The organism is Chitinophaga sp. W3I9 (assembly GCF_050434025.1).
Classification (GTDB): domain Bacteria; phylum Bacteroidota; class Bacteroidia; order Chitinophagales; family Chitinophagaceae; genus Chitinophaga.
In genome coordinates this window covers 5,904,462-6,135,147 of record NZ_JBNPWC010000001.1, presented here as the reverse complement: position 1 = coordinate 6,135,147, position 230,686 = coordinate 5,904,462, and the positions used below count along the sequence as shown (strand labels likewise).

General features: G+C 47.2%; 203 protein-coding genes, 1 tRNA gene and 1 pseudogene (2 of these 205 only partly in view). 122 read left to right on the top strand and 83 right to left on the bottom strand.

From position 1 onward, the window contains the following. Positions 1 to 249: the beginning of a LacI family DNA-binding transcriptional regulator gene (locus tag QFZ51_RS24925; RefSeq protein WP_429050093.1), read on the bottom strand. 765 nt of this gene lie to the left of the window's left edge; the window shows 249 of its 1,014 coding nt (coding positions 1-249); the start codon lies at positions 247 to 249; its stop codon lies beyond the left edge, outside the window. A 337-nt stretch (positions 250 to 586) separates the two neighbouring features. Between QFZ51_RS24925 and QFZ51_RS24920 the strand changes: the two genes are divergently transcribed. The 13 genes from QFZ51_RS24920 to QFZ51_RS24860 all read left to right on the top strand — a co-directional run bounded on the left by QFZ51_RS24920 (position 587) and on the right by QFZ51_RS24860 (position 27,821). Continuing rightward, the gene (locus QFZ51_RS24920) at positions 587 to 3,754 is read left to right on the top strand and encodes a SusC/RagA family TonB-linked outer membrane protein (RefSeq protein ID WP_429050092.1); all 3,168 of its coding nucleotides are present in this window, start codon (positions 587 to 589) and stop codon (positions 3,752 to 3,754) included. Between the two features lie 21 nt (positions 3,755 to 3,775). Further along, on the top strand, positions 3,776 to 5,383 hold the full coding sequence (locus QFZ51_RS24915; RefSeq protein WP_429050090.1) for a RagB/SusD family nutrient uptake outer membrane protein: 1,608 nt from the start codon (positions 3,776 to 3,778) through the stop codon (positions 5,381 to 5,383). A gap of 23 nt (positions 5,384 to 5,406) precedes the next feature. Continuing rightward, positions 5,407 to 6,297, top strand: a complete 891-nt coding sequence (locus QFZ51_RS24910) for a DUF5017 domain-containing protein (protein ID WP_429050089.1) — start codon at positions 5,407 to 5,409, stop codon at positions 6,295 to 6,297. Between the two features lie 31 nt (positions 6,298 to 6,328). After that, positions 6,329 to 8,047: a sodium:solute symporter family protein gene (locus tag QFZ51_RS24905; protein WP_429051604.1), complete on the top strand. Its 1,719-nt coding sequence runs from the start codon at positions 6,329 to 6,331 to the stop codon at positions 8,045 to 8,047. Between the two features lie 12 nt (positions 8,048 to 8,059). Beyond that, positions 8,060 to 10,663, top strand: a complete 2,604-nt coding sequence (locus QFZ51_RS24900; protein WP_429050088.1) for a glycerophosphoryl diester phosphodiesterase — start codon at positions 8,060 to 8,062, stop codon at positions 10,661 to 10,663. A gap of 70 nt (positions 10,664 to 10,733) precedes the next feature. Further along, positions 10,734 to 14,045, top strand: coding sequence for a hypothetical protein (locus QFZ51_RS24895; RefSeq protein ID WP_429050087.1), 3,312 nt, complete (start codon positions 10,734 to 10,736; stop codon positions 14,043 to 14,045). 7 nt (positions 14,046 to 14,052) lie between these two features. Then, the gene (locus tag QFZ51_RS24890; RefSeq protein ID WP_429050086.1) at positions 14,053 to 15,465 is read left to right on the top strand and encodes an SGNH/GDSL hydrolase family protein; all 1,413 of its coding nucleotides are present in this window, start codon (positions 14,053 to 14,055) and stop codon (positions 15,463 to 15,465) included. 174 nt (positions 15,466 to 15,639) lie between these two features. Further along, a complete protein-coding gene (locus QFZ51_RS24885) occupies positions 15,640 to 17,490 on the top strand; it encodes a glycoside hydrolase family 97 catalytic domain-containing protein (protein WP_429050085.1) in 1,851 nt (616 codons plus the stop codon). Further along, the gene (locus QFZ51_RS24880; RefSeq protein WP_429050084.1) at positions 17,477 to 20,317 is read left to right on the top strand and encodes a hypothetical protein; all 2,841 of its coding nucleotides are present in this window, start codon (positions 17,477 to 17,479) and stop codon (positions 20,315 to 20,317) included. The genes QFZ51_RS24885 and QFZ51_RS24880 overlap by 14 nt, the downstream gene beginning before the upstream one ends. A 2-nt stretch (positions 20,318 to 20,319) precedes the next feature. After that, positions 20,320 to 22,005, top strand: coding sequence for a hypothetical protein (locus QFZ51_RS24875; protein WP_429050082.1), 1,686 nt, complete (start codon positions 20,320 to 20,322; stop codon positions 22,003 to 22,005). 2 nt (positions 22,006 to 22,007) lie between these two features. Then, positions 22,008 to 23,966 carry a glycoside hydrolase family 2 protein gene (locus QFZ51_RS24870; RefSeq protein ID WP_429050081.1) on the top strand — a complete coding sequence of 653 codons (1,959 nt, stop codon included), beginning with the start codon at positions 22,008 to 22,010 and terminating at the stop codon, positions 23,964 to 23,966. Between the two features lie 32 nt (positions 23,967 to 23,998). Further along, entirely contained in the window at positions 23,999 to 26,275 is a 2,277-nt protein-coding gene (locus QFZ51_RS24865) for an FAD-dependent oxidoreductase (RefSeq protein ID WP_429050080.1), read from the top strand. Between the two features lie 412 nt (positions 26,276 to 26,687). Beyond that, positions 26,688 to 27,821 (top strand): epoxide hydrolase family protein, encoded by a 1,134-nt coding sequence (locus tag QFZ51_RS24860; RefSeq protein WP_429050078.1) that lies wholly within the window; start codon positions 26,688 to 26,690, stop codon positions 27,819 to 27,821. An 11-nt stretch (positions 27,822 to 27,832) separates the two neighbouring features. On the opposite strand, the gene QFZ51_RS24855 is transcribed toward QFZ51_RS24860, so the two are convergent. Further along, on the bottom strand, positions 27,833 to 28,921 hold the full coding sequence (locus QFZ51_RS24855) for an acyltransferase family protein (RefSeq protein ID WP_429050077.1): 1,089 nt from the start codon (positions 28,919 to 28,921) through the stop codon (positions 27,833 to 27,835). Positions 28,922 to 29,057: 136 nt separating this feature from the next. On the opposite strand from QFZ51_RS24855, the gene QFZ51_RS24850 reads away from it, so the two are divergent. The 14 genes from QFZ51_RS24850 to hisD all read left to right on the top strand — a co-directional run bounded on the left by QFZ51_RS24850 (position 29,058) and on the right by hisD (position 48,969). Next, entirely contained in the window at positions 29,058 to 29,315 is a 258-nt protein-coding gene (locus tag QFZ51_RS24850) for a hypothetical protein (protein ID WP_429050076.1), read from the top strand. Positions 29,316 to 29,491: 176 nt separating this feature from the next. Beyond that, positions 29,492 to 30,091: an RNA polymerase sigma factor gene (locus tag QFZ51_RS24845; protein WP_370907689.1), complete on the top strand. Its 600-nt coding sequence runs from the start codon at positions 29,492 to 29,494 to the stop codon at positions 30,089 to 30,091. 167 nt (positions 30,092 to 30,258) lie between these two features. Next, the gene (locus tag QFZ51_RS24840) at positions 30,259 to 31,452 is read left to right on the top strand and encodes a FecR domain-containing protein (protein WP_429050074.1); all 1,194 of its coding nucleotides are present in this window, start codon (positions 30,259 to 30,261) and stop codon (positions 31,450 to 31,452) included. A 201-nt stretch (positions 31,453 to 31,653) separates the two neighbouring features. Continuing rightward, positions 31,654 to 34,992, top strand: coding sequence for a TonB-dependent receptor (locus QFZ51_RS24835; protein ID WP_429050072.1), 3,339 nt, complete (start codon positions 31,654 to 31,656; stop codon positions 34,990 to 34,992). Between the two features lie 18 nt (positions 34,993 to 35,010). After that, positions 35,011 to 36,816, top strand: coding sequence for a RagB/SusD family nutrient uptake outer membrane protein (locus QFZ51_RS24830; protein ID WP_429050069.1), 1,806 nt, complete (start codon positions 35,011 to 35,013; stop codon positions 36,814 to 36,816). A gap of 13 nt (positions 36,817 to 36,829) precedes the next feature. Then, on the top strand, positions 36,830 to 38,029 hold the full coding sequence (locus QFZ51_RS24825) for a glycoside hydrolase family 172 protein (protein ID WP_429050066.1): 1,200 nt from the start codon (positions 36,830 to 36,832) through the stop codon (positions 38,027 to 38,029). A 5-nt stretch (positions 38,030 to 38,034) separates the two neighbouring features. Continuing rightward, the gene (locus QFZ51_RS24820; RefSeq protein WP_429050063.1) at positions 38,035 to 39,864 is read left to right on the top strand and encodes a sodium:solute symporter family transporter; all 1,830 of its coding nucleotides are present in this window, start codon (positions 38,035 to 38,037) and stop codon (positions 39,862 to 39,864) included. Positions 39,865 to 39,874: 10 nt separating this feature from the next. Next, entirely contained in the window at positions 39,875 to 40,690 is an 816-nt protein-coding gene (locus QFZ51_RS24815; RefSeq protein ID WP_429050061.1) for a glutamine amidotransferase, read from the top strand. Positions 40,691 to 40,693: 3 nt separating this feature from the next. Next, positions 40,694 to 41,905 carry a hypothetical protein gene (locus QFZ51_RS24810; protein WP_429050058.1) on the top strand — a complete coding sequence of 404 codons (1,212 nt, stop codon included), beginning with the start codon at positions 40,694 to 40,696 and terminating at the stop codon, positions 41,903 to 41,905. Further along, the gene (locus QFZ51_RS24805; protein WP_429050055.1) at positions 41,902 to 44,037 is read left to right on the top strand and encodes a hypothetical protein; all 2,136 of its coding nucleotides are present in this window, start codon (positions 41,902 to 41,904) and stop codon (positions 44,035 to 44,037) included. The genes QFZ51_RS24810 and QFZ51_RS24805 overlap by 4 nt, the downstream gene beginning before the upstream one ends. 4 nt (positions 44,038 to 44,041) lie before the next feature. Continuing rightward, positions 44,042 to 45,445, top strand: a complete 1,404-nt coding sequence (locus QFZ51_RS24800) for a sialate O-acetylesterase (RefSeq protein ID WP_429050053.1) — start codon at positions 44,042 to 44,044, stop codon at positions 45,443 to 45,445. 10 nt (positions 45,446 to 45,455) lie between these two features. Next, positions 45,456 to 46,610: a glycoside hydrolase family 172 protein gene (locus QFZ51_RS24795; RefSeq protein WP_429050051.1), complete on the top strand. Its 1,155-nt coding sequence runs from the start codon at positions 45,456 to 45,458 to the stop codon at positions 46,608 to 46,610. Positions 46,611 to 46,637: 27 nt separating this feature from the next. Beyond that, on the top strand, positions 46,638 to 47,687 hold the full coding sequence (locus QFZ51_RS24790; RefSeq protein WP_429050050.1) for a glycoside hydrolase family 43 protein: 1,050 nt from the start codon (positions 46,638 to 46,640) through the stop codon (positions 47,685 to 47,687). A 4-nt stretch (positions 47,688 to 47,691) separates the two neighbouring features. Continuing rightward, a complete protein-coding gene (hisD, locus tag QFZ51_RS24785; RefSeq protein ID WP_429050048.1) occupies positions 47,692 to 48,969 on the top strand; it encodes a histidinol dehydrogenase in 1,278 nt (425 codons plus the stop codon). On the opposite strand, the gene QFZ51_RS24780 is transcribed toward hisD, so the two are convergent. Beyond that, the gene (locus tag QFZ51_RS24780) at positions 48,966 to 49,844 is read right to left on the bottom strand and encodes an AraC family transcriptional regulator (protein ID WP_370907676.1); all 879 of its coding nucleotides are present in this window, start codon (positions 49,842 to 49,844) and stop codon (positions 48,966 to 48,968) included. The two genes, hisD and QFZ51_RS24780, sit on opposite strands and share 4 nt — an antisense overlap. A 34-nt stretch (positions 49,845 to 49,878) precedes the next feature. Here QFZ51_RS24780 and QFZ51_RS24775 point away from each other — a divergent pair, with 34 nt between their 5' ends. After that, positions 49,879 to 52,125 carry a DUF2961 domain-containing protein gene (locus tag QFZ51_RS24775; RefSeq protein ID WP_429050047.1) on the top strand — a complete coding sequence of 749 codons (2,247 nt, stop codon included), beginning with the start codon at positions 49,879 to 49,881 and terminating at the stop codon, positions 52,123 to 52,125. Here the strand turns inward: QFZ51_RS24775 and QFZ51_RS24770 are convergent. The 5 genes from QFZ51_RS24770 to xth all read right to left on the bottom strand — a co-directional run bounded on the left by QFZ51_RS24770 (position 52,122) and on the right by xth (position 56,298). Beyond that, positions 52,122 to 52,871 carry an AAA family ATPase gene (locus QFZ51_RS24770; protein ID WP_429050045.1) on the bottom strand — a complete coding sequence of 250 codons (750 nt, stop codon included), beginning with the start codon at positions 52,869 to 52,871 and terminating at the stop codon, positions 52,122 to 52,124. The genes QFZ51_RS24775 and QFZ51_RS24770 overlap by 4 nt on opposite strands. Positions 52,872 to 52,894: 23 nt before the next feature. After that, positions 52,895 to 53,665, bottom strand: a complete 771-nt coding sequence (locus QFZ51_RS24765; RefSeq protein WP_429050044.1) for a carbonic anhydrase family protein — start codon at positions 53,663 to 53,665, stop codon at positions 52,895 to 52,897. A 167-nt stretch (positions 53,666 to 53,832) separates the two neighbouring features. Then, the gene (locus tag QFZ51_RS24760) at positions 53,833 to 55,134 is read right to left on the bottom strand and encodes an esterase-like activity of phytase family protein (RefSeq protein ID WP_429050042.1); all 1,302 of its coding nucleotides are present in this window, start codon (positions 55,132 to 55,134) and stop codon (positions 53,833 to 53,835) included. Between the two features lie 82 nt (positions 55,135 to 55,216). Then, positions 55,217 to 55,465, bottom strand: a complete 249-nt coding sequence (locus tag QFZ51_RS24755; protein ID WP_370907671.1) for a DUF4342 domain-containing protein — start codon at positions 55,463 to 55,465, stop codon at positions 55,217 to 55,219. Between the two features lie 56 nt (positions 55,466 to 55,521). Beyond that, positions 55,522 to 56,298 carry an exodeoxyribonuclease III gene (gene xth / locus QFZ51_RS24750; protein WP_429050040.1) on the bottom strand — a complete coding sequence of 259 codons (777 nt, stop codon included), beginning with the start codon at positions 56,296 to 56,298 and terminating at the stop codon, positions 55,522 to 55,524. A gap of 168 nt (positions 56,299 to 56,466) precedes the next feature. On the opposite strand from xth, the gene QFZ51_RS24745 reads away from it, so the two are divergent. From QFZ51_RS24745 to QFZ51_RS24735, 3 genes are read left to right on the top strand one after another with little or no spacing between them, the layout of a single operon-like run. Further along, positions 56,467 to 57,168, top strand: coding sequence for a DUF2461 domain-containing protein (locus QFZ51_RS24745; protein ID WP_429050039.1), 702 nt, complete (start codon positions 56,467 to 56,469; stop codon positions 57,166 to 57,168). 45 nt (positions 57,169 to 57,213) lie between these two features. Next, a complete protein-coding gene (locus tag QFZ51_RS24740) occupies positions 57,214 to 57,843 on the top strand; it encodes a class I SAM-dependent methyltransferase (protein WP_429050038.1) in 630 nt (209 codons plus the stop codon). 44 nt (positions 57,844 to 57,887) lie between these two features. Continuing rightward, positions 57,888 to 58,376 (top strand): hypothetical protein, encoded by a 489-nt coding sequence (locus QFZ51_RS24735; RefSeq protein ID WP_429050036.1) that lies wholly within the window; start codon positions 57,888 to 57,890, stop codon positions 58,374 to 58,376. Here the strand turns inward: QFZ51_RS24735 and QFZ51_RS24730 are convergent. After that, positions 58,364 to 58,840 carry a group II truncated hemoglobin gene (locus QFZ51_RS24730; RefSeq protein ID WP_429050034.1) on the bottom strand — a complete coding sequence of 159 codons (477 nt, stop codon included), beginning with the start codon at positions 58,838 to 58,840 and terminating at the stop codon, positions 58,364 to 58,366. The genes QFZ51_RS24735 and QFZ51_RS24730 overlap by 13 nt on opposite strands. Positions 58,841 to 58,980: 140 nt before the next feature. Next, positions 58,981 to 59,364, bottom strand: a complete 384-nt coding sequence (locus QFZ51_RS24725; RefSeq protein ID WP_429050032.1) for a response regulator — start codon at positions 59,362 to 59,364, stop codon at positions 58,981 to 58,983. 113 nt (positions 59,365 to 59,477) lie between these two features. Here QFZ51_RS24725 and QFZ51_RS24720 point away from each other — a divergent pair, with 113 nt between their 5' ends. After that, positions 59,478 to 60,932: an aminoacyl-histidine dipeptidase gene (locus QFZ51_RS24720; protein WP_429050030.1), complete on the top strand. Its 1,455-nt coding sequence runs from the start codon at positions 59,478 to 59,480 to the stop codon at positions 60,930 to 60,932. Between the two features lie 214 nt (positions 60,933 to 61,146). After that, positions 61,147 to 62,784 (top strand): M57 family metalloprotease, encoded by a 1,638-nt coding sequence (locus QFZ51_RS24715; protein WP_429050028.1) that lies wholly within the window; start codon positions 61,147 to 61,149, stop codon positions 62,782 to 62,784. A gap of 94 nt (positions 62,785 to 62,878) precedes the next feature. Here the strand turns inward: QFZ51_RS24715 and QFZ51_RS24710 are convergent, their stop codons facing one another. From QFZ51_RS24710 to QFZ51_RS24695, 4 genes are all read right to left on the bottom strand, one after another. Beyond that, entirely contained in the window at positions 62,879 to 63,784 is a 906-nt protein-coding gene (locus QFZ51_RS24710) for a hypothetical protein (RefSeq protein ID WP_429050026.1), read from the bottom strand. Further along, positions 63,717 to 65,051, bottom strand: coding sequence for an MFS transporter (locus QFZ51_RS24705; protein ID WP_429050023.1), 1,335 nt, complete (start codon positions 65,049 to 65,051; stop codon positions 63,717 to 63,719). The genes QFZ51_RS24710 and QFZ51_RS24705 overlap by 68 nt, the downstream gene beginning before the upstream one ends. A 15-nt stretch (positions 65,052 to 65,066) precedes the next feature. After that, positions 65,067 to 65,504 (bottom strand): MarR family winged helix-turn-helix transcriptional regulator, encoded by a 438-nt coding sequence (locus tag QFZ51_RS24700; protein ID WP_429050020.1) that lies wholly within the window; start codon positions 65,502 to 65,504, stop codon positions 65,067 to 65,069. A 71-nt stretch (positions 65,505 to 65,575) separates the two neighbouring features. After that, positions 65,576 to 66,142 (bottom strand): Crp/Fnr family transcriptional regulator, encoded by a 567-nt coding sequence (locus QFZ51_RS24695; RefSeq protein WP_429050018.1) that lies wholly within the window; start codon positions 66,140 to 66,142, stop codon positions 65,576 to 65,578. 203 nt (positions 66,143 to 66,345) lie between these two features. On the opposite strand from QFZ51_RS24695, the gene QFZ51_RS24690 reads away from it, so the two are divergent. Next, positions 66,346 to 67,032: a type 1 glutamine amidotransferase domain-containing protein gene (locus QFZ51_RS24690; RefSeq protein ID WP_429050016.1), complete on the top strand. Its 687-nt coding sequence runs from the start codon at positions 66,346 to 66,348 to the stop codon at positions 67,030 to 67,032. 56 nt (positions 67,033 to 67,088) lie between these two features. Here the strand turns inward: QFZ51_RS24690 and QFZ51_RS24685 are convergent, their stop codons facing one another. Both QFZ51_RS24685 and QFZ51_RS24680 read right to left on the bottom strand, forming a co-directional pair. Then, complete coding sequence (locus tag QFZ51_RS24685; RefSeq protein ID WP_429050014.1) at positions 67,089 to 67,466, bottom strand: DoxX family protein; 378 nt, start codon at positions 67,464 to 67,466, stop codon at positions 67,089 to 67,091. Positions 67,467 to 67,480: 14 nt separating this feature from the next. After that, a complete protein-coding gene (locus tag QFZ51_RS24680) occupies positions 67,481 to 67,945 on the bottom strand; it encodes a hypothetical protein (protein WP_429050013.1) in 465 nt (154 codons plus the stop codon). 122 nt (positions 67,946 to 68,067) lie between these two features. Between QFZ51_RS24680 and QFZ51_RS24675 the strand changes: the two genes are divergently transcribed. Next, a complete protein-coding gene (locus tag QFZ51_RS24675) occupies positions 68,068 to 68,703 on the top strand; it encodes a MarR family winged helix-turn-helix transcriptional regulator (protein ID WP_429050011.1) in 636 nt (211 codons plus the stop codon). Here QFZ51_RS24675 and QFZ51_RS24670 read toward each other — a convergent pair. The 3 genes from QFZ51_RS24670 to QFZ51_RS24660 all read right to left on the bottom strand — a co-directional run bounded on the left by QFZ51_RS24670 (position 68,700) and on the right by QFZ51_RS24660 (position 71,061). Next, complete coding sequence (locus QFZ51_RS24670) at positions 68,700 to 69,263, bottom strand: hypothetical protein (protein WP_429050009.1); 564 nt, start codon at positions 69,261 to 69,263, stop codon at positions 68,700 to 68,702. The genes QFZ51_RS24675 and QFZ51_RS24670 overlap by 4 nt on opposite strands. 93 nt (positions 69,264 to 69,356) lie before the next feature. After that, complete coding sequence (locus QFZ51_RS24665) at positions 69,357 to 70,070, bottom strand: hypothetical protein (RefSeq protein ID WP_429050007.1); 714 nt, start codon at positions 70,068 to 70,070, stop codon at positions 69,357 to 69,359. Positions 70,071 to 70,209: 139 nt separating this feature from the next. Beyond that, the gene (locus QFZ51_RS24660; protein WP_429050005.1) at positions 70,210 to 71,061 is read right to left on the bottom strand and encodes an alpha/beta hydrolase; all 852 of its coding nucleotides are present in this window, start codon (positions 71,059 to 71,061) and stop codon (positions 70,210 to 70,212) included. Positions 71,062 to 71,158: 97 nt separating this feature from the next. On the opposite strand from QFZ51_RS24660, the gene QFZ51_RS24655 reads away from it, so the two are divergent. Next, a complete protein-coding gene (locus QFZ51_RS24655; RefSeq protein ID WP_429050003.1) occupies positions 71,159 to 71,974 on the top strand; it encodes a class I SAM-dependent methyltransferase in 816 nt (271 codons plus the stop codon). On the opposite strand, the gene QFZ51_RS24650 is transcribed toward QFZ51_RS24655, so the two are convergent. Together QFZ51_RS24650 and QFZ51_RS24645 are read right to left on the bottom strand one after the other, a co-directional pair. Beyond that, the gene (locus tag QFZ51_RS24650) at positions 71,952 to 73,430 is read right to left on the bottom strand and encodes a family 43 glycosylhydrolase (protein WP_429050002.1); all 1,479 of its coding nucleotides are present in this window, start codon (positions 73,428 to 73,430) and stop codon (positions 71,952 to 71,954) included. The genes QFZ51_RS24655 and QFZ51_RS24650 overlap by 23 nt on opposite strands. A gap of 34 nt (positions 73,431 to 73,464) precedes the next feature. Further along, positions 73,465 to 74,349: an AraC family transcriptional regulator gene (locus tag QFZ51_RS24645; protein WP_429050000.1), complete on the bottom strand. Its 885-nt coding sequence runs from the start codon at positions 74,347 to 74,349 to the stop codon at positions 73,465 to 73,467. A 173-nt stretch (positions 74,350 to 74,522) separates the two neighbouring features. Here QFZ51_RS24645 and QFZ51_RS24640 point away from each other — a divergent pair, with 173 nt between their 5' ends. The 9 genes from QFZ51_RS24640 to QFZ51_RS24600 all read left to right on the top strand — a co-directional run bounded on the left by QFZ51_RS24640 (position 74,523) and on the right by QFZ51_RS24600 (position 82,612). Continuing rightward, complete coding sequence (locus QFZ51_RS24640) at positions 74,523 to 75,947, top strand: arabinose isomerase (protein WP_429049999.1); 1,425 nt, start codon at positions 74,523 to 74,525, stop codon at positions 75,945 to 75,947. Positions 75,948 to 76,111: 164 nt separating this feature from the next. Continuing rightward, positions 76,112 to 78,475: an ABC transporter permease gene (locus QFZ51_RS24635; RefSeq protein WP_429049998.1), complete on the top strand. Its 2,364-nt coding sequence runs from the start codon at positions 76,112 to 76,114 to the stop codon at positions 78,473 to 78,475. Between the two features lie 96 nt (positions 78,476 to 78,571). Then, positions 78,572 to 78,784: a hypothetical protein gene (locus tag QFZ51_RS24630; protein WP_370907647.1), complete on the top strand. Its 213-nt coding sequence runs from the start codon at positions 78,572 to 78,574 to the stop codon at positions 78,782 to 78,784. Between the two features lie 292 nt (positions 78,785 to 79,076). Then, positions 79,077 to 79,601, top strand: a complete 525-nt coding sequence (locus QFZ51_RS24625; RefSeq protein WP_429049997.1) for a hypothetical protein — start codon at positions 79,077 to 79,079, stop codon at positions 79,599 to 79,601. Next, entirely contained in the window at positions 79,595 to 79,804 is a 210-nt protein-coding gene (locus tag QFZ51_RS24620; protein ID WP_429049996.1) for a hypothetical protein, read from the top strand. The genes QFZ51_RS24625 and QFZ51_RS24620 overlap by 7 nt, the downstream gene beginning before the upstream one ends. Positions 79,805 to 79,881: 77 nt before the next feature. Continuing rightward, positions 79,882 to 80,259, top strand: a complete 378-nt coding sequence (locus QFZ51_RS24615) for a hypothetical protein (RefSeq protein ID WP_429049994.1) — start codon at positions 79,882 to 79,884, stop codon at positions 80,257 to 80,259. Between the two features lie 47 nt (positions 80,260 to 80,306). Continuing rightward, positions 80,307 to 81,398 (top strand): AI-2E family transporter, encoded by a 1,092-nt coding sequence (locus tag QFZ51_RS24610; RefSeq protein WP_370907644.1) that lies wholly within the window; start codon positions 80,307 to 80,309, stop codon positions 81,396 to 81,398. A gap of 33 nt (positions 81,399 to 81,431) precedes the next feature. Beyond that, positions 81,432 to 81,914 (top strand): hypothetical protein, encoded by a 483-nt coding sequence (locus QFZ51_RS24605; RefSeq protein WP_429049993.1) that lies wholly within the window; start codon positions 81,432 to 81,434, stop codon positions 81,912 to 81,914. Between the two features lie 179 nt (positions 81,915 to 82,093). After that, complete coding sequence (locus tag QFZ51_RS24600; protein ID WP_429049991.1) at positions 82,094 to 82,612, top strand: GNAT family N-acetyltransferase; 519 nt, start codon at positions 82,094 to 82,096, stop codon at positions 82,610 to 82,612. On the opposite strand, the gene QFZ51_RS24595 is transcribed toward QFZ51_RS24600, so the two are convergent. Together QFZ51_RS24595 and QFZ51_RS24590 are read right to left on the bottom strand one after the other, a co-directional pair. Continuing rightward, positions 82,601 to 82,924, bottom strand: coding sequence for a hypothetical protein (locus QFZ51_RS24595; protein ID WP_370907640.1), 324 nt, complete (start codon positions 82,922 to 82,924; stop codon positions 82,601 to 82,603). The two genes, QFZ51_RS24600 and QFZ51_RS24595, sit on opposite strands and share 12 nt — an antisense overlap. Before the next feature lie 5 nt (positions 82,925 to 82,929). Continuing rightward, the gene (locus QFZ51_RS24590; RefSeq protein ID WP_429049989.1) at positions 82,930 to 83,766 is read right to left on the bottom strand and encodes a DUF899 domain-containing protein; all 837 of its coding nucleotides are present in this window, start codon (positions 83,764 to 83,766) and stop codon (positions 82,930 to 82,932) included. A 133-nt stretch (positions 83,767 to 83,899) separates the two neighbouring features. Here QFZ51_RS24590 and QFZ51_RS24585 point away from each other — a divergent pair, with 133 nt between their 5' ends. Then, the gene (locus tag QFZ51_RS24585; RefSeq protein ID WP_429049988.1) at positions 83,900 to 84,883 is read left to right on the top strand and encodes a GlxA family transcriptional regulator; all 984 of its coding nucleotides are present in this window, start codon (positions 83,900 to 83,902) and stop codon (positions 84,881 to 84,883) included. A 3-nt stretch (positions 84,884 to 84,886) separates the two neighbouring features. On the opposite strand, the gene QFZ51_RS24580 is transcribed toward QFZ51_RS24585, so the two are convergent. Beyond that, positions 84,887 to 87,256, bottom strand: coding sequence for an ABC transporter permease (locus QFZ51_RS24580; protein WP_429049986.1), 2,370 nt, complete (start codon positions 87,254 to 87,256; stop codon positions 84,887 to 84,889). Positions 87,257 to 87,442: 186 nt separating this feature from the next. On the opposite strand from QFZ51_RS24580, the gene QFZ51_RS24575 reads away from it, so the two are divergent. Further along, positions 87,443 to 89,317, top strand: a complete 1,875-nt coding sequence (locus QFZ51_RS24575) for a M1 family metallopeptidase (RefSeq protein ID WP_429049984.1) — start codon at positions 87,443 to 87,445, stop codon at positions 89,315 to 89,317. 30 nt (positions 89,318 to 89,347) lie between these two features. Here QFZ51_RS24575 and QFZ51_RS24570 read toward each other — a convergent pair whose 3' ends face one another. From QFZ51_RS24570 to QFZ51_RS24525, 10 genes are all read right to left on the bottom strand, one after another. Continuing rightward, positions 89,348 to 90,007, bottom strand: coding sequence for a response regulator (locus QFZ51_RS24570; protein ID WP_429049982.1), 660 nt, complete (start codon positions 90,005 to 90,007; stop codon positions 89,348 to 89,350). A 2-nt stretch (positions 90,008 to 90,009) separates the two neighbouring features. Further along, positions 90,010 to 91,008, bottom strand: coding sequence for a sensor histidine kinase (locus tag QFZ51_RS24565; RefSeq protein ID WP_429049981.1), 999 nt, complete (start codon positions 91,006 to 91,008; stop codon positions 90,010 to 90,012). A 1-nt stretch (position 91,009) separates the two neighbouring features. Next, entirely contained in the window at positions 91,010 to 91,411 is a 402-nt protein-coding gene (locus tag QFZ51_RS24560) for a type IV pili methyl-accepting chemotaxis transducer N-terminal domain-containing protein (protein WP_429049980.1), read from the bottom strand. Between the two features lie 36 nt (positions 91,412 to 91,447). Then, on the bottom strand, positions 91,448 to 92,161 hold the full coding sequence (urtE, locus tag QFZ51_RS24555) for an urea ABC transporter ATP-binding subunit UrtE (RefSeq protein ID WP_429049978.1): 714 nt from the start codon (positions 92,159 to 92,161) through the stop codon (positions 91,448 to 91,450). Continuing rightward, positions 92,158 to 92,913, bottom strand: coding sequence for an urea ABC transporter ATP-binding protein UrtD (gene urtD, locus QFZ51_RS24550; RefSeq protein ID WP_429049976.1), 756 nt, complete (start codon positions 92,911 to 92,913; stop codon positions 92,158 to 92,160). Before urtD ends, urtE begins: the two co-directional genes overlap by 4 nt. Before the next feature lies 1 nt (position 92,914). Further along, a complete protein-coding gene (gene urtC, locus QFZ51_RS24545) occupies positions 92,915 to 93,994 on the bottom strand; it encodes an urea ABC transporter permease subunit UrtC (RefSeq protein WP_429049973.1) in 1,080 nt (359 codons plus the stop codon). Positions 93,995 to 94,005: 11 nt separating this feature from the next. Continuing rightward, a complete protein-coding gene (gene urtB / locus QFZ51_RS24540) occupies positions 94,006 to 95,649 on the bottom strand; it encodes an urea ABC transporter permease subunit UrtB (protein ID WP_429049970.1) in 1,644 nt (547 codons plus the stop codon). 52 nt (positions 95,650 to 95,701) lie between these two features. Beyond that, positions 95,702 to 97,009 carry an urea ABC transporter substrate-binding protein gene (urtA, locus tag QFZ51_RS24535; RefSeq protein WP_370907629.1) on the bottom strand — a complete coding sequence of 436 codons (1,308 nt, stop codon included), beginning with the start codon at positions 97,007 to 97,009 and terminating at the stop codon, positions 95,702 to 95,704. 45 nt (positions 97,010 to 97,054) lie between these two features. After that, positions 97,055 to 98,344, bottom strand: a complete 1,290-nt coding sequence (locus QFZ51_RS24530; RefSeq protein WP_429049967.1) for a hypothetical protein — start codon at positions 98,342 to 98,344, stop codon at positions 97,055 to 97,057. Positions 98,345 to 98,919: 575 nt separating this feature from the next. Further along, positions 98,920 to 99,513 (bottom strand): 2OG-Fe(II) oxygenase, encoded by a 594-nt coding sequence (locus QFZ51_RS24525; protein ID WP_429049965.1) that lies wholly within the window; start codon positions 99,511 to 99,513, stop codon positions 98,920 to 98,922. Between the two features lie 164 nt (positions 99,514 to 99,677). Between QFZ51_RS24525 and QFZ51_RS24520 the strand changes: the two genes are divergently transcribed. The 8 genes from QFZ51_RS24520 (at position 99,678) to QFZ51_RS24485 (ending at position 110,222) form a co-directional block, all read left to right on the top strand. Further along, positions 99,678 to 100,241 (top strand): RNA polymerase sigma-70 factor, encoded by a 564-nt coding sequence (locus QFZ51_RS24520; RefSeq protein ID WP_429049963.1) that lies wholly within the window; start codon positions 99,678 to 99,680, stop codon positions 100,239 to 100,241. Between the two features lie 75 nt (positions 100,242 to 100,316). Then, complete coding sequence (locus tag QFZ51_RS24515) at positions 100,317 to 101,387, top strand: FecR family protein (protein WP_429049960.1); 1,071 nt, start codon at positions 100,317 to 100,319, stop codon at positions 101,385 to 101,387. A 148-nt stretch (positions 101,388 to 101,535) separates the two neighbouring features. Next, the gene (locus tag QFZ51_RS24510) at positions 101,536 to 104,898 is read left to right on the top strand and encodes a TonB-dependent receptor (RefSeq protein WP_429049958.1); all 3,363 of its coding nucleotides are present in this window, start codon (positions 101,536 to 101,538) and stop codon (positions 104,896 to 104,898) included. Between the two features lie 19 nt (positions 104,899 to 104,917). Continuing rightward, positions 104,918 to 106,555, top strand: a complete 1,638-nt coding sequence (locus tag QFZ51_RS24505; protein ID WP_429049956.1) for a RagB/SusD family nutrient uptake outer membrane protein — start codon at positions 104,918 to 104,920, stop codon at positions 106,553 to 106,555. A gap of 46 nt (positions 106,556 to 106,601) precedes the next feature. After that, positions 106,602 to 108,593, top strand: coding sequence for a hypothetical protein (locus QFZ51_RS24500; protein WP_429049954.1), 1,992 nt, complete (start codon positions 106,602 to 106,604; stop codon positions 108,591 to 108,593). A gap of 76 nt (positions 108,594 to 108,669) precedes the next feature. Beyond that, positions 108,670 to 109,038, top strand: coding sequence for a YccF domain-containing protein (locus tag QFZ51_RS24495; RefSeq protein WP_429049951.1), 369 nt, complete (start codon positions 108,670 to 108,672; stop codon positions 109,036 to 109,038). 63 nt (positions 109,039 to 109,101) lie between these two features. Beyond that, entirely contained in the window at positions 109,102 to 109,302 is a 201-nt protein-coding gene (locus tag QFZ51_RS24490) for a hypothetical protein (RefSeq protein WP_079472574.1), read from the top strand. A gap of 245 nt (positions 109,303 to 109,547) precedes the next feature. Then, positions 109,548 to 110,222, top strand: coding sequence for a nuclear transport factor 2 family protein (locus tag QFZ51_RS24485; RefSeq protein WP_429049949.1), 675 nt, complete (start codon positions 109,548 to 109,550; stop codon positions 110,220 to 110,222). Between the two features lie 24 nt (positions 110,223 to 110,246). Here the strand turns inward: QFZ51_RS24485 and QFZ51_RS24480 are convergent, their stop codons facing one another. Then, on the bottom strand, positions 110,247 to 110,825 hold the full coding sequence (locus tag QFZ51_RS24480; protein ID WP_370907624.1) for a YdeI/OmpD-associated family protein: 579 nt from the start codon (positions 110,823 to 110,825) through the stop codon (positions 110,247 to 110,249). A 114-nt stretch (positions 110,826 to 110,939) separates the two neighbouring features. Here QFZ51_RS24480 and QFZ51_RS24475 point away from each other — a divergent pair. The 8 genes from QFZ51_RS24475 to QFZ51_RS24440 all read left to right on the top strand — a co-directional run bounded on the left by QFZ51_RS24475 (position 110,940) and on the right by QFZ51_RS24440 (position 116,139). Continuing rightward, positions 110,940 to 111,015: transfer RNA gene (locus QFZ51_RS24475), tRNA-Lys, on the top strand. Positions 111,016 to 111,275: 260 nt separating this feature from the next. Beyond that, a complete protein-coding gene (locus QFZ51_RS24470) occupies positions 111,276 to 111,983 on the top strand; it encodes a phage integrase SAM-like domain and Arm DNA-binding domain-containing protein (RefSeq protein WP_429049947.1) in 708 nt (235 codons plus the stop codon). Beyond that, positions 111,965 to 112,510: a site-specific integrase gene (locus QFZ51_RS24465; protein WP_429049945.1), complete on the top strand. Its 546-nt coding sequence runs from the start codon at positions 111,965 to 111,967 to the stop codon at positions 112,508 to 112,510. The genes QFZ51_RS24470 and QFZ51_RS24465 overlap by 19 nt, the downstream gene beginning before the upstream one ends. A 230-nt stretch (positions 112,511 to 112,740) precedes the next feature. Beyond that, positions 112,741 to 113,268, top strand: coding sequence for a DUF4468 domain-containing protein (locus QFZ51_RS24460; RefSeq protein ID WP_429049943.1), 528 nt, complete (start codon positions 112,741 to 112,743; stop codon positions 113,266 to 113,268). A gap of 835 nt (positions 113,269 to 114,103) precedes the next feature. Next, positions 114,104 to 114,337 carry a hypothetical protein gene (locus tag QFZ51_RS24455; RefSeq protein ID WP_429049941.1) on the top strand — a complete coding sequence of 78 codons (234 nt, stop codon included), beginning with the start codon at positions 114,104 to 114,106 and terminating at the stop codon, positions 114,335 to 114,337. Positions 114,338 to 114,467: 130 nt separating this feature from the next. After that, a complete protein-coding gene (locus tag QFZ51_RS24450) occupies positions 114,468 to 114,848 on the top strand; it encodes a hypothetical protein (RefSeq protein WP_429049939.1) in 381 nt (126 codons plus the stop codon). A gap of 14 nt (positions 114,849 to 114,862) precedes the next feature. Further along, positions 114,863 to 115,180, top strand: coding sequence for a hypothetical protein (locus QFZ51_RS24445; RefSeq protein WP_429049937.1), 318 nt, complete (start codon positions 114,863 to 114,865; stop codon positions 115,178 to 115,180). A 584-nt stretch (positions 115,181 to 115,764) separates the two neighbouring features. Further along, positions 115,765 to 116,139 carry a DoxX family protein gene (locus tag QFZ51_RS24440; protein ID WP_429049935.1) on the top strand — a complete coding sequence of 125 codons (375 nt, stop codon included), beginning with the start codon at positions 115,765 to 115,767 and terminating at the stop codon, positions 116,137 to 116,139. A 184-nt stretch (positions 116,140 to 116,323) separates the two neighbouring features. On the opposite strand, the gene QFZ51_RS24435 is transcribed toward QFZ51_RS24440, so the two are convergent. The 3 genes from QFZ51_RS24435 to QFZ51_RS24425 form a co-directional block, all read right to left on the bottom strand. Then, complete coding sequence (locus QFZ51_RS24435) at positions 116,324 to 118,474, bottom strand: peptidase domain-containing ABC transporter (protein WP_429049933.1); 2,151 nt, start codon at positions 118,472 to 118,474, stop codon at positions 116,324 to 116,326. Between the two features lie 205 nt (positions 118,475 to 118,679). After that, complete coding sequence (locus QFZ51_RS24430; protein ID WP_429049931.1) at positions 118,680 to 118,856, bottom strand: hypothetical protein; 177 nt, start codon at positions 118,854 to 118,856, stop codon at positions 118,680 to 118,682. A 71-nt stretch (positions 118,857 to 118,927) separates the two neighbouring features. Then, positions 118,928 to 122,053 carry a lantibiotic dehydratase gene (locus QFZ51_RS24425; protein WP_429049929.1) on the bottom strand — a complete coding sequence of 1,042 codons (3,126 nt, stop codon included), beginning with the start codon at positions 122,051 to 122,053 and terminating at the stop codon, positions 118,928 to 118,930. 397 nt (positions 122,054 to 122,450) lie between these two features. Between QFZ51_RS24425 and QFZ51_RS24420 the strand changes: the two genes are divergently transcribed. Together QFZ51_RS24420 and QFZ51_RS24415 are read left to right on the top strand one after the other, a co-directional pair. After that, positions 122,451 to 122,702, top strand: a complete 252-nt coding sequence (locus tag QFZ51_RS24420) for a hypothetical protein (protein WP_429049927.1) — start codon at positions 122,451 to 122,453, stop codon at positions 122,700 to 122,702. A 270-nt stretch (positions 122,703 to 122,972) separates the two neighbouring features. Next, complete coding sequence (locus tag QFZ51_RS24415) at positions 122,973 to 123,707, top strand: hypothetical protein (protein ID WP_429049926.1); 735 nt, start codon at positions 122,973 to 122,975, stop codon at positions 123,705 to 123,707. A 61-nt stretch (positions 123,708 to 123,768) separates the two neighbouring features. On the opposite strand, the gene QFZ51_RS24410 is transcribed toward QFZ51_RS24415, so the two are convergent. Next, positions 123,769 to 124,350: a hypothetical protein gene (locus tag QFZ51_RS24410; RefSeq protein ID WP_429049925.1), complete on the bottom strand. Its 582-nt coding sequence runs from the start codon at positions 124,348 to 124,350 to the stop codon at positions 123,769 to 123,771. Positions 124,351 to 124,803: 453 nt separating this feature from the next. On the opposite strand from QFZ51_RS24410, the gene QFZ51_RS24405 reads away from it, so the two are divergent. Both QFZ51_RS24405 and QFZ51_RS24400 read left to right on the top strand, forming a co-directional pair. Then, positions 124,804 to 125,499, top strand: coding sequence for a hypothetical protein (locus QFZ51_RS24405; protein WP_429049924.1), 696 nt, complete (start codon positions 124,804 to 124,806; stop codon positions 125,497 to 125,499). Positions 125,500 to 125,700: 201 nt separating this feature from the next. Beyond that, positions 125,701 to 128,268, top strand: coding sequence for a hypothetical protein (locus QFZ51_RS24400; RefSeq protein WP_429049922.1), 2,568 nt, complete (start codon positions 125,701 to 125,703; stop codon positions 128,266 to 128,268). Here the strand turns inward: QFZ51_RS24400 and QFZ51_RS24395 are convergent. The 3 genes from QFZ51_RS24395 to QFZ51_RS24385 form a co-directional block, all read right to left on the bottom strand. After that, complete coding sequence (locus tag QFZ51_RS24395; RefSeq protein WP_429049920.1) at positions 128,254 to 128,808, bottom strand: dihydrofolate reductase family protein; 555 nt, start codon at positions 128,806 to 128,808, stop codon at positions 128,254 to 128,256. The genes QFZ51_RS24400 and QFZ51_RS24395 overlap by 15 nt on opposite strands. Then, on the bottom strand, positions 128,805 to 129,110 hold the full coding sequence (locus tag QFZ51_RS24390) for an antibiotic biosynthesis monooxygenase (protein ID WP_429049918.1): 306 nt from the start codon (positions 129,108 to 129,110) through the stop codon (positions 128,805 to 128,807). Before QFZ51_RS24390 ends, QFZ51_RS24395 begins: the two co-directional genes overlap by 4 nt. Before the next feature lie 83 nt (positions 129,111 to 129,193). After that, on the bottom strand, positions 129,194 to 130,069 hold the full coding sequence (locus tag QFZ51_RS24385) for an NmrA family NAD(P)-binding protein (RefSeq protein ID WP_429049915.1): 876 nt from the start codon (positions 130,067 to 130,069) through the stop codon (positions 129,194 to 129,196). Between the two features lie 96 nt (positions 130,070 to 130,165). Here QFZ51_RS24385 and QFZ51_RS24380 point away from each other — a divergent pair, with 96 nt between their 5' ends. From QFZ51_RS24380 to QFZ51_RS24365, 4 genes are all read left to right on the top strand, one after another. Further along, entirely contained in the window at positions 130,166 to 131,137 is a 972-nt protein-coding gene (locus QFZ51_RS24380) for a GlxA family transcriptional regulator (RefSeq protein WP_429049912.1), read from the top strand. A 162-nt stretch (positions 131,138 to 131,299) separates the two neighbouring features. Next, entirely contained in the window at positions 131,300 to 131,971 is a 672-nt protein-coding gene (locus QFZ51_RS24375) for a hypothetical protein (RefSeq protein ID WP_429049910.1), read from the top strand. A gap of 154 nt (positions 131,972 to 132,125) precedes the next feature. Further along, complete coding sequence (locus tag QFZ51_RS24370) at positions 132,126 to 134,525, top strand: ABC transporter permease (protein WP_429049907.1); 2,400 nt, start codon at positions 132,126 to 132,128, stop codon at positions 134,523 to 134,525. Between the two features lie 147 nt (positions 134,526 to 134,672). Next, the gene (locus tag QFZ51_RS24365; RefSeq protein ID WP_429049904.1) at positions 134,673 to 135,413 is read left to right on the top strand and encodes a hypothetical protein; all 741 of its coding nucleotides are present in this window, start codon (positions 134,673 to 134,675) and stop codon (positions 135,411 to 135,413) included. 213 nt (positions 135,414 to 135,626) lie between these two features. Here the strand turns inward: QFZ51_RS24365 and QFZ51_RS24360 are convergent. Then, a pseudogene (locus QFZ51_RS24360) lies at positions 135,627 to 136,157 on the bottom strand (alpha/beta fold hydrolase); the annotation flags it as partial. Positions 136,158 to 136,174: 17 nt separating this feature from the next. Then, complete coding sequence (locus QFZ51_RS24355; protein WP_429049902.1) at positions 136,175 to 136,351, bottom strand: alpha/beta fold hydrolase; 177 nt, start codon at positions 136,349 to 136,351, stop codon at positions 136,175 to 136,177. 277 nt (positions 136,352 to 136,628) lie between these two features. Here QFZ51_RS24355 and QFZ51_RS24350 point away from each other — a divergent pair, with 277 nt between their 5' ends. The 3 genes from QFZ51_RS24350 (at position 136,629) to QFZ51_RS24340 (ending at position 138,898) form a co-directional block, all read left to right on the top strand. Then, the gene (locus QFZ51_RS24350) at positions 136,629 to 137,195 is read left to right on the top strand and encodes a DinB family protein (protein WP_429049899.1); all 567 of its coding nucleotides are present in this window, start codon (positions 136,629 to 136,631) and stop codon (positions 137,193 to 137,195) included. Between the two features lie 177 nt (positions 137,196 to 137,372). Next, positions 137,373 to 138,245 carry an alpha/beta fold hydrolase gene (locus QFZ51_RS24345; RefSeq protein WP_429049896.1) on the top strand — a complete coding sequence of 291 codons (873 nt, stop codon included), beginning with the start codon at positions 137,373 to 137,375 and terminating at the stop codon, positions 138,243 to 138,245. Between the two features lie 59 nt (positions 138,246 to 138,304). Beyond that, positions 138,305 to 138,898 (top strand): dihydrofolate reductase family protein, encoded by a 594-nt coding sequence (locus QFZ51_RS24340; RefSeq protein WP_429049894.1) that lies wholly within the window; start codon positions 138,305 to 138,307, stop codon positions 138,896 to 138,898. Between the two features lie 892 nt (positions 138,899 to 139,790). On the opposite strand, the gene QFZ51_RS24335 is transcribed toward QFZ51_RS24340, so the two are convergent. From QFZ51_RS24335 to QFZ51_RS24305, 7 genes are all read right to left on the bottom strand, one after another. Further along, on the bottom strand, positions 139,791 to 140,177 hold the full coding sequence (locus QFZ51_RS24335; protein WP_429049893.1) for a VOC family protein: 387 nt from the start codon (positions 140,175 to 140,177) through the stop codon (positions 139,791 to 139,793). A 174-nt stretch (positions 140,178 to 140,351) separates the two neighbouring features. After that, positions 140,352 to 140,918 carry a DUF4256 domain-containing protein gene (locus QFZ51_RS24330; protein WP_429049892.1) on the bottom strand — a complete coding sequence of 189 codons (567 nt, stop codon included), beginning with the start codon at positions 140,916 to 140,918 and terminating at the stop codon, positions 140,352 to 140,354. Between the two features lie 90 nt (positions 140,919 to 141,008). Beyond that, a complete protein-coding gene (locus QFZ51_RS24325) occupies positions 141,009 to 143,894 on the bottom strand; it encodes a glycosyl hydrolase 115 family protein (protein WP_429049890.1) in 2,886 nt (961 codons plus the stop codon). Between the two features lie 86 nt (positions 143,895 to 143,980). Then, positions 143,981 to 145,165: an epoxide hydrolase family protein gene (locus QFZ51_RS24320; protein WP_429049889.1), complete on the bottom strand. Its 1,185-nt coding sequence runs from the start codon at positions 145,163 to 145,165 to the stop codon at positions 143,981 to 143,983. A gap of 255 nt (positions 145,166 to 145,420) precedes the next feature. Further along, positions 145,421 to 145,807, bottom strand: a complete 387-nt coding sequence (locus QFZ51_RS24315; protein ID WP_429049888.1) for a hypothetical protein — start codon at positions 145,805 to 145,807, stop codon at positions 145,421 to 145,423. Positions 145,808 to 145,819: 12 nt separating this feature from the next. After that, a complete protein-coding gene (locus QFZ51_RS24310; RefSeq protein WP_429049887.1) occupies positions 145,820 to 146,680 on the bottom strand; it encodes an alpha/beta fold hydrolase in 861 nt (286 codons plus the stop codon). Beyond that, positions 146,661 to 146,846, bottom strand: coding sequence for a hypothetical protein (locus QFZ51_RS24305; protein WP_429049885.1), 186 nt, complete (start codon positions 146,844 to 146,846; stop codon positions 146,661 to 146,663). Before QFZ51_RS24305 ends, QFZ51_RS24310 begins: the two co-directional genes overlap by 20 nt. A gap of 57 nt (positions 146,847 to 146,903) precedes the next feature. Here QFZ51_RS24305 and QFZ51_RS24300 point away from each other — a divergent pair, with 57 nt between their 5' ends. Continuing rightward, a complete protein-coding gene (locus tag QFZ51_RS24300; protein WP_429049883.1) occupies positions 146,904 to 147,413 on the top strand; it encodes a dihydrofolate reductase family protein in 510 nt (169 codons plus the stop codon). A 41-nt stretch (positions 147,414 to 147,454) separates the two neighbouring features. Here QFZ51_RS24300 and ppsA read toward each other — a convergent pair whose 3' ends face one another. After that, entirely contained in the window at positions 147,455 to 150,067 is a 2,613-nt protein-coding gene (ppsA, locus tag QFZ51_RS24295) for a phosphoenolpyruvate synthase (RefSeq protein WP_429049881.1), read from the bottom strand. A gap of 6 nt (positions 150,068 to 150,073) precedes the next feature. Then, positions 150,074 to 150,529 carry a MarR family winged helix-turn-helix transcriptional regulator gene (locus tag QFZ51_RS24290; RefSeq protein ID WP_370907575.1) on the bottom strand — a complete coding sequence of 152 codons (456 nt, stop codon included), beginning with the start codon at positions 150,527 to 150,529 and terminating at the stop codon, positions 150,074 to 150,076. Between the two features lie 285 nt (positions 150,530 to 150,814). Between QFZ51_RS24290 and QFZ51_RS24285 the strand changes: the two genes are divergently transcribed. The 3 genes from QFZ51_RS24285 to QFZ51_RS24275 all read left to right on the top strand — a co-directional run bounded on the left by QFZ51_RS24285 (position 150,815) and on the right by QFZ51_RS24275 (position 152,794). Continuing rightward, a complete protein-coding gene (locus QFZ51_RS24285) occupies positions 150,815 to 150,991 on the top strand; it encodes a hypothetical protein (protein ID WP_429049878.1) in 177 nt (58 codons plus the stop codon). A gap of 93 nt (positions 150,992 to 151,084) precedes the next feature. Continuing rightward, positions 151,085 to 152,092, top strand: a complete 1,008-nt coding sequence (locus tag QFZ51_RS24280; RefSeq protein WP_429049877.1) for a bestrophin family protein — start codon at positions 151,085 to 151,087, stop codon at positions 152,090 to 152,092. A gap of 30 nt (positions 152,093 to 152,122) precedes the next feature. Continuing rightward, positions 152,123 to 152,794, top strand: coding sequence for a succinate dehydrogenase cytochrome b subunit (locus QFZ51_RS24275; RefSeq protein ID WP_429049875.1), 672 nt, complete (start codon positions 152,123 to 152,125; stop codon positions 152,792 to 152,794). Between the two features lie 105 nt (positions 152,795 to 152,899). Here the strand turns inward: QFZ51_RS24275 and QFZ51_RS24270 are convergent, their stop codons facing one another. Further along, on the bottom strand, positions 152,900 to 153,655 hold the full coding sequence (locus QFZ51_RS24270) for a hypothetical protein (protein ID WP_429049874.1): 756 nt from the start codon (positions 153,653 to 153,655) through the stop codon (positions 152,900 to 152,902). A 237-nt stretch (positions 153,656 to 153,892) separates the two neighbouring features. Further along, positions 153,893 to 154,270 carry a hypothetical protein gene (locus QFZ51_RS24265; RefSeq protein WP_429049873.1) on the bottom strand — a complete coding sequence of 126 codons (378 nt, stop codon included), beginning with the start codon at positions 154,268 to 154,270 and terminating at the stop codon, positions 153,893 to 153,895. 325 nt (positions 154,271 to 154,595) lie between these two features. Between QFZ51_RS24265 and QFZ51_RS24260 the strand changes: the two genes are divergently transcribed. Continuing rightward, entirely contained in the window at positions 154,596 to 155,267 is a 672-nt protein-coding gene (locus QFZ51_RS24260) for a class I SAM-dependent methyltransferase (RefSeq protein ID WP_429049870.1), read from the top strand. A gap of 32 nt (positions 155,268 to 155,299) precedes the next feature. Here QFZ51_RS24260 and QFZ51_RS24255 read toward each other — a convergent pair whose 3' ends face one another. Next, positions 155,300 to 155,677, bottom strand: coding sequence for a hypothetical protein (locus QFZ51_RS24255; protein WP_429049868.1), 378 nt, complete (start codon positions 155,675 to 155,677; stop codon positions 155,300 to 155,302). A gap of 135 nt (positions 155,678 to 155,812) precedes the next feature. On the opposite strand from QFZ51_RS24255, the gene QFZ51_RS24250 reads away from it, so the two are divergent. After that, positions 155,813 to 156,151: a winged helix-turn-helix transcriptional regulator gene (locus tag QFZ51_RS24250; protein ID WP_429049867.1), complete on the top strand. Its 339-nt coding sequence runs from the start codon at positions 155,813 to 155,815 to the stop codon at positions 156,149 to 156,151. A 33-nt stretch (positions 156,152 to 156,184) separates the two neighbouring features. Then, positions 156,185 to 157,087 carry a hypothetical protein gene (locus tag QFZ51_RS24245; RefSeq protein WP_429049866.1) on the top strand — a complete coding sequence of 301 codons (903 nt, stop codon included), beginning with the start codon at positions 156,185 to 156,187 and terminating at the stop codon, positions 157,085 to 157,087. Between the two features lie 14 nt (positions 157,088 to 157,101). On the opposite strand, the gene QFZ51_RS24240 is transcribed toward QFZ51_RS24245, so the two are convergent. Then, entirely contained in the window at positions 157,102 to 158,367 is a 1,266-nt protein-coding gene (locus tag QFZ51_RS24240; protein ID WP_429049864.1) for an LVIVD repeat-containing protein, read from the bottom strand. 179 nt (positions 158,368 to 158,546) lie between these two features. Here QFZ51_RS24240 and QFZ51_RS24235 point away from each other — a divergent pair, with 179 nt between their 5' ends. From QFZ51_RS24235 to QFZ51_RS24195, 9 genes are all read left to right on the top strand, one after another. Continuing rightward, complete coding sequence (locus QFZ51_RS24235) at positions 158,547 to 159,518, top strand: 3-keto-disaccharide hydrolase (RefSeq protein WP_429049863.1); 972 nt, start codon at positions 158,547 to 158,549, stop codon at positions 159,516 to 159,518. Between the two features lie 347 nt (positions 159,519 to 159,865). After that, entirely contained in the window at positions 159,866 to 160,189 is a 324-nt protein-coding gene (locus QFZ51_RS24230; protein ID WP_429049862.1) for a S24 family peptidase, read from the top strand. A 65-nt stretch (positions 160,190 to 160,254) separates the two neighbouring features. Beyond that, positions 160,255 to 161,229 carry a hypothetical protein gene (locus QFZ51_RS24225; RefSeq protein ID WP_429049859.1) on the top strand — a complete coding sequence of 325 codons (975 nt, stop codon included), beginning with the start codon at positions 160,255 to 160,257 and terminating at the stop codon, positions 161,227 to 161,229. Between the two features lie 10 nt (positions 161,230 to 161,239). Next, the gene (locus QFZ51_RS24220; RefSeq protein ID WP_429049857.1) at positions 161,240 to 161,980 is read left to right on the top strand and encodes a hypothetical protein; all 741 of its coding nucleotides are present in this window, start codon (positions 161,240 to 161,242) and stop codon (positions 161,978 to 161,980) included. 108 nt (positions 161,981 to 162,088) lie between these two features. Next, positions 162,089 to 163,150 (top strand): chemotaxis protein CheB, encoded by a 1,062-nt coding sequence (locus QFZ51_RS24215; RefSeq protein WP_429049854.1) that lies wholly within the window; start codon positions 162,089 to 162,091, stop codon positions 163,148 to 163,150. A 114-nt stretch (positions 163,151 to 163,264) separates the two neighbouring features. After that, complete coding sequence (locus QFZ51_RS24210) at positions 163,265 to 167,779, top strand: CheR family methyltransferase (protein ID WP_429049852.1); 4,515 nt, start codon at positions 163,265 to 163,267, stop codon at positions 167,777 to 167,779. 120 nt (positions 167,780 to 167,899) lie between these two features. Next, a complete protein-coding gene (locus tag QFZ51_RS24205) occupies positions 167,900 to 168,262 on the top strand; it encodes a response regulator (RefSeq protein ID WP_429049850.1) in 363 nt (120 codons plus the stop codon). A gap of 93 nt (positions 168,263 to 168,355) precedes the next feature. Then, positions 168,356 to 169,462 carry a calcium:proton antiporter gene (locus QFZ51_RS24200; protein WP_429049847.1) on the top strand — a complete coding sequence of 369 codons (1,107 nt, stop codon included), beginning with the start codon at positions 168,356 to 168,358 and terminating at the stop codon, positions 169,460 to 169,462. Positions 169,463 to 169,562: 100 nt separating this feature from the next. Beyond that, complete coding sequence (locus QFZ51_RS24195) at positions 169,563 to 170,147, top strand: PhnA domain-containing protein (RefSeq protein WP_429049845.1); 585 nt, start codon at positions 169,563 to 169,565, stop codon at positions 170,145 to 170,147. 39 nt (positions 170,148 to 170,186) lie between these two features. On the opposite strand, the gene QFZ51_RS24190 is transcribed toward QFZ51_RS24195, so the two are convergent. From QFZ51_RS24190 to QFZ51_RS24175, 4 genes are all read right to left on the bottom strand, one after another. After that, a complete protein-coding gene (locus QFZ51_RS24190) occupies positions 170,187 to 171,407 on the bottom strand; it encodes a glycosyltransferase family 87 protein (protein WP_429049843.1) in 1,221 nt (406 codons plus the stop codon). A gap of 199 nt (positions 171,408 to 171,606) precedes the next feature. After that, on the bottom strand, positions 171,607 to 172,590 hold the full coding sequence (locus QFZ51_RS24185) for a transglutaminase family protein (RefSeq protein WP_429049841.1): 984 nt from the start codon (positions 172,588 to 172,590) through the stop codon (positions 171,607 to 171,609). 12 nt (positions 172,591 to 172,602) lie between these two features. Then, positions 172,603 to 173,538, bottom strand: coding sequence for an alpha-E domain-containing protein (locus tag QFZ51_RS24180; protein WP_429049838.1), 936 nt, complete (start codon positions 173,536 to 173,538; stop codon positions 172,603 to 172,605). A 16-nt stretch (positions 173,539 to 173,554) separates the two neighbouring features. Continuing rightward, complete coding sequence (locus tag QFZ51_RS24175) at positions 173,555 to 175,003, bottom strand: circularly permuted type 2 ATP-grasp protein (protein WP_429049835.1); 1,449 nt, start codon at positions 175,001 to 175,003, stop codon at positions 173,555 to 173,557. Between the two features lie 307 nt (positions 175,004 to 175,310). Between QFZ51_RS24175 and QFZ51_RS24170 the strand changes: the two genes are divergently transcribed. Together QFZ51_RS24170 and QFZ51_RS24165 are read left to right on the top strand one after the other, a co-directional pair. Continuing rightward, complete coding sequence (locus QFZ51_RS24170; RefSeq protein ID WP_429049832.1) at positions 175,311 to 177,692, top strand: glycoside hydrolase family 2 protein; 2,382 nt, start codon at positions 175,311 to 175,313, stop codon at positions 177,690 to 177,692. Between the two features lie 355 nt (positions 177,693 to 178,047). Continuing rightward, a complete protein-coding gene (locus QFZ51_RS24165; RefSeq protein ID WP_429049830.1) occupies positions 178,048 to 179,214 on the top strand; it encodes a hypothetical protein in 1,167 nt (388 codons plus the stop codon). Positions 179,215 to 179,256: 42 nt separating this feature from the next. Here the strand turns inward: QFZ51_RS24165 and QFZ51_RS24160 are convergent, their stop codons facing one another. Together QFZ51_RS24160 and QFZ51_RS24155 are read right to left on the bottom strand one after the other, a co-directional pair. Next, positions 179,257 to 180,090, bottom strand: a complete 834-nt coding sequence (locus tag QFZ51_RS24160; RefSeq protein ID WP_429049827.1) for a ThuA domain-containing protein — start codon at positions 180,088 to 180,090, stop codon at positions 179,257 to 179,259. 55 nt (positions 180,091 to 180,145) lie between these two features. After that, positions 180,146 to 181,033 carry a LysR family transcriptional regulator gene (locus tag QFZ51_RS24155; RefSeq protein WP_370907546.1) on the bottom strand — a complete coding sequence of 296 codons (888 nt, stop codon included), beginning with the start codon at positions 181,031 to 181,033 and terminating at the stop codon, positions 180,146 to 180,148. A 118-nt stretch (positions 181,034 to 181,151) separates the two neighbouring features. Here QFZ51_RS24155 and QFZ51_RS24150 point away from each other — a divergent pair, with 118 nt between their 5' ends. Both QFZ51_RS24150 and QFZ51_RS24145 read left to right on the top strand, forming a co-directional pair. Beyond that, complete coding sequence (locus QFZ51_RS24150) at positions 181,152 to 182,309, top strand: MFS transporter (RefSeq protein ID WP_370907545.1); 1,158 nt, start codon at positions 181,152 to 181,154, stop codon at positions 182,307 to 182,309. A gap of 316 nt (positions 182,310 to 182,625) precedes the next feature. Beyond that, a complete protein-coding gene (locus QFZ51_RS24145) occupies positions 182,626 to 183,102 on the top strand; it encodes a VOC family protein (protein WP_429049823.1) in 477 nt (158 codons plus the stop codon). Between the two features lie 4 nt (positions 183,103 to 183,106). Here the strand turns inward: QFZ51_RS24145 and QFZ51_RS24140 are convergent, their stop codons facing one another. Next, positions 183,107 to 183,526: a VOC family protein gene (locus tag QFZ51_RS24140; protein WP_429049820.1), complete on the bottom strand. Its 420-nt coding sequence runs from the start codon at positions 183,524 to 183,526 to the stop codon at positions 183,107 to 183,109. 122 nt (positions 183,527 to 183,648) lie between these two features. On the opposite strand from QFZ51_RS24140, the gene QFZ51_RS24135 reads away from it, so the two are divergent. The 4 genes from QFZ51_RS24135 (at position 183,649) to QFZ51_RS24120 (ending at position 188,501) form a co-directional block, all read left to right on the top strand. Further along, positions 183,649 to 184,641, top strand: a complete 993-nt coding sequence (locus QFZ51_RS24135; protein ID WP_429049818.1) for a GlxA family transcriptional regulator — start codon at positions 183,649 to 183,651, stop codon at positions 184,639 to 184,641. Between the two features lie 2 nt (positions 184,642 to 184,643). Next, entirely contained in the window at positions 184,644 to 185,084 is a 441-nt protein-coding gene (locus QFZ51_RS24130; RefSeq protein ID WP_429049816.1) for an SRPBCC family protein, read from the top strand. A 162-nt stretch (positions 185,085 to 185,246) separates the two neighbouring features. Beyond that, positions 185,247 to 187,871: a glycoside hydrolase family 2 protein gene (locus QFZ51_RS24125; RefSeq protein WP_429049813.1), complete on the top strand. Its 2,625-nt coding sequence runs from the start codon at positions 185,247 to 185,249 to the stop codon at positions 187,869 to 187,871. Between the two features lie 156 nt (positions 187,872 to 188,027). Continuing rightward, entirely contained in the window at positions 188,028 to 188,501 is a 474-nt protein-coding gene (locus tag QFZ51_RS24120) for a GNAT family N-acetyltransferase (RefSeq protein ID WP_429049811.1), read from the top strand. Here QFZ51_RS24120 and QFZ51_RS24115 read toward each other — a convergent pair. Both QFZ51_RS24115 and QFZ51_RS24110 read right to left on the bottom strand, forming a co-directional pair. Continuing rightward, a complete protein-coding gene (locus tag QFZ51_RS24115) occupies positions 188,493 to 189,581 on the bottom strand; it encodes a mechanosensitive ion channel family protein (protein WP_429049808.1) in 1,089 nt (362 codons plus the stop codon). The genes QFZ51_RS24120 and QFZ51_RS24115 overlap by 9 nt on opposite strands. 27 nt (positions 189,582 to 189,608) lie before the next feature. Then, positions 189,609 to 190,652: a quinone oxidoreductase family protein gene (locus QFZ51_RS24110; RefSeq protein ID WP_429049805.1), complete on the bottom strand. Its 1,044-nt coding sequence runs from the start codon at positions 190,650 to 190,652 to the stop codon at positions 189,609 to 189,611. Between the two features lie 63 nt (positions 190,653 to 190,715). Here QFZ51_RS24110 and QFZ51_RS24105 point away from each other — a divergent pair, with 63 nt between their 5' ends. Continuing rightward, entirely contained in the window at positions 190,716 to 191,111 is a 396-nt protein-coding gene (locus QFZ51_RS24105; RefSeq protein WP_429049802.1) for a winged helix-turn-helix transcriptional regulator, read from the top strand. A 3-nt stretch (positions 191,112 to 191,114) separates the two neighbouring features. Here QFZ51_RS24105 and QFZ51_RS24100 read toward each other — a convergent pair whose 3' ends face one another. The 3 genes from QFZ51_RS24100 to QFZ51_RS24090 are packed head-to-tail and all read right to left on the bottom strand — an operon-like array spanning position 191,115 to position 192,387. Continuing rightward, the gene (locus QFZ51_RS24100) at positions 191,115 to 191,324 is read right to left on the bottom strand and encodes a hypothetical protein (RefSeq protein ID WP_429049799.1); all 210 of its coding nucleotides are present in this window, start codon (positions 191,322 to 191,324) and stop codon (positions 191,115 to 191,117) included. Between the two features lie 8 nt (positions 191,325 to 191,332). After that, on the bottom strand, positions 191,333 to 191,716 hold the full coding sequence (locus tag QFZ51_RS24095; RefSeq protein WP_429049796.1) for an NAD-dependent epimerase/dehydratase family protein: 384 nt from the start codon (positions 191,714 to 191,716) through the stop codon (positions 191,333 to 191,335). A gap of 2 nt (positions 191,717 to 191,718) precedes the next feature. Next, positions 191,719 to 192,387: an NAD(P)H-dependent oxidoreductase gene (locus QFZ51_RS24090; protein WP_429049794.1), complete on the bottom strand. Its 669-nt coding sequence runs from the start codon at positions 192,385 to 192,387 to the stop codon at positions 191,719 to 191,721. Between the two features lie 98 nt (positions 192,388 to 192,485). Here QFZ51_RS24090 and QFZ51_RS24085 point away from each other — a divergent pair, with 98 nt between their 5' ends. Further along, entirely contained in the window at positions 192,486 to 192,851 is a 366-nt protein-coding gene (locus tag QFZ51_RS24085) for a winged helix-turn-helix transcriptional regulator (RefSeq protein WP_370907533.1), read from the top strand. An 89-nt stretch (positions 192,852 to 192,940) separates the two neighbouring features. On the opposite strand, the gene QFZ51_RS24080 is transcribed toward QFZ51_RS24085, so the two are convergent. Both QFZ51_RS24080 and QFZ51_RS24075 read right to left on the bottom strand, forming a co-directional pair. Continuing rightward, positions 192,941 to 193,408, bottom strand: coding sequence for a hypothetical protein (locus QFZ51_RS24080; protein WP_370907532.1), 468 nt, complete (start codon positions 193,406 to 193,408; stop codon positions 192,941 to 192,943). A 66-nt stretch (positions 193,409 to 193,474) separates the two neighbouring features. Next, entirely contained in the window at positions 193,475 to 193,936 is a 462-nt protein-coding gene (locus tag QFZ51_RS24075) for a GNAT family N-acetyltransferase (RefSeq protein WP_429049789.1), read from the bottom strand. A gap of 145 nt (positions 193,937 to 194,081) precedes the next feature. Between QFZ51_RS24075 and QFZ51_RS24070 the strand changes: the two genes are divergently transcribed. After that, the gene (locus QFZ51_RS24070; RefSeq protein ID WP_429049786.1) at positions 194,082 to 195,695 is read left to right on the top strand and encodes a glycoside hydrolase family 43 protein; all 1,614 of its coding nucleotides are present in this window, start codon (positions 194,082 to 194,084) and stop codon (positions 195,693 to 195,695) included. A gap of 6 nt (positions 195,696 to 195,701) precedes the next feature. Here the strand turns inward: QFZ51_RS24070 and QFZ51_RS24065 are convergent, their stop codons facing one another. After that, positions 195,702 to 196,721 carry a LacI family DNA-binding transcriptional regulator gene (locus QFZ51_RS24065; protein ID WP_429049783.1) on the bottom strand — a complete coding sequence of 340 codons (1,020 nt, stop codon included), beginning with the start codon at positions 196,719 to 196,721 and terminating at the stop codon, positions 195,702 to 195,704. Between the two features lie 223 nt (positions 196,722 to 196,944). Here QFZ51_RS24065 and QFZ51_RS24060 point away from each other — a divergent pair, with 223 nt between their 5' ends. From QFZ51_RS24060 to QFZ51_RS24025, 8 genes are all read left to right on the top strand, one after another. Further along, entirely contained in the window at positions 196,945 to 199,902 is a 2,958-nt protein-coding gene (locus QFZ51_RS24060; protein ID WP_429049780.1) for a SusC/RagA family TonB-linked outer membrane protein, read from the top strand. Positions 199,903 to 199,920: 18 nt separating this feature from the next. Beyond that, positions 199,921 to 201,561: a RagB/SusD family nutrient uptake outer membrane protein gene (locus QFZ51_RS24055; RefSeq protein ID WP_429049778.1), complete on the top strand. Its 1,641-nt coding sequence runs from the start codon at positions 199,921 to 199,923 to the stop codon at positions 201,559 to 201,561. Continuing rightward, the gene (locus tag QFZ51_RS24050; RefSeq protein ID WP_429049775.1) at positions 201,561 to 203,792 is read left to right on the top strand and encodes a glycosyl hydrolase family 28 protein; all 2,232 of its coding nucleotides are present in this window, start codon (positions 201,561 to 201,563) and stop codon (positions 203,790 to 203,792) included. Before QFZ51_RS24055 ends, QFZ51_RS24050 begins: the two co-directional genes overlap by 1 nt. Next, positions 203,782 to 204,954 carry a glycoside hydrolase family 88/105 protein gene (locus QFZ51_RS24045; protein ID WP_429049772.1) on the top strand — a complete coding sequence of 391 codons (1,173 nt, stop codon included), beginning with the start codon at positions 203,782 to 203,784 and terminating at the stop codon, positions 204,952 to 204,954. The genes QFZ51_RS24050 and QFZ51_RS24045 overlap by 11 nt, the downstream gene beginning before the upstream one ends. Positions 204,955 to 204,961: 7 nt before the next feature. Then, a complete protein-coding gene (locus QFZ51_RS24040) occupies positions 204,962 to 206,425 on the top strand; it encodes a tagaturonate reductase (protein WP_429049770.1) in 1,464 nt (487 codons plus the stop codon). Positions 206,426 to 206,444: 19 nt separating this feature from the next. Beyond that, positions 206,445 to 208,100, top strand: coding sequence for a UxaA family hydrolase (locus QFZ51_RS24035; protein WP_429049767.1), 1,656 nt, complete (start codon positions 206,445 to 206,447; stop codon positions 208,098 to 208,100). An 18-nt stretch (positions 208,101 to 208,118) separates the two neighbouring features. Then, positions 208,119 to 209,522, top strand: coding sequence for a glucuronate isomerase (gene uxaC, locus QFZ51_RS24030; protein ID WP_429049764.1), 1,404 nt, complete (start codon positions 208,119 to 208,121; stop codon positions 209,520 to 209,522). 104 nt (positions 209,523 to 209,626) lie between these two features. Next, positions 209,627 to 210,154: a DinB family protein gene (locus tag QFZ51_RS24025; RefSeq protein ID WP_429049762.1), complete on the top strand. Its 528-nt coding sequence runs from the start codon at positions 209,627 to 209,629 to the stop codon at positions 210,152 to 210,154. Here the strand turns inward: QFZ51_RS24025 and QFZ51_RS24020 are convergent. Then, positions 210,149 to 211,123 carry a GlxA family transcriptional regulator gene (locus tag QFZ51_RS24020; protein WP_429049759.1) on the bottom strand — a complete coding sequence of 325 codons (975 nt, stop codon included), beginning with the start codon at positions 211,121 to 211,123 and terminating at the stop codon, positions 210,149 to 210,151. The two genes, QFZ51_RS24025 and QFZ51_RS24020, sit on opposite strands and share 6 nt — an antisense overlap. 142 nt (positions 211,124 to 211,265) lie before the next feature. Between QFZ51_RS24020 and QFZ51_RS24015 the strand changes: the two genes are divergently transcribed. From QFZ51_RS24015 to QFZ51_RS23995, 5 genes are all read left to right on the top strand, one after another. Next, the gene (locus QFZ51_RS24015) at positions 211,266 to 211,754 is read left to right on the top strand and encodes a DinB family protein (protein ID WP_429049757.1); all 489 of its coding nucleotides are present in this window, start codon (positions 211,266 to 211,268) and stop codon (positions 211,752 to 211,754) included. Positions 211,755 to 211,768: 14 nt separating this feature from the next. After that, positions 211,769 to 211,981: a hypothetical protein gene (locus QFZ51_RS24010; RefSeq protein WP_142688030.1), complete on the top strand. Its 213-nt coding sequence runs from the start codon at positions 211,769 to 211,771 to the stop codon at positions 211,979 to 211,981. Positions 211,982 to 212,110: 129 nt separating this feature from the next. Beyond that, on the top strand, positions 212,111 to 212,581 hold the full coding sequence (locus QFZ51_RS24005; protein ID WP_429049754.1) for a RidA family protein: 471 nt from the start codon (positions 212,111 to 212,113) through the stop codon (positions 212,579 to 212,581). 21 nt (positions 212,582 to 212,602) lie between these two features. Then, entirely contained in the window at positions 212,603 to 213,676 is a 1,074-nt protein-coding gene (locus QFZ51_RS24000) for a dipeptidase (protein ID WP_429049752.1), read from the top strand. Between the two features lie 236 nt (positions 213,677 to 213,912). Further along, positions 213,913 to 214,896: an ABC transporter ATP-binding protein gene (locus tag QFZ51_RS23995; protein WP_429049749.1), complete on the top strand. Its 984-nt coding sequence runs from the start codon at positions 213,913 to 213,915 to the stop codon at positions 214,894 to 214,896. Here QFZ51_RS23995 and QFZ51_RS23990 read toward each other — a convergent pair. After that, complete coding sequence (locus QFZ51_RS23990; RefSeq protein WP_429049746.1) at positions 214,893 to 215,300, bottom strand: YrdB family protein; 408 nt, start codon at positions 215,298 to 215,300, stop codon at positions 214,893 to 214,895. The two genes, QFZ51_RS23995 and QFZ51_RS23990, sit on opposite strands and share 4 nt — an antisense overlap. Positions 215,301 to 215,366: 66 nt before the next feature. On the opposite strand from QFZ51_RS23990, the gene QFZ51_RS23985 reads away from it, so the two are divergent. The 3 genes from QFZ51_RS23985 (at position 215,367) to QFZ51_RS23975 (ending at position 217,717) form a co-directional block, all read left to right on the top strand. After that, the gene (locus QFZ51_RS23985; protein WP_429049744.1) at positions 215,367 to 216,032 is read left to right on the top strand and encodes a GDSL-type esterase/lipase family protein; all 666 of its coding nucleotides are present in this window, start codon (positions 215,367 to 215,369) and stop codon (positions 216,030 to 216,032) included. Positions 216,033 to 216,103: 71 nt separating this feature from the next. Next, positions 216,104 to 216,562 (top strand): YhcH/YjgK/YiaL family protein, encoded by a 459-nt coding sequence (locus QFZ51_RS23980; protein ID WP_429049742.1) that lies wholly within the window; start codon positions 216,104 to 216,106, stop codon positions 216,560 to 216,562. Between the two features lie 69 nt (positions 216,563 to 216,631). Next, positions 216,632 to 217,717, top strand: coding sequence for a Gfo/Idh/MocA family protein (locus tag QFZ51_RS23975; RefSeq protein WP_429049739.1), 1,086 nt, complete (start codon positions 216,632 to 216,634; stop codon positions 217,715 to 217,717). Here QFZ51_RS23975 and QFZ51_RS23970 read toward each other — a convergent pair whose 3' ends face one another. Continuing rightward, positions 217,718 to 217,927, bottom strand: coding sequence for a hypothetical protein (locus QFZ51_RS23970; protein WP_429049737.1), 210 nt, complete (start codon positions 217,925 to 217,927; stop codon positions 217,718 to 217,720). A 114-nt stretch (positions 217,928 to 218,041) separates the two neighbouring features. Here QFZ51_RS23970 and QFZ51_RS23965 point away from each other — a divergent pair, with 114 nt between their 5' ends. Continuing rightward, on the top strand, positions 218,042 to 218,527 hold the full coding sequence (locus QFZ51_RS23965) for a hypothetical protein (protein ID WP_429049734.1): 486 nt from the start codon (positions 218,042 to 218,044) through the stop codon (positions 218,525 to 218,527). Here QFZ51_RS23965 and QFZ51_RS23960 read toward each other — a convergent pair. Continuing rightward, positions 218,495 to 218,905: a helix-turn-helix domain-containing protein gene (locus tag QFZ51_RS23960; protein ID WP_370907509.1), complete on the bottom strand. Its 411-nt coding sequence runs from the start codon at positions 218,903 to 218,905 to the stop codon at positions 218,495 to 218,497. The genes QFZ51_RS23965 and QFZ51_RS23960 overlap by 33 nt on opposite strands. A gap of 123 nt (positions 218,906 to 219,028) precedes the next feature. Between QFZ51_RS23960 and QFZ51_RS23955 the strand changes: the two genes are divergently transcribed. Further along, a complete protein-coding gene (locus tag QFZ51_RS23955) occupies positions 219,029 to 219,895 on the top strand; it encodes a DUF4349 domain-containing protein (RefSeq protein WP_429049732.1) in 867 nt (288 codons plus the stop codon). Here the strand turns inward: QFZ51_RS23955 and QFZ51_RS23950 are convergent. From QFZ51_RS23950 to QFZ51_RS23935, 4 genes are all read right to left on the bottom strand, one after another. Further along, on the bottom strand, positions 219,892 to 220,581 hold the full coding sequence (locus QFZ51_RS23950) for an alpha/beta fold hydrolase (RefSeq protein WP_429049730.1): 690 nt from the start codon (positions 220,579 to 220,581) through the stop codon (positions 219,892 to 219,894). The two genes, QFZ51_RS23955 and QFZ51_RS23950, sit on opposite strands and share 4 nt — an antisense overlap. A 61-nt stretch (positions 220,582 to 220,642) precedes the next feature. Beyond that, entirely contained in the window at positions 220,643 to 221,251 is a 609-nt protein-coding gene (locus tag QFZ51_RS23945; RefSeq protein ID WP_429049728.1) for a Crp/Fnr family transcriptional regulator, read from the bottom strand. Between the two features lie 107 nt (positions 221,252 to 221,358). After that, positions 221,359 to 221,820, bottom strand: a complete 462-nt coding sequence (locus QFZ51_RS23940) for a PA2169 family four-helix-bundle protein (RefSeq protein ID WP_429049725.1) — start codon at positions 221,818 to 221,820, stop codon at positions 221,359 to 221,361. A 132-nt stretch (positions 221,821 to 221,952) separates the two neighbouring features. Further along, positions 221,953 to 222,753, bottom strand: a complete 801-nt coding sequence (locus tag QFZ51_RS23935) for an MBL fold metallo-hydrolase (RefSeq protein WP_429049722.1) — start codon at positions 222,751 to 222,753, stop codon at positions 221,953 to 221,955. Between the two features lie 102 nt (positions 222,754 to 222,855). On the opposite strand from QFZ51_RS23935, the gene lgt reads away from it, so the two are divergent. Genes lgt through QFZ51_RS23920 form a run of 3 tightly spaced genes read left to right on the top strand, consistent with a single transcriptional unit; the run spans position 222,856 to position 225,540 of the window. Then, a complete protein-coding gene (gene lgt, locus QFZ51_RS23930) occupies positions 222,856 to 223,686 on the top strand; it encodes a prolipoprotein diacylglyceryl transferase (protein WP_429049719.1) in 831 nt (276 codons plus the stop codon). After that, the gene (locus QFZ51_RS23925; RefSeq protein WP_429049717.1) at positions 223,679 to 224,620 is read left to right on the top strand and encodes a CobW family GTP-binding protein; all 942 of its coding nucleotides are present in this window, start codon (positions 223,679 to 223,681) and stop codon (positions 224,618 to 224,620) included. Before lgt ends, QFZ51_RS23925 begins: the two co-directional genes overlap by 8 nt. 47 nt (positions 224,621 to 224,667) lie before the next feature. Next, complete coding sequence (locus tag QFZ51_RS23920) at positions 224,668 to 225,540, top strand: DUF4846 domain-containing protein (RefSeq protein WP_429049714.1); 873 nt, start codon at positions 224,668 to 224,670, stop codon at positions 225,538 to 225,540. Between the two features lie 54 nt (positions 225,541 to 225,594). Here QFZ51_RS23920 and QFZ51_RS23915 read toward each other — a convergent pair whose 3' ends face one another. The 3 genes in view from QFZ51_RS23915 to QFZ51_RS23905 are tightly spaced (at most 24 nt apart) and all read right to left on the bottom strand, a layout consistent with a single transcriptional unit that may run on beyond the window. After that, positions 225,595 to 226,488, bottom strand: a complete 894-nt coding sequence (locus QFZ51_RS23915; protein ID WP_429049712.1) for a metallophosphoesterase family protein — start codon at positions 226,486 to 226,488, stop codon at positions 225,595 to 225,597. An 8-nt stretch (positions 226,489 to 226,496) separates the two neighbouring features. Continuing rightward, the gene (locus QFZ51_RS23910; RefSeq protein ID WP_429049709.1) at positions 226,497 to 228,293 is read right to left on the bottom strand and encodes a RagB/SusD family nutrient uptake outer membrane protein; all 1,797 of its coding nucleotides are present in this window, start codon (positions 228,291 to 228,293) and stop codon (positions 226,497 to 226,499) included. A 24-nt stretch (positions 228,294 to 228,317) separates the two neighbouring features. Further along, a protein-coding gene (locus QFZ51_RS23905) for a TonB-dependent receptor (RefSeq protein WP_429049706.1) crosses the window boundary here: on the bottom strand, positions 228,318 to 230,686 show its 3' portion. Its footprint extends 1,102 nt past the window's final position; the window shows 2,369 of its 3,471 coding nt (coding positions 1,103-3,471); the start codon falls outside the window, past its right edge; the stop codon is at positions 228,318 to 228,320.

Genomic DNA, 230,686 nt, shown 5'->3' with positions numbered 1-230,686 from the left:
GATGGTAATATTTGGGAAATAAGAACTGGTAAATTCCGGAACGATGATCCCGATAGTATTTGTTTTCCGGGTAACCAGGCTGATCGCCAGCATGTTACGCTGGTAGTCGAGTTTTTCCGCCAGGTCCAGCACCGCCTGCCTTGTTACTGCGTTCACGCTGGGGTGCCCTGTTAAAGCCCGCGATACGGTTGATTTAGAAAGATTAAGCTCCTTCGCAATGTCAACAATGGTGATCTGGTGTCGCTTCATCAGGTTTTTTTCTTGTAAAGAAACATAATTATATCAAAATTGGGAACATTCCCAATTTATGGGAATGTTCCCAATGGCAAAATCATCATTTTTTTTACCATCGGGTAACAGTTAGTTATAATCTTTGGACACATAAATTCTCACGATATGAAAGAACTGTTGCTCTCAACCTCTTTTGCACCAACCGTGCCTGTACCTGTCGCCTTATGCCAATCATCCGCATTACACCTGTTACACGATTACATGGAGTAACTTCCTGCGCCCGGTAATTGAACCGGCACTCGATAAAATAAAAATGAATTAAACAGATTTTAATCTAAAAAACACGTTTGGGGGTATGCATAAAAATGGTTTCTTATCAGCAGGGTATTTATTGCTCCTGCTATTTATCATCTTCCCTGCTACGGATGTAGCAGCACAGCAGCCTGCCACGGGGTCTGCTGATAAAATATCAGTTACCGGAAAAGTAACAGAAGCCGCAGGCACCGGCCTGGTAGGGGTAACGGTCCGCGTGAAAAATGACAAAACCTCCGCCATCACTAATGAAGACGGGATCTATCACATCTCCGCCAGTAACGCACCCGGCGCCACACTCGTATTCAGCTATGTAGGATTTCTGAGCAGGGAAGTAAAACTAACCAGTGGAAGAAGCGTATATAACATCGTGCTGGAACCTTCCATAAAGGGTTTGAACGATGTGGTAGTAATCGGTTATGGAACTGTAAAAAGAAAAGATGTCACCGGATCAGTAGGCGAATTTAAAATAGCCGACCTGGCAAAAGCGCCGGTACCTTCCTTCGAAGAAGCCCTGGGTGGCCGCGTGGCAGGTGTACAGGTATCTGCCAGCGATGGTCAGCCCGGATCCTCTTTGAACATCGTTATCCGCGGCAACAACTCCGTAACCCAGGAAAACTCCCCATTGTACGTGGTAGACGGATTCCCGATGGAAAATCCGTCCAACAACATTTTCAATCCTGAAGAAATAGCCTCCATCGAAGTACTGAAGGATGCCTCGGCAACAGCCATTTATGGCGCCAGGGGCGCCAACGGCGTTATCCTTATCACCACCAAAAAAGGGAAGGCCGGCGCGCCAACCGTTACCTATCAAACCTGGATGGGCTTACAGGAAAATATTAAGAAACAGGAGATGATGAGCCCCTACGAATTTGTGAAGTACCAACTGGAACAAAATTCGGCTTTTTACACGCCCATCTACCTCGGCGAAGATAAAACACTCGACGACTATAAGAACGTAAAGGGAATCGACTGGCAGGATCAAATCTTCAGAAAAGCATTTATGCAAAATCACAGCCTCTCCCTGAGAGGTGGTAACGATAAAACAACTTACTCCCTTTCCGGCTCGCTGCTGGACCAGAACGGTATCATCATTAATAGCGGCTTTAAACGGTACCAGGGAAGGGCAGTGGTGGATCAACGGCTGAATGATAAAGTGAAAGCCGGCATCAACGTTAACTATACAGCTACCAAAACATATGGCGCTGTAGCTTCGCCAACACCCAACGGTCCAACCTCCAGCCTGATGTACAGCGTTTGGGGCTACCGGCCGGTAACCGGCGACTCCGCCAGCGACGCCTCCCTCATCGATCAGCCCTTTGATCCGGATGTGGACCCGCTGAATGAATACCGCATGAACCCGATCATTTCTACCAGGAATGAATATAACCCGCTGTTCAATAATACCCTTATCACCAACGCGTATGTGGAATACCAACCTGCAAAATATTTTACATTAAGAGTGGCCGGTGGTATTACCAAAGAAGCACAACGGAAAGAAATATTCAATAATTCCAATACCCGCCTCGGAAATCCCAAGAGCAGTGTACTGGGCATCAATGGCTCGGTAAGCAATCTGGAAAGAACCAACTGGCTCAATGAAAACACACTCACCTACGCCAGGGTGATCAACAAAGATCATAACCTGAATGTATTGGGTGGTTTCACCATGCAGAAGTCAGCCTTTTATAGTTACGGTTTCTCCGCCAGCCAGGTGCCAAACGAATCGCTGGGTATGAGCGGCCTGGACGAAGGGACTATCAATACCGCGCCCACGGCAAAATCATCTAATGCGTTGATGTCTTTCCTTGGCCGTGTTAACTACGGCTATAAATCACGCTACCTGCTCACACTGTCGTTCCGCGCAGATGGCTCTTCCAAGTTTCCTGTTAACAACCGCTGGGCCTATTTCCCTTCCGGCGCCGTGGCATGGAGGATCATTGAAGAATCTTTCATGAAAAATTTATCTTTCCTGTCGGATGCCAAAATACGGGCAGGATTCGGTACCACCGGGAATAACCGGGTGGGCGATTTTGCCTATCTCACTTCCCTGCAGCTGTTCCCTTACTCTGGTTACAGCTTTGGTAACTCGCCTGCGCAGGGTACTATTCCCAGCAACCTGGGATATCCTAAACTGAAATGGGAAACCACCGCGCAAACAGATATCGGGGTAGACCTGGGATTCCTGAAAAACAGGATCACGTTTACCGCCGATTATTATAAGAAGAATACAAAAGACCTGTTGTTAAATGCAACGTTGGCGCCCTCTTTGGGTTACCTGAGCGGTATCCGGAATATCGGTAAAGTGTCTAACGAAGGGTTGGAATTTTCTGTGAACAGCATGAACGTGCAACATAAAAAATTCACCTGGTCTACCAGTTTCAATATTTCATTCAACCGCAATAAAGTAATACAGCTGAACGAAGGAGAACCCAGTTACGCTTCCCGCATCACCTGGGGTAATTTTAACAACGCTTATCCGTATATCGCTATACCGGGACATCCGATCGCATCGTTTTATGGGTTTATTTTTGATGGCGTCTACCAGTACAGCGACTTTGATCAATCCAACGGCACCTATGTGCTGAAAGATAAAGTGCCGAATAATGGGAATCCAAGAAGCAGCATCCAACCGGGTTACATCAAGTTTAAAGATATCAACGGCGACGGACAGGTAGATAACAGCGATCTAACCATCATCGGTAATCCTAATCCTATACATACCGGTGGGATCTCCAATAATTTTACGTACAAAAACTTCGACCTGAACGTATTTTTCCAGTGGAGCTATGGCAACGATATCCTGAATGCCAACCGCATAGAATTTGAAAATGGCGACGTCACCAGGTCTTTCCTGAATATGTTCGCCAGTTATGCCGATCGCTGGACACCGGAAAATCAAAACAACAAATTGTATAAAGTAGGCGGACAGGGACCACTGGTATATTCTTCCCGCACTATTGAAGATGGCTCTTATCTGCGTCTCAAAACGGTGGCACTGGGGTATAATTTACCGGCGCCGCTGCTGAAACAGGCCAGGATAAAAGCACTGCGGGTGTATGCTTCCGCGCAAAATCTTATTACCTGGACCAATTACTCAGGACTCGACCCTGAAGTTTCTGTAAGGCAATCGGCATTAACACCGGGCTTCGACTGGTCGGCGTATCCGAAGGCAAGAACCATCACTTTCGGACTGGATGTGACCTTTTAACGAAACTAAAAAGCTGCGATTATGAAATCAAACAATATCAGATTATCTCCCGTTAGAAAAATAACAAAGCTCTTCCTGCTGTGCATCCTGGCCGGCAGTACCTTCAGCGCCTGTAACAAATTCCTGGATACAAAGCCGGAAGATTTCGTAACACCGGAAAATTATTTTAACACAGAGGCTGATCTCGAAAGAGCCCTGAACGGCGTATACAACAGGCTGATAGACAACTTCGGAAGGATGTATTCACGTGGACTGTACAGCTTCCTGGCCATCAGCGATGATTTTTTCTACAAGAATATTACCGTGAATAATTTAAAGGTGATGGATTTTGACGCCGGTCAGCTGGATGTAGGCAAACTCTGGGAAGTTGCCTACCAGGGCATCGACCGCGCCAACCTGTTACTCGAAAATGTAGACAAGCCAAAGATGGATGAAAAGAAGCGGGCAGCTATTAAAGGGCAGGCGCTTTTTCTGAGAGCTTACTATTATTTTATCCTGGTAGATAATTTCGGCGGCGTGCCCCTGAAATTGTCGTCTACCAAATCGCCTGTAGAAGTCGCGCTGCCCCGCTCTTCCGTGGCGGATGTGTATGCGGCGATCCTCAACGATATGAAAGCGGCGGAGCCGCTGGTGAACGATATCAGCACCTACACCAATAATGAAAGGGTAACCACCACCACCGTGCAGGCCATATTGGCAAAGGTGTACCTCACAATGGCCGGGGAGCCGCTGAAAGATGTATCAAAATATGCCGACGCATTAACTTATGTTGACAAAGTGATCGCCTCCGGTAAGCACTCCCTGAATCCCGATTACAGCGCCATCTTCATCAATCACTCCAAAGATATTAACGAGCCGAAAGAATGCCTCTGGGAAGTAGGTATGTATGGCAACCAGCAGGGTTCCACCCAGCTGGCAGGCGGCATAGGTATTGAAAATGGCGTGGAATCACCGGATGATAACGTCGGTTATTCAAATGGGCCGGTACACCCCAGCGCGAGGTTGTTCAACCTGTATGATGCCGCCGATAAGCGGAGGGACTGGAGCATTGCACCGTACAAATATTCCCTCGTGAATGGCGTTGTTACCAAAGTGGCTTATACCGCTACGCAGATATATGACCGCACCGCCGGCAAATGGCGCCGTGAATACGAAACGCAGACACCTAAAAACAGGTCGTATAATTCTACCAACTTCCCGGTGATCCGCTATGCAGATGTACTGCTGATGAAAGCCGAAGCGGAGAATGCGGTGAACGGGCCGGTAGCAGCAGCTTATGAAGCTATTAATATGGTAAGAAGAAGGGGCTACGGCAAACCTCCGGCAACGCCGGATGCCACCGTTGACCTGCCGGCTGGTTTAGGGAAAGACGCATTCCTCGAAGCATTACAGGATGAACGGGCGCGGGAACTTAGCTTTGAAGGGGCGCGCAAGCACGACCTGATCCGCTGGGGATTATTCCTGTCTAAAATGCAATCGCTGGCGGCTGAAGTAGCAGCGACAGCGCCCTCCGCATGGAAATATTCAGGGAACGCGGCAAAGAATACAACAGCCAGGAACGTGCTGCTGCCTATTCCTACTACAGAAACCACCATTAATCACCTGGCAGAACAGAACAAAGGTTGGTAACGCCGCGCTAAAAAGTATTTAATATGCGAAATTCATTATACCTGTTGATCATTGTTATTATATTTATCTCCTGTGCAAAGGAGAAGGTAGTCACACCGTCGCTGGAAATAACTACTTCTTCACTTACTTATAAAGCAGGAGATACCGTTACCTTTAACTTTACCGGCAACCCGGATAATATTACTTTCTATTCCGGCGAACCCGGCCACAACTATGCGTTCAGAGACCGTACCACCGCAGAAAATGATCTGCAGATAAATTTCAAGACATGGGTACAATTTGGGATGATCTATAAAAACCTGCAGTTGTTGGTGTCTAACAACTATTCCGGTGTAGCCGATACCACCAATGTAAGGGCCGCTACCTGGACAGATATTTCTGACCGAGCCGTTTTTTCCACCGGGCAGGACAATACACCGTCAGGGACTATCAGCCTGAAAGATTTTGCAGACCCGAAAAATACGGCTGCCCACATTTACGTTGCTTTTAAATACACGGACTATAAAAAAACACAGGGACAAAACCGCTGGGTAGTCCGGACCTTTGAAGCCAACAACATTTCAGCAGATGGTGTAGTATCGCCGGTGGCGGTACTATCCAGCGGAGGATGGAAAGCATTCGATTTTAAAAACCCGGCATCCGTGTGGACGGTTACTACCGCGCAGCTGTTGATGTTTGGCGGTGATAAGAATGCGGATGATAATGAAGACTGGGTGATTACCAAAGGGCTGGATCCTTTTTATATTAAGCCAGATGCGGGTGTTGCACTGAAAAATATCAGTACCGTACTGCCTTCGTATAAATATGTTTATACTAAACCGGGTACTTACAAAGTAGTATTTGATGCGTCCGCGGTACGTTATAATGGAGAAAAAAGAATAACAAAAGAACTTACTTTAACTATCACCCCATAGCTGAAAAGCGGGGGTTAAACGGAAACATTTGATGAACACTGTAATCGATACGTCAGTCATTATTGTATTTTCCTTATTTATTATGCTGGTAGGTTTTTCCTTTTCCAGGACAGGAAGAAACCTCAAGTCGTTTTTTGCCGCAGGCGAATCAGTGCCCTGGTTCATTGGGGGGCTCTCACTTTTCATGAGCTTCTTTTCTGCAGGCACGTTCGTGGCATGGGGATCTATCGCCTATAAATACGGATGGGTAGCCATTACCATACAATGGACCATGTGTATCGGCGGACTCGTAACAGGATTATATCTGGCGCCCCGGTGGAAGGCTACCGGCAACCTTACCGCGGCGGAGTTTATCCGCGAACGCCTGGGGGTAGATGTGCAGAAGATCTATATCTACATCTTTATGGTGGTATCGTTACTGATCAAAGGTTCTGTGCTGTATTCTGTGGCCAGGCTGGTAAGCGCTTCACTCGGACTGCCACTGATGCCGTCTACCGTGGTGCTGGGCCTGTTCATGATTGCTTATACCGCCGTTGGCGGACTGTGGGCAGTAATGGTAACAGATATATTGCAGTTCGTAATCCTCACGGCGGCTATATTGATTATTATCCCCCTGGCCTTTGATGCCGCCGGCGGTGTGCAGCACTTCCTGCACTTTTCACCCGAAGGTTTTTTCAGCGTAGTGAACGGGGAATATACCTGGGGCTTTATCCTGGCCTTTGCATTGTACCACGTTTTTTATATCGGCGGCAACTGGACCTTTGTGCAACGCTATACCAGTGTGGATGTTCCCAGGTCTGCATCCAAGGTGGCGTATCTTTTCGCAGGACTGTATATCATCAGCCCCGTGCTATGGATGCTGCCGCCCATGTTATATAAAAGTATCAACCCAGGTTTGCAGGGACTGGAAACAGAAAATGCCTACCTGATGATGTGCCAGCATGTATTGCCGGCCGGCCTTATGGGACTCATTCTTACGGGCATGTACTTCTCTACGTCCGCATCTGCCAATACCGCGCTGAACGTGGTGTCGGCCGTTTTTACGAATGACATCTACAAAGGTTCCATCAACCCAAAAGCATCTGATAAAAAACTGATGAGTGTTGCACGCATATCCTCCTGGTTCTTCGGACTTGGTATGATATGCATCGCCTTAATTGTGCCTTATATCGGCGGCATCGTTGAATTTACACTGAGCATAGGCGCAGTAACCGGTGGCCCGTTGCTGGCGCCACCTATATGGGCGCTGTTTTCAAAACGGCTAACGGGAAAGGCTACACTATATATCACGGGTATCAGCCTGGCTACCAATCTTGTATTTAAGATTATCCTTCCACTGGCCTATGGCACCGGTTTAAGCCGCGCCAACGAAATGCTGCTGGGTGTAGGATTGCCCTTTGTAATGCTGGCGCTGTACGAAGCATACGCTTATTATAGAGGACTCACCAGCAATGAATATATACAGCTCAAAGCACTGAGAACACAACGCAGGGAAACCGTTCGTGAAATAGATGAGCAAGAAGAACTGGAGATAAGAAAGCAAAACAAATTCGGCCTGAAAGTAATCGCTTTTTCGCTTTCATTTATTGCATTGCTGTTATTCGGACTGTGTTTCTTTTCCGGGAAAAGCGCTACGCTGGTAGCTGGTATTGCCACGGTGATCCTGTTAACAGCAGCCATTCCGCTACGGGCATCCCGCAAGGTGAAAGTAGACCCGGTAATCTCACCGTCAGCACATTTGGTAAATTAAAAAGCAGATCCTTTGAGAAAAATATTATCAGCCGGTATCTTATTTTATGCAGTGTGCGTTTGCTGTATACCTGCACCGGCACAGCAACAAACCGCATTGGCCAACAACGCCCTGCGGCTTTCCTGGACCAGCAAAAACGGGGAATGGCATATTAAAGAGGTGGCCGTTCACGGGCAATCCCTGCCGCATACCAGTGGCGAATACACCCTGCTGTATACGAAAGAGAAGCCCGGAAATACACCCATCACATTATACGATAAGTCGGGTAAGAAGAGCAGTTTCCTGGAGCAGCAATACAAATACATTGTTCCTTTATGGGAAGCGGCCCTGAAACCCGTTCCCATGAATACTGCCGGCGAGGCCATCTATTTCTATCCTTCTTCCGTTAAAAAAAATAACGGGGAGCTGGTCTTCACGGGGGAAAATAATAAGGCTACGGTTACTTCCTCCTGGCGACTGGATGAAGTCTTTAAAACAGATATCCTGGTGGAAATATCATTGCAGGCAAAGGAAGACGGCTACTATTCCCTGGCAACACCCACGCTGGCTACTGTTCCGGAAAATGAACTGGCCTGGGGAGGCATACCGGGATACTTTCAAAGTAATGCGGTGGAGAAAGATATTATAAAAGCATACGCCTATATGCAGGGCATCCCCGATAAACCGGTGATTGTCCGCGAGAGAACAGCGGCTACCTTGTCGCCTTTCATCCAAACCAAAAACAACCTTACGCTGGCGGTAATACCCGCCCCCGGTACCGGAAGGGATCCCTGGGAAAATGACACGAATACGCAGAGTGACTGGCTCCTTGGTCTTTCCCTTATGAACAGGAAGGCATCGCTTACGCCTACACTCTATCACCCGGTGTTGGGAGAAAAAGGCTCCCTCCTGAAAAGAGGAGAGAAGGTGACTTTTTCTTTCAGGTACTCGCTGCAGAAGGCCGGCTGGTACACGGTGTTCAAGCACGCCGTGAACGATATTTACCATTTCAACGATTTCCTGGCGCTGAAAAAGACGCGGCAATCTCTCACCAGCCGCATCTTATCCATGCATAAATATGTAGTGAATAATAAGACATCATTATGGAACATCGAAAATTATAAAGGGATCGATATCGGCGCACAATCTTACCTGGGGGGGGTGTATGGATCGGAAAAAGATGCCATGAAGAATTCCGATTATGGCGCTATGTGGATGCTGGCCGGCATCACCGGCGACAGCGTACTGCAGCAAACGCGCCTGCCTTATGCCCGCAACTTTAAATTACAGCAACAGGATAATACGCCCGGCTTTTTCCACGGCGCCGCAGCAGGACAATATTATCTCACAAAAAGTAAAAGATTTACAGAAGAATGGGGACCGTATGTAGAACCCATTGGTCTCACCTATTACATGATGATGGACATGGGTAATGTCCTGCTGTTTAATCCACGCGATACGGTATTAAAGAAAGAGCTGCAATCCGCGGCTGACAAGCTGCTCGCCTGGATGGCGCCTGAAGGGAAATGGGCGGTGGCTTACGACCATGCTTCGCAACAGGAAATGTTTACGGAAGTGGAAGACCTGCGTCCTACTTTTTACGGGCTGATAGTAGCCTGGAAAATATTGAAAGAAAAAAAATACCTTGATGCGGCTAAACGTGGCGCCGACTGGTTCATCCGGAATGCCACCGCGAAAGGACATTTCCTCGGCGTTTGCGGCGATGCCCGTTTTGCGCCGGATTTTGCAACCGGGCAAAGCGCCCAGGCACTATTGGATCTTTACGATATCACAAAAGATCGCAAGTATTTGCAGGCCGCCGTGCGCACCGCGCAATTGTACACGACTTCTATTTATACTCACCCTGTTCCTTCCGCCAAAAGTAAAAAGGTGAACGGTGTATTACGGCAGGACTGGGAGATAAGCCAGGCAGGGCTCAGCTTCGAGCATGGTGGTATCCTTGGTTCTGCCAATCATCGTGGACCTATTTTGTTGGCTAGTCATGCCGGTATGTTTGTGCGCATGTTCACCCTCACCGGCGATTCCCTGTTCCTGAACATGGCCCGCGCCGCCGTGCTCGGAAGAGATGCGTTTGTAGACAGCGCTACCAGCGTAGCCTCCTACTATTGGGATGTGATGAATAAAGGCGCCGGTCCTTATCCGCACCACGCCTGGTGGCAGGTGGGATGGATCACCGATTACCTGCTGGCTGAAATGGAGATGCGTTCATCCGGGAAAGTTCAATTCCCGAGAGGATTTATTACACCGAAAGTAGGGCCGCATCAAACCTATGGTTTTGCCGCAGGGAAAGTGTATGGTACCAGTGCGGATTTGTTGTTGAAAGATGGATTGCTGAAAACAAATAACCCTTACCTCGATTACTATTGCGCTATTAATCCTAAAGAGCATAAGCTGTTCCTGCTGTTGCTGAACAGCGACGACGATCCGCTGAAGTGTTCGATAGACATTGATTACACCAAAGTACTGCCCGGTAAAACCATAAAGCCGGTTGCCTGCTACCGGATCAGTAAAAACGGCAGTAAAAAGACCACTGAAATAACGCCATCATTCCAGGAAGACATCCCGCCTTACGGACTGAATGTAATAGAAATAAATTATGAGCTGTTGGCTAAGTAGATATTTATTCCTGGCTGCAATAGGATGCCTGTGCAGCGCATCATCAGTACAAGCGCAAACCGGCTACTTGTTGGAAGCAGAAGATTTCCAGTTCAAAGGCGGTTGGCAGGTGGAAAAGGTGCCGGGCGAACAAGTGTCCGGTAATACTATCCTCCGCGTTTTTTCCGGTAAAGTAAAAGCCGCGGATGCGCTTACCGTGATCAACAGCAAAGCTGCCGGCACATTTACTGTTTGGGTACGTACCCCGGATTATCCCGCCAATAAACCCGGCACGCGTTTGTTCCAGGTAGCCATCAACGAGCAACCGCTGGAAAAAGAACCAGGGCAGCATGGCAAGGAAGGCTACTACTGGGAAAAGGCTGGTACTGCTACGCTTGATGCCGGCGAAAATGTAATTGCGCTGCAGGATACAAAGGGTAATTTTGGAAGATGTGATGCCATCTTCCTGGCCACTGCCGGCTTTGATCCAAATACAGAACCGCTGGCATCACTCCAGCGTTTTAAAATAAGGCCGCTAACGGTGAAGTATATACCACCTGCTCCGGTTACACCGGCAGCCGGTGTGAAAAATATTTCCGGGCAAGGCACTGTTATCGCTGGTATTAGCAACGGTAAACTCCGCCTGCAATTCCTGCAAACAACTGACCGGCAGATAATAGCCAGTAACAGTATCCGGAAAGGCGATCAGTGGATCGATATGCAAACGCATGGCGAAGGAAGCAAAATATTCCTGCTTACCGCCGAAGATCCGCAGATCAGCTTTGGCAGTTTCTTCCCTTCCTGGAACGGACCGGCAGCTTCCGGTAGTTTCCAAAGCCGCGGCAAAACGTTCACGGTACTGGCTGCTGAAAGTCTTACCAATCCCTTTCTTGCGGGCACACTACAGGAATGCCTGCCGGTTGCCGTGAAGCAGTTATCGGATAAAAAACTGGATGTCACCTATCAGACTGCCGCAGGAGATACCCTGAAAGGTACCTGGCAACTGGGGCCTGGCAATAATCATTTACTGCTAACGTTAACGTATATACCAAAACAGGCGGGATATTACAGCCTGGCAGTTACCGGTTTTGAAGGAGTAAAAAAAGAAGAGGTAACCGCCATACAGCTGCCTCCCATGTTTCAATACCAGCGCATCCCGGATCACCCGGTGATGCTGCCTTCTGCCATGATGCCGCAGCCATTGGCCATCATGGAAACGAAGGAGAGGATCGCTGTTTTTGTTTCCGGAACACCGTCCGATTTCCCATTGGATTGGGGAGAAGCAGGTACTTCGCCGATGGGATTTACCATTAAGAATAAAGAGAATAACGTACAGCCGGTAGCGTTATCACCGGTGCTGGGACTGGATGATTCCAGGCGTGCCGCCGGTCAGACTGTTACCCGTGAATTTGCACTGGGTGCATTGCCCTCTGGCTGGAACGATGCACTGGCGTATATATCAGACAGTATCTATAAAGTAAAGGACTATCGCATACAGGGACCCGTTTCTCTCACAGAAACTGTTTTCAATATTACAGACCTGATCCGGAACGACACCGCAGCGGGCTGGGCGCCGGAACTGAAAGGCTTTTACGATATCGAAGCAGATCCGAAAGTGACGCCCACCGTTGTGCAGGCTGCGCCGCTGGCAGTGGTTTCAGCGGCAGTGCTGGAAAAGGACGAAGCGTTTTTCATCAGCAGGGCGTTGCCTACTATCGAGTATACGCTGTCCCGCAGCGGGTTCCGCTGGTCGAGGGGCATTGCCGGCACACCGTTTAACAAAGATAAACAGTCGCTGGTGCTGAGCCCCTATCACTCGCAATTTACCACGGCATACTACGAGGGCTTGCATCAATTGCTCGGCGAAGCCAATCCCTGGCTAAAAGAAATAGCGCTTCCCGGAAATAATATCAGGTCAGCGAAAGGCTATTCAGTGAACATTCCCGCCTGGACACAGGAACTGGCAGCTTACCGTTTCACCAAAGATAAGAGCTGGCTGGGGGCCGCAAAGAAACATGCGAAGGAGTATATTGCAACGGAAGTATATGGCACTAAAACCGCACCATTAGGCAAGCAGCCTTTTTATAATGCATCTTTCTACGCCTATTGGTGGGATCTCACAGACCTTTATGACATCACAAAAGATACGTTCTTCCTGCGCGCTGCGGAAACTACTGCTTTTCAGACGCTGGCGGGAGTAAGGGTGTATCCGGAAGTAAAGGAACAGCTGCAAACGATTCATCCGGGCAGTACCTACGATGGCAACACTACGTTGTGGTGGAAAGGCGGAGAGAAATACCGCCTCGGGTTTCCAAGAAAGAAAGGCGATGCACCGGAGAAACAGGTGCCGCAAAGCCTCGTATCTCCCGTTGGACTCGGATTTGAGCAACCCTTTACATTCTTTGATCCGGGCAAGCTGGTGCGACCGGTATTCATGAGCAGCTGGGCGCCTCACCTGTTACGTTTATTTGCTGAAGATAACCGGACGATTTTTGAAATCTATGCACGCAATGCCGTGATAGGACGCTTTTCAAACTACCCCGGCTACTATGCCACCGGGTTTACTGATATTACGATGCGGCCGGATTTCCCTTATAAAGGTCCGGATGTGAGCTCTGTATATTATCATCATATTCCGCCGCATCTGGCGTTTACACTGGATTTCCTCATCACCGAAGCAATACAGCGTTCCCACGGGAAAGTGAGTTTCCCCTATGGCAAGCAGGACGGCTTTGTATGGTTTAATAACCGGGTATTTGGCGGAGGCAGCGGCAAAGTATTCGATGATGAAGGCGTGCGCCTCTGGATGAAAAGAGGACTGGTGCAAATAAACAACCCGGCTGTAAATTATGTCACCGCTATTTCTCACAACCGCTTCTGGTTGTTTTTACTCAATGAATCGCAAGAAAAAGTAACCGCTGATATTTTTCTTGGAAAGGAAGTCGCGGTGCAGGATAACGTAGTTGCTGCCTGTTATGTCACTGCCGCTGCTCCGCCGGCCACTGTTCCCGTGAACAACCGCAAACTGCGTGTGCCCGTTACCGGTAAGGGCTTTTCTGCCATCTCTTTCCCGCTGAAGATAAAGTACGAAGTGACAAGTATACCGCCGGTAAAGAATGGTATGCAGGTGCTGGATCTGGGTACAGGCATTGGCAAATGTTATGCCTTCAGGATACGTTCGCCCTTTGGATGGGATGCCATATACACCTACCTGGAATCGCCGCCTGAAGCGGGGTTGCAGACCAGCTTCCAACTGAATGGAGAAAGCCGTGTTATTACTGCCTATCCTTATGAAAGCTCGTTTTATCCCGTGAAAATATCAGCAGAAGCGGTGCTGAAAGTAAAGGTCACCACCGGAAACGGACAGGTGAAAGAAGGGATTGTCACATTTGATAACAACTGATCGCAATATGAAGCATTATTTTATCCTGGTACTATGTATGGGAATATCGTTGGAAATAGCTGCACAGCATAAAGAAGAAGCGGAAAGAGCTAAGCTCATTGCCCTTTCACAGGCAGGCGCCTCGCCTTTATATTTTTACCCGGCTGATACTGTGCCATTAATAGCCCCCGGCAACTTCAACAACCCGGCGGAATGCACCGTGCGCAACGGAGCGCCTCATTTCTTTCAAAAAGTTGCGTCAGGAAAACCGGTGATGATCGGGTTTATAGGAGGAAGCATTACGCAGGGTAATCAATGCTACCGGCCACAGGCCACCCGTTATATCCAGTCGATGTATCCATCGGTAACCATGAAAGGCATCAATGCCGGGGTATCCGGCACAGGCACTGATCTTGGCGCCTGCCGCCTCCGGGATCAGCTGCTGCAATATCACCCCGACCTGGTATTTGTGGAATTTGCGGTGAACGGCGCCTATACAGATGGAATGGAAGGTATTGTGAGACAGATACGAAAATATGATCCCACTATCGACATCTGCTTTATTTATACGATCCACAACGAACATACGAAAACCTACCTGGAAGGCAGCATCCCTGAAAACATTCAGGGCCTCGAAAAAATAGCGGATTATTATCACCTGCCATCCATACATCTTGGTATGGAGATCTCCGTGCTGGTGAAAGAAGGGAAGGTGGAGTGGAAGAGTGACAGTACGGCTATACCGGGCAAAATCATTTTTTCCCGCGATGGTATACACCCGATAACAGCCGGCGGCAACCTGTATGCAGCGGCTATTGCAAGAGGCATGAATAAGTTGAAGCAACACACCGCTATTTCTTCCACCACATTACCCGCACCACTGATAGCAAATAACTGGGAAGACGCGGGCATGTATGCCCCGCAGGATATTGCTGCATTCAGTGCTGGCTGGAGCCGCGTTAATACCGCTAATTCCCCGCAAAAGCAGTTTACAGGATGGTTCCCCTATATTATGAAAGCAGCGCAGCCAGGCGCTTCCTTTACCTTTAAATTCAACGGCAGCATGTTTGGCATTTTTGATATCGGTGGTCCCGAAATGGGGCAGCTGGAAGTAATAGTGGATGGTAAGCCGGCCAGGCTCGCGGATGCCGGTGTAAAAGGCGCCCGCCAGCTGAAGATAGTGAACGCAACAGATCCCAATGGCAGTAACGTAATTAACCGGTTCAATAACTTTTGCAATAATAGGTACCGCGGTCAATACGAGTTCATCTCCCTGGCGCCCGGTATTCACACCGTTACCATCCGGCTATCTGCTGAAAAAGCAGATAAAATAAAAATCCTGGGAGATAAACAACTGGAAGATATTACCAGGAATCCCGCTAAGTACGATAAAACCACGGTGTATATCGGGAAGATCCTTTTAAGGGGAAAGCCCCTGTAACAACAGCAACTTTTTATGGGAACATTCCCGTGAAATGGGAATGTTCCCAACTTTTTTAGCGGCCCTATATTTTGAAGTTACGATGCGCAGGCTGTTAATTTGAAGGATTAAAAACTGATACGGTATTAATTATTTCACGTTCATATGCGGTGCTTGTTAATCATACTTCTATTATTGCCTGTTCAGATTGCACAGGCAACTGATACCCTGTTGCTGCAAAGTCCGCATAAAACACTGTGCACAAAACTTTTTACAGCACACGGCGCCCTCCTGTACCAGCTGCAGGCTGGCAAGCAGTGGGTGATCATGCCATCGCGCATGGGCATCAGGGTAAACAACAAAACCACCGGCGTCCATGTGCAACAAATGACCATCTCCAGAAGGGAGATAATCCGGGAAACACATCCCACGCGGCTGAATGCAGCTGTAGCTAAACAGGAGGGCATTGCCTATACGATCGCCATAAAAGAGCCTGGTACCACCTATACCATAGAATGCAGGATGTTTGATAACGGCTGCGCCTTCCGTTATATAATAGATGGAACAGCAGATAAACACGTGCAGGAAGAATTAACTGCTTTTACTGTGCCGGCTTCATACGGTGTATGGTATTTTGAACGGAACAACAGCTGGAAACTCCAGTCGTATGCAGGGTTATGGCAACACTCTACCATCAGTCAGTTATCCACCGTGTCAGCACAAGGCCCCATTCAGGGAAAGCCGCTGGTGATTGAACTGCCACAAAAAAAATATGCAGTGATTACTGAAGCTGCGTTGTACAACTATAGTGGCATGCGGCTCAAAGCCTCCGCCAATGGCAGCTTGCAGGTGAACTTCACAGAAGGCGATACCGGCTTCGTGGTGAAAGGTACATTAGTTACCCCGTGGAGAACGATCCTGTATGCAGATAACCTCAACGCAATGGTGAATAACCAGGTGATTGAAAATCTGAATCCGCAGCCCGACAGCCGTTTATTTACCGATATCTCCTACATAAAGCCCGGTAAAAGCGTATGGAGCTGGATTACGAGAGATGAACACTATATGGAGCCTGCAGAAGAGATGCGGTTTATAGACGCAGCTGCTGCCCTGGGCTTTGAATATTCGTTGCTGGATGAAGGCTGGGAAACCAAATGGCCCCATAAATGGGAACAGCTGAAAATGCTGTGCTGCGATGCAGCAAAGAAAGGGGTACGTATATGGGTATGGAAAAACTCTAAAGAGATAAGAGACACCGCGCAGCGGGATGCTTTCCTCGACAGCGTAGTGATGGCGGGTGCAGCAGGCATTAAAACCGACTTCATGAACAGCGAAGCCCAAACATTGATCGCGTTTGAAGAGGACCTGCTAAAAGCAACGGCCGCCAGGAAGCTGATGGTTAACTTCCACGGCTGCCAGGCGCCTACCGGAGAAAGCAAAACTTACCCCAATGAAATGACCCGCGAAGGTATCCGCGGCATGGAACTGAATATTATGAAAGAACCGATCCCGGCATGGCATAATGCGGCGTTGCCTTTCACCCGGTTCCTCTGCGGGCACGGCGATTATACCCCCGGCTTTTTTAGCAACCGCGGACATACAACCAATACGCATCAGCTGGCGCTGCTATACCTGTTTAATTCGCCGTTTCAATGCATAGCGGAAAACCCGGTCACTTTGCTGGATAATGATATTTATAAACCCATTCTTCCACTGCTGAAAACATTGCCGGTAACCTGGGATGAAACCATTGTGCTGCCTGGCAGCGATATAGGCAGGATGGCCGCTTTCGCCCGGAGGAAGGGGCGCGATTGGTACATAGCCGTGATTAACGGAACTGACAGTGCCAGCACATTTACCCTGCAGCCATCTTTTCTCAGTAAAAAAATAAAATATACAGCAACACTGATCACCGACACGCCTGATGGCAACGCTTTTGCATCCACATCTCCGGAGATCAATGCAAAATATTACAGGAAAATAATGATACCCGCAACAGGCGGTTTAGTTTTACGGTTAGCAGCACATAATAATGAAAACGACTAAAGAACTATATGGTCATATCGGATGGTTGTGCATAGCCGCTAACATGGTGAATGCACAAAGCCAGGTGTCTGTAAACCAGCAGGATATTGTTATCACCACTGCCGGCCGGTCGTACGCATTTGCTCCGTCATTTGTGGTATTATATAACGCCACGGATCCCGGTATGGCGCTAAAGCCCGCCGGTATTAAAAAAGTTGAATACAATGTGCTTACCTGGAAAGTAGCCGATAGCGCGAAGGCCGATTTCAAACAAAAGAAAATAAATGCTTCGGTTGCCGGCGACGGCTTCGACGACAGGATACTGCGCAGCAAAAAAGAATACAGAACCGCGAATATATTTAACGCCGGGGAAAGAACAGAGATCGTCGCAGATAGCATTGAACAAAAGAAAGACACGGTTTTCTTCCGTTTCCCCTCTTCCCAAAAATTCCGGTTAACGGCTTATGTTATCACCTCCGCCAAACCTTACCCCGTATTGCAGTACAGCTTCCAGCCTTTGCAGGATGGCTATTACAGCATTGGTTATACCGGCGCGCCGGCATCTGTAAAGGAGAAGGCCACTGCCATATGGCAGCCACTGATCTGGCAGGAAAAGCGGATCCCGGATGCCGCCTATCTTACACCGGCATTTATGGCTACACTGCCCACTACCATGGTATACGACGGCGCTGCTACCATTGGTGTGCTGGCCGCACCGGAGTACCTTCCTTTTCAGCCGTTGCCCGTACTGGCTAACAGCCGGTTTGGTATTGCACTGCTCAACCCGCAGCAACAATTGCAGCCACAGGTATATGCACCTATACCGGGAGGTTACGGTTCCCGCATGAATGCCGGGCAAACATTCCGTTTCGGACTTCAGCTGGTAGCGGAACCACTTGCCATCAACAATACTTATGAACGGATTGCGGAAAAAGTATTTGGCTTCCGCGATTACCGGCACAATGATATCTCTTCGCTTAATAGTACGCTGGATAATATGGTGGACTATGCCATGTCCGGCTACGCCTGGTTCATCGACAGCCTCAAAGGCTGCGCTTACTCCACAGATGTGCCGGGCGCTGTGAAAAATGTTTCCAGTCTTAACCCGCTGGAACTGGCGCTGGTAAGAGATGATACAGCGATGTTTGAAAAGAGGGCGTATCCGTTAATGGAGTTTATGTTGTCAAGGGAGAAGTTTCTTTTCAGCCTTGACAGCATCCAGAAGATCCAGAGTCCTTCCCGCAGGTTAAAAGGTCCGGTAGCGCCATTGTCGGAGTTAGCGGCGCTCTATGAGCTTTCAGGAGGCACTAATGATTTTTACCTGCAAATGATGCAGCGGGAATATAACAACGACCGCATACGCAATCTGGATGTAAAAGAAAAAGGCAACAACTGGATTAACGCGATGCACCTGTACCGCGCCACCGGCAATAAAACCTACCTGGATGCCGCAGTAACAAAGGCAAAGCAATACCTGGAACAACGGGTGTACCAGCCACAAACTGCTTTTGATGATCCGTTCTCCGGCAGCTTCTTTTTCTGGCCCACTTATACCAACAGGTGGATAGAGCTTTTACAGCTGTATGAACTCACCGGCAATAAAATATTCCTCGATGCAGCAGTGCAGGGAGCCCGGAATTATACCATGTTCACCTGGATGTGCCCAGTAGTGCCCGACAGCCTGATCACCGTGAATAAAGGCGGGAAGGCGCCCATGTATTGGTACCTGCAATCCAAAGGACATCAGCCCATGTATTACCCCGAGGAAAATGCGCCGGCCTGGCGGCTTTCGGAAACAGGACTGACGCCGGAATCATCCGGTACCGCCACAGGGCACCGCGCTATTTTCATGGCCAACTATGCCCCGTGGATGTTACGCCTCGGGTATTATGCGAAAGACAGCTTTCTCCTCAATGTCGCCAAAGCGGCCGTGATAGGCCGCTACAGGAACTTCCCCGGGTATCATATCAACACTGCGCGAACTACAGCTTATGAAAAAGCAGATTTCCCGCTGCATGAACATAAAGAACAGAGCGTTAATTCTTTTCATTATAATCATATCCTGCCTATGGCTTCCATGCTGCTCGACTACCTGGTAACGGACACCTATATACGTAGCAAAGGAAGTATTCATTTTCCGGCTGCGTATATTGAAGGATACGCCTATCTGCAAAGTAATATGTATGGTATGCAGAAAGGATCTTTTTACCAGGATAAGGACGTGCAGCTATGGATGCCTGGAAGATTACTGCGCATCAGCAATACAGAGCTGAATTACATCGCTGCAAGGAAGGATCATAAACTATTGCTGGCTTTTACCAATCAGTCGGCACAATCCGTTACCGCCACGGTAACAGTAAACCCCGCATTGATAAAACCGGCCGCCGGAAGTAAAGTGATTTCATACACCGGCGCGGCGCCGCAACAAACCAAAGACAGCACCTTTGTTGTTACCGTACCCGCCAACGGCATAGCCTCCGTAGTGCTTCAGGATGTAACCTATGCAGGCACCGGATTTCAGCAGCAAATATTATCAGGGACCAATAACCGCAGCCGGGATTATACCAGGCTCAGCACCGGCAACGCACACGCGATGCTGTTTAAGTTCGGCAGTTACGGCAGGCGCCTGTATATCTACCTGGAAGACGATGATACCAAACTGAAAAATGTCTCCCTGTATTATACCAGTAATACCGGGAAAGAAGCAAAAATCACGGATACCACCTACCCGTTTGAGTTTACGGTACCATTACCGGAACAACAACCGGTGAAATTCCGTTTAGCCGTAACCGGTATAGATGGAAAGTTAACAGAAAGCAAAACAGTTGTACTAGGAGAAAAAGAATAATTATGTACAATACACCGGCACAGAAAATTTTCAGGACCACAGCAGCCATCTTACTGGCTGCGAGCATCCACGTGTCCGCTCAATCCGTACACGTAAAAGATTTTCATGCCATCCCCAACGATGGCCTGGATGATGCCAAAGGCATACAGGACGCACTGAATTATGCAAAAGCAAATAACATTCCTACCATATTATTTGACAGCGGCCGGTACGATCTGCTCCAGGTAAGTGCCACTGCATTGAACGCTTACACTGGTCTGAAGGAATATGCAGGGCTGCATTTACAGGGAGCTGCAGCAGCGGATCATACACCTGCCACCCGGCTGGTGAAGAAGAATCCGCAGCAGAATAACACGATACTGCCGCCGCATATGCGTTTCGACCAGTGCAATAACCTGGTGATGGAGAACCTGGTATTCGATAACGATCCGCAGTATGCTACCGCGGGAACAGTAGTGGAGAAAGACGCTTCGCATGCAGTGGTGCAGGTGTTTGACGGATTGCCGGCTGTAAACGGAATGGGTTGCTATACTGCTAACATATGGGACAGTGCGACACGTATGTTGAAACAGGTGTCCAGTCTTACTTTCGTTGATGAGATAGCCACGCAGCAACTTTACTGGCAACTGGAAACAAAGGAGCAAAAGAATTATATGCGGATGAACAACGCTGCCTTTGCATCACGGCTTGCCGTGGGAGATGTAGTGTCGTGGCACTTTGGCGGGCAAACCATGTTCCAGCTGGCAATAAACAACTGCGATGATCTTGTTCTCAGAAATATCTCGATGGTTAACATCGCAGGATTTGGTATCCATACTTACGACTGCAAAAACATTACCGGGCAACAGGTGGTATTCAAAGCCACCGGCCGGCAACTGGCAGTAGGTCCGCGCGATGCCTGGAAAATAAACAGCTGCGATGGCCTGGTAGCAATAGATAGTATGTATGTGGAAGGTGTTCGTTGGGACGGACAGAATGTACACAGCGCCTTCTTCCAGGTGAAGGAACGGCTCGCATATAATAAAATAAGGGTGTGGAAAAGATATACCGGCGTAGCGCCTTTCTTAAACGACAGCATCGGGTTTTGGAATGGAAATAACGCTGTCAGTAAAATGCCGGTGAGCTGGCAGCTGGAACCAGCGGGAGACGGTGGTATCTACGGCATCATCACCCTGCAGGATTCACTGCCTGATTTTGTACAGGCGGGAACGCTTATCACGGTGTACGAGTGGGACATTGACGACTACCGGTTGTCGCACAGCACCTTCAGAAACATCGCCGGGTGCGCCGGTGTTATCAAATGCGCCAAAGCTACGCTGCAGCAGGTTTCCTACGATCATATTATGTACCCTGCGTTGGTGCTGGGTACGGAAATTACCACTCATAATGAAGCCACTTTTCCGCAGGATGTGATGATCCGGGAATGCAGCTTTAACGCCAGCGGCTGGGTGTCGCGCATCGGTAAAGCAGGATTGGTGGGGATTGGCAACAGCGGCACGGAAGCAATGGCAATAGGAACCATACAGTTTGATCACTGTTCTTTTTCCAATGCACCTATCGGCATTAACGCAAGTGGTATTAAGGTGTTGAAAATTACCAATAATCATTTCGTCTCGGTGAATCAATCTTATAAAGTAAACAATAGTAACACCGGCCAGGTGATCTTTGAAAATAATACTGAACAATGAAGATGAAGAATATACTATTTGTGTTATTGCTGAGCCCTTTCCTGGTGATGGCGCAGGGTACTTCAAAGGCGCCGCTCAGTGGCGTATGGACGTTTGCGTTAGACCCCATGAGCAGGGGGATACAGGATAAATGGTACGCTGCGGATTTTGCTTCAGCAGGCTTTGATAAAGTACAGGTGCCACATAGCTTTTCAGTGGATAAGCGCTATTTTTTTTATACCGGAACGGCCTGGTATTTTAAGAAGTTCAATGCGCCTGTTGTGCAGAAAAACGAACGCACCTTCCTGCAGTTTGATGCCGTGTTTTATAAAGCAAAGATCTGGCTGAACGGGCAGGTGGCCGGCGAGCACGAGGGCGGCTATACGCCTTTTGAAATAGAGGTAACCGGCTTACTAAAAGATAAAAATACACTCGCCGTATCGGTGAATAATGCGTGGGATACTACCACTATTCCCGGGGCTAAGGCCAGCGACGCCAAAGAAGCGCCAAATGCCACCCAGCTATATGCCTGGATGAATTATGGCGGCATCACCAGGCCGGTGCACCTTATTACACGGCCTGCAGCCTTTATACGAAATATAAAGGTAGTGGCCGAACCGGATCTGAAAAAAGGGAATGCCCGTATACAGGTAATCGCTTCGCTGAAGGATTACCAGTCGCCCGATGTAAAGGTGAACATCTATCAATCAGGTAATAAAAATAACATCCGCTTTAAACAAATATCTGCCAATGCTTCGCAAGTAACACTGGAAGGCATACTGTTATCTGCGAAGTTATGGAACCAGGATGCGCCGCATCTCTACGAAGCTGAAGTGATTGCAGGGGCAGACACCATGCGGAAAACATTCGGTATCCGGCGGCTGGAAATTAAAGGCACGCAACTGCTGCTGAATGGTGAGCCTGTCCGCATGGGCGGTTGCAACCGGCCGCTGGATTACCCCGGATACGGTTCCCTTGATCCGGATACAGTGCTGGAGAAGGACCTGCAGCTGATCAAAAGCGGTAGTATGGAACTGTCGCGGATCAGTCATTACCCGGTATCTGAAAGTATGCTCGACTGGGCCGATAAGCATGGTCTCCTTATCATCAGCGAAGCCGGTAACTGGCAAATGACGCCACGCCAGATGGCCGATCCGCTGATGCGGGCAAAGTATCAGTCGCAGTTGAAGGAAATGGTGGAGCGCGACTGGAATCATCCCAGCGTAATCGCCTACAGCCTGGGAAATGAGTTTCAATCGCAAACACCGGAAGGTATTTCCTGGGTGAAAGATATGGGCGTTTTCGTAAAATCACTGGATGCCAGTCGGTTGGTCACCTTTGCCAGCTTTAATGTATGGCGCGAATTTGTAAAACGTCCGGAAGATGAAGCGTCCCTGTATGTGGACTTTATCAGTACCAATATTTATGGCAACGATCAGCTGCCACATCTCCAGCATATTCATGAAATATATCCCAACAAGCCGGTTTATATCAGTGAATTTGGTATGCGGCTGCCGCAAAGTGGAAAAGAAGAAGACCGTATCGCTTATTTCAGAAGGGCCATGCAGATCTTCCGCCAATGCGATTATCTCATAGGAGCTTCTGTATGGACGTTTAATGATTACCTGAGCCGGTATCCCGGAACAGATGCAAACGGTTACCGTGCATGGGGATTGGTGGCGCCCGACAGGACACTGCGTGCGGTGTATCCTGTATGGCAGGAGGAATTTTCTCCTGCTGTTATTGAACTGGTAAAGTTGAATGAAGATAAAGCCATTGTTAAGATCACTGCCCGTGTTGATTTTCCTTCTTATGTACTACGCAATTACCAGCTCAGGTATGGTAATAATTCACTGGAGCTGCGGACGCTGAAACCGGGTGAAAGCCAGGAGGTGACCATACCTGTTACCGGTAAGGCACTCACAGTAGCCTTGGTGAAACCCGGCGGGTTTGTAGTAGTCACAAAAAGTATAAAGGAATAATACACGATCAATAAAATTATAACCGTACAATCATGATACAATCTGGAGAAACAAACAGTCGCTCTTTTCCCGGCATAGCGCTTAACGCGGACCTGGTTATCACCGGTGGCGGCCTTTCAGGCGTGTGCTGTGCCATTACAGCGGCCAGGCAGGGATTAAAAGTAGTACTGGTGCAGGACAGGCCGGTACTTGGAGGAAATTCAAGCAGCGAAATCCGTTTATGGATACTGGGCGCCACCTCACATATGGGCAACAACAACCGCTGGGCGAGAGAAGGTGGCTTGGTAGATGAGATCCTGGTAGAAAACACGTACCGGAACCCGGAGGGTAATCCCGTTATATTTGATATGGTGCTGCTGGATAAAGTGAAGAAAGAACCTAATATCACCCTGTTGTTAAATACCGCCGTATATGCAGTGGAAAAAAAGGATGCCACTACCATTAGTTCGGTGAAAGCTTTTTGCAGCCAGAACCAAAAGGAATATTTATTAAGCGCTCCTTTATTTTGCGATGCCTCCGGCGATGGGGTAGTGGGCTTCCTTTCAGGCGCCGCTTTTCGCATGGGCGCAGAAAGCAGCGAAGAATTCGGTGAAAAATTTGCTCCTTCCGCCACGTATGGAGAACTACTCGGACATACCCTGTATTTCTACAGTAAAGATACCGGCAAGCCTGTAACATTCATCCCTCCTGAATTTGCCCTGAAAGACATTACAAAGATCCCGCGTTTTAAAACATTCAATGCAAAGGATTTCGGCTGCCGCCTCTGGTGGGTGGAGTATGGAGGCCGGCTTGACACTGTTCACGACACAGAAGATATCAAATGGGAGCTGTGGAAGGTGATATACGGCGTATGGGATTATATCAAGAACTCCGGCAATTTCCCGGAAGCAGCCACACTTACCCTGGAATGGGTGGGCGCTATTCCCGGTAAAAGGGAAAGCCGCCGTTTCGAAGGGGATTACATGATGAAACAGCAGGATGTGATTGAGCAACGTACCCATGAAGATGCAGTAGCTTTCGGCGGCTGGTCGGTGGACCTGCACCCCGCCGACGGCGTTTTTAGTGAGAAACCAGGCTGCAATCAGTGGCATAGCAAAGGCATCTACCAGATTCCATACCGGAGCCTGTATAGCAAAAATATCACGAACCTTTTCCTGGCGGGGCGCATCATCAGCGCATCGCATGTGGCCTTTGCCTCTACCCGTGTAATGGCTACCGCAGCATATGTATCGCAGGCTGTTGGAGTGGCTGCGGCGGTTTGTAAAGAGCAACATATTTTACCGGCAGACATTTTTAATAAGGGGCACATCGCCATTTTACAGCAACGCTTACTTAAAACGGGGCAATATATCCCCGGGTTAACGTTGAAGGATAACGAGGACCTGGTACAATCGGCCGTGATCACCGCATCCAGCGAGCTGGTGTTTAAAGAGTTTCCCGGTAAGCCGCTCCTGAAACCTTTAACCCTCTCCGTTGCACAGATGCTGCCTTTACAAAAAGGAGAGGTGGCGCCTTTTATTTTTCATGCAGATGCGACCAGCAACACCGAAATAGAAGTGGAACTACGCGTGAGCAGCAAGCGCGGCAACTATACGCCGGATATTACCCTGGCAAAACAAACCATTCCGTTACATCCTGGCAGAAACTGTGTGGACCTTCGCTTTAATACATCTTTAGAAAATACGGCCTACGCATTTGTTACTTTCATGAAAAACCCGTTGGTGCAATTGCATTTTACAGAGAAGAGAGTGACAGGGATACTGTCGGTGTTCAACAGCGTAAACAAAGCTGTTTCCAACTACGGCAAACAAACACCGCCCGAAGATATTGGCATGGAAGCATTTGAGTTCTGGTGTCCGCAACGCCGGCCGGAAGGGCATAATATCGATTTAAAATATCACCAGGGCATAAACTTATTCAAAGCAGAAAATATCCGCAACGGAACCGACCGGCCTGCATCCACGCCCAATGCCTGGGTAGCCGACTGGAACGATCCGCAACCCCGGCTGACGCTGAAATGGAATGCGCCGCAACAGATCAGTACCATCGATCTGTTCCTCGATACAGATTATGATCATCCGATGGAATCAGTATTGATGTCGCATCCTGAAACGGTCATGCCTTTTTGTGTAAGGCAGTACCGGATTAAAGATGCAGCTGGAAATATAGTAGCAGAGAAAACAGGTAATTACCAGACGCACAACCGTATTCAATTGCAGCAACCTGTTACAACGGATACGCTGGTCATTGAACTGGAACATCCGTCTGCCAATGTGCCGGCGGCATTGTTTGCGGTGCGTTGCTATTAACGGAGTGTTCCTTTTTATTCCTATAACATAAGTATGGAGGGCCTTCAGATCGCAGGATTTGGAGGCTTTTGTTGTAATTGGAATGAGACGCTATTTGTTAATACAGCAACGTTTGGAATTCCCAGTGTGAGCAATGTTTATTTAGACCGATAATTGCGACATATATCGCCATTAATTCACATTTATGAATACGAGAAAACACATGAAAGGCGCGTCATCATTAGGCGTGAAAATAATACGGGATAAATCCCTGGATAAATTTTCCGGAAAAGTCTTGTTTCCGGATAAACTAAAACAAGCCAATAAAGTTGTTGCCAAATTAAAATGGTAATCTGATAGTTTTATCAGCCGTACTAAAACCCTCATTCCGGCTTTCTTTTTGTGTCATCCACCCTGGTACAAAACATCTTCTATGACACAACCATTCCAGGTCGCCATCAGACAACCGGTACTCGATGATCTGAAAGCCCGCATTCTCGCTACCAGGTGGCCGGACGCAATAAATCCAGCCGGCTGGGAATACGGAATGAGCCTTTCCTACATGAAAGAGTTGGCTACATATTGGGCCCATGATTTTGACTGGAGAAAAACTGAAGACGCCATCAATGCCTGGCCCAATTTTATCATAGAAATTGATGGCTATAAAATTCATTACCTCCACGTAAAAAGTAAATACCCGGATGCTATTCCTATCATCATTTCCCACGGCTGGCCAGGTTCTTTCCTGGAAATGCTGAAAACCATTTCTTATCTCAAGGATAATGAAACACTGCCATTCGATGTAGTGGTGCCGTCACTCCTGGGGTTTGGATTTTCAGATAAGCCTGCAAAGGAAGGGATAAACGCCTCATTGATGGCCCACCTCTGGGTGAAGCTGATGGAAGGGCTGGGCTATGATAAATTTATGGCACAGGGAGGCGATTTCGGCGCCATTATCGCTACGCATATCGCCATGCGGCACCCGGACAAGCTGACCGGGCTGCACATGAACTATATTCCGTTCAACTATAAGCCGTTTATACCGCCCGGTGAAAAACTGACAACAGCAGAAACGGCTGCGCAGCAAAAAACCGCTCAGTTCTTCCAGGCGGAAGGCGCTTATGCCCAGGTACAAACAACAAAACCGCTCACGCTTTCATATGGCCTACAGGATTCTCCGGTAGGACTGTGTGCATGGATACTCCAGATCTTCCGCAGCTTTTCGGATCCCGGCGCAGTGCTGGAGCAGTTATTTTCAAGAGATGAACTGTTGTCGAATGTTACCCTGTTCTGGATCACACAAACGATCCATTCTTCTATGCGTTTATACCATGAGATCCGGAATGAACCGCTGGCGTTCGGAGAAAATGATTTCATAGAAGTACCTGTTGGCATTGCACACTATCCTTATCCCGTTAGCTTTCCTGCACGGAAATATGTTGAAAGAGGATATCATGTTTGCTATTGGAGAGAGATGCCAACAGGGGGACATTTTGCCGCCATGGAACAGCCTGAACTTTTTGCACAGGATGTAGGCGCATTTGTGAATACTATTTTATCAAAGTAGCAGTAGATACTTTAGGCACTCATTTTTCTCCTGGCATTTAAATATTTCCGCACCGGAATATCGTACAATACCATCACCAGGTAGGAGAAGCCCACCAAAAGGAGGGTGCCGGCGGTGATGATAAATGCCAGCTGCATGGTTCCGGGTTTATACGCCGTATAGTAATTGGCGAAGATCCATATCCCTGCATAATGTGTCATATAAAGCGGATAAGATATCTTCCCGGAAAAAACACACAAGTTTTTTAATCCGGAAGTAAGCCTCGCGCCAGTTCCGAGTACAATGAGTAAAGGGAAATAAAACAATACCACCAGCACTTCCACCAGCCAGTTCCATTGAAAATGAGGCATCAGGAACGGCAACATCAGCAAGGCCGACAGCCCGATGAAGCCCAGCCGGTTCTTTATAATCCAGCTGAAACGGAACACCAGCAGCCCGGCAAGAAAGGAATAGGAAATACGCACAGCGCCATCCCAGAAGTTATCTTTTCCCCAGCCACCCATCAGGTTCCCTGCATGATAACCGACTACGACAATACCCGCAGCAGCCAGCAGGGCTAATATGACCAGGTAGCGCCGGCTTAGTTTAACGAGAATAAGCGCATACAATATATTGGCCACGTATTCCCAGAACAGCGACCACGCAGGCGCATTAAAACTGAATAGGTTAAAACCCCGGTCCATCATAAGTGGAAAGGGAATCAGGAGGATACTGGTAAGAAAAAACAACGCTATTTTGCCAAATCCATATAATTCCGGGTGACCGCCGAACGGATCAAAAAGAAAGCCGAGCAGCCCCAATACAGACCCGAAAATAACCAGGGGATGTAACCTGATGATCCGCGATTTAAAGAACTCCCTGAACCCCATTTTGCCAATGCGGTTATCATAGGCATATCCAATCACAAACCCGGATAAGCAGAAAAAGAAGTCGACCGCCAGGAAACCATGTCCCACAAAGTTCTTACTGTAATCAGTATAAACTACTTCCATAAAATGAAAAACAACTACCGTTAAAGCGGCTATTCCTCTTAATCCATCCAATATTTCAAAATGCTGTTTGGTTCTTAGCAGATCCGGGTTCAATTTGTTCACGTTCATTAAATACTGTTATATATAGATGACAGGCTGCTTTACAGCCGCTAAAAGGCGGTAAATAAATAACATTATTTCTTAATTTCCTAACAATCAAAGCTGGTGTGCCTTTTGTGAACGGGGTTACTATAAAATATATAGTATGGAAACAACAGATATCACCGTTTATATCGACAATAAGCCTTACCGTTTTCACATCGACGTGGATTACGAGAATGACAAAACCACCTACCGGGTATCCACTGATGAGGAACACAGCGAAAAGCTTGATTTTATGCCGCCACACCTGCAGTTTAACGAAGACGGGGAAGTGACCCTGAAAGAGCGGCTGCATACGGTAGAGCAGGAGCAGATTGCGCGGCTTATCTGGCAGGAAATCATTGACAAGATGAAACCATGAAACGGTATGTGGCACGTTTGCCACAGCCTTGTCTCCGGTCTCAGCCATAGAAATGATCAGATGCCAATATAGTATCAAAATTTGCTAATCACTTTGAATTTTTTAGCAAATGATATTATAATTTGATCTCACTGTATTCCCGTTCCCACAGGGTGGTTTTAAAGTGAGGTCATTTAATGAAAACAACTGAAATCATCAGCGAAGAATGTTATGCCATCCGCCTGCAGCAGGGCGACGAGGTGGCTTTCCGTTATATTATGGACCGGTATTTTGCGGTCATTACCAATTTTGCGAAGAGGATTGTCGTGAATCATGCTATCGCGGAAGATGTAGCAGAAGAAACATTTATAAAATTATGGAACGATCATGCAAAGGTCGGTTCCTTTCAATCTATAAAGGCGTTTCTGTACATCGCCGCCAGGAATGCCTGTTTTAATGAATTGAGAAAAGAGAAAAACCTGCAATACCGCCATCATGCCTATGCCGCCAGCATGACGGGCGAAGCCGATTTCGTAGCCAACGAAATTATCCGCGCAGAAGTAAAAGCAGAGATATTAAGAGCAGTGAACAGTTTACCCGTAAAAATGAAAAGAGTATTCCAGCTCGGCTTCCTCGAGGGCTTGCCCAACCGCAAAATTGCGGAAGAATTGCAGATCTCCGTTAATACCGTTAAGGCGCAGAAATTCCGCGCACTGGAACTGGTAAAGGGAAAACTCCAGGGAAAAGATATTCTTCCCTTTGCATTAATAATACTGGCGGCATTTCACAAAGATTAATCCCCGTCTTCAAAAAAATAAAAAAAACTTTCTCCCCCACTAACCCGAAATGATCCGGGCAGTGTATCCACTATATAACGGCATTAATTTTTTCTCAGCAAAGATGTGCAGCCCGTGGCCCTGTAATGTGTGGTCGCAGTGGTCATGGCTGCATACTATTATTTTCTATGGAAGAAAAAGACGTACAACAGCTATTACATATCGCCGGACTTATTTACCGGCAGCGATCGGGGGAACTGGATGAAGCGGAGCAGGAAACGCTGGACAACTGGCTGGCAGCCAGTGAGCAAAACAGGCAGCTGTTCCGGGAACTTTCCAGTCAGGATCTGGAAGCCATCACGCGCAACGAAGCCGATCCGGCTAACCTGCAGGCATCTGTTGAAAGAGTATATCTGGCCACCGGCATTAAACCCGGACCAGCACGTATATATATAAGTAAGTGGAGAACCTGGAGATGGGCCGCTGCCGTACTTGTTCTTGCTGTTGCCGGCGCCGCCGGCCTGCAGCTGGCAAAAGAGAAAAGTAAACCAATAGCGGCCATCCATACCACCGATGTGGCGCCTGGTAGCCGCAAAGCCACGCTGAAACTGGGCAACGGCGCTACCATTGTCCTCGACGACGCGCAGAACGGCGTAATCGCCAACCAGGGCAAAACCGTGATCAAAAAATCGGGTAATGGCCAGCTGGTATACGATGCATCCGCATCCGTTACCACAGAAATAACTTACAACACCATTACCACACCAAATGGTGGCGAATACGAAGTAATACTGCCTGATGGCTCGCACGTTTGGCTGAATGCGGCTTCGGTGATCCGTTTCCCGGCAGCATTCACCGGCAATACCCGTAAGGTGGAAATTAACGGGGAAGCGTATCTTGAAATAGTAAAAAATGAAAAAGCGCCTTTCATCGTTGTTTCCGGCAAACACTCGGTGGAAGTACTCGGAACAAAATTCAATATCCATTCCTATCCGAAAGAAGAAGATATCACCACTACATTAATCCAGGGAAGTATCCGCATCGCCGCCGGTAAATATACCAAAGTGCTGCAGCCCGGTCAGCAATCGCTCGTGAACACCAGCACCAATAGCAATATCCGGCTGGCCACCGGCGTAAACATGGATGAAGTACTCGCCTGGCGGAATGGCAAATTCATTTTTGACGACGCCTCACTTAAAACAGTAGTGAGCCAGCTGGAACGCTGGTACGATGTAAATATTGACTATGCCGGTATGGAAGACTACCGCTTCAACGGCGAAATATCAAGGAATGTAAGTCTTTCGAAAGTATTAAAGATGATGGAACTCACCAGTAATATCCACTATAAAATAAACGACAGGAATATCTACATGACAAAATAAGCAAAGCAAAAGACAAAAAAACCGGAAGCGCGGGAACGCTGCCGGTTATCGTCAGGCTAATGGGGACTTCGTATCAATAAAATCCTTCAACCTTAACATCGCAAATGTATGAATTTTATCATTCATCGCAAGGACCATCTGCGCCTATCCAAACCGGTGCCAGGGAATTGCTTTATCAACCATTCCAAAGTACTCCTGGTTATGAAACTAACTGCTTTACTCTTAACAGGTATCTGCCTGCAGGTCAGTGCAACGGCCTGGTCACAGGAGGTCACCTTATCAGAGAGAAACGCGCCGCTAAAAAAGGTATTGCAGCAGATCAGCAAACAAAGCGGTTACACCTTTTTTTACGATGCCCGTTATCTCAACGAAGCCAAACGTATCAACCTTGATATCACCAACACGCCGGTAGATAAAGCCCTGGACGCCTGCTTCGCAGGCCAGCCCTTTACCTACGAAATGCTGGACCGCACCATTATTGTAAGAAGAAAAAAGACAGAAGAAAAAACGGTCGCACCAACGGCAGTTATCAGCTGGGTACTGTCGGGGAAGGTGATCAACGAAAAAGAAGAAGCCCTGCCCGGCGCTACCATCAAGGTGTTGGGCACACCCAAAGGCGTAGTAACAGACGTGTTTGGAAAATTCCTGGTAGAAATCGGCAGCGAAAACGATTCCCTGTCGGTTACCTTCATCGGTTATAAAACACAGATCATACACCCCGGCAATCAGAAAACGATCGTCGTAAAATTATTGCCTGACCTCGAAAACCAAAAACTCAATGACGTTGTGATCGTAGGTTTTGGTACGCAGAAAAAAATCTCTGTTACAGGCGCCGTATCCACTGTGAAGGTGAGCGAACTGCAGCAGTCTTCCACCGCCTCCCTGTCAAATACCATCGGTGGCCGGCTGCCCGGTATCATTACCCGCCAGAACTCCGCGGAACCGGGTTTTGACGCCGCCAGCGTATTTATCCGCGGCCTCGGCACGTTCACCGGTAACAAGTCGCCTCTCATCCTGGTAGATGGTATCGAACGCGATATGAACAACCTGAACGTACAGGAAATAGAAACCTTCTCAGTGTTGAAAGATGCGTCAGCTACCGCTGTTTATGGGATCCGCGGCGCCAACGGCGTAATCCTCATCAACACAAAGCGCGGCGCTGAAGGCCGGCCCATCGTTTCGTTCCGTACAGAAACCGCCCGTCTCACCGGTATGCGCTTTCCCAGTTATATCAACAGCTACGAATACGCAATCCTGGCGAATGAAGCCATGAAAAATATCGGCAAGCCTCCTTTCTATACGGATGAACAGGTACAGAAATACAAAGATCATTCAGATCCTTACCTGTACCCCGATGTAGACTGGATCGACGTAGTGCTGAAAAAGCATACCATACAAACCATCAATAACCTCAGCGTAAGAGGCGGTAACCAAACATTCCGCTACTACACCAATGTAGGTTATACGTTTGTTGATGGTCTTTATAAAGAAGACAAATCCGTTCCTTATAAAACAAATACCAGCTTAAAACGCTACAATTTCAGATCCAATGTAGATGCCAATCTCTCCAAAAATCTTACGATGGACCTCAGTCTTGGCGGCATCATTGAAAACGGCAACGCTCCCGGCCTGCAAGGCGGCGCCCCCGAATTATTCGATGCACTGAGATGGACGCCCAACAACGCTTACCCCATAAAAAATCCAAACGGATCCATCCCCGGGTTAGGCACCTTCCTGAATGAAAACCCCTTTACTAAAAGTACACAAACGGGCTATCAGAAAAGGTTCCGGAATACCATCCAAAGCTCGCTCGGCGCTACCTGGGATTTGTCGTCGCTGGTTACAAAAGGACTTAAACTGAGAGGACTTTTTGCATACGACTACTACGGCGCCATGACCACCGTGCGCGTGAAAAGCCCGGCGTCTTACCAGTACCTCGGCCCGGATGCCAACGGCGTAGACCAGTATCAGCTCATCAAAACAGAGCAGGCACTCGGCTACTATACCAACTCCGGCGCCAACCGCGCCGCCTACCTGGAAGTATCTGCCAACTACGACCGCAGCTTTGGCGATCACCGGATAGGAGGGCTTATATTAGGTAACCGGCGTGAATATGTAGACCTGCTCGCAGGAAGTTCTATCGGCAATATCCCTTTCAGGCGACAAGGACTCGCCGGCCGCATAACCTACGATTATAACTCCAAATATTTGCTGGAGTTTAACGTGGGCTACAATGGCTCGGAGAATTTCCCCAAAGGAAAACGATACGGCTTCTTTCCCTCCGCAGCTGCCGGTTGGCTCGTGTCCAACGAAAACTTCTGGAATAAAAATATCATCAGCTTCCTGAAAATAAGAGGCTCCTACGGACAGGTAGGCAACGACCAGATAGGCGGCGCCAGGTTCCTGTTCCAGACAACCATCGATAAAGCCCCCGGCCATACCTGGTTTGATCCGTACTATATGTTCGGCGCCAATCAAACCTACCAGACAGGCGCTTTCATGGAAAGCCGCATCGGTAATCAGAACGTGACCTGGGAAGTAGCCACCAAAGGAAATATCGGGGTAGATATGGAACTGCTCAACGGAAAAATTACCCTCACCGTAGATGCGTTCAAAGAACGGAGAAATGGTATCCTCATCGCACGTCAACAAATACCCATATCAGCAGGTTACCCGTCAGGGATTATACCTTATGCCAACCTCGGAATAGTGAACAATAAAGGCGTAGATGGAAACATCGAAATAAAAAACAAAACAAAATCAGGCTTCTACTATTCCATCCAGGGCAATTTTACCTACGCCCACAATGAAATAGTAGAAGATGATTCACCTGTAAGACCACTGGCCTACCAGAACAGCCGGGGGCAAAGCATCGACCGCCCCTTCGGCTATGAAGCCCTCGGCCTGTTCAAAGACCAGGCAGATATCGACAAAAGCCCTTCGCAATCAACGCTGCAATCGGTAATACGCCCCGGTGATATCAAATACCGCGACCTCAACGGAGATGGTAAAATAACACCCGACGACAGAACCTATTTCGGTTACGCACGCAACCCGGAAATCATGTATGGCTTCGGTGGCACGGTGGCGTGGAAAGGAGTAGACATGAGCATATTTTTCACCGGCGCAGCGAAAACAAGCTACCTGCTCAGCGGCCGCAGTTCGTATGCGTTTTCAGGCGGAGTAGGGAATTACAACGTGATGCGCGAAGTATACGACAACCGTTGGATACCAGGTGCAGATAACACCAACGCCAAATATCCTACGGTGATTGATATCAACAATACCAACAACTATGTAACCAGCACCCTCTACATGAAAAATGGCAACTACCTGCGCCTGAAATCTGCAGAGATAGGGTATACATTCACCAAAACCCTCACCAAAAGGGTCGGTATCAGCAGCGTTCGCGCATTTATCAACGGCACCAACCTCGCCGTATGGGATCATATCAGAATAGCGAATCCTGAAATTGATAACGGGGAAAGTCTATACCCGCTGCAAAGCAGCATCAATGCAGGGGTACAGGTAAATTTTTAAAGCATTAAAATCATTAGGATGAAAACGATCACAACATATTGTACGTTCCTGTTCCTTCTCCTGGCAGCCGTATCCTGTAAGAAAGACTTCCTGGATAAAGCGCCGGATGATGATCTCACTATTGCCGACGTATTCTCTAACCGCGATTACGCCAACAACTATCTCACCAACGTATACTCACACCTGCCGGATGAAATGGTATGGGCAGATAATAAAGATAATCCCTTTCATGGCGCCGCGGATGAACTGAAACAGTTCTACCCGCCGTCGTTTTGCAACAGCATGACGTCTGGCGCATGGGACCCTAATTCCACCGTGATTAATCCCTGGGCCAGGAATTATGCGGGCCTGCGCAAAGCAAATATCTTTATTGAAAATATCGACAAAGTACCGCTGGATCAATTCTATACAAAGGAAGCGCGTGACCGCCAGAAAGGAGAAGCTATTTTCCTGCGCGCATTCTATCATTTCCTGCTGGTAAGATTATACGGCCCGGTACCCATCGCCGACAGCAGCATTTCACTGGATACCGATTTCAAGAGCATCCGGCGGCAACCCCTGGAAAAGTGCGTGGCATACATCGTATCACAATGCGATCAGGCAGCTGCACTGCTGCCGACCCGTATTACCTCCGAAACAGAATACGGACGGCCCGCCAAATCTGCTGCACTGGCACTGAAAGCAAGAATGCTGCTGTACATGGCCAGCCCGTTGTTTAATGGTAACCCCGACTATGTGAATGTAAAAGACCATGAAGGCGTGTCGCTGTTCCCGGCTTACGACGCCAGCCGCTGGCAGGCAGCTGCAGATGCCGCAAAAGCCTGTATCGATCAGACACAGGCCGCCGGGTATGCGCTCTATACTTCTCCCGGTAATAACCCGGTGAAAAACTACCAGGAAATATTTTACATGAACAACAACCAGGAAGTATTCTTTGCCTATAATGATGGTACCTACGATGGTCTGGATGTTTATAACGAACCGCTTAGTCTCGCCGGATTTACTTTGCATGCGCCTACCCAGGATATCGTGGACCAGTATGAAATGGCAAACGGACAACGCCCTATCACCGGCTACACCGGCGATCATTCGCCCATCATCAACCCGCTGTCTGGTTATACGGAAACCGGCTTTACCGATACTCCCGGACCGGATAACCTGTATGTAGCCGGTACCAGCAATATGTATGTAGGCCGTGAACCACGGTTTTATGCCAGTATTAACTTCTCGGGGTCGGTGTGGAAAACGCGTACCGGCGGACTGGAATTCTGGTTCAAGGGGGCCGACGGAAAGCAACGTGCAGGCGGAGGCAATTACAGCGTAACAGGTTACCTGCTGAAGAAATTATCTGACCCGAATTTTGTTTTTAAACCACAGGAGAAAAGAACGCTGCGCACCTGGATCTTCTTCAGGCTGGGAGAACAATACCTCAACTACGCAGAAGCGTTGAATGAAGCACAGGGCCCCGTGGCCGATGTATATAAATATGTAAACCTGATCAGGAACCGCTCCGGGCTGCCCGCCCTGCCAGGCGGATTAGGCAAGGACGAAATGCGGGAACGTATTCATCATGAAAGACAAATAGAGATGGCGTTTGAATCGCACCGGTATTTCGATTGCCACCGCTGGAAGATTTCTGAAACAACAGATAACGCCAACATGTATGGATTAAATATCTATGCAGGAGAATCAAAAACAGATCCTGCTTTCTTTAAAAGAACCGTTTTTGAACGCCGGGTTTTTGAAAAGAAACATTACCTGTGGCCAATGCTGAAATCTGAAACTGATAAAAATCCTAATCTACTTCAAAACCCAGGATGGTAATAAAATAAACCGGATGAAAATAATACTGATGATGTTAATCCTCCTGCCACTGAGCGTGGTGGCGCAGGAACTGTATAAGTTCCCCGCGGATGCAGATACCCGTTGGATCAGCTTCGAGAACCGCTCCGGCGCCAAAGGGAAGGCAGGAATAGAAAACAAAGGCGCCAAAGGACATGCATGCGATACACTGAAAGCAGGTGGGAGTGTAACCTTACTGGATTACGCCGGCGCCGGAATCATTAACAGGATCTGGCTCACCACTTCCCATAAACCGGAAGCGCTGCGGTCCATTCATATCGATATGTATTGGGAAGGTGCGTCCAAACCCGCGGTATCCGTTCCTTTGGGCGATTTCTTCGGCATCGGGCTGGCACGTAGAACGCCGTTCCAGTGCGCCCTGTTTTCCGATCCCGAAGGACGGTCATTTAACAGCTATATCCCTATGCCTTTTAATAAGCATGCAAGGATAGTGCTGGTGAATGAATCAAAGGAAACGCACCTGTTGTTTTATGATGTGAATATCACCGCGCTGAAGCAGCCGCAAAAAGACCTGCTGTATTTTCATGCTTACTGGAGCAGTAATCAACAAACCAAACTGGGAGAGGATTTTGAAATACTGCCTGCCATCAAAGGGAAGGGCCGTTACCTGGGCAGCAATATGAGCGTAATAGCGGATACTGTGTATGGCAACACCTGGTTTGGTGAAGGCGAGGTGAAAATGTACCTGGATGATGATACACAGTATCCTACACTGGTGGGTACCGGCACAGAAGACTACATAGGCACCGGCTGGGGACAGGGTATGTTTGCGCACCTGTACCAGGGCTGTCCTATTGCAGATGCGGCAAAAAAACAATTCGCTTTTTACCGTTATCATATTCCGGATCCGGTTTATTTCCATAGTGGTTGCCGCGTGGTGATACAACAAATGGGTGGTGGCGGGAGAGACCAGCTGCGGGAAATTGTAAAAGCCGGTGCGCGTTTAAAAGTGGTAACCGTTACAACACCGGCCACCCTGGTTAAAATCCTGGAGGAACCTGGCTACCCGGATCTCTTCGATGAAAAATTCCCCAACGGCTGGGTTAATTTTTACCGGTTGGATAATTATTCTGCCACTGCTTATTTCTATCTCGATAAACCGGAAAATAACCTGCCGGCGCTGGCGCCGTTGAAGGAACGTTTGGCGGGTATACTGTCACCAACAGGTAAATGAATGTTATGAACTGGAACCAACTGGATCTGTGGATAGTCATCAGTTATTTATTGCTCATGCTGGGAATGTCTTTGTGGCACCGGCGTTTCTCGGGCTCCAACCTGGAAAACTTTTTCCTCGGCGGCCGGAAAATACCCGGCTGGTTGAATGGGATTTCCTACACGGCTGCCCTGGTAAGCCCGGATGCTGCTACAGGTTATGGCGGCCTCGCCGTGGTAACGGGCGCTTTTATTTCCTGGTGGTACCTGAGCAGGTTTGGACTCGCCTTGTTTTTTGGCGGCGTATTGTTTGCTGTTTTCTGGCGACGGCTAAACCTCTTCACCACGCTGGAGTTTTATGATCTTCGTTTTCCCCCGCGTGCGGCAGCAGCCATGCGCTTATGGATAGCCATCCGGACTTCTATGATAGCCATGCCGGCATGGACAGGCATTACGTTACTGGCGGCGTACAAAATAATGGGTCCTGCATTCGGGCTTACAAAGGCAGAAACACTTTACCTGGTAGTGCCCATTTCTTTCCTGTTTGTTTTCTTTTCAGGATACAAGGGAGTAGTGATTTCCAACCTGATCCAGATGGTGATATTTTTTGCAGGCACGCTTACACTGGCAGCACTCACGCTCGCGCATTTCGGCGGCGCTGCCGCCATGACGGCAGCGCTGGGCCATGCTTTCAATGGCACACATCCGGAAGTATTACAACTGATGCCACCCCACGAACATTCTGTATTTCCGCTGGCTGCTGCGATGGCCTGGATGGTGGGACAAAGTATTGGTTACGGTGGTGATGCGGCGCCAATGGGCGGCGCAATGGAAGGACAACGGATCCTGTCTACCCGCACACCGGCGGAAGCGCTCACCATGTACGTGGTAACTGCCATCAGCATGTTCCTGCTCTTGCTGCTGGTTACGCTTCCCAGTATATCCGCTGCCGTTATATGGCCGGAACTGCGCGTGGAAGGCGCCGACCGGGAGCTGGTATATGGAAAGCTCATGAAAACAATGCTGCCTGCCGGCGCTATGGGATTATTGGTAGCTGCTATGATGGCGGCCACCATGTCTACCGTTGGCGATAATCTGAACTTTGGAAGCCAGGTGCTGGTAAGTGATATTTACCGCCGCTGGTTTGTAAAAAAAGCCAGCGAAAAACACTACATGCTCATCGGAAAACTGGGAATGGCGCTGATCCTGTCGTTGGCGGTGGCAGTAGTATTCAACGTGAGCATTATCACTGATGTGGCCATTTTTATGTTGCAACTCAGTGCGGCTGAACTGCCGGCTAACTGGGCACAATGGTGGTGGTGGCGTTTCAACGGGGCAGCGCGTATCGCTGCATCCTTCGGTGGCGCTGCTATTTTTTGTATCGTGGTATTAGGGCCTAAACTATTAATGTACCTGCACGTTCCCTGGGCGCCGCAACTGGTGCTGCCGTGGTGGTGGCAAACGTTGGTAGTGATGGCGCTTACTACCGCGCTGTGGATTACAGTAGCGTTGATCACACCACCCGATCCGGCTGAACTGCTGCATTCATTTTATGAACGCGCGCGTCCACTGGGTTGGTGGAAGCAACACAGCGGCAATATGATACAACCTATTGTGCGGGGAATGGGTATTGCCGTAATTGGTTTTGGTGCAACGGCTATGCTGATCACAGGGTTAACACAGGCTTGGTTTGCACGTTACGTGTCATGTGCCTGGCTGTTGTCCGGTTCGCTGGTGTTATTTTTTGTTTTTAGAAAGATGGCCAACAGGTACCTGTCGTGGCTGGCCGCCAGGGCAACGGTGAGCAGGGCTGTACTGGAGCAGCAATCCTTCGAATCTTTATCTCAAAAAGTATAAAAAAATAATTATGTCTGTTAGAAAAGAAGTCAGGACAAAAGAAGAACATGTACTATACCTGGGCGATTGGGTATTTCACCTGGGACCCACGTTTATAGAAACGCCGTTTGGCACAGAAACAAAAGACGCAGATCTGCATTTCTATGGTGAGCGCTTAACAGAAGCACTGGAACATGTAGCGGATGTTACCACGCTTGCCAACTGGGAGCTGTACCGCCTTGCGCCGGGTAAGCTGGAAGCCTTCCTGGAGGAATCTGTAAGTCTTATTATCAGCGATGTGGAGGCAAAATGTTTCCATCTTTATCCCAGCTTTTTCGACCGCTCCCGGCGGGAAAATAAAGTGGTTACATTCCCCGACAGGCTTACTCTCATTAAAGAATGGATCAATGATGGCGGCGGACTGATGATGCTCGGCGGATGGTTGTCGTTCAGCGGTGTACAGGGCAAATCAGGGTGGGGCAGGTGTACACTCACAGATGCGTTGCCCGTGAAATGCCTCGTTACTGAAGACCTGGTAGAGTCCTCCGCAGGGTTTACTGCGGAAGTGTTGGCGCCTGATCATCCTGCGGTGAAGGGCTTGCCATGGCATACGTTCCCGCCAATATTTGGTTACAATGAAGTAAGTGCCGCTGGCACCGGGGAAGTGCTGGTGCGTGTAAAAGAAACCGGTCACCCGCTGGTGGTGGCCGGCAGCTATGGAAAAGGCAGGGTGTTGACCTACATGTCTGATCCCGCTCCGCACTGGGGAATCAACTTTGAATTATGGGAAGGATATGATGCCTTCTGGCAGCAATCACTGCAATGGGTAAAGAAACAAAACAGGTAATTGATGAACCGTTCCATATTACGCGCAGGAACAGCCGTAGCTGATATCACCCCGCCGCTGGAAGCCGGATTGCTTACCTCTTCGGTAGAAGGGCGTTACGATCCGTTTACGGCAGTGCGGTTGCCGCTGAAAGCCAGGGTGCTGGCGCTCACCACCACAACCACTACCGTCGCACTGGTATCGCTTGACCTGTTAGGGTTAAGCGATACCGCTACCGGCGGGTGGAAAGCATTCAAGCAGGGGTTGTCGGATGAAATATTGCCGGAGCACATTATTATAACGTGCACGCATACACACAATGCACCGGAATCGGTAGCCTTATCGCAATTGTATTTAACACCGGTATATCGTACATGGTTACACGAAGTACAGCAGCAAATACGTAGTGCTATTTATACAGCGCTGAAAGAGGCGCGCGCATGTACCATCGGCGTCAGCAGCGGTGTGCTGGAAGGATTCTCGCTGCAACGCCGCATACCCACGCCGCAGGGCATCGTGATGTCCGATTCCATGCAGCCCGTTACACCGGAACTGATGCGCCGCGAACCGGCAGACCGCCGCGTACATACGCTCCGGTTTACCGGGGCGAACGGGATCATCGCAACGGTGGTGCATGCAGTTTGTCACCCTGTGCATGAAATGTGCCTGCCGCATGTATCGCCCGATTTCCCGGGGGAGCTCTGCAACGCGCTGGAAGCCACCGGCAATAATGGCATGGTGATGTTTATCAATGGCGCCGCCGGTGATATCAATCCGCCTACGGTATCCGGAGGGCCCGCCACTGCAAGGCAACATGGCGCCGCACTGGCCGCAGTGGCGCAACAGGATACCTACAGCGAATCGCTGGAAGGCAATAGGCTGCTGTTCGCACATGATGAAATTACCTTTGGAATACGTGCCGCTGCCGTCATCAACAAAGAAGATGCGCATGCAAGGGTAAATGTGATCGCTATCGGAAAGCTGGCCATCGTCTTTCTCCCGGGTGAACCATTTACCACTACCGCATTGGAAATAGAAAGCGCGTCTCCATTTACGCATACACTCGTCGCGGCATATGCCGAAAATACCATCGGCTATATTCCGGATATAAAAGGATTCGCCGAAGGAGGATATGAAGCCGGGCCCGGTAAGTGGTCATTCCTGGAAACCGGGGCCGCTGCTATGTTACAGGCCACCGCTGTCCGCCTGCTGAACCAGTTAAAAAACAACACATGAAAAAGAAAATACTGCTGAGTGCCCTGGTATGCCTGTTGTACAGCTGCATACAGGTATATGCGAAAGATAAAACGCTGTTGTTCTGCGGCAGCAATAAAAACGGTCTCTATTTCCTTTTAACACAGGAAGGATATAAACTGAAACAGTTCAGCACTCCCGCTGCTGCCATTACTGCTGCCGCCGATGGCGCGGCGGTATTCATCGTATCAGACACTTACCCCGCAATTGATCCGGAAAAGCGTATTACGGAAGCGTTGCTGGCTGCCGCCAAACAAAAACACCTGCAGCTATATGTTGAATACCCCGCTGCATTCCCGGGTCTCGATATTCCTGCAAAACCGCTGGAAACGAGGCTGGAACGCGGTGTGGTAACTACCGGCGATTTCGGTGCGCCGTTACAGCCCATGAGCATACTGGGTATCCATAACTGTTATATCCTGCCGGTGAGTGCCAATGATCCGTTGATTGTACTGGCTAAAGTAGTGGGGTTCGATAAAGCAGAATATGGCCTGGACAGCACCAAATCATATCCGCTGCTGTTTAAACAGGACGGCGCTTTTATTGCCACCACTGCATTGAGTAACTTTGAGCGCGGACGATATGGTCCCGCGGCTTCCATAAAACAGGTGTGGACGTATATCCTTGCCCGTATGACCGGCAGCCCGCACCTCGTTATAAAGCACTGGCCAATGGATGTAAAGCCCATGTATGGCCGCAACGCGACACTGCCCGGCAACGCAAGGCTCAACGCCATCCGGAAGGGAACCGCCTGGTTCTTTCATGGCCGCTTCTTTGTGCATCCGGCCTGGCAAAAAGAATGGGAAGAATACAACTCCCGCGAAATGCCAACAGGCCCGCCAATAAGTGCCGATAAGCCCGATGGCGACGGCTCGCTCGGCATCATGGAGGGACATACCTCCACCATCAATTACGATGGTACCCAGCAATACCGCTACTGGATGCGCGCAGATGTACAGGGAGAAGTAAGCATGGCCCTTTCTGCCGCAGGCAGGTTGCTGAATATTAAAAGCTATCAGCAGAACGCCGTAAATCTTATTAACTATACGTTGAAAACCTCCAATATGAGGGCCGGCCCAAAGCGGGATCCCAACAGTCCCGCCTACGGCCTTATAGGCTGGGCAACGCCTAACCCCACCACCTTTTACGGAGATGATAATTCAAGGGCCATCCTCGGTATTATTGGCGCCTCCGCTTATATGAATACCAACCAGTGGGACCAGGAGATGGCTGCCGCCATACTGGCTAATTTCAGAACCACGGGCAAAGATGGCTTCCGCGGCGAACGGCTGGAAGAAAAAGATATCATAAAAAACGGCTGGCAGTTTTACAGCAACCGTTCTTTCGTACATCCGTCCCCGCATTTTGAATCGTGGATGTGGGCGCTGTACCTGTGGCTTTATAACAAAACCAGGTATGAGCCGCTGCTGATCAAAACAAAAAATGCCATCCGGGTGACCATGGAAAGTTATCCTGACAACTGGCGCTGGGGCAGCAGCATGCAAACACAGCGCGCACGCATGATCCTTCCTTTAGCCTGGCTGGTAAGAGTGGAGGACACGCCGGAACACCGGCAGTGGCTCGACAAAATGGTGACCGAAATTATGAAGTACCAGGATGAAAGCGGTGCTATCAGGGAAGAACTGGGCGTAAAAGGGAAAGGAATGTTCAACCCGCTGAACACCAATTCTGCCTATGGTTCCGACGAAGGCTCCCTCATTTTTAAAAACGGGGAAAAAGTGTCGTGTCAGTTATACACCTGCAATTTTGCACTGTTTAGTTTGAATGAAGCCGCGCGCGCAACAGGCAATAAAAAGTACCAGGAAGCCGCCGGTAAATTGTCGGCCTATCTTACCCGCATACAGGTACAAAGCAATAAACATAAAGATCTCGACGGCGCCTGGTTCCGTGCATTCGACTACGGGCGGTGGGACTACTGGGCCTCCAATTCAGATGCAGGCTGGGGTGCCTGGTGCACGCTGAGCGGCTGGATACAAAGCTGGATCATCACCTCGCAGATCCTGATAGAACAACAGCAGAGCTACTGGGAAGTAACGCAAAAGTCAGCGATCAGCGAACCCGCAAAATCATTGATCAATACCATGCTTAAATAGTTGTATGAAGATGAAAATACCTTTGCTGTTGTGGTGCCTCGCCGGTTGTGCGTTATCCTCCCGGGCAAATATCCGTTTGCCGGAGGTGCTCAGCAGCAACATGGTGCTGCAGCAGCAAAGCCAGGTAAAGTTGTGGGGATGGGCTGATCCGGGTGAACACATCTCCATTACCACCTCGTGGGATCAGCAGGTATACCCCGTCACCACAGCCGGTGATGCCGCCTGGGTGGCTACTATTACCACGCCGGCAGCCGGCGGCCCTTTTACCATTACGCTGAAAGGAAATAATACCATCACGCTGCAAAATATCCTGTTGGGTGAAGTATGGGTATGTTCCGGGCAAAGTAATATGGAAATGTGCGGAAACTGGGGACTGAAAGACATCAAAGCCATTCAGCCGGCTGCCGGTAACAACAATATCCGGTTCTTTAAAATTACCAAAGCTACCGCCGCACATCCACAGGATCGCCTGACCGCGCAATGGGTTGCGTGCGACAGCACCGCACTGAATACTTTCAGCGCTGTCGGCTATTTCTTCGGAAGGAAATTAAATGAACAACTAAAGGTGCCCATTGGGCTCATAGATGCCAGCTGGGGCGGTACCGCTGCGGAAGTATGGACGCCGGACAGCATCGTAAAGAACAACCCGGTGTTAAAAGAAGCAGCTACGCATATATTGCCCAATGGCATGTGCCCGCATTTGCCGGGTGTGGCCTGGAACGCCATGCTGGCGCCAGTTACACGATATGCCATTGCCGGCGTTATCTGGTACCAGGGAGAAAACAACACCGGCACCGCGGCCACTTACCGGCTTTTATTTACTTCCATGATAGATGCCTGGAGGCGTGCATGGCAGCAGTTGCTCCCTTTTTATTTTGTACAGATAGCCCCATTCAATTACCGCGAAAAAAATACCGGCGCACTGCTCAGGGAAGCGCAGCAACAAAGTATGCAACATCCCAATACCGGCATGGTTGTCACCACCGATATTACCGGCAACGTATACGATGTACATCCGGCCAATAAGCATGATGTAGGCTACCGGCTGGCCGACTGGGCGCTGGGGGAAACTTATCACCGCCAGGGATTTAGCTACAAAAATCCGTTGTTTAAAGAGATGATGATAAAGAAAGATAAAGTGATCATCTCTTTTGAAAATGCGCAACAGGGACTATCAGTAAGAGGCGATAGCCTGACGGAGTTATTTATTGCAGGAAACGACCGGCAGTTTTACCCCGCCCGGGCTACTGTGAAAAAAAACACACTGATGGTATGGAACAATAAAGTGAAACAACCCGTGGCTGTGCGCTACGCTTTCAGTAACACCGCTATTGGTAACCTGTTCAGTAAAAACGGTTTGCCCGTAGTGCCTTTCCGCACCGATCACTGGGAGGTGCCAACAAAATAAATTTATCCGCATGAAACATTTTGTTTTCTTATTACTCATGATATCATTCGCTGGTTTACAGGCGCAGGACCTCGCCGGTCTCACGCTCATCAAAGAGCATGTAACCACAAAACGGATCAGCAGTTACGACAAGGCCGGTGGTCCGAACGACAACCTGCAACACATTGAAAACGGCGGTAAAAGAACCCTGGTGGATATCAAAGGCGCCGGCATTATTAATCATATCTGGATCACGATGTGGCCCGCCCCGGATAAACTGAGCCGCAACGATGTGATCATCCGCATGTATTGGGACGGGAAACCATATCCTTCCGTGATATCGCCCATCGGTCCCTTTTTCGGACAAGGCTGGAACGAATCTTACCCTTTTACATCATTGCCACTGGCCGCTGCACCAATGGATGGTACCAGCCTGGTGAGCTATTTTGCCATGCCTTTTTCCAACGGGGCAAGAATAGAAATAGAGAATCAATCAGGTACGGAAATACAACCTTTTTATTTTTGCGTGGACTATGTGGAAATGCCCAAACTGCCCGCCAATACCGGCCGCTTTCATGCCTGGTACAATAAACAACTCATGGGATCACAGGATAGCATAGAAAACGAGCATTGGGTCTTTGGCCCCGAAGGACAAAATACCGATGGCCGCAATAATTATATAATAGCAGATATCAAAGGCGAAGGGCATTTCGTCGGCGTAAATTACTATGTGCAATCGCCCACACCTTTATGGTATGGAGAAGGGGATGATATGATTTTTATAGATGGAGAAACAATACCATCCCTCAATGGTACCGGTACGGAAGATTATTTTAATACCGCCTGGGGCCCCAAAGTATTATATACGCACCCGTATTTCGGGTATGCAAGGGTGAACAACGATATCGGTACACTTGGCCGCACGCATCTTTATCGCTTTCACATCACCGATCCTATCTATTTTAATAAGTCGCTGAAGTTTACCATCGAACATGGTCATAATAACGAGATGACACTCGATCTTGCCAGTGTAGCCTATTGGTACACAAAGGAAGCGTTGCCGGTACCGGACATCCCGGATGCCAAAGCCCGAAAGCCCATGCCCGCGATCAACTCATACGATATCCACCGCTGGCGCAATGAGTGGCGGAAAAACAGGGGCAAGGATCCGAAGTTATGGAACTAACTATTTCATCATCATACATCTTACTAAATGAAAAATATATCCTGGTTATTACTGCTGCTTTTTAGTATGTCTTGTACGGGCAAAGCAAAAGACTCCACCGTGGCGCCGCCACCGGCGCCCGCAGATACCACCTTCTCCAATCCGCTGCTGGATGGCGGCGCGGATCCCTGGGTGTATAAAAACGGCAATGCTTATTATTTTCTTTGTACCAATGGCGGAAATATCACCATCCGTAAAACCGCCGCTATGTCGGAATTGAGAAATGCCATTCCCAAAGTGGTATGGACGCCTCCCGCTACCGGCGCTAATTCAAGAAATATCTGGGCGCCGGAACTGCATCGCCTGCAAGGCAAATGGTACCTGTATTATACAGCCGGCGCCACATCCGACCTGGCTACGCAGCGTTTGTTTGTGCTGGAAAATGAGGCCGCGGAACCATTGGAGGGTGTTTGGAAAGACAAAGGAAAAATAGGCGATCCGCAGGCCGACTTTTTCGCTATCGATGGTACGGCGCTGACTTACAACAACAAAAACTATTTTATCTGGAGCGGCCAGATCTCCGGGAAAGATATCACACAACGCATCTACATCGCCGAAATGGAAAATCCCTGGACCCTCAAAGCAGGCAGGGTACAGATTTCCATGCCGGATTATGACTGGGAAAAACACGGTTCACCGGTAAATGAAGGCCCGGAAATACTGAAAGGCCCTGATGGACAGATCATACTGATCTACTCTGCCAGCAGTTGCGGCACAGATGACTATGCACTCGGTATGCTGCGCCTGAAGAAAGACGGTGATCCGCTCAATCCTGCACACTGGACCAAAGCCGGCCAGCCGGTGTTCACGAAGAGCGTTATCAACAGCGTATTTGGTCCCGGTCACAATGGCTTCTTCAAATCGAAAGACGGAAAAGAAGACTGGATCATTTATCATGCAAATCCTCATGCCGGCCAGGGCTGCGGCGGCGCACGGAGTCCGCGTATCCAGCCGTTTACCTGGCGCGCCGATGGCACTCCCGATTTTGGGGAAGCCCTTAATCCTTATTATAAACTCAAAAAGCCCTCAGGGGAATAATACTATGGCTGTTTTTTTAAAAGAAGGGAAGAGCGAAGCGGCATTAAAAGCTACCGATGCCCGGGTAAAGGAAACGGTAGAGAAAATGATCAGTGAGATAGAACAGCACGGCGACGCTGCCGTGGTGAAGTATTCCGCTTCCCTGGATCGCTGGTCGCCACCTGCCTTTCTGTTATCGGCAGCAGCTATCCGGGAGATTATAGCACGCACACCGGACCAGGTGATCCGCGATATCCAGTTTGCGCAACAGCAGATCCGTTTTTTTGCGGAGCAGCAACGCGCTTCCATCCGGGATATCGAAATAGAAACACTGCCGGGCATCTTCCTGGGGCATAAAAATATCCCGGTCAACAGCGTAGGGTGTTATATTCCCGGTGGAAGATACCCGATGGTGGCCTCTTCGCACATGAGTATCCTCACCGCAAAAGTAGCCGGCGTAAAACGGGTCATCGCCTGCACGCCACCTATCAACGGCCAGGTGCCGGAAGCCACTGTTTGTGCCATGCACCTTGCAGGAGCCGATGAAATCTACATTTTAGGCGGCGTGCCTGCACTATGCGCCATGGCAATAGGCACCGGGTCCATCACCCCGGTGGACATGATTGTAGGGCCGGGAAATGCCTATGTAGCAGAAGCCAAACGGCAACTCTATGGTAGGGTAGGCATCGACCTGTTTGCCGGTCCTACGGAAATACTGGTGATTGCAGATGAAACCGCCGATGCGGAAATGGTGGCCTGCGACTTATTAGGGCAGGCAGAACATGGCCCCACCTCTCCAGGTGTGCTCATCACCACTTCTGAACAGCTGGCCCGTGAAACCCTGGTGGAGATAGAAAGACAGCTCAACTTTTTATCCACTGCGGACATCGCAAGGGTGGCCTGGGAAAATAATGGTGCCGTGATATTGGTAAAAGACGAAGCAGAAGCCATCGCCGTAGCAGACGAACTGGCCAGTGAACATGTGGAAGTGCTCACCCGCAACCCCGGTGTATTCCTTGAAAAAATGACCAACTACGGCGCCTTGTTCCTGGGACCTGAAACCAATGTAGCTTACGGCGACAAAGTGATTGGTACCAATCATACACTGCCCACCCGCAAAGCGGCAAAGTATACCGGCGGACTATGGGTAGGTAAGTTCCTGAAAAATTGTACCTATCAGCGTTGCACGCCGGAAGCCAGCGCTATGATTGGCGAATATGCCATGCGGCTGTGTGAACTGGAAGGATTTGCGGGACATAAAGCACAGGCTGCCCTGCGCGTAAAGCGTTATGGAAAAAACTAGCCCGTTTTGGCCTGCACGTATACCTTCTGGTATTGCAGCGGCGTTTTGTGTGTGAGCAGTTTGAACTGCCGGTTGAAATTGGAGAGGTTGTTGAATCCACAGGTATAGCCTACCTGCGACATAGGCAGGTTGTTTTCTATCAACAGTTTACAGGCATAGCCAATGCGTACTTCCATTAAAAACTGCCAGTACGTTTTCAGTGTCCTGGATTTGAAATACCGGCAAAAGGAATTGGGGCTTACGTTGGCCGCCGCAGCCACTTCTTTGAGAGTGATTTTGTTACGGAAATTATTGAAGGTATAATGATAGATCTTGTTGATGTTATCGGTGTTGATGATGTTGTAGGAACTGGCGAAACCAATGCTCGACAGCAGGGTACAGTCTTTTGAACCGGCGATGGTGTCCAGTATGTTGAGCAGGGAGGTGATCCTTTGTACCTGCCCGGCTTTGAGGATGTTCTCCATTTCCCGGCTGATCAGTTCACGGGTAACGCCATGAATCCGGATGCCGTGCCTGGCTTTTGCAAGCAGTTCTTTTATTGCTGTCAGTTCCGGCAGGTCAAGGAAACCGGCGCCCCAGAAGTGGTCTCCGAAATGTATGGCAATGGCTTCTATCTGCAACCCGGGTTGATCCTGGAAGTAAATGGCATCGCTCCGCCACATGTGCGGAAGTTCACTGCCCAGCAGCACCAGGTCGCCATCTTCAAATCTTTCCATACTGTCGCCCACCAGCCGCATACCGCTGCCCTTGCGGATCAGCGTAAGTTCAATTTCCGGGTGGTAATGCCAGTGATTATAAAGGTAAGGGTAGATGTCTTCCCGGATGCTGAACGAATAGTTATGGCCGGTGTCAACCTTACGCAGAATCGGTTTCATACAACGGAATTATATAATGAAGCTAATACAATTTATGATAGTTGCAAAACACATACACCCGCTGAAATCATGCGTGACAACGTATTTACGGTATACCTGCCTGCTGGTGCTTGTCCTCTGTAAATCCGTGCTGCCGCTTCAGGCTCAGCGCCTCCCCGTGATACCTGCCGGCGCCGATGCATACCGGATGTGGGACAAATGGCCCTCTCAACGGTTCGGAATGCGAACTTATATGAGAAGTACCTACGACCGCTCCGGCAGTAATGAAGCGGCCGACGCCAGCCACTATCTTTTCATGAACGGCGAAACGGATAACGTTACATTGGATGTAACGGGAACGGGTATACTTTATTTTTTTCGTACCAACCACTGGCATGGAAGTCCCTGGCATTTCACTACGGACGGACAGAAACATACCATAAAAGAAACGGCTACCGAAGATCCTGTAAATGCCCTCCGGAACATTAAAGCAAGCGCCTTCATCCCGGCTGCGCCGTTTCCCCGCCCGCTGGCCTGGACCTGGGGCGACACCAAAGGAGCAGACCTCATCTGGACACCTATTCCATTCCGGCAATCCCTGCGCATCGCGTATTCCCGCACACACTACGGCACAGGGTACTATATTTACCAGTTGTTTGCCAACCCCCGCAATCTTTCACAACGCATCAACAGCTGGGATATAGAAAAAGCACCCGACAAAGACGTAGTAGCGCTGCTCAGTAAAGCAGGGCAGGATATTGCACCGGTACATATACCAACCCGCCAGGGAACGGTAGCGCTCAACCAGGAAAAGGTAACGTTGACGGATATACGTGGTATGGCGGTAGTAAGGGCCCTTAAATTCACTATTCCGCTTGCAGACGCGGAAAAACTGGAAAGACTCCGCCTGTTGGTTACCTGGGACGATGCCTCCCTACCTTCTATAGATGCGCCACTCAGCCTGTTCTTTGGCGCAGGTACCCTGCACAACGCGGGCGCCCGGGAATACCTTGTAAAAGGCTTTCCTATCAATATCCGCTATGATAGTATCCGGCAAAATGTAGTGCTGGCCTGCTACTATCCGATGCCATTCTTCAAGGCGGCAAAGTTTGAACTGGCTGGTATCACACCCGGGGAGACTTTCATTAACTATGAGATTCGCTACCAGCAACAGCAATTGCGGCCCGCATTCAGCAGCTATTTCCATGCTACCTACCGCAATTTTCCATCACCGGAATTGGGAGAAGATCTAACGTTGCTGGATACACGTGGAATGGAAGGCAAATCCGAATGGTCAGGCAATTTTGTTGGCACCTCTTTTATTTTTACACATAGCGGCGATCTCGGCACGCTGGAGGGAGACCCGCGTTTTTTCTTCGACGACAGCCAAACGCCGCAGGCTCAGGGCACGGGTACGGAAGAGTGGGGTGGTGGCGGCGATTACTGGGGCGGGAGGAATATGTCGCTTCCACTTGCCGGGCATCCGTGCGGCGTAGCCCGGAAGGAGCAGGCAAAAGATAAAAAAGACCTCATCCACTCGGCATACCGTTTCCTCCTCGCTGATCTCATGCCCTTTGGACGCAATGCCCGCATCCAGCTGGAACATGGTGTGGACAATCGCTCCACCGAACACTATGAATCCGTTACCTACTGGTATGGACTGCCCGCCCCCTCTTTGATAAAAACAGATGAACTGGATATCGGTGATCCGGGCAGTGAACAGCAACATGGCTATCATTCTCCGCAGGCATCTCCGGTAGAATCCATTGTTTCCCGTTACGAACTGGGTGTTGATTCGCTTAACATTAAAGGACAGGGCAGAAAAGAAATCTACCCCGTACACACAGAAGATGGCCGTTATACCACCGGCGTGTCGGAATTCACCATCCGCCTCGATCCCGCCAACGTTGGTGCGCTGCTGCGGCGTACACTGGATTACAGTCACCCTAATCAAAAGGCAGCAATATATATCGCAGACGACAACGGAGACACCACCCATCTTAAATGGAAGCCCGCCGGCACCTGGTACCTGGCCGGCGCCAATACCTGCATGCATAGCAATCCGCCAAAAGAACTGGATAAAAGGGTGTACGAAGTGCAAACCAGTAACCGCCGCTTCCGCGATGATGAATGGCTGGTTCCGGCCGCCCTTACAAAAGGACGCAGCCGCATCAGGGTAAGGATCGTATTTGTACCGGTAGAACAGGAACTATACCCGGGATTTAAATTCCCGGGGAAAAACGCATGGAGTGAACTGCGTTATACCGCCTATAGCTATGTGGTGCCTGATTTTAAAGATTAAACATCTTCCAGCAGGATTTTCACCATGTTCTTGTAATTATTGATAAACTGGTGAGAGATCTTATAATTTTCTGTGGCGGTATAACTGGTTTTTTGGATCCCGTTTTCTGTCAGCTGGTAAATAAGGGCATCGGGGTAAGCCATTACAATAGGAGAATGCGTGGCAATGATAAACTGCGACTGCTGCCCGATTAGCTGGTGCATTCTTGTGAGCATGGCCATTTGCCGCGTAGGGGAAAGCGCGGCTTCCGGTTCATCCAGTATATACAGGCCATTACCGGAAAAGCGATGCACCAGCAAAGACCAGAACGCCTCCCCATGTGATTGCTCGTGCAGGGACACGCCGCCGTAACTGTCAATCACCCGCCGGCCCATACCTTCCCGGTCCAGTTCTTCAATGTTGGTACCCACGTTGAAAAAGCTCTCCCCTCGCAGGAAAAAGCCATCCTTTGCGCGCGCTGCCGCCCTGGCTACCCGGATATACTGATGTAATACCGAATGGGAAGCACGCGTGGAAAACGTGAAATTCAGTGAGCCACCTTCGGGGTTAAAACCACAGGCCACCGCAATGGCCTCTATCAGGGTGGATTTTCCCATGCCGTTTTCACCGGAAAGGTAGGTAACCTTCGGATGCAACTGCAGGGTTGAAAAGTTTTTTAACGCGGGTATGTTGAAAGGATATTCCCCCGGGGTGGTGATCTTGTCCCTGTTGAGTGTAATGGCCGTTAATCCCCTTTGTGTAAGCATAGCCTTGCCTGTTAGTGTAGCTGTTAAAAGAAAGTAACCTTTCCGCTGTTCATATCGTAAACGCCGCCTGTAATGATCAGTTGCTTCTTTTTTTCCATTTCTGCAATAATAGGGCTATTTTTACGTATATTCTCTACCGTTAGCCTTACATTTTGCTCGCAAACGGCATGTACATAGGACTCATTTTTGCTGTTCATATCTCCTTTAAACTCCTTGATACTGGTAACTGCCGGCCGTATTTTTGACAGCAGCGCGGTTATATTGCCCAGTTTTACATTATCGATGGCCGACTTAATCGCGCCGCAATGCTCGTGTCCCAGCACCAGGATTACCTTTGCGCCGGATACTTTGCAGCCATATTCAATACTGCCCAGCATATCTTCATTCACAATATTCCCCGCCACACGCGCCACAAATACATCGCCGATCCCCCTGTGAAAAACATCTTCCACGGGTACCCTTGAATCCAGGCACGACAAAATCACTGCCTTAGGAAACTGGCTCAATGCCGCTGCCCTTACCCTGGAAGAAGTATTCCTGACCGTTAAGCGGTCATTTACAAAGTCCTCATTTCCCTCTTTTAAAATATCAAGCACCCTTTCCGGCGTCAATGACTGCTGTTCGTTGGACGACAGTACTTTATTTTCCAACACATCGGTGCTGTCTATAGCAACCTCCTTTTTTGTACTGCTGGTATCGCTGCCTTGTTGTAACCCTTTTTCGTTGCCCGGGTTGCCACAGGCGTATACCAACAAGAGGAGCATGATAACAGATAATTTTGCAGGTATCTTCATAATTTTTTTTAGATGATTAACGGAATGCTTGGCATGTATAAGCTAACAATCCGGCAAATAAGATTGTTTTATTTTCCGGAAAGATAAGGGAATAATGATCACAGCCTTGTATAAAAGTACAACGCCCGCGCTTGGCGCAGGCGTTGCAGGTTATGGTAATGTATCGTTTAAAACAATGGTGTAACCAGTTTAATAAAATAGACAGTATTAAAATCTGTTTTGCCGGTAAGCGGCAGTATTTTCTGGATATAGGTATTGTTAACCGGATCAGGGGGAACGATGCCAAAGTCATCGTCGTTGCTCACTGCCAGGGTAGTGCTGTTCACCAGTACAATACCTTCCGGTTTATCATGCGGGTAACCGGCGATATCTTTCAACAGGTCAACCACCAGCGATTTGGAAACGGTTTTGATGCCTGCAGCCTGCAGTTCTTCATCGGTCAGCACTTCTACTGTTTTGCCATTCACCAGCTTGCCGCCCGCGCCGTCGCCGGCATCAGAAATATCAGTAGCTGCCGAAAGGTCGATTTTATAGATTCTTTTGATCAGCGATGGTTTAACCGGATCGCCGGGGAATTCACCGTCGCGCTCCAGCACCAGGAAGGTACTATTGCTGATCACGGTGATTTCGCTGTTAGCGGTATTTTTGTTTTCCAGTTTATAGAGGTATTGCTTAGTTTGACCGGAGGCGATATCATAGGTGAGGATGCGGGTAAACAGGGAGTTTTTCACCGCATCTTTGGTAGGATTGTATAAGGGCGACTGCATAATGCCTACCAGTGTTTTGCCGTCAGGGGTAATGGTAAGCCCTTCCATGCCACGGTTGGCGCGGCGCATCGCAAATACTTTAGGGATCTTCCTGCCGCCGGTGCCTGTACCAAAAGGATTGATCCTTTCCAATGTTTTGCCGCTTCTGTCGAGATGCACCAGGTGCGGACCGTATTCGTCACTCAGCCAGAAAGTACCGTCAGCTGCTACCGTAAGACCTTCACAGTCGATACCTTCTGCATCTACAGGAAGTGTTTTGCCATCTTTGTCGAGCGCCGTTTCCCCGGTACCGCCTGATCCTGCAGGATTGGGAAGCCCCGTTACGGGTACGTTTGCAGCAGATTTGATATGAATGGTTTCTACTAGTACGAGCGAGTCGCCATTCAGCTTGAATTTTCCGATCTGTGGATTAAATCCCGGTACGGCAAATACTTTGGAGTCCTTGATGATACCATCTGCATTCGGACCGCGGTCGGTCATCAGGTAAAAATAGCCTGGCTGCCCGGGCACGTTTGCAATAGAAGATCCATAACCGCCATTGTAAACTTTTACACCGGCCATGTTGGTGGTCATTACTACAGCACCAGCCAGGGTGGCTTTGGCAGGATAAGACGTATTGTTGTTATCAGGAGGGGTGTCGTTTTTCTGACAGGCAAAAAGGAACACAAATCCTAATGGAGCAAAGTAGCGTACTACAGTCATAGTGGTTGATACGTTTAAGGCGCAAATGTGCCCTTTCCGTATGAAGACTATGTTACCGCAATATTATCAAATCGTGAAATTGCTATTCCTTTTTGGGTTCTCTTTCTACGGTAATGCTGCACTCGCCGATCAGTGCCGCCAGTGCGCCAACTGCTGCAAAAACGGGCGCCAGTAATGCACCCACTACGCCAATGGTTAACGGGAAAGTCATCAGCTCCTTTCCTTCTTTATCTGTAATAGTAATCTTCCGTACATTCCCTTCAGCAATCAGCTCTTTGATCTTTTTTAAGAGGTTTTCGCCGTGGAGGGTGAAAGTTTCTTTTGTGGTCATAGTCTACAGGTATTTGTCTTTTAAGGTACTAATATTTGGTGGGATAACGGTGATGTTCATACATCTGTCAGCTCTATCCACACCGGCGCATGATCACTGCTCTTTTCCCAACCGCGCACATGGCGGTCCACGCCACCGGCAACGAGACGACTATCCAGTTGCGGGCTCAGTAAAAAGTGATCGATACGCAGGCCCGCATCGCGGCCATATGCATTACGGAAATAATCCCAGAAGGTATAGATCTTTTCATCAGGGTATAGTTTCCGGATGGCATCAGTCCAGCCCTGATCCCTCAGGTTCCTGAATGCTTCGCGCGTTTCGAGGCGGAAGAGGGCATCATCCACCCAACGTTCCGGTTTGTATACATCCTGTTCCGTGGGCATTACGTTATAGTCGCCTGTCAGTACCACCGGTGTTTTGGCCGCCAGCAGCTCTTTGGCGTGCGCCGTGAGGCGTTTGAACCAGCTCAGCTTATAATCGAACTTAGGACCGGGAGCGGGGTTGCCGTTTGGTAAATAAAGACAACCAATGGTAACGTTATTAATTTCGGCTTCTATATAACGGCTGTGGATATCCTCGGGATCTCCGGGGAGCGCTCTTCTTATTTCTTTGGGTTCACCTATCCGGGAAAGGATGGCTACGCCGTTCCAGCTTTTTTGTCCGTGCCAGATGGGGGAGTAACCCGCATCGCGGATGGCCTGCTCCGGAAATTTTTCAGGAGGTGCTTTTAATTCCTGTAAACAGGCCACATCAGGCGCCGTTTCCTTTAACCAGCGAAGTAATACCGGGAGACGTCCGTTGACGCCGTTAACATTATAAGTGGCTATTTTCATGGATGCTGTTTATTCATTTGGGTTCGTAATTAGCAACACAATCACGCTGCCATGTGCTTTGTGAATATAGGCAATTATCTGTTTCCGTTTGCCCCGGCAAAGGGAAAAAACTTACTTTTGTAACCTGTTATCAACAGGGGTAGCAGGTTTTATAAATAACGGAACATCATGGCAAAGAAGCATACATCACAACCACACATACACCAGTCGGGCTTTCATTTTTTAAGTAAATTAAAAGAGAATAACAACAGGGACTGGTTTAATGCCCACAAAACAACTTATCAGCAAGAGCTGGGCCTGGTAGAAGAATTTGCAGAAGCACTGCTGGCTGAACTTTCGGTGCATGACCTGATAGAAACGCCCTCCGGGAAAAAGAGCCTGTTCCGCATTTACAGGGACACCCGTTTTTCCAACGATAAAACCCCTTATAAAACACATTGGAGCGGGAGCTTCCGGCGCGCCACCAAATTCCGCAGGGGCGGATATTATTTTCATATAGAAGAAGGCAACAGCTTCGTTGCAGGCGGATTCTGGGGGCCCGTTCCGGAAGACCTGAAGCGGATCCGGGAAGAAATCGCGTTTGATCCGGCACCGCTGAGAAAGATCCTCAACAGTAAATCTTTCAAAACCTATTTTAAAACACTGGAGGGAGAACAGTTGAAAACTGCGCCGAAAGGTTTTGCCCCGGATCATGAAGCGATCGACCTGTTGCGTCATAAGCAGTTTGTACTGGTAAGGAAGTTCACTGATAAAGAGGTGTTGAGTGCAGATTTTCTGAAAGAAGTAAACCTGACCTTTAAAGCCATGCGCCCGTTTTTAGATTACATGAGCGAAGCGCTTACAATGGATCCCAATGGTCTTACGGAGTAATTGCCCTCGTTGAGGCAGTTGCCTGTTATTTTCATACATTCAGGTATGGACAAGCTACAGCAGGCCATCAACGTTTTTGATAAACGTGCGGTCCAATACCAGGATAAATTTATGGACGTGGCATTATACCACGATTCATTTGATCTTTTCTGCAACAGTATTCCCAAACAAGAGGCAGCTGTTTTAGAGATCGCCTGTGGTCCCGGCAATATCACCAAATACCTGCTGCAGCAGCGGCCGGACATTCACGTGCTGGGAATAGACCTGGCGCCCAATATGCTGGAACTGGCCCGCAGCAATAATCTGTCGGCGGAGTTTATACTGATGGATGCCAGGGACATCCTCCGGCTGAACAAATTGTTCGAGGGGATTATGTGTGGGTTTTGCCTGCCATATCTCAGCCGGGAAGAGGCCGTGAAAATGATCGGGGATGCCGCCCGCTTACTGGCGCCGGGTGGCGTGTTTTATATCAGCACGATGGAAGATGATTATGCCAGATCCGGCATTCAGCGCTCCAGTGCGGGCGATGAGCTGTATATGTACTATCATCAGGCTGATTACCTGGTGAATGCTTTGAAAGAAAACGGGTTTAAGATAATGGATCTTCAACGGAAGCAATACCCCGCCGCTGATGGAAGCACTACAACAGACCTGATCATCATTGGAGGACTATAACCTGTTGAGAAGAAATTTAATATCTTACAGCTTAAATCATCTCTGTGACCAACGATATTTCCTCCATTTTTGACAAAGATTTTTCAGGCGAATCAGCCGTTCGCCGCCGCGATATAATGCCGCTTGCGCTGAGAATATATGCCTGGGTTTTTATGGTTTCTTCCATTTATTCGCTGTTAGGCAACTGTTTCCGGTATATCCGGTATCCTGATGTATTTAAGTTGAATGAATTCAGTCTTACCGTAATATTTTCTATTGCCACTGCCGTGTTGCTTCCGCTGATAAGGTTCCTGCCTAACCTTTTAATTTTGCTGGAGAAGAAGTACGCTATACTGTTATCCCTGGTAGCAGTGGCAATTTCCATACTGGTGGGGTGCTACAGCTCTTACATTAGTATGGCTCACGGGATGATGGGCTACGTGGTAGTGGCCACGAATATTTTCTGGTTGTTAGTAGATATCCCTTATCTCATGATCCTGCTAAGGATCAGGAAGGACTGGGAAAAGGGCATGGGCCGGCCTCAGGGAATATAAGGTCCGCCCGGTTCTCCCCATCCCCACTTCGGCATCGGTTCATCCGGCTTCAGGGGTACTTCCGTTTCCCTGGAGTTGATTACGGCTATACGTGTTCCCCATTCGATATACGCCACAAAAGCAGACCTGAATTCGGGATCATCCGGGAGGTTCAGCGTGTCGGCCGTTTCTATCAGCAGTTGCACCCATCTTTTCCGGTGTTGCTCAGTGAGGTGTTTCCCGAGGTGTTTTTGGATCATCTTAAAATGAGAGCCATCTTCTTCACTGTACATTTTTGGTCCGCCGAAAACTTCCGCAATAAAATGCGCTACATGCAATTGATGTGCAGGCGACATATGCCGGAATACGGGCGCTAATAATTCATCCTGCAATACCTTTTCATAAAAGGCATTCATCAGCTTTTCAAATACGGGCATACCGCCGGCCCATTCGTATAGTGTGGGAATTTTTTTCTCTGAAGTCATTACCGGGTGCTTGATTATGCTAAAGATAATAATTAAGCAGCCAAGTTAGCAGGAGTAACAATGCAAAACAAGCGCCTACCAAAAAGTAGGTGGGGTTATTCACCCGGCGCCGGGATGAAGCAGCACCGGGTGAAATTATTTTAGTTCATCAGCTTCTCAATAGAATTGTATAGCATTGTTTTATTAAAAGGTTTCTCCAGGAACAGATCTGCACCGTTAGCCAGCGCCACATCCTTTGCAGCCGCATCCATCCCTGATATCATGATAATCCTGGTGGCCGGATATTTTTCCTTGATATAACTGATAAAGTCCAGTCCGTACCCATCCGGCAGCCGGTTATCCAGCAATACAATGGCTGGGGGCTGCTGTTGAAAATATTCCACAGCATCGGAAATTGTTTGTACATGCTCTATCTCCATCTCTTTCCCGTCGAGCAATAAATTGATGAGTAAACACATTTCCCCTTCATCTTCCACTATCAGGAGCTTCTGTTTGGGCGTGGTATTCGTAAGATTATGTTCCATAAAATTAATTTAAATGTAATTATTGACGCGGGATAAAAGTTTAAAAACCGTACCAAAGCAACCGGGGATGAATTATCTTTACAAATACCTTTATCAACGGTTAATATATTTCAATGGAAATAAAAGATTTATCACCAAAACACTTATGGCAGCATTTTGCTGAACTGAACGCCGTTCCCCGCGCTTCCAAAAAGGAAGAAAGAGTGATCGCTTTTATGATGGATTTCGGAAAACGTCTTGGCCTGGAAACCACAAAGGACGCCATCGGTAACGTAGTCATCAAGAAGCCTGCAACCCCCGGCATGGAAAACCGGCAAACGGTTATCCTCCAGTCGCACCTCGATATGGTTCATCAGAAAAACAGCGATACGGTATTTGACTTTGATACCCAGGGCATCGATATGTACGTGGACAACGACTGGGTGAAAGCCCGTGGTACCACACTGGGTGCAGATAATGGCATCGGTGTAGCGGCTATCATGTCGGTACTGGCGGCAAAGGATGTCCCGCACCCCGCTATTGAGGCCATGTTTACCATCGATGAGGAAACGGGCATGACCGGCGCCAAGCAACTGGACCCCGTTAACTTCTCCGGGAAGATCCTCCTGAACCTCGATACAGAGGAGGAAGATGAGCTGACCATCGGTTGTGCCGGCGGCATCGACACCAATACAAAAGGCGTTTATAAGGAAGTGCCCGCAGGTAAAAACGCCATCGCATTTCAAATCAGCATTAAAGGATTACTGGGCGGCCACTCCGGTATGGAAATTCATAAGGGCAGGGCCAACGCCAATAAGGTGATGAACCGGTTACTGTATAAAGCAGCAGGGCAGGTAAACATTCAGCTGGCCAGTTTAGATGGCGGAAGCCTCCGGAACGCTATCCCCCGCGAATCACAGGCCATTGTGGCTATTCAGGCTGCGGATAAGGATAAGTTCATGAACGTTATCAGTGAATTTGAAGCCACCATAAAAGACGAGTATAAAATCATAGAGCCCTCCTTCGTACTGGAATGTAAGGAAACGGCGATGCCTTCGCTGGTAATGGACCCGGCCTATCTCCCGCAGCTGCTGCGCGCCATTTACACAGTGCCCAACGGCGTGTTCCGCATGAGTCCTGACATCGAGGGACTGGTGGAAGCATCCTCCAACCTCGCCAGGGTACAGGCAAAGGAGGGTGTTTTTATTACACAATCCCTGCAACGCAGCAGCGTGGAAAGTACTAAAAGCGATGTAGCCACTGCCGTGAGCGCCGCATTTGAAATAATCGGCTGCGAAATAAACCAGGGCGGCGATTACCCTGGATGGAAGCCCGATGCCGATTCTGCAATACTCCGGTTATTACTGGCCTTGTATAAAGATCATTTCAGCCACACACCTAACGTAGGGGCCTGTCATGCCGGCCTCGAATGCGGTATCCTGGGCGCACACCTCGGCAACCCGGATATGATCTCTTTCGGCCCTACCATCCGAGGCGCACATTCCCCGGATGAAAAAGTGCAGATCTCGTCCGTTGGAAAGTTCTACGATTACCTGTTGCATATTCTCCGGGAAATACCGGTTAAATAAATGCTTTAGTATAAATGATAGGGCTTCCGTTTTTCGAACGGAAGCCCTGTTGTTTATACTAAAAGTGTTTAATCCCTCGCATTTTCAAGAGAAAGTGTTTATTATGAACATCTCAGGAAGTGAAAAAATATGGAGAGAATAAGTATAAACGCTACTTTTGTGCCTTAATTCATTAAACTCAAAAATCCCTTTAATCCGATTTACCCAAGTATCTATGAATCTGTTAACTAGAATTCTCGCCTGCCTGGCTACAGGCATTGTAATCTTATCGTCCTGTAAAAAAGATCATCCGGACGACCATAAAATACCTGCTGCTACAATTACCAGGATCAATTCACTTGGATTTGATACCCTGAATGTTACAAAAGTGGACGGCGGTTATGTGGTGGAAGGGGATATATTTTTAACGGAAAATGACCTCGAAACCCGGCAAGGCTATACTACGCTCTTTATAGGAGGAGCTGACCAATATAAATTTTCCTATACACTGAATGCATTACCACGTGAAATCAACATATCAGTATCCGGTTTGCCGGCTGCTTATGTTACCGCGGCAGAAGTTGCCATCGCCAGGTATAATGCCTTAAATCTCCGTGTCACCTTTAAAAAAGTAACCAGCAGCGCTAACGCAGATATTGAAATCCGTGATAGTAATCTTGGTAATAATACATTGGCGCGGACTTCCGCTTACCCGGCTGCTCCAAGAAATCCTTCCAGTCCCATTTTATTGAATGTGAGCGCGCTGGGTAATAGCCCGGATGGAAACCGCCTGGCAACATTGATCACTCATCAAATAGGCCATGCTATTGGTTTAAGACATACCACCTATGTTAACAATCCATATAGCTGTACATATGCCCAGATGGACAGGGCAGGAAATAACCAGGTAGAACTGATCAATATTAACGGAACGCCTACAACCGGGGCAGCCTACAGCTGGATGCTGGGTTGTATCGATAACGGAGATCATCCGTTTAATCCAAATGATGTAGTGGCGTTGAATTATTTCTATGGAAATACACCAGGAGAATTTGGCGTACCTGCAGCCGCATATAGAAGAGGTACGAAAGAACTCCATTTGTTTTTAAGAAGCAAAACAAATACGTTATTGGAGAAGATCTATATACCTGGCACGGGCTGGTCGGCATGGAAAGACCTGGGCGGTACGCTTACATCTGATCCGGGTGCTGCTTCTAAAGACGAAAACAGTATAGATGTGTTTGTAAGAGGAGCTGCCAACAATCTGCTCTATAAAACCTGGACTACCACCGGTGGGTGGAGCGACTGGAAAGATCTGGGAGGCAACTTAACTTCCGCGCCTGCCGCAGAATCAAGGGCATCCGGCTTACTTAATATTTTTGCAAAAGGATACAATAATGTTTTGCAAACTATTTATTACGGAGAAGGTGCAGGTTGGTTATATTGGCAGAATTTCAATGTAACGGTTATCTCTGCTGCTTCTGCAACATCCCGTTACCCAACTTCCCTTGAGATGTACGCACGTGGGGAAGATAATCAACTGGTACAGGGAGTTTGGACAAAAGAGTCTGACAGGACAGTATGGAACAGCGTTGGTGGTAATATTACGTCTGCTCCTTCTGCCATAGCAAGAGGTTTCCTTACTGTGGATATCTTTGCGCTGGGTGCAAATCATAACCTGATGACAACTAACTGGTCTGTTACAGCTGCCTGGAAAACATGGGAAAGCATTGGCGCCAACATCTATTCAGCACCCGGCACTGCTTCAGCTGATTCCCTTTCAATAGATATTTTCGCAAAAGGACCAAGTGATAACCTGATGCAGAGAACCTGGACGAAGGCGGCAGGCTATGGCCCGTGGATAAATCTTTAACGGATTTACGTTATCTTATAAAATATCCGGCTGCCTGTTTATTTTAAAACGGACAGCCGGATATTTTGTAATACCAGGTATCATCACTTGACACTCACTTTCCCTTCGGCACATAACGGAAACGGATCATCGCATTTTCTGTTTCTGAAGAAGTAACTTTCAATTCATAGCGCTTGTCACTGGTTAAAATAACCATTTTAGAGGTGTTGGGCGGAATATCGCCGAGGTTATTGGCATGTAATACCAGCTCCTGGTATTCCTGCGTGGTATCTGCTGTAAGATGAATGCGCAACGGGCTGCCGGTAAGTTCCTGCCGGTCGGCCACTTTTACGTCGTTGAAAAATACGGTTACAGTATCGTGATCAATGGTGCCGTAGTCATACAGGCTGATGTCTATACCCGGACTGCTGATATCATAGCTTCCCTGTACCCGGTTTTTCCGTTCCGGCGCTGGTTTCGCTGCAAGTGGTACTGTATCCGGTTTGGGTGGAGGAGTAGCCTCCGATGGAGGAAATGTTTTCCCGCTGCCTGGAATTTCCAGGGCAGCAATTGCCGCCCCGCTGAGCTTCGATAACCGCAGCACTCTTTTGGTATGTACTTTACCAGTATACTTTGAGTAACTGATCATGCTTCCCTGCAGCACTGTTTCTCCATCAATATCAAACAACTTCAGGCTCATGACTGCCAGCCGGGCGCTATGATTTTTGGGGATGGTGAGCTGGTTGAATTTTATCTCTTCAAAACGCCAGTTATCGGCACTGTCGTTTCGTTGGCCAGTCACCGCTAGTTCGCCATACAGTTGCGGCGTTTCGTAAAACCAGGCAGTGCCGGTGTATTTCCCGGCGGCGGTTTGTTTTATATCCATTATATAACTGCCGGTGCCATAAAACCATCCCTGTGATTCGGCGGCAGCATAGCCTTTCCATACGCCTTCAAGGTTTTGCGCACGGAGCGCGGCAAACAGTAGGAGTCCGCAGCAGGTCAACAATATTGTTTTCATCCGGTTGGTTAACATATAGCCTTAAAGATAAGATTTCTACGCATGCGCCGGCAATGCGGTTACTGGTTGTAACCGTTGTTGCCGGAAAAGGAGTCCGCCAATAACGATGGTCACCAGGCCTTGCAGCAAAACGGTATTGGGCGTGCCTATCCATTGGGAAATAGCGCCCACCAGCAAACCACCAAGCGGCTGCATCCCGAAAAATGCCATCGCATAAAAGCTGATCACCCGGCCCACGCATCGCGGGGTCTACGGTTGTCTGTATCAGGGTATTGCTGATCGTGATTTGCGACATCATCCCAAAACCAGCTACCGTGGCAAATATCAGCGCAACCGGGTAAATAGTGGAGTGGGAGAATAGTACAAGTCCTGCGCCGAATATCAGCGTGTTAAATGCCAGGATCTTCCGCAGGTTTTTCCCTGGTTTCAGGGATGCCAGGAACAGAGCTCCGCAAAATGCGCCCATTCCGATGGCGCTGTCTATCACTCCAAAGGTGGAAGCATTGCCCTTGAAAATATCTTTGGCATACACCGGCATCAGCGTGCTGTAAGGCAATACCAGCAGGCTCACAGAAGCCAGTGTGACTAATATCAGTGAAATAGCCGGAGTGGCCCGGATATAGGCAAACCCTTCTTTCAGCTCTCCCAGCATATTGGTAGTACGCACTTTGGGCGTATAAGCGGGCAGCTTCATACACAGCAACGATCCTATTACGGCAAAAAAGCTGATGGCGTTTATACCAAAACAAATGTCTTCTCCGAATTTTTCAAGCGCCAGCCCGGCGATGCCGGGGCCAATGAGCCTCGACAAATTTACCATCGAGGAATTCAGCGCCAGCGCATTGGGAAGGTCCGCTTTGTTCTCCACCATTTCATAAACGAGCGATTGCCGCGCAGGTACATCAAATGCGTTGATGAGCCCCAGGAAAGCGCTTAGTCCAATGATCTGCCACACCTCGTAGTGCTTAAAGTAAATCAGCACCGTTAACAAAACAGCCTGGAACATAGATGCAAACTGGGTTATCAGCAACAGCTTGTACCGGTTATACCGGTCCGAAGCCACACCGCCCAGGAAGGAAAAAACAAAGGAAGGAAACATGCTCGCAAAAAGGGTGAGCCCCAGCATGAATTTGGAATGTGTTTGCGAATAGATCACCCAGCTGACCGCAGTTTTCTGCATCCAGGTGCCTATCAGCGATATGGACTGACCACTGAAATATAACCGGTAATTACGACTCTTGAAAGCATTAAAAGTGCTGATGTTCATGTTAGTTCCCCGCTTTTATTCGTACTCCACCAATTTGGATAAAGGCCCGATGGCTGCCAGCAGGATCGCTTGCTCTTCTTTAGTGCAAACCTCGCTGATCGCCTTGCCTAACCATTCGTCCCGCTCTTTCCGTACCCGCTCGATCCGCGCTTTGCCCGCTGCCGACAAGGAAATATGAATCTTCCGCTTGTCGTGGGGAGAGGCCGTCCTGTTGATTAAATTCAGCTGGAAAAGATGCTGGAGTAATTGTCCCATCGATTGCGGCGTCATTTTCTCCATTACCGCCAGTTCTGCCGACAGCAGGTAATCGTGCTGGTCCAGTAATACCAGCACAGAACGCTCACTCTGCGATAGCTCCTCATTTGCCGGCGATAGCTTTCGCAGCTTTCTCACCAGCCTGGCAAGAAGTGGACGGAGTTGTGCGGCAAGTTGGTGCGGATTTCCGGAAGCCATATAGTAAGGTAAAGTTATAAGTTTACCTTACAAATATAGTAAATTATTTCCGGAGAAAATAAAAGGAATAGTTACTTCCCTGAGAACCGGCTCAGCGTTTCACGCGATACGCCAAGATAGGCGGCAATCAATGTTTTGGGAACCCGTTGAAAAAGCGCCGGGTATTGTGCCAGCAACTGTTCGTAGCGCGACTGCGCATCATTGTTGAGCAGCGACAGGATCCGCTGCTGTGACGCCACATAGCCGGAAGTGGCTTTTACCCGGAAAAAATGCTCCATTTTATGGGAAGCTTCACAGAGCTTCTTTTTATTTTCGAAAGATAAACACAGCAGGGTAGATGCTTCAATACTATCAATGTTCAGCTTTGCAGTTGTTTGGTTTACGTACGCATGGTAATCGGTGATCCACCAGTTTTCCATCGCGAACTGGATAATATGCTCTTTACCGGCTTCATTAAAATATGCCGCTTTTAACAAGCCGCTTACCACAAAATATTCATGTCCTACCAGGTTGCCCTCCTGCACCAGGAACTGGTGCTTACGTAATTTTTTTTCAGTGAAGTACGACTGTATATGATCGAATTCCGTATCGGTGAGTGGGGAGATTACTTCAATATGTTGCCTTAGCGCATTACTCATAAGATACAAATTAACATAAAAGCTGTGACCTGTATCACAATTAAATGGTGATCTGTTTCCTTTTGCAACATATTTATAAATACCAACTTTGTGCAAAAATCAGGTAAATGAAAACTAAAAAAACGGGCTTATTGCTGTTACTGTTGCCCTTTCTGGCTTTTCAGGCATATAGCCAGCATACAAAAACAATTAATCATCAGTCTATGAAAAAAATACTTATTGTAGTGACTTCCTTCAGCGAAGTAAAAAGCACCGGGCATAAAACCGGTACCTGGATAGAAGAATTTGCCACACCCTACTACCTGTTTACCGATAAGGGGTTCCAGGTAACCATTGCGTCACCCGCAGGTGGAAAGGCGCCCATTGATCCAAAAAGCACCGCACCCGATTATAGCACGGCATCAGTAAAAAGATTTTTCAATGATCCGGCAGCCCAGGAAAGATTGAATCATACTGTTTTGTTGAAAGACGTGCAGGCAGCGGATTATGATGCCGTGTTTTATCCCGGCGGACATGGCCCCATGTGGGACCTGTCAGATAATGCCACCTCCGCGCAGCTGATAGAAACATTTTATGCCGCCGGAAAACCCGTGGCACTGGTATGCCATGCACCTGCTGCACTGAAAAATGTAAAGGATAAGAATGGCGCGCCTTTGGTAAAAGGGAAAAAAGTTTCGGCATTCACCAACAGTGAAGAAGTAGCCGGACAAACCACCGCTGAAGTACCTTTTTCTTTGGAAGATATGTTGAAGGAGCGTGGAGCAAACTATGTGAAAGGGGCCGATTGGCAGCCCTTTGCAGTAGCCGATGGTAACCTTATCACCGGGCAGAACCCTGCTTCCGCACAGTTAACAGGCGAAAAAGTAATCGCAGCCCTGGGCGTGAAATAATATAACAATAGTAATAGAAAGCCTTCAGACATATACGGTCCGAAGGCTTTCTGTTATCAGGCAACCACCACGGGTGGATGCAGTTTGCGATAGTAAACATAGGAAACCACCAGGCTTACAAAAAAAGAAGTATGACCTATTTCCAGCAATACACTGTCGCCGCTTGATAAATGCGCCACCGCCGCGGAAATCAGGGTTATGCCAAACCCGAAGTAGGCGAACTCCCGGAGCTTTGGCGGCGTAAAGGGCAACAACAGCGCCAGTGAGCCCAGCACCTTGGCAATGGTAAGTTCTATCCGGAACCAGTTGGGCAGCCCCAGGTGAGCAAAGGCGCCTTTCATTTCAGGATTGAAAGCAAAATTAAAGGCGCTCCATAACATTACGCCGGTAAGGATAAGTGTGGCGGTCCAGTAAATGATTTTATCTTTTTTCATGATGTTCAGTTTGATCAGTTGAATTTGTAAACACTCAACAGGATGATGATGAAAACGAAAAGTAATTGTATCGTGTGGAACAAACGGATGTTGCCCCTGATCTTTTGAACAGTGCCGGCAGATGTTTCAAAGGATTTCTTTAACTGCTTTTTCTGCCGCTGTCCGAAAAGGAAGGTGTTGAGGATAATAACGATCACCAGGGCGAACTTCACCCGGAACCACAACTGCTCGCCAAAAACGCCATGCGTCATGTACATAATGCCTATGCCGGAAAGAATGATCAGCCCTATTCCCACTCTCATTAATACCGGGAAAACAGAAATGGCCTGCATTACCGTGGCGGCTTTGCTTTTATCCACGTCGTACTGCTTCCAGAACTGCCGGAAGCCTACAAAATCCGCTACCGAAGTACCGGCGAAGAGAAGAAATCCTATGAGGTGGAGCACAACGAAGCCCTGGAAAATAATCTGTGTTGACATCTGACTATGATTTTTATATGACAGAATCGAAATAATGTAAGTAAATGTATAACGGAAATATAGTAAAAACAAAAAATCCGGAGTATTTTTTCTATTATTGCTTCGGAAATAAAATATCTGGTATGAATAAAGCCGTAGAACTGATGACTGAATGGGGTGCATTTGATGATCAGCATCCGGAAGGCAGCATTGAAGAATTTTGCAGGCATTACCTGGCACGCAAACAAACACGGAAACCGGTTCCGCCGGAAGGGAAGTTTCTGCCGGTACAAAGCGAAGGCGTTTTGATGCGGGTAATAGGAAGAATCTTTAAACTACACACTATTTACACGGTGGCGGCGCTGGACGGCACCGGTATCAACACAATCGATGAATATTCATTGCTCAATACGGTTGCCCAGTTAAAAGAACCCCGGAAAACAGAAGCGATCTACGCGGCGTTGCAGGAGCTGTCTACCGGCACGGATAAGTTAAACCGGCTGAAAAAACTCGGCTACCTCGCCGAATATGACGATAAAGAAGACAAGCGCTCCAAACGGTTAAAAGTAACGCCCAAAGGCGAAAAAGTATTGATCCAATGCAGGCGGCGGATCAGCCAGCTCGCGGAAGTAATGTTCCACGACATGACCGACGATGACCGTAAGTTATGCGTGCAGCTCTTGAAAGGAGTGGAAACAAAATTCGCCGGTATCTGGCAATCGCACAAAGGAAAAGATTTTGAAGAAATCTATGCGGAGGTCATAACGGATAAAGGTTAGTACTTCATATCAAACCGCCCGTCTGTCATATGAACGGTATCACAACCTGCGGTTATCAGCGTACAGGTAAAGGTGCCGGCAATGATTTTTTGCTCGGTGTCCAACTTCGTGATAATCAGCTGCCCTTCCTGTTGCACCTTTGCCGCATCCATGCCAATATACTCACAACCGGTATGGGTGCGCATTAGCAGCCGGGTATATACAAAGGCTACATCCGCCGCAGGCGTGGTAACAGGATAAGTTCCCGTTTTATTTAAGTTGGTGGCGATAATCTGGAAACTCCGCTGCACAGAGTCGCCGAAGTCGAACCGGGTCATGGATACATTAAAACTTCCGTTCCTGGTACTAGGGTCATAATATGCGGAGGGATTGGGCAGGCCTACACTTCCGCGTGGAATGAACACCTTCCCGTTTACCAGGCTGCCAATAGTATTTTTACCTTCCTGTGTGATGGAGGGCAGCGTATCCGGGAGGGAGGAAGGAGGGATCACGGTTCCCCGGCCGCAGTGAATACTAAACAGGGAAAAGGAAAGAAGCGCTATACAGAACAGTTGTTTCATGGGTCTTATTAAGAGGATATGAAATTAGGATATTCTCGAAATAAAACGGGAAGGGCCGGCAAAAATTGCCAGCCCTTCTGAGTCATTTTACGTTTACTTATCTACATCCATGCAGTAAGTAACGCAGTGCCATACTTTATTAAAATCCTTGCCTTCATGTTGTCCGCTGGCTTCTTCGGTAAAAGTACCTTCCAGCAGGTAGCGGCCTGCCCATGCGGGTGAAAAAGTAACATCACCAGCCTGACCGGCTTTGAATTTCTTAGTCCATCCCTCCGGCGACTGTACGGTTACTTCACCGGCAGCAGGAACAGCCTTCTTATAGCTTAACTGCACGGTAGCCGGCTGATGCAGCTTGTTTGCTTTTTTGAGATTCGTCAGCATGGAGAAATCGGTATGTTCTTTTGCGTTGTCTGCGCCGGTTAAAGTATTGTTGACTTTCACCAGCCCCATCGCATAATAATGGATCTTACTGCCGCTGTATACTTCCTGCACGGTATGATCAATAGCTAACAGGTGCGTGCCGGCAACAGCAGGCGTAAAGGTGGCGGTGAAGTAATTGCCGTTGGCGGTACAGGTCAGTTTCTCTTTTTGTCCGTCGGGTTTTACCAGGTACAGGGTAAAATCTTTCATATTACTGAACCAGTGCTGAATAGAATCGCGCTCGTTATCGGCATATTCTCCCAGGAAAACTTTCACTTCCTGTGCCTGCCCGATCTTCCCGGTAGTAACGGTTTCGATCCAGATAGCATGGGCAAAAAGTGATTGAAGGCTACAGCATAAAATAACAGAAAACAGGAATTTCTTCATTATATCTTAATTTATAAATGGCGCATCATCTGCAATGCGGCAAAGCTATGCCGGCAGAGGGCCGGCCGGTAAGCGAAAAGGGAATATTATTTACGCAATCGGGAAAAATTAGGCGCTATTCTATTGAAAGAGCGCTTCACTATTCCGATGGCAATATCCACTGTAATCCTTTTATAAATGTAGGCAGCTGCGTATCCATATGTCCCAGGTTGGAATAAACATCTCCCCGGTAAGTAACCTTTGGGGAGATAGAAGTCGTTAGTTGCACCATCAGTATCTGCAGGGATAACGCCCCGGAATCCCCGGCCTCCGGTTCCTCCTGCCCTCCGAATGTAAAGTACGCCTTGACATCCGTCCGCATGCTGTCCTTTCCCCCCGCTGTTTTCAGTTGCTCCGGCAAATAGTAGTGGTTATAATGTAATGCCGGGCTCGCCGCAATATATCCGCTGAAACCGGTGGAAGCGCCCGCCAGATCACGGTAAAGCGCATACGCCGTAAAATAACCGCCAAGCGAATGTCCCATCAGTACGCGCTTTGTGGTATCGGTGCGATATTGCCGGTCAATCACCGGCATCAGCTCCCTGTGTACAAACGACAGAAATTTATCGGCGCCGCCACTGGTGCTCATTTCATATTCCGGGATGGCAACAGGATAGGTGTCATCCCGGTTCCTTAAGGAATCCATCTCCGGAAAATCTTTATAACCAATACCCACTAAAATCACATTCGGCGCCAATCCTACTCCGGCATATTTATTCAGGGTAACTGCCATCACATCAAAATACAGGTTGGCATCCAGGAGGTATACCACCGGGTATTTTTGAGATTGCTCCGGATGGTAATCATCCGGAAGGTTTACGAAGATAGAAAAGGAATCAGCCACCGCTTTTGAATACAGGCGCATCACGGCAGTTTTGCCTTGCTCGCCTGCCACAGGAGCACATCCGGCCATTAGCAGCAATATAATAACGGGAGTAACATAACGGGTCATGGCTGTGAATTTAGATACATTCTAAAGTATCACTTATTTCTGTTTACAAAATGTTATATTTAAACTCATCTTTTCCTGAACAAACAACAAATCCTCCATGAGTAATACCGCGAATGAAAGAGCCGCCATGCCAAAAGATAGCAGCGTTTTAGACAGCAGGAGTTTGCAGAACAGCTACGCCACGCTGATACCACTGCTCAGGGAAGGTATGCGGGTGCTGGATGTTGGCTGTGGTACAGGCGCCATATCTGCCGGTATCGCCGGCGCAGTGGGAAAAACAGGAAGCGTTGTGGGCATCGACAGCAGCCCGCACCTGATCGCTAAAGGAAACACGGATCACGCGGATCTTTCCAACTTAACACTGCTGGAGGCCGACCTGTTCGCCTACAATCCGGCAGAAAAATTTGACCTCATCGTTTCTGCCCGTGTGCTGCAATGGTTAAGTAATCCACGCGAAGCGCTGCTGAAATTTAAATCCCTGTTAAACCCGGGCGGCTATATTTCTATTTTAGACTACAACCATCACCAGCTGGAATGGACGCCTGCGCCACCGGAAAGCATGCAGCGCTTTTATAAAGCATTCCTTTCCTGGCGTGCAGATGCAGGCATGGATAATGAAATTGCGGATCACCTCTCGGGGCTTTTTGAAGAATTGGGCTTTCACCACATCACCGTGTTGAACGCCGATGAAATATACACCCGCGGCGAAAATAACTTCGCAGAAAAGGCAGGCATCTGGTCCAAAGTAGCGGAACTAAGAGGCCCGCAGATGGTGGAAAGTGGTTTTATCACAGAAGAGGAGCGTACCCGTGCCGTCACGGATTACCAGGTATGGATCGCGGAGTCAGCGCAAAAGATGGTGATGAAATTGAAAGATGTGCAGGCACGGATTACTCCCCTACATACGCACTAAACTTCAGTACCCGGTCCTTTTCAATGGTAAATGCCTGTCCGCAGTCGGCGCTGTAAGCGGAAACACCACCGCGGGCTTCGTCCTTGTAGGTAATACCATAGCAACCACCGGCCGTGGACGATCGGATCACCATCACATAACTGCGTTTGGCCGCTACCATTATACGCGGTTTGATAGTAACCGGCTCCGGCGACCAGCTCAGGCTGTCGCGGGGAATAGCCGCCTCATACAGCACTTTTCCTGTTGCCGGTAATCCCTTATCATCTGCCGGGTAAATGCTGATATGCAGGTTGTCGTCCGGATAGCCGCTTTTAAAAGCAGTGATGCTTACAGCCGAAAGCACGCCTGAGCGGGTAGGAGTAAAACTTTGCGAACGTTGTATACATCCGTTAATGTCGCACTGGAACCGGAAGCCTTCCTGCCCGCTGCCGTTGTCGGGCTTCACTTTCATAACAGGAGTCGAAGCAGCGCGCAAGGGCAGCTGTATGCTGTCTTTACAAACAATAGGTTCAATAGCGCCGTCTGCTGCAAAGGAAAGCGGCGCCCAATAGTAATTAGCCAGCGCTTCATTTTTTGCCGCATTGTTCCACAGATCACTGCCATACAGGAAAACGCTGTCGCCGTTGAGTTTAATAAGAGATACAAAAGACGGTTGTCCACCGCAGGATCGATCGCTGATCTTTATTCCATCGGACCATGGGCCCAGCGGCGATTCCGCACGACGATAAGAAGTACCAGTACCTGCACAATAGCCGCAATTAGGGTCGGAGTACAACAGGTAGTAACTGCCATTGCGCCGGAAGAGCGCCGGCGCTTCGGTATTGCCTTTCGTCACTGCTTTTACATGCTCTCCGCTGCCAGTCAGATAATCGGCACTGAGCTTTTCAATTACAATGGTGCCTTTTGTTTGCCAGTCGGTATACGCAATATAAGCGGTGCCATCTTCATCTACAAAGGTATCATGATCACCGTTGTTCAACCCGGCGATGGCGCCGTTGCTGTTCACTGCCATCCGGGGCTCCGCCACTTCTGTAAACGGACCGGTGGGTTGCTGGCTGGTAAATACGCGGAAGCCGGTACGGTTATCATATACATTGATCCACAGTACATACTGTTTTGTTTTTTTATTATAGATCACATGCGGCCTGAAACAGCCATAGGTACTGCCATTGCAGCGGGTTTGCCATACCGGTGTGCGGGCGTTAAATAAAAAGCCTTTGTCGGTCCACTGCTGAAGATCTGTAGAAGTATATACTTTAAATCCGCAAAAGGGAGCCTCTTTTCTGCCCCATTCAAATCCACAGCCATAGCTGGTACCATAGAGGTAATAGGTACCGTTGAAATAAGCGATTTCACCGTCGTGCGCATCAATGGCTGCGCCGGCAGTACTGAAGCGGATAGTTTGTTGTTGCTGCGGGTTGAAGTTAACAAGCGACGAATTCGTTTGCGCGTGCACGTTATACATCAATAACAACAGGCAGCAAACCATGTTAAATATCGCCTTGCGCTCTTTTCCGGTATTCCGTGGGCGTAAATCCGGTCTTCTCTTTAAAGATCCTGGAGAAGTAAAATGAAGAATCAAACCTGAGATCATACGCAATTTCTTTTACAGATACAGCGGGATCATTCAATAGCTCCCTCGCTTTCTCTATTTTAAGTTGGATATAATATTGAAACGGAGATAGCCCCGTGTATTGCTTAAACGCTTTTCTGAACCAGGAGTAACCCACCTGCAACTCTTCTGCGGCCTGCTCCGGGGAATAATGCCGGGAAATGTTGGCGCGGAATAACAGCCGTGCTTTGTTCATCAGTTCTTCTCTCTCTTTATTCCCGCTTGCCTGTTGCTTCACGAGGTAGTGGATGTTTCCCATCAGGTGAAGCGCTGCGCCGGCAATGAGCGGCTGGTAGCCAGGGCGCTCCTGTTTTGTTTTTTCTATAATAAGATGAAACAACTGCAGGGTACCTTCCTGGTAACCGATATATAAACAGGGCTTTTCCCTGGTGAAAAAGTTTTCCTTCAGGAGGTTGTCGAGCACAGGGCCTTTCATGCCTACCCAGTATTCATCCCAGCCGGTTTCGGCGAGTGGCCGGTAGCGGTGCCTTTCTCCCGGGAACAGCAGGATAATGGTACCGCCTTTTATTTCCTGCTGCCGGCAGCTGTCGGACTCAAAAATGCCTTTGCCGCCGGTGATATAAATAACCTGGTATTCATTCAATACCCTTCCTTTCTTCCAATTAAAATGATGATGCGCCGGATGATCTTTCCCCGGGTAAATGCCCGCTGCTGCCACCTGCGTACAACCGGTATTCAGTACCCAAAGGCCCCAGCGCTCATCTTCCCTGCTCACGGGCAGATACTTGTAATAGTTCATCATAACGCTTTCTTCTTTATATAAAAATATAAAAAGCCGGAAAGGTTCCGGAAAGTAATAAGAATTTCCGCCACCCGCCGGGATTGTGTCATAAAGTACAACCGAAATATCAAATAATTCATCGCACCGCCACTAGCTTTATCACAGGATCCGGTTACCATTCAAAAAATTGCGTTATGAATACATTAAAAGTTGGCCTGTTTGGGATAGGCCTCGCTGCCTATTGGGAACAGTTCGAAGGACTGCAGCAGCGGTTGTCGGGGTATATTGATATTGTGCATCAGCAGTTGCAGCACTACGGCGCCGATATCGTTCACCTCGGCCTGATAGACACGCCGGAGAAAGCTTTTGAAGCGGGCAGCCGTTTCCGGAAGGAAGACGTTGATCTGATCTTTTTATATGTAACCACCTACGCGTTATCCTCCACGGTTTTACCAATAGTGAAACGCGCAAAGGTACCGGTGATCGTATTAAATCTCTCTCCGGCCGCGGCCATCGACTATGCCGCATTTAATCAGCTGCCGGACCGCATCACCATGACCGGCGAATGGCTCGCCTTCTGCGCCGCCTGCCCGGTGCCGGAAATAGCCAGTGTATTCAAACGTGCACACATTCCTTTTTACCAGGTAACTGGTATGCTGAAGGATGATCCTGTGGTGTGGAAAGAAGTGGAAGAATGGATCGCCGCCGCAAAAGTAGCCCACATCCTGTATCACAACAGGCTGGGCCTGATGGGTAACTACTATGGCGGCATGCTGGATATTTACTCCAATCTTACCCTGCACGCAGCCGTGTTAGGCGGACATATGGAAATTATTGAGGTAGATGAATTATCAGGACTCCGGAATACGGTCAATGAAGCGGAAATTGCCGCGAAGCTCCGGGAAGCGCAACAGTTGTTTGACATACAACCCGATTGCTCACCGGAAGAATTGCACCGCGCTGCCAAAACCGCAGTGGCTTTGGATAAACTGGTAGCAAAGCACCAACTGGGTTCCCTGGCGTATTACCATAAAGGAAGTGGCAACGCTATCAATGAAGATACCATGAGCTCCGTGATCATGGGTACCTCTCTCTTAACGGCGCAAGGCATCCCGGTAGCCGGGGAGTACGAAGTGAAAAATGCGCAGGCCATGAAAATCATGGACAGCTTTGGTGCAGGTGGTTCCTTCACAGAGTACTATGCCATGGACTATAAAGATGATATTGTGCTCATGGGACACGATGGGCCCTGCCATCCTGTAATCGCCGCCGGTAAAATAAAACTGAAACCATTACAGGTATATCATGGAAAAGTAGGAAAAGGATTGTCCGTGGAAATGTCGGTGGCACACGGCCCGGTAACATTACTGTCTGTAGTGGAAACAGCTGATGGAAAATTGCAGTTCCTCCTGGCGGAAGGGATGTCGGAAGCCGGCCCTATCCTCGAAATCGGCAACACCAACAGCCGTTACCGGTTTCCCACAAGCGCCAGGAATTTCGTGGAAGCATGGAATGCGCACGGACCGGCGCATCATTGCGCAGTAGGCAAAGGGCATATAGCGTCAAAAATAAAAAAGCTGGCGGAGTTGTTGGGAGTGGAGGCGGTGCAGGTCTGTTAACACCGCAATAACCGCTGTATATTTATTCAAGTTTTACAAGCGGTCACCTGCTGTATCAAAAGCGGACATATTATTTAAAAAATAACTTTTTAAACTATTGGAACGTATGTAACTTTTGGTATGGCATGTTTTTTCAACAGGTGCTGTAACTGATACTGACTATCATGATAAGCAACTACTTCAGGATTGCATGGCGCAACCTTGTCCGCAATAAAGCATTTTCTTTTATCAATATCCTGGGACTGGCGCTCGGACTGGCCTGCAGCCTCCTCATGATCCTGTGGGTACAGGATGAAAAAAGTATGGATGGATTTCATGCCAACAGCGATAAACTATACCAGGTATATGTGCGCCAGTCATCCGGTGGTAAAGTGAACGCCGGCTATCTCACGCAGGGGCCGCTGGCGGCAGAACTGAAAAAGGAAGTGCCCGAAGTAGAATACTCCAGCGGCTTCGAGGTTTTTCTGCCGGTAACATTACGCGTAGATGATAAAGTAATGAAGATCACCGGCGCCTATGCAGGCGCTGATTTTTTGCAGATGTTCAGCTACCCGGTATTACAGGGCACAAAAGCATCTGCCATCGATAAACCAGGCACCATCGCTATCTCCAAACACCTCGCGGAATTATTTTTTGGCAGCCCGGAACAGGCGCTGGGGAAAACACTGCGTTATGAAGACACGGTAAGTCTTTCTGTTACTGCAGTGTACGAGGTGCCGGCCAATTCATCACAACAATTTGAGTACCTCCGCAACTGGGAAGATTTTACCAGGGACAATGCCTGGGCAAGAAATTGGGGCAGCTTTAACCCGCTGACGTATATCCGTCTCCGTGACAATGCCGATGCAGGTAAAGTAGCCGCCAAAATAAAAGACTTCGTTTATAATTATCAGCAACGCAACAACGATTCCTATACTGAACTGGGTTTACAGCCTTACAGCGAAAAATACCTGCACGGTGTATTCAGCAATGGCATACCTGATGGCGGGCGTATTGAATACGTGCACCTCTTTACCCTGCTGGCCATATTCATTATGCTCATTGCCTGCATCAATTTTATGAACCTCGCTACGGCGCGGTCGGTAAAAAGAGCAAAGGAAGTAGGCGTGAGAAAAGTAGTAGGCGCCCTGCGCTCTTCCCTTATCATCCAGTTTATCGGGGAAGCCATGCTGCTGGCATTTTTTTCACTGGTTATTGCCCTGTTGGTTGTGATATTACTGTTGCCCGCGTTTAACCAGCTCAGTGGAAAACAATTGGCATTACCCGTTTCACAACCGGTATTCTGGGGTACTTTACTGGGCCTTACGGTACTCACCGGCTTCGTGGCCGGTAGCTACCCGGCCTTGTTCCTGTCGTCCCTGAACCCGGTACGGGTGCTTAAAGGCAGCCTTAAATTTGGCTCCGGCGCTACCAATTTCCGGAAGGGCCTGGTGGTGTTTCAATTCACCCTGTCCATCCTGTTAATGATAGGCATGTTTGTGATTTACCGCCAAATGGATTATGTGCAAACAAAGAACCTGGGCTACAACCGGCAGAACCTTATCTATATTCCTATCGAAGGCGAATTGATTTCCAAGTACGATGTATTCAGGGAAGCGGCAACCAACCTGCCCGGCGTGGTGGCTGTTTCTAAAATGAAAGAGTCGCCAACGGTGATAGAACATCACAAAGGAGGTATCAGCTGGTCAGGGAAAGATCCCAATGATGACGCCTCTTTTGCGGATGCGGCAGTGGGATACGACTTTATAAAAACCATGGGTCTCACCTTACTGGAGGGCCGCGACTTTTCCCGTGCATTCGGGAATGACTCAGGGAGTTATATCCTGAATGAAAGCGCCGTGAAAAGGATTGGTTACCAGCATCCGGTAGGACAGTCATTCACGCTCGGAAATGTTCCCGGTACCATCGTGGGCGTGCTCAAGGATTTCCACTTCAACTCCATGCACGACGCCATAGAGCCGCTGGTAATCCGCCTGGATGAAAAACCTAAGTGGGGCAATATCCTGGTAAGGGTCGCCGGGGGTAAAACAACACCGGTGCTGGCCGGACTGGCAGGGATCTGCAAAAACTTAAATCCTAACTTCCCCTTTACTTACCAGTTCTCCGATGAAGAATATACCAAGCTTTATAAAAGTGAACAGATGGTAAGTCAGCTGTGCAACTATTTCGCCTGCCTCGCTGTATTCATTTCCTGTCTCGGCTTATTCGGACTGGCCATCTTCACCGCCGCGCAACGTACCAAAGAAATAGGCGTGAGAAAGGTGCTAGGCGCTTCCGAATCCAGTATTTTCCTGTTGCTGTCGGCCGGTTTTCTGAAGCCGGTATTTATAGGAATGCTCATTGCCTTCCCGCTGGCCTGGTATACCATGAACCAATGGCTGAATCACTTCGCGTATAAAATAAACCTCGATTGGTGGATCTTTGGCGGGGCTGGGCTCATCACTATCATAGTGGCTTTAGTCACGGTCAGCTTCCAAAGCATCCGGGCGGCGGCCATGAATCCCGTGAAAAGCCTGAAAATGGAATAATCCTACTTATTGGGGTGCTATTTCCCCATTATACCGCTAAAAATGCTGCCACAGCAATGGCATGTGGATTGCCGGTATATTCATAAACGCAACATTATGAAAGTACTTGGCATCATCCTCATTATTGCTGGTATTGCAATGATCGTTATCAGGGGCTTCTCTGTTCAAACAGAAAAGAAAGTGGTAGACATTGGTCCTGTTGAAATTAATAAGAAAGAAAACAGATGGATAGGCTGGCCCACTTATGCCGGCGGTATCGTAGCCATTGTAGGTGTGGTACTGGTGGTATCGGGTAAACGGAGAGACTGATCAATAACAATAACGACTATATGCAGAAATGAGCGCCTCCCCGGGCGCTCATTTCTGCATTTGGGGTACGCCTGCCAAAAAAGTGTGGTAATTCATCGTAATCAGATAAAAAAGTATGCTTTTATGCTAACTCCCTGCAATAATTTTATACTACCGCCGGAGAGATATCGAAGCCCTTTTTATTTAACATTTACAGCAACACAAAAACTCCTGTATGCGCTGCATCAACAGGTAAAGGAACCTTTATGTCTGCATAGCATTTCCCGTCTTTTCAACCATAAAAATTCCACTAATGAACAAACAAACAATCACCCGGAACTACATGATTACAGGAACATTAATGCTGCTGCTATTGGCAGCCTGCTCCTGCAAAGAAGCGGCAGTAACACCGGAAGCGGCTCCGCGCCCGGTAACCACCGAACTAACTAACGGTATTGGGAATGGCGTAAACCTGCAGCCTTCCTACTACAACGGCGGCAATGTAAACTTCGCATGGGCGCTGATGAAACAGCAAACAAAAATCAAAACCGTGCGCATTGAAATTGAACCAACCGTAAGTATTACGTTGGCGAAATCCTGGATTCAGCAGGCAAAGAACAACGGCTTTGCGGTGATCGCCACTTATCACAAAGCGAGTGTATTGGGAAGCGACAATGCCAGCGAACTTACTGCGGCCGCCAACTGGTGGAAGAATAACTACGCTGCATTATCCTGTCTACACACATTTATCCAGGCGCCTGGAACCAGGGCAGAAACCGTACCCTCATCAATGCTGATCTCGATGAAATGGCTACTTCCGGACGCCCTTGTATGGTAGGGGAGTTCGGCACCGGCTCCGGCAGCGCCAACTGGTCCGGCTTAACGAATTATGCCAAATCCAAAGGATGGACTGTATTGGGATGGGCATGGAATGGCGATGGTGGCAGTCTGAATATGGTTACACCCTCCTGGGCCACTAATCCCACCGCTACTTCTTTTAGTACCAATAGTTACTTCACTACTATTTACAGCCTGCTGTAAATAACAACAGGTTTTCAATATCTACAGCCGGCCCCGTGGCCGGCTTATTTGTTATATTGCAGGATAAAACCTGGAAGATGTCGACATCCCTGTTGGATCAAAGCAAGGATCCGCTGCTCAAAACTTTCATTGCTGGTAGATCAGATCAGGCATTGATGCTGTTGCAGCACTTTGTCTCACAATATGAAAAACTGGGAAAGATATACCTGTATCCCACCAAATCTATGATGGGTATCGGTTTTGGCGACAGACGTGTAGCCTGGGTTACCCAGCTGGGAAAGAATTTTGTGCACATTGTATTCCCTTTTGAAAAGGCGTATCCCGACAATTTATGCTTTCAGAAAATTGCGCAGGTACCGGGCGATAGCCGGCAGTTTAATCATCATTTCCGTATGTATCTCCCGGAAGATATTAATGAAGAAATACAACAGTTTATGCGCCTGTCGCTGTTATAACCTGTTTTAAGTATATTTAGGAAGAAACCTGTATAAAATACTGTCATATGAATCACCACCGCCCTGCCTCTAAAAATATGATTGAATCCATCCTGGTGCTGTTGCTGTTGCTGGCTTTGCTGCTGGCACTGTATGATGTGTTGCGGCTGTTTTTTGGTATTCTCACATTTGCACTGATCTTTTCCGTTTCTTTCCATCACCTGTTTGAGCGCATGGTTGTTTGGTTCAAAGGCCGCCGTAAACTGGCTGCCACCATATATGCGGTGGCGTTAGTTGCCATCATTGCCCTGCCGGTTACTTATTTCATTGCCGCGCTGAGTTCACATATCCGGGAAGCATTGCACTGGATTGGTAACGTGAAGGAAAACGGATTGCCGGCGCTGCCCGAATGGGTGGTTACCATGCCATATGTTGGCAGCGATATCGTGGACTTCTGGGAGCATTTACAGGAAAGTCCCCGCGAAACTTTGTCCACCAGCGTACATGAACAACAGGTAAGAGTGGTGCTGCATCATATTATCACCAGCGGCGCAGGTATTCTTGGTGCAGCCGGACAACTCATACTCGGCATCATTATATCTGCATTTTTCCTGGTAAGCGGTGAAAAAGCAGTACGCCCTATCAGGGCTACTGCACAGCACCTGCTGGGACGTAAAGATGGCGCCGATCTGTTGAACGCTACCACGATGGCCATCAAGGGCGTGTCTATCGGTGTAATGGGTACGGCTTTCATCACAGCGGTGGTGGCGTTTATTGGGCTTAAAATTGCAGGTATCCCCTTTGCGCTTGGCTTGTCCGCGTTTATCTTTTTCCTGGTGGTGATCCAGATAGGCCCGCTCGTGGTTTGGATCCCATTAACCATCTGGATGGCTACACAAGGTCATCCCGGTATGACGCTCTTCCTGGCTATTTACGGTACCGGCATCCTGATAGGGGAAGCCATCCTGAAACCCCTGCTCATCGCTAAAAGCGGCAAACTGCCTTTCCTGGTATTATTCCTCGGTGTAATTGGCGGTATGGCTGCATGGGGATTCACCGGCATGTTCAAGGGCGCTATCATTGTAGCCGTATTCTATACCGTATTTAATTCCTGGCTGTTGCGTAAAGACGCCGCCCACGCTTCACATGCTGCGGAATAGGTAGTATCTTCGCCCACAAGCACCAGATGAATTATGAAAGCGGCAAGTATCAGCGATATAAAAAAAGAATTAACTACCCTGCCTCCGGCAGAGCTGTCGGCCCTGTGTTTGCGGCTGGCCAAATTCAAGAACGATAACAAGGAACTGCTTACCTACCTGCTGTTTGAAGCCCACAACGAAGAAGGGTACATCGCCGCCGTGAAAGAAGAAATCGACAAAGGGTTTATTGAAATGGCCGGTGATAAATTATACCACGCTAAAAAAAGGCTGAGGAAAATCCTGCGGATAACGAACAAGCATATACGATATACTGGTTCCAAAACCGCCGAAGTAGAACTACTGATCTATTTCTGTACAAAAATGAAACTGTCCGGTTTATTATCTTCCTATAGTGTTCAGTTAAATAACCTCTACGAACAACAGGTGAAAAAGATCACCAAAATAGTGTCTGCACTGCATGAAGACCTGCAGTATGATTATCTCCGGCAGCTGAAACGGCTTACAGCCGAGGACTAAAATGCTTCAGCAAAATTAATATAAAAGCCCTGCCAGTTGCCCGGACCTGGCTGTATCATCCTGTAAACGTACCATTCATGCTTTTGTTCAATAAACCGGTTAAATCAGGTTTGTTGCCTTCACAGGAAAATTTTATTTTGGAGGGTGTTGATGAATTAAAGAGGCTTTAAAATGAAGGCATGAAAATTCTATTTGAAACGCTGCGGCTGCAGGTCCGCACTTTTGCCGCTACAGATGACGCATTCGTCCTGGAATTGCTGAACACGCCCTCCTGGCTGCAATACATCGGCGACCGGCAGATCCGGACCCTTGCAGATGCACAACGCTATATCATGAATAACCTGTTGAAGCTATACGCCGAACAAGGCTATGGCGCATGGGTAGTAGTGCTGAAAGAAACAGGGAATCCTATTGGTATCTGCGGGTTATTTAAGAGAAAGTACCTTGATCAGCCCGACCTGGGATTTGCTTTTTTACCGGCCTTTGAAGGCCTGGGGTATGCTTACGAAGCGGCTACCGGTACCATTACCTATTCCCGGCAGCAATTGCCGTTTCCAAGGCTGTTTGCCATTACCCAACCGGATAATCACCGGTCGGTTCGTTTATTGGAGCGGTCTGGATTTACCCGGCAGGGCACCATTCTTCCACCCGGAGAAGCGGAAGAACTGATGTTATTTGATCTTGAATTAGGAAGCTGACTGCCGCCGTTTCCGGTAGGCCATCATCCTGCTTCCCGCCAGGTAAAGCAACGACCCCACACACAATACCACCAGTCCTGATCTGAGCCATGTAGCAGCGGTTACAGACAACCCGATTCCTGTACCCAGGGCTACATAGGCAGCGAAACAAATGGGGCACTTTGGCAGCAGTACGAGGGTGATGCCCGGTATCAGCCATCGTACGCCTTTTACAAAGCGTTGCCTCAAAGTAAGCGGACCGGTGGTTTGCGCGGCGGTTGTTTTGCGGGCGCCGCTGCCCGTAGCGGCGCCGCAGGAACAATGTGTTTTCATAATACTTAGTCTTCTGAACAACAGGAACCCGGCGTTTTCTCTTTGTGATACCTGCCGGTATTATCTACATGTCCTTTCTCTTCGTATTTGTCGTGGTGCCGTACCCACGATGTTAAATCGCCACGTTCATTGATTTCATTACGTCCCAGCGGCGCTATATCCAGGTAGTTGTAAGTAGCGAGCTGTAATTCGCCACCACGGCCATACGTGGAATAGGTGTGATAAATATCGCCTGCTTCATCTTTATAAAAAACGCTGATGCCCTGGAGGTCTTCCAAATGATGCGGCAATCCTTCCACGATATCGTAGTTGTAATACACCTTACCACTTTCCAGGTCCTCTTTACGGAAAGACACGTGATAGTCGTAGTTGAAATCACTGCTTTCAGAAGATACCCATTTGAAGTGCCAGTCCATACGCTTACGGAAAGCCTCCAGCGCAGGCAACGGTGCGCGTGATATCACTACAACGGACACATCATGATGCTCCAGGTGAGGCAATACGCCGTTAATGGAATCTGCTGCAAATGAGCAACCAACACAACCTTCTTTTTCATGGGGACCAAACATAAAATGCTGGATGATCAGCTGGCTGCGGCCTTCAAAAAGGTCAGAAAGGGTGACCTTACCTTCCGGACCATCAAATACATAGTTCTTCTCTACCTTTTCCCATGGTAATGCCATGCGCTCACGGCTAAGCTCATCCCGCAAACGGGTATATTCCTTTTCTTTTTGCAAAAACTTCTTCCTGGCTTCCAGCCACTCTTCGGAGGATACAACTTTGTGCGGGGGACCGGGTTTAACAGCACTATCTTTAAAACCAGTCGTTACAGGAGTACTCATGATTTTGTGATTTTAATGTCTTACAAATCTCCGGAGTTAATATGTAAATGTAGATGGGTGAATGCGACTTATTTAGGGGGTGATTGTGCCACCGGAAAGTAGTAAATTCGTGTTGTAACAGACGCAAACTGCCATGAAGACTGTTTCTTTGCTTATTTATGAAGATGCCATTTTATCTTCCGTATCCAGCGTGATAGATATCCTGCTGGGCGCTAACCGCTTTCTGGTTGGAGCCGGAAAGGAACCTGCCTTTAAACTGGAGCTGGTCAGCGAAAAGATGAAGAATATCCAATTGCACAGCCCTGCGCAGTTTATCTGCTATAAAACCATCGATGAAGTACAACATACAGACCTTATCCTGGCGCCGGCCTTTGAAGGCCCGCCGGATACGGTGCTGGAGAAGAATAAGGCGCTGGTGAACTGGATCCGTAATATGCATGCCAGCGGCACTGAGGTAGCCAGCCTGTGCTTTGGAAGCTATTTCCTGGCCGAAGCAGGACTGCTCACCGGCAAATCCTGTACTTCCCACTGGGCGGCACTCGACGATATGCGCAGGCGCTATCCGGATATCCATATCCTGCCAGATAAAGTAATGACCGACGACGATGGCGTTTATACCAGCGGCGGCGCCTTTATTTCATTGAACCTGGTATTATACCTGATAGAAAAATTCAGTGGCCGCGACACAAGTATTTGGGTGAGTAAAATGTTTTCGATAGATATGGACCGCTTTAACCAGGCCCATTTCGCCGTGTTCCAGGGACAACGCCGTCATGAAGATGAAGACATCCTCAAAGCGCAGGCCTACATCGAACAAAACTACGATCAGCAGATCTCCGTGGAACAGATCGCCAGCCAGGCTAATATGAGTAAACGTAATTTTGTTCGACGCTTTAAACTCGCCACACACAATACGCCCATGGAATACCTGCAGCGCGTAAAAATAGAATCCGCCAAAAAAGAACTGGAGAAAAATGCCATCAATATCAGCACACTGATGTACAATGCCGGGTACAACGACCAGAAAGCATTCCGGCAGATATTTAAACGGTACACCGGTTTAACCCCGCAGGAATACCGTAGAAAGTACTCCCGCGGCGGCGTAGAGATGAATTAAGCATTATTCCGTCCGCAAACTTTTTACAGGATTCATCAGCGCTGCTTTAGCCGACTGGTAACTGACCGTTAGCAGCGTAATGACGATTGTACCGGCGCCAATGGCTATAAAAAGCCAGATCGATACGGGTGTATGATATGCATAGTGATTCAGCCACATCTGCATAAAATACCAGGTAAGGGGAGTAGCCACCAGTAAAGCAATGATCACCGGCTTCACAAAATCTTTCGACAACAGCAACAAAATACCAGACACCGTAGCGCCCATCACTTTGCGTATCCCGATTTCTTTGGTGCGTTGTTCCGCCATAAAAGCAGCCAGTCCAAGTATACCCAGGCAGGAAATAAAAATTGCAAGCACGGCAAATACAGTGGTCAGCCGCGCAATGCGCTCTTCATCAGAAAACTTCTTCGCATAAACCTCATCTGTAAAAGTAAAATCAAAGGGGCCCTCGGGGTTAAACTTTTTAAATACGCCGGCAATCCCGGTTAATGCCGCCCGCATAGGCATTGCAGGGTTCACGCGAACAGTTAACGTATTATATACGCCGTATTCCAGGCAAAAAACCACCGGCTGCACCGGTGCATATGGCGATTCCATTACCATGTCTTTCACCACGCCAATGATCATGTGCGGCTCACCACCCGCCTGTATAATTTGCCCGATAGGATGTTTAAACCCCGTTAGCTTCACCGCCGCTTCATTTAAGATCAGTGCGCCCGTATCCGTAGGGAAGCTCCTGGAAAAATCGCGGCCCTCTTTTATTTGCCAGCCAATAGTATGGCCGTAATCATGCGATACCGTTACAAAACCCAAAGGCGCTGCAATACCGGGTACTTTACCTTCCCAACTCAGGTCGTCACTATTGCCGGGATTCTCCGTGGTAGGATGCGACGCCTTCGCCATATCCGCCACCGCACCGCTTTCCAGTAAAGCAGCCCTCAATTCATTGTAAGGCGCACCAAACATTTCAGGGGTGTTCATGGTGAGGTTAATCAATCCCTCCCGGCTGTAGCCCACCGGACGGCTTTTGGCATATTGAATTTGCTGGTACACAATTACAGTACCTATGATCAGGGCAATGGATACGCTGAACTGTACTACCATCAGGGCGTTGCGGGGGAGCAATGAAAAACGGCCCGTAGTAAAACCTCCTTTTAATATTTTTACCGGCTGAAAAGAGGATAAATAAAAAGCAGGATAACTGCCGGCCAGCAGGCCGGTAAACACGGCAAACCCTGTTCCTGCCAACCATAGCACCGGCGCGTCAAATGGGATCGTGATCTGTTTTTCAGTGATCCGGTTAAACAGCGGCAATAAAAGCCACACCATGCCCACCGCCACTATAAAGGATAAAAAGGAGAGCAGCAGCGATTCGGCGAGGAACTGCCGGACAAGACGTCCCCGCGAAGCGCCGATGGCTTTGCGGATACCTGTTTCTTTGGCACGTTTGGCACTCCTGGCGGTAGACAGGTTCATGAAATTGATACAGGCCAGCAGCAACACCAATGCACCTATAACACCAAACAACCACACCAGGCGGATACGCCCGCCGCTTACCTGCCCGTTCTTAAACTCGTTATATAAATGCCATTTGTTCATCGGATGCAGCAACAGCGTTTCTTTGCCCGCCTTTACATGCTGCTGCACAACGCTGCTGATCTTTGCACTGGCCTTATCCATGTCAATGCCCTCATTCAGCTCCACGTATAATTTCCAGTAATGGGTATCCCAATTGGATACTTCGTCTTTCAGCCACGGAATGGTAGTCACGGCCCGGTCCCACGGAAGGAACAGCTGTGTGCCATAAAAAGCCGTGCCTTGCGGGAGATCTTCATACACACCCGCCACCTGCAGATCAGTGCGGTTATCCATGCGGATGGCCTTCCCCATAGGATCGGAACTGCCAAACAGGGAAGTGGCCAGCGACTGGTTAATCAACACTGCGGTGGGCGTTTTCAACGCATCCCTTTTGCCCTGAATCATTTTGAGCGTGAGCATCTCAGGCAAATCCGGGCCTGCCCACACCCCCGATTGCGATAACTTTTTATCACCCACGGCAATCGTATGGGTGAAGTTGGGATAAACAATAGCCACCCGTTTGAAATCGCCTGCATAATTATTCCGGAGTTCATCTGCGAGTGGAATGGCAATAGCTTCACCGGTAGTGGTTTCACCGTTGATGGTTTGTACATCCATTACCTGTGCCAGCCGGTTATGATGATCATGCCAGTGATTAAATGACACTTCATCCCATATCCATAACCCTATCAGCAGTGTAACTGCCATACCGGTAGCCAAACCAATAATATTGATGGCAGTGTAACTTTTATTTTTTATAAGATGACGGAAGGTAAATTTAAACAATTGCATGCAGCCGCTATTTTTAATGGGTGCCGGAAAAATAATGCCGGAACCGGATTCTTTTATAAATAACAAATTTATACTTTTGCAGATATTCTAATGTGTCCGTTTTCAATACAGGCGACGGCCGGTTTTGAAAACAACCTTTCTCGTTATCTTTCCCTAATTTTAGCGTTTTCAAATTGGCAGATGCGTATGAACAGAATTATCTATAGCCTGCTGTTGCTGATGGGAGTAAACATCATCGCATCAGCACAGGAATTGTATATGCCCCGCAATATTAAACAGGCATATGTGAATGGAACCCGGGACAAAAGCGGCGCCCCCGGCAAGTATTACTGGCAGAACAAAGGCGTGTACGATATCCGGCTGGCAGTAAACCCGCCCGACCGTAAAGTAACCGGCAGCGAAACAATCAGCTACGTGAACAACAGCCCCAATGCATTAAAACACATAGTACTTCGCCTCATCGTTAACCTGCATAAATACCAGGCGCCCCGCTCCGGGTATGTGAGCAAAAACTTTTTAACGGATGGCATCACCATCGATACATTGCTGGTGAATGGCGTGAAGCTAAAAGTTAATAATGATGTAGGCACGCTCTCGTATGTAGTATTGCCAACGCCATTGCAGCCGAAAGACAGCCTCCAGCTGCAAATCGCCTGGCACTACGACCTCTCCGTGCAAAGCGGCCGGGAAGGCATGCTGGACAGTACCTCGGTTTTCATGGCCTACGCATATCCCCGCGTATGTGTATACGATGATTACAACGGCTGGGACGGACTGGATCATACCGACCGGGTAGAGTTTTACAGCGACTTCAACGACTACAACGTATCGGTAACTGTACCAAAGAACTTCGTGGTGTGGGGTACCGGCGACCTGCAAAATGCTTCAGAAGTGCTGCAGCCCGGGTTTGCAAAGCGCCTTCAGCAATCTTATACCGCTGATAACGTAATGCACATTGCTACCCTCGATGAAATGCAGCGGAAAGTGGTTACCCGCCAGCACAACACGAACACCTGGAAGTTTAAAGCCAACCACATCGCAGACGTTACCTTTGCGGCAAGCAACCATTATGTGTGGGACGCTGCCAGCGTAATCGTGGACAGCAGCACCATGCGCCGCGCCAGCGTACAGGCAGCCTATAACGATACTGCCACAGACTTCCATCACTCGGTAGCGTTTTCGCAAAATGCACTGGGCTGGTTCTCGCACCAATGGCCGGGCGTACCGTATCCGTTTTCGGTAATGACAGCCGTACAAGGCTTTGCAGATATGGAATACCCCATGATGGTAAATGATGGTTCGGCCGGGCACGACCTCAGCTTTGCGCAATTAGTGCAGGACCATGAAATAGCGCATACTTATTTCCCTTTTTACATGGGCATCAACGAAAGCCGCTACGCCTTTATGGATGAAGGCTGGGCCACCACTTTTGAATACCTTATTGGCATTGCGGAAAAAGGGAAGGAGGTAGCCGATAACTTCTACAAAAAATTCAGGGTCACCAAGTATATCTTTGACCCGTCCACGGAAGAAGACCAGCCGATTATTTCCATGTCCAACCAGGTATGCGGAATGGGCTACAGCAACAACTCCTATGGCAAAGCATCCTTGTCCTACCTCGCGGTAAAAGACCTGCTGGGCGATGAGCGGTTTAAAAAATGCCTGCATGCTTATATGGACAACTGGCATGGCAAACATCCCATCCCCTGGGATTACTTTTATTCCTTCAATACGGCGGCCGGTGAAAACCTCGACTGGTTCTGGAATAACTGGTTCTTCAGTTATAACTACATCGATCTTACTCTATCAGATGTAAAACAAGAGAAGAAAAGTATAAAAGTGAAGATAGATAATACGGGTGGTTTCGCTATCCCGTTTGACGTGATAGCTACTTTTGCCGACGGCAGTACGGCTACCTGGCATCAAACACCCGCTGTGTGGAAAGCCAATACCAAAGCTACTGTGCTGGATCTGGCGGTGAAGAAAGAAGTAACTGCTGTGCGGCTGGAAGGCAACCTGTTCATGGATGCCAATGCAAAAGATAATAGCTGGAAAAAATAGTAACAGAAGGGATCGCATCCCGCGATTCCCTTATTCCTCTTTCAGTAAGCCGTTTATTTTACAATACTCCACGGCTTCTTCAATACTGTTTACTTGGAACTTGCGCAGGATGTTCATCCGGTGCGCTTCAATGGTGCGGATGCTGATGTTCAGCGATTCAGCAATGTCTTTATTATTGAGTCCCTGGCTGATCATCCGCATGATCTGTTCCTCGCGGCGGGAAAGGGAGATCTCCTGCGTGCCGCTGTTGCCGGGCGTTTGCCTGGCATCAAGATATTTTTTTACGAGAACATCACTGACTTCCCCGATAAAATAATATTTCCCCCGGTGGATGGTGCGGATCGCGCTGAGGAATATCTTATTGCTCGTATCTTTCAAAATATAACCGCTGGCGCCCATTTCCAGGGCTGCTGCTACGTAGTCGGGTTCATCAAAAAGGCTAAAAAAAAGGATCCTGCCACGGGGATTTTTTTCCAGCAGGCGGGTACTGGTTTCCAGTCCGTTCATACCCGGCATGCGGATATCCATGATAATAACATCCGGTTGGATAACGGCTAACCGTTGCAGTGCATCTTCGCCGCTGCTGGCTTCTCCCGTCACTTCCATGTCGGCTTCACTGTTGATGAGCTGTTTAAGACCGTTCCGGAATATTTCATGATCATCTACTAAAAAAACGCCTATTTTTTTCATTGCTAAAAAGTTATTGCCAACTGTACAATTGTTCCGGTGTTGGGTGTTGAATTGATTTGAAGCGTTCCGCCCAGCAATTCCGCCCGCTCTTTCATATTACGGATGCCATTCACCTTTTTGGCCTGTTCGGAAGAGTAAAGCTGCTGGCTATCGAAATGAAAACCGTTGCCGTTATCCCTCACCGTCAGCTGCAGGAAATTGGCGGTACCGTCAATATCTATTTCAATGGTATCTGCATCAGCATGTTTGATGGCATTGTTCAATGCCTCCTGCAAGATACGGTAAACGCCTGTCTTTACTTCCTTTGGCAGCGGCGCCGCCGCTAAGGTGTCTTCCAGCTGGAAGTCTATACCAGGGGCTGTTTGCCGGCAAAGTTTAATCAGTTCATCAATGGCGGCCCGCAAGCCGAAATCTTCCAGCACGCTGGGTAACAGGTCGGCGCAAATCCGTTTGGTTTCATTGATGATGCTGTACATCATGGTATTCACCATGGCAATTTCAGGATCGTGCTGCATACTCCGGTCTTCTATCTGTTCCAGCTTCATACGCAGGCTGGTGAGCATTTGCCCGATGCCATCATGTATTTCAGCGGCCACCCGCTTACGCTCTTTTTCCTGCCCGTTGATAATGGAATACGACCGTATGCGCTGCTCCGTTTCCTGGCGCAGCAATTTCTCCTGGTTGGCCAGTTGCACCTGCTCTGTTAACTTGCGTGCGCGCTCTTCTGCATCTACCAGCCCGCGGATAATTTTCCGGATGCGGGTAGATAACGGGTAGAAGATCACCCCTGCTTCCAGCATCAGCGTAAACAGCACCAGTCCCAGCACGATGTATTCAATTTCCTTCAGGTTGCGGATGCGTTCTTTAGAAAATCGGTCGTAGTCGAATACAATCAGCTCCATACCCAGCAGGTACGACTTTTCATAGGCCAGTATCGTTTGCACATACGGCCGGATGCGCTCCGGTTTAAAGGCACTGTCGCTGTACAGTACCGTAATCATATTACTGGCGGGCATCCCATATTTCCTGGTGGGGATTGCGGATAATCTCGAACATCTGCTTCAGCTCATCCTGGTCGTTTGCCGGTAAGTTGAGAAAGTTACTGCCGGCCTGTAAGCCTTCGTGCGATTTCTGCCACTGCTTCAGCGTATTGATAAATTCTTTCCGGTTATCATCTATATCCCTGCCGGATTCCAGTAGCAGCGCCAGTTTACTCAGCGTTTGACTGTACGTTCGCAGCTTTCCTGCAAAGTTGATTACATGCGAATCATTCATCTGGTGGTTCAGCGCCTGCTGGATCTTTATCTGGCTGAATACAGATAACAACGCAATAGTAGTGAGCGCCACCGCGTAGAGGATGGTGAAGATCTTAAAAATACTTCTGTCTTCGGATACAGGATGCATAATGTTAAAGATAAATAAAACCCGCGCCCGGTGGCATCACACCGCAATATGTTTTTCCAGTTCCGAGTGCTTCAGCTCTTCCGCGGTGCCATCCAGCACCATCCGGCCACGGTCCATGAAATAGTAATGATCCGTTACCTGGTTGGCGAAATCTATTTTCTGCTCCACCAGTAATACCGACAGTCCCTTTTGCTGTACCAGCTGTTGCAGGATACTGCCAATTTCCTGCGCAATGGAAGGCTGTATCCCTTCTGTAGGCTCATCGAGCAACAGGAGAGAGGGGTTGCTTACCAGTGCCCTGGCAATAGACAGCTGTTGCTGCTGCCCGCCGCTCAGGTTACCACCTGCGCGTTTACGGAAATCTTTCAGGATGGGAAACAGGCTGTAGATCTCTTCTTCCGGGATCTTTGCTTTCCGGTTGGGATGCGCTTCCAGTCCCAGCAGCAGGTTTTCGTATACCGATAGTTTCGGGATAATTTCCCTGCCCTGTGGTACGTAAGCGATGCCGGCCTTTGCTTTTTTATGCGGCGGCAATGTTGTAATGTTTTCATTGTTGAAAACGATACTGCCTTCCTGCGCGGGCAGCAGTCCCATAATAGTTTTGAGCAAGGTGGTTTTCCCTACGCCATTGCGGCCCATCACGGTGGTAACGGCGCCTTTTTTTACGGCAAGGGTAGTGCCGCGTAAAATGATGCTCTGTCCGTATGCGGCAGAGATATTGTTGATGGTCAATACCGGTGTGCTGATCATAATGTTTCAAGTTGAGCGTTAGTACGGCCTAAATAGCAATCTATTACCCGCTGGTCATTCTTAACTTCTGCAAAAGTGCCCTCCATCAGTCGTTTGCCGCGAACCAGTACCGTCACCAGTTCGTTGGCTATCTGTTCTACAAATTTCATATCATGTTCAATCACAATGATGCTGTGCGCTTTGGACAACTCCAGTAACAACGCACCGGTTTTCTCCGTTTCTTCATCACTCATGCCGGCAGCAGGTTCGTCTATCAGCATCAGTGTAGGGTCCTGCAATACCACGATGGCAATTTCCAGCCATTGCTTTTGCCCGTGCGAAAGATCGCCGGCCAGTTTATACATTACGTTGGTGAGCGACAGCTTCACGGCTACGCTGTGTATCCTCTCTGCCAGCGCCGGTGTGGATTTGAAGAAGAGGGAAGAAAAGATGTCCTTCTTCATTTTGGCCGCCAGTAACAGGTTGTCGTGCACCGTTAATCCCGGGAAAACGGAGGGCTTCTGGAATTTCCGGCCTATGCCGGATTCCGCGATCTTTACTTCGGTTTTCCCCAGGATGGATTTGCCATTGAAAAATACTTCGCCTTTGTCGGCTTTTGTTTTTCCGCAGATGATATCGAGGAAGGTGGACTTGCCCGCTCCATTCGGACCAATGATCACACGTAGTTCTTTATCGCGCAAGCTGAAATGATCCAGGTTCAGTGCATGCACACCGCCAAATGATACCGCCAGGTTGTTTACGTTGAGTAGCATATCAGTGGGTAGTTTGAGGCGTTTTAAACCGGGCAGCGGAGATCTTTTGTTTGATAGTCTCCAGCAGGCCCATAAATCCTTTATCAAAATATAATACCGTGATCACAAACAGGAAGCCCAGTATAAACAGCCATGAATCCGGGAATAAACTGGTGCAGATGCTATACAGGAAGTTCACCAGCAAAGCCCCCAGCACTGCGCCTTTCAGGTTGCCCCGGCCACCGAGCGCTACCCACATCACCATTTCCACCGATGCTTTTACATCCATACGGCCGGGTGTGATGATGCCTGTTTGCGGCAGGTATAACATACCTCCCACGGCGGCTAACAGTGCCGCCACTACGAAAACCGCCAGCTTGTAATCCACCACTTTGTAGGCGGCGTAGCTGATACGCGATTCACTGTCGCGGATCGCCTGCAATACTTTCCCGAACTTGGAGTTGGTGATCCGGTAGCAGAAAAAATAAGCGGCACACAATACTGCAAAGGAGATTATGTACAGCGCAAGTTTTACGGAAGATGAAGAGAGGTTATAACCCAGCAGGGTGTTGAAATCGGTAAGACCGTTGGTACCACCAAGATTGGTTTCATTCCGTAAAAAGATGAGCCACATCGCCAGCGTAAGCGCCTGCGTGATGATAGCCATGTACACGCCTTTGATCCTGCTCCGGAACAACACAAAGCCCACTACAAAAGCAAAGAGGGCAGGGATTAGCAGGCATAGCGCCAGCGACCAGCCAAACGAATGAAATGGTTGCCAGAATAACGGTAACGTATCTATTTTATTCCACGCCATAAAATCGGGCAATACAGCGCCCGCCGCCACTGTTTTCTTCAGCAGCAGGTGCATGGCAATGCCATAGCTGCCCAAACAAAAGAAGAAAGCCTGGCACATGGAAAGGATGCCGGTATACCCCCAGATGAGATCAATACCCAGCGCCGCTATGGCAAAGCAGAAATACCGCCCCCATACAGAAATGGTATTCACGGAGAGGAGCCCCGACAGGTGACCCGCCGGCAACAGGATCGCAAAAATTGCGATGAACAATATATAATACAGTGGATTGTTTTTCGTTTTCATATGCCCGGTTTTTAATCTTCCGCAACGCGGCCTTTGTCAGGAAATAAGCCTTTGGGTTTATACTGCATGAACAGCATAATAAACACCAGGATAAACACTTTGCCGTATACCGCCTGGAAAAAGGATTCTGATATTTTGGTGAAGAAGCCAATGCCCAGCCCGGAGAAGATAGTGCCGGCGAGTTTGCCCACACCGCCTGTTACTACTACCAGGAAAGAATCTACAATATAAGTTTGTCCCATGTCGGGCACCACGTTGCCAATCAGCGTAATGGCGCAACCTGCGAGGCCGGCCAGCCCCGAGCCAATAAAGAAAGTAATGGATGCCACACGCCTGGTTTCTATGCCCAGGCAGGCGCTCATCTGCCGGTTTTGTGTAACGGCCCTGATCTGTAATCCCAGCCTGCTGCGGTACAGCATCAGGTAAGTGAACACCACCATCAACAGGGTAAGTACAATGATAAAAATGCGGTTATAGGGTAAGGTAAGATGTGGCGATACCTGCCATCCACCGGATAACAGTTGCGGCGTTTTCACCGCTGTAAGATCGCCGAATAACAAACGGGCGGTTTGTATCAGTATTAAGCTCACGCCCCAGGTAGCCAGCAGGCTTTCCAACGGCTTGGCGTACAGGTGGCGGATGACCAGCCGTTCCAATATCCATCCCATTGCGCCTGCTACCATGAAAGAAAGGGGCAGGGCGGCGAGGAAGAAAAGATCTGTTTGCGGAATGCCCAGTGTGCGGGTGAAAAATACCTGCGTGCAATAAGTAGTATAGGCGCCTATCATCATAAACTCGCCATGCGCCATGTTAATGATACCTGCGAGGCCGTATACGATAGAAAGTCCCAGGGCAATCAGTATAAGGATGCTGCCAAGACTCAGCCCGCTAAAGAAGTTCTGTATCCTTTGCAGGCTGTCGTAGCGTTTCTCCAGGCTGATGGCCTGTGCTGCAGCATAGTGGGCTGTTTCCTGGTTTAAGAACCCGGCTTTTGCATAGTTTCTCAGCAGCACGGGTGCATTGTCGCTCCAGTTGTCGCCGATACTGTCAATATACGCTTTGGCGGCAGCGGTGCTGGCGGCGCTGTATAAGCGGGCGGCGTACAACACATCTTTACCGGTGCGCCGCGCATCCGCATTCGTTTCTTTTGCCAGTGCGGCCTGCAGGATAGGAAGTGTGGCGCTGTCGCCCGCGTTTTTCAGCTGAGTATAAGCGAGGATACGTTTTTGCGCATCGTTGCTGAACAGGTTCAGCAGCGGGGCTATCCCTGCCAGTTGCAGCCGGTCGGCGCGGGGAATATCTACCGTTTGGAGGGCTGACAATGGTAACAGCAGCGGTTGCCCGCTGCTGTTGGTAAGGAGTCTGTTATCGGGATAAAGGGAGTAAAGCCGGTAGGTTCCTTCTCCGGTCGGTTTGCTGTCCACCGTTACCGCCTTATGATCCAGCAGGTACAGCTTTTTATCATTGATCGCCATCAGCAAAGGAAAGGTGGCCGGTATCCGGAGGGCGGCCAGTCTGCCAATAGCCTGCGTTCGCACGGAGTCGTTAGTTGGTTGCAGCAGCTGTGCGGTGTAGATGAAGGCGCTATCCTGTGCCGCTACTTTCAGGGGTAGCAGCAGTAAGCAGCACATCAGCATCCGTAGGGAGATTTTCATCGCATCGTATTTGATAATTTGGAAATAGCCTGTCTTTTTAAAAAGTATCCGCTTATTTTTTAGCGTAAGTACCGTTGTGGTTCACCCAGTCGCAGTCTTTATCAGGAGACGTTAAGGGCGACCATGGCTGTGGATCCACGAGTCCTTCGGATTTCCAGATGATATCAAATTGTCCGTCGGGTTTTATTTCGCCGATCACAACGGGTTTTGCCAGGTGATGATTTCTCGGGTCCATTTTAACCAGTCCGTCGGGCGAAGGGTAATCCAGTCCGTACAGTGCGTTGCGCACCTTTGATACATCGAAGGAACCTGCTTTTTCAGCGGCTTTTGCCCAGAGATAAACACCGGTGTAAGCCCAGCAGATAGGATCATCTGTTACTCTTTTATCGCCGCCGGGTAATCCTTTTTTGGCGCAGAAGGCTTTGAAGTCGGCTACAAACTTTTTGTTTTCGGGCAGGTCGTTCGACTGGAAGTAGTTCCATGCCGCGAGGTGTCCTACCAGGAATTCCGTGTCCATAGAGCGGAGTTCATCTTCTGCCACAGAAAATGCCATGATGGGGCAGGTAGCGGCAGAAAGGCCCTGGTTGGCAAATTCTTTATAGAAAGGCACATTGGAATCGCCGTTGATAGTAGAAAGGATACAGGCTTTACCATCTGCTGCAAAGCGTTTCACTTTAGAAATGATGGTTTGGTAATCCTGGTGATGGAACGGCGTATATTCTTCAATGATATTTTCTTTCGGGATGCCTTTGGAGAGCAGGTATGCTTTCAGGATTTTGTTGGCAGTGCGGGGAAATACGTAGTCTGTTCCGAGCAGGTAGAACTTTTTATAGCCGCCGCCTTTTTCACTCATAAGGTATTCCGCGGCTGGGATCAGCTGTTGATTGGGGGTGGCGCCGGTGTAGATCACGCTGTTAGAGCATTCTTCTCCTTCGTATTGCACCGGGTAAAAGAGCAGGCCGTTGTTCTGTTCAAAAACCGGCAGTACGGATTTGCGGGATACGGAAGTCCAGCAGCCAAATACGGCAGATACTTTTTTATCGATCAGCAGTTCTTTGGCTTTTTCTGCAAACAGGTCCCAGTCGGATGCCGGGTCTACGATCACCGGTTCTATTTGTTTGCCGAGTACGCCGCCTTTGGCGTTGATTTCATCTACTGCCATTTGCACGGCATCTCTTAAAGATACTTCAGAGATGGCCATGGTGCCGCTGAGGGAGTGGAGTACGCCTATCTTAACCGTTTCTTTGGAAGTGGCAGAGTCGCTGCTGCCGGCTTTTCCGGCGCTGTTGTTACAGGATGAAAAGAGTGCGGTGGCGCCGAGGAGCAGGATGGGTAGTTGTTTCAGGAAAGCGTTTCTCATGTGTTGTATTATTTTATAAAGAAGATGAATGAATGCGTATGTCCTTTAGAAAATGAAGAATTGAGCCTGCAGCCAGAGTTGTCCGAATGTTTTTTTCGTGTAGTCGTCGGCGGTAGCAGTGGCCACGTTGTAGGTACGGGTAGTATAGGAGAGGCGTAGGTTAGTCCCGGTGCCATTGAAGAAGTAGTTTAGTCCTCCCCCCATTACAGTGCTGGAGTTCATCTTATCAAAGTTGGCGGGTTTTACGGTGCCGGCTTGTGCGGCTTCGGCGCTTACATCCTGGTTTTCGTACCGGATCCAGGGTTGCAGTTTTGTTTTTTTGAAGTAGTAGCCGAGTTCCAGGAACTGAACGGTTTGTTTAGGAATGAGGGTGGCAAAGGAGTATTTGGAATCCAGTTTGGTGCCGCCGGTCATGTACTGGAAGGCTGCATTTACTGTAATGGAGCCTGCATTTCCCAGCGGGTGGTCAAAGAATACATCCGTGCTGAGGTTGTAGTAGGTGGCCTGTGCATCGAATCCTGCGGCCCATGCGAGGGTTTTACCATTGCCCAGTTTGGTGCCGGCATAGTAATAGTCCTTTTCCGCATCGAGGAAGTTGTAGGCAACACGGCCTACGGTACGGAGTGGTGCGCCGCCATCTACATTGCGGCCGGTGAAAACTCCCAGCCGGTATTCCAGTTTATCGTTGGCAAGGAATCCGCGGGCGTTGATCCCGAGATCGCGGCCAAAGTTTCCCTGCAGCGGGCTGTTGGCAAACAGGTTATAAGGGTACTGGAAGTAGGTGAAGTCGTTGGCCATTAAGCCGGCGGCGCCCTGTAAGCCGTTACGGTTGTTGGACACCAGCTGCATCCCTGCCACCAGCTGGAAGGCATTGGTGAAAGTATATTCCAGTTGTGCATCCAGTATGATGGGCGACACCTTTACATTCTTCTCGCCATTGGATTGTATGCCGATGGGAGAAGGGATTTCCGTTTCCATAAAGAAGCTGGCCTTTTTCGTAAGCTGGCCGCCCACGAGTACCCTGGCACGGTAAATGGAAAAGCCCTTGTTCCAGTCCTTCGCCGTTTTATCGTTACTGGGGGTGCCAAAGCCTGTTTGCTCGCCGGAGGCGAACATATGAACAATGGCGCCTACCTGGATAGAAGGTTTAAAGGGGAGGTCTGAAGCCTGGAAAAGGGTGATAGCTTTTGCGCTGTCGTTGCTGGTATTTAAAGAAGCGGGCAGTTCAATTAAGTAACCGCCTTTCTTTTTCTTTTTAGGGGGATCGTTGTTTTCGGCTTTCGCAATAAATGGAGCAGTGGCAAGTAGGAAGATAAATGTGGCTGACAATTTCATAAAATAAGTAATTAAAAATTAGATAATGTACTTAAGTACTTTTTTGGTTGATCGATCAGTATACTTAAGTATAAAAGTAGAAGATTAATTTACTTAATTCATATAATTTTTAGAAAAAGGATTAAAAATCGTGTGACATGCTGATAATAAATGCACATATAATTTATTATAATATAACTATTGAAGCTGTTTATTACTTGATTAAGTAAGTTGATTTATAGTATGTTGTAAGATAACACAGGAGGGCCTGGAAAAATTTAGCCTTCCGGTTATACTCTTATACTTAATAATATTATATATATTGACTATGTAACGATAAAATGGAGGAGTAACCTATCTCCGGATAAGGTCCGAGGCAGTTGTTGCTGCCACCCCGATTTTGAGATAAGCCATAGATAAGCCGTATCTAATAGATAACTCGTATCTATTAGATACGGCTTATCTATGGCTTATGCGTAAGTAAACTATGGGTATACTTTGAATAAACAGGATTGGATACCAGCATGAGCTTTACACGCAGTACCAGGAGGACATGGCCATGCAGGAGAAAATGAATGGTTTTGGAGAAAGTGGCCTCAGCGTTTCAGCCAGCCGGTGATACTCATCCTGGGTTTATGGGTGAGCTGCACTTCATGTTCCAGTTCACTGCTTTTAAAGAAAACGGTTTTGCCGCTGCTGGGATCTACCTGCTGCGCATCGCCATTGGCATGGTAAATAGATAGCTGCCCCCCATCGGCGGGCAGCCAGCCGGTATTGAGGTAAATGATCATGGAATATTGACGGCTGTCGTTATTGCGGAACTGATCCAGGTGTTTCTTATAAAAGCTACCTGTTTCATACAAGGTGTAATGAAACTCATACCCGGTAATGCCGGTGTAGCACGACTGGTTCAGGTAAGCTACGAAGGCATCCATCACATCAAAAAAGGCATTTTCATGCGCGTTGTTGTGTTGCCTGTCGAGCCAGTAAATAACATCCCCCCGAACGGATTTGTCCTGGTTCACCAGTGACTGATTACCGGTACCTGCGGCCAGCATATTTTTTTCGGAGTGAAGATGAAACAGGTTTTCTTTTAAGTCGTTGGAAAGCTGACTGCTTAAAAAATTTTCTGAGATACCTACTTTGCTTTCAATAAAGCTGTTAATTAATGTGTCAAAGGCCTGTTGCAAAAAAGGGGCGTGCTTATAGGAACAGAATTATTCCCATTCCGGTGAAGGTAGCGGGAATAAACAGATTTAGCATCATTAGTAGTTAATATTCTCGCAAAACAGGTTAATATCTGCGTGTATTTTATTTTGCAATCTGGTAACTTCACGGCGAAAGTACCTGCCACATGACCGAAAACAACAGCGCCGCACCAACGCAACAGGAAAAAGAGAAGCGCTTTGCGGCGCTGTTTGAACTGTTTAATGCGCGCCTGGTACTCTTTGCAAAATCCATGCTCCCGGCAGGAGAAGAAGCCGCAGATCTTGTCCAGGAGGCATTTGTAGCGTTGTGGCAACGGTTGGAAAGTTTCAGCGACACGTCAGCTATCAAAGTATTCCTCTATCTCACCGTTAAAAATAAATGCCTGAATATTTACAAACATGAAAAAGTAATACGCAGGTACCAGCATCGTCAACTTCCCGAACAGGAAGAAAAACACATGATGCTCCGGCTGATAGAAGCAGAAGTAGCAGGCGAAGTACAACAGGCATTACAGCAACTGCCTGCCGGCTGCAGGAAGGTTATTTATCTCAGCTACTTTGAAGGGCTGCGTAATCATGAAATAGCAGCACGGCTACAGGTATCCGTTAATACCGTGAAAACCCAGAAAACACGCGCCTTGCAGCTAATGCGCGGACTATTGAAAAAACAGCCGTTACACCTGCTCGTCTTTTTAGGCAAAGTATTTTAGGAAAAAAAATATTTAAAAAAATCCACTTCTCCTTTCACCCACTTTTTAAAACTGGTTGTTTATGTACTACCAGTTATGGAAAATACCAGCAAACATCTAGTCATTGCGCAGCTGATAGCCAGGCAGCTGGCGGGAAACATTACGCCCGCGGAACAGCAGCAGCTGCAGGCATGGAAAAAAGAAGATCCGGCTCATGAGCAATTATGGCAGCAACTCACCCATCCCGGTTACCTGGATGAACGGGTGACGGCGCTTGGTGAAACGGAAAATGAAACCGCATTTGATAAACTAATGATGCAGGTACGCCACCTGGATGCCGCACCAGGTATACCAGTGCTTACCCGGAATAGCCGGCGAAGATGGCTGCAATACGCTGCCATTGCCATGCCTTTATTGGCGGCCATTTCCATGGGATGGTACCTGCGTGGGAAACAGGCTTCTCCGCCAGCGGTGTACCCAGTGAACGGCACCGGCAGGGAAGGTGCGCCGGCAGCATGGCAACAGCTTGTTACGCCCAGAGGAATGGAGGATAAAGTAGTGCTTCCCGATGGCAGCCACGTATGGGTAGGCGCCGCTACCTCGCTGCGGTTCCCCGCCACCTTTACCGGAAAGGAACGCTGCGTGGAACTGGACGGAGAAGCCTATTTTGAAATAGCTGCTGATCCGCAACACCCTTTTGTGGTGCATACCAGCAAAACAACTGTGCAGGTGCTCGGCACTGCCTTTAATATAAAAGCGTATAAGGGTGAACGTTATGAACGCACCACGCTGGTATCCGGCGCCGTAAAAGTATCCGCGGCAAACAGTACCAACAGCCGGTTACTGGCCCCAGGCCAACAGGCGGTGGTCAATGGCGCTATCGCTGTGGAATCCACCGACGTGGACGCTGCCCTCGCCTGGAAAAGGAGAGTGTTCATTTTCCGCAGCGAAAAGTTATCGGACATCCTGGAAGAATTATCCCGCTGGTACAACGTAGTGATTGTTACCGAATCATCCGTGGATGGTAACGCGCATTTCACCGGCCGCATTATCAGAAGTGAACAATTAGATGATATACTGCAATTCCTCGAAGCAACCGGGAAGGTACATTTCTCCCGGGAAGGCCAGCTGTTAAGGGTAAGCGCTGGCCGCAGAAAAACAGATTAATACAACCAAATCAGTTATTCCATGTAAGCAGGATCAAAAAGAAAACCGGGAATGCGCGAACACTCCCGGCTTATAATGCCAAACAACCTGTATGTACTGTGAAAAGGGAACAGACAGGTATTGTCTAACTATTATGCTAAACAAAGTTATGAAAAAAATTGGATGCTCCGGGTACCTCCCGGACGACAAACTATTGCTGGTATTCATCTCCCGTACAATGCGTATTACCTTACTCCTTACACTGACGTGCATCTTACAACTGCGCGCAGCCAGCTACTCCCAGGAAATTAAGTTATCCGTTTCCCTGAAAGAAGCAAAAATTTCAAGCCTGTTTAATTTCCTTCAACAAAAGAGCGACTACCAGTTCCTCTACAATGATGAAGACCTGCAGAAGATGCCGGTCATCACTATTTCCCTTCATGATGCCACCATTCCGCAAATCCTGGATGCCGGCTTCAACGGGTTACCACTGGGCTACCGCATCACCAACAAAATGGTAGTAGTATTTGAAGCGCCTGAAAAAATGCCGCTTCAGCAGGAACACACCGTTAGCGGCATCGTGAAAGATACAGAAGGAAAGCCGCTGGCTGGTGTTAGCGTAGGGCTGCAACATTCCGCCAATGGCACACAAACCGATCAGAACGGACACTACACCATCCGGGTAAAAGAAAACACCGGCACACTCGTATTTTCCTTTATTGGCTACCAGAGAAGAGAAGAAGCCATCCGCACAAGAAGCGAAATTAACGTTGTGCTGGAAGCCAGTATTTCCGCGTTGAACAATGTAGTAGTGATTGGGTATGGTACTAAAAAACAGGTAAACGTCACCGGCGCTGTATCCAGCGTAAAAGGAACAGAACTGAAACAAAGTCCTTCCCCGAATTTATCGAATGCACTGGCAGGCCGCATTACCGGTGTAATCGCCAACAACCGCAGCGGTGAGCCGGGAAACGATTTTTCGTCGATCCTTATCCGTGGCAAAGGCACCCTCAACGATAACAGCCCGCTGATAGTGATCGACGGTGTAGCCAACAGGGGCTCCTTCGAACGCCTTAACTCCGATGATGTGGAAAGCATTACCGTGCTCAAAGATGCTTCCGCCGCTATTTACGGCGCACAAGCCGCCAATGGGGTTATCCTCGTTACCACAAAAAGAGGCAAACCTGGCAAGCCCGTTATCTCTTACAATGGCAGCTATGGCGTTGCACAACCCACCTATATTACCAAATTACTCAATGCAGGGCAGTACGCCACCTACATGAATGAAAAATATACCCGGTCCAATAAACCCCTTTTGTTCACGGACGAGGATATACGAAAATATACCGACGGCAGCGATCCGCTGGGTCATCCTAATACCGACTGGTACCACTCGGTTCTCAAAAAATATTCCCCGCAAAACCGTCATGCCCTGTCGGTAAACGGCGGCAGCGACCGCGTGGATTATTTTATCTCCGGTGAATACCTATACCAGGACGGGATCTATCGCAAATCAGCTACCAACTATCACCAGTATAACCTGCGCTCCAATGTAGGCGCCAGCATCTCCAAAAACCTGAAGGTAGCGGTGGATGTTTCCGGCAGGATGGAAGACCGGAAATATTCCAACTACAGCAGCGGCACTATCTTCGGCGAAACATTATCCGCTTATCCCACGTTACCTGATTATTATCCCAACGGGTTGCCAGGCCCCGGGCTGGCGGGTGGGCGCAACCCTGTGCTGATGGCTTCCGGCGCTACCGGCTATAACAAGGTGAAGGATTTCTTCGTACAATCTAATTTATCGTTCGATCTGAAATTGCCCGCCATCACACCGGGCCTGTCGCTGAGCGGACTGGCAGCCTACGATTTCCAGTTCCATAACGATAAAACATTCCTCAATAACTGGGATGCATACCGGTACGATCCTGCCACCCAGAAATATAACAACGTACGCGATGTAGAAAGCCCCATGCGGTTGGATGAAGGCTTCCGTCATTACAATAATAAAACCTATAACCTCCGGCTGGCCTATGAAAGAAAATTCCATCAGCATGAGGTAAGCGGTTTTGTGGCGTATGAACAAAGTGAAGGATATAACGAAGGCATCACCGCTATGCGCAAAAATTTCCTCAGCGACCAGGTAGACCAGATTTCATTAGGTGCGGATAAAGACAAAGACAACAGCGGTTCAGCAGCGCAGGTGGCGAGGCGAAATGTTTTTGGAAGGGTGAGCTATGGCTATGCGGATAAATATCTGGCAGAAATTATCATCAGACATGACGGGTCTTTTAATTTTCCTAAAAACAAACGTTGGGGTACCTTCCCCGGTGTTTCAGTAGGGTGGCGTATTTCAGAGGAACCCTTCTTTCAGCAATCCGTGAATTTTATGGATCAGCTCAAAATAAAAGCATCCTGGGCGCAAATGGGGAACGATAAAATTAATCCTTACCAGTATATTTTACAGTATAATAAAGATAACGGGGTGTATTTTGGAAATGATCCGCAAAGAGTACCCGGGCTTTCTGCCGGCATTTCTCCCAACCCCAATATCACCTGGGAAGTGGCTGAAACAAAGAATGTGGGCATAGAAGCATCTTTCCTGAAAGGGATGTTTACCCTGAATGGCAACTACTTTACTTCCCGCCGCTCCAATATCCTGGTAGCGCGGAATGCCTCAGTGCCGGCATCTACCGGGTTAACGGGCAGTTTGCCTCCGGAGAATATTGGTATTGTAAATAACCACGGATTTGAAGTGGAGGCAGCACACCAATACCGCGTGAGTAAAGATCTGAGCTATAGTCTAGGATTTAACTATACCTACGCGCAAAACGAAGTGGTGTTTAATGATGAAGCGGCCAACATCCCATCCTGGCAGCGGATCCAGGGCCACCCGATGAATTCCTGGCTGATCTATAAAACTACGGGCATCTACCATAACCAATCTGAAATAGATGGTTCCGTACACCCGGCAGGCACCCAGCCTGGTGATATCCGCTATATAGATGTAAACGATGATAAGAAAATTACTTCCGACGACCAGGTGCGGGTTTTTGAAAGCACTACGCCCACCAGTATTTATGGCATTACCATGGGCGTGAACTATAAAGGAATTGGTCTGAACGTGCTGTGGCAGGGACAGGCAGGCGCAAAGATGCTGATTCTTCCGTCGCAGAACGGCGGCGCCTTAACACCACCCTTATGGATGTACGAAGACCGCTGGACGGCCACTAACGTGAATGGCAATATGCCCGCATCGTTCGATCGTGATAATGACATTACCAACCGCCAGTCGGATTTCTGGTTGCGGAACGCTTCCTTTCTCCGGCTTAAAACAGTAGAACTTTCCTATACTTTCCCGGCGGCCAGTCTTTCCCGTTTCAAGCTGCAGCAGCTGCGGGTATACGCCAATGGCTTTAACCTGCTGGTGTTCAGCCAGGTGAAAAAGTATGATCCGGAGTTGAACAACGTAACCGGCAACTACTATCCGCAAACGAGGATCTTTAATATGGGCGTGAATCTTTCTTTCTAAATTATCATAATTAATAATCATGAACAAAACGATATATAAACTTTTTGCAGCGGGCATAGGTGCATGGGTAAGTTTATCTGCCTGCAATAAAGATATCCTCGACAAGCAACCTCCGATGAGCTACTCTGATGAAGTGATGTGGTCTGATCTGCGGCTGGTGGAAGCTTATGTGAATTCGAGGTACTGGATATTGCCGCACTTTATCGACGCTTCCACGAAAGCCAGTACTACCGGTCTTTCCGGCGCTTCCGACGAAGGTTATGACCACTGGAACTACGAAGGCGAATTCCGCTTTAACCTCGGGCAAATTACGCCGGATTACACCGGCCTGGATAACTGGACCGATGACTATGCATATATCCGCAGCTGTAATATTTTTTTTGAAAGAATAGCAGGGGTGAAGGGAGATGAAGACCTGCGTAACCGGCTGACCGGTGAAATGAAGTTCATCCGTGCCTGGTGTTACTTTGATTTGCTATGCCGCTATGGCGGTGTACCGCTGATTACAAAATCGTATACTATTGCCGATAGCAGTTTCCTGGTAAAACGTGATACTTATGAAGCAGGTATGAATTTTATTATAAAGGAGCTGGATGAGGCGTTGCCACTGGTGCCCTACGTTTATAGCAGCAGCAATACCGGTCGCATTACCAAAGGCGCCATACTGGCTTTCAAATCCAGGGCTTTGTTGTATGCTGCCAGTGCGCTGAATAATGCTGCCGGTGACAAAGCCAGGTGGCAGCTGGCGGCAGATGCGGCCAAAGCCGTGACAGACCTGGCCGCGCAGGGATATTACCAGCTGGATCAACGGACAGATTATAAACAGCTCTTTCTTGATAAAAAAACACCGGAAGCAATTCTCTCCTTCGGCATGAATGCCACTTATGGCGATAACTATATTGATGTTTATATTTATCCTAACGGTTCACATGGATATTCCGCGTATGTGCCCTCACAGAACATAGTTGACGAGTTTGAAATGAAGAACGGGAAACCTATCACGGATCCGGCTTCCGGGTACGATGCCACACATCCCTATGACAACCGCGACCCACGCTTTTATGCAGATATCCTGTTTAACGGCGCCCCGTTCAAAGGCAGAACGGTAGAATATTTCACGGGGGGCATGGACAGCCCGCAAAGCAACGTGGATAACTGGAATGCGAGCCTTACCGGTTATAACTGGCGCAAATATGCGGATGAAACCAATACGAATATCGATGGCGGCAGTGCGCAGAACTGGATTATTTTCCGGCTGGCGGAAATTTACCTTAACTATGCGGAGGCGGCCTGGGAGCTTGGCGATGAAGTGAATGCGCGTAAATACCTTAACCTGGTACGTTCCCGCGCCAGTGTGAATATGCCGGACGTTACCGCTACAGGTACCGCGCTGCGCGACCGGATCTATCATGAAAGAATGATTGAGCTTTGCTTTGAAGGGCACCGGTTTTTTGATGTCAGGCGCTGGAAGATTGCTGCTATCACCGATAATAAGCCATTGAAACGGGTAAGCATTGAGAAAAAGGCCGATGGTACTTTTACGTATACCTACCCGACGCTGCAAAACCGCAAGTTTAATTTAAATAATTACCTGTTTCCCATACCTAAAGAGGAGATGAATAAGAATAATTTACTGGTGCAGAATCCAGGCTATTGATAAATATTTCGTCCATTGTTTCCCCTTTTTTTTAATTTGATGATACATGAATCATATTCGCACGTTATTACTCAGCTGCCTGTTAACGGGCATTTCCTGTTACGCAACCGCGCAGGAAGCCCGCTGGGAACTGGCCGCAGATGGCGGTATCCGCTGGACCGTAAAAGATTCCCGGCCGCATACCGATCACATTGAAATGAGCGGCAAGCAACTGTCGGCCATCATCACCTATGGTACAAACGAACAGCGGGAACTGCTGTTAAAAAAACAGTTGGTGTTCCCGATGCTGCGCACCATTCCCAATAATACCCATGCCAGCCTGAAAGTTGATTTTACTGGTAGTGAGCTGCCGCCGGTGACGGTAGATGGTGTGCTGCTCCGGTCTATACCTGTTGGTTTTTATCTCAAAGGAATGCTCCGCATTCATTCCCGCAGTAATACAGCGGTGGGGGTAACAGATCTGCTTTTCCCTTCTGTAGATAAGGCTGGTTTTATACAATTGCGCGAGCTGGTGAATAATGGCAGCCGTGTTTGCCATGTGCAGGTGGACAGCCTTGTGAAAGAGCAGCATACTGAGGCTGATAAAGGCGTGTACGGCGAATATGCCATCCGTTCGGAAGTAACCGGGTATGGCAGCTTTGATTTGCAGCCCGGAGAGAAGCATTCCGTAGCGATAATTTATTCCGCCCGTAAAATGAGTATGCCTGCTTATCATTTTTCGCCGGGTTATGAGTTGGGAAGACGGGAAGCTTTTGTGCAGGAGCTGATGCGGAACCTTGTGCTGGAAACACCTGATGATACTATTAACCGCGGCTTCGATTTTGCGAAGTTGCGGGCAACGGAAAGTATTTATGACACCAAGGCCGGACTGATGCACGGTCCGGGTGGAGGGGCCTATTATGCCGCTATCTGGGCCAATGATCAGGCAGAATATGCCAACCCGTTTTTTCCTTTCCTGGGAAATCTCAACGGTAATGAATCGGCCGCCAACAGTTTCCGTTTATTTGCCACTTATATGAACCCCGCTTTTAAGCCCATTCCAAGTTCCATTATTGCGGAAGGGGATGGGTACTGGAACGGGGCTGGCGACCGGGGTGATCAGGCCATGATTGCTTACGGAGCCGCCAGGTTTGCACTGGCTTCCGGCGATACTGCTATGGCGCAGCAGTTGTACCCATTGATTAATTGGTGTTTGCAATACCTGGAGCTGCACAAAAGGGCAGATGGGATCATTACTTCCGATGCCGATGAGCTGGAGGGACGTTTCCCTGCGGGCAAGGCTAATCTTTCCACCAATGCCCTGGCTTACGGGGCATACCAGGGTGCGGCTTACCTGGCTAAAGCACTGGGCTATCGCGATACGGCCGCATTGTATAACAAACGGGCTACGCAGCTTGGCCGCGACATGGAATTGTTTTTTGGTCGCCGTGTACAGGGATTTGATACCTACCGTTATTACGAAGAGAACACTGTGCTGCGCTCCTGGATCTGTTTGCCGCTGGTGATGGGGCTTAATCAACGCCGGGATGCGACCATGAAAGCGCTGTTATCGCCTTATTTGTGGACGCGGAACGGTATCCTCACTGCGGCCGGTGATCATACTTTCTGGGACCGCTCCACACTGTATGCTTTCCGTGGGTTATTTTTTGCGGGGGCTACTGATACCACCCTGAAATACCTGGCGTATTATACCCGTCAGCGTTTATTGGGTGAGCATGTGCCATACCCGGTGGAGGCGTGGCCGGAAGGGGATCAGCGTCACTTGTCGGGCGAGAGCGCGTTGTATTGCCGCGTGATTACCGAAGGGCTTTTTGGAATTGTTCCCACGGGGCTGCGGAGTTTTGACATGTGTCCGCGGTTGCCTGCCGCCTGGAACCAGATGGCTTTGCGCCATATCAGGGCTTTCGGCGCGGATATGGATATTACCGTGAAACGTTTGGGCGGGCAATGGAAGGTGACCGTAACAAATAAAGGGAAAACGGTATTGGCGAAAAACTGGGACGGTATTTCTCTGATCCCGGTATTATTGCCGGGTTAAAAAGGAGGAGGGTATTTTTTTGAGAGAAATTGTCCCGCGTCCTCCAAATGTGCCTTAACCTATTTACATTTGAAAGATGAACTTAATTGGTAACATCATCTGGCTCATCTTCGGGGGCTTTTTTGCATTTATACAGTATATGGTCAGCGGTTTTCTCCTTTGCCTGACGATTATCGGTATTCCGTTTGGATTGCAGTGTTTTAAGATTGGTTTCTTTACTTTGTTTCCATTTGGCCGGCAGGTGAGAGACGTGCCGGGGCAAACGGGTTGCCTGGCCACGATCTTCAACATTATCTGGATCCTTATCGGCGGTGTATGGATAGCGCTCACGCACCTGGTTTTCGGTCTGCTGCTCACTATCACCATTATCGGCATTCCCTGGGGCCGGCAGCATTTTAAGCTGATGAGCCTGAGCTTTACGCCTTTTGGGAAAGAAATCTTCTAACGGTTGTGTGTGCCGCTATTGGCATGACTATTGGATTTCTGTTTTCGGACTAAAAACTGAAATATGAAAAAGATATTGTTTGCAGCAGCAGCTGTAGGTACTGCAGCCTCCCTGGTTATCTTATATCTCAGAAAACGTCAACAGGGACAGGATTTACTGGAAGACGCCAAAGATTCCGTAAAGAAATCTGCCGGTACGATGCGTGATTACGTGCGTAAAGCAAAGGCAGAGGCCAATGGAATTTATAGTAACGCAATGGGGTAATCCAGATAACTTTTTGAAAGCGCGTCCTGCCACGGGACGCGCTTTTTTTTATCCAGTCGAAATTAAATGCAGCTGATTTGCCGGGAAAATAGTAGGTTTACGGCATCAGTATTTTCACCACATATCTCCTCCCGGTTACCAAAAACCGGTTTTCCCCGGAAAGGGACAGGGTTTCCTTTCTTTAATATTTCCACACTATTTTAATGCAAACAGGTGCTTACGGGCACATTTAACCAGGTAATTACATGTCATCAATATCCAATAAGGCCATTGTACTGGCCGCATTCAAACACCTCATCGGGGAGCGCAACACCGGTGTAATAGATACTTATCTTCATGATTCCTACATCCAGCACAGTCCTATGGTAAAAGACGGCAAGGCCGGTTTGCTGGAGGCGCTGGCGTACCTGAAGCAGCAACCCGCTCCTGCAGAGGCAAAATCGCCCGTAGTGCGTGCCATCGAGGATGGCGATTACGTAATGCTGCATATGGATGTGGCTTTTATGGGCAAAAACGTGGCAGTTGTGGATCTTTATCGCCTCCAAGAGGGGAAGTTGGCAGAGCATTGGGATGCCACGCAGGAACAGCCGCAAAATGCGTCTATAACGGAGGGCGCCACTGCCATCACTGACCTGCATCTTACTGCCGGTAACAAGGTCATTGTAGAACAATACCTCCGGGAGCCTGATGCCGCGCTGCTGTCGCCCGGTTATCTTTCACATGATATGGGTTATTCAGTACTGGAAAACGGCAGGGTTCACCGCATCATAGGAGAGGGGAACTTTGTAATGGCGCAATGTTCCACTGCAGATGTAGTTTGTTACGATATATACCGGCTACATGAAGGATTGCTGGCCGAGCACTGGCGGGTGGCACAGGCTATTCCCGCAAAGCTGCCGCATAGTAATGGAATGATATAGTTTTTTTACAGCTGGAATGGCCGGTCAGTGAAACTTTTCGTGCCGTTCCAGCTTTGCGATGAAATCGACGATACGCTTCGCCCTTGTTTCTGCCTTTTTCGCGTTTTGTAACCGGAAGTAAATAGCGAATTTATTTTGCTTGTTCAGCGTTTCAAAGAAAGCCGCCGCCTTTTTATTCTTTTTTAATGCCGCCATAAAATCGTCCGGCACCGTTGCCTCACTCTGCGTAGCGTAGGCTTTTTCCCAGCGGCCATCGGCCTTTGCCAGCTCCACCTGGTGGATACCTGCAGGCTTCATCTTCCCTTCCGCCGTAAGGCGCTCTATATGTTTTGTATTCCTTTCCGACCAGATGCTCTTAGCCCGCCGCGGCGTAAATTTCTGTATAAAGGATTTTTCATCAACTGACTTCGACTGGCCGTCGATCCACCCGTAGCACAACGCTTCTTCCAGTGCCTGGGCATAATTAATAGAAGGGATTTTGGTATCTTTTTTATACATGCGCAGCCATACGCCATCTTCCTGGGCATGATTCTTTGCGAGCCATTTCTCCCACTGCTGCTGGGTTTCGAAGAAAAGTTCGGGTAGTTCTTTAGGAGTTGCCATAGGTATAAAGATAGGGATTTGATGTACGTGTATGCATGGGGGTTAGCATTTTTTTTAAGAATTATTTGGAAGTTTTAAATTAATTCCTACTTTTGCACTCCCATTAAATGAAACGATTCCCTAGCTCAGTTGGTAGAGCAATACACTTTTAATGTATGGGTCTTGGGTTCGAGTCCCAAGGGGATCACCATCAGGAGTAAAAGTAAATACTCTGACGTAATTAAAACCTTGTAGAAGCTGATTCTACAAGGTTTTTTTGTTTTTAGTGGTAAAGTTGTGAAAAGATAAGTAAGGGTAGAAAAGTGAGCGTTGCGGTTAGCAGGATAATTATTAAATTGTGCTAACCGTCACAAGCCCCAAATGATGCACCGTGTTGCGTTTGACCAATGTTAAGTGATGTCAGGATCAGTGAAGTTGAAACAATTTTGGTTAACTTAAAACAAGTGTCGTATGACTAGTTTTTCTGTTCTTTTCTGGCTCAATAAGAGCCGTACTAAAAACAATAAGCCCGCTATCTATCTTCGCGTCAGCGTAGGCGGCAAACGTGCAGAACTTTCCACGTATCAGTATGTAATCCCGGCGTTATGGAATGCCTCCGCCCAATGTGTTAAAGGCAACTCCGAAGAAGCACAAGCAATCAACCGACAGTTGCTCACCCTGAAAGCTAATCTACACAAGCATTACAGCCATTTAGTTACGTCGGGTTCAATAGTGACCGTTCAATCCGTGAAAAATTCCTTTGCTGGAATTACGGAGCATTCGCGGACATTATGCGAAGCAATAGACTTCCATAACCGCCGGTTTGCAGAGAAGGTGAAAGCCGGAATGAAGTCAGGGCGCACGCTGAAACGCTTTGAGATTACGAAAGAGAAGGTAATAGCCTTCCTTAAAGCTCATTTCCATGTTTCAGATAAGCCGCTTTCTGAAATTCGTTTTTCTTTTGCCCCGGATTTTGAACACTTTCTCACGACCGCGCAGGAGATAGGATCTAACACCGCTATGAAGTATGTAAAGATTTTAAAACAGATGCTCAAATTGGCCGTAGATCAGGGCTGGTTGGTCGTTAGCCCATTGAGCGGGTTTAAGGTAGCTATGAAGAACCGCAACGGGAGCGGCTTACAATGGATGAAATTATGTCCTTGTACAACAAAGAGCTGATCCCGCGATTGGCAGAGGTAAGGGATATTTATTTGTTCTGCTGTTTTACGGGCTATGCTTACACAGATGTACTCCATCTGACCCCGGATAACCTTGTCATCGGCATTGATGGCGAAAAGTGGATTATGAAAGACAGGATGAAAACCCATACAGCGGAACGGGTACCGCTTTTGCCGATTCCGTTGGAGATAATAGACCGGTACAAAGAAAGCCTGTATTGCAAGGCATACGGCCGTTTATTGCCCGTTAATAGTAACCAGCGGTATAATGCCTATCTACAAGAAATAGCCATCGTATGTGGCATTAAAAAGCATTTAACGACACATACCGCCCGACATACTTTTGCAACCACGGTGACGCTTGAAAATGATGTGCCTATTGAAACGGTGAGCCAGATGTTAGGGCATAAATGTATTCGTACAACGCAGATTTATGCGAAGATTACGCAGCAGAAGGTTAGTAATAATATGCGGGCTTTACGTGACCGGTTGGCTGCTCCTGTAGTGGGATTGCAGCGGACGGTTTAACCTGGTGTTGCTGCCGCGGGCTACAGTCAATATACCGTTTTTAGGGTAAAATATTTGCTTATATCTAAGCTGGGTGATTCTTTGAATATGAATCATCCAGCTTTTTTGTATTAATAAATTTCTTCTTATGATATGCTTATAGATGATTTATTCTTTTATATTTGCTCAATATATTCCGCTAGTTATTGAATGTAGCCACTTATTCAGCCTCAAATTAAATAGATATACTTATGAAGAAGTTCCTTTTGTTTTTTTTCTTTTTACCGTTTACTGCTCTGGGACAAAACAATTCCCCGGATTCTTATCTTGGCGAACTGCCAATAAGAAATGGCAGGATTAATTACACAGGGATTGATAGTGTTTCAGGGGTTAGTAAGGAGGAACTTTATTTAAGAGCTAAATCCTTTCTGTCAACAGCTTTCCCAAATTTTAAAGATGTTGTTAAGCTCGATGATAAGGATTTAGGAAAGATAACGGTTCGAGGAATTTTTCAGACCGATGCCAAAGGAGGTACTCTTGTTAAGACTTACCAAGAGTTTTATGCAAATACCAATATACAAGTTAAAGACGGGAAGTTTAAATACGAGATTACAGATTTTATTAAGCCAAGCTCAGACCTTCGCGTTCCCGACTTTAATTACGAACAGATGTTGTTCAACAAAAAAAGAGCTGAGAAACTATCACCTGATATTAATGCTGTAATCAATCGATATATAGTTGCATTGATACACGCAATGAAAAGCCAAGATAATTTTTAACTGTATTATGGGTTTTAAACGGATTTGAATAGCTTGTAATATCGCACAGTAGGTACTTTAGTAGGTGTCGCTGCCGCGGGCTGGTGCCTTATGACCAAATGTTTTTTGCAACGGTGGAACACTACCAGGCTGCATCGGAAAGAACATCTGGTCATAAGGCACTTGTGTTTTGTGGGATGCTGCTTTTTCTTTTCTCCGGCAAATACGCTTGGGGGCAGATAGGGGAGCAGATAAAACGTGTAGCCTTGCTACCGGTTTGCGAAGATTGAACCGGCGGCCTTGCCACCGTTCAGGGAGATTATACAGGCAGCTTCGCAACCTGTATGCGGAGATAAACCGTCCGGCTTCGCCATCCGGTTGCGGAGGTTGAACGGCTCTTCGCTCCGTTAGCAAGCGGTGTTTTTGCTACGCAAAAACCGCTTGCCCTTCGCTCCCGGTGGTCGGCGAAGGGAAAATGCAGCGGAGATTAAAGAGAAGGTTGGGGTGCCGGTGAAAAGAAAAAAGCCACTGTTTACAGTGGCTCAAGTTTATGGAGATAATAATATCTAAATGCTATTTCTTAGCTTGCTTACCCGTCAAGTCGTTCTTTTCTCTTTCACTCGTAAGCAGTCGTTCATAAAGTTCTATGACTTTATCAAGCGGGTTGAAAGTACAATGATAATTATTCAACGGGCCGTTATTAACACTGCTATCGTTGAAGTTATTGACAAAGTTAATGGCCGCTTCTTCACTGAAGTTCTTAATCGCTTCAGGTGTTACTTTCAATACTTTCGCTACCTGATGGGGGAGGACGTATTAAGACAGCATTTCCGGGCAATTTTAAAAATAAGATGCTATGAATACTAAACTAACGCTCAGTAAAGAGTTTAAAAAGGCGGTGAGAGAATTTTTTGAATATCATCCGGCAAAGCGTGTTAATCGTAATCTCCGTGAAGTTTTCATGACCTACGCTTCTTACTCATTGGACGTTATTCCTCTCAATATGGATGATATTATTTGGGATATACAAGGTCTGATGGAACTAATAGATGTTGCAGAGGACGAAACAACAGACTGGCCGGAGCAATGAATTTTGAATGCGATAGCATGAAAAGTTTAAGGGTTTTGGTATTACCAAAACATAGCTGGCTATACCGTTGGCTATGACTATATTTGCCTTTTATCGGAATATTGATAAACCCATTTTGTATATTCATTTTATGACTAGAGAACAAATCAAATTACTACAAGATATAGAGGACGGTGAAATTGTTATTGACGAATCTAAGGTAGACTTACTAAATGAATTACTTGTAAGCCCAAAGCATTATCTGCATCAAATGATTGCTATGACTCTTCAGCAGATAAAAAGCCCATCAACTATTCCATTTGTAAAGATGGCTTTAGATAGCAACTTTGATTATTTGGAGTACACCTGTTCAGATCATGAAGTTATTGCAAAATGGTTTAGTTGGATTTTATTCTCAATCAATACTAAGGAGGCCATTAGCCTTATAGAAGAGTATTCGAAATGTTCTAATGAAGGCATTCGAAATGAGATGAGGTATAGATTGCGTAAAGTTAATCCTAGTAATATTTAAGAAACAACGTTAATATGAATACTTTTCCCAATCAGGATGCGACCCTCAATATCTGGGTTGATTCATCGGAGGAAATTTGCCGGAAAATTCAAATAATCTATAGTAAAATGCCGGGTTGGATGGGTTTTTCGGGTAATGGCATCCCTCATTGGTTTAGCTTTGAAGATAGTGATAATATCAAAATGGTTTGTGCTTCTGTAGAACCTGCGGGTTTGCAGATTTGTGCAAATATGGAAGCTAATGAATGGAATTTGTGGATTGATGATTTTAAAAAGGTGGCTAGTATAGAGCTTGGCTACGCCGTTGGGGAACTGGAAGATGGTTATTTATGAGATTATTTTTGTATTTTCGTTGTATCACAATTCTTGCAAGTCACGAATATTTTGTCAAACAAGGTTAGCATAACGGTTAGCAATAATCGCTCACCACTATCAAACACAAATACTACAAGACATTACGAAGATACGTGCTACTCCCAAGGGGATCACTGGAAGATTTCAAACCTCGCGCTTGGCGCGGGGTTTTCTTTTTAGTTGAGTCCCTTTGGTATAGCCCCGATTTCAGGGTACTCAGCTTTTACTAAAATATGAAAATCCGAATCGGATTGTACCAACCTTCATCGTTATAGTCTTTTCCCGCAAAGAGGTCAGAAATAATTTAAATCTGTTGTTTTGCGATACTCTTGGTCGCATAGTTATTTATTATATTTGCCTAATTTATCACAAATTGCTCCATAGAATGGAAGATGTCAATCTTTGGTTAGATCAGCCTAGAAAGGGTTAATCAGAAGTTAAGAATAAAGAAGGTTTTATTTAGTAGAATCTTTCGATGAGACAACCTGGAAGTCTTCCGGACATCTTATTGTGCTCATCAATCAACGCTTTCAATAGCTTATTTTTAACTTCATAATGAAAAGATGAATATAATTTTGTGGATAATACAGGGGCTTCTCTCTGCATTTTTTATTTTGCCTGGTTATGGAAAAATTGCAGGAAGTAAAGAAAAGCACATCGCAGACGGACATTTGAAACCGAGCAGGTCTATAATACCAATTCGAATTTTAGGGGTTCTGGAATTATTAGGATGTATCGGCATTATAGTCCCATGGCTTTCAGGCATTGCACCAATTATGACACCTATGGCAGCGGCAGCCTTTTGCTCAATCATGTTAGCAGGTATGGTTGTTCACGTCAGGAAGAAAGAATACAAAATGCTCCCAATGTTGATTGTAGTTTTTATCCTGTCAGCAATTGTTGCATACTTTAGGTTCGCAGGTCTAGCATCACAATAGAAAATATCCAATGGTTCAATGGAAGATTACAAAGCTCGCGCTAGTCGCGGGCTTTGTTGTTTTTGGACTATTTGTTAGTCTGTCAAGGTGCGGATTCGATGTTTCGGCTTACCTTTTTGAGCTCAGTATGTTCTGATTTAAGATCTTTTAGACGCTTGACATCCCTGGCTTCCATCTCTCCATATTACTTCTTACTGATAAATTCCTTGTATAAAGCAGAATTATTCAACAAGTCCTGATGAGATCCTCCTTCAATAAGGACTTTTCCTTCATCTATAACAATAATATTGTCAAAAACATTGATATTTGAGAGGTTATGTGAAATTACAACGACTGTCTTATTTTCATTCGAAAAATTCCTGATTATTTCAGTCACATAATCATGGCCACCCTTATCGAGCGAAGAAGTTGGCTCGTCGAGAAGTAATATTTCAGGATTTCTGTATAAAGCCCGGGCAATAGCAATTTTCTGCTTTTGGCCGGCCGATAGCAAAACTCCATTTTCTCCAATGTAGGTGTTAAAACCATTAGATTGTTTTTCTATGAAAGATAGTAAGTTAATCTGTTTACAGACTTTCATCAGGGTTTCATAATCTATCCTGTGGGGCTCGCCTATTGTAATATTTTCAATAATAGTTCCGGCAAACAGGTCTATTTTTTGAGGGACAACTCCTATCATTTTCCTTAAAGAGTGATTGCTTATGGTATCTAGACTGTACGCTCCTATATGTACATTTCCTGCGTCAATAGGATACATGTTTTGTAAAAGATTCATGATTGTACTTTTACCTGAACCATTATTCCCTATTATTGCGGTTGATTTTCTATGAGGAATAAGAAGGGATATATTATCCAGAATAATTGCACGGTTACCATATCGAAAAGTGACGTTTTTGAAAGTAATATCTCCAATCATACTAGTTTGAAGATCAACCTTGCTGGTCTGATTTTCGGCCTCTGTTTTTAAATCCATAATTTCAAATAGCCTGTCAGATGCAATAACTGCTTCCTGAATTTGTTTATTCGATGCAATTAATGCAAAAAGAGGGGCGGTAAAGTACGCCAGGAGACTATAGAAGGAAAACAACTCTCCGGTAGTAATTACACCGTCTGTAACCATGAAAGTCCCAAAATAAAACAGAAGAACGATAAGTGCCTTATTTACCAGGTCGCTTATTACTTTAATATAAGAATTTGAAGTATAAGCTTGGTATATGGTTCTTAAAAAGACGATAAAACTATTTTCCGTTTTTTCGTTCACATAATTTTCTAAGCCCAATCTTTTGATGGTACCTGAAGCATTTATTGATTCGACAAGTTGGCTCTCCAAAACTGCCGATGCCTCCATTCCTTTTCTCTGATAGATTCGGTTAATTCTATGACTGAAGAAATAAAGTAAAATCGCAAGAGGTATAATCAGGGACATCAGCAGTGCAAGTTTCCAGGAATAAATAGCCATTAAAACCAAGGATAACATGACAATAGCCCCGTTTAGAAAGATACTGATACAGACTTCATTTATAAAACTCCGGATCTTAATGGCGTCATTTACACGGCTGATAATTTCTCCTACACGCATCCCATCAAAAAATGCCTGAGGCAGGTAAATAATGTGTTTATAATATCCTAATATCAATTTTACATCAACTAGTTTCCCTATTTGTATAATTAAAAGCTCTTTGGAAAGATTGATAAAAGCTTGCATCACCACGATAATAATCATTATTATAGTCAATAGATTTAAAAGATTATTATTGGAGCTGGGGATTACATAATCTGTAATTTTTTGCACGTAAATTGAGGTGGAAACACCAAGTGTGGCATAGATTATTCCACCAAACAGCACCTGGAGAAACAATGATTTTTGAGGTTTTATAAGAGACCAAAAGTGAGAAGCATGCGACCGGGTAAAATTACCAGTCTCAAATTCAGCATCCGGAGTTAGCGTGATCAGCGTTCCACTCCAGATTTTCAGGAAATCTTTATGGCTATATTTAATGATTGTACCATAAGCGGGATCCATCACCTTAACATATTTTTTTGTAGTTTTATAAATGACTACATAATGGGGTTGCCTACTGATGAATACATGCGCAACAATTGGCTCTTTTCGTTCTTCCAAATCAATCAATTGTGCATTTGCGTATGCTGTAGAGATAAATCCCATACTTTTGGCAGCTTTGACGATTCCCAGAACCGTTGTGCCTCTAAGGTCCGTTTTGGTTAGACTACGGACGCTTGCTATTGAGATTTTAAGTTTATAATAAGAACAAACACTAACCAAACAGGCAGCGCCACAATCAAATGGATCATGCTGTTTAATTTTAATTCCCATCTTCCATTCTTTTTGTATTAAACCAATCAGCAGCTTTATCTGTAATCAACTTTCTTAAACTTCTCCGGGTTAAGGATAAGAATCATTATTAGTATTATCATACTCCAACTTATGCTGTTCGAATTGAAGTGCCCTGCATGGTGATTTGTCCTAATAAGATAAGATACAGACCGATTGAAGGGACTGTACCTTATCTCCAGGATGTTTACCATTCAGGGATTAGTGTGAACATAGCAACTGGGTTTGCCAGCAAACACCATACAGTCGACCCTCCATCAATTGAAGCCATATCAGATTCGGTTAACTCTGTTACGGTTCTCTTTTCAATTGACAATGACTTTAAATCATCCATTTCAAGTTTGCATTCTTCTTTTAATAACATAGTTTCTGGGTTTAAAAATTGCGTCTACTCTGATAGCTTTTCGACATCCGCTTTTATTTCTATTAAAGAAATTATTTTTTGCTATTTATCGCGATATGAGATAAATAGTAATTATAAATAAAGTAATAAATAACCATCTCATTAGTTCTTGGTTTGAATGAAAAAACGCGATTTAGAGTCATGTGGGTAACACTACTAAAGTATCGGAGTTCACTAAAAAAAACAGCGTTCTCTTTTTTTTTCTCAGGAAAATGAGACAAAAATCCAGCTATACCCTTTTGATTAGCCGATACAATATGCTTAATGAAAGAAATATCTGAATCATTGCGGTCATATTTTTTGTCATTTGATAATAGCTCCTGTAGCTTATCCCTATGTTTTCGATATTTTAAATTTAAAGCTTTCTTTTCCTCCTTGCCTACGTTGAACTCAATGTAAAAAGCATCCAAACTTTTTTTTAAATGACTTACTTTATCAGAAGAGCTAAACCCAGCAGTGTTAAAAAATGAGTCAACGGAGACAACCGCAAACATCCATTTCTTTTCTTCCCATTCATTTGAATTAAAATTAACAAGGAAGTCAAGGAAATTAATACTTTCAAGATGAAATATACCTTCTGTCAGGTCGATGGATTTATCTCCATAGCGATCCAATTCCCGAATATAATTGTCTGTACTTAGCCTTGAAACCAGGTTCATTTGGACAGCTTTCTGCAGATACCGGCAAATTATTTCATAAACTTTTCCCTTGTTGCTATCATCTATCAGCTTAACTCTAAAACGTAAATGAAAGTAAGGGTCATAATACCTAATAAAGAACCACATCGTTATAAGACCTGCTTCAATAAGTAAGTCTGTCACAGGTTTAAGATAATTTAGGAGGACGTGGTCTGCTGAACTCTCACCACAATAAATTTTGAAGTATAGCCATTCTGGTTCGGGTGCATCATTGCCTGGCTCCATTCTGGTTTCATGGGGGAAGTTTCGATACATTTTGAACTCCTTTGAACCATCGATTAATACAGTCCCCATGAGTTGATTGGCTGAAATTGTATGTTCGTCTTCGTGATAAAGAAATTCTTTGATTAATATTTGAGAACGATTCTTTGCTGCTTTCAGAAGGAACCTGAATGTGATCTGCGTTTCAAAGTCAATCAACAGTTCATTATCTCCGTCAGCTAAGACCACATATCTTGGAAACCTGAATCTGTTTACGAACTCCTCTATTAATTCAGTTATTGACTTATCACCATCATTTTTATAAAAACAATGTAGGTCCGATCTATCCAACTTCCACATCGCAGGATATAAAATTACCTTGCCATAAGTTACGCGCGGGAAAAACTCGAAACAATGAAGAAGATCACCCCACTGGAAACTAATATTATTTTTCAAATTTTGCTTTTGAAAATCGCACAGGAAGCGGTATACAGGTAAGTTGCTCGAACTGTAATTATGCATTGAATTAAGCCTTGGTCGCACAAAACACTTTAACTTTTTTGACCATAGTAACAACACTCCATCCATACACTTTAAATAGAGGTCATTAATGTTTACCGAATACTTTCCCGACTTGTTGGAGTTCCCGAGATATGCGAGATTATATTGCCCAAAATCTGGATGTTGGACAATATTGGCAGCTTTGTCGCTTGGTATGTGTATTATTTCAACATCAATACAATTTACCAGTTCATTTTCTTCATATGATATAATATCTTTCGCTAAATCAGCAATATCTGTTTTTATGTAAGCAAAGCGACTAATCGCATTTACAGCTGAGGGACCAAAAAAGCCTTCCAGCTGAATTTTATACGAATCGTTATTGATCAATCTGAAAAGAGCTGAGAGAGTGGACGGCAGATTGTTCGTTTGTCTTTCCCTGATCGGCAGATCATTGTCTGTCAAAGATATTTCATACGCCCGATTATCCCTGCCGGCCATTATTTTTTTAAAAAGCAGCCGATTACTGTAGTTCCATTTGATGCTTATAGCTTCACGAGGCGATTGGTGAAGGTCAATATCATTTACAAACGGCGAATACCCGAAATTTTTGCTAACTGGATAACCAAGACCACTATCATAATCCATGATCAGGTTGAGGGGCATAAAGCGATCACCATACTTTTCTGAAAATTGCTGTGAGAAAAGATTTAATTCTTTATCCTGATTATTTCCTTCAAAAAATGAATTTAGGAAAGTAAATGATTGCGCTAACAGCACCTTGTAATCCGCACTAACTGCTTCCTCTACTCCTTCAAAAAAGGAATCTACCTGTATAAGATTACTTTCGACCTGGTTAGGTATTATCAATTTCGACCTTTGATATAAGTTTTTGTATGCCCCTACGCCTAATGTATTATTTTCATTTACGTGTTGAAGATCCGAGCGCAAAGCATTGATAAAGTCCATAGCATCGTGTAATTCTCTCATTTCGCGATCGGGAAGATCTAAACCGATAAGGGCTTTAATATTATTTGAAATTTGTTGGAGAATATCAGTACCAACAGGGGACGGCTCGAAAGCGGAGGTCAGCACCTTACTTTCAATTAAGTAATCGAGGAATTCATTTGCAGCTTTAACATCGATGCCATTCTTAACAAGAAAACGCTCAAGATCTATAAAAGTTGCTCCTGTGATCGTTAAGTCAAATACCTCTTCGATGAGGCCGGATATTTTTATAGCGGCAATTTGATACTTCCTGGCAAATCCATATGGAAAAAACTCTACATACCTGAATTCATTATTTATTTTGTAACCGCTATTATTTAGAAAGTATACTGAATATCTCTTTGCAACAGTTAAATTTGATATTTTTTTGATTGTAGCAGCTAAAAAATGGAAATCTAATCTTGCTTTTCTTCTCCAACGGATCTTACCAGGATTAAAAACAACGTCCCCCTTGCCCCAGGAGGTTATTCCCACTCCAGAAAATAAACCAAAAGGCGTACTTCTTGTTGACATTCTGGTATAGTACTTGGCAAGAGTAAGCTCTAACATATCAACATCAGCGGAAGTAAGAGCGTTTGTCTGAAATTTAATGCATTTATCATAGACGACGGGAGAAGCTACATAAACAGCTTCCAAAAAGAATACATCCTTCATCATCATTTCTATAGTCAAATCCGCAGCGAAAGTTTTTTTGTGGATTATATAGCGTGGTAATCTCAGAAATACCTTATCATGGAATCTAAAATTCATCTATATTAATGATTAGGTTATGTTTTGGTAGTAAGCAGCTTAAAACATTTTTGTTTATGTCTATTCGATATAAGCTTTTTGCCTTTTGCTTAAACAAAGCAACTAAATTAACCATGTCAGTACAATACCTGATTACCGGTATTTTTTTCTACCAGTACTTCGGTTTTATAATCCTTTCCTATTCAGTAAAACAGGCTGTTTATGAAGAAATCTTTATTTGCTCCGGACAGAAATATTTGACCGTTATGGGTTAAAAGAAGTTTTCCTTTACTCCTGCAGTTTAGGTCCATCCTTTTTTATCTAGAAGGTTACACTGAAGGCCCGTTGTCTAACATTCATTTCTTCAGCTTTATACCGCGAACGTAATATTTCTTTCTGTGAGACTAAACCCTTTCTTATGGAGATACCTTTACTTGGTATACGCTGCATTTACCAGGTTGTTGTCCTGACAATTCTGATGTTGACTACCATATCAACTTTTCCTGTATTTTCACAGACGAAACCCAATGTAATCGTTTCGGTAACAAATGGTGTTTGCCAGTCAGACGGGAAGATCACGGTAACTGCTACCAATACCGCTCCACCGGTGCTCTACGAGTTGTTGGACGCCAACAGCATGGCGGTTGTAGTGCCGCAGCAAGGTCCTTGATGGCGGTCACAAGGTATTGGAGACAAATTTTGATGAGGTATTGGATCTCATTAGTAATTTTTTAAGCGTAACCCGGACTACTAATCTGTGACGAGAAATCGATCACCGAATGATTGAGTAGGGCGATAGCATTTAGGAGATTTTACAGAGAGCTATCGTTACCTATTTGCTTTAAATTTAGCAAAAGGAAATTCGATTCCTGTACCATAGGAAACGGCTAGCGTAATAGTACCCTATCTCGCTATTGCAACTGCAATAAACTGATAAATTATGGATCTTAACTTTGGCCCTTTTGGGAAGTACCTGCTTTACACCTTTTATTATTGGTACATTACTGTACCAATAGCTTTTTTACTGCTCTGGGCTTGCCTCCACAGAAATAGCAAACCGGGTATAAGATGGATTTCGGGTATTGGCGCTACTGTGCTGTTATTTCCGATGGTGGTAATGGTATGGGATCCGGGCGGATTAATAGATAATGGAATCAATAAACCGGAGGTAAGGCCACAAAAAATGCTACATACTTATATCTTGAAGCAGCCCGAAACTACAGCCGGCATTGTCCTTTCGGCCGGAGATACTGTTTTTTATGCTACGGAGTTTGATATGAACTACAGGAAAGAGGCACAATTGAACGATATTGACTCCGTTCATTTATCAAAACCTGCCCGTTTTTTCAATTTACAGGTAAAGGATATTATCAGGGTTGGCTTGCACAATGAATGGAACGTTACGCTTACCCATCAACAACTGGTATTTGGCTGGCCCTGTATTGGTGAGGTGATGATTGGTGCCGACAGCACATTTATCAGGGGAACGCTGGCCGACGATTACATTTTACTAGGCTATCGTTTACCCAAAGGCTCAGAGGTCACGTATGACTCCGATTATGTAAACATCGTTTTGCCAAATTTGGAATTGCTTACCATCACCGGGAGAACAGGACGACCACTTTCGGAAGAGGACAAGCAACAGGCCGATTTACTAAAATATAAGCGCCAATAAACTCAGAAAAGGGCTGTGGCGTAGAATGTATGGCCAAACGATATGGATGTGGATTGTTTTTCTATTGCTTATCATCAAATGGAAGTATTAGCCTGATATAATCGTAGGTACTTTTCTCAATAACCTTATCGCCATTATCATTCGGGTGTAGCAATTTTATTTTCAGCCATAGTTCGCGGTACGATACCAGCTTAACCTCCGCCGGTTTCCATTCTGTTATCCTTATCTCAAGCAATCTTTTTATTCCGTAATATTGTCCCTTAAATTGCAGGTTGGTGGCGATGGTTTGCCCTACACGTTCTCCTTTACCCCTTGGTGCGGTTGTATAAATCTCTTCCACAACTCTTATTCCGGTTAATGTGGTAGCTCCCTTTGATACAGGTGTGATTAAGGTGTTCTTGTTACCCGCAGTTTTTGTGTTCGAATTTTCCCATTCCTTTCTACTTAGTTTTTTTACCGAAAAAGTGGCAAAGGGCGTTCTGTTATCAACAAATGCGGTATAGGTTTTTTCAAATTGGTTGAAAGAAGTATCTGTTTGTGCCATAGCGGAAGTGTTTAGAAAGAAAAGAAATATCAAGATATTTGATGGCGATGTTTTCATACTATGGCAATATCTTTCTTTACTGAGCAAATGCTGTTTCATATTTTCCGTGTCAAACCAAAAGGACAACGAGGCCAATAAAAGCCAATACTGCTTCTACAATCCAAATTGTTAGAAGGCTTTTGATGGTAAGCCTGAAAATTACATCTAATACCAATGTAATCACAAATAAAAACCCTGTTAGCAAGACAATATAGCCCCCATACCTGCCTTTGGGTATGTTTTGTATACCTTGTAAATAATAAATCGTAGCTATCAGTGCTATTATCGAAATAATAGCGAAGGGTGTAATTTGCAATCTCATAATTTTTATAGCAATATTGATGTTTGGGGCTGGCAACAAAACTTTTATAGTTCTTTCAAATTACAAAGATACTCAGTAATACAAAGAATAAAATACCTGTATCCAGGGATATTTGTCAGCACCATAATGTCTATTTTTGGAATATGAGTCCACAACCAATCTTTCAGTTATTGCTCTTGTTATCAGCAATTATGACATTTACAAACGGCAATGCCCAAACAAAAAGCAACCAGTTGTTAGAGATTTATAAAATAGATTTTGGCTTTTACATTAAGGCAACAGATACCAGCAGCCCATCTGAAGTGCCGATGCACGTGGAGCAGGAACGGATAGAAAAGGCCGGTTGGAAACCTTTGGTAGTTTATGCTCATCCCGGGTATTTGTATGCAGAGGATATTTTGCCCAACGGCGATAAAACAATCTGGCAGATAGAATACAAAATCAAAAGGCTGATGGAATTGCGGGGCAAAATGGCGCTTCCGATGAATTTTGATGAATTTATGAAGACCAATGTTTACCATGCCGGTGAGGGTTTTCCGGAGCGGTGGAAAAAGCACGGTGGTATTACACTAACCAATGATACAATGACTGTAGCCGGCTATCTCTGTAAACGTGCAGTAATCAATTATACCCCGGATGCGGTAAGGCCGGGTGATACAAAGCAGGAAACAACAGTGTGGTACTGCCCCGAACTGCCCCGGTTTTATTTGCCCTCGTTTGAATACCTGCAAAAAATACCCGGTATGGCTTTGTTGGTTTACAGCGACAGAGGCTACGGCGAAATAAAAGGGATGATCGCAAAAAGCGTTGTGAAGCTGGAAAAGCCGGTGTCGTTTTACCAATTGCCCGAAGGAACATTTATAATGTATCCGCCTAAAATAAAATAAAAATCAGCTTTGAAGGGGCAAAATAACATAGGATAATGTCAATTTTGACGGTATGTTACCGGGATATATCATTTAGCTTAGTGCACCGTTCCCTCATGAATTAAGTGTAGAATCACAGGGGGAAGAAAATTCGTAACAAGAACAGGTGCACAAGATCGAAAAACAGCTACTCCCCATATTTCGAAAGTAACAGACGTATGGGTGGTATTTAAGACCCATTTTGACTTAGGATTTACCGATTTACCACAGAATGTTTTCAAGCGTTATCGCACAGAAATGATGGATAAGGCATTGGAAATAATAGAAAAAAATTCCACTCAATCACAAGATCACCGATTCGCCTGGACAGTTCCGGGCTGGCCTTTACAGGCACAGATACTTGGCCCTCTGCAAACTCCTGAAAGGAAGGCAAGAATTGAAAAAAGTATCAGGGATGGCCGGATTGTAGTACACGGGCTTCCTTTTACAATGCAAACGGAGTCGCTCGATTATGAGGACCTGGTTCGTGGCCTTTATTATTCGTCTGCCGTCACCCGGAAGTACGGGCTACCAATGACCATTAGTGCAAAAATGACAGATGTGCCGAGTCATTCCTGGGTTTTGCCAACCTTATTGAATCATGCTGGTATTAAGTTTCTGCAGCTGGGTTGTAATCCTGCCAGCCAGTATCCCCGTCTGCCTGAATTGTTTTGGTGGCAAGGCCCTGATGGTTCGAAAATACTTTGTAATTATACCGCTTTGTACGGCTCCGATATCAAGCCAACTGAAAACTGGCCATGTAAAAATTATCTGGCGATGCAAATGACGAATGACAACGCCGGACCACCTTCGGAAAAAGACATAGCGAATCTTTTAACCTATGCCAGGAAGGAAATGCCGGGGATTAAAATCCATTTCGGAACCCTCGATGATTTTGCCAATGCGCTTATTGCCGAAAAACCTGATTTGCCAACGGTTACCGGAGATATGCCGGATACATGGATACATGGCCTGATGGCAAACCCACAGGAATCAAAGATTGCCAGGAATATCCGTCCGTTGGAATCTGTACTGGATGCACTTTCAACACAAATGAACATCTGGGGCGTATCTAATCAGTCAGTTGCACAAAGGCTGGCGGAATCATATGAGCAAAGCCTTTTATACAGTGAGCATACCTGGGGTATGAATGCCGGATATGGTCCCCGGTATAGCTATGGCGATGACTGGAAGAAATGGTTGGAAGAAGCAAAAGCCGAACCTATTCCCCTGAATGAGGACTATTCCGGGTTGCCCAATAGCGATGCGGAAAACACCAAAATAGGAAGCAAAACAAAATGGTTAAAATCTTATGACAAAAAGCGCCAGTATATTCAAAATACAAACAATATCGTAACAAAGGAACTGACAACCCGGTTAAACGCATTGGCAAAATCGACAAATATAGCAGGAAAGCGTTTCGTAGTATATAATCCGCTATCCTGGAAACGTTCAGAAATGGTGGAGGTACCCTGGGAAAAAGGAAAAACCATTTTCGTGAAAGACGTTCCTGCGGGCGGGTATGTTGTCATATCCGAAAAAGAACTGAAAAATGAAACCACATCGTCTGATGAAAAGACCACACTCACCACGCCGTTCTTTGCCGCTATTTTCGATTTAAAAAGAGGCGGGATATCATCTTTAAAAGAAAAAAGTACTGGTCGTGAACTGGCGGATAGTTCTTCTGCCTATGTGATGGGACAGTTCTTGCATGAGCGCTTCAGTGCTAATGAAGTGGATAAATGGTTTAATGCATACAACAGGATTAAGGAGGGGTGGGGGCTGGATGATTTAGGTAAACCAGGTATGCCGCCGGCAGACAAAATCCCTTATCTGTCTTTTACTCCTGAAGACTGGAAATTATCTGTGCATCATACCCCAATAGTCGATGTGGCTGTTTTATCGACAACTGAGACAAAAGGTTATGCAAAAAGTTACACTATTGTTTTTACTTTTCCGCGACAGGAAGCGTATGTGGATGTTGAATGGTTTGTAGCATCTAAAACCCCAGACAAACAACCTGAAGGAGGGTGGCTTTGTTTCCCATTTGCCGTTGATAAACCTGCGTTCACGGTTGGCCGCTTGGGAGGGGCGATAAATGCGGTAACGGATATTATTTCCGGCAGTAACAGGTATTTGATGGCGGTGAATTCAGGTGTTGCTATTACGGCTGCAAACAAATCAGGAGTGGCGCTTGCGCCGATAGATGCTCCCCTTATCAGTTTGGGAGAGCCCGGGTTATGGAAATTCTCTTTAGATGATATGCCCAGAAGATCATCGGTATTTGTCAATCTTTACAATAACATGTGGAACACTAATTACCCTCTTTGGCAGGATGGTACATGGAGCGAAAGAGTTCGGATATGGGCAACAGATCAACACACGGAAACCGTACCCAATCTAATACAAAAATCCTGGGAGGCCCGGGTGCCATTACTGACAGGAGTAGCAGAAGGAGCCTCCGGAAACCAACCTTTAAAAAGGAAGGGCATATCTATTTCAAGAACCGGTGTTTTAGTAACGGCATTCGGTGAAAATCCTGACAGTAGCGGAACCATTTTGCGATTGTGGGAGCAGGCAGGTATATCCGGTAACTGTACCGTACAGCTCCCTGATGGGTATAAAGTTAAAGAGGTTCAACCAATTGATTTGCGGGGAAACATACAGGGAGAAACGATCAATGTAAAGCACGGGGCCTTTGATTTTAACTTAAATAAGTATTCTCCCGCTTCATTCTTATTGCTTTTTTGAACCGGATGGAACATAGGTTAATATCGCTGCACCATTCTCAAAATTGCGGATATCAGTCAATATGAGTTTGACTTGGTCTGGGTCCATACCTTCAAAAATACGGCGGCCTTTGCCAACTGCAACAGGAATAATACAAAGCTGAAGTTCATCGATGAGATGATGCAACATCAGCGTCCTGTCAAGGTCACCAAATCCGTATTTAAGAATATGCTTACCCGGTCCTTGCTTCAGCCTGGCAATTTCTTCGGTTACTTCCCCATTGATGACTGTCGCATTCCATCCGGCTTCCTTGATGGTCTTAGACGCCACAAGCTTTGGCAACGCATTCATGTGATCGAAATAGGCCTCTCCTTTAATATTCGGCCATAGCGATGCAAAATGTTCATAAGTAGGACGGCTTAACAAAAACAGGTCGACATCTTTAAGCTTCGTTAATGAGTCTTGCTTATGCTCCTGATCAAAAAAAGACCCGACCCACTCCCAGGGTTTATCTACAACGCCGTCAAGGGAGACAAAGCTGCTTACAATTAATTTTCTCATGCTAGTTTATTTTTGTAATCACCTATTTCCTTCACGTCAATTGAAACGGGCTTGTTGACAATCCGATCGCCTGAATTTTTACTGAACGCCTTAAATGAAGGCAGGTTGGTAAATGCCTGATGTGCAGCCTCACTGCCAAACTGTGCGATATGCATAAAGGTATGTTCACCTGTTTGAAAACAACTATAGCTTACCTCTGTCAGATGACTGCGATTCAGTTCCTCAAATACGCCGCGTATCAGGTCGATGTGTTCACCGGTTTTTTCCGGATTTACGGAATAACTTATCTGTGTGCTTTTCATAATATTTAGTTGTTAAATGTGCCTTTGTTTTTGTAAATAAACGCTGCAAAATTCGTTGGCAGGCTTATCTTCTTCATTGCTGGTTAAAAAATGTGCTTGTGTTGTTCTGCAAATTGTGCAAATGTGGTTGGCGTTATATCAAACAATTGATGTGTGCTGATATCAATAAAAGCTTGCGGCTTGCTTACCCTTTCTGCGGTCTGTTCTGCAAGCGCATCAAGAAAGTAACCCGGCATGCCTGTAGCTGCCAATGCTGCTTTCCGTTCGTCCCAGCTTACAGGGACATAAGGAATCTCCTTACCGGTGGTGTCAGATAATATCCGGGCAATCTCCGATATGGATAGCGCCTCTGGTCCGGTAATGCGAAGAGACCGGCCGTGGTATCCACCATCAATTAATAAGGAAGCGGCAATTTTCCCTACATCGCGCAAATCGACGGGCGACATCTGGATTGACGCTAAAGGCAGGCGCAATGCACCATGCCTGCTGATGGCTGCCGTTTCCCGCAGGTATACCTGCATAAACTGGCTGGGGCGCAGGTGTGTCCATTGAAGGCCGGATTTTTCCAGATAATCCTCGATCTGCTCATGCTCACGGGTAAAACGAAATTGCTGTGCATCGTAGCCTTGCTGTGATTCTTCACCAGAAAATTTAATAACATGATTTACACCAGCCTCTTTACAGGCGTCGATAAAGGTGCATTGTGTTTCCACCATGCGATCATTTGCCGATGAGATCAGGATAGTGCGCTCCACACCCTCCAGGGCTGGCCTTAGGGTATCTTTGGCCAACATATCGCCTTCGATCCATTCAATTAAGGGAATATCAGTCCCGTTTTTTGCGCTTGCTATATTGCGTGCCAGGGCCCGGACCGGTTGTTGTCGCGAAGCCAGTTCCCGCAGAATTAAACCGCCGCTTTGCCCTGCTGCTCCGCTCACAAGAATATTTGTCTTTTTCATGAAAGCAAAATTAAAGCGCACCGGCGACTCCGAGGGGGTGTACATTTAGCAATTTAAGGGGTTGTTTGTGCATATAGGGTGGTTTACCTTTATAATATGAAAAGTGTAACGATCTTAATAGCTGATGGCGTACTAAAACCAAGTACCCTTTTTGGAGCGATCGAAATATTCGAGAAAGCTAACCAGTTTTATCTGGCGCAGGGTAAACCGCCTTATTATCATATCCAACTGGCAGGTACCGACCTTCGGCAGAAGTTATTGAACGGAACTTTCCAGTTAAATATCACACCGTTCGAAAATATTACTAAAACAGATCTGATCCTGCTGCCCAGCTTCGATCGTGAGTACGACTTCGGCATACAAAAAAGTACAAAGATGCTGGATTGGGTAACACGACAATATCGCAGGGGAACCGAAGTGGCCAGCTTATGTACAGGTACTTTCCTTTTAGCCGCCACAGGATTGCTCAGGCACACACCCTGTGCAACACACTGGCAGGCAGCAGCGCATTTTCGTGCATTATTTCCTGAACTGGACTTGCAGACCAGCAGGATCATTACAGAACATCAGGGGCTGTATACGGCGGGAGGTGGTCATTCCAGTCTGAACCTGGTACTTTATCTTGTTGAAAAATATAGCGGCCGCGAAGTTGCGCTTTACTGTTCAAAAGTACTGCAGCTCGATATTGATCGCAACTCCCAATCACCTTTTATCTTGTTTAATGGATTGAAGGATCATAAGGACCAGATGATACGAAACGTGCAGGAATATATAGAGCAGCACATCGGTGACCGGTTAACAGTAGAGCAGTTGGCAAAGCATTGTTTTATGGACCGGATTAACTTCACTCGCCGCTTTAAAAAGGCTACACAGCTTTCTCCGGCAGATTATATTCAGCGTGTTAAAGTAGAGGCTGCCAAACGGAGCTTCGAATCAACAAGTAAACAAATCCTGGAAGTAATGTACGAGGTGGGTTATGGTGACGTCAAAGCGTTCCGGCAAATCTTTAAAAAAGTAGTCGGCATGACGCCGGGTGATTATCGAAGCAAATTTAATAAGGTAGCTTAATTATGAATGAACCGGGGCGCTTATATATTTTTCATTTGAATTTATGGAATCTGGCAAGGACATCATCTTCATATCGAATATTACAGTTTAGGATGCATGAGCGTTTGAAATCCAATGTCCGGATGGCCGCGCGCATTGAAATATCTGCTAAAATCAGTTCCAATGAAAAAAGTTTTATTGATTACTTTGGGGATGAATACTTTTTTATTTGTATCGTCTCAGGCGCAGCGTATTTCCCTGGCTGCTGATAGTGTTATTCCGTATCAGGTAACTGTTACGCAGTCGGATTACAAAGGTAAAAACGCACTGGCTTTGCAAATGCCGAACATCGCCATTAACGAAAAGACAGTTGCCTTGCTCAAAAATACCGATTTTCATAATGGTATCATTGAAGCAACTATTTCAGGACAACCACAGATGAATGCCGGAGAAGGCGCACGTGGGTTTATTGGCATTGCCTTCCGGGTGAGTAAGGATACCTCCAAAATGGAGTTGTTTTACATTCGTCCAACCAATGGCCGGGCCAATGACCAGGTACGGAGGAATCATTCGACTCAGTATGTTTCGTTGCCGGGCTACCCCTGGGATAGATCACGGGAAGAAACACCGGGAAAATACGAGGCGTATGCTGATATGATGCCGGCGGAATGGATCAGGGTGAAAATTGAAGTAAAAGATGAAACGGCCAAATTCTATATCAATGGTGCTGAACAACCTACTTTGATTGTCAATGACCTGAAGCAGGGCAAAGATCTGCGTGGAAGCGTAGGACTTTGGATTGGACCGGAAACGCTTGGTTATTTTACAGATGTGAGCATATATAAACTCGATTAACAATTTCGAATCTGGGTTTTTGCTGCCCGTTGACGTACACTGCATGTTCTCAATCGGACATTTTGTTGGATTTGGACTTATATAAATAATTATTAATCAGATGCTTGCATTTTGGCATAGGCATTGAAATGCTCAGGGAGCTTATATTGCCTATATGCTTAGAAACTACCTGAAGATTGCAATTCGCTCACTTGCGCAAAATAAAATCTACTCTTTAATCAATATTGCAGGACTAACTATTGGTCTTACCTGCGCTATGCTGATACTACTTTATGTAAAGGATGAAGTGAGCTTTGACCGTTTTCATAAGAAGAGTGCCAGCATTTACAGAATAGTTTCCAGGGTAGTTGTCAATGGCACAGAGCAGAGATTTTCGAGTACAGGCTTATTACAGGGACCCAGGTTTTCGCGGAATGTAAGCGGGATCAAATCATTTGTGCGCGTTCAGGATGGCCGGGCAGATCTTAAAAAGGGTGCTGAAGTAGAAAGTAGAGACCTCCTTTTTGTAGATGCTAACTTCTTGTCAGTATTTACCTTTCCGTTGATTGACGGAGATGCACAATCCTGTTTGAAAGACCCGCATTCTGTTGTACTTACAAAGGAAGAAGCGAAGAAACAATTTGGTACGGAGAACGCAGTTGGTAAGATTCTTATGTTAAGAGAGAATGAGAAATTTGTGCCCTACCAGGTAACTGCTGTTACTGAAAATTGCCCGCAAAACTCCACCATTGAATTTAAGATCCTCCTACCAATCAAGGAAACCCAAGCAGATTTAAATAACAATGAGAACTGGTTTTCTTATTACCTTAATACTTTTGTTGAACTCGATGATAACGCTGATCCGAATTCCGTTGCTCAACAAATGCAACGGTTTTATGTGAAAGATGCAAGTGCAACAATGAAAGCGATGAATACCAGATTTGGGCAACCCGACAATTCCCGTCTGGAAACTTATTCCCTTCAGCCGTTCCTCAATATACATTTGAGCAAAGACCTTTCAGCGCAGAATGGCCTGCAAAAAGCCAGCAATCCTGTTTATGCTTATATTCTTTCCGGCATTGCACTTTTTGTGCTCCTGATTGCAAATATCAATTTCGTAAATCTTACCGTTTCCCGTTCTGTAAGGCGTGCAAAGGAAATCGGAATACGTAAGGCTATAGGAAGTGACAGGCGACAACTTATTATACAATTCCTGGGAGAATCGTTTGTATTGTGCGCAATAGCTTTTGCTTTGGCAATTATCCTGGCACAACTGGCCCTTCCACTGTTTAATGATTTGTCAAATAAAAAACTGGCAATTAGTTACCTGTTCGACTTCAAGCTGCTGGCAGGTTATTTTGCACTCTTCCTGCTTACTGGTTTACTCGCAGGATTCTATCCCGCCATTATACTATCAGGATATAAACCTGTTGAAACCCTCTACAGCAGATTTACACTGAAAGGTAATGGGGGCTTGCAAAAATCGCTTGTAGTTTTTCAATTCACACTTGCTGCCTTTTTAATTATAGCCACTTTTACTATCTATTCCCAGTTCAATTATCTTACAAAAGCGGAGTTGGGATATGATGATCGTGACATCATAATAGTTAACAAGGATAATATGTCGCACCAGGAAGCTGCGGTCTTCAAACACGAGTTGCTTAGCTATCCGGATATTGCATACGTAGCACCTAAAAACGGGGGGTATTGGGGAACTGCCGCTAAATTGGATAACGACTCATCTATCAACTTTGCATGGGAAACAGTGGATGAATCTTATTTAGCCACCTTAAAGATCCCTTTGGTAAAAGGCAGAAATTTTTCAGTTGATTACCCGGGCGATTCCGTTCATGCTGTCCTGGTCAACGAAACTTTTGTAAAGGAGGCCGGATGGAAAGACCCTATTGGTAAATCAGTTGTTTTCAACTTTCAGAATAATAAAACGTATGAAGTAATCGGTGTAGTAAAAGATCATCATTTTACCACCCTTAATGAAAAAATAAGGGCCCAGTTGTTTACAATGAGCAATTCAAATCCTTATGGAATTTTTTATATTAAAATACGCCCCAACACAGCTACCCGCAGCCTTAAATATATAGAAACGAAGTTCAGAAGTTTTTTCCCTTTCAGTCCGTATACCTACGTATTTAAGAATGAACTGAATCAGCGGAATTATGAATCAGAAGCCAGGTGGAAACAGATTATTTTCTTTGGCGCCGTTCTTACCATCTTTATAAGTTGTATAGGATTATTTGGTCTTTCTGTTCTTTCTGCAGAGAAGCGTACTAAGGAGATAGGTATCCGGAAAGTATTAGGCGCATCGGTCCAGAATATAGCGGCAGCGTTGTCTTTAGAATTTGTGAGGCTGGTGATAATTGCACTGATAATAGCAATTCCACTGGCATGGCTGGCAGGCGTAAAATGGCTGGAGAATTATCCTTATAGGATCACCATGGGTTGGTCTTTATTTGGTTGGGCCGGAATGCTGGTGCTGCTGATCGCCATGTGTACTGTTAGCTTCCAGGCCGTAAAGGCCGCATTAGCGAATCCTGTTAAAAGTCTTAGGAGCGAATAGGTTTTCTTTAGTATTCCTGCGATTGGTGAATCCCTTTGGTGAGCCATAGTTATCCTGACAGTAATTGACTTCTGATTTTTTTTCAACATATCTTTATTATAGTTTAATAAGGAATTATCTTTGCATATTTAGCCGATACCTATACAAATGAAACGATATTTAAAATCAGTAGCAGCATTGCTGCTCTTGCTCAATGTATGCATACAAGTCAGCGGTCGCACTTTTTCAGATACTACGGAGGTATTAGTTGTCAATAAGGAAGATATGGTACCTGATGGTGCGAGGAAAGTTGGTAAGATAAAAGTAACCGATGGTGGTTTTAAAATCGAATGTGGATATGAACAAACATTGGAACAGGCAAAAGCGCAGACTATAAAAGCAGGCGGCAATATTATTAAGATCAGGGAGCTGAAGTCTCCTGATGCGTTTACGTCCTGCTACCGCTTGTTGGGAGAGGCTTATTACCATCCTGATATCCCCGGCGTGATAGCTGGCCGAACCAGGGCCTTCGATTCAATTATGAATGTATTGCTCCCCGATACAGCTACCTATGCTTTATTGTATGTATATCGTCCGGACATGGGGGCGTCTCCTCCCTATAATGTATTGCTGGATGATTCGGTAATATGCCGTATGAGAAACAGTTCCAGATATCTTATTAAAGTTAATAAAACTGGTCCTGCAAAGATATCAGCGCGGACAGAGTCGCGAAATGTGGTGTCAATAAACATCCAGCCAGGGAAAGCATATTTTGTGAAGTGCTCGATACTTCCCGGAGGCCTTATGGGCCGGCCGCAACTCAGTATCATTGATGATTATAAAGGATTTCAGGAGTTTAATTCGGTGAAAGACAAGCCTAAACCGGAGAAAGTGGATGCTGTATATTGAAAAACGTAGTTGTGGGCTTATTCAGTTGATCTAAGTGATAATTGGTAAATACTTTACTAACTTTCAGCATGAGAACAACTCTCCTTTTCCTGACACTATTATTGATGTTACCCTCCTGTAGTATTGAAGGCTAATAAGCCTGATAGACTCTCTTGAATGATCATGCTATAATCCGTGAAAAAAATACATCGCTTTTCAACGATGAAGCGTGCTTTACCGGATACCTTTAGTAGAAATAATTGAATATAGGAATGCTTTGACAACAGACGCAAAGCGTTCCGGTTGGTCCATGTGGAGACTGTGACCAGCTTCAGGAATCTGTTTAACCTGGAGCGCGGGATGAAGTGACTGCAATTCGTCAGCGACCGAATGTGAAACCACACCCTTGTCACCAAATAGAAGGAGCGCTGGAATGTTAATCTCTCTCATTAACTGCTTATAGTCGGGGTTGGGCGGTGTGAGAACATCAAAAGCCCGCATGCTGGTTTGAAGTCGTGCCCGGGCGAATAATTCGAGCGTTTCCGGTGAGCGGTTTGGATGCCTGGTCCGCGCTTCCGCCACTACTTCTTTCAGCGACATTTCCAGCATTTTGCTGTGCTGACCGGCAACATCACTACCATGAACTTCGCGCTGAACTTTCGGGCTCAGGAAGGTTGGATCGGCCAAGATCAGGCCACGGAGCAGGTTGGGTTTGCGGCTTGCCACCACAGCTGCCGTCATTCCTCCCATTGAATGCCCGAGGAGGAATGGGGAAGGAAGTCTTAGGTCTTAATCAAACCGGCGATATCATTTGCATGATCTTCATATTGGTAGCCATAATCAGGTGCGCTAGACCTGCCATGTCCCCTGGCATCCGGCAGGATCACGTCATAATCTTTTTCCAGCGTTTGGGCCAAACTTGACCAGCACAAGCCGCTAGTCATTAGTCCATGCAGCAATATCAGCGGTGGTTTGTTACCTCCGGTTCTGGTGTAGTGTATGTTAATGTTGTTCGTTTCGCAGACGCCTGTAGTTGCTCTCTGCGGTGCAGGGCGCCGGAGGAGGTGTGTACTTCGGTACGGGTGGTCTTAGTACCGGACTTAGCACCTATTCATCCATATTGCAGTTTGGTTTCAATGGCGGCATTGCGGTGTCTTTCTAAGGCATGGGACTAACGAAGGCTTTCCATTTGATAATTCTCTATTTTTATTGTAACTTATTCCTAATAATTATCAAATGGTATCGCTTCCGAAGATAGTAACCTTTCTTACTTTCCATCTTATTATTGCGACGGCCTGTTTGGGTCAGCAATCAATTACTGCTGCCATAGAAAGACAATTTGATAAAATTGAGAATGATATCCTGACAACTGCAGAGGCAATGCCGGAGAGTAAGTATAATTTTACACCTGAGGACCTCCATATAAAAAATAGTGTTTTTAAAGGCGCACGGACATTTGGTGGCCAGATCATGCACCTGGCCACTGACAATATTCTTATTTGGAGTGCCATTACCGGCGATTCAATACGTCCGGATATTGAAGATGTAAATGGTCCTAAAAGTATCACCACCAAAAAAGACATTCTTGACTACCTCAAAGCTTCATTCAAAACCGGTAGAAAGGCCATTTCAACGCTAACAGATCAAAATGCGATGGACATGATTGATTTCAGGTGGCGCAAACTTTCCCGGCTTGATCTTGCATTTTACGCGCTTACCCACGCAAATGAACACTATGGCCAGATGGCCATTTATCTCAGGATGTGTGGCATAGTTCCTCCCGCAACAGCTAATGAAAAGTAAAGGAGGGGTTACCGGTTTTTCCCCTGGCCTGATAGCCATTCTTGATAAAATCTGCACAACAGACTTGTTTTGTCGGAATTCTACCCCTAAGTTGTCGCTTTCACCCCATGCCGGATCCTGAAGAGAATGATAGTTTTGTATTGTCAATAACATTCAAACTAACATTCAAACAGCGATATGAAAAATCTATTCAGAACACGTCATCTTCTTAAATCAATACTGTTAATTGCAATTATGGCTATAGCATCGCAATCAAGCGGACAGCAAGCGAAACCTTCCAGCAGCGGCTATGCACCTGTTAATGGCATCAAAGTTTATTATGAAGTATATGGCGAGGGCAGGCCTATCATTTTACTGCACGGTGCTTTTATGACAATTAATACAAACTGGGGCCAATTGATCCCCGAGCTGTCAAAAACCAGAAAGGTAATTGCCATCGAATTGCAGGGACACGGACATACACCGTATTCAGACAGGGACTTATCGCATGCTGCTTTAGCACGCGATGTGGAAGGAGTAATGGATTATCTGAAAATTGACAGTGCAGATGTAGCAGGATTTAGTTTTGGCGGCGCTATAGCTTACGAATTTGCTATACAAAGTCCTAAACGCTTAAGAAATCTGGTCATCATTTCGGCTACCTATAAAAGTACCGGTTGGCTGCCCGTAGTAGGCGATGCGTTTAAAAAAATGAAGCCGGAGTTTTTTGCGAACACCCCTATGAAAACTGCCTATGATGCTGTGGCGCCTGATAAAACAAAGTGGACAAAGTTTTTAGAGCAGATGATTGCCTATGCTGCAGTGCCATTCAACCTCGGGGAGGCCAATATTTCGAAAATTACCGCACCGGTGTTAATCATATCCGGTGATAATGATGGACTGGATAAAATTGAGTTAATAAAAACATATCAATTATTGGGAGGTGCTGTTAGTGCTGATCTGGGGACAATGCCCAAATCGCAATTGGCCATCGTTCCTTCACAAGGTCATGTTACCCTGATGATGCAGACAACAACAATATTGAACTACCTGAACAATTTTTTAAAGTAACCGGTAGATCTCAATATCAGAAAAACAACTTTTATCTTAATTGTAAAAAAGAAAGTAAAATGAGAAAAATAACTGTTTTTTCAATGATTACACTGGATGGCGTTATGCAAGCACCTGGTGGTCCGCAGGAAGACACTTCCGGCGGCTTCAAATATGGCGGCTGGACTTCATCTTATGGTGATGAGCTTTTTGGCAAGATCATGATGGAAGAGCTGAAGCCGGCAGATTATATTCTAGGTAGAAAAACATTTGAGATTTTTGCATCTTATTGGCCTCAACATGCTGACTTTTGGCCTGGTATTAATGATGGCGCTAAATACGTGCTGTCGCAGACCATGGAAAAATCAGATTGGAAAAATACCATTTTCCTCAAAACTCCGGCAGATATCGAAAAGCTGAAGAATTCTGAGGGTGCAGATATTCAGGTATGGGGTAGCAGAAAGCTCGTTCAACTATTACTTAAACACGACCTGGTGGACGAACTCCGGCTCAAAATTTACCCGTTGATTCTCGGTGAAGGAAAAAAGCTCTTCGAGAACGGCGGGATCCCGGCAGCATTTACGTTAACAGAAAGCCAGGTGACTTCTAAAGGGGTTATTATAGCGAATTACAAACGGGCCGGGGATGTTGTGACAGGTGATGTTGGGCCTTGAGTTTCAGTTTGTTTAATTATCGGGATGGTTCTTCGGAGCCATCCCCATGATTGTTAAATCCACTTTAGCTGAACAAGTATAATTTTTAGCATAAAAAGTACTGCCAGACACGGAAATAGAGAGGCTGCTGTTTTAGGAGATTTATAAAATATATACCGAAACCACTGACAGTGGCAAACCTCAGACTTTGACGTAATATTTGGTTAGAAGACGTTTATAGATATCATCAAGTAGATACAAATCATTTCTTTCCAACTTTTCCCAGCAGTCAGTTGTAAAGGACCCTTTTAGATTGTGTTTGGAAGAATTTGCTGAAAAAACAATCCTGCTAAATGCATGGACATCATCGTGACATCCGGAGAAATTTATAGTTGTATCCATCCGGGCCTTATCAATACACTTGGTATAATTTGATTTCTGCTGCTTGGTTAATCTTACATTACGAAACCTTGATCCCGGTTTATAATAAGACAAGTTCCTAATGCCGTTTATTCTTTGTCCTTTTTTATACAAAATAGGCAGTGAGCTTCCAGCTGAGAACATATATAAATACTCGCTTATGCCCAAGGTTTCCAGTTGTGTTATCTTGTCGTTTATCAACCGTTGAGCTCTTAGACTGTCTGCAGTATATTCCTGATTTTGAGACGATGCTGACAAAGCAAATAAGATGAAAAAATAATAAATAATATGAGTTTTCTTATTGTCATGGCAATCGCATTAATGATCGGATAGTAAGATAGCTATTAATTTGTCGCTTTTGAAGTATTTAAAAAAGTCATTCTAGTCATGTTGATCGGATGCCAGTGGCAAGACATAACAAAAAGGGTGCCTTCTACAGCACCCTTTTTATTTATCTGCTTAAACTAATATTTCCAGTCGCTCATTAGCGATACTACATTTGAAATATATTGAACTTATGACCATCAGGATCAGCAAACACGAAACCATAATAGCCCTTTCCAAATTCCTCTGGCTGTGAAACTATTGTTCCCCCGGCGTGCTCCACCTCTTTTGCCCAACTATTAACCTCTTCCTTAGTTTCAACAGAAATAGTGAAAATAATTTCATTGCCGGATTTGGTGTCTATTATTTGTCCCTTCATAGCAGGTTCAAGTATATCCTTCAAAAAGAAATGGATGATGAAATCTTCCCCGCCAAAGAAGAAGCTGGTGAGTTGGTCCGACGCTCCGTTTGGCTTAAATCCAAGTTGTTTATAGAACTTAGTGGTTCGTTCTAAATCACTGACACTGAAATTCGCCCAGATTTTTTTTGCTTTCATAAACTAAAGGTTTTATAGTTAATGTTTTTATTTTCGATACAGATTTGGATGCTGCTGAAATGTTCATCCGTGTTCCAAATCAGTTTCAAAGATAGTCCTTAAGCTTATTAAGCACGATGGTAGTTTGGGAGATTTTGGGGGGCTATTTCTGCCATTCTCACTGTATTATGGGAATTATACCCTTAACGATCCGCGAAAGCCCCTGGCGGCATAGTAAGATTCCGCACCATTATGATACACAAAAACATGATCATAACGACGATCACAGAAGAGCGCGCCGCCAAGTTTTCTTATTGCAGGGGGCGTTACGATCCAACTCGATGTTTTCAAATCAAAATTGCCAAGTTGCTGTAAGTCGTGGTATTGGGCTTCCGTTAAAACCTCGATACCCATATCCGCAGCCATTTCAATGGCGCTGTTTTCCGGTTTGTGTTCTTTCCTCGACTCCAGTGCTTCATGGTCATAACAGATACTTCTGCGGCCCTTGGGGCTTTCAGCTGAACAATCAAAGAAAATGTATTCATCTTTATTTTTATCATATCCTACCACATCCGGTTCGCCGCCGGTTAGTTCCATTTCATCGAGCGACCACAATTTCCCTGGGTTTGCTTCCAGCTTTGCCTGTACTTTGGCCCAGTCGAGCCCTTTGTGACGGTGCTTGTTCTTTTCAAAACGGGTTTTCAATACGCTGAGGAGTTCCTGTGATTGTTCGGGTGACAATTTTTTTTTAGCGTTTTTCATATGGTGGTAATTTAGCGCTTTTATTTGCTGTAAAAATAAGAAATTTAGTTTGTGTGATTCACAGTGCTTTCTATCGATATGAGGCCTTAATTACGGAATGGCACTATACGCCTTTTTCAATCCTCCAAGGTCAATCCGGATTTCATCTAATATTACCCCCGGATCCATGCAGTATATTTTTAACTGATGCTTTCCGGCGCTTAGATGCGGCATATCAATTTTCTTTTCAGCCCTGTTGCGCAACACATTTTGTTTCCACTCTTCACTTCTGCCAAAAGTTTTATAGTCAACTATTTTTAATGGCCCATCATCGATGGAAACAGCATAACGTAAATGATAAAGGTTATTTAACGGGTGGGTGGGTAATGTGAAGATAGTAATGCCCGGATCTGCGGAGGAGAAGGTATAGAAATCATATTCAACATAAGAGTGGTTGCTTTTAATAACATCAGGGTCTGTCGGCAATTCACCGGCTATTGTCACTGGCAAAGCCTGTAGCACCGTGTCTTTATATCCCAGTCCTTCTACAAAATTCCAATGCTGCAGCCCTCTTTTCACTTGCCGGGAAAAATGAGATGCCTGTATGGAAACAAATCCACAGTTTTCAATTTTACCCTTATAGTCTAAAAGCGCCGGAATATTTCGTTTAATTCCCTGGATGTTTACCTGCATCTGCCTGCCAGCTCCCTGGAACGTTATGTGACCGGTCATTTTTTCATTGCCAGTAAATTTGTTCCAGTCAAGGTCCACCCATATTCTCATTTCTTTTTTGCCAGGTTCTGTAGTTAACACGCCACTGCTGCTGGACAACCGGATCCAGTTATCAGAGGTGGTTGCTTTCCATTCTACCGGCTGATTTTTACTTAAGAAGATGTCAATAAAATGTTTCTGCTTATTAAATACATCAAAAACCGGTAGCGACTTCGATCCGGTCGTGCTTAACAGGGAAGAATCTTTGGTTACTAAACCTTCGGGAGCAATATCCCAACTGTTTGTACTGTCGATATGGATGGGCGGTATAACGGGCGCCTGGTACACAGGGAGACTTCTCGGCTCCATCGACATCATATGCTTCCACTTACCGCCTGCCAGTGTTGTGTTATAGTAGGCGGTTTCCCGTACTATACTTTCATAAGCATCTGAAGATAATTGGGCATAATCGTATGCACTTAACCTGTTTTGTTTGGCGTATAAGTAGCTTTTATCCCTGTAAAGAAATTTTTTATTCATCAGCGCGGCACACACGATGGGATAATACACCAACTGATAAAACGCGTCTGTGTCCTTAACGTTGATTTGTGACCGGATATTTCTCATTCCTGTCTCCAGCATGCTGTATTTGTCTATCCGGCGCCGGGCCTCATCTCCAAAGAAAAAATGATTATAGCCGGTATAATTTGTTGGGGTAGTCGGTTCGGTTTGGCTCCATCCCATAAACTCGGGTCTTCTTTCGAACGCCAGTTGATAGTATTCCCATAGCATGTCACTAATTTTCCGGGCATGGGTGGTTCCGAATATAGACCCTGCCCAATTCGTCAGGTGATCTTTGACATACCTGCTGTCCCTGAATGGTTTTATGTTATATGCCATATCCAGGAACAACGTTATATTGTACTCAAGGGGCTTGATATCTCCCACATTGAGTACCCACAACCTGTTGGCGCCTGTTTCGAAGGCTTTCAGCATTTCTTCGCGGATCAATCCGGGAGGCGTGGAACTAAGCCAAAGATAATCATGAGGGCGGCCCCAATAGGAAGCATGGTAATAAATACCGGACCCACCGCTGCGTCCCTGCTCTGTTTTATTATTGAGGCGGTGTATGTAACCGTAGTTGTCATCGGGCCACACAATGGTTACATCATCGGGAACCTTCATGCCAGCATCATATATTTCCAGTACTTCTTTGTAAGGAGTTAGTACCTGTGGTACAGCTGTTACATCTTTGTTGATGTACCTGGCGAGCATCTCCCGTTCATCCCCGATAATTTTCTCCACTATGGGAACAGCGTCCCGGAGATCTTTAATACCTTCCATCTGGCCATCATGCACGCCCCTCATGCCGAGGGTATAAATGGCATTGATGCCACGGCTTTCCCGGATTCGGTTTTCCCAATAGCTGTAAATCTTTTCTTTGTTGGTGAAGTAATTAAACCGGCCCATCGTTTTTTCATCCCATTCGCCTACATTATTTCTCAGCATTGGCTCCGCGTGAGAAGAGCCAATAATGATCTGATAGTCTTCCGCGGTTTTTATATTGCCGGGGAAATGAAAGAATGCTTTGGTAGAAGGGTGCATGGCGGGCCATATCAGGTTTGCTTTTAAACGGAGGAGCAGTTCAAATACCTTGGCGTATGTTTTCGGGCCAATATCGCCTGTTCCGGGTTCAAAGGTTTTAGCCGCCCACGGCTGCAGGCCCCAGCCTTCATCATTGATAAAAATCCCCCTGTATTTTACGGAGGGAGGGGCGGAGGTATAGTCTTTTATATCGATGGAAATTTTTTTCCTTTTTACCGGCTTAACATCGGCCCACCAGTACCAGGGTGAAACGCCCAAACGGGCAGATAAATCAAACACGCCATAAGCCGTACCTCTGGGGTCGCTTCCGCAAATGAGGAGTGCATTTTTAATATTTTTTGTCGGGGCTTTCAGCAGTCGGTAGCCATAACTTTCCCATTTACCGTTTAAAGAGTCGAGGTTTATCTTATTGCGGAATCGGGCAATGATTTCAGCATGAATGTTTCCAATAACAATCACATTTCCGCTTACATCAGCAATACCTGCTGAGGTGGAAGGCCGGAAGCCACTGATCTGTTCAATATCCGATGCAAGAAGATTGGCAGTAATGGAATCTAACTTACTGTTCGCATCATAACAAATAGACACCTTATTATGAAGCGTAACAATGTCAAATTCCTGTGCCCGTGCGTGGCTGTAAAAACTAAACAGGGTTAGTAAAGTGATGGTTACTTTTTTCATGTTAATACGTACGGATCACGATGGCTTTTCAAATACATAGGGGGTATTTTCATACCCCCTTTTGTAATCTTTAAATTGCTATGGTTTTATTTTCCCGGGTTACTTTTGAAAAAAGTATCCACTTCATTCACCCACAAATCGGGGGCTTCCAATGCAGCGAAGTGGCCACCTTTTTCCATGACGGTAAACCGTTTTACATTTGTTTTTCTTTCCGCCCATTCCCGTGGTGTTGGTGCATCTCCGGGAAATACCGCGACGCCGGTAGGAGTATTCACCTTCTGGCCCGAAGCAAGTTGCTGATAAGCGCCTTCGGCATAAGTACGCATGGAGGAGTTAATGGTTTGACTAACCCAATAGATCATGATATTGGTGAGCAGCTCGTCCTTTGTGAAATGTTCTTCAATAGTGCCACCGGGTGATCCCCAGGTATTAAACTTTTCAACGATCCAGGAGGCCAGGCCTGCAGGGGAATCATTCAGACCGAACGCCTGCGTTTGCGGCTTCGTGGCGTGGAGCATGGAATATGCCCCTTCCCGGTACCACCATTGCTGTATGAACTGTCCAAATTCCTGTTCGGCTTTGGACATAGTACTCCAGTCTTCCGAGCCGTTAGGATACCCTACATCCGACAGGTGGATGGCTGGCACGTTTTCAGGATAAAGATTGGCGATGGATTTGGCGATGCCGCTGCCTACGTCTCCGCCGGCCACCAGGAAGCTGTTGTAGCCGAGCACGTCTTTCATCAGTGTGGCGAAAATTTTTGCAGAACCGTCGTCGGTCATGGATACATGGCTCGAGAAGCCGAAACCGGGAATGGAAGGCACTATCACATCGTAATCATCCGTTAACAGCGGAATGGCTTTGTAAAAGCGATAGAAACAATCAGGCCATCCGTGTATGAGCAGCAGGGGCCGGGCATTGGGGTTTTTACTCTTGATGTGCAGGAAATGAATGGAGACACCATCTATTTCCACTGTAAACTGTGGAAATTTGTTAAGTGCGGCTTCTTGCTTGCGCCAGTCGTACCCGTTTTGCCAGTAGGCGACGAGGCTTTTGAGAAATTCGGGGTCAGTGCCGTATTTCCAGCCAATGTTTTCAGGCGCATCGGGCCAACGGGTTTGGCGGAGGCGGGTTTGGAGATCGTCCAGTACAGTTTGTTGTACATCGATTTTGAAGGGCTTTACAGTAAACATATTGTTGCTTTTTTTGGATTGTGCGTGGGAAGTCAGGGCTATCATTGCGATGGCCAGTACAAGAATAGTTTGTTTCATGTGTTGGATGTTTGTTGAAACAAAGTTATAAACGGGTTGTGACAACAGTATGTCAGTTGTAGATAGACACTAAAATAAAAAATATAATTGATTATAAGAGTAAATAAAATGTCGGGGTGACACTTTTTTAAACCTTATCTGTGGGGAGGGGAGTGATGGATTTTTTTCTTTTTCTTTTTATTGGATTATCCTCATCGGGTATAGAGGGATATACAATTTTATGCGTTATTAAAAGGGCCCTCATATAATTGACAGCTATGGTGTCTTTTTCCTTAAAACAACGTTTTCATTATCGTTGTCGTCTTCCTCCAGTATTAATTTCCAGTTTATTTTTTCAGCAATGTCAGTTAATAAACTGATGTAAAAAGTTTCATTTTCAGGTGTAGATTTTGATCCGATGATGGCGATTAAATTAACCCATTCGCTGTTGAAATCTTCGGCCCTGCCATAACTGCCATTCCGCGAATTGATAGCAGTAACGTTGATCCACGGAAGACCTTCCATGTTACAGAATTCCTGGTTCCCCTTGGCTTTTAACTTCCCGGTATTTTCCAAAACGCTGAGAACATCGTTGGTTAATAGTTGCTGGCTATAAGTTTCGTTACCTCGTATCTCGTAATACCAGTAAAGGTGTGACCACATATTTTTTCTATTTTAACCCAGGAATTTAATGATCAGTTTTAACACTTCATCAAAATTTGTTTCCAGCGCCATATGGCCGCCATCAACAATATGAACCTGGGCGCCGGGTAAGTCCCTCTTGTAGCAATGGGCTTCCTTTACACTAAAAAAAGCATCATATTTGCCCCATATAATCAAAGCAGGAGGCTGGTGAGTGCGGAAATATTCCTGGAAAACCGGGAACATTTTAATGTTATTTTCAAAATCACAGTTCAGATCAAATTGCATATCAATATTACCAGGCCGCTTCATACAGTCCCAATCGAGCTGCCACAACTCAGGACTAACCCTGGGTAACAATTCCTCCGGCAGTCCTGCGGTATATTGCATCTTTACACCTTCCTCACTTAAGAACGCTGAAACTTTCGCTTTCTTCTCAGGGGTTGGGTTTTGCCAATAGTCAATCGTTTCATCCCACTGCGGGCCGATACCTTCATCATAAGCGTTGCCGTTCTGTACTATTATCCGCGCTATCTTTTCAGGATGGTTAACGCATAGCCGCAGTCCGATCGGACAGCCATAGTCGTGCAGGTAGATAGTGAAGAACTTCAGGTTTATTTCATCCGTAAATTTATTGATATACGCTGATATATTACTGAAGGAATATTCAAAAAGATCTTTGTCCGGAAAACCACTAAAGCCAAATCCCGGGTAGTCCGGGGCAACGAGGTGAAACCTGTCTGATAAGGCTACTATCAGGTTTTTAAACATCACAGATGAGCTTGGGAATCCGTGCAACAGTAATATGGAGGGGTTTTTTTTGTCTCCGGCTTCCCGGTAGAAAATATCGACACCATCAACTTTAACTGACCTGTTAAAAATTTGCCTGCTCATATTGCTGATATTTATTGATCAAAAACAGCGCTTGATTGAATACCAAAGATAATTGATAATTAAAAAACCCGGCTTCATCAGGTGCTCCGGTGCCGGCATTTTGGGATTTGCCAATCTGTCGCAAACGCCCCCTTAAATTGTCGTTTGCAGGGGAGGCGTGACTCATCTGATCAGCGTATTTTTGTAATGTAATATTTTAGTTCATTACAATAAAGCTTAGGAAATGAGAATCGTTATTTATCTCGCTGCTTCTGCGAATGGAATGATCAGTAATAAAAGAAATGTACCTGATTGGTTATCGCCGGAGTACGGGGAAGGGTTTATGGCGATATGTCAACGTACACAGGCGGTGGTCATGGGAAAAACCACCTACAACATCCTGGCGCCAAATTACCTGCCGATTAAAGAAGGTTCGCTGGTGGTGTTAACGCACGATGCCAGCGCCACACCGGCTCAATCCAATGTGTTGTTTACCAGCGACGGCCCGGAAAAGATTGTAGCGCAGCTCGCTGCTAAAGGACATACTGAAGCAGTGATCATTGGTGGTACGCAAACAGTAAGCGCATTTATGAAAGCAGGATTGGTGAATGAAATAATCCTGGTGGTAGAACCCGTGTTATTTGGGAGCGGATTACCTCTTGTCAGCGGCCTGGAGTTTGAAAACCGCCTGGAGTTACTGGATGTAAAGAAATTGAATAATAACACCGTCCAGGTGCACTATAAGTTGTTATAGTAAAAAGACCTGCGTAACCTGCAGGTCTTTTTACCCTCCTCTCAAAGTACTTCTATATATCCGTCTGTTCCGTTCACCCGGATTCTTTGTCCGTCTTTGATCAGCCTGGTGGCTTTGTCTACGCCAACAACGGCCGGTAACCCATATTCCCGGGCAATAACTGCACCGTGGGTCATCAGTCCGCCCACTTCGGTGACCAGGCCTTTTATGGATACAAACAAGGGCGTCCAGCTGGGATCTGTAAAGGTGGTGATTAATATGTCACCCTCTTCTATATCTGCGTCTTCCATGTTCAGGATAACGCGTGCCCGCCCTTCTACAACCCCGGAAGAGACAGCCAGGCCCGGAATAGCCCCGGCCGGCATGTTTTCGTGCTTGTACTCACCTGTAACGATCTCACCATCGGAGGTGATAACGGGTGGGGGAGTTAGCTTATCATATAATTTGTATTCATCTTTCCGTTTGTTGATGACCTGGTAATCCAGTTTATTGGTGCGTACCACTTCGCGTAATTCTTCAAAAAAAAGATAGTAGATATCCTCTTTCTCATGAATAACGTTGGCTCGTACCAGTTGTGCCGCTTCTTTCAGTAACGCCTGCCTATACACGAAGTAACGGTTAATCACACCGTATTTCGGATATTCACGGTACCCGGCAAAGTTCCGGATCAGGCTGATCATTTGTTTTGCTTCAGCAGCTTTTCGTTTGCCTCCCGGTAATTGCTTCAGCCGGTCTAATAGTTCCTGTTCCTTTTTCAGCGCGGCCTGTTGTCCCTGCTCAAACTTCAAACGGCTGGCACCAGGCTCAAAGTTCCTGACATGGCTGAGGATCATCGGAACAAGGATAATGGGTTTTTCACTCCAACGGGTTTTGGTAATATCAATTTCCCCGGCGCACCGCATGCCGTATTTGTTGAGATAAGCATTAATAGCGTCCCGGGCTTCCTGTCCGCCATTCAGCTTAACCAGGCCTTCCAGGAAGTTATCGTCTTTCGCCTGCTGTAAATACGCCACTACTTCCGGGTAGGGGCGGATCACATCTGCCACATCCAATAGTTCCAGCCCCATTTCTGCCGTAATATTGTTGGATACAGACAGTGAAAGCGTATCAGCCACATTTTTTTCACCCAGCCACTTCATCATGTTTTGGTTAATCCAGGTGGCGGCATGCATCGCCATCATGATTATATCCAAACTTTTGGGGTTAAATGATACTTTCTTTAATTCCTGGATATCTTCCGGAATAAAATCAAACAGGTCTGAGCCCGACTTAGTTTGTATTTGCTGTTTTAACGCTTCTATGGATGCCTGGCTAGCCTTAATTAAATCAGCAGCAATGGCGGGGTTGTTTTCGAATTCGGGCGGAAAGGTCCACGACATTACTTTATTGCGGCTACGCTGATCCGCTGCTTTGTTATCGTCCGGCAACGATTTAATAAAACCCTTTCGCTTTACGATGGTCATGAGCGCGTCTTTTATGAGCGGATGGGATTGTCCCACGACCGATATGATCTTTTTTCTGCTGGCGGGAGATGCCAGGGCGGCGGCTATGTCAGCAAATAATCTGCCGCCGGCTTTGTGCATGGCGCCACCTGTTGTTAACAGGAAGAAAGATAATCCCAAGGGTTTCATGGCGTCGGTCATCATTTGCTGATGCCCCACGGATATATAAACGTGATTTTCGGAGTCGTTTGCTTCAGGGATGGGATATAAAGTAGTGATGGGCCGGCTCTGTACAATATAGAACTTACCTTTATGCAGGCACCATTCAATATCCTGGGGACTACCGAAATAAGCTTCAATTTTTCTTCCAATCCGTTCAAGCGTTCTGATCTCTTTATTGGTAAGCGTTGGCGCACTTTGTTGTTCCGGCCCGATCTCCTGCTGTTTGGTGCCGCCTTCCGCTGAGGCAAGAACCGCGATTTTTTTTGAAGAAATTTTCCGGTCAATAATCCTGCCCTCCCGGACTTTATAATTATCAGCATTTACAATCCCGGAAACCAGAGCTTCCCCTAATCCGAAGCTGGCGTCAATAGACACTACCTTCCTGTTGGAGGTAACCGGGTCTGCTGTAAACATAATCCCTGCGGCATCTGGAAAAATCATTTGCTGAATCACAACAGACAAATACACTTTTCTATGATCAAATCCATTTTGCAAACGATAGGTGACTGCCCTGTCGGTGAACAACGATGCCCAGCACTTGCTGATATGCGCCAGGATCGCTTCTTTGCCGGTGATGTTCAGATAGGTATCCTGCTGACCGGCGAAGGAAGCGGTAGGAAGATCCTCTGCAGTGGCGCTGGAGCGTACCGCATATGCGTGTCCTTCACCCAGTTTTTTAAGATGGCGGGTGATCTCCTGTTGAATATCGTCCGGAATGACTATTGCTTCAATTACCTTCCGGATTTTTGCAGCGGTATCACTGATAGCTTTCCTGTTATCCGCTTTTAACACGGACAGCTGGTCCAGCAGTGAATTAAACGTTTCATTATTCGCTGTAACTTTTTTATATACATCCGTGGTAACGCAAAAGCCACCGGGTACCTGTATCCCCTCCATCCGGGATAGTTCTCCCAGGTTGGCGCCTTTGCCGCCTGCCATTGCGAGTTTTGTTTTATCGATTTCGTGAAAATCCAGTATGCTAACTCCCATATTCAATTATTTTTTATTGAGCTTATCGGTTGTTTCATTCATTATTTCAATTGCCTTTAAAAAGTAGGCTTCAATCACTTTGATTTCTTTTTCAGAAAAGGAAGCAATCAGCATTTCTGACTTGCTCCGGAATTCTTTATAAAGTGGCGCCAGCAATGCCATTATATTAGGGGTGATGGGCTCAATGATCACCTTACGCCGGTCATCTTCCGCAAATCGTCTTTTTACCAGTTTTTTCTTTTCAAACCGGTCTATCAGGCCGGTAACTGCACCTGTGGTTAAACCGGTGATGTTGGAAAGTTCGCCGGCAGTCATTTGCCCTCTCTCCAGTAAGAACCCTAAATATTTATGATCAGTTCCGGAAAGGCCGGCCTTCCGGGCAACTGCTTCATGCATCTGAATAGAGGTGTATGAATGTTGCTGGTTCAATTTTCTTATTCTTTTTATTACCTCGGTATCCATTTTTATATCTTATTAACTAATTATCTTAGTTACAAAGATAATATTAAATATGACGTGTGCAAATAGTTTTGTAGGAAAAGCGGGCAGGCGACCGCCAGCGATTCACTGTATTTCGTGTGTAGGCAAGTGAAATGACGAAATATCGTGTGATTTCTTTTGTTGGTTAGAAGGTAATTATCTGATTTTTAATGAATTATATGCCTGGCCCATCGATTGCCTCTGCTGAAGCGTTTTCGGCATGACGGGCAACCCGTCCTGTTTTTCATCTTTTAAAATGATAATAACATGAACATCTTCTCACATCTGCTGCACCCTGGTACAACACCCACTCCTGATGGCCGTACAGAACCGAAGGAGCCCGAGGTGATATTGCCCTATCACAATGAGAATACCGCAGAAGGCGGGGAATTCCTGGACGACGCCATCCGCATGGAGGATGTACCATCCGCACCGGAAGCCTAATAATGTGCGCCTGTTACCTTTAATTCAACGCTGGCCCCCGGGGAACAGTGGTGGGATGGTTATTGAACAATACAAAAACTGAAAGTCGGAAATATGCATGTAGGTAAATCATACAAATTCGGGGAATTTCTCTTCTGGACACGAAGGAAGGTATATGTTTTGCTGGTTTTGAGCATTGTGCCCGTGGTACTGTACGAAACATGCGGCCTGGAATGGATCAGTATTCCCTGGACGGTAGTGGCATTGTTAGGTACTGCCACAGCTTTTACGGTGGGTTTCAAAAATACGCAGACCTATAACCGCACAAATGAAGCACAACAGGTTTGGACCTCTATAGTAAGCTTCAGCAGATCGTGGGGACTATTCAGCAGGGATTTTTTCAGTAGCCCGGCTACCACAAAGGAACTGATCTACCGCCATATGGCCTGGTTAACGGCATTGCGGTATGAGATGCGGTCATCACGCCCCTGGGAAACGGTCGATAAAAAGCACAATACAGAGTACCAGCGACTTTTTCACGTAACAGAAAGGGAAACACCATTGGAGGCCGAGCTGGGAAAATATATTTCCAACGAAGAACTGCAGGAGGTGTTGGCAGCCAGTAGTATAACTGCCCGTATTTTGTCGAACCAGGGCAAGCTGCTGCGAATATGCTATGATGAGCAGCAGATGCAGATTGCGCAGTTTCTCGAAATGGAGAAGGGGCTGAAAGAGTTTTATATCAGCCAGGCTAAATGCGAGCAGTTGAAAAACAGTCCGTATCCGCGGCAATATGCCATTGTTAACCGTTTTTTTATCCGGTTATTTTGCCTATTGCTGCCGTTTGGATTGCTGAAGGATTTTGATCAGTTCAATGAGGTGGTGGACGGGGTGATGAAAGGGCACATGGTATGGCTGGTGGTTCCGTTCAGCATCATGATTTCCTGGATGTATACGTCGCTGGAGCAAATAGGTGAAAGTACCGAGAATCCTTTTGAAGGCAGCGCGAACGATGTACCGCTGACCAAAATATGCCGCGACATTGAAATAGAATTGCGCGAATTGTTGGAAGAAAAAGATCTTCCTCCTAAATTGTATCCTCAGAATAATATCCTGCTGTAACTGCTTTGGCAGTAAAAAATATTCTTTATCATGAATTGGTTTATAAGATTTTTCTCAAGTTCTATCGGAAAAAAATTCCTTGTGGCAACAACGGGCCTGTTTTTAATCAGTTTTCTGGTGGTACATTGTTTGGTTAATGCGGCCATCTTTTATAACGACGGGGGCAAAACATTTACCATCTGGGCGCATTTTATGGCCACCAACGTGGTTATCCGGACGATTGAGATTGTATTGGTGTTTGCTTTTATTGCGCACATTGTACAGGGCTTGTGGTTATGGAAAACCAACCGGGATGCCCGCCCGGTGAAATACCTGGTAAACAAGCCCGGCGCCAACAGTACCTGGTATAGCAGGAGCATGGCATTGCTGGGAACGATCATTCTATTGTTCCTGGTGGTGCATACCTCCAATTTCTGGATTCCGAACCGGACCAACCAGTTTTTACACGGAGAGGAGCTGCCCCTGTATGAAATGATGCTGGAGAAATTTCAGCATCCGGTAGAAGTGATCATATATCTTGTTGGCTGCTTTTCGCTTTTCTGGCACCTGCTGCACGGATTTAAAAGCGCTTTTCAATCGCTGGGGTTAAATCATGTGAAATATAATGCGCTCATCAATTACTCCGGTACTGCATTTGCCGTTATTGTACCGTTTATACTGGCCATGATGCCGGTGGCTATTTACCTGCAGTGGATAAGGTAGGCATTTTTTGATTAAGGTATTTTTAGAGAGATATCTCACTATGCAAAGAAAAAGCCTTCAGGTTGTTAAACCTGAAGGCTTTTTTAAAATCAAGCAACTACCGCGTTAAAACTTAATCAGCAGCTTTTCAGAAATGAGCTTATTATCTTTATAGTACTCAAAATACCAGTCTCCGTTTTTCTTCAGCACTATTCCATGAGATGCATCACTATCGGCAATAAAATAATCCTGCACGGAGGTTTTTAGCAGCGTTAGCACTTTTTTCGGAGAGGTGTCAATTAACTGGAACCCGTTTGCTGTTGGCTGGGCATATAAAGTACCAGCAGCTTCTTTTGTTTCTGCCACTGCAGGCGCAGGTGTAGCGGCTGATGCGGGAACCGGGGCAGGGGCAACGGTTGGCGCAACGGCCTGTTGAGGCGCTTCAGCGGTGGTGCCGTCATACGCATATGGTACGTCATTCAGGGACGTAAAGGCATCTCTTAAAGCAAGATTATAGGAAGCAGCAAATTCTTTTTCCCGGCTTTTGCCTTCTTTACTTTTAAAAATGACATTGCCTTTGCAGTCTTTTAATAAAAGTGTAAGGTTGGTGACAAACAGTCCTTTTTTCTGCACCACATCCGCATTCAGGGCATTGCACCTGTTACCGGCCAGTTCTTTTGGTATTTCTGAATTGTCGAAATAAACGGTAAATCCTTTTTCTTCCAGCAACGATTTAGCTACGGTGTTTAGCCCATACTGGTTATCTTCCCGGGAGAAATTGAACCTTTCCGGTATCACCACGTATTTGTAATTATTAATTGTGCTCTGGGCATACCCGGAAAATGAAGCGAGCAAAAGAATGATTAAAGCGTATCTTCTCATAAAGTATTTTGTATTCTAGATTACGACGAATATATACAAAATAATGATCAAAATCAGCAGAATCCCGGAACCGGCGGACACATTGCTGCATCCTCCGGTCCCGGGACCTTAAGGCACTTCTTTGTGCACCTTGTAATAAATCATTTTTAAATTAACTACAGAAAATAGAAAAAAGTTAAGCCCGGACAGAGGTAGGTCGCTTATAGCGTGTAACGTTGCAGGGTTATTTATATCATACTATCTGCCGCAGTCAGCTGTCCAGGACCGGCCGTCCCTTGCAAAGCCTATCACGAGCTTGTCCTTATTGATCGTAATAAGACCGGTACCTGATGATCCCATACTTACCATTGTGTTATCGTCCTTCCGCTCAAACTGAACGCCGGTAAGGTCAGGAATGCCGTCGGAAAATCTGAAGTCATACCGGGTACCAACCTTTGTAACGAAAACGCTGCCATTGTCCTGGCTGATGTTTTTTTCCGAGTCAACATACCCGATCTTTCCCCTGAATGTACCAGCAAAGATATCTGTGTCTGCAGGGTCGGTGTCCTTGCTGCAAGAAGCAAAAAGGATGGCCGATAACAATAACACACCAATGACGCTAAGAATCGATTTCATAAACTGTTTTTTTGGTTATTCAATAAAGATTTAAAATCCAAAAATGCAATTAGCATACCAGAAGCGCTTTTCAACGGAGCAAGTTCTTCTATGTATCAGACTATCATTGGGTTTACGGGGTCATGCAGGTAAAACGGCAGCTGTGTGAGCCCATACACAAAATGGGTAAGTATGTTCTTGCTATGGATGCAATTCAGCCCGCAAAGTGGACTGAAACGTTATATTTCGTAATTTGTTAGTATAGGTTTTTATAGAAATAAATACCGGAAAATAGCCTCCCGCGCAGAGAGCGCTTAAGTAATTATCACATCATCAAAATTAAATCATGGATCAGTCAACAAAAATAACTACCTCCTGGCATGCCAATGCCGACAACTGGATTGCATCCATTGATAATGCTGAAATTGAATCGAGGATACTGGCGACTAATGATGCCATTGTAAACATCATTTGTTCCCACAATATTCAATCTATAATAGACATCGGCTGCGGAGAAGGATGGCTCACTCGTTGCTTGCAAAACAAAGGAATAACGGCCTTTGGTGTGGATGCTGTAAGCGCATTGATAGAAAATGCCATTAAAAAGGGCGGAGAGCATTATGCAGTAGCCAGTTTCAATGACCTGGCCACCGGTAAATATACCATCGGAAACAAACCCGGAGCAGCTGTTATCAATTTTGCGCTACTCGATAAAACAGATTCGGATGCACTGTTGAAAAATATTAATAAACTCATTGTGCCCGGGGGCCTGGTGTTCATTCAAACGTTGCATCCATCCGCAATTGCACAGCAGGAGCCTTATGTTTCCGGATGGAAGGAAGGGAGTTGGAAAGGTTTGAAAAGAGATTTTCAGCAACCCTATGAATGGTATTTCAGAACATTGGGCGAATGGGCGTCGTTGTTCAGCGAAGCAGGGTTAACGATCCGGAATATAGAAGAACCATTGCATCCTCAAAGCCAAAGCCCTGTATCCATTATTTTTGTACTGAAGACATAGTGCTTTCATTTTCCGGATCGTTCCCTGTTGCTTTATTGGCTATTCACCATAGATAACGGCAGAAACATTTCCCTGGACCTTAAGAACATGGCTATCCAGAGTATCGCCAGGAACACAGCGGAAGCAAAGGGCTGTGCACCGGATATTTCCAGGCACAGGGCGCCGCCGAAATAACTAGTGGCTAACAGGAAGCCGGTTTTATTTGTTACCGGGTAAAGCAGCAGCGCTGCAATGATTAGTTCTGTGATGCCAAGTGCTTTTATATAATTGCCAAATCCTGATTTATTGAGGAATTGCATTACTGATGCAGGTTCCGCTCCAAGTAATTTCATTACTCCGCCCATAACAAGTACTATGGCAGGAATGACCATCAGTACTGTAGATAGGATACGCTTCGTTTTGACTGTCATCGTTATTTTTTAAGGCTGTTAATAATTATGCAGCAAAAGTATCTACATTTGCTATACAGCTGATAGTACTATACCATCGGATAGCGCTATCCATCGGGAAAGTAACGGGAAAACATCGTTAGAAATAAAAAAAAAATGCTGACACGGGAAGGATGCCCCCATAATGTACTTGCTATAAAAGACGCCCTGGATGCCCTGGAAGGCAAATGGAAGCTGCTTATTATGCTTTCTCTGTCCACAGGAAACAAGCGCTTTAAACAAATATCAAAGGAGGTGGGCGGTATTACAGATAAAACGCTGTCGAAGGAATTAAAAACGCTGGAAGCGAATAAACTGATAAAAAGAGAAGTGCACAATACTTTTCCGCCTACGGTTGAATATTCCATCACCCAGCATGGAACATCTATCGAAAAAGTGCTGGACTCATTGTATAACTGGGGAGTGGAACATAGAAAACAGGTGATAGGAAAGTAATTCCTCTTTAAGTATAACAGCGATCCTGTAAAGATGACCATTTTTGAGCTACAACAGTATATTGAGGAAGCAGAGAGAAATCCGGTGCTCTACCAGGAGCGGGAATTTGATCTGCGTATGGAGGTCATTGACTTCATCGACTTCCAGGTGATAGAGCGGATTAACGAACTCCTGTTGAACGCGCCGCAACCGGATCCATTGCTGGTACTCAGGAACCGCGCTGAAAAAGTAAAGTCTAGGCTGGAAGGAATCGATGTTAACCTGTTTCAGCAACTTCAGCGAACCATCAGTACAACCGGATTTACAACAAACGGGTTCAAACACCTGGTGAATAAATACGTGGATATTAACCCGGATGGTAACGGGCATGGGGAAGAAGCGGGGTATGATAACCTCGATATTTTTATCAATGGATTATCCCCGCTGCAAACAATGCCGGAGCAGACCAGGGATCTTGAACCTGAAATGGTTTATTATCAGAAAACACCGGCGAGGATCGTGTTTGAACTGGTAGAAAAAGTTCTTTTCATAAAAGAAGATGTCTTTTTCGATATCGGCGCCGGCCTGGGACAGGTGGCTATCCTCGTAAATCTGCTCACCGGCATCGCCACCAGGGGAATTGAATTTGAGCCGGCCTTCTGCGATTATGCAGGGGCCTGCGCTGCGGCACTCCATCTGCCGGCTGTTACATTTATAAATGTGGATGCGCGGGAAGCCGACTATTCTGAAGGAACCGTATTTTTTATGTTTACGCCCTTCAAAGGCGAAATCCTGCAGGAAGTTTTATCGATCCTGCAAAAAGAATCGGTAAAGAGAAAGATCAGGCTCATTACCTACGGCCCCTGTACTTCCCGCGTAGCATTGGAAAGCTGGTTGTATATTGCCACACCAGCGGATGATAATATGTATAAACTGGCTGTTTTTAATAGTTATTAACAGGAAAGCCCCTGTTAATATGGATTACCCTTTACGTTTATTTTGCTTAACAGCTGCGGGTTTGTGATGGAGCTGTAGTTGTATTGATAAATGCCGTCCCTGGCGCTCACCAGCAGGCGGTGCTGGCTTTCAAAGGGAATTACATCGTATGTCTCCGGCCCTGTTACCAGCTTTGCAGTGGTGATGTTAGTAGCATTTGTGGCATCCATGAAGCGAAGTCCGTACTGGCCCTCACAAATGAAAAGCTTCCCGTTATCAATACCTAAACCGTGTGGGTTGCTCATTTCGGTAGTGCTCAACTTTATGGGTTGATCCACATTGCTCACATCAAATACCTGCAGCTGATTGAAATTGCCTGCGCAGGCTGCACCGCTCCTGATGGTTACATATGCTCTGTTTCCTTCCACTACAACCGGGTCGCATGCCCTGAAATGTGTTACCATAGAGCGTTTGGTTGGTACTGCCGGATTAGTGATGTCATAAATGAACATGGCGTTCTGGCTGCCGATAAAAAGATATTCACCATAAGGGAATATGGTTTCAATAAAGGCATTAAAGGTTTGCAGGCTTTTAAACACCGGGTTAGCGGCATCCGAGAGATCAAATGTTTTTAACTGCCAGGAATTAACAGTATAAAGGTAATCTTTAGCGATGGTAAACCGGGCCATGGATCCACCTTTGCCGGTGCCGGCCTGGTTTTTATAAGAGGAGGCCACTTCTGCGCTGGCAAGATATTGTATGTTAGGATCCGGATCGCAATCGCAATAACTGGTATCCCTGGTGGTATAACCAATCACGATGCTGTCACGGTTATAGTGCCATCCTACCAGCAGGCCGTTTACGTTGGCCGGCAAACTGGTGGCTTCCGGCACACGTTTAACAAACCTGATGTTGCGCGGATCGCTGATGTTGAATACAATCAGGTCAGCATAGCTGTCGGCATAAAGGAAGTCGCCTTTTATAGCGATATCGATATTCCCCATTACATTGATAAAAGAAACTTTCTGAGGAGATGATGGGTTACTGTTATCTATGATGTGGATGCCGGCGTAAGGCTCGTTCACAAAAATATACTGGTCTTTCACATAGATTTTGCCCGTAAGGATGATCTCCTTTGGCGCTTCCGATTTGATAGAGGCCCAATAGTCGGTCAGTGCCATCATAACGGGAATATTTATTTTAGTTTGGATCATTTTGGTGCACTTGTCCTTTGTGCATCCGCCCAGTACCAGGATAACCGCGAGAATAACCGGGAATTTAATATAGGTAGAAATATGCATGGGGAAGAGCTTTGATGTTTAACGCAGGCCCTGGAATAAATGTTACAGAAGGGGATACCGGTAAATATCACGATAATTATAGATTTGGGAGCTGGTTTAAATAAACCCGATAAAGTGCTATAAGAAGCAGGATCAAATATTTATCTTTATAGCTTTCTTCAATAAACATGGACATGAACATGAATAGAAAAAGTATTATCGCAGGTCTGATATGCTGCATGGGGCTGGGATTAGCTAATCCTTCCGGTGTAATGGCACAGGTATCGGCTATTAAGACCGAAGCCGTTAAAGGCGGGGCCCTGATTGGCGCCTGGGATATCAAGGTCAGCGAAAATGGAGTAGATAAGCCCTCCTGGCTGGAAGTGGAGCTTTCCGGTTTTAAAACCCTGGTAGGTCGCTTTGTAAGCACCGGCGGCAGCGCCAGGCCCATCTCCAAAGTAAATTTTGACAACGGGAAGTTCAGCTTCTCCATTCCGCCGCAATGGGAAAGGGAAGACCGCGACCTGACGCTGGAAGGCACTGTAACCGATGCCGGAATAAGCGGTACAATCCATACCAGCGACGGACAGTCCTACTCTTTCACGGGGGTAAAAGCGCCGGATCTTAAAAGAACGGCAGCGCCAACCTGGGGGAAACCCGTGAAACTGTTTAACGGAAAGGACCTCACCGGCTGGAAAGCCCTGGGTCAGAACCAATGGATCGTTAAGGACGGCATCCTTGCCAGCCCGCATTCCGGCGCTAACCTGATCTCTGAACAGAAGTTCACCGACTTTAAGCTGCATGTGGAGTTCCGCTACCAGGCCGGTAGCAATAGCGGCGTTTACCTGAGGGGCCGTTATGAAACACAGATCATCGACAATCCTAAAACAGATCCGCCATCCAGTCACCTGTTTGGTGGGGTATACGGATTCCTGGTGCCAAACGACATGGTGGTGCTTGGCCCCGGTCAATGGCAAACTTTTGATATTACCCTGGTAGGTCGCCTGGTAACGGTTGTTGCCAATGGCAAAACCATCATATGCAATGCCGCCATTCCCGGTATTACCGGCGGTGCATTGGATAGCAATGAAGGTGAACCCGGCCCGATCTATTTCCAGGGAGATCACGGTCCTATTGAATTCAGGAACATCGTCATTACCCCTGCAAAATAAAAAAGCATAAAAAAAACGTGATACAAATTCAGTATCACGTTTTTTTTATCCGGGAGAATAGAAAATTTTATTACTTTTGCGGCAGTTGTTCTTTATAGAAAATGCCCCGGCAGTATCCCCAAATAGTTTGATACCTGCGCTGCCCGCAGGTTTTGTTATTTCACAGCATACCATTTGTTATACCCGCCTGTCTTGTGTAGCCCAACAGTGTTTCACCATCATGCTTATAATTGAATTTGCCCGCTTCAGTTAACCGCTCCCGCATATTGGCTTCAGTAACTCCATGCGCCTGCACTACGATCATTTACTATATGGTCATCCATTTTTATTCAATCAATTAAAACAACATGAACAAGTACGAAAGATTAAAGTCCGGATTGGAAACTACCGGCACAGGAAAAATGAAAGCCTTTGGCTCCTCTATGTTACCCATTTTGAAAAGCGGCACCCTGCTCACTTTTGTAAAGCAAGCGGAATACGTCATTGGCGATATTGTGTTTTGCAAAGTAAAAGGCCGCTACATCGATGCACACAAGGTGATTAAAAAAGATACCAATAAAGGTTACCTCATAGCTAATAATCACGGTTTTGAAAACGGCTGGACGAAGGTGATCTATGGCCGCGTGATTCTCGGTGAATATGAAAATAAGGTGATCTACAAAAAAGACTGAACCCCGTAATGTCTTTTACAGATGGTAAGCATCTTTCCCTTAAATTTAATAAATAAATTAGCTGAATGAAAGGTTTTTGGAGTTACTTCTGGTTCATTTACATGCTTTTCTTTGCGATTCCTTTTCCCATGCTCATCTATTACAATACCGAGTATGGCGTAAGTGATGGAGATGGCGGTACGCAGCCGTGGCTGGCGCTTACCTGGTTGGCGCTGTCTGTAATACTGTGGGGGATATTGATCCAGCGCTGGTTCAGAAAATGGATTGTATTGCCTTTTATCATGAGGAAAAATATCCTGCGTCTTTTAAAAGAAGGCGTGAGAAAGAATGCACGTGTGTTAACCAGCAAGGAACTACCCGCTGAAGGTAAGGATGTTGTTACCCGGGAGATCACCTGCGCTCTTGAAAATTTCTGCGGCACGGAAATCACCGAACAGTTACAGGTAAACGATACCAAGCCGGAGCTGCACCGTTATGAGGTGGGTAAAACCGTTCCGCTGGTGATTGATGATAAACTTAAAGCAGTGCCGCATTTAACCCTGGACGGCGTAACGGTGGGAATAAAAGCAGGCCGGATCATCATGATGTGCCTTGCCTGGTTGCTGGTTGTTGCCGCAATAGCCGGCTACTACGTATATTCCTATATGTTAGAGAACCACGGACGGGGCTGGCGCTTTATGGCTTTCTATCATCCGCTTATTTTATGTCCGTTGATTATGCTGGTGAGCGGGATCGGGTTGGGCTGGCTGTTGAAACTTTTTACAGGCACGCCAGGCAATGCGTTGCAGCTTAAGTACTACGGCTTGCGTACAGATGCACAGATAGTTTCTGCCGAGCAAACAGGCACTTATATTAATGAACAGCCGCAGGTACGCTTTGAGTTACGCTACCAGGATGATTCGGGAAAAACCCATACTGCTTCGTTAAAAAAAATAGTGCCGCTCCTGGATCTGGGCATGACCAGGCAGGAGTCTGTCCCGGTTTTTTATCTGAAAGAAGATCCTCAACAGGTAATATTTGCCAGTGATATAGCTGATTAAAATTATGAAGATGCGTTTACAAAAGATGACCGGCATTATAGTAGTAGTGGTGATGTGTATGTCCTGTAACCAGTTCCGGGAATCCATACATGATACCCTGTATGGCAGTGATACCGACAGCAGCTACAAAGATCTTCCGGCTACCCAGGACGAAACCACCACCACCACAAGTTCCAGCACCAGTACCCACCTGAGTACGAGTACCAGCACCAATACTACTGTTGTGGAACATCGCAATGGCACTACGATTATACATAACTCCACTACAACATCCGGCGACCATGATTTTCTTAGTAATGCCGTAAAGCTGAATGCTGCCGAACACGCGCTGCGCGAATTGCCGGCCTTTGCAGGCAAAAGTATCCATCTCTACAGATCCATTCATTTTTATAACGACGGACGAATAAATGTAACGGTTCAGCATCCGCAGAACGCCGCCTATATTGACGAATACAACTATAACGATGGCAAATGGGAGGAACCCAAACCGGTGCAGATGTCTGTGCGCGATGATATCAGCAAATCACTGGTTAATCTCGATGACATCAGTTTTGCCAGCGTTGCTGCTGTATACAGGAACTATCACCGTAAAGCAGCAGATATCGCCGGCGCAAAACCCCTTGAACATATTTACGGCATTTTTGATGGAAACAGCATCAGCTGGTATCCCCAGTCCATCAATGGCAGCCGGGAGCGGTATTTCATCAGCTTCACCCCAAATGGCAGCCTGAAAGATTATTACAGGGAGTAGATACTGTTTTGTAAAGGAAGCACGGCAGTATAGTTGGCATAACGGCCTGATTTTAGTGATCAGGCTTTTGGGAGACAGTGTAAAGAACGGATCTGTAAATCTCAGGTTATGCAAACAAGAAACATTATTGTGATCGGTGCTTCTGCAGGTGGCTTTGAGGCCATTAAAACGATTACCTCCGGGCTGCCGCCGGATTTCCCTGCCGCCATTTTCATTGTATGGCATATATCAGCAGAGGTAACAGGGGTGCTGCCCAGGATTATCAATAAGCAAAAAAGATTACCCGCTACCAATGCAGTGGATAAAGAGCCGGTTAAGTCAGGACACATTTATGTGGCGCCGCCCGACAGGCACCTGATCCTGGAAAAAGGATTTATGCGTGTAACGCGCGGGCCAAAGGAAAATCGCTTCCGGCCCGCTGTAGATCCACTTTTCCGCTCGGCGGCCTATGCGTATGGCTCCCGTGTAATCGGGATCATACTCAGCGGTGCGCTGGACGACGGCACGGCTGGATTATGGTATATCAAACAGCGTGGCGGCCTCGCCATCGTGCAGGCGCCGGAAGATGCCGAGGTGCCTTCCATGCCGCAACATGCCATACAGGAGGTGGCGGTAGACCATGTAGTGCCGGTATCGGACATTGCAGGGCTGCTGGTGAAGCTAACTGATGAGCCGCTGCCCGATGGGGTTGCTGACATCCAGGAGAAGGATAATAACGAAGCAGTGAGGAAAGAAATTGAGATAGCTGTTCATGAGAAGCTGCCAGAGGCCGGGATTATTTTTGGCGAATTAACGGCGTTGTCCTGTCCTGAGTGTCATGGCGTGCTGGCGGCGATGCAGGAGGGTGGGCGACTCCGTTACCGGTGCCATACCGGTCATGCGTTCTCTGAAAGTAGCCTGCTGTCGGCCATTACAGAGGATATAGAGAATAATTTGTGGAATACCACACGCGGCCTCGAGGAAAGTGTAAACCTGCTGAATCATATGGGAGATCACTTTGCGGAAATAAATCAACCTGCACTGGCTGCCATGTATTTTAAGAAAGCGAAAGATGCCACCGGCTTTAATGAACAGGTCAGGAAGATGCTGCACGAAATGGACAATCTTGATGCCAGTCATATAAAGCGCGAAACAGCAACACCTGTTAAAAAGCAACTTCACAGTAAATAGAAGACGCTTTAAATCAGAGAAAAGCAAAATATACATCCATAATATTTAAATTGCGACGGTGGATACCATGGCAGTTATCTATCTGCCATATCCGTATCATTTACAAAACATAACATGGAATCTCCTAATTCAACGTTTGCTCCGGGTGAAGAAAATGAGCAGCAGAAAAAAGACTTTCTCATAGTAGGTATTGGGGCCTCCTCCGGAGGTATTCAGGCAATGCAGGTTTTTTTTGAGCACGTTCCGGCAAATTCAGGGATGGCATACGTGGTTATTCTTCATCTTTCTCCTGATCATGACAGCAAACTGGCCGAGGTACTGCAGGCCGTTTCCCATATCCCGGTGAGCCAGGTACGTGAAAAAGTATTAGTGGAACCAGACCATGTTTATGTGATACCTCCCAATAAGCATCTTACTATGGAAGATGGATACATCCTGGTATCCCCTAATATACAAGTAGAAGAGCGTCGCGCTCCTGTAGATATTTTCTTCCGGTCGCTGGCGGAATCACATGGGGCAGGCGCGGTGTGTGTGGTTCTTTCCGGCACCGGCGCCAACGGCTCAATGGGACTGAAGCGCATTAAAGAACTGGGAGGTGTTGCTTTTGTACAAAACCCCAGGGAGTCGGAGTTTAATGAAATGCCCAGGAATGCGATCACTACCGATCTGGTGGATGAAGTATTGCCTGTGGCAGAAATTCCCCAGAGAATTATCGATTACAGGAATAGTATCGGCACGGTCCGTATATTACTAAGCGCTGAAAAAGGACCGGAAAGCCAGCAACAGGCGCTGCGGGAAATCTTTACACAGTTAAAGGTGAAAACCGGACATGATTTTTCGAATTACAAACGGCCTACGCTGTTGCGCCGGATTGAACGCCGGATCAATATCCGGAACCTGCCCGATCTGCCTTCTTATGCGTCCTTTCTCCAGGACAATCCCGAGGAAGTGGTGGCATTGCTGAAAGACCTGCTGATATCGGTTACTAATTTTTTCAGAGATAAGAAAGCCTTTGAAATATTAGCGCAACAGGTACTTCCAATGGCCATAAAAGGAAAAACAGCGGAACAGCAATTGAGGATCTGGATAGCCGGTTGCGCAACAGGAGAAGAAGCCTATTCCATTGCTATTTTATGTGCAGAATTGCTTGATAACGAGCTGGAAGCGCCGAAGATACAGATCTTCGCCACGGACATAGACGAAGGAGCTATTAATCATGCAAGGGAAGGTCTTTATACATTAAACGATGCCGCGGACATTTCCCCTGAAAGACTACGGCGGTTTTTCAATAAGGAGGGCGAATCCTATCGCATCAGGAGGGAAATAAGGGAAATGATCCTTTTTGCCAACCACAATTTTTTGAAAGATCCGCCTTTTTCCCACCTGGATATTGTCAGCTGCCGGAATGTGTTGATCTACCTGAACCGCACGGCCCAGGAAAGAGCGATGGATACTTTTCACTTTGCACTGAACCAGGGCGGATTCCTTCTTTTGGGATCATCAGAGTCCGCCGATAGCTGGAGCGATTTGTTCGTGCCTTTCAACCGGGAGTTTCATATTTTTCAAAGCCGGAAGAAATTGCTCCGGCCTTTCCCGGTACCGGAATCGCTGCCTTCCCTGAAAATTGAACAGCCGCGGTTGACGCCTGCCGCTGTTGAAAGGGAAAGCAGGTCGCTGGAACGGATTTCTTTCGGGGATCTCCATCAGCGCCTGCTGGAAGAATATGCGCCGCCATCCATACTGATCAATGAAGAATATGAAATTGCACATATTTCCGACAGGGCAGGCCGTTATCTCCAGATATCCGGCGGCGAACCTTCACAGAACCTGCTGAAACTGATCCGGCAGGAGTTGCGGCTGGAGCTGCGTTCCGCATTATACCAGGCCTTGCAGCATCAAACCGCCGTGGAAGCAAGAGGATTGAAAGTAACGGTCAACGATAAAATTGAAACGATCAATATTCACATACGGCCGGTATTACAGGGTAAAGAGGTGGTACGTGGGTATATCCTGGTACTGTTTGAAAAAGTAACAGAAGAGAAGCCGGGAAGGGACGTGATCCTGACCACTGGGGAGCCGGTAGCCCGGCAGCTGGAAGCCGAACTGGTGAACCTGAAAGCACAGCTCAGGGCGTCTAATGAACAACATGAATTCAATGCGGAAGAACTGAAAGCTTCTAATGAAGAACTGCAGGCGATGAACGAAGAACTGCGTTCTGCCGCAGAAGAGCTGGAAACAAGCAAGGAAGAACTGCAGTCGATCAATGAAGAACTCCGGACCGTGAACCAGGAGTTGAAAGTAAAGATAGAGGAAACAAGTCTTGCCGGTAATAACCTGCAAAACCTGATCAACTCTGCCAGTATAGGTACTATCTTCCTTGACCGTGGCTTCCGCGTGGCTTTGTTCACGCCGGCTGCCAGGGAAATATTTAATCTTATCCCCGCAGATCTGGGCCGGCCGCTGTCTGATATCACCCATCATCTCGAGTATCATCATCTTTTGAATGATGCAGAACTGGTACTGGAGAAGCTTTATGTAATTGAACGGGAAGTAAAAGCTACCTCGGGTAAGGTATTTATTATGCGGGTATTGCCATACCGTACTGCGGAAGATCATATCAACGGGGTGGTGGTTACATTTATAGATATTACCTCCAGGAAATTTGCAGAACAGGGATTGATGGCATCAGAAGAAAAATTCAGGAACTTATTTGAGTCTATTGATGAAGGATTCTGCATCAGTGAAGTAATATTTGATGAGAAAGATACAGCCGTTGATTACAGGATACTCGAAGCAAACGCTGAATTTAAAAGGCAGAACAATGTTTCCGATGTAACAGGCAAAACGGCCAGGGAATTGCAACTCGATGTTCACCCGGCATGGCTGCAATATTTTGGAGCCGTTGCCTCTACCGGTAACAGCAGCCGTTTTGAAGGGAGCGTATCCGCCGGCGGCCGGTGGTATAGTATATATACCTCCCGTATAGGCGGGGACGGTAGCAGGGTAATTGCGGTGGTGTATGATGATATTACGGACCGTAAATACCGGGAGCTGAACAGCGTATTACTGGCGGGTATAGCCGGCGATATGGTGGCAATGAATAAGGTGGAAGATATTATGCAGTCTGCCGGCGAAAGGATCACCCGGCATTTCGGGCTGTCAAGGCTCACTTTTTCCTATATCGATGAACAGGCCGGTTCCATTACTACCATTTATGAAAAAAAGGAGCCCGGTTTGGTAAGCCTCATGGGAGAACAAAGCATGCGGGCTTTTATTACCGCCGACTTCCTGCAGACCCTGAAAAAGGGGAACCTGGTAGTGGCCAATGATATCGCCAACGATCCGCATATCGCTTCCCAGAAAGGAATGTTCAAAACAAAAGGCGTGGGAGCGCAATTAATGGCGCCTTTTATTGCGGATGGCCATCTCACGTTTATCATTATTATGCAGAAGGAGGGACCTTACTGCTGGCGCCCGGATGAAACAGCGTTACTCGAAGAACTTGCCCCCCGTATTTATATGTGCCTGCAACGGGTGCAAAGCGAGGAAGCAGTGAGGCAGTCGGAGGAAAATTACCGTACCCTGCTTACCTCGATGGATGAAGGATTTTATATCGTAGAACCTTTGACGGGTGAAAATGAAAAGATAAATGATTTCCGGTTTCTCCAGGTAAATCCTGCGTTATATAAAAATACCGGCTTACAGGAGATCCTGGGAAAAACCTTCCGGGAAATTTTGCCTGATGTACCGGAGATCTGGCTGGACATTCATGCGAAAGTGGCTGCCAGCGGACAACCAGTCCGTTTTGAAATGGAAATTAAAAATGAACCGCTGAAGGGATGGTACGACATTTACATGCAGCGGATAGGCCGGCCACAACAACGGAGGGTGGCTGTTTTTATCATGAATATCAGCGTTCGCAAGGACATGGAGAAGCAGAAAGATGAGTTTATCGGTATCGCCAGCCACGAGCTGAAAACGCCGGTGACCAGCATTAAAGCATACGCAGAAGTATTGCAGGAAAAATTCAGGGAAACAAATGATGTAGAGAATGTTAACCTGATACAAAAACTTGATCTCCAGATAGACCGCCTTACGGATCTTATTCACCGCATGCTCGATTCCGCGCAGGTATCGGAGGGATTGTTATCATTGAATACAACGCTTTTTGATATTAACCATCTTATCAAAGAAGAGGCGGAAGATATGCAGCGCTTGTCCAGGAGACATCAGCTTGTATTTATGCCGGATGAAGCCGTAAAACCCGTTACAGCCGACCGTGGCCGTATTGCGGAAGTGATGGTCAACCTCATCTCAAATGCCGTTAAGTACTCACCCGATGGAGGGGAAATAAAAATTACGACCGCCCATACCGGGGAGGGCGTAAAAGTAAGCGTGAGCGACCAGGGCATTGGCATTCCGCAAAACCAGGTAAAGCATGTATTTGACCGGCTTTTCAGGGTACAGCATTTAAAGATGCATACCTTCCCCGGAATGGGGCTGGGACTGTATATTTCGGCGGGTATCATTTATCGTCATGGAGGGACCATTGAAGTAGAAAGCGAGCACGGAAAGGGCTCTGTATTCACGTTCGTGCTGCCTTATAACGGGAGTCAGCAAAATAATTAGGCGGGAGGCGTGCTGTGCCAATTTTTAAAAGAAAAAACATTTCTACCTTTACAATCTGACCTGTGGGAAGCATGACCAACGTGTTCCCGATGTGAATGTTCATGAATTAAAACAATCCACATGTGGAAGATTCTGGTTGTAGATGACAATCCTGATATCCTTGAAGCAGTTTCCCTCGTCCTTTCCAGAAAAAATATGGACGTGATGACCCTGGAAGACCCTGCAAAGCTTCATCAGTGTATCTCGCAATTCGCTCCTGATGTGCTGCTGATGGATATTGCCATGGGCAGTTATGACGGGCGGAATTTATGCAGGGAAATTAAATCCTCGCCGGACGAAGCAAAGTTGCCGGTTGTTCTTTTCTCCGCCAGGAATTATCCTGAAGAATCCATCAGCCAATGTATGGCCGACAGTTTATTAGCGAAACCTTTCCGCATTAACGATCTGTATGAGGCGGTGTACAGCCTGTTGCCTACCGGCTGATGCCTGTTAGCTTTATGCCTGTTGGCGCCGGGTTGATATACTGCATTTCTTTCCCGTAGCTGCTATGTGCATAAAGTTTTGTAAATTAAGCAAATGGCATTCAATCACCTTCTCTACAGGAAATGGAAAATTACGCTCCCGTTATGGTGTCTTATCAGCCCTGTAGCCGGGTTGGCATTATTAGGATTCGCAGGAGAACAAAATGGCGTGTTATCGGCAGTGATGGGGTTATCCCTCATCACCGTGGTATTGTCTGCCGTGCATCATGCAGAAGTGGTAGCGCATAAAGTAGGAGAGCCGTATGGTACACTCATCCTGGCATTGGCGATTACGGTGATAGAAGTATCACTGATTGTATCCATTATGTTGAATAAAGCGGATCAGGGCTCCACGCTCGCAAGGGATACCGTGTTCGCCGCCATTATGCTGATCCTTTCCGGTATAATCGGCATGTCATTGTTTATAGGAGGCTATCGTTTCAAAGAGCAGGCGTTTATAAAAGCCGGTGTCAGTGCCGCGTTGGTCGCATTAACGGCGATCGCTGTTTTAACCCTCGTCTTACCAAATTATACTACTACCGAAGTGGGGCCTGTTTATTCCAGCAGCCAGCTGATATTTGTGGCCATCATTTCTTTGGTGCTGTATGGCGGTTTCGTGGCCGTGCAAACGGTCAGGCACCGCGACTATTTCCTGCCTGAAGATGCGCCGCCGGGTGATGAAGATATACATGCCGCACCGCCATCGGGGCTTACTACCACCGTAAGCCTGGTATTTTTATTAATAGCGCTGGCAGTGGTGGTGTTGTTGTCAAAAAAATTATCGCCTGTTATTGAAACCATTGTGGTAAACCTGGGTGCGCCTAAAAGCCTGGTAGGGGTTATTATAGCGGCGGTTATCCTGCTGCCGGAAGGACTGGCAGCTATCAGGGCGGCTTCGCAAAACCGGTTGCAAACAAGTTTGAACCTGGCGCTGGGCTCCGCACTGGCCAGCATTGGTCTCACTATCCCGGCCGTAGCCATCGTTGCTTATGCACTGGATTTTAAAATTACGCTCGGTATCGATGCGAAATCCACGCTGCTGCTTATCCTCTCACTTTTTACCATCAGCATTTCTTTTAACGCAGGGAAAACCAATATCCTGCAGGGAATTGTGCTGCTGGTGATACTGGCTACTTATTTATTTATTACGGTAGTGCCCTGATTTTAATATAAATATTCTTATAGTCGGGGCAAATAAGAAAATGAGCATTTCCCGGGACAAAAAACGTTACCTTCGTGCACATTTTTTTATAAAGGATATTATGAAGCTGAACGAACTATTACTAACAAGGAGTGAAAACAAGTGCGAACTATGCAAATCAGAAGAACCGCTGAATGTATATGAAGTGCCTCCTCAGACCTACAGTGATCAGGATAATTGTATCTTCATCTGTGAGAAATGTCAGTCGCAGATTGAGAAAAGAGCAGAGCTGGATAGTACCCACTGGCATTGCTTAACCGAATCAATGTGGAGCGAAATTCCGGGTGTGCAGACTGTATCCTGGCGCATATTGAACCGCTTAAAACAGGAAAGCTGGGCGGCAGATAACCTGGAAATGATTTACCTCAACGATGAAGCGCTGGCCTGGGCGAAAGCTACCGGCGATCATGAAAACGATAGCGCTGTGGATCTGCACAGGGACAGCAATAGCGCCATTTTGCAAAACGGAGACACCGTTATTCTTACCAAATCCCTCGATGTAAAAGGGTCTACTTTAAATGCAAAAATGGGTACCGTGGTAAAGAACATCCGTCTTGTGCCGGATAATACAGCACAAATAGAAGGAAAGATAGAAGGACAACTCATCGTGATCCTCACCAAATACGTAAGAAAACAAAATGCATAAGAAAAGGGAAGGTATTACGCCTTCCCTTTCGTTTTATCTTTATGCTGCGCGCTGCAGCTTCTCTGCTGTAATCCTTCCCGGCTCCGGGGAGGTAGCAAAAAATGGTTCGAGCACTATTTTCAACCATACAATAGAACAGAATACCGCTTTCACTGCATAAGGTTCTACGTAAGTTCTGGCAATCCAGTAAGGCGTGATCAGATCGGTGGAAGAAAAGGAGGTGAATGCCAGCGTAAGCACCACCAGCACTGTATTTAACGTGGATGGCCGCTCCTGTGTAAAGTACCAGATCGCTACACCGGTGAGCGCAATAATATAAGTAGGGGATTCTCCCTTATGGTTAAAGATCACCACCCATATAAGCACAGAAGCCAGCATGCTCAGATTAAATTTCGATTCCCGGTTGTAAAGGATGGGTATGAACGGCAACATGAATACGGCCGCCGCTGAAAGCATGAACAGCTGTTTGGAGATATCCATATCAAACCAGGTATGCCACCATCCCATTACAGATACGCCATAGGAAGCAGAATAATCGTTGGCCAGGAGGTGTGCCCAGCTCCTGTAAAGGAACAATAGCTGATCCCAGGAAATTACGAGCAACGGCATCACCGCAATCACAACGGTCCAGAACACCGTGTACAACGCCGCTTTCCAGCGTTCAGGATATAACAGGAACAGCGACATGGCCACCAGGCCAAATAGTTTGATATATACGGTTACTACCAGCAGCAATGCTGCCAGCCAGATCTTTTTATTTTCCATGCTGTGCCACGCCAGGATGAAAAAGCCCGTGATGAATACGTTGATCTGGGAGCTGGTGAGCGCAATCATCATCTCTATAGCCAAAAACAACAACAGGATCGATTGCTTTTCTTTCTTTACCGGTAATGTTCTGATGGCAATAATAAACACCACTACATTCATTATATTCCAGCAAATCAATGCTGGTACATCCGGCATCCAGGCAAAAGCGCCCATCCACAAGGCAAAAGACGGGCTGTATTTATACAGGTCGTAATACTCAGATTCGTATAATACATACAGGTCCTGGTTGTGTATCAGGTGTGAGAATGCATGTTTAAAAATCAGGAAGTTATTATAACGGGTCCATCTTTCCATGTCCTGCGAAGAGTGCCAGGAATGAAAGGAGATGCCTACCGCCATTAGTAAAAATAAAGCATACAGGTATTTCGGCGGAATTTTGCTGATGGTATTACAGAAAGCATCCCAGCGGCCTTTTATGGCTAAGCTTTGCATTGTACTCTTTTAAGTTGTGACAGTTGTAGTGATCGTTCTCCCATTTAGGGTTAAGGCAAAACTATATAAATTTTTCTTTATTTGTGTATTATCAGATTGTTTTAATAAATAAATCAGCAGATTGCTTTAGCGGGGCCAAACCGGCCAATGACGGGCTCCGCAGACGGGATCCCGCCATTCGCCGGTGTAATTCAGGAATTCATTGTTGTTGCTGCTGTTGCTGTATCATCATTTCTTCCAGGTGGCGCTGGTAACTATTTTTTACGGGCTCGGCCACAACAGTACTGCTCATGGCAGGCTGGGCAGGAAAAAATGGTTCAGGATCAAACTGGTCCTGGTCGTCGTAACCTACTGATACTGTAACATCCAGGGTATGGCCTGCGCCGCCGCTGTATACGCCTTTCACCGGCGAGCAATCGCTGAAGTTACGCCCTACTGCCAGCCTTACGTGGCTTTCCCCGGCGATGCAGTTGTTGGTGGGGTCCAGTCCCAGCCAGCCATATTCGGGAATATACACTTCCGCCCAGGCATGGGTGGCGCCTTCGCCGCGCATACCGTTCTTATTCGGGCAAATATACCCGCTCACGTACCTCGCCGGAATTTGAGTGAACCGCAGCATCGCCGTTAGCAGGTGCGCAAAATCCTGGCATACGCCTGCCTGCAACAGCAGTATCTCATCAAGGGTACTGTCCACCGTGGTTACTCCTTTGATATAATCGAAATGCGTATATACGTAGTCACAGAAACGTACCGCTGTTTTGAACGGCGTATCGGTGTCTTCTTTCAGGTCCAGCGAAATTTGCCGTAAAGAAGCCACGCTTTCAAAAACTTCCTGTTTGAAATAATCAATAAAAGCTACGTCGTAGCGGATATCTTCCAGCATCTGCCATTGGGTGGCGGGGAGAAGAACATCCGCGGGCAGTGGCCGCGGAATGGTTTCCACAACGATGGCCGAGAATATTTTCAATTCATGATGCGGATCCGTTTGGGTGAAAATACCTACTTCATTGCCATAATAATCTTTGAACGTTTCCACTTCCGGGTGACGGGAGATACTCAGATCATGTTTGATCACTCTCTGGTAATCGTCTTTTACAGGATACAAAATTATCTGGTTGGCGCTGTCGCGCACCGGAGTTTCATAAGTGTAATGCGTGATATGTTTTATTTTGAAAACAGGCATATAATGCGATGGTTAAGCGTTTGCGAAATAGTATTCATTCAGCAGGTTCCCGATGCCATACAGCTCACTCCTGATCTTAACAAGATAGGGATGCAGCCCTTCCGCTTTCATACTGTTTACGGAGCTGTAGGTGATGGTACTGTTCAGTCGCCCGATGTTAAACGACAATTTATTATAGTGTTCAATATTTTTATCACTTTTCAGTCGTTCGAAATACCGGTGAATATTGTTGACCGAATATTTTGCTGACCGGGGAAAATCGTTGTTGAGCATGACCAGTTCCAGCACGTTTTCCGCTTCAAAGCCTTTACGGTAGGTTTTCAGGTAAAGCTCATAACCGCCCAGCGATAAAAGCAGGTGTTGCCAGTAAGAGGTATCCGTGAGCAGGTCGGGATTATTGGAGATAGAGATAAACTTGATGTCCAGGATATCGATGGACTGTATACTTCTCTCCAGGTATTTACCAATGCTCATAAAGCTCCTGCTTTCGCCTCTTTCCATGATACTGCCTGCAGTACCGTAATAAAGCATTACCTGCTTAATGAGGATATCCAGCGCGGTAACAGGATCATCTTTTTGTACATACCAGAGCAGCTTCGGATCTTTTACGGTATGGTAGTATTCATTGAGGCATTGCCAGAGGTCTTTCGCAATATGTTCCTGCACGCTCCGGGCATTTTCACGGGCCAGCGTGATCATGTTGATAATAGAATTGGGATTATCGCGGTTAAAGAGCAGGTACTCGATCACCGACCGGCTATCGTTTTTGATAGAAGATATTTCAGCTTCATTTCTGCCGGAAGAAATACGGATCACCGGCGTCCAGGTAAATTCCTGGATGGTGTCCTGTGAAGATGCGTAGTTTATTTTCAGCATTCTTAAAATACCATCGCTTCTTTCTACATACCTGCTCAACCAATATAAACTGGAGGCTACTCTGCTTAACATAGGCTTGTGTTTTAGTTTATGATGCCAGTACCCAGGTGTCTTTACTGCCGCCACCCTGTGAGCTGTTTACTACGAGGGAGCCTTCTTTCAGGGCTACCCTGGTTAATCCGCCGGGAACAATAGAGATGCCGTCTGGCCCAACGAGGGCATAAGGTCTCAGGTCCACCCGGCGTGGTTGCAGCATGCCATCGAGGTAACAAGGGGCGGTAGACAGGCTGATAGTGGGCTGTGCGATGAAATTGCGGGGATCTTTCAGTATTTCTTTTTTATAATTTTCTATTTCAGATTCCGAGGCGGCATGCCCCATTAACATGCCGTAGCCGCCGCTTCCGTTGGTTTTTTTGATCACCATTTTGTGCATGTTCTGGAAGACGTATTCCTTATGTTCCGGGTTACCCAAACTGTAGGTAGGTACGTTTTGCAGCAGCGGTGTTTCATTCAGGTAATATTTGATCATGTCCGGTACGTAGCTGTACACGGCTTTATCATCGGCTACACCGTTGCCGGTGGCGTTGATGATGGCTACATTGCCTTTGCGGTAGGCGCTCATGAGGCCGGCTACGCCGAGCACACTTTTAGGGTTGAACACCAGCGGATCTATGAACTCATCATCCACACGCCGGTAGATCACATCTACCTGTTGCAGACCGGTGGTGGTTTTCATGTATACTTTCTGATCGCGTACTACCAGGTCGCGGCCTTCTACCAGTTCCACGCCCATGAGGCGGGCCAGCGTGGTGTGTTCATAGTAGGCGGAGTTGTACATACCCGGACTGAGCAAAACGATGGTAGGATTAGCGACAGCCCGCGGCGAGAGTGACAGCAGGTTTTTATAGAGAATAGACGGGTATTCCGTTACGCTGCGCACTTTGCATTGGGGCAGGAGGTCGGGGAAAAGCCGCTTGGTGATTTCGCGGTTCTCCAGCATATAGCTTACGCCGGAAGGCGTGCGGAGGTTATCTTCCAGTACATAAAAGGTGCCGTCAAAATCCCGGATAAGGTCTATCCCGGCAATATGGATGTAGATGTCGTAGGGTACATTCAGCTGGTGCATTTCCCGCAGGAAATGGGGGCAGGAGTAGATCAGCGAAGCGGGGATCACGCCGTCGCGGATAATAAACTGGTTATTATATACATCTTTCAGAAAAAGGTTCAGGGCCTTCAGACGTTGTTTAATACCTTTTTCAATAAAGGTCCATTCGGAACAGGTGATGATGCGGGGGATGATATCAAACGGAAAGATCTTTTCAATTCCTTCTCCGCTGTCGTATACCGTAAAGGTAATCCCCTGGCTCATAAACAGCCGTTTAGCCAGTTCTTCTTTTTTATTGAGGTCGTTGGCAGATTCATTCTCCAGGTAACTGATAATCCGGTGGTATTGCTCCCGGAGGTGATTATCGGCAATGTACATTTCATCCCAGGTATCGGAGATGTGATCATAGCGGTTGAGGTTTATAGTATTCATTTTAGTAATATTTTAATTATGCCATGGGATGAGATTGTTTTTGTATAATTTATGAATAAAATGTTAATTATAATAAAGAGATGTTGTTTATTTTTTTAATTATAGAGATGATTATATAACATTACTGTAAAATATAATATTAATGAAAATGCAAAATATACAGATTAACAAACCTTAAAAGTTAAGTCCGTTTATTCATCGGGAATTATGTATATTTTGCTGCCGTACCTGTTTTAGCCATTAAGATGAACTGAAGATCACAACCCTGTCAACCACTCAATTTAACCACAAAGAAATAAGTAACTCCATGATGAGAACACCATTACTGGCCGCTGCGCTGCTATTATCCGGCCTTTGCCCGCTACAGGCACAAACCACGTATAAAATGAAGCCCGTTGCTATTCAATCCAGGTGGGCGAAAGAAGTGAGCCCGCAAAATGCACTCACCGCTTATCCGCGTCCACAGCTGGAACGCGGCAACTGGCAAAACCTCAATGGCCTCTGGGAATATGCCATCACCGGCGCTGATGAAGCAGCGCCGTATAACTTCGAAGGACAAATACTCGTGCCTTATCCGCTGGAATCGGCCTTGTCGGGTGTAAAGAAAACACTGCTTCCCGAACAACGACTGTGGTACCGCCGCAAAATTGATATCAGCCAGGCTGCCGGCGAAAGAACATTGCTGCATTTTGGTGCGGTCGACTGGCAAAGCAAAGTATATCTCAACGGGAAAGAAGTGGGTGGTCGCACCGGCGGCTATACGTCGTTTACCATCGATATCACCAATGCCGTAAAGAATGGCGAAAACATCCTGGTATTGAAGATCTACGATCCATCCGACAGGGGCGTGGGGCCTTCCGGCAAGCAGGTACTCAACCCCGCTGATATTTATTATACCCCCAGCTCGGGTATCTGGCAAACCGTATGGCTGGAAAAAGTGCCCACAGATTATATCGCCGGGTTAAATTTCACACCGGATATCGACAGGCAACAACTGAACCTCACGGTAAACGCACCTGCCGGATACACCGTAGAAGCCGTCGCCTCCGCCAACGGTAAGCCCGCAGGTAAAGTGAAAGGCAAAAGCGGCGCACCACTGCAGCTGAGGCTGGAAAACCCCACGTTATGGTCGCCCGGCAACCCTTTCCTGTACGACCTTTCCGTGAAATTGCTGAAAGGCAATACCGTTACAGATGAAGTGAAAAGTTATTTCGGTATGCGCAAAGTATCCATTGCAAAAGATGAAAAAGGAGTGGACCGCATTTTCCTCAACAACAAACCTTACTTCAACCTCGGCACACTGGATCAGGGTTTCTGGCCCGATGGTTTATACACTGCGCCCACCGATGAAGCGCTGGCATTTGATATCAAAGCCATCAAAGCAATGGGCTTTAATACCATCCGTAAACATATTAAAGTGGAACCGGACCGCTGGTATTACTGGGCAGATAAACTCGGCATGCTGGTATGGCAGGATATGGTAAGTCCCAATCACAGTCTTCCGGAAGGCGCCAAAGCCGCCTTTGAACAGCAATGCAAAGAAACGCTGGCTCAACTGCACAACTATCCCTGCGTTACTACCTGGGTATTGTTCAACGAAAAATGGGGACAGTTTGATCAGCAGCGTTTAACGGAATGGATCAAACGCAGCGATCCTTCCCGCCTCGTCAACGGCCACTCCGGCGAATACCTGTATGTAAATGAAAAACTCCGCAGTCCGAGTCCGAATGCATACGTTGGCGCCGATCTTACCGATGTACACAGTTATCCCAACCCCATGAACGCTATTAAAATGCCCGGAAAGGCCCGCGTATTAGGCGAATTCGGAGGTATCGGTGTATTCATCGCTGATCATCAGTGGAACACCAATACCGCCTGGGGATATATCCAGGAAAAGCCGGGCGCACTAAAATCGAAATACGCGGTTATGAACCAGCACTTGCAATTACTGGAGCGGCAAGGATTATCTGCCAGCATCTACACCCAACCCTTTGATGTGGAGGGAGAACAAAACGGACTGCTCACCTATGACCGTGAAGTAGTGAAAATTCCATTTGCCGAAATAAGAAAAATCCATGCACCCCTCAATAAAGACATGGGCGCCATTCCGCCGGTAGCTGCGCAGGATGCCGATCTCACAGAACCTACTGCCATTTACAGCGCCATGTTACAGGAGTATATTGATGGCAAAAAAGATCCGGCGTTTTTGAGAAAGCTGGCCATGCTGGCCGTGCAGGCCGGCGATAAAGATGGCGCCGCCCTGGCAGGAGCCGACTACTTCGCAGTTATAAAACAGCCGTATTCGGAAGAAGACCTTCGTTATGTAATGCAGGTAACCGGCAGCACCCGCGACACCGGCTTCTCCATTATCCGCGATAACATGGAAGCCATCGATAAAGCCATGGGCGCCAGGCAATCGGCCGTAAAAATGATGAACCTCATTTACCAGGACCTCATTGCACCCGCTGTGCCGGATAATGGCGCTAACCCCGACTGGGCCGCCATTTACGCTGCCGTAAAGCCTTACGGCGCACCCGGCGAGGAAATATACCTGCGTGCAAGAACGATCTATCTGCTCAATAAACAGGATAAGGCCGGATTCAAAACAGTAGCCCGGGAGTACCTGGATAAATATGGCCAGTTTGTTAAATTGGACGAGAAGAAAAAGATAGAGGCGTTTATGAATTAGCGAAGGTTGTCTTATTCAGGATTACGCTGATTTTGCTGATTATTTTGATTGATCATTTGGATTTAAAAGGATTTTGGGAGATATAAGCGGATATTTTTGCTGATATCTTCCAAAATCCCTTTTTTATAACTTTAATAAAATCCAAAAGTATAATCAGCAAAATCAGCGTAATCCTGGATAAGACAACCTTCGCACAGATTAACACAAAGATGTGAGCAATACTTTTGTTCTTTCTTCTTTCCTTTGTTCCCGGACGGAAAGTGTTCAGAATGGTTAACCCGTTACCCCTGATTGGCAACATAGCTTGTCCTGCTTTCTGTTCTGCCCGACTTTTATATCTGATAAATAAAATTTCATGAAAAAATTACTCCCTGTACTTTTTGTATTCGCTTTTACAAGTGTAAAGGCCCAAACCAATGTGATTGGTACCACCGGCAATGTGGGAATTGGTACGCTTAATCCTGTAAGTAAGTTGCAGGTGGTGGATAATTACCGGAATTATTTTGTGAACCGGTTGATCGCCGGGGCATCTGAGGATTCGCAGGGGCCTAATTATATATTGCTGCATGAATTATATACGGGAACCTTATTACCCGACATGCACGTAATGGGGAAAATCACAGGAATCAGGGGAGCTACCGCCGCCTTTAACAGGAAATGGACCATTGAGGTCAATACTTCTACCGCGTATAACGCCACCAAAGGGTCCCTGATCAGCTACAATGAACTGGTGAAATTAGTGACCCTTGTTTATAACAGTAAAAGTTATCTGGCCGCAGAAATAGTAAACAGTGCATCGGTGAATTTCTTTTCATTCACTGGTTATGCAAGCGGAGAGGCACTGATGCTGGTGAGAGATGATAATGTGACCAATGTGCTGCCTTTTGTTCCAACCGATGCCATCGGTATACAGGGAAATCTCAGCATCGGCACACAAGGGTCATCCGCAAAGCTGGATGTGATGGGAGGTCCAATCTGGACTACCAATAACTGGCTGAAATCAATGAAATTGTATAACGGCTCCGCTATTGAATTTACCGGCGCCACAAGATCATTTGGCCTGGGCGCTTCGGGCGCGAATTTGTATTTCTCAAATATGAACCTAGACGGAAGTGGGGGTGCTAACTATTTTATGGCAGCCGATGGAAATACCGGCAACATGAGTATTGGAAGTTCCAGCCCGTCGCCCAATTACAAACTCACGGTAGAAGGCACGCTGGGCGCACGCCGTGTTAAGGTACAGCAGGGGGCCTGGGCAGATTATGTATTTCATCCTGACTACCAGCTGCCATCCCTGCAGGAGGTAGAGCACTTTGTAACAACAGAAAAACACCTGGAAGGCATTCCATCGGAAAAAGAAGTAGTTGAAAAAGGATTGGACCTGGGAGAATTTGATCAGCAGCTGCTGAAAAAAGTAGAAGAACTTACGCTGTATATTATTCAGCTAAACAAAAACGTAGAACGTTTAAATAAACAGGTAGCAGCACAACAGCAAACTATTGCCACTTTACAGGCTAAATAGCCGGAAGCTGCGCACGGGGTAATCATCCGGTGCGCAGCTTTTTTATTTCTTTCTCCCCATCCATTCCAGCGCATCCAGTATCAGCCTGTTCTGCGTTTCATTCGCAAACGTGGAAGATAATTCCTTATTGGTGTGATGTTCATAATCGATATCGTTATGCCCCATGTTCAGGTATAGCATCTTATATTTTTTATTAGTCCATACTACGGGATAATAGCCGCTGTGCCAGATCTCGTGCTGCTTCGGACCTGTGCCCAGCGGGAAACTGCTGGAATCTACCGACAGCAGTATCCTGATGTCCGGGTTTTTGCGCAGATCATTGCTCCAGCGGTACCATTCATTGGGTGCGGCGGAGAAAGTATCCGGCAGGTTTTTGGTGGCCGGATGCCGGTGGTCTTCTACCCGCAGCACTGCCGAGGTAGGGCGCCAGGTATTGCTGCCATAGGAACCCGACCCCAGGAAGGTGTTGTGGTACCAGTCCCAGTTTTGAGGCACATCCGAAGGGGTGAGCGCAAACGCTGCAAAGTGAAAGCCTATCCAGCCGCCTCCATGTTCCATATACTGCCGGAAGGCGGCGCGTTGTGCCGGGTCTTCAGGGCGGGTGTCCAGGAAGATCACTACCTGGTACCTGGAGAGGTACGCCGTGTTCAGGTTTTGCCAGTTGTTGGTGGAATCATAGCTGAACTGGTATTTTGCGGCCATCTCCGGGAACCACTTATTGGCTTCATGTACAAAACTGATGTGGGCCTGGTCGTTTTTAGCCGTATAAAAGGCGATAACCCGGAACCGGGGAGGAGTGGATTGGGCCTGGCTCATGGCGCTGCCAAACAGGCTTAAAATAAGCCAAAGGGTGCTTAGGTGGAATCTTAGCTTCATAAATAGTAAATGATCGTTCAGTACTACAAAATAAACTATTTCTTTCAGCAGGCGGTTAAAGCTGCAGCAGATCCCGTACAATTTTTACCCGGTCGGTAGCCATCCGGGTATTGTCGTAGGCAAGGTACAGCGTATTGCTGGCAGGTACGTTGCCCCGCCATACTTCTTTCAGTTCTCCTTTTTTTATGCCTTCTTTTACCATGTAATCCGCAGTGATGGTAAGCCCGTTGCCGCAGCTGATCGCCTGCAGGATCGTTTGCATATCCGGGATAATAAACTGTGGTTTGATAGCGGGACGCTTGCGGAAGTTTTCCAGCCAGAAACGCCGTATCACGGGCAGGTCGCTGCTATAGGCAAACCATGGCTGTTTCAGCAGCCACGACTCCGCTTCATCCAGTGATTTCTTTTTCAGGGAGTTTTTAAATGGTTTGGTGTCAAGATCCGGGTGGGATACAATCAGGAACTGTTCCCGGAGAATGGGCTCATAGATGATGTTCTTTTCTTCTATCAGCTGCGTGGCAATGAGGAAATCAAGATCGCCTTTCTGCAGCCGCCGCAGCAGGTCTTTGGTCAGGCCAAACTCAATGATAATATTCGCCGGCACCTCGCTGATGCGTTTGGCTACTACTGCCTGGAAATATTCTTTTACAGCGCCGATGTGGATATTCGGCAATTGTTTGGTGATGCAGAAATAACGGAAATCCGCTTCCACATTTTCCAGCTTTTCCAGTGGCTCCACTACCTGCGTATAAAATAGCTTACCATAATCGGTAGGCACCAGTTTGGGTTTGCGCTCAAATAGCTGTTTCCCGATATGCGCTTCCAGCGCGGATAAATGTTGACTTACATTCGGCTGCGAAATAAACAGCATCTTTGACGCCGCCGTCAGTGAGCCGGTTTGATATACGGCTTTAAATGTTCTGTACCACTCCAGATTAACCATCCTGCAAGTTATAAATATTTTTATGAGGACTAATAAATCATATTATTTTCTTTATATGATTTACATCCTCACTTTTGTACCAGCAAAAAAATTCCGGCATTATTCAACAGCAAAAAAAATGAAAAGAATCGCATATATCGGAAGTCTCGGTTTACTAGGCATCATCACCACCGAATTTGGTGTTATTGGGATACTCCCGCAGCTGGCGGCGTATTACAACATTTCTATCGATCAGGCAGGAACGCTGTTAAGCGCATTCGCGCTGGTCATTGCATTAGGAGGCCCCCTGATGACGCTCTGGTTATCGGGATGTAACCGTAAAACACTGATGGCTGTCAGCATTTCCATTTTTCTCATAACAGGGGTGGTATCATCCTTATCACCTCCCTTCTGGCTGTTACTGGTGGTGCGGATGTTGCCGGCTTTCCTGCAGCCGGTGTACATTTCCACAGCCATCGCTGCGGCTACTGGTGCGGCCGATAAAAAGCACACGCATAAAATGATGGCCATTGTGATGAGCGGGATCGCCATTGCAACGGTAACGACTATCCCGTTTGCCACCTGGCTGGCAGGGATCTATAACAGCTGGCAGTTATCGTTTGTAGTGCAAACCATTGTAAGTGCGATTGCGCTGATAGCCATCCTTGCCTTTTTGCCATCGATGCCGGCTACAGAAAAACCATCTTATGGCGCCCAGCTGAAAATACTCACCAAACCCGCCTTCCTGGCCAGCAGTATCATGAACGTGTTTATGGTATCGGCCATGTTTTCCACCTACAGCTATTTTGCGGACTATCTGGGAAAAGTAAATCATATGTCCACCGGCGAAGTGGGCGTAATGCTGCTCCTGTTTGGCGCCGCCGGCGTGCCCGGCAACTTCCTGGCCGGCAAACTGCTGAGTAAAAGTGTAACCGGTACAATGGCTGCCTCTCTCATTGCCATCACGCTGGTGTCCATAGGTATTTACTATCTGCCGCTGTTCGCAGTACCATTAGTTATTGTATGGGGTTTCCTGCACACGCCCTGCTTTATTACGGCCCAGGCCTACATGGTGGCCGCGGCGCCAGAAGCCCCGGGGTTTGCCACCAGCTTATCTATCTCTTTCGGCAACATGGGTGTTACCCTGGGAACGGCCGTCAGCGGCTGGATCATCACCTCGCAGGGCATTCATAATGCTCCCTGGGTGATGCTGCTCTTCGGCGCCGGCTCCCTGCTCATGATGGGACTCAAAGAAGTGCTGACAGCACGGAGGTTGTCTTTCTCAGGATTACGCTGATTTTACTGATTAGTTTGATTTTTACTTTTGGATTTTTTTAGATTTTCCTGATAATAGTTTAATAATATAGTTAAGGGAGATAAAAGCGAATATCCGCTTTCATCTCTCTTAATTTTTTTAAATCTAAAAATCCAAAAAAATCCAAAAGTAAAAATCAAACTAATCAGTAAAATCAGCGTAATCCTGAGAAAGACAAAATCCGCGCGCAATTGTCGCAAGTGCCCCCAAAGAATGTCGCTTTTGCACCTTCAATAAGAGAAAGACGACGGGTATCTTTGTAACGAAATGAAAATCTGTAAAATTCTAATCTATCGTTATGCAAAAGATCACCCCATCATTATGGTTTAATATGAATGCAGAAGAAGCGATCAGCTTCTACTCATCTATCTTCAAAAATTCAAAAGTGACCGATAAGTCATATTACCAGGAAGAAATGGGAATTCCTGCCGGTACACTGCTCGCAGCTACCTTTCACCTGGAAGGACAGGAGTTCCTGGCGATTAACGCCGGACCGCAATTTCCGTTCACAGAAGCTGTTTCCTTTACGGTATATTGCGAAACTCAGGAAGAAGTAGATTACTACTGGTCGAAGCTTACCGCAGACGGCGGAAGCGAAGTGCAATGCGGTTGGCTGAAAGATAAATTTGGCTTATCCTGGCAGATCACGCCTACCATTATGCCTAAATTATTAAGTGATCCTGATAAAGAAAAATCCGGCAGAGCGATGCAGGCAATGATGAAAATGGTGAAGTTAGATATCGCTGCATTGGAAAAAGCGTTTAACGGGAAATAAATAATTATTGCCGGCTGTTACCTTCAAAATTAATAAGCCAGTGAAGACCAAACTTATCAGTAAGCCCACCGAATAAAGCCCCCCAGAAAGTACTTTCCAGCGGATGCGTAGGAATACCATCCGTGGAAAGACGGGCATAAAAAGTTCTGGCTTCGTCTTCACTGTTGCAATTCAATAATAAAGAAACGGTATTGCCGGCTGTAAGTCCCGCGTCAGGCACCATGTCGGACGCAGTGAGTACCAGGCTGCCTTTGGTAAGACTGGAATGTAATATAAACGGCTTCATAAAAGCGGGTATTTCTGCTGAAACAGGCGATTCTCCGATGGTTTGAATCTTCAGCTCTCCACCCAGACAATCTTTGTAGAAAGTCATTGCCTCCCGGCAGTTACCGTTGAAAGTAAGGTAGGTATGGATCATGGTCATTTTTAACCGGATTTTTGTGTGAAAACTATAATGCAAAAATCGTAAGGGTTACGGGAAGTAACAGGGGTGTAAAGCGACAATTCTCAGGGTAATTGCGGCATAAACTATTATAATTGCAGCGTATGATACATATTTCTGTCCTGGTTCCCCTCGGGCACACCAGTTTAGTTAACATCGAAGGCAGCTACCAGATTTTAACGGATATTAATAACTTCCTTGCGGAAAAAGGCCGGGAGCCAATGTTCCAGGTACAGCTGGTTGGAATAACAGCCGAAGTAAGCCAGCGTAACCGTTTATTTACCATCTCTCCGGAGGTGCTGATAAACGATGTAAAGAAAACAGACCTGATCATCATTCCTTCCCTGCACGGGGATCAGTCGCGCGCAGCAGCCATGAACCAGGATTTTATTCCCTGGATCAGGCAGCAATACGAGCAGGGCGCATCCGTAGCCAGTTTATGCCTGGGCGCTTTTTTCCTTGCTGCTACCGGTCTCCTCAAAGGCAAGCAATGTGCTACCCACTGGAAAATGGCCCGGGAGTTCAGAACCATGTACCCGGATGTAAACCTGATGGACAACCGGATCATCACGGAAGAAGAACGTATTTATACCAGCGGTGGCGCCTATTCTTATCTCAACCTCATCCTTTACCTGGTAGAAAAGTACGCCGGCAGGGATATTGCGATCCTTACCGCCAAGGCATATGCTATTGATATAGACCGCCAGAGCCAGTCGCCTTTCATCATTTTCGAAGGACAGAAAGCACATAACGACGAACCTATCCGTAAAGCCCAGGAATTTATTGAATCCAGTTACCAGGACAAGATCACGGTAGAACAGCTGTCTGATATGTCGGCTATAGGAAGAAGGACTTTTGAAAGAAGATTTAAAAAATCGACCGGTAACACGGTGATAGAATATATTCAGCGGATAAAGATCGAAGCAGCCAAGCGCGATTTTGAAACCAGTACAAAAAACGTCAACGAAGTCATCTACGACGTAGGATATATCGATACAAAAACATTCAGGACCATGTTTAAAAAGGTAACAGGACTTACCCCGCTGGAGTACCGGAACAAATACAATAAACAAATTATGAACCCTGTAAATGAATAGTTATGGAAAAAACAACGTTTAAAGCTACCATCAATGCGCCACGCGAAAAAGTATGGGAAGTACTTTGGGGCGATAATTCCTATCCGCAGTGGACAGCTCCTTTTGCTGAAGGCTCTAAAGCAGATACCAACTGGGAGAAAGGAAGCAAGATAATATTCCACGATGGCAGTAACCGCGGTATGGTGGCCAGGATTGCGGACAAGGTGCCCAATGAATTTATGTCGTTTCAACACCTCGGTGAAATTGACAACGGCGTGGAAGACCTCACCAGCGACAAAGTAAAAGCCTGGGCCGGCGCTTATGAAAATTATACGCTGACTAACGTCAACGGCAAAACGGAGTTACTGGTAGAAATGGATCTGGCTGACGAGTTTAAAGACTATTTCAATAAAGCCTGGCCATTAGCGCTGGATAAAGTAAAAGAATTATCAGAACAGCAGTAAGCTGTTATCAACTAATGTTCCCCTTCGCCTGCCGGCACGGCAGGCGAAGGGGTTTCCTGTTTCCTGACCAAAAAAGTGGACATGCTTTGATCCGGAATACGGTTGTGCTATCTTTGCGGTTATTGTATCAGGTAACTATGGGCCGTAAAAATGAAAAGCACTATGTTTCGGAAATCAACGATCTCCTGCCTGCTGATGTTGTCTTTTTTAAGATTATCAGCGCAGGAAAAATATGAACTCAACAGCGGATGGCAATGCAGCAATATTGCTGGTGTAAAAGTTACCGGTCAGCAGCTCTCAGATCCAGGCTATACACTCTCCGGCTGGACGCAGGCCACCGTACCAGGCACGGTGCTTACCACGATGCTGGATAATAAACAGGTGCCCGATCCGATGTACGGCATGAACAATGAAAAGATTCCGGACATCTATCACGCTGGTCGCGATCATTATACCTACTGGTTTGTAAAGGACTTTACAGAACAGCCAGCCACCGGCGACGCCCAGGTATGGCTGCACTTCCGGGCAGTAAACGATGGCTGCGATATTTATCTGAACGGGCATCGCGTAAATAAAACCACTCACTATGGCGCCTATCTCCGCCAAACATATAACATTACTCCTTTCCTGACGAAGAACGGTAAAAACCGTCTCGCTGTAATCGTGTATCCGCCCCAGTTTCCGGGTAACCCCAACGGTGGGCAGGGAGGCGATGGTACCATCGCAAAAAATAATGGTCCGCAGTATACCGCGGGGTGGGACTGGATCCAACCCATGCGCGACCGCAACACCGGCATATGGGATAAAGTGACCATTGAAAAAACCGGCGCCGTAAGGATTAAAGACCCGCACATCATTACCCGCGTACCCGGCGTCCGCCAGCCACAGGGCCCACAGGCGCCGGCTACCCTGCAAGTAGGAGCCACGCTGGAAAATGCCACTGCCAGGGTTGTTACCGGTACTTTGCAATACACCCTCGCAGGGAACCGCATCACAAAGAAAGTAGCCTTGCAGCCATATACCGCCACCATCGTGCAACTACCGGACCTGTTGCTGAAACAACCGCTGTTATGGTGGCCCGCCGGCTATGGCCCGCAATCACTCTACCAGCTGCAGCTGCAGTTTATAAACAACGGTAAAACGGATGACCAGGAAGCCGTGGAATTCGGTGTACGTGAAATTCAAACGTACTGGAATGCACACACCGGCAGCAGGGAAGTGGCGGTCAACGGTCAGAAGATATTTATTAAAGGCGGCAACTGGATTACCTCCGATGCCATGTTCCGCTTCACTAAAGAAAGATATGACGCGGAAGTACGCTTCCACCGCGATATGAACCTGAACCTCATCAGGATTTGGGGCGGCAGTCTTACGGAAAGACCGGAGTTCTACGAAGCCTGTGATAAGTACGGGCTGCTGGTGTTCCAGGATTTCTGGATCTCAGGCGACTGTAACGGCAGATGGCAGGACCCCATGAAAAAGGACGACCAGTGGACCCGCCGCAAATACCCCGACAATCATTCCCTGTTCCTCGAAAGTGTAGCCGACCAGGTGAAAATGTTACGCAACCATGCCTCGCTGGCTTTCTGGTGCGGGGGAAATGAAATTACGCCTCCGGCAGATTTGTTCGCCGCCATGAAGGATTCTATTATTCCGTCACTGGACGGCACCCGCTATTTCTTCGACTACTCCAATTCAGACAGCATGTCGCACAACACGCTCGGTGGTAACGGCGACGGTCCTTACGGCATTCAGCCACTGTCCACCTTCTGGAGCACGCGCACCTTTCCGTTTAACTCTGAAGTAGGTTCGGTAGGCACCGGCGATTATGAGTCACTGGAAAGATTTTTACCCACGGAAAACCTGGTGCCGCCTGATCCGCAAACCGGTAAAACCGACGCCGTATGGGATTACCATAAGTATATCGCTTATAACAAAGCCGTGGATCCCTATGGAAAAACAAATGACCTGAGAGAGTGGGCCAACAAAGCACAGCTGGTAAACTACGACCAGTACCGCGGTTTAATGGAAGGTTTCAGTTCACATATGTGGGATTGGTATACCGGTGTTATCATCTGGAAAACACAAAACCCCTGGACGGCCCTGCGCGGACAAATGTATGATTACTATCTTGACCCCAATGCCTGCCTGTATGGTACCCGCAAAGGAGCCACCCCGCTGCATGTGATGTATAACCCGGAAGAGGGAATGGTAATGGCCGTAAATAACACCTTTCAATACGCCCGCGACCTGATGCTGGAATTAAAAACATACGATATGCAGGGCAACGATAGCCTGCTCACACAGGTATTTGTAGAGGTAGGGCCCACCACGGTGCAGCCATTCATGAATATGAAATCGCTCCTGGATAAATTAAAAGCGCCGCAGGGATTGTTCTTCTCTTTGCGTTTGCTGAACGCCGCGCAGCAGGTGGTAGATGAAAACCTGTACTGGTTGCCGGATGCCAAAGGAAATTATTCCGGGTTAGCGCAAATGCCGGCAGCAGGCGTGAAGGTAACGGCCGTAAAAGCGGGAGGCGACAGTATTAATGTAACTATCAGCAATCCGGCAGGAGGCCCGGTAGCATTTTTCAACCGCCTATCACTGGTAAATGCACAGAACAAGAAAAGGATCTTACCGGTATTTTACAGCGATAATTATATTTCTGTATTACCAGGCGATCAAAAAACGATCAGCATCAGCGGCGGCGCAACCGCCACCAGTAAGGATGCGCTGGTAGAAATTTATGGTCATAACGTAAAACGCCAGTATATCGCTATTCAATAATCAAACATATTGCAGGCATCTGTGTAAACAGATGCCTGTTTTTTTTGTATATTCATTTTGTTAATCTGTTCCCTGAACCTATTTGTAGCTGTTGCCCGGGACCGGTTTGTAAGAAAACACCTATTATTCCAATTTATAGCAACAAAATAATTATCGATGACCTCCCTGCAGGAAGAAACAACTATCCGGAAATTAGCCACAAACGAGAAGATGCCCTATGACCTGTTATTGCTGGCCGATCCATCTGTAACGATGATCAACAGTTACCTCCCTTTCAGCGACGTATATGTGCTGGAAACAAAGAAACAGGTGATTGGCGCCTATGTATTGTTGAAAGATAACGACGAACTGGAAATTAAGAACATTGCCGTAAACCCCGCCTACCAGGGAAAGGGGCTGGGAAAAATCCTGCTGCAGGATGCCGCACAACGCGCCAGGGCAGGGGGTTCTAAAAAGCTTTGTATTGGCACAGGCAACTCCAGCATTGCTCAATTGTACTTATACCAGCGCCAGGGATTTGAAATAACAGCCATTAAGAAATACTATTTCACCACGCATTACCCGGAACCGATCTATGAAAATGGTATTCAATGCAAGCACATGATCGTGTTGGAAAAATCGCTATACTGACAAAGGCCGGTCGTCCTTATTTTCAATATAGGCCCTGGTTTTAGGGAGGCTGTCAGGGTGACGTTCCCTGATATACTTAACGAGATTTTCGCGGATATAACACCGCAGGTCAAAGGCTTCGCCTGAACTGGCAGCACTCATCAGCGCCCTTACTTCAATGGTGCGTTCACTGGTATTGGTTACCTGCAGCGCCTTTGCGCGTTTGTCCCACAGCGGGGATGTATCCAGCAGTCTTTCAAACTCGGCCCTCACCTGGTCCACCGGCACGGTATAGTCGAGGTAAAAGAACGCGGTGCCCAATATTTCTGAACCGGTGCGGGTCCAGTTCTGGAAAGGCTTCTCTATAAAATAATTAATCGGTAAAATCAGTTTACGCTGATCCCAGATATTCAGTACCACGTAGGTGAGGGTAATTTCTTCCACACGTCCCCATTCGCCTTCCACCACCAGCACATCATCTATCCGGATAGGCTGTGTAAATGCCAGCTGAAAGCCGGCCAGCAGGTTGCCCAGTGATTTCTGTGCGGCAAAACCAATGATGATACCGCCCACACCCACACCGGTAAGGAGTCCTGCGCCGAGTTTACGCATGCTGTCGAAGCTTAGTAAAATAATACAGGCCGTCAATATCAGTATCAGCGCAATAGACACCTTACGGATAAACTGCAACTGGGTGCGTATTTTACGTTCTTTCAGGTTGTTCACTTTCTTCAGGTCGTAGGTATGGTACACATAATCCTCCAGCACTTTGATGGCGCCGATCACCAGGGCTGCAAAAGAAAGCGTCAGCGCTATTTCTGCTATTTTACTCAGCGTTGGTACATATTGCTGGTGTACCCGCATCAACGGGATTGCCATGTTGAGCAGCAGCAACGGCAGGAAATAGTTAAATGCTTTTCCAAGGCGGAAAAGGATAGTATGTATTAAAGAGAAGTCCTGCTGTGTCCGTACAGATTGACGTAAAAAAATCGATAACAGATATTTGATCAGCCATCCTGTGATGACTGCAATCCCCGCCAGTATAAGGTTCCATAGGAAATTAGGCAGGTGGTCCGCATTTTCAATAAGTTGATTCCACATGCGCGCCTTGCCTCAAACATGATGCCGTTATATCCCTTCCGTCATTAAGTTATCATTAGAAAATACAGTCATCACCAGCTTGCGGCCCTTGCTCTGGTTGAGTTCCAGCAGTTGGTGCGACTGCTGTACGGTATCCACACTAAATCCGCCAGTGATCCATATGGGGGAAGGTAACAGGGCGCCGGTTTCCAATAACGTGGTTATCTGCCGGAGGCCATCTCCATAATATTTAAAATTCCCGGTAAGCGAATATGCATAGTTGGAAATATTCATGATTACTGCGCCTTTGTTGAACAAGGTTTCCCTGGCTGCTGCCGTGGTAAGCGCTGTTACATCCTGGTAAATGCCGTTGGTAGCAAGCAGTGCTGCCCCTGTTTCAGACATCTGCCCGCCTACGAGATCAATACATGCGTCAAACAGTTTTCCTTCCTGCTGATGCAGTATTGCCTGCAATAACCCGCTTTGCCGGTAATTGATAATTTGGGAGATGGGTAGCCCGGCGTTGATCAGCTGTTGCATACTTTCTTCGCTGCCCGCGGTGGCCAGCAGTCGCCTAAAACCTGCGTGCAGCAGCAGTTTTACCAATACCAGTCCTACGCCCCCGGCTGCGCCGGTGATCAAAACAGATGCCTGCGGAGGAAGTCCGAGCCTGTTTATGCATTGCAATGCCGTAAGGGAGCCCGTTGGAATAGCAGCGGCGGTAGCAAAGGGAATATCCGCCGGTTTATGCGCCAGTATGTGCTGCGGCACGCTGATATATTCCGCGTAAGTGCCATTGGAGCCCATACTGCCGGATGCCGCTATCACGGCGTCGCCAGGGCTGAATTGGGTAACATCTTTGCCTGTTTTTACTACCACACCTGAAAATTCGCGGCCCAGCACCGGGGAGTGCATGCGTTTGCGTTCTGTAGCGCCTTGCCTGATCTGGTAATCAATCGGGTTAAAGGCTGTAGCTGCAATTTGCACCAGCACTGCATCATCGCCAGGCTGAGGTACCGGAATGGTAGTCATGGAGAAATTCTCCACACCGCCGAAATCGTTTAATATGATTGCCTGCATTTGATGTTTCATCCCCCAAAATTATTACTATGTTGGGTTACCTTTGCTATAGGTATACCGGAGGTAACCGGTTACATGAGGAGAACCTATATGGCAACGATCAACATCAAAGGGCAGATACGGGAAGCCACCTGTGAGGAAGAACTCACGGCCATGCGCGACAGCATTGAACTGTTCAGCGGCAAATGGAAACTGCAGTTACTGCGGTACCTGGCCAACCGCACAGCGCAAAGCAATCACTTTAAAAAAATGCTGCGGGAAATCAATGGCATCTCTGCGCGAATGTTATCGAAGGAGCTAAAGCTACTGGAGATCAATTTCCTGGTGACCCGTACGGTGCTGGCCACCAAACCGGTAACCGTGGCGTATGCCATTACATCATACGGGCAAACTATTCTCCCCGTAGCAGAAAACCTGGTAGCGTGGGGGCTTTGTCACCGTGAAAAAGTAAAATCGGCGATATCCGCATAGCGCTTATTCATGTACCCGGATAATTTGCCCGGTTACTACTCCTTCCACACTTTTGAGGTAAGCGTTAACCAGCTTCTGCATGGGCACCGGGTTAAAGCCGGGAAACAAATGTGCAATTGCATCCGCGGAGTCGGCTGCCAATCCGGGGCTCACGGCATTGACCCGCAAATTTCTTTTCAGCTCGGTGGCCGCCGCTATCGTAAAACTATTCACGGCGCCACTCACCAGCGAGCTGCAGCGGCATCCCGGGCGGGTTCGTCAGCGAGTATGCCGGAGGTGAGCGTGAAAGAGCCGCCTTCATTCAGGTAATGCTGGCCAATCAGTACTACATTTACTTGTCCGAGTAATTTGGATTGGATGCCCGGTAGCAAACTTTTTTCGGAAAGGGTTTGAAAGCTCTCCATGCCGGAGGAGCCGGCCGTAACAATCACCGCATCTATACCGGGTGTGGATCTGTACATGTTTTCAATGGAAGCTGCATCGGTAAGATCTACCTGGATATCGCCGCTGCTGCGGCCTGCGCTGATCACCTCATGTTTGGCTGACAACGCCTCTTTTACTTTACTGCCGATGGCGCCGGTAGTGCCTATGATAAGTATCCTCATTATTAATAATTGGTTACTTCAATAGTGGTTTCTTGTGCAATCTGTTTTAACCTGGCGGTCCACTCTTCCAGTGCCAGTGCGCGTTCTTCCGGTGATATTCTGGCGGGGCCATGTATAACAAATGGCTCCAGCACGGAAAAGCCCGTGAATTGGAAGATGCCCCGGTGAATGGGTTTCAGCATGTTTTCCAGGTCGCCGTGAAGGCCGCCGCTAATATACGCATCTTCCGGTCCGCCGATGGTGAGCGAAAGCATTGCTTTTTTCCCGGTGTAAATGCCGGTTTCATAAATGTGGCTGTTCCCGTAGGAGGTGCCCATTGCAAATACGCGGTCTACCCAACCTTTGAGGATGGCAGGTATGCTGAACCACCACAAAGGAAACTGCCAGATCATTAGATCGCACCAGGCTATTTTTTCCTGTTCGGCTGCAATATCTGCTGCAAAGCCATGTACGCGCGAGGCGTGCTGTTCTTCCAGTTGTTGTTTAAAAAAAGCATCGTTGTATACCGTGGTGAAATTTTTACGATCGGAAATTGGGTTAAACCGCATAGCATAGAGGTCAGAGGTTTGCACTTCATGGCCTGCGTCCAGCAGTGTGGTCACTGCAGTGTTGAACATAGCGCCGTTCATACTTTTGGGTTCCGGGTGCGCATAAACTATTAATATCTTCATAAAAGTTGTTTTTTAAATAACTGCGGACAAAATTATTCCACGAACGTTACATTTGTATTTTTGAAGCCTATTGTATGCAACACACAAAAATGTAAGTAATGGCAAAGCGCAAGGAAACGTCTACCAATCATTTGAACCGCGAACAGATTTCAGGTGTGTGCGGGGTGGCCTATGCCATTGATATCCTGGCGGGGAGGTGGAAGTTATATATCCTGTACAAGCTGGTGAACAGAACGCTGCGCTTCGGTGAGTTGAAAGAACACATTCCCAATATCACCGATCGCATGCTAACCCTGCACCTGCAGGAGCTGGAAGCGGACGGGCTTGTTACCAGGACCGTATATGCGGAAGTACCGCCGAGAGTGGAATACCAGCTTACTGAAATCGCTGCGCGGCTTATTCCTGTATGGGATCAGTTGAACGAATGGGGATTTCAGCACCGCGATAGCCGGTTACACCAATAGCGTAGTAGCGTTACCGTTATCTGCTGATTGATATCATAAAAAAACGGCGTACCCGTGAGGATACGCCGTTTCTTCATTATTATTACCTGTTACTGTTGTGCGGTTTGTTTCTTCTTGTGATCTACAATTGCACCTGTACCAGCACCTACACCAGCCCCGATCAGGGTACCGATGGCAGCGCCTTTCACGCGGTCTTTATTCACGATAGCACCGGTTACTGCACCTGCGCCGGCGCCTACTACAGCACCCTTAGCGGTGTGGCTCCACGATTTCCAGCCCTTTTTCTTTGCGGGGGCCGGCGCGGGCGCTTCTGTATTGGCTACCACCGGAGCGGTTTCATTGTTATATTGGGTACCGGCTACATTTTCGCGGCCGTGTGAACGGTTGCTTTTCAACGCATTCATGGAATCCACTACCTGCTGTTTGATGGCACTCACATTATTCATCGAATCGATGGTGGCTTTCTTTGCACTTTCAATAGCGGCGGCATTATCAGCGTTACTTTTGCAGGAAAAGAAAACGACTGCTGCAGCTAAGGCTACGAGTATCTGTTTCATGGTTTTAAGTTCTTTAACCCGCCACCTGTCGAAAATTGTGCCATTTTTTTACGAAATCCCGGAAACTCATATGGGGAGCCGCATTTCCAGCATGTGCTTGCTGAAGCCGGTTTTCTCATAAGCTTTAATTGCGGGCGTATTTTCATGGTATACCTCCAGGCGCATTTCCACTATGCCTCGCGATTGTGCCCATGCTTTCAGCCCCCCGATGATCAGCTTATTCACCCCTTTACCCCGCCAGGATGGCGCCACGTACATAAATCCCAGGTAAGCATATTGCGCAAACCTGACATAGGGTTTTGCATCCTCTATACGGGCATAGCCGGAGCCAATCAGCTGGCCGGCTGCTTCCGCCACCAGCAGCTCAATATGCGAAGCGGTGATCATGGCCGCTATATCGTAATAATGTATAATGCCCTCTTTTAAGGTGGGATCAAAAGGGCGTTCTGCACTAATAATACCTTGCTCAAACACCAGCAAAACAGGCAAATCTGCGGTAGTGGCTTTACGGATAATAATTTCTTGCATGGTTCTCTGGCTAACTGATTCTTACAAATATCAGTTATTTTCAGTTTAACGGGAACGATTGCGTAAATAACGTCCTGCTTTTGCAGGTCATTTACTAATTTGACCGGCACATTTTCAGCACGTTATGAAACCATTAAAGTTCTTTATGCAGATAATCACCGGTGTGTTATGCCTGCTAACTGCTACCACCGCTATCGCACAATCGACCGCGGATATTTCTAAAGTATGGGTATCTGATAAAGGAGACGGCACTTATAAAAACCCGGTGCTGTATGCGGATTACTCTGACCCTGATGCCATCCGCGTGGGAGAAGACTATTACCTCGTTGCCTCCAGCTTTGATGCGATTCCCGGTCTGCCTGTCCTGCATTCCCGCGACCTGGTGAACTGGCGCATTATCGGGCATGCATTGCTGCGCCAGCCTCCTTACGATCATTTTTCCGCGCCACAACACGGCAATGGTGTTTGGGCGCCAGCCATACGCTATCACAACAACGAATTCTACATTTACTACCCGGACCCCGACTTCGGGATCTACGTGGTGAAATCAAAACAGATCACCGGCCCGTGGAGTACGCCTCAACTGGTGGTAGGTGGCAAAGGATTGATTGACCCATGCCCGCTTTGGGACGATAACGGTGACGTATATATGGTGCACGCATACGCCGGCAGCCGCGCCGGTATTAAAAGTATTATCGTGGTGAAAAAGCTGGATGCCACCGGTACAAAAGCCACGGATGAAGGCGTGCTGGTATTTGACGGGCACGATGAACACCCCACGCTCGAAGGACCGAAGTTTTATAAACGCCACGGCTACTATTATATTTTCGCGCCCGCAGGTGGAGTCGCCACCGGCTGGCAGCTGGTAATGCGCTCAAAAAATGTGTACGGCCCTTACGAAAGTAAAATCGTAATGGACCAGGGGCGTACGCCTGTCAACGGGCCGCACCAGGGCGCATGGGTGCAAACACCCAAAGGAGAGGACTGGTTCCTGCACTTCCAGGACCTGGAAGCTTACGGCAGGGTAGTACACCTGCAGCCAATGAAATGGGTGAACAACTGGCCGGTGATAGGAACAGATAACGACAACGATGGGAAAGGAGAACCGGTGCTGACCTTCCGCAAACCGGTTACCGGTGCGGGTTACCCGGTTGCCACGCCGCAGGAATCAGATGAGTTTAATGCCAGCACTTTAGGGTTGCAATGGCAATGGCAGGCCAACCCGGCCGCCGGCTGGGCGTTTCCGTCTGTGGCAAAAGGCAGCCTGCGCCTGTTTGCCGCACAGATACCCGATAGCGCCCGTAATTTATGGGAAGTACCCCATGTACTCCTGCAGAAATTCCCGGCGCCGGTATTCCGGGCTACCACAAAGCTTAGCTTTAAACCACGGCAAAATGGGGATCGTGTCAGCTTCCTGGTGATGGGAGCAAACTATGCGGGGTTGTCGCTGGTGAAAAAAGCGAATGGTATTTATCTGTCGTACTTCACCTGTACACAGGCTGACAAGGGCTCCCGTGAAACAGCCACCGCTATAACGGAGATAACGTCGACGGATATATTTTTCAGGATAGAAGTGGGGGCAGGAAGTATATGCCAATTCAGTTACAGCACAGATGGGAAAACTTTCCGTACCACGGGTGAACCATTTACCGCCACTACCGGCAGATGGATAGGCGCCAAGATGGGATTGTGCTGCAGCCGGGACGTAAAAACAAACGATGCCGGCTGGGCAGATATAGATTGGTGGCGGGTGGAATAAACCCCGTTACTTTGATGGTATCAGCAACTCGGAGTGCAGCACCCTGGTTTCAAATTCTTTAACGGGTCGCTTGCTTTCTATCAGTTGCAGCAATAATTCGGTCGCTACCTGCCCCATTTCAAAAGCAGGTTGCCGTACAACCGTAATAGGCGCATGCAGCAGTTCTATCAGGTCTGAATTGGAGAATCCTGTCAGTGCCATTTCTTTGGGAATAGCCACCTTCGCTTTTTTCAGGGCACGCATGCAACCCGTAGTGAGCTTATCAGACGTGGCAAAAATAGCATCGGGTTTATGTTTTAATTTAATCAGCTGGTTAACTGCATCCGTTACTTCAGGAAGCAGCATGCCACCGTGAAAACAATATTTGATCAGCGCTGGTTGAGGCTGAATGCCATGCTTCTCCAGTGCTGCCATATATCCTGCCACGCGCTCCCGCGTAATGGAGAGATGCGCTGAGTTGGTAATACAGGCAATATGCCGGTATCCCTGTTGAAGCAGGTGCATCGTAGCGTTGTAGGCGCCCTGGAAATTATCCACCATCACCTTGTGCGTGGCGATGTCTTCTATGATCCTGTCGAAGAATACAATCGGGAATCCAAACTGGTGCAACGCCTTGAGATGGGTGAGGTCTTTCGTGGCACTGGACACCGAAATCAGCAACCCGTCGATCGAGCGGGACGCCAGGTACTGCAGCGTTCTCACTTCTTTCTCAAATGATTCATGACTCTGCGAAATAATTACCGTATAGCCCTTCTCGTTAGCTACGGATTCGATGCCATTAATTGTTTGTGAAAAAAAACTGTTGGCAATTTCTGATACAATCACGCCGATTGACCTGCTTTTCTTTTCTTTCAAACTCAGTGCAATCGGGTTGGGATGATAGTTCAGCCTTGCTGCATGTTCCAACACCAGCTGCTTGGTGGCGGCACTGATTTCATGGCTGTCACGCAACGCGCGCGACACAGTGGAAGTGGACAGGCGAAGCGCCTGCGCAATATCTTTTATGGTTGCTGCTCTATACTTCATAACGGCTTCCGGACTATGTTTTCCGGTATTCTTGTGATGGTGAAAGTACTGATTTTTCCGGGAACGATTGCGTAAATAAACTTCATCATTAACAAATTGTTCTGTAGACTTGTAACAGTACAATACGGAAGAAAGAGCTCCTGTTTCGACCAATTAATCACCACGTTAATCAACGCTTACTATAGCACAACTTTTATTTGCCATTTAACTCACGCCAAACGTTATGAAAAGAATTTACTTCATTTGCTTACTGCTGTTGGGTTTCAGCAGTTGGGCGATTGCACAGACCCGTACCGTGAAAGGGAAGGTGACAGACGCCACTACCGGCGATCCTCTGCCGCTGGTAAGTGTTCAGGTAAAGGGCACTACCTCTGGTACCCAAACAGATACACATGGGAATTTTAGTCTCCAGGTACCGGAAGGGAAAAAAACAGAGCTGTTATTCAGCTATATAGGCTATACAGCGATGACACTCACCGCAGATAATGTCAACATGACAATCAAAATGGAACCCAACAACAAGAAGCTGGATGAAATTGTGGTAGTAGGTTACGGCATGGTAAAAAAGCGGGATCTCACCGGATCGGTGGTTTCCGTAAAAGGAGAAGAACTGAAAAAAGTACCCTCTACCAACGTGATGGAATCTGTACAGGGAAAACTGCCCGGTGTGGATATCACCCGCAGCAGCGGCGCAGCAGGTGCAAAAGTGAATGTAACGGTGAGAGGTAACCGCTCCATCAAAGCCAGCAACGGTCCCTTATACATTGTAGACGGTGTACAGTATGAAAATATACAGGACATCAACCCGAATGATATCCAGTCGATGGAAGTACTGAAAGATGCGTCTTCCACTGCTATCTACGGTTCCCGCGGCGCCAACGGCGTAATTATGGTTACCACCAAACGCGGTACCAGCGGTAAACCCCGTGTAAATATCAGTTCTTATGTTGGATCGTCTGAAGTAAATGGCTATCCACGTATGAGCAACGGACCCGAATATACAGCCCTGAAAAGGGAAGCTAACCGTACCACCGGCAGATGGGCCACCGAGGCCGATGATCCAAAAATATTTAACGCTTTTGAACTGAATGAAATACAACATAACCTGTGGGCCAACTATGCAGACCTGCTGTTACATAACGGCTTACAGCAGGACTACCAGGCAGGCATCTCCGGGGGATCAGAAAAAACAAAAGTGTATTTCTCCTTTGATTATTTTAATGAAAAGGGATTATTGAAACTGGATGACCTCAAACGTTATTCCACCCGTCTCAACATTGATCAAACGATCAATGATGCCATTAAAATAGGCGCGCAAAGCCAGATTACGTATTACGAACAAAGCGCCCGCCGCGACCCGCTCAACCAGGCGAATAAGTATATTCCACTGGCCATACCGTACGATTCTGCCGGCAACCTGGTGTTATTCCCCAACAGCGGCTCAGCCATTAATCCGCTGGCGGATGAGCAGCCGAATGCTTACCAGAATAACACCCGCACTACCCGTACATTTATCAACGCTTACCTGGAACTGACACCCTTCAGTGGTTTCATGTTCCGCTCCAACTTTGGCGTAACACTGGAAAATGCAAAACAGGGCGTGTTTGCTTCCAAAAGCTCTATCGACCGGTCTACCGCTTCCACTTCGCGGTCGCAGTCGAACGGCAGCACCCGGAGGTACCTCAGCTGGGAAAACGTGGCGACCTATAATAAAACAATCGGCGATCACTCCTTTGGCATCACGGGCGTAGCCAGCGTATTGTCGGACCAGCGCGATTCCTCGCTTATGCAGGGCGAAGGACAGTTGCTTCCGTCGCAGTTGTACTATGCCATGCAAAATAACGTAAGCGGCATCGCTGCACGCAGTATGTACCAATCCAGCAAACTCATTTCCTTTACCGGCCGCCTGAATTATGCGTACAAAGGAAAATACCTGTTGTCGCTCACCGGCCGTTCGGATGGATCATCGAAGCTTTCGCCGGGCAACAAATGGGCTTTCTTTCCCTCAGCAGCAGCTGCATGGCGCATCAGCGATGAAACGTTCATGAAGTCGCAAACCTTTTTCAGTGATCTGAAACTGCGGGTGAGCTATGGTATTGCCGGTAACGATGCGGTAGATCCTTATTCCACCATGAGCTATCTTAGTAAAATACCCTTTTCATGGGATGATACAAATGCAGCCATGGCTTACACCATTGGCGACCAGGCTGGTAACAAGGGACTTAAATGGGAACTGTCTGCAACCAAAAATATAGCACTCGATTTCGGTATCATCAACAACAGGATCACCGGTAGCATTGATTATTATGACACGCAAACAAAAGACCTGCTGCTGCAACGCACCCTGCCTACTTCTTCCGGTGTGAGCACCGTGGTGCAAAATATTGGTAAAACCCGCAACAGGGGTATTGAAGTGGGAATCAACACTACCAACATTTCAACAAGCGATTTCCGGTGGACCTCCAACATTGTATACTCCCGCAATAAAGAAGAAATTGTAGCGCTGGCAGATGGCAGCACCAACGATGTAGCCAATGGCTGGTTTATCGGCTCGCCGGTAAAAGTATATTACGACTATGAGAAAATCGGTATCTGGCAAACATCAGAAGCTGCGGAAGCTACGAAATTTGGTTACAAACCAGGCGATATCAAAGTGAAGGACCAGGATGGAAAAGGAACGATCAATACATCCGACCGCGTGATACTTGGTGCGCAGGTGCCTAAATGGAGCGGTGGTTTCAATAACGATCTCCGTTACAAGAACTTTGATCTCAATATTTATGTTTTCGCCCGCATTGGCCAGTGGATCAACTCCGAATACGCAGCAAAATATGATCCGCAGGGATTGGAAAACAGTGCGCCTGTAAATTACTGGACACCGGAAAATCCATCCAACGATTACCCCCGGCCCAATGCCAGTCTTTCCAAAGACGGTACGCCTTTTATCAAAACACTGGGATATAAAGATGGTTCGTTCGTGAAAATCCGTAACCTTTCACTCGGTTATACTTTCTCCGCCGATGCTTTAAAAGCGCTGCGCCTGAGCAGTCTTCGTTTATACGTTACCGGTAAAAACCTCTTCACCTTCAGCAAGGTAAAAGACTATGACCCGGAAAGGGGAGGAGATCTGAGCAACCCGCTTACTAAGATGTATGTGGCAGGAATAAATGTTGAGTTCTAAATTTTAAAAAACGTAACAATGACACCCAATATAAATAAGTACCTCATCATATTGTGCCTTGCCGCCGGAAGTCTTGCCGGCTGCAACAAGCAGCTGGAAGAATACAATCCCGGCGGTACTACCACCGATGCCGTATATTCCACACCCGAAGGGTTTGAAACGCTGGTAAATGCAGCGTATACCTATAACCGTTGGTGGTATGGAAAAGAAGAAGGATACAGCATGTCCGAAATGGGGACCGATATCTGGACAAGCGGCACCGGCGATAAGTATCCTGATATGACCAACTACAACAACCTGCAGGCCAGCAATTCCGTGATGAGTGTTTTATGGAAACAGCTGTATGCCGCTATTAATTTGTGTAATGCAGGGATCACACGTATAGATGGCGCCGGGTTAACGCCGGAAAGAAGAGCCGTGCGCAGTGCTGAGTTGCATTTCCTCCGTGCCTTTTATTACTGGCATATCGTGGAAACATGGGGGCCTGTCCATTTTACCCTTACCGAAACATCTGGCGTAGTAACTACCGCCAACCGTACACCGGTGGATACCTTCTATGCACAGATTTTCCGCGACCTGGGCGAGGCGGTGAATAACCTTCCTGCTACCACGTCTGACTATGGCCGTGTAACTAAACCCGCTGCTGAAGCCTTTCTCGCCAGGATGTATCTCACCCGTGGCATGAACCAACAGGCCGCCGACCTGGCAGAAAAAGTGATCAGCAGTTACGGCTATACGCTGTTGCCCAAATACGCTGATCTCTGGCGAATGGATAACCTGCAGAATAAAGAAGTGATCTGGGCGGTAAATTATATGAAGAATCTCGTGTTTGATGATCGCACCGATGCTACCCTGTTTCCTAACGGACACTCACGCGGCGCCAATAATGCACACATGATGTTTGCCATGAAGTACGATGATCTGCCGGGTATGCAGCGTGATATCCTGAACCAGCGGCCATTTAACCGTTACATGCCTACGCTGTTCCTGTTAAACCTTTTCAACGAAACTGCGGATGCACGCTACGAAGGTTCTTTCAAACAGGTGTGGTATTGCAATAATCTCAAAACAGCACCTGCAGGTATGAAGCTGGGTGATACGGCTATCTATTGCAGCAAATATGTGCTGCCCGCTTCTACTAAATACCGTATATACGACAGGAATGCAGTGTATACAGAAAATGGCGGCGGAAAAGACCGCACCCGTTATGTATCCCTGGATAAATTTGATGATCCTACACGGGCATCCATGAACGAAGAGCAAAGCGCACGGGATGCATTTATTATCCGCCTCGCGGAAATGTATCTCATTGCAGCAGAAGCGCAGTTCAAATTGAGCAATTCAGCTAAAGCGGCAGAATATGTCAACGTGATCCGCAAACGTGCCGTCATCCCCGGACATGAAACAGATATGGTGGTAACAGCCGCAGATATGAGCCTCGACTTTATCCTCGATGAAAGGGCGCGGGAGCTGGCCGGCGAACAACTGCGCTGGTTTGACCTGAAACGTACCGGTAAGCTCGGCGAGCGGATTGCCTTGCATAACCCGGATGCCAATGCATATTTCCAGTCGTTTCATACGGTGCGGCCTATCCCGCAGGACCAGATTGATGCGGTAACTAATAAAGAGGAGTTTAAGCAGAACGATAAATATAACTAATGAAAATTCTCCAGATACTTTTATTATCATTATTGGGACTGGCGCCAGCCGGTCCCAAACCTACTATATTCATGATCGGTGATTCCACGATGGCCAACAAGCCACTGGAAGATAATCCTGAGCGCGGCTGGGGACAACTGTTTCCGCAATGCTTTGAAAAAGATATCCTCATTAAAAACTATGCGGTCAACGGCAGAAGCACTAAAAGCTTTATTGATGAACGTCGCTGGGATAGTGTATTAGCGCAATTAAAACCCGGCGACTGGGTGATGATCCAGTTTGGTCACAACGACGGGAAGATCAGTGATTCAACCCGCTATGCTGCCCCGGAAGGCGCGTATAAAACCAACCTGGAGCGCTTTGTAAAGGAAGCCCGTGCTAAAGGCGCACATCCGCTGCTCATTACACCGGTAGCGCGCCGCAAGTTTACGCATGGAGTTTTGGAAGATACCCACGGTGCTTATCCCGCAGTGGTAAGGTCCGTAGCGAATGCGATGCAGGTGCCGCTGGTAGATCTGCAAAAAAGCAGTGCCGCTTTGCTGGTAAAGGAAGGTGAAGCAGCCTCTCAGAAAATGTTCCGCACCACCCCTCCGGGACATTACAATACGCTGCCGGACGGGATTACAGATAATACCCATTTTTCTGCATATGGCGCTGCTAAGATAGCTGCTCTTGTTGCTGGTGAAATCCGGGAAAAGAAATTGCCGCTGGCCGCTTACCTGGAAACAACGCCTTTTGAAGGGAAATACCGCTATGAGCTGCCGGTAGTTTATGAACCGCATTTCAGGAAAGATACTTTTACCATCACTTCTTTTGGTGCTAAAGCAGATGGCATTACGCTCAACAGTAACGCTATCAACGAAGCTATTAGCACCTGCAGCAATAAAGGGGGCGGGGTAGTGTTAATACCATCCGGGCTGTGGCTCACCGGGCCGGTGGTGCTCAAAAATAATGTGAACTTCCACTTAGCGAAGAACGCGGTGCTACAGTTTACCACCGACTTCGACCAGTATCCGCTTATCAGCACTACATATGAAGGGCTTGCGGCGGTACGTTGCCAGCCGCCGGTTTCAGCAAATAACCAGGAAAATATAGCCATTACCGGTAGTGGTATTCTTGATGGCGGCGGCGATGCCTGGCGCATGGTGAAGAAGGGAAAGCTCACTGCCACGCAATGGGACAAACTGGTTGCTTCCGGCGGACTGGTGGGGGAAGACAGTGCTACCTGGTATCCTACCCGGTCATCTTACCTGGGAGCGAAAGCCAGCCTGCCAGGCGTAATCAAGCCAGGCAGTAAAATTGAAGACTACGCCGGCATCAAAGATTTTCTCCGGCCCAACATGGTGAGTATTGCCTCCTGTAAAAATGTATTGCTGGAAGGAGTTACCTTTCAGAACTCACCGGCATGGTGCCTGCATCCGCTGCTTTGTGAGAATATTACCCTGCGTGGTATTTATGCCAAAAATCCCTGGTATGCACAAAATGGCGACGGGGTGGACCTTGAATCATGCAGTGGCGCACAAATCCTCGACTGCACCTTTGATGTAGGCGATGATGGCATCTGTATTAAATCCGGCCGTGATGAGCAGGGACGTAAAAGAGGCAAGCCCACTGAAAATGTAGTGATACAAAACTCTACCGTATACCACGCGCATGGCGGGTTTGTAATAGGCAGCGAAATGTCTGGCGGCGCCCGGAATATTTATGTATCCGACTGTTCGTTCCTGGGCACCGACATCGGGTTGCGTTTCAAAACTGCCCGTGGTCGAGGCGGCATCGTGGAAGATATTTATGCGGCCAATATAAACATGAAAGATATCCCCGGGGAGGCCATCCTGTTTGATATGTACTACGCTGCAAAAGACCCGGTGCCGCTGGCAGGGGAAAAGAGAGTGGCTCCGCGTGTGGAAACGCTGCCAGTTACCGAAGCAACACCGCGGTTCCGCAATTTTTATATTAATAACGTAACCGGCAATGGGGCAAAGAGAGCAGTGTTCATACGCGGCCTGCCGGAAATGCCGGTCAGCAATATCCACCTCAGTAACCTGGTGATCAAAGCCGATGAAGGCATACAGTGCCAGGAAGCTGAAAACATACACTTCAAAAATGTGTATCTTCTTACCGCTTCCGGCAAAGCGGTGCTGGATACCCGTAATACAAAAAACATTACAACAGACAGTTGCCGTTACCGTGATACTAAAACCAAATCAACAGAAGACCATGCGTTTTAAAACATCAATACTATTCGCCGCACTGTTGCTCACTGCTACACTTTCACAGGCCCAAACCGGCGCGGCCGGCATGGCGGCTACGGTCATGCGTATATGGAAAGACTCACTGGAAATGCAGCCCGGCAGGCCGGTTAGGTGGTCGTACGACCAGGGCGTGATCCTCGAAGGATTTACCGGTCTGTGGAAAAGAACAGGCAACCAGGAATATTTCCGGTACATACAAAAGAGCATGGATCATTTTGTGGACGCTAACGGTAACATCCATACGTACCAGCTCACGGATTACAATATTGATAACGTTAAAAACGGCCGGATACTGCTAACGTTGTATAAAGCCACTAAGGACAATAAGTATAAGATTGCTGCAGATCACCTGCGGGAGCAGCTACGCGGACAACCGCGCACTAACAACGGCGGCTTCTGGCATAAGAAGCGCTATCCTTACCAGATGTGGCTGGACGGGCTTTACATGGGAGAACCTTTTTATGCTGAGTATGCCGTGCTTACCGGTGAAAACAGCGCCTTCCGTGATATTACCCGTCAGTTTGTACTCATGGAGCAGCATGCACGGGATTCCCGTACGGGCTTATTATATCATGCCTGGGATGAATCAAAGGAACAGCGCTGGGCCAATAAAACCACGGGGCAGTCGCCGCACTTCTGGGGCCGCGCAATGGGCTGGTATGCCATGGCGCTGGTAGATGCGCTGGAATATTATCCGGCCGGTGATCCTGGCAAAGACAGTCTCATTGCCATTTTAAACCGCACCGCTGCCGCCGTGAAAAAATACCAGGATGCCAAAACCGGTTGCTGGTACCAGGTGCTGGATAAAGGCGACAGCACAGGAAACTACGTAGAAGCCTCCGCTTCCTGCATGTTCGTATATGCGTTGGCGAAAGGCATGCGTTTAGGCTACCTGCCGGCTAGTTACCGTGGAGTAGCACAGAAAGGATACAAGGGAATCCTGAAACAGTTTATCCGTAAAAATCCGGAAGGAGATATCACCCTGAGCGGTACGGTAAGCGTAGCAGGACTTGGCGGAGATCCCTACCGGGATGGCAGCTATGCCTATTATCTCAGCGAAAAAGTAATTGATAATGATCCTAAAGGCGTAGGCGCGTACATTTTAGCTGCCAACGAAATGGAAATGACGACTAAATAATGCGGATATGAAACTTTCTAAAGAATTACTGGCACGGCTGCACGAAAATCATGGACTGCAGGTTCCGACGGAAGAATGTTTTACGCTGCCGGAAAAGGTGCTGCAATTTGGAACAGGCGTATTGCTGAGAGGACTGCCCGGTTTCTTCATAGATAAAGCCAATAAACAGGGATTGTTTAATGGCAGGGTAGTGGTGGTGAAGTCAACAGATAAAGGCAGTACCGCTGCTTTCGATGAACAGGATAACCTTTATACACAGTGTATCCGGGGCATTGATGGCGGTAAAGCGGTATCGGAAAATATTATCAATGCCAGTATCAGCAGGGTGCTCACAGCCGCTACCCAGTGGAACGATATTATGGACTGCGCTGCCAGTCCGCATATGCAGGTAGTAATATCCAATACCACCGAAGTAGGTATTGTGTATGTGGAAGAAAGTATTCATGCAACGCCGCCGGCATCCTTCCCCGGTAAATTGCTGGCCTTCCTGTATCGCCGTTATCACCATTTTAAGGGAGATATCACCAAAGGAATGGTGATTATTCCTACAGAACTGATACCGGATAACGGCAGCAGGCTCCGGGAAATACTGTTGCAGCTGAGCACCTTTAACCAGCTGGAAGAAGGATTTGTACACTGGCTCGTTAACAGTAACTACTGTTGTAATTCATTGGTGGATTGCATTGTACCTGGTGCGGCCTACCTGGCAACCGGTTATGAAGATGATCTCCTGATCATGACAGAAGTATACCGCTTATGGGCCATTGAAACCAGCAGTGATCATGTGAAGAAGATATTATCCTTTAGTGAGGCAGATGCCGGGGTGGTATTATCGCCCGACATCAATGTATTCCGCGAACTGAAGCTCCGGTTGCTCAATGGGACACATACGCTTAGCTGCGGACTGGCCTTCCTGGCTGGTCACGATACGGTGAAGGCGGCCATGAATGGTGAGGCAATGGCTGCCTATATGGAAGGACTGATGATGCATGAAATTATACCTGCTATAACAGATATCCATATACGAAATGATGCGGCCATCCGTTTTGCCGGCGCTGTACTGGACCGCTTCCGCAACCCGGCGATCGAACACCGGTGGTTAAGCATTTGCAGTCAGTATACGGCGAAATTGAAAATGCGGGTACTGCCGGTGCTGTTGCAATATCACCGGCGTACAGAACATGTGCCTGCGTTGATAGCGCTGGGTTTTGCTGCGCATGCGTTATTTATGCGTGGCGGCAGTAGCTATACCATCACGGATGAGCATGCCGCCTGGTATGCGGCGCAGTGGCAGCAGCATACGCCGGAGGAAGTGGTGAAAAATTCTTTCAGCAACGAGGCGATATGGGGCTGTAACCTCACTGTCATTCCCGGCTTCGCACAGTTGGTAACTACGATGCTGAAAGCGTTAATGGAACAGGGGGTAGCTGTTTATCTTGAAAAAATAGCAGGAGAAATAACGGTATCGTAAAAAAAACAAGGACAGATAAATGAAGCAGAAAGTATTAAAGGTGCATCCACACGATAATGTGCTGGTAGCACTGCAGGATCTGGAAAAGGAAGAAATGGTGGAATATAACGGCGCCGTATATACGATGCAGGAAAAGATTCCTGCCAAGCATAAATTTGCGGTGGCGTCCATGAACGAAGGAGATGCGATTTACATGTACGGTGTGCTGGTAGGTCGTGCGCAGCGCACTATCAGTGCCGGCAGCAGGATTGCCGTGGAAAATGTGCATCATGCAGCTAGCAGCTACGAGCTGGCTGCCCAGCGGAAAACCACCTGGCAACCACCGGATGTTTCCCGCTGGCAGCAAAAGACTTTCATGGGGTATCACCGTGCCGATGGGAGCGTAGGTACGGCTAATTACTGGCTGGTGATCCCATTGGTGTTTTGTGAAAACAGGAATGTGGAAGTATTGAAAGAAGCGCTGCTGCCGGAACTGGGATATGCCCGCCCGGGTAAGTATGCTGCCTTCACACGTTCACTTGCCGCAAAGCAGCAAACCGGCGCCAGCCCTGCACAGATCCTCGAAACCGTGTATACGGAAGAGGCACCGGGAGCGCAGCATAGCCGCGTATTTGAAAATGTGGACGGCATTAAATTCCTGACACATGATGGCGGTTGCGGTGGTATCCGCCAGGACGCGCAAACGCTGTGCGGCCTGCTGGCAGGATATATCACCCATGCTAACGTTGCCGGTGCTACGGTGCTGAGCCTGGGTTGCCAGAATGCGCAGATCAGCATGTTGCAGTACGAAATCAGTAAGCGCGACCCCGGTTTTTCAAAGCCGCTGTATATACTTGATCAGCAGCAAACAGGCGCAGAGAGCCAGTTGATCGCTGATGCCGTCCGTCAAACGTTTGCCGGCCTGATGATCGCCAATCAATGTACCCGGCAGCCGGCGCCATTAAGCAAGTTATGCATCGGGCTGGAGTGCGGCGGCTCGGATGGCTTCTCCGGTATCTCTGCCAACCCCGCTATCGGCTATACGTCCGATCTGCTGACGGCCCTGGGCGGCTCCGTTATTCTTGCTGAATTCCCCGAACTCTGCGGAGTAGAACAGGAAATGAGCGACCGGTGCCGCAGCGTGGAAGACGCCACCCGGTTTATCCGGTTGATGCGTACCTATCAGCAGCGTGCAGAAGAAGCAGGCTCCGGGTTTGATATGAATCCATCTCCCGGAAATATAAAAGATGGCCTGATTACCGATGCCATAAAATCGGCGGGGGCAGCCAAAAAGGGAGGCACTTCTCCTGTAGCCGCCGTACTGGATTACCCCGAAAAAGTGCAGCTGCCGGGATTAAACCTGCTTTGCACGCCCGGTAACGATGTAGAATCCACTACTGCGGAAGTGGGCAGCGGCGCTAACGTGGTACTGTTTACCACGGGGCTGGGAACGCCCACCGGCAACCCTATTGCACCCGTGATCAAACTGTCCAGCAATACAAAGCTGTACCAGCGAATGAATGATATCATTGATATTAATACCGGTACTATTATAGACGGTGAAGAAACCATTGCTGAAGCAGGAGAACGTATACTCGACTACGTTATACAGGTGGCCAGCGGCGCCATTACTGCAAAATCTGTCCTTAACGGCCAGGATGATTTTATTCCCTGGAAAAGAGGGGTGTCATTGTAATACTTAAATATTTTACGGATGAGAAAAAAATTCATGGATGAAAATTTCCTCCTGAATAGCGATGCGGCAGAAAGGCTCTATCACGACTACGCCAGGGATATGCCCATCATCGATTACCACTGTCACCTGCCGCCCGCGCAAATAGCTGCGGACACGAGGTTTGAGAATATCACACAGGCTTGGCTATACGGAGATCATTATAAATGGCGCGCCATGCGCACCAACGGCGTACCGGAAAGTTACTGTACCGGAAATAATACGGATTGGGAGAAGTTTGAACAATGGGCAGCCACCGTGCCCCATACTTTGCGTAACCCTTTATATCACTGGACACACCTGGAACTGCAACGCTATTTCGGGGTCGCTGATATACTGAATCCGGCCTCTGCAAGGCAGATCTATGATACCTGCAATCAACTGCTGCAAACGCCGGAATACAGCGTGCAAAACCTGCTGCGCAGCAGGAACGTATCGATCGTTTGCACTACCGATGATCCGGCCGACAACCTGCAGTATCACCGGCAGTTGAAACAGGAGGGTTTTGAAATCCCCGTAATTCCCGCTTTCCGCCCCGACCAGGCCATGAATGTAGAGGTGCCGGAAGTATATAATCGTTACCTCGAAAAACTGGAGCAGGCAGCAAATTGCAACATCAATACCTATGATGACCTGTTACAGACCTTGAAAAGCCGGCATGATGTATTTGCCGCGCATGGCTGTAAAGTGTCTGATCACGGTATTGAGGAAATTTATGCAGATGATTTTCTGGAGAAAGATATCCGGCAGATCTTTTTGAAGATACGCGGTGGTCAGTCGCTCACCTACACCGAAATCCGGCAGTTTAAATCGGCGTTGCTGCTGGAACTGGCGCTCATGGACTGGAAAGCAGGATGGGTGCAGCAATACCATCTTGGCGCGCTGCGGAATAATAATTCCCGCATGATGCGGCAGCTTGGACCCGATACCGGCTGGGACTCTATAGGTGATTTCTCCCAGGCACGTGCGCTGGCTAAATTCCTCGACAAACTGGATAGCCAGGATAAACTGGCCAAAACGATCATTTATAATCTGAACCCGGCCGATAATGAACTCATGGCTACCATGACCGGCAACTTCAACGACGGTTCTGTAGCGGGGAAAATACAATTCGGCGCTGCCTGGTGGTTCCTGGATCAGAAAGACGGCATGACGAGACAAATGAATGCACTCTCCAATATGGGATTGATTTCCCGGTTTGTGGGCATGCTTACGGATTCCCGCAGCTTCCTTTCCTATCCGCGCCACGAGTACTTCCGCCGCCTGCTCTGTGATCTTTTCGGTGAAGAAATAGAGCGGGGCGAAATCCCGGACGATATCGATGCCGTAGGAAAGATCATACAAGATATCTGTTACGGCAATGCCAAATCATATTTTGGCTGGTGATTCAAAGGAGTAGAAAGTTCGGCAAACTTTTTTTAAGGCTACTGACATAGGGTTGTCACAACCCTGTGTTTCCTTTGTATTGTAAACAAAAAAATACAACACTCATGGAAAACAACACCTTATCTGCCGCAACTACTACCACCGTTATTACGCCTGATCAGTTACTGAAACACTGGCAGGGCCACCGCGCATTGACCCGCCGGATGATCGAAGTATTCCCGGAAGATCAGCTGTTCACCTTCAGCGTGGGCGGTATGCGACCCTTTTCTGTTTTGGTAATGGAGTTTTGCGGAATGGCCTTTCCGTCCGTATATGGCGTTGTCACCGACGAATGGCTGGGTATCGATGTATTGCTGAAAGATGCCGGCGTGTCGGTGGCCCCTACTACCAAAGCGGAGCTGCTGCAACTCTGGGATGTGATTACAGAGAAACTCAACGAATGGTGGCCTAAAATCCCGGTGGAAGCATTTCAAAAAGAGATCACTGCCTTTGGACAGTATGAAGGTAAATCCATCAGTATCCTGTTTTACATTTTCGACAATGAAATTCATCACCGCGGACAGGGGTATGTATATCTCCGCGCCCTCGGCATAGAGCCTCCGGCTTTCTGGGACAGGGATCAGAATTTATGATCTGGCGGCATTAAACTTTTCCCGGTATTCAGAAGGGGTCATTCCCACCGTTTTGCGGAATACCTTTCTGAATGCCTTGGGATCGTTGTAGCCCGAGTTAAAGATGACTTCCGCCATTTGCTGGCCGGTTTGCTCCAGCAGTTTTTTGGCGGCTTCAATCCGGGTAAATTGCAGGTATTCAATAGGGGTTACACCGGTTACCTGTTTAAATCTTCTCACAATATTTCTCCTGCTGGAAGGGATGTCCCTGATCATTTCTTCAATTGTACCCACATCCTGGTAGCTGGTTTCAATTCTTTGCTGCGCTGAGGCTACGAGGTCGTCGTGGTGATTACGGGCAGGCTGAAAGGTGCTGAAATAGGATTGTTTGTCGCGGCCCATATCCACGGCAAAAATTTTAGCGGTCTTTATCGCTATTTCAATGCCGCAATGAACTTCCAGCAGGTGAAGCAGCAGGTGGAAGGTAGAAGTGGCGCCACCGCTCGTGTAAATGCCGGAATCATGGGTAACTGTTTTATCCGATAACAGGTTCACAGCCGGGAAAGAAGAGGAAAATTCCCTGCAGGCATCTACATGGGTGGTGGCTATTTTGCCATCCAGTAAACCGGAAGCCCCCAATAAAAATGCGCCGGTACAAAAGCTGGCGATTTCAGCGCCGTTTTTATATTGTTGTTGCATCCAGGGAAGATAAGCCCGGTTTTCTATGATCGACTGGCGGATATCATCCGTAGTAAAAGAGGGTACCAGCACCAGGTTGAAAACGCCTGCTGCATCTGTATGTTGCGACGCATAATCCGGAAAGGCGGCTGCCAGGTGTTCCGTTTCCGGAGTATGTACCAATGTTATTCTGAAAGGTGCAGGCTCACCGTTTTTATAGTAAATCTTATTGACGGTGTCCAGTACATCTGTTATGGCAGCCAGGCTTAAAAGCTTGTAGTGGCGTATAAGCAGGATCCCAATCTGTAGCATATGGTTTTCAGTTTTTAGTTATCTACTCAAACATAACGAATTTGGCGCAAATACCCCCTAATATTGACTCTATCAGCATCTATCCGGACAAAAATTAAGAGGTACCTTACCGTTAGTTTGAGAACCAAAAAAAATAATTTATATGGAAACTGTAAGCACCCGGATGCAGGGCATCCTTCCACTATTTGACCTGCACACAGAATTTTTTCCAAAGGTACTGGATGGAATTACTGATGAAGATGCGCATAAAAGACTGGACACACCCGCCAACCACGTTGCATGGCTCGCCGGCAGCCTGGTACAGCAGCGGTTCGAACTGGCCGGTTTGCTAAAAGTGGAAGCCACATCTACGGCGAATGATCTTTTCAAAGATTTCCAGGGAATAAAGGACTCACAGCAGTATCCATCTCTCGAAATTTTTAAAAAAGACTGGCAGAAAATTTCCCCGTTGTTAAAAACAGCACTGGTAAATGTAACGGATGAACAACTGGATCATGTGCTGGAATTTCCCGGCATGAAAATGTCGCTCTGGGACCTGCTCACTTTTAATATTTACCGGGAAGCCAATTGTATCGGGCAAATTGCCTTGTGGAGGCGGCTGTTGAAATACGAGCCGATGAAATATATGTAATCAAAATTATTACAATGGTAGAAGTATTCGTAACGAATGTAAAACGGGTAGCAGCTGCGAAAGAAATAGTTGCGCTGCTGCTCCGTAATTTTCCGGATAGTAAAATCAATTTTGATCTTGAAGACTGTGATAAAGTGTTACGGGTGGAAGGAGAGAATTTTCATCCCGGAAAAATAATGATGCTGGTAAATGAAAATGGATTCCAGTGTCAGGTAATGGAAGATTAGGAGCCGTCTGTTAAGACGGCTTTTTCTTTTGTAAGCAACAAATTTCTACTTTGTGAGGATTGTAAGGTTTTTCTTATCATTGCTGGTCATGGAAAATATTACATTTATAAGCAGATTAAAACAGCAAATATGGAAAACAATCATGCAGAAGAGAAGTTAGCGGCCCTGGGACTGGAACTGCCGCCAGCCCCATCGCCATTGGGTGTTTATAAGCCTTGCCTTATCGATGGCAAATACCTGTATCTCTCCGGTCATGGTCCTGTACAGCATGATAAATCACTGATCATCGGACGGATTGGAGATGCGCTGGATATGGAACAAGGCAAGCTGGCAGCAAGACAGGTAGGATTAACCATGCTCTCTACCATTAAAACGCATGTGGGCAGCCTGGATAAAGTAAAAAGGGTGATCAAGGTGCTGGGCATGGTCAACTGTACACCCGACTTTGAGCGGCATCCCTACATCATCAATGGCTGCAGCGAATTATTTGCTGCGGTATGGGGCGAAGAAAATGGCGTAGGAGTGAGGAGTGCCGTGGGTTTTGGCTCCCTGCCGGATAATATTCCCGTGGAAATAGAAGCTTTGTTTGAACTGTATTAAACATTTGGATATCTGCGAACTATGTTTATAATAGATGCACATTTAGATCTCAGCATGAATGCGCTGGAATGGAACAGGGACCTGCAACAGCCGGTAACCGCCATCCGTGCGAGAGAAGCCGGCATGAACGATAAACCCGACCGTGGCAAAGGGGTGGTGGCATTCCCTGAACTACGGAAAGGTAACATCGGGTTGGTAGTAGCCACCCAGATAGGCCGCTATGTGGCACCGGACAATCCGTTGCCGGGATGGCACTCTCCTGAACAGGCCTGGGCCCAAACGCAGGGGCAGCTGGCCTGGTATAAAGCGATGGAAGACGCCGGAGAAATGGTGATGATCAAAGATAAACAAGGACTGGAACAACACCTGCTATTGTGGAACGATGGTACGCCCAACGACAAAAAGCCCATAGGCTACATCCTCAGCCTCGAAGGAGCCGACTCTATCGTGAACCTCAAGTATCTCGAACAGGCCTACAATAAAGGATTGCGCGCCATAGGCCCCGCACACTACGGCCCGGGGCGTTATGCCAACGGTACCGATGCCACCGGCCGGCTTAATGAACAAGGTAAACAGCTGATCCGTGAAATGGAACGGCTCCATATGATCCTCGACGCCACGCATCTGTGCGATGACGCCTTTTGGGACGCCATGGAATTGTTTAACGGAGCCGTATGGGCCAGTCATAATAACTGCCGCGCCCTGGTAAATCATAACCGCCAGTTCAGCGACGACATGATCAAAACGCTCATCCGGAAAGGCGCAGTTATCGGTGGCGCCCTCGACGCCTGGATGATGGTACCCGGATGGGTTCGTGGTACCTCCACACCCGAAAGCATGGGCTGTAACCTGGAAAAAATGATCGATCACATGGATCATATCTGCCAGATCGCCGGTAACTCACTCCATGTAGGCATTGGCACCGACCTCGATGGCGCCTTCGGTAAAGAGCAATGCCCTTACGACCTCGAAACAATTGCCGATATGCAGCAACTACCCGCACTCCTCACCAAAAGAGGCTACAGCGCTGAAGACATCGACAATGTGATGCATGGCAACTGGCTGCGTTTCCTGCGGGATGCGTGGCGCGATTAGCGCGGATTTTGTCTTTCTCGCTGATTATACTGATTAATTTGATTTTGTTTTTTGGATTTTATAAAGGATTAAGGGAGATAAAAGCGGATATATTCGCTTTTTATCTCCCTTAAATATTATTAATCAAAAAATCCAAAAAAATCCAAAAAACAAAATCAAATTAATCAGTATAATCAGCGTAATCAGCGAGAAAGACAAAATCCGCTCTAATCCGCTAATTTTATTAATTTGCGCGAATGAATTTTCTCGAAGTCTCAAACATCAGCAAGGAACTGCACGGCGCTTATATTTTAAAGAATGTCAGCTTCACACAACACGCATTTCAGAAAATAGTGATCGCGGGCGAAACCGGTTCCGGTAAAAGCACCCTGATGAAAATTGTGGGAGGCATGGCCCAGGCAGATGCCGGTACGGTGATGTTTGAAGGCAAACGTGTGAAAGGGGCGCTGGAAGTATTGATTCCAGGGCATCCCGGCACAGCCTATCTTTCCCAGCATTTTGAACTGAGAAATAATTACCGGGTGGAAGAAATTCTGTCCTATGCCAATAAGCTCACCGATGAAGAAGCCGCAGAGATCTACGACATCTGCCGGATTTCACATCTGCTCAAAAGAAAAACAGATCAGTTGTCGGGTGGTGAAAAGCAACGCATTGCTATGGCAAGACTCCTCATTTCTTCTCCCAGGCTATTTTTGCTGGATGAGCCCTATTCCAACCTGGACATGATCCATAAAAGCATCCTGAAAAAAGTGATCAGTGATATAGGCGATAAGCTCGGTATCACCGTGATGCTGATTTCCCACGATCCGATGGATATCCTGCCCTGGGCAGATGAAATACTGGTGATGAAAGACGGGGAAATTGTACAGCAGGGATCTCCGCAACAAATCTATAACCAGCCGGTGAATGAATATGTAGCCGGGTTATTCGGAAAATATAATCTCCTTTCCCCGGGGAAAGCCGCTGTGCTGGACGGATTGCCCGGCATTACACTGAATGGTAAAAGCATCTTTATCCGCCCGGAGGATTTCAAAATTGTTCGCGCAAAAAAAGATGCTTTGCCCGGCAAGATCCGTGATATCGCCTACTATGGCAGTTTCTTTGAAGCCGAAGTGGCGCTGGGAAATGAAGTGGTAACCATCAAAACCACGGATGCCGGCCTGAAAAAAGGCGCAGCGGTGAATATAAGCGTAGCGCCCGAAACCGTTTGGTATATCTAAGGTTTTATTCCCATGATCTTCTTGCCAGCAAACCCGTTGTAGGGCTTGTTTTGCAGCATCACCCAGGTCCTGTCCCAGGATACGGCGTAGTGTATAATCACCACTACTGCCAGCGCAATGCTTTCGCGCAGATAACCCAATGAGTATAATGCCCACGCCGCCAATCCAAACAGGAAAAGTTCAAGTAGCAGTCGCGCTACACCGGGAATAGCTACCGGCGCTGCCTTTGGATCGTTGGGGATGCGGAATACGCCCCACAGTACTGCAGCAGTGAGCGGAAACACCACCACCAGTACATAAGACCACCATCCGTTACCCAGGCGCCAGCCCCAGTAACCCAATATCATCAGCATTAAAATTTCCAGCAGAAAACGTACGGCTAAGTTGACAGGATGGGTATTCATGTAATAGTTTGTTCTAAATTAAATATTTTTCATTTATCTTAAAGCTCGCTGAAAAATTAAATCGTTATGAAAAGATATTTGTTCCTGTTGGGTTTTACATTGCTCCACGTAACCGGATCCCTGTTTGCCCAATCACCCATGCGTTTTGCGAAGGATGTTAATACCATCAAGGAATTTGATAAGATGTATGCGCCTCCGGAACATCCGATCCTGTTTGTGGGCAGTTCTTCCATCAGGAAATGGGACGACCTGGAAAGGAATTTCAGCAGCTATATAGTGCTGAACAGGGGAGTGGGCGGCGCCATTACAAACGACATCACCTATTTTGCCAACGATATTATCTTTCCCTATCATCCCCGCCAGGTAGTGATCTACGTAGGAGAAAATGATATAGTGGATGAGAAAGCCACCGCAGATTCCCTGCTGCAAAGATTTAAAGTGCTGTATACAACTATCAGAAGTAAACTGCCGGAAACACCGCTGGTGTATATTTCTATGAAACCCAGTCCTTCCCGGGTGAAGTACGTGGAGAAAGTGAAGCAGTCGAATGCACTGATCAAAGATTACATCTCCAAAGAAAAACATATCGTATACGTCGATATCTTTTCGCTGATGCTCGACAAAACGGGGAAGTCGCGCGAGGAGCTGTTTCTCAATGACATGCTGCACATGAATAAAAAGGGATACGCCATCTGGGAGAAAGCTGTTCAGCCTCACCTGTTAAAGAAGTAGAATAGCGCCGGAAGGTTTGGTATATAGAAAAAAAAGTATCTTGCCGCCTTATTAACACCTTTTTACAAAACATGATACTGGATACACTGCAGAATGCCCATCTTTACTACCGCCTGGGAGTTAAATTTATCAAGGCTTTTGAGTACCTGGCACAAACAGACCTGGCCGGCCTGGAAAAGGGGAAGTACGAAATCGATGGAAGCAATATCTTCGCTATTGTCAATGAATATGATACCGTAGACGCTTCCACGGAGCAAATGGAAGCGCATAAGAAGTACATCGATATCCAGTATATGGTGTCAGGTTCTGAACTGATTGGCCACGACTTCCTGCGTGAACAGGCGCCTTCCAAAGCCTATGATGAAACTGCGGACTACCAGTTGTTTGCAGAGCATCCGATGTTTTTCTCCCGGTTGGAAAAGGGCATGTTTGCCATTTTCTTTCCTACGGACCTGCACATGCCAAACATCAAGGTAAGCACGCCTATGCCGGTAAGGAAAGTAGTCATTAAAATAGCGGTGAGCCTGTAATTTTCTGACGGCCATTGACCGTTTATCTATTCTATTATTAAAAGCTGCACATATTTCCTAGATTTAGGGATGCGTTCTGTTATTTTTACTTTCCTGCTGATGCATGTGTTTGGTTGCATTATGGCCCAACAACTGCGTGTAGCCGTTGCCGGTGTATCACATGGGCATGCGGCTTTTATTCTTGGTCGCCCAAACAAAGGGGACATTCAAATTGCCGGCATCTACGAGCCTGATACGGCCGTCGCTAAATTGAGGGCCAGGCAATATCATCTTCCTGAAAATATCTTTTATACGGATCTCGGTAAAATGCTGGATGCGGTAAAGCCCGCTGCAGTGCTGGCATTTGGCTCCATCAAGGCCCACCGGGAAGTGGTGGAGGCCGCCGCACCCCGGCATATTCATATTATGGTGGAAAAACCGTTGGCTACTACCGTGGCCGACGCGGTGTATATGGACTCGCTGGCCCGCCGGTACAAAGTACAACTGCTCACTGATTATGAAACGAGCTGGTACCCTTCCGTAGCCAAAACCTTCCAGTTGCTGGAAGACAGCAGCTACGCCGGGAAAGTGAGAAAGGTGACGGTAAACGACGGCCACCAGGGACCTAAAGAAATTGGCTGTGGCCCGGAGTTCCTAAACTGGCTCACCGACCCGGTGCTGAACGGCGGCGGGGCACTCATGGACTTTGGCTGTTACGGCGCCAACCTCATGACCCATCTGATGAAAAATCGTTTGCCCGTATCCGTTACCGCGGTGGCGCGTCACTTTAAACCACAGGTGTATCCAAAAGTGGAAGATGACGCCACTATCCTGGTGGACTACGGCGATACGCAGTGTACCATCCAGGCCTCGTGGAACTGGAGCTTCAGCCGGAAGGATATGGAAGTGTATGGCGACAAAGGCTATCTCATTGCCGCCGATAAGAATACCCTTATTCAACGCAATAGTGAACGGTCGCCCGCCATCACACGCCGTATAACGGCAACGGATATACCCGTATATGAAGATCCGTTCAACTACCTGATAGACGTGCTGAATGGTAAAGTAACCATGCCGGCAGATGGATTGTATGCACCGGCTAATAATGTAATTGTGGTGCGCATCCTGGCGGCTGCCCGCGAGTCGGTCCGTACAGGAAAAACGATTAAATTCTGATCAAAAAGGCATATTGATCACTTTCCTGCATCCCCTGCCTGGAAATAGGGATCGCGCATTGCCTGCACCGTAAAAGCTGAAGGCGGCAATACCGCAGCCGGCCAGTGTGTAAACATCTCTGTTGTTGTCTTTCTCCCTCAGCTCCGCCGGGAGAAAGACAACGGCTCTTAAATAATATTTACCTGCCATATGCAACCTCGTGCGTTTCAATTATATTGAATTTTTTCTACGCCTGCGCTCTTTTTAGCCGGAAGAAATCGTAACTTAACTATGCAGTAAAAACAGGATAGGCGTGAACGTTATTCCAGATGAAAAACTGATATTATGAGATTTAACTGTTTCTATATCATTTTCCTCCACATAGGTATTCTTTTTTCCGGTATCAGCTCCATAGCCCAAACCCCTTCTTTCAACGACACTTATCAGCAGCTAAGCCGGTTTATGGATTCAGCCCTCGTGCCCATGAAGGGCGGTGCTACCAGCCTCGCTTTTTCACTGAAAGCAGAGGTGGATCATGGTGTGATCACTAAGCTGGATTGCTCCACCAATGTAGCCGGCAACCTGAAGCCCCGCCTTTTCAGGCTGGAAGAACTGGATATTAAATGGAATAAATTTACCGGGAAAAGCGGTAAGTATCATGTGATCATCCCGGTGTATTTTATAGTAGAGCACAACACCGGTAAAATACAACTCAACTCCAAAACAGAGTTCACCAACGGATTTTATTTTGATGACGGCGACCTGTTCGATAACAAGCCCCTGAATAATTATTACTTCTTAAAGCCCATTTACCTGCAACGCTACCTCTGAGGCAGCCGCATGCTGCAGCCGGTATTGGGACGGCGTAACGCCTTCAAACCGTTTGAAAAATTTAGTAAAATTGGAGTTGTCGAATGTTAGCTTGGTGGCAATTTCCGTCACCGTGAGCGATGGATTCTGTAACATCTTCCTGGCTTCTTCCATTAATCTCATTTCAAAAAAGTAGCACGGTGCATGACCGGTGTGTAACTTAATAGTATTGCTGAGATGCACCGGGTGAATATACAACTGGCGCGCAAAATCCTTGATATGATACATCTGGTCTATGCGGCCATCCATCACCTGGTCGATGTGTTCATTCACCGCAGCAATAAAGTCAGCAGTAATTGCTGCTTTCCTGGTCTGATATTTCTGAGGAAGTACGGGCATGGTATTTTATATCTTACCTAAAGATACTAAATCAGGTTATCATGTAACCCGTCACAACCACTTTAACATTTCTGAAAGGTTACCTTTTCTGCGTCTGTTGTATAAAGGTTAAATTCTCCTGTTATGCGCCTTTCACTCTATTACCTGGGTATACCCCTGCTGGCTCTGTGTGCCTGCCAGGGAGGTATGAACAAAGAAATGAGAGACTATGCAGCTACTGCTGATTCTACGTCTTTCTCCAACGACATCACAAAATTGAATTCCGCTTCCCGCAAAAGAGTAAAGTCCGCCGATGTGCGGTGCCGCGTCAGTGACGTGTTCCAGGCTACCTCCCGTATGGAGCAACTGGTAACGCGCCTGGGCGGAATTGTAGTGGAAAGCAACCTGCAGAATGAATCCGTACAACATTTCAGCGTGCCTTATTCCACCGACTCGGTGAAGAGTGTTCAGCTGTACACGCCCACTGCCAACCTCACACTGAAGGTACCAGTGGAACACCTCGACTCAGTAGTGTATTCACTCACTGCCACCGCAGGGTTTATTGATCACCGTGTGGTGAAAGACCAGGATATGACCCTGAAGTACCTGGCCAATGCGTTGAAGAATGAGCGCCAGGAAACACAGGAAGCGCAGCTTAGTAAGGTTACACCTGCAAAGAAAGGAACCACGCTGGATGTGGTGGAGTACAAAGACCAGAAAGCCGCTGCTGCCATCGACCGGCAGATGGATAACCTCGTAATCCTCGATGATGTGGCTTATTCTACTTTCACGGTGCAATTGTTCCAGCCACAGGTAACCGATGAGCAAGTGGTCATCAATCCGGACCGTGTAACCCGCGCCGGCTTTGGCACAGAGCTGTTGGTGGCCCTGCGCAATGGCGCTGAAATTTTCCGCAACATCCTGCTTTTCTTTATACAGTTATGGCCTTTCCTGCTGGCAGGTGCATTGGGCTGGCTGGCCTACCGCAAATTATTATTACGTAAGCATTAACCTGCAGTAAGGAACGTTCCCAGTATTTTATTGAACTCCGCCGGCCGCTCCATCATGGGCGCATGACCACACCTGTCTATCATCACCAGGGTGGCATGCGGCAGGTAACGCCTGAATTCCAGGGCTACTTCCGGCGGAGTAATTTTATCTTCCGTTCCCCAGATCAATAATGTTTGCACAGGAATTTCCGGTAGTATCGCCGCTACATAATTACGGTTGGCAGATTTCGCCATCCTTACAATGCAGATGCATTTCTGTGCATCAGTAGTAGTTTGAAATACTTCTGCCACCAATGCATTGGTAGCAACTGCAGGATCGTAAAAAGTGTAGGCCACCCGTTCTTTTATATATGCATAATTGCCCCGCTTAGGATAACTACCCATGCTGGTATTTTCATACAAACCGGAGCTGCCCGTGAGGATTAACCTGGCTACCCGTTCAGGAAAGCGGTGTGTGTACAGGATGGCTACATGCCCTCCTAATGAATTGCCCACCAGGATCACGTTTTGGAGCCCGGCCTCCCGGATGTATTGATCAAGAAAATCGACGAGGTATCCCAGCTGGTCGCCGGTATGCGCACTGTAAATCGGAAGAGGTGGGATGTGTATATCGTAATGCGGCTGAAAATGTGTAACAACGCCTTCCCAGTTACTAAGTCCGCCGAAAAGTCCGTGCAATAAGATCATGCTTTGTTTCATATCTTTTTTGATACAAAACTATTACGGGAAAAATTGGGCGGCCGTGATCTCAGTCACAAAAGTTACGGGTCCGGTCCAGGAGGAACAACCGTGCCCTGCTCAGCGCTTCCCGGCTGATATACAGGTACCGTGCAATATTGGTGAGTGATACTTTTTGTATGATGGCGGGGCGCCGTTCCAGCAGGAACCGGTAACGCTGCAGCGGACTTTTTAAAGAAAGGATGTACTGGTGTTCGGACTGCTGTTCCAGCAGTTCCTGGTACAGCTGCAGGTTTACATGCAGCAGGTTCATGTGCAGGTCGTACAGGGGCTGCAGCTTTTTGATATTTATTCTCAATATTACGGCGTCTTCCACGGCAATAATGCTGATAGCGGATGGCGCTTTTCTATTATAGCTTTCACAGTTGGCGAGAAAATCATCTGCAAAGCCGAATTTTACGATCTTCTCATTTCCTTCTTCATCCAGGATAGCGAATTTGAACATGCCGGATATAACAAAGGCGGAGTAGCGGGCTACTTTGCCGTATCTCAGGAAGGCGTCTCCTTTTTTTATGTGCTTTACGGAGGCAATGTTATCCAGCAACTGCCACTCTGCCTGGGTTACTACCGGGTATTTTTTCATGAGCCGGTCATACCAGGCGGGCAATACATGATCCATAGCGGCATTGTTTGCCTGCAAGATAATGATTCACCGTTATTTTTCTTTCCCAAAAAAAAGCAGCAGGGATACGTCCCCTGCTGCAGGTTGATGATATACTAGTTGTCTTACTTAGCCTGGTCCCGTAATGCTTTTATCTGGTCGTGCGAGCGTCTCAGCTCTGCTTTTTGTTGTGTCAGGAGTTCCTTGATGTAAGCGGGCAGCGTTTCATGTTCTATCGCATCTTTATAGGCCCGTTGTGCAGCGTCTTCCCCGGCTTCGCAGTTGGAGAGCACTGTTTTACGGTCATGGCCGGTGAATACTGCTTTTACATCCATCCAGGCACGATAAAGTTTGCCGCTGGCTGTGGTACCGGAGTCCATTGTTCCGCCGTTGGCCTGTACTTCATTACCGAGTGCATTTCTGAGCTGGTGACTTTCCGCAATCATATCGGTAAAAAGAGGTCTCAGATCAGCATTACCTTCTTCCAGTTCCTTCAGCGCTTTTTCATAACCTGCAATGCGATCGTTGTTGATGGCAATCAGGTCGTTCAATACCTCGTTAGTGGCAGTTGGTGTGATAGTTTCCATGGTAATTTTTTTTAGATGTACCAGGTATCCACCATAAAGCATACCAGTACCGGCAGGCAGTGGAATGATGCTACTGGCAAGGGAGAAGCGGTAAAGTGCTTTTAAAAGGTAAAAAAAAAAGTGTAGAAGCGTTTAATCATTCTGTGGCAGAACTTCGCAGATATTGCGGACAGAAATGTGGTACACGGCCGTTTCCTCAAAACGGGAGGCTACCACGATCTGCGTGCCGTTAGCGTGCTGGTCAAAAAGTTCCTGTACCAGCGCGGGGCTGTTATTATCCCTGGAAAGATGGGCCAGCAGGAGATGACTCATAAAAGGTGGCCGGTAGGTAGTAAATATTTCCAGGGCCTGTTTATTGGATAAATGTCCTTTCCCGCCCCGGATACGCTTTTTCAGGTAATAAGGATATCTGCCTTTGTCCAGCATATCTTCGTCGTAGTTCGCCTCCAGGAACGCTGCATGGCATTGTTGAAAATGACGGATCACGTGCTCGCAGGGAGCGCCGATATCGGTAAAGATCCCGATGGTCACCGCGTTGCCGGCTACAATAAAACTATGGGGCTCGGAAGCGTCGTGGTGTTTGGGAAAAGCGGTCACCGACAGGGTACCAATCTGTACCGGTTCATAGGGGTTAAACGACATCACCAGCTGTTCTTCCAGGGTGAGGCCGCCATGTATCATTGTCATGTTGGTAATATATACCGGCAGGCGGTATTTTTTTGCCAGCACAGTTACGCCCCGGATATGGTCGATGTGTTCGTGTGAAATAAATATCGCTTTTACCTTGCTCATGGTAAGTCCCAGGCGGGCCATCCGTTTTTCGGTTTCCCTGCACGAAATCCCTGCGTCTACCAGCACGGCTTCACTGTCGTTCCCGATGTAATAACAGTTTCCGTTGCTTCCCGAATTCAATGATGTAATAAATAGCGACATGTGGGCAAAGGTAAAATTTCAAGTCGAGATTTGCTGAGATGGGTATTTTAATATGCAACGTTGTTGCAGATTATTTTATTTGTTATATTTGTTTTATTATGTTTGCAGGACATAACGAACCTGATCCTGATGCTCTTTTTACGCTGGGGTGTTTCCCCTGAAATTTTCCGTATCGGCGGTTTTGCGCTGCGGTATTACAGTTTGGGCTTTATGCTGGCTTTTGTGGCCTCGTATATGATATTGCTGTATGTATTCCGGCGGGAACGGCAGTCGCCCGAAATGCTAAACCGGCTGCTGGTATATATCATCACCGGTACGTTGGTGGGGGCGCGCCTCGGCCATTGTTTGTTCTACGACTGGGCATACTACCGGGAACATCTTTGGGAGATCATCCTGCCATTTACCTTTTCGGGTGGTCAGTTTACTTTTACGGGCTACCAGGGACTGGCCAGTCACGGCGCGGCCATCGGGATTGTATTGGCTTCCGTACTTTTCAGTTACCGTTTCCGGGTGCCGCTTATGTGGCTGCTGGATCACCTGGCGCTGGTAGTGCCGCTGGCAGGTGCGTTTATCAGGACCGGCAATTTCTTTAATTCCGAAATTATCGGTACGCCAGCTACGCTGCCCTGGGCCGTGGTATTTACCAGGGTTGATGATATACCGCGTCATCCGGCCCAGCTGTACGAGGCGCTGGCATATCTCCTCATCTTTGGATGGCTGTGGTTTTTGTACCGGAATCGCCCGGAGCCTGGTAAACTGTTTGGCTGGCTGCTGACGGGTGTATTCAGCGCCCGCTTCCTGATCGAATTTGTGAAAGAAAACCAGGTGGCTTTTGAAGCTGGCCGCCTGCTGGATATGGGACAGTTATTAAGCCTCCCATTGATTGTGTTGGGTATTTATTTTTTAATTTTTTATAAGCAGAGATATGGATAGGGATGAGCGTATCAAGGTGTATATATTGACCGGGTTCCTCGGAGCGGGCAAAACCACTGTGCTGAATAGTTTGTTGCGGCAGTTCATCGGGTATAATAATATTGTGATTGAAAATGAGTTTGGAAAGGTGAATATAGATGCCGGCCTGATCACCGAAAAAATAGACCAGCTGTATGAACTCACCAGCGGCTGCATTTGCTGCTCATTGGATAACGATCTGCTGGAGGTGTTGGGAAACATCCTGCAAAAAGAAGAGCGGCCGGATCATGTATTTATTGAAACCACCGGTATTGCCGATGCAGGCAACATCATTGGTATGTTCCACATGCCCGACGTGCAGCGGCATTACGCGCTTACGAGCACCGTTTGTGTAGTGGATGCGGAAAATATTTTTGAAAGATTGCAACAGGTGCCGGAAGCCGGTAAACAACTTTCCTGTGCAGACGTAATCATCATCAATAAAATAAAGCAGCTGGCGCTACCGCAACTGATTTATCTTTCCCAACAGCTGGAGCAAATGAACCCGCTGGCGTTTATCACCACTTCAGAAGATGGGTCTGTTGCCCTGAAGGAATTGCAATTCCCGGAGAAGCCGGTAGGCGCCGCTGTTTCGGCTGTTGCGCCGGTGAAGCATCCGCATAAAGTGAACACGGTATTGTTTGAATCGCCGGAAGCCTTTGATCTGAACATGCTGGTATTTGTACTGGATTTTCATTTCAATGCTTACCCGGACCAGCTATACCGTATCAAAGGGTATATCCGGGTAAAGGACACGCCTGAAAAAATGCTGGTACAATCTACCGGGAAGTACCTGCACATACAACCGGCAGGAGAGTGGGGTACTGCCACTCCATCTTCCACACTGGTATTTATCGGGAAAGAATTAAAAACACCTACTATCCACCGGATACTCACACCGGCGCTGAGAAAATAATTTTATGGAAAAATCCGGTACCGGCATCTTTCCTGAAATTCATTGTTATGATCAGCGCCCGGAGTTTTACCACATTACTGATAGTCATCCTTACTTTACCCGCCACTTTCGTATATGCCTGGCCGTTGGCAAGCGCATCGTCCGTACCAGCGGCAACTATCCCTAATCTGCTGTTTTCAAATGGAGCAATGCCTCCTGCGTCTGTAGGCGGTCTGCCGCTTCCGGCGGGATTTACACGCGTGCCGCAACCGGCCGGCAGTTTTGGCGCCTGGCTGCGGTCCATGCCCCTGAAGCAGGATAACAAAGTATATCTTTATAACGGGCATTTAAAGGGTAATCAACAGGCACAATATGCCGTACTGGATATTTCTACCGGCAACAAAGACCTGCAGCAATGCGCGGATGCCGTGATCCGCCTGTATGCAGAATACCTGTATCAAACCAAACAGTTGGGAAAGATTGCTTTTCATGCCACCGATGGCACGCTGATGGATTACAACAGCTGGATGCAAGGCGACCGGTTTATGTTAAAACAAAACCGCCTGGTGAAAGTAAGAAAGGCCGCGGCATGCAGCGGGCCGGCCTGTTTCAGCAATTACCTCGAAACCGTATTCTCCTGGGCAGGCACCTTATCGCTCAGCAAGGAGCTACTACCGGTAAAGGATACACGTAAAATACTGCCGGGAAATGTGTTTATTAAAGGTGGTTCCCCTGGTCATGCAGTGATTGTAATGGATGTGGCGGAGAATGCTGCCGGTGAAAGAATTTTCCTGCTGGCGCAAAGTTACATGCCTGCGCAGAACATCCATGTACTGAAAAATCCGGGTGGTGCCACGCCCTGGTACCCGGCCGGATTTACAGGAAAACTGCTGACACCGGAATGGGTGTTCGATGCCGGGGAGCTGGCGCAGTTCCGCTAAAAAAATATGCCTGTTTACAATCTTTGTAAACAGGCATACACTTATTTAACCTGGTCAGGCATGTGGGAAATATTCATTTTCCACTTCACCATCTGCATATAATTTCAGGATAGCGTAACCGGGAGGCGTTTCAAAGTAATAACCTTCGCCGGCAGATTCCTTATCGCCTTTTTCCCACCAAAACCCGCTCATGGCGCCATTGCAGCAATAGCGTACGCCATTGTACACTGCGTTGTCGGAAAGATGATTATGCCCGCTGAGGCATACCTTTACTTTATCGCGGTGTTTGAAAAAGAGCGCTTTCAACCGCTGATGATCGGAGTGGCCGCCACCTACCAGGATGGGGGTAATTCCAAGGATCGGGTAGTGCGACATCAGCAGCGTAGGCGTTCCGGCAGGCAGCTTTTGCAGGTCCTGCTCCAGCCACTGGTACTGTTCTTCGTCCAGTGATATTTTTTCATTGTTGCCATCCAGGATAATGAAGTGCCATCCTTTGCGGGTGAAGCTGTAGTAGCGGTGCGGAATGTTGAGCCGCTTTACTACATAGTTTTTGCCATACATGCTGTCGTCTTTGGAGGGCGCCTTCCACCAGGTATCATGATTGCCGATACAGCTGTAGAGATCATATGATTTCAGAGTGCTGATGCATTCATCCCAGATCTGCCAGAGTTGTGTAACCCTTTCCCTTTTTACGGTATCGTAGGAGGCGTCGAAGATAGAGTCGCCGCCATTGAGAAAGAAGTCCACCTTTTTGGTTTTTATTTCCTCCAGGCATTTTTTAAATCTTGCGGGTGCGTTGAGGTCTTCACGTATATGCACATCCGTTATATGCGCCACGGTGAGTACCGGTGTACGTTTGCCGCTTGCAGCCGCCTTTACCGCGGCCGGTCCCAGCAGCGTGCCGGCTGCCAGGAGCCCGGTGTGTTTGAGGATATCTCTTCTGTTCATATTCATGTTTATTGCCAGTCGAAAATCTGTTTCAGTGCAGGATTCAGCGCTACCTGCGTATAGGGTACCGGGCGGTAGTAATACTTGGGCTCCGTGAACTTGCGCAGGTTGGTTTCCGTTACCAGGGTGCCGCCTGCAACGCCATTTTTCAGGTATACGGTTACGTTTTCCCCGATGCTGCCGGCTTTATAGTAAACCAGCGTGATACCGAGGGAATTCTTTTCTTTTTTATCTTCTGCAGGAATATCTGTGCCTTTATCTATCAGGATAATATCTTCCACGCCATCGCCGGTAAGATCAAATTTACCTAAGCCGGGGAAGTACATGCCTTCCGGGATTTTCTCCAGCAGTTTACCGGCATGCCATCTCATAAGGTCGTCATAGCGGTAACCTTCCATGGCGAACTCGATTCTTTTTTCGCGGCGTATTTCCAGCAGCACACCTTTCATGGCGCCGGTTACATCCGGGTATTTTGCGGCCTGTACGGGATCGGGGGCCGCATTGCTGGTGGCCAGGTTCAGTGCAGGCATACCGGCGCGTGCGCGCAGCAGGTTTACCGACTGATCGAGGTCGGTTTGTGTGAGCGTATTCAGTTCCGCTTTGGCTTCTGCAAGGGTAAGCAGGGCTTCGGCGTAGCGGTACACGGGAAAGTCCACGCTATTGGCAATCACATTGTCGTTGCTGTTAATATATCCCTTCAGCTGGTGGTAGCCGGTGAAGTTTTTATTCAGCCGCTGAATATACGGCCTGGTATCGCTGACGCGGGCGAAGCCCGGTCCTGCAAGGGTTTGGCGCATACGCGGGTCCCGGTTCTGGAATTCGGCTACAAAGGTTAGCTTATCATAACCAGGGATATCGGTGAAGCGTTTACCATCTTTCATCAGGTAGGTTTGTACCAGGTCGCGGGAAACGGATTGTTCATAATCCCCGAAAACGTTCCCGTTGATATTGCCGCCACGTCCTTTGTTCAAATCGTAAATATTGGTGAGGATTACTTCCTTGTTAAGCAGGAGATCCTGGCTGGAAAACAGGGCGGCATAATCCTGGTCGGGTTTACCGGTGTTGTAAATGGTAAAGTTGCCGGAGTTGATAATATCCTGTGCCTGTACCCGTGCGCTGTCGAGGAAACGTGCGGCGGTGCCTGCGAGGTTCAGTTCCGGGTGATATTTACGGTAGGTACCTTCAAACAGGGCAATACGGGCGTAGAGCATTTTAGCTGCCCACAGTCCGGGTGTGCCGGCAGGTACGCTGGCCCGGATGTGTGTAGTGGCAAACACCAGGTCGGCCATCATACTGTCTACCACCATGGTGCGGGGATCGCGGGCTTTGAGCAGGTCAGCATCGCCGGGATTCAATGTCCTGCCATACCAGGGAACATCAGAATAGCGGGCGATTTTATTAAAGTAAAACCGGGCGCGGTAATACCTGGCCAGCCCGGCATAATGATCTTTGATGTCCTGGGTAACAGCGGCCTTGTTGTAATTGTCGAGGAAGTAATTCACGTCACGGAGCCTGTTCCACTCCCAGCCGCTGGTAATGGTTTGAGAGCTGGGTGAACCGATCATGATATTTTTTATTTCCACAGCAGCAGTAGTAGCGGCGTTGTCGCTGTTCTGATCCCCGAGGTATTCATCGGTGCCTGCCTGGTTAAGAAGTCCGTTCACATAGAGGGAAAGGTCTTCCTCGGTTTTAAAGAACAGTTCAGGAGAAATAGCATCCTGTGGATATCGATCGAGGAAATCCTTTTTGCAGGAAGCGCTGATCACCATTACCCCGATAATTATGTAGCTCGTAAATTTTTTCATGTTGCAATGTTTAACGTTCCGGTTTTACAGGTCAAGATTTAATCCTACTGCATATTTGCGCTGGTAAGGATATGCCCATCCATAGCCATCAATAATGGATTCCGGATCCAGGTATTTTTTGATGGAGGAGAATTCAAAGATGTTTTCACCCGTTACGTAGATGCGTAAACGATTGATGTGATAACGCCTGGTGAGTGATGCAGGCAGGGTGTAACCCAGGGTGACATTCTTGATACGCAGGTATGCTGCATTCAGCATGTATTTGGATTGCGGAATATCCAGCCCTTTTTTATCATTGTTATCTGCGAGCCACGATTGTAACACCGGGAAGTACGAATTGGTATTGGCATCTGCCAATCCTGCTTTGATATAGGATTCGCTATGCTGTGCGCGGGTAGCTTCGTTGTCGGCGGTAGCCCGGTAATAGTCGAGGTTCCAGGGGTAAATGCTGGCGTATGGCTGTTGGTACGGGCCCCAGAATAAATAGTGATGCGGGTAGTAGTCCATTTTCCCGATGCCCTGGAGGAAAACCGAAAGATCGATGCCATTCCAGTTCATGTCGAGGTTTACGCCAAAGCGGTAATGCGGGCTGGTATTACCGATCACTTTCAGGTCTTTGGGATCTTTGACAGAAATACCCTGTTCAATTTTGCCGTTACCGTCCAGGTCTTTGTACTTAGGCCATCCTTCTACGATTTCGAGGGCGCCCCAGGGGATGATGGCAGATTGATCCAGTTTATTGATCTCATCTTTATTTTTAAAATAGCCATCGTTGGTAAGTCCCCATATTTCGCCGTAGGTTTGACCTTCCCAATACCTGGAGCCAAACAGTTGCTGGTCGTTCTTAAAACGGGTGATTTTTGTTTTATCATCTGATAAAATAACTTTTATTCCGAAGCCCAATGGTTTGGAAGCCACGTTAAAGTCGTTGCGGTAGCCGAGGCTCAGTTCCCATCCGCGGGTGGACAGATCGGCCACGTTTTGGTTTGGAGCGCGGGTACCCAGTACGGCGGGTAATTCCTGCCCTGCGGCCAACATGCCGGTGGTGTTACGGATAAAGTAGTCGAAGCTGGCCTGGAATTTATTCTGCACAAAGCCCATGTCGGTACCCACGTTGGTGGTGGTTACTTTTTCCCAGGTGTAGTTGGCCGGATCTACCTGCAGTGATGGTGCGCCGGTAACCACAGTTTGACCAGCATTGCCGCCGATCAGGTAGTCTGATTTTTTGGTGCCCAGGGTTTGGAGATAGCCAAAATAAGCTACGCTCTGATTACCCAAACTTCCGTAGGATCCCCTGAATTTGAGGGTGGAAATTACCGGCAGCGTATTCCGCATAAAGCTCTCTTCGCTGGCGATCCAGGCCGCAGATACAGAAGGGAACATTCCCCAGCGGTTGCTGGAAGGGAAGCGGGAAGACCCATCGTACCGGCCATTTGCTTCTATGATGTAGCGGTCTTTAAAAGTGTAATTAATTCTCCCGAAAAAACTACGGATAGCATACGAATAATATTCCGTACCCACCGCCGGATCACCACTGGTAAGCGCGATGTAGGGGAGGGAAGAAGAGATCAGGTTTTGCTTGGATGCATTGATCAGCTGCCACTCATAACTTTCCTGGTTGTAACCGGCCAGTAAAGTGATGTTGTGTACTTTGCCGAGGGTTTTGTGGTAATTGGCAAAGAGGTCTATTACATCATGACTGATAGTTCCGTTATTCTCCGTCACCGCGCCGTTACCACCTTCCTGGCGGACATCGTCTGGTCCGTAGCCGATCTTATATTTTTTCTGGTCGATGTGGTATTTCCAGAGTTCTCTTTTGATGCTGGCATCGCCGGTGATGGTGAGTTCATTGTTAAGGAAAGAAGCTACGCCGCGGATGATATCCTGGAAACCAAAACGGGTTTGGGTGTTGCGCCCTCCGTCTACCAGTTTGGCAGCTAAATTTCCTGCGGCGGTGTTGGCCCAGGTGCCGTCCGGATTTACGGCTACCTGGGTGGGTTGCAGGTAGTATACGTCCGTAATGTTATAGGCTGGCGCGTCGGCTTTTGTCTGGTAGATGTTCATATTATTATCTACCTGTAACCATTTGATAGGTTTGAGGCTGATCTTTCCACGTAATCCGTAACGTCCCCAGTCGTCTTTTGCCAGTTTATTCAACCCGTTTTCTTTGGTATAGTCGGCAGAGAGCAGGTAGCTGATGGGTAATTTCTTCGCTGTTTCTGCGCTTCCGCTGAGGGAAATAGCGTGATACTGGGAAAAATTATTTTTACTGAAGAAGTAATCATTCCAGTTGTTGCTGCCCATGTACGCCCATTTGGTAGGATCGCTCGGATCAACGCGGGTATCAGGCAGGGAAGGGTTTTCGGATCTTTCTTTTGCCCATTTATAATACT

What these genes read in the sequence shown, in the direction of transcription:
- QFZ51_RS24920 (WP_429050092.1), top strand. Translation starts at nt 587, where the DNA reads ATGCATAAAAATGGTTTCTTATCAGCAGGGTATTTATTGCTCCTGCTA.
- QFZ51_RS24915 (WP_429050090.1), top strand. Translation starts at nt 3,776, where the DNA reads ATGAAATCAAACAATATCAGATTATCTCCCGTTAGAAAAATAACAAAG.
- QFZ51_RS24910 (WP_429050089.1), top strand. Translation starts at nt 5,407, where the DNA reads ATGCGAAATTCATTATACCTGTTGATCATTGTTATTATATTTATCTCC.
- QFZ51_RS24905 (WP_429051604.1), top strand. Translation starts at nt 6,329, where the DNA reads ATGAACACTGTAATCGATACGTCAGTCATTATTGTATTTTCCTTATTT.
- QFZ51_RS24890 (WP_429050086.1), top strand. Translation starts at nt 14,053, where the DNA reads ATGAAGCATTATTTTATCCTGGTACTATGTATGGGAATATCGTTGGAA.
- QFZ51_RS24880 (WP_429050084.1), top strand. Translation starts at nt 17,477, where the DNA reads ATGAAAACGACTAAAGAACTATATGGTCATATCGGATGGTTGTGCATA.
- QFZ51_RS24875 (WP_429050082.1), top strand. Translation starts at nt 20,320, where the DNA reads ATGTACAATACACCGGCACAGAAAATTTTCAGGACCACAGCAGCCATC.
- QFZ51_RS24870 (WP_429050081.1), top strand. Translation starts at nt 22,008, where the DNA reads ATGAAGAATATACTATTTGTGTTATTGCTGAGCCCTTTCCTGGTGATG.
- QFZ51_RS24865 (WP_429050080.1), top strand. Translation starts at nt 23,999, where the DNA reads ATGATACAATCTGGAGAAACAAACAGTCGCTCTTTTCCCGGCATAGCG.
- QFZ51_RS24860 (WP_429050078.1), top strand. Translation starts at nt 26,688, where the DNA reads ATGACACAACCATTCCAGGTCGCCATCAGACAACCGGTACTCGATGAT.
- QFZ51_RS24855 (WP_429050077.1), bottom strand. Translation starts at nt 28,921, where the DNA reads ATGAACGTGAACAAATTGAACCCGGATCTGCTAAGAACCAAACAGCAT.
- QFZ51_RS24850 (WP_429050076.1), top strand. Translation starts at nt 29,058, where the DNA reads ATGGAAACAACAGATATCACCGTTTATATCGACAATAAGCCTTACCGT.
- QFZ51_RS24845 (WP_370907689.1), top strand. Translation starts at nt 29,492, where the DNA reads ATGAAAACAACTGAAATCATCAGCGAAGAATGTTATGCCATCCGCCTG.
- QFZ51_RS24840 (WP_429050074.1), top strand. Translation starts at nt 30,259, where the DNA reads ATGGAAGAAAAAGACGTACAACAGCTATTACATATCGCCGGACTTATT.
- QFZ51_RS24835 (WP_429050072.1), top strand. Translation starts at nt 31,654, where the DNA reads ATGAAACTAACTGCTTTACTCTTAACAGGTATCTGCCTGCAGGTCAGT.
- QFZ51_RS24830 (WP_429050069.1), top strand. Translation starts at nt 35,011, where the DNA reads ATGAAAACGATCACAACATATTGTACGTTCCTGTTCCTTCTCCTGGCA.
- QFZ51_RS24825 (WP_429050066.1), top strand. Translation starts at nt 36,830, where the DNA reads ATGAAAATAATACTGATGATGTTAATCCTCCTGCCACTGAGCGTGGTG.
- QFZ51_RS24820 (WP_429050063.1), top strand. Translation starts at nt 38,035, where the DNA reads ATGAACTGGAACCAACTGGATCTGTGGATAGTCATCAGTTATTTATTG.
- QFZ51_RS24815 (WP_429050061.1), top strand. Translation starts at nt 39,875, where the DNA reads ATGTCTGTTAGAAAAGAAGTCAGGACAAAAGAAGAACATGTACTATAC.
- QFZ51_RS24810 (WP_429050058.1), top strand. Translation starts at nt 40,694, where the DNA reads ATGAACCGTTCCATATTACGCGCAGGAACAGCCGTAGCTGATATCACC.
- QFZ51_RS24805 (WP_429050055.1), top strand. Translation starts at nt 41,902, where the DNA reads ATGAAAAAGAAAATACTGCTGAGTGCCCTGGTATGCCTGTTGTACAGC.
- QFZ51_RS24800 (WP_429050053.1), top strand. Translation starts at nt 44,042, where the DNA reads ATGAAGATGAAAATACCTTTGCTGTTGTGGTGCCTCGCCGGTTGTGCG.
- QFZ51_RS24795 (WP_429050051.1), top strand. Translation starts at nt 45,456, where the DNA reads ATGAAACATTTTGTTTTCTTATTACTCATGATATCATTCGCTGGTTTA.
- QFZ51_RS24790 (WP_429050050.1), top strand. Translation starts at nt 46,638, where the DNA reads ATGAAAAATATATCCTGGTTATTACTGCTGCTTTTTAGTATGTCTTGT.
- hisD (WP_429050048.1), top strand. Translation starts at nt 47,692, where the DNA reads ATGGCTGTTTTTTTAAAAGAAGGGAAGAGCGAAGCGGCATTAAAAGCT.
- QFZ51_RS24780 (WP_370907676.1), bottom strand. Translation starts at nt 49,844, where the DNA reads ATGAAACCGATTCTGCGTAAGGTTGACACCGGCCATAACTATTCGTTC.
- QFZ51_RS24775 (WP_429050047.1), top strand. Translation starts at nt 49,879, where the DNA reads ATGATAGTTGCAAAACACATACACCCGCTGAAATCATGCGTGACAACG.
- QFZ51_RS24770 (WP_429050045.1), bottom strand. Translation starts at nt 52,871, where the DNA reads ATGCTTACACAAAGGGGATTAACGGCCATTACACTCAACAGGGACAAG.
- QFZ51_RS24765 (WP_429050044.1), bottom strand. Translation starts at nt 53,665, where the DNA reads ATGAAGATACCTGCAAAATTATCTGTTATCATGCTCCTCTTGTTGGTA.
- QFZ51_RS24760 (WP_429050042.1), bottom strand. Translation starts at nt 55,134, where the DNA reads ATGACTGTAGTACGCTACTTTGCTCCATTAGGATTTGTGTTCCTTTTT.
- QFZ51_RS24755 (WP_370907671.1), bottom strand. Translation starts at nt 55,465, where the DNA reads ATGACCACAAAAGAAACTTTCACCCTCCACGGCGAAAACCTCTTAAAA.
- xth (WP_429050040.1), bottom strand. Translation starts at nt 56,298, where the DNA reads ATGAAAATAGCCACTTATAATGTTAACGGCGTCAACGGACGTCTCCCG.
- QFZ51_RS24745 (WP_429050039.1), top strand. Translation starts at nt 56,467, where the DNA reads ATGGCAAAGAAGCATACATCACAACCACACATACACCAGTCGGGCTTT.
- QFZ51_RS24740 (WP_429050038.1), top strand. Translation starts at nt 57,214, where the DNA reads ATGGACAAGCTACAGCAGGCCATCAACGTTTTTGATAAACGTGCGGTC.
- QFZ51_RS24730 (WP_429050034.1), bottom strand. Translation starts at nt 58,840, where the DNA reads ATGACTTCAGAGAAAAAAATTCCCACACTATACGAATGGGCCGGCGGT.
- QFZ51_RS24725 (WP_429050032.1), bottom strand. Translation starts at nt 59,364, where the DNA reads ATGGAACATAATCTTACGAATACCACGCCCAAACAGAAGCTCCTGATA.
- QFZ51_RS24720 (WP_429050030.1), top strand. Translation starts at nt 59,478, where the DNA reads ATGGAAATAAAAGATTTATCACCAAAACACTTATGGCAGCATTTTGCT.
- QFZ51_RS24715 (WP_429050028.1), top strand. Translation starts at nt 61,147, where the DNA reads ATGAATCTGTTAACTAGAATTCTCGCCTGCCTGGCTACAGGCATTGTA.
- QFZ51_RS24710 (WP_429050026.1), bottom strand. Translation starts at nt 63,784, where the DNA reads ATGAAAACAATATTGTTGACCTGCTGCGGACTCCTACTGTTTGCCGCG.
- QFZ51_RS24705 (WP_429050023.1), bottom strand. Translation starts at nt 65,051, where the DNA reads ATGAACATCAGCACTTTTAATGCTTTCAAGAGTCGTAATTACCGGTTA.
- QFZ51_RS24700 (WP_429050020.1), bottom strand. Translation starts at nt 65,504, where the DNA reads ATGGCTTCCGGAAATCCGCACCAACTTGCCGCACAACTCCGTCCACTT.
- QFZ51_RS24695 (WP_429050018.1), bottom strand. Translation starts at nt 66,142, where the DNA reads ATGAGTAATGCGCTAAGGCAACATATTGAAGTAATCTCCCCACTCACC.
- QFZ51_RS24690 (WP_429050016.1), top strand. Translation starts at nt 66,346, where the DNA reads ATGAAAAAAATACTTATTGTAGTGACTTCCTTCAGCGAAGTAAAAAGC.
- QFZ51_RS24685 (WP_429050014.1), bottom strand. Translation starts at nt 67,466, where the DNA reads ATGAAAAAAGATAAAATCATTTACTGGACCGCCACACTTATCCTTACC.
- QFZ51_RS24680 (WP_429050013.1), bottom strand. Translation starts at nt 67,945, where the DNA reads ATGTCAACACAGATTATTTTCCAGGGCTTCGTTGTGCTCCACCTCATA.
- QFZ51_RS24675 (WP_429050011.1), top strand. Translation starts at nt 68,068, where the DNA reads ATGAATAAAGCCGTAGAACTGATGACTGAATGGGGTGCATTTGATGAT.
- QFZ51_RS24670 (WP_429050009.1), bottom strand. Translation starts at nt 69,263, where the DNA reads ATGAAACAACTGTTCTGTATAGCGCTTCTTTCCTTTTCCCTGTTTAGT.
- QFZ51_RS24665 (WP_429050007.1), bottom strand. Translation starts at nt 70,070, where the DNA reads ATGAAGAAATTCCTGTTTTCTGTTATTTTATGCTGTAGCCTTCAATCA.
- QFZ51_RS24660 (WP_429050005.1), bottom strand. Translation starts at nt 71,061, where the DNA reads ATGACCCGTTATGTTACTCCCGTTATTATATTGCTGCTAATGGCCGGA.
- QFZ51_RS24655 (WP_429050003.1), top strand. Translation starts at nt 71,159, where the DNA reads ATGAGTAATACCGCGAATGAAAGAGCCGCCATGCCAAAAGATAGCAGC.
- QFZ51_RS24645 (WP_429050000.1), bottom strand. Translation starts at nt 74,349, where the DNA reads ATGATGAACTATTACAAGTATCTGCCCGTGAGCAGGGAAGATGAGCGC.
- QFZ51_RS24640 (WP_429049999.1), top strand. Translation starts at nt 74,523, where the DNA reads ATGAATACATTAAAAGTTGGCCTGTTTGGGATAGGCCTCGCTGCCTAT.
- QFZ51_RS24635 (WP_429049998.1), top strand. Translation starts at nt 76,112, where the DNA reads ATGATAAGCAACTACTTCAGGATTGCATGGCGCAACCTTGTCCGCAAT.
- QFZ51_RS24630 (WP_370907647.1), top strand. Translation starts at nt 78,572, where the DNA reads ATGAAAGTACTTGGCATCATCCTCATTATTGCTGGTATTGCAATGATC.
- QFZ51_RS24625 (WP_429049997.1), top strand. Translation starts at nt 79,077, where the DNA reads ATGAACAAACAAACAATCACCCGGAACTACATGATTACAGGAACATTA.
- QFZ51_RS24620 (WP_429049996.1), top strand. Translation starts at nt 79,595, where the DNA reads ATGGTAGGGGAGTTCGGCACCGGCTCCGGCAGCGCCAACTGGTCCGGC.
- QFZ51_RS24615 (WP_429049994.1), top strand. Translation starts at nt 79,882, where the DNA reads ATGTCGACATCCCTGTTGGATCAAAGCAAGGATCCGCTGCTCAAAACT.
- QFZ51_RS24610 (WP_370907644.1), top strand. Translation starts at nt 80,307, where the DNA reads ATGAATCACCACCGCCCTGCCTCTAAAAATATGATTGAATCCATCCTG.
- QFZ51_RS24605 (WP_429049993.1), top strand. Translation starts at nt 81,432, where the DNA reads ATGAAAGCGGCAAGTATCAGCGATATAAAAAAAGAATTAACTACCCTG.
- QFZ51_RS24600 (WP_429049991.1), top strand. Translation starts at nt 82,094, where the DNA reads ATGAAAATTCTATTTGAAACGCTGCGGCTGCAGGTCCGCACTTTTGCC.
- QFZ51_RS24595 (WP_370907640.1), bottom strand. Translation starts at nt 82,924, where the DNA reads ATGAAAACACATTGTTCCTGCGGCGCCGCTACGGGCAGCGGCGCCCGC.
- QFZ51_RS24590 (WP_429049989.1), bottom strand. Translation starts at nt 83,766, where the DNA reads ATGAGTACTCCTGTAACGACTGGTTTTAAAGATAGTGCTGTTAAACCC.
- QFZ51_RS24585 (WP_429049988.1), top strand. Translation starts at nt 83,900, where the DNA reads ATGAAGACTGTTTCTTTGCTTATTTATGAAGATGCCATTTTATCTTCC.
- QFZ51_RS24580 (WP_429049986.1), bottom strand. Translation starts at nt 87,256, where the DNA reads ATGCAATTGTTTAAATTTACCTTCCGTCATCTTATAAAAAATAAAAGT.
- QFZ51_RS24575 (WP_429049984.1), top strand. Translation starts at nt 87,443, where the DNA reads ATGAACAGAATTATCTATAGCCTGCTGTTGCTGATGGGAGTAAACATC.
- QFZ51_RS24570 (WP_429049982.1), bottom strand. Translation starts at nt 90,007, where the DNA reads ATGAAAAAAATAGGCGTTTTTTTAGTAGATGATCATGAAATATTCCGG.
- QFZ51_RS24565 (WP_429049981.1), bottom strand. Translation starts at nt 91,008, where the DNA reads ATGATTACGGTACTGTACAGCGACAGTGCCTTTAAACCGGAGCGCATC.
- QFZ51_RS24560 (WP_429049980.1), bottom strand. Translation starts at nt 91,411, where the DNA reads ATGCATCCTGTATCCGAAGACAGAAGTATTTTTAAGATCTTCACCATC.
- urtE (WP_429049978.1), bottom strand. Translation starts at nt 92,161, where the DNA reads ATGATCAGCACACCGGTATTGACCATCAACAATATCTCTGCCGCATAC.
- urtD (WP_429049976.1), bottom strand. Translation starts at nt 92,913, where the DNA reads ATGCTACTCAACGTAAACAACCTGGCGGTATCATTTGGCGGTGTGCAT.
- urtC (WP_429049973.1), bottom strand. Translation starts at nt 93,994, where the DNA reads ATGAAAACGAAAAACAATCCACTGTATTATATATTGTTCATCGCAATT.
- urtB (WP_429049970.1), bottom strand. Translation starts at nt 95,649, where the DNA reads ATGAAAATCTCCCTACGGATGCTGATGTGCTGCTTACTGCTGCTACCC.
- urtA (WP_370907629.1), bottom strand. Translation starts at nt 97,009, where the DNA reads ATGAGAAACGCTTTCCTGAAACAACTACCCATCCTGCTCCTCGGCGCC.
- QFZ51_RS24530 (WP_429049967.1), bottom strand. Translation starts at nt 98,344, where the DNA reads ATGAAATTGTCAGCCACATTTATCTTCCTACTTGCCACTGCTCCATTT.
- QFZ51_RS24520 (WP_429049963.1), top strand. Translation starts at nt 99,678, where the DNA reads ATGACCGAAAACAACAGCGCCGCACCAACGCAACAGGAAAAAGAGAAG.
- QFZ51_RS24515 (WP_429049960.1), top strand. Translation starts at nt 100,317, where the DNA reads ATGGAAAATACCAGCAAACATCTAGTCATTGCGCAGCTGATAGCCAGG.
- QFZ51_RS24510 (WP_429049958.1), top strand. Translation starts at nt 101,536, where the DNA reads ATGAAAAAAATTGGATGCTCCGGGTACCTCCCGGACGACAAACTATTG.
- QFZ51_RS24505 (WP_429049956.1), top strand. Translation starts at nt 104,918, where the DNA reads ATGAACAAAACGATATATAAACTTTTTGCAGCGGGCATAGGTGCATGG.
- QFZ51_RS24500 (WP_429049954.1), top strand. Translation starts at nt 106,602, where the DNA reads ATGAATCATATTCGCACGTTATTACTCAGCTGCCTGTTAACGGGCATT.
- QFZ51_RS24495 (WP_429049951.1), top strand. Translation starts at nt 108,670, where the DNA reads ATGAACTTAATTGGTAACATCATCTGGCTCATCTTCGGGGGCTTTTTT.
- QFZ51_RS24490 (WP_079472574.1), top strand. Translation starts at nt 109,102, where the DNA reads ATGAAAAAGATATTGTTTGCAGCAGCAGCTGTAGGTACTGCAGCCTCC.
- QFZ51_RS24485 (WP_429049949.1), top strand. Translation starts at nt 109,548, where the DNA reads ATGTCATCAATATCCAATAAGGCCATTGTACTGGCCGCATTCAAACAC.
- QFZ51_RS24480 (WP_370907624.1), bottom strand. Translation starts at nt 110,825, where the DNA reads ATGGCAACTCCTAAAGAACTACCCGAACTTTTCTTCGAAACCCAGCAG.
- QFZ51_RS24470 (WP_429049947.1), top strand. Translation starts at nt 111,276, where the DNA reads ATGACTAGTTTTTCTGTTCTTTTCTGGCTCAATAAGAGCCGTACTAAA.
- QFZ51_RS24460 (WP_429049943.1), top strand. Translation starts at nt 112,741, where the DNA reads ATGAAGAAGTTCCTTTTGTTTTTTTTCTTTTTACCGTTTACTGCTCTG.
- QFZ51_RS24455 (WP_429049941.1), top strand. Translation starts at nt 114,104, where the DNA reads ATGAATACTAAACTAACGCTCAGTAAAGAGTTTAAAAAGGCGGTGAGA.
- QFZ51_RS24450 (WP_429049939.1), top strand. Translation starts at nt 114,468, where the DNA reads ATGACTAGAGAACAAATCAAATTACTACAAGATATAGAGGACGGTGAA.
- QFZ51_RS24445 (WP_429049937.1), top strand. Translation starts at nt 114,863, where the DNA reads ATGAATACTTTTCCCAATCAGGATGCGACCCTCAATATCTGGGTTGAT.
- QFZ51_RS24440 (WP_429049935.1), top strand. Translation starts at nt 115,765, where the DNA reads ATGAATATAATTTTGTGGATAATACAGGGGCTTCTCTCTGCATTTTTT.
- QFZ51_RS24435 (WP_429049933.1), bottom strand. Translation starts at nt 118,474, where the DNA reads ATGGGAATTAAAATTAAACAGCATGATCCATTTGATTGTGGCGCTGCC.
- QFZ51_RS24430 (WP_429049931.1), bottom strand. Translation starts at nt 118,856, where the DNA reads ATGTTATTAAAAGAAGAATGCAAACTTGAAATGGATGATTTAAAGTCA.
- QFZ51_RS24425 (WP_429049929.1), bottom strand. Translation starts at nt 122,053, where the DNA reads ATGAATTTTAGATTCCATGATAAGGTATTTCTGAGATTACCACGCTAT.
- QFZ51_RS24420 (WP_429049927.1), top strand. Translation starts at nt 122,451, where the DNA reads ATGGAGATACCTTTACTTGGTATACGCTGCATTTACCAGGTTGTTGTC.
- QFZ51_RS24415 (WP_429049926.1), top strand. Translation starts at nt 122,973, where the DNA reads ATGGATCTTAACTTTGGCCCTTTTGGGAAGTACCTGCTTTACACCTTT.
- QFZ51_RS24410 (WP_429049925.1), bottom strand. Translation starts at nt 124,350, where the DNA reads ATGAAACAGCATTTGCTCAGTAAAGAAAGATATTGCCATAGTATGAAA.
- QFZ51_RS24405 (WP_429049924.1), top strand. Translation starts at nt 124,804, where the DNA reads ATGACATTTACAAACGGCAATGCCCAAACAAAAAGCAACCAGTTGTTA.
- QFZ51_RS24395 (WP_429049920.1), bottom strand. Translation starts at nt 128,808, where the DNA reads ATGAGAAAATTAATTGTAAGCAGCTTTGTCTCCCTTGACGGCGTTGTA.
- QFZ51_RS24390 (WP_429049918.1), bottom strand. Translation starts at nt 129,110, where the DNA reads ATGAAAAGCACACAGATAAGTTATTCCGTAAATCCGGAAAAAACCGGT.
- QFZ51_RS24385 (WP_429049915.1), bottom strand. Translation starts at nt 130,069, where the DNA reads ATGAAAAAGACAAATATTCTTGTGAGCGGAGCAGCAGGGCAAAGCGGC.
- QFZ51_RS24380 (WP_429049912.1), top strand. Translation starts at nt 130,166, where the DNA reads ATGAAAAGTGTAACGATCTTAATAGCTGATGGCGTACTAAAACCAAGT.
- QFZ51_RS24375 (WP_429049910.1), top strand. Translation starts at nt 131,300, where the DNA reads ATGAAAAAAGTTTTATTGATTACTTTGGGGATGAATACTTTTTTATTT.
- QFZ51_RS24370 (WP_429049907.1), top strand. Translation starts at nt 132,126, where the DNA reads ATGCTTAGAAACTACCTGAAGATTGCAATTCGCTCACTTGCGCAAAAT.
- QFZ51_RS24365 (WP_429049904.1), top strand. Translation starts at nt 134,673, where the DNA reads ATGAAACGATATTTAAAATCAGTAGCAGCATTGCTGCTCTTGCTCAAT.
- QFZ51_RS24350 (WP_429049899.1), top strand. Translation starts at nt 136,629, where the DNA reads ATGGTATCGCTTCCGAAGATAGTAACCTTTCTTACTTTCCATCTTATT.
- QFZ51_RS24345 (WP_429049896.1), top strand. Translation starts at nt 137,373, where the DNA reads ATGAAAAATCTATTCAGAACACGTCATCTTCTTAAATCAATACTGTTA.
- QFZ51_RS24340 (WP_429049894.1), top strand. Translation starts at nt 138,305, where the DNA reads ATGAGAAAAATAACTGTTTTTTCAATGATTACACTGGATGGCGTTATG.
- QFZ51_RS24335 (WP_429049893.1), bottom strand. Translation starts at nt 140,177, where the DNA reads ATGAAAGCAAAAAAAATCTGGGCGAATTTCAGTGTCAGTGATTTAGAA.
- QFZ51_RS24330 (WP_429049892.1), bottom strand. Translation starts at nt 140,918, where the DNA reads ATGAAAAACGCTAAAAAAAAATTGTCACCCGAACAATCACAGGAACTC.
- QFZ51_RS24325 (WP_429049890.1), bottom strand. Translation starts at nt 143,894, where the DNA reads ATGAAAAAAGTAACCATCACTTTACTAACCCTGTTTAGTTTTTACAGC.
- QFZ51_RS24320 (WP_429049889.1), bottom strand. Translation starts at nt 145,165, where the DNA reads ATGAAACAAACTATTCTTGTACTGGCCATCGCAATGATAGCCCTGACT.
- QFZ51_RS24315 (WP_429049888.1), bottom strand. Translation starts at nt 145,807, where the DNA reads ATGTGGTCACACCTTTACTGGTATTACGAGATACGAGGTAACGAAACT.
- QFZ51_RS24310 (WP_429049887.1), bottom strand. Translation starts at nt 146,680, where the DNA reads ATGAGCAGGCAAATTTTTAACAGGTCAGTTAAAGTTGATGGTGTCGAT.
- QFZ51_RS24305 (WP_429049885.1), bottom strand. Translation starts at nt 146,846, where the DNA reads ATGAGTCACGCCTCCCCTGCAAACGACAATTTAAGGGGGCGTTTGCGA.
- QFZ51_RS24300 (WP_429049883.1), top strand. Translation starts at nt 146,904, where the DNA reads ATGAGAATCGTTATTTATCTCGCTGCTTCTGCGAATGGAATGATCAGT.
- ppsA (WP_429049881.1), bottom strand. Translation starts at nt 150,067, where the DNA reads ATGGGAGTTAGCATACTGGATTTTCACGAAATCGATAAAACAAAACTC.
- QFZ51_RS24290 (WP_370907575.1), bottom strand. Translation starts at nt 150,529, where the DNA reads ATGGATACCGAGGTAATAAAAAGAATAAGAAAATTGAACCAGCAACAT.
- QFZ51_RS24285 (WP_429049878.1), top strand. Translation starts at nt 150,815, where the DNA reads ATGAACATCTTCTCACATCTGCTGCACCCTGGTACAACACCCACTCCT.
- QFZ51_RS24280 (WP_429049877.1), top strand. Translation starts at nt 151,085, where the DNA reads ATGCATGTAGGTAAATCATACAAATTCGGGGAATTTCTCTTCTGGACA.
- QFZ51_RS24275 (WP_429049875.1), top strand. Translation starts at nt 152,123, where the DNA reads ATGAATTGGTTTATAAGATTTTTCTCAAGTTCTATCGGAAAAAAATTC.
- QFZ51_RS24270 (WP_429049874.1), bottom strand. Translation starts at nt 153,655, where the DNA reads ATGAGAAGATACGCTTTAATCATTCTTTTGCTCGCTTCATTTTCCGGG.
- QFZ51_RS24265 (WP_429049873.1), bottom strand. Translation starts at nt 154,270, where the DNA reads ATGAAATCGATTCTTAGCGTCATTGGTGTGTTATTGTTATCGGCCATC.
- QFZ51_RS24260 (WP_429049870.1), top strand. Translation starts at nt 154,596, where the DNA reads ATGGATCAGTCAACAAAAATAACTACCTCCTGGCATGCCAATGCCGAC.
- QFZ51_RS24255 (WP_429049868.1), bottom strand. Translation starts at nt 155,677, where the DNA reads ATGACAGTCAAAACGAAGCGTATCCTATCTACAGTACTGATGGTCATT.
- QFZ51_RS24250 (WP_429049867.1), top strand. Translation starts at nt 155,813, where the DNA reads ATGCTGACACGGGAAGGATGCCCCCATAATGTACTTGCTATAAAAGAC.
- QFZ51_RS24245 (WP_429049866.1), top strand. Translation starts at nt 156,185, where the DNA reads ATGACCATTTTTGAGCTACAACAGTATATTGAGGAAGCAGAGAGAAAT.
- QFZ51_RS24240 (WP_429049864.1), bottom strand. Translation starts at nt 158,367, where the DNA reads ATGCATATTTCTACCTATATTAAATTCCCGGTTATTCTCGCGGTTATC.
- QFZ51_RS24235 (WP_429049863.1), top strand. Translation starts at nt 158,547, where the DNA reads ATGAATAGAAAAAGTATTATCGCAGGTCTGATATGCTGCATGGGGCTG.
- QFZ51_RS24230 (WP_429049862.1), top strand. Translation starts at nt 159,866, where the DNA reads ATGAACAAGTACGAAAGATTAAAGTCCGGATTGGAAACTACCGGCACA.
- QFZ51_RS24225 (WP_429049859.1), top strand. Translation starts at nt 160,255, where the DNA reads ATGAAAGGTTTTTGGAGTTACTTCTGGTTCATTTACATGCTTTTCTTT.
- QFZ51_RS24220 (WP_429049857.1), top strand. Translation starts at nt 161,240, where the DNA reads ATGCGTTTACAAAAGATGACCGGCATTATAGTAGTAGTGGTGATGTGT.
- QFZ51_RS24215 (WP_429049854.1), top strand. Translation starts at nt 162,089, where the DNA reads ATGCAAACAAGAAACATTATTGTGATCGGTGCTTCTGCAGGTGGCTTT.
- QFZ51_RS24210 (WP_429049852.1), top strand. Translation starts at nt 163,265, where the DNA reads ATGGAATCTCCTAATTCAACGTTTGCTCCGGGTGAAGAAAATGAGCAG.
- QFZ51_RS24205 (WP_429049850.1), top strand. Translation starts at nt 167,900, where the DNA reads ATGTGGAAGATTCTGGTTGTAGATGACAATCCTGATATCCTTGAAGCA.
- QFZ51_RS24200 (WP_429049847.1), top strand. Translation starts at nt 168,356, where the DNA reads ATGGCATTCAATCACCTTCTCTACAGGAAATGGAAAATTACGCTCCCG.
- QFZ51_RS24195 (WP_429049845.1), top strand. Translation starts at nt 169,563, where the DNA reads ATGAAGCTGAACGAACTATTACTAACAAGGAGTGAAAACAAGTGCGAA.
- QFZ51_RS24190 (WP_429049843.1), bottom strand. Translation starts at nt 171,407, where the DNA reads ATGCAAAGCTTAGCCATAAAAGGCCGCTGGGATGCTTTCTGTAATACC.
- QFZ51_RS24185 (WP_429049841.1), bottom strand. Translation starts at nt 172,590, where the DNA reads ATGCCTGTTTTCAAAATAAAACATATCACGCATTACACTTATGAAACT.
- QFZ51_RS24180 (WP_429049838.1), bottom strand. Translation starts at nt 173,538, where the DNA reads ATGTTAAGCAGAGTAGCCTCCAGTTTATATTGGTTGAGCAGGTATGTA.
- QFZ51_RS24175 (WP_429049835.1), bottom strand. Translation starts at nt 175,003, where the DNA reads ATGAATACTATAAACCTCAACCGCTATGATCACATCTCCGATACCTGG.
- QFZ51_RS24170 (WP_429049832.1), top strand. Translation starts at nt 175,311, where the DNA reads ATGATGAGAACACCATTACTGGCCGCTGCGCTGCTATTATCCGGCCTT.
- QFZ51_RS24165 (WP_429049830.1), top strand. Translation starts at nt 178,048, where the DNA reads ATGAAAAAATTACTCCCTGTACTTTTTGTATTCGCTTTTACAAGTGTA.
- QFZ51_RS24160 (WP_429049827.1), bottom strand. Translation starts at nt 180,090, where the DNA reads ATGAAGCTAAGATTCCACCTAAGCACCCTTTGGCTTATTTTAAGCCTG.
- QFZ51_RS24155 (WP_370907546.1), bottom strand. Translation starts at nt 181,033, where the DNA reads ATGGTTAATCTGGAGTGGTACAGAACATTTAAAGCCGTATATCAAACC.
- QFZ51_RS24150 (WP_370907545.1), top strand. Translation starts at nt 181,152, where the DNA reads ATGAAAAGAATCGCATATATCGGAAGTCTCGGTTTACTAGGCATCATC.
- QFZ51_RS24145 (WP_429049823.1), top strand. Translation starts at nt 182,626, where the DNA reads ATGCAAAAGATCACCCCATCATTATGGTTTAATATGAATGCAGAAGAA.
- QFZ51_RS24140 (WP_429049820.1), bottom strand. Translation starts at nt 183,526, where the DNA reads ATGACCATGATCCATACCTACCTTACTTTCAACGGTAACTGCCGGGAG.
- QFZ51_RS24135 (WP_429049818.1), top strand. Translation starts at nt 183,649, where the DNA reads ATGATACATATTTCTGTCCTGGTTCCCCTCGGGCACACCAGTTTAGTT.
- QFZ51_RS24130 (WP_429049816.1), top strand. Translation starts at nt 184,644, where the DNA reads ATGGAAAAAACAACGTTTAAAGCTACCATCAATGCGCCACGCGAAAAA.
- QFZ51_RS24125 (WP_429049813.1), top strand. Translation starts at nt 185,247, where the DNA reads ATGTTTCGGAAATCAACGATCTCCTGCCTGCTGATGTTGTCTTTTTTA.
- QFZ51_RS24120 (WP_429049811.1), top strand. Translation starts at nt 188,028, where the DNA reads ATGACCTCCCTGCAGGAAGAAACAACTATCCGGAAATTAGCCACAAAC.
- QFZ51_RS24115 (WP_429049808.1), bottom strand. Translation starts at nt 189,581, where the DNA reads ATGTGGAATCAACTTATTGAAAATGCGGACCACCTGCCTAATTTCCTA.
- QFZ51_RS24110 (WP_429049805.1), bottom strand. Translation starts at nt 190,652, where the DNA reads ATGAAACATCAAATGCAGGCAATCATATTAAACGATTTCGGCGGTGTG.
- QFZ51_RS24105 (WP_429049802.1), top strand. Translation starts at nt 190,716, where the DNA reads ATGAGGAGAACCTATATGGCAACGATCAACATCAAAGGGCAGATACGG.
- QFZ51_RS24095 (WP_429049796.1), bottom strand. Translation starts at nt 191,716, where the DNA reads ATGAGGATACTTATCATAGGCACTACCGGCGCCATCGGCAGTAAAGTA.
- QFZ51_RS24090 (WP_429049794.1), bottom strand. Translation starts at nt 192,387, where the DNA reads ATGAAGATATTAATAGTTTATGCGCACCCGGAACCCAAAAGTATGAAC.
- QFZ51_RS24085 (WP_370907533.1), top strand. Translation starts at nt 192,486, where the DNA reads ATGGCAAAGCGCAAGGAAACGTCTACCAATCATTTGAACCGCGAACAG.
- QFZ51_RS24080 (WP_370907532.1), bottom strand. Translation starts at nt 193,408, where the DNA reads ATGAAACAGATACTCGTAGCCTTAGCTGCAGCAGTCGTTTTCTTTTCC.
- QFZ51_RS24075 (WP_429049789.1), bottom strand. Translation starts at nt 193,936, where the DNA reads ATGCAAGAAATTATTATCCGTAAAGCCACTACCGCAGATTTGCCTGTT.
- QFZ51_RS24070 (WP_429049786.1), top strand. Translation starts at nt 194,082, where the DNA reads ATGCAGATAATCACCGGTGTGTTATGCCTGCTAACTGCTACCACCGCT.
- QFZ51_RS24065 (WP_429049783.1), bottom strand. Translation starts at nt 196,721, where the DNA reads ATGAAGTATAGAGCAGCAACCATAAAAGATATTGCGCAGGCGCTTCGC.
- QFZ51_RS24060 (WP_429049780.1), top strand. Translation starts at nt 196,945, where the DNA reads ATGAAAAGAATTTACTTCATTTGCTTACTGCTGTTGGGTTTCAGCAGT.
- QFZ51_RS24055 (WP_429049778.1), top strand. Translation starts at nt 199,921, where the DNA reads ATGACACCCAATATAAATAAGTACCTCATCATATTGTGCCTTGCCGCC.
- QFZ51_RS24050 (WP_429049775.1), top strand. Translation starts at nt 201,561, where the DNA reads ATGAAAATTCTCCAGATACTTTTATTATCATTATTGGGACTGGCGCCA.
- QFZ51_RS24045 (WP_429049772.1), top strand. Translation starts at nt 203,782, where the DNA reads ATGCGTTTTAAAACATCAATACTATTCGCCGCACTGTTGCTCACTGCT.
- QFZ51_RS24040 (WP_429049770.1), top strand. Translation starts at nt 204,962, where the DNA reads ATGAAACTTTCTAAAGAATTACTGGCACGGCTGCACGAAAATCATGGA.
- QFZ51_RS24035 (WP_429049767.1), top strand. Translation starts at nt 206,445, where the DNA reads ATGAAGCAGAAAGTATTAAAGGTGCATCCACACGATAATGTGCTGGTA.
- uxaC (WP_429049764.1), top strand. Translation starts at nt 208,119, where the DNA reads ATGAGAAAAAAATTCATGGATGAAAATTTCCTCCTGAATAGCGATGCG.
- QFZ51_RS24025 (WP_429049762.1), top strand. Translation starts at nt 209,627, where the DNA reads ATGGAAAACAACACCTTATCTGCCGCAACTACTACCACCGTTATTACG.
- QFZ51_RS24020 (WP_429049759.1), bottom strand. Translation starts at nt 211,123, where the DNA reads ATGCTACAGATTGGGATCCTGCTTATACGCCACTACAAGCTTTTAAGC.
- QFZ51_RS24015 (WP_429049757.1), top strand. Translation starts at nt 211,266, where the DNA reads ATGGAAACTGTAAGCACCCGGATGCAGGGCATCCTTCCACTATTTGAC.
- QFZ51_RS24010 (WP_142688030.1), top strand. Translation starts at nt 211,769, where the DNA reads ATGGTAGAAGTATTCGTAACGAATGTAAAACGGGTAGCAGCTGCGAAA.
- QFZ51_RS24005 (WP_429049754.1), top strand. Translation starts at nt 212,111, where the DNA reads ATGGAAAACAATCATGCAGAAGAGAAGTTAGCGGCCCTGGGACTGGAA.
- QFZ51_RS24000 (WP_429049752.1), top strand. Translation starts at nt 212,603, where the DNA reads ATGTTTATAATAGATGCACATTTAGATCTCAGCATGAATGCGCTGGAA.
- QFZ51_RS23995 (WP_429049749.1), top strand. Translation starts at nt 213,913, where the DNA reads ATGAATTTTCTCGAAGTCTCAAACATCAGCAAGGAACTGCACGGCGCT.
- QFZ51_RS23990 (WP_429049746.1), bottom strand. Translation starts at nt 215,300, where the DNA reads ATGAATACCCATCCTGTCAACTTAGCCGTACGTTTTCTGCTGGAAATT.
- QFZ51_RS23985 (WP_429049744.1), top strand. Translation starts at nt 215,367, where the DNA reads ATGAAAAGATATTTGTTCCTGTTGGGTTTTACATTGCTCCACGTAACC.
- QFZ51_RS23980 (WP_429049742.1), top strand. Translation starts at nt 216,104, where the DNA reads ATGATACTGGATACACTGCAGAATGCCCATCTTTACTACCGCCTGGGA.
- QFZ51_RS23975 (WP_429049739.1), top strand. Translation starts at nt 216,632, where the DNA reads ATGCGTTCTGTTATTTTTACTTTCCTGCTGATGCATGTGTTTGGTTGC.
- QFZ51_RS23965 (WP_429049734.1), top strand. Translation starts at nt 218,042, where the DNA reads ATGAGATTTAACTGTTTCTATATCATTTTCCTCCACATAGGTATTCTT.
- QFZ51_RS23960 (WP_370907509.1), bottom strand. Translation starts at nt 218,905, where the DNA reads ATGCCCGTACTTCCTCAGAAATATCAGACCAGGAAAGCAGCAATTACT.
- QFZ51_RS23955 (WP_429049732.1), top strand. Translation starts at nt 219,029, where the DNA reads ATGCGCCTTTCACTCTATTACCTGGGTATACCCCTGCTGGCTCTGTGT.
- QFZ51_RS23950 (WP_429049730.1), bottom strand. Translation starts at nt 220,581, where the DNA reads ATGATCTTATTGCACGGACTTTTCGGCGGACTTAGTAACTGGGAAGGC.
- QFZ51_RS23945 (WP_429049728.1), bottom strand. Translation starts at nt 221,251, where the DNA reads ATGGATCATGTATTGCCCGCCTGGTATGACCGGCTCATGAAAAAATAC.
- QFZ51_RS23940 (WP_429049725.1), bottom strand. Translation starts at nt 221,820, where the DNA reads ATGGAAACTATCACACCAACTGCCACTAACGAGGTATTGAACGACCTG.
- QFZ51_RS23935 (WP_429049722.1), bottom strand. Translation starts at nt 222,753, where the DNA reads ATGTCGCTATTTATTACATCATTGAATTCGGGAAGCAACGGAAACTGT.
- QFZ51_RS23925 (WP_429049717.1), top strand. Translation starts at nt 223,679, where the DNA reads ATGGATAGGGATGAGCGTATCAAGGTGTATATATTGACCGGGTTCCTC.
- QFZ51_RS23920 (WP_429049714.1), top strand. Translation starts at nt 224,668, where the DNA reads ATGATCAGCGCCCGGAGTTTTACCACATTACTGATAGTCATCCTTACT.
- QFZ51_RS23915 (WP_429049712.1), bottom strand. Translation starts at nt 226,488, where the DNA reads ATGAACAGAAGAGATATCCTCAAACACACCGGGCTCCTGGCAGCCGGC.
- QFZ51_RS23910 (WP_429049709.1), bottom strand. Translation starts at nt 228,293, where the DNA reads ATGAAAAAATTTACGAGCTACATAATTATCGGGGTAATGGTGATCAGC.